This window comes from Paenibacillus sp. EC2-1, assembly GCF_049311625.1.
Lineage (GTDB): Bacteria > Bacillota > Bacilli > Paenibacillales > Paenibacillaceae > Paenibacillus_AQ.
Map to the genome: position 1 here is coordinate 425,685 of NZ_CP186006.1, position 230,686 is coordinate 656,370.

189 protein-coding genes and 2 pseudogenes (1 of these 191 running past the window's edge) are annotated in these 230,686 nt (G+C 45.5%); 134 read left to right on the top strand and 57 right to left on the bottom strand.

What is annotated here, in order from left to right:
• Positions 1–285 precede the first annotated feature (285 nt).
• Positions 286–918 (top strand): FMN-dependent NADH-azoreductase, encoded by a 633-nt coding sequence (locus ACK8P5_RS02125; RefSeq protein WP_422659360.1) that lies wholly within the window; start codon positions 286–288, stop codon positions 916–918.
• Between the two features lie 78 nt (positions 919–996).
• On the opposite strand, the gene ACK8P5_RS02130 is transcribed toward ACK8P5_RS02125, so the two are convergent.
• Complete coding sequence (locus tag ACK8P5_RS02130; protein ID WP_422659361.1) at positions 997–2,907, bottom strand: beta-N-acetylhexosaminidase; 1,911 nt, start codon at positions 2,905–2,907, stop codon at positions 997–999.
• A gap of 218 nt (positions 2,908–3,125) precedes the next feature.
• On the opposite strand from ACK8P5_RS02130, the gene ACK8P5_RS02135 reads away from it, so the two are divergent.
• From ACK8P5_RS02135 to pstB, 7 genes are all read left to right on the top strand, one after another.
• Positions 3,126–3,593: a hypothetical protein gene (locus tag ACK8P5_RS02135; protein WP_422659362.1), complete on the top strand. Its 468-nt coding sequence runs from the start codon at positions 3,126–3,128 to the stop codon at positions 3,591–3,593.
• Between the two features lie 78 nt (positions 3,594–3,671).
• Positions 3,672–4,628, top strand: a complete 957-nt coding sequence (locus ACK8P5_RS02140; RefSeq protein ID WP_422659363.1) for a serine hydrolase domain-containing protein — start codon at positions 3,672–3,674, stop codon at positions 4,626–4,628.
• Between the two features lie 279 nt (positions 4,629–4,907).
• Positions 4,908–6,305, top strand: a complete 1,398-nt coding sequence (locus tag ACK8P5_RS02145; RefSeq protein ID WP_422659364.1) for a stalk domain-containing protein — start codon at positions 4,908–4,910, stop codon at positions 6,303–6,305.
• A gap of 81 nt (positions 6,306–6,386) precedes the next feature.
• Positions 6,387–7,241 (top strand): phosphate ABC transporter substrate-binding protein, encoded by an 855-nt coding sequence (locus ACK8P5_RS02150; protein ID WP_422659365.1) that lies wholly within the window; start codon positions 6,387–6,389, stop codon positions 7,239–7,241.
• 96 nt (positions 7,242–7,337) lie between these two features.
• Positions 7,338–8,300, top strand: coding sequence for a phosphate ABC transporter permease subunit PstC (pstC, locus tag ACK8P5_RS02155; RefSeq protein WP_422659366.1), 963 nt, complete (start codon positions 7,338–7,340; stop codon positions 8,298–8,300).
• A complete protein-coding gene (pstA, locus tag ACK8P5_RS02160) occupies positions 8,297–9,205 on the top strand; it encodes a phosphate ABC transporter permease PstA (protein ID WP_422659367.1) in 909 nt (302 codons plus the stop codon). Before pstC ends, pstA begins: the two co-directional genes overlap by 4 nt.
• 55 nt (positions 9,206–9,260) lie before the next feature.
• On the top strand, positions 9,261–10,016 hold the full coding sequence (pstB, locus tag ACK8P5_RS02165) for a phosphate ABC transporter ATP-binding protein PstB (RefSeq protein ID WP_422659368.1): 756 nt from the start codon (positions 9,261–9,263) through the stop codon (positions 10,014–10,016).
• Between the two features lie 63 nt (positions 10,017–10,079).
• Here the strand turns inward: pstB and ACK8P5_RS02170 are convergent, their stop codons facing one another.
• The 4 genes from ACK8P5_RS02170 to ACK8P5_RS02185 are packed head-to-tail and all read right to left on the bottom strand — an operon-like array spanning position 10,080 to position 14,457.
• Positions 10,080–10,862 (bottom strand): PHP domain-containing protein, encoded by a 783-nt coding sequence (locus ACK8P5_RS02170; protein WP_422659369.1) that lies wholly within the window; start codon positions 10,860–10,862, stop codon positions 10,080–10,082.
• A 53-nt stretch (positions 10,863–10,915) separates the two neighbouring features.
• Entirely contained in the window at positions 10,916–11,725 is an 810-nt protein-coding gene (locus ACK8P5_RS02175; protein WP_422659370.1) for an energy-coupling factor transporter transmembrane component T family protein, read from the bottom strand.
• On the bottom strand, positions 11,700–13,574 hold the full coding sequence (locus ACK8P5_RS02180; protein ID WP_422659371.1) for an ABC transporter ATP-binding protein: 1,875 nt from the start codon (positions 13,572–13,574) through the stop codon (positions 11,700–11,702). The genes ACK8P5_RS02175 and ACK8P5_RS02180 overlap by 26 nt, the downstream gene beginning before the upstream one ends.
• A complete protein-coding gene (locus ACK8P5_RS02185; RefSeq protein WP_422659372.1) occupies positions 13,567–14,457 on the bottom strand; it encodes a cell division protein FtsQ in 891 nt (296 codons plus the stop codon). The genes ACK8P5_RS02180 and ACK8P5_RS02185 overlap by 8 nt, the downstream gene beginning before the upstream one ends.
• Positions 14,458–14,641: 184 nt before the next feature.
• Here ACK8P5_RS02185 and ACK8P5_RS02190 point away from each other — a divergent pair, with 184 nt between their 5' ends.
• The 3 genes from ACK8P5_RS02190 (at position 14,642) to ACK8P5_RS02200 (ending at position 22,234) form a co-directional block, all read left to right on the top strand.
• The gene (locus ACK8P5_RS02190) at positions 14,642–15,484 is read left to right on the top strand and encodes a MurR/RpiR family transcriptional regulator (RefSeq protein WP_422659373.1); all 843 of its coding nucleotides are present in this window, start codon (positions 14,642–14,644) and stop codon (positions 15,482–15,484) included.
• Between the two features lie 146 nt (positions 15,485–15,630).
• Positions 15,631–18,660, top strand: coding sequence for an ATP-binding protein (locus ACK8P5_RS02195; RefSeq protein WP_422659374.1), 3,030 nt, complete (start codon positions 15,631–15,633; stop codon positions 18,658–18,660).
• A gap of 166 nt (positions 18,661–18,826) precedes the next feature.
• Entirely contained in the window at positions 18,827–22,234 is a 3,408-nt protein-coding gene (locus ACK8P5_RS02200; RefSeq protein WP_422659375.1) for an S-layer homology domain-containing protein, read from the top strand.
• A 115-nt stretch (positions 22,235–22,349) separates the two neighbouring features.
• Here the strand turns inward: ACK8P5_RS02200 and ACK8P5_RS02205 are convergent, their stop codons facing one another.
• Positions 22,350–22,832, bottom strand: a complete 483-nt coding sequence (locus tag ACK8P5_RS02205; protein ID WP_422659376.1) for a MarR family transcriptional regulator — start codon at positions 22,830–22,832, stop codon at positions 22,350–22,352.
• 128 nt (positions 22,833–22,960) lie between these two features.
• Here ACK8P5_RS02205 and ACK8P5_RS02210 point away from each other — a divergent pair, with 128 nt between their 5' ends.
• From ACK8P5_RS02210 to ACK8P5_RS02240, 7 genes are all read left to right on the top strand, one after another.
• A complete protein-coding gene (locus ACK8P5_RS02210) occupies positions 22,961–23,716 on the top strand; it encodes an NADPH-dependent oxidoreductase (protein WP_422659377.1) in 756 nt (251 codons plus the stop codon).
• 26 nt (positions 23,717–23,742) lie between these two features.
• A complete protein-coding gene (locus ACK8P5_RS02215) occupies positions 23,743–24,180 on the top strand; it encodes a VOC family protein (protein WP_422659378.1) in 438 nt (145 codons plus the stop codon).
• Positions 24,181–24,196: 16 nt separating this feature from the next.
• Complete coding sequence (locus ACK8P5_RS02220; RefSeq protein ID WP_422659379.1) at positions 24,197–24,814, top strand: VOC family protein; 618 nt, start codon at positions 24,197–24,199, stop codon at positions 24,812–24,814.
• 101 nt (positions 24,815–24,915) lie between these two features.
• Complete coding sequence (locus ACK8P5_RS02225) at positions 24,916–26,055, top strand: response regulator (RefSeq protein WP_422659380.1); 1,140 nt, start codon at positions 24,916–24,918, stop codon at positions 26,053–26,055.
• A 309-nt stretch (positions 26,056–26,364) separates the two neighbouring features.
• A complete protein-coding gene (locus ACK8P5_RS02230) occupies positions 26,365–27,114 on the top strand; it encodes a hypothetical protein (protein ID WP_422659381.1) in 750 nt (249 codons plus the stop codon).
• A 14-nt stretch (positions 27,115–27,128) separates the two neighbouring features.
• Entirely contained in the window at positions 27,129–28,814 is a 1,686-nt protein-coding gene (locus ACK8P5_RS02235) for a VWA domain-containing protein (RefSeq protein ID WP_422659382.1), read from the top strand.
• A 38-nt stretch (positions 28,815–28,852) separates the two neighbouring features.
• Positions 28,853–29,992 (top strand): toxic anion resistance protein, encoded by a 1,140-nt coding sequence (locus ACK8P5_RS02240; protein WP_422659383.1) that lies wholly within the window; start codon positions 28,853–28,855, stop codon positions 29,990–29,992.
• 305 nt (positions 29,993–30,297) lie between these two features.
• Here the strand turns inward: ACK8P5_RS02240 and ACK8P5_RS02245 are convergent, their stop codons facing one another.
• On the bottom strand, positions 30,298–31,215 hold the full coding sequence (locus ACK8P5_RS02245; RefSeq protein ID WP_422659384.1) for a helix-turn-helix domain-containing protein: 918 nt from the start codon (positions 31,213–31,215) through the stop codon (positions 30,298–30,300).
• A gap of 141 nt (positions 31,216–31,356) precedes the next feature.
• On the opposite strand from ACK8P5_RS02245, the gene ACK8P5_RS02250 reads away from it, so the two are divergent.
• From ACK8P5_RS02250 to ACK8P5_RS02260, 3 genes are all read left to right on the top strand, one after another.
• A complete protein-coding gene (locus tag ACK8P5_RS02250) occupies positions 31,357–32,781 on the top strand; it encodes a sulfatase family protein (protein ID WP_422659385.1) in 1,425 nt (474 codons plus the stop codon).
• Positions 32,782–32,860: 79 nt separating this feature from the next.
• A complete protein-coding gene (locus tag ACK8P5_RS02255) occupies positions 32,861–34,252 on the top strand; it encodes a sulfatase-like hydrolase/transferase (protein WP_422659386.1) in 1,392 nt (463 codons plus the stop codon).
• Between the two features lie 20 nt (positions 34,253–34,272).
• Positions 34,273–35,673 carry a sulfatase gene (locus ACK8P5_RS02260; RefSeq protein WP_422659387.1) on the top strand — a complete coding sequence of 467 codons (1,401 nt, stop codon included), beginning with the start codon at positions 34,273–34,275 and terminating at the stop codon, positions 35,671–35,673.
• Between the two features lie 101 nt (positions 35,674–35,774).
• Here the strand turns inward: ACK8P5_RS02260 and ACK8P5_RS02265 are convergent, their stop codons facing one another.
• From ACK8P5_RS02265 to ACK8P5_RS02275, 3 genes are all read right to left on the bottom strand, one after another.
• On the bottom strand, positions 35,775–36,185 hold the full coding sequence (locus ACK8P5_RS02265) for a DUF2500 domain-containing protein (RefSeq protein WP_422659388.1): 411 nt from the start codon (positions 36,183–36,185) through the stop codon (positions 35,775–35,777).
• A gap of 326 nt (positions 36,186–36,511) precedes the next feature.
• Positions 36,512–37,780 (bottom strand): MFS transporter, encoded by a 1,269-nt coding sequence (locus tag ACK8P5_RS02270; RefSeq protein ID WP_422659389.1) that lies wholly within the window; start codon positions 37,778–37,780, stop codon positions 36,512–36,514.
• Between the two features lie 101 nt (positions 37,781–37,881).
• A complete protein-coding gene (locus tag ACK8P5_RS02275) occupies positions 37,882–38,637 on the bottom strand; it encodes an SDR family NAD(P)-dependent oxidoreductase (RefSeq protein ID WP_422659390.1) in 756 nt (251 codons plus the stop codon).
• Positions 38,638–39,036: 399 nt separating this feature from the next.
• On the opposite strand from ACK8P5_RS02275, the gene ACK8P5_RS02280 reads away from it, so the two are divergent.
• Together ACK8P5_RS02280 and ACK8P5_RS02285 are read left to right on the top strand one after the other, a co-directional pair.
• Entirely contained in the window at positions 39,037–39,357 is a 321-nt protein-coding gene (locus tag ACK8P5_RS02280) for a winged helix-turn-helix transcriptional regulator (RefSeq protein ID WP_422659391.1), read from the top strand.
• Positions 39,358–39,533: 176 nt separating this feature from the next.
• On the top strand, positions 39,534–42,164 hold the full coding sequence (locus tag ACK8P5_RS02285; RefSeq protein WP_422659392.1) for a cation-translocating P-type ATPase: 2,631 nt from the start codon (positions 39,534–39,536) through the stop codon (positions 42,162–42,164).
• A 146-nt stretch (positions 42,165–42,310) separates the two neighbouring features.
• Here the strand turns inward: ACK8P5_RS02285 and ACK8P5_RS02290 are convergent, their stop codons facing one another.
• Positions 42,311–43,543, bottom strand: a complete 1,233-nt coding sequence (locus tag ACK8P5_RS02290; protein ID WP_422659393.1) for a metallophosphoesterase — start codon at positions 43,541–43,543, stop codon at positions 42,311–42,313.
• 261 nt (positions 43,544–43,804) lie between these two features.
• Between ACK8P5_RS02290 and ACK8P5_RS02295 the strand changes: the two genes are divergently transcribed.
• The 3 genes from ACK8P5_RS02295 to ACK8P5_RS02305 all read left to right on the top strand — a co-directional run bounded on the left by ACK8P5_RS02295 (position 43,805) and on the right by ACK8P5_RS02305 (position 51,260).
• Positions 43,805–45,229 carry an MATE family efflux transporter gene (locus ACK8P5_RS02295; protein ID WP_422659394.1) on the top strand — a complete coding sequence of 475 codons (1,425 nt, stop codon included), beginning with the start codon at positions 43,805–43,807 and terminating at the stop codon, positions 45,227–45,229.
• Positions 45,230–45,512: 283 nt separating this feature from the next.
• Positions 45,513–50,591, top strand: a complete 5,079-nt coding sequence (locus ACK8P5_RS02300) for an AAA family ATPase (protein WP_422659395.1) — start codon at positions 45,513–45,515, stop codon at positions 50,589–50,591.
• A 15-nt stretch (positions 50,592–50,606) separates the two neighbouring features.
• Entirely contained in the window at positions 50,607–51,260 is a 654-nt protein-coding gene (locus ACK8P5_RS02305) for a response regulator (RefSeq protein ID WP_422659396.1), read from the top strand.
• Between the two features lie 779 nt (positions 51,261–52,039).
• Here the strand turns inward: ACK8P5_RS02305 and ACK8P5_RS02310 are convergent.
• Positions 52,040–52,897, bottom strand: coding sequence for an EamA family transporter (locus ACK8P5_RS02310; protein WP_422659397.1), 858 nt, complete (start codon positions 52,895–52,897; stop codon positions 52,040–52,042).
• 11 nt (positions 52,898–52,908) lie between these two features.
• The gene (locus ACK8P5_RS02315) at positions 52,909–53,877 is read right to left on the bottom strand and encodes a metallophosphoesterase family protein (protein ID WP_422659398.1); all 969 of its coding nucleotides are present in this window, start codon (positions 53,875–53,877) and stop codon (positions 52,909–52,911) included.
• A gap of 229 nt (positions 53,878–54,106) precedes the next feature.
• Here ACK8P5_RS02315 and ACK8P5_RS02320 point away from each other — a divergent pair, with 229 nt between their 5' ends.
• The 20 genes from ACK8P5_RS02320 (at position 54,107) to ACK8P5_RS02415 (ending at position 75,617) form a co-directional block, all read left to right on the top strand.
• Entirely contained in the window at positions 54,107–54,874 is a 768-nt protein-coding gene (locus ACK8P5_RS02320; protein WP_422659399.1) for a DeoR/GlpR family DNA-binding transcription regulator, read from the top strand.
• Positions 54,875–54,967: 93 nt separating this feature from the next.
• Complete coding sequence (locus tag ACK8P5_RS02325; protein ID WP_422659400.1) at positions 54,968–55,228, top strand: hypothetical protein; 261 nt, start codon at positions 54,968–54,970, stop codon at positions 55,226–55,228.
• 206 nt (positions 55,229–55,434) lie between these two features.
• Entirely contained in the window at positions 55,435–56,775 is a 1,341-nt protein-coding gene (locus ACK8P5_RS02330; RefSeq protein ID WP_422659401.1) for a sialidase family protein, read from the top strand.
• A gap of 448 nt (positions 56,776–57,223) precedes the next feature.
• Positions 57,224–57,652 (top strand): GNAT family N-acetyltransferase, encoded by a 429-nt coding sequence (locus ACK8P5_RS02335; protein ID WP_422659402.1) that lies wholly within the window; start codon positions 57,224–57,226, stop codon positions 57,650–57,652.
• 14 nt (positions 57,653–57,666) lie between these two features.
• Positions 57,667–58,587: a ribonucleoside hydrolase RihC gene (gene rihC / locus ACK8P5_RS02340; RefSeq protein WP_422659403.1), complete on the top strand. Its 921-nt coding sequence runs from the start codon at positions 57,667–57,669 to the stop codon at positions 58,585–58,587.
• Between the two features lie 29 nt (positions 58,588–58,616).
• Positions 58,617–60,032 (top strand): C4-dicarboxylate transporter DcuC, encoded by a 1,416-nt coding sequence (dcuC, locus tag ACK8P5_RS02345; RefSeq protein WP_422659404.1) that lies wholly within the window; start codon positions 58,617–58,619, stop codon positions 60,030–60,032.
• Between the two features lie 209 nt (positions 60,033–60,241).
• Positions 60,242–62,020 carry a sensor histidine kinase gene (locus tag ACK8P5_RS02350; RefSeq protein ID WP_422659405.1) on the top strand — a complete coding sequence of 593 codons (1,779 nt, stop codon included), beginning with the start codon at positions 60,242–60,244 and terminating at the stop codon, positions 62,018–62,020.
• On the top strand, positions 61,995–63,026 hold the full coding sequence (locus ACK8P5_RS02355; protein WP_422659406.1) for a response regulator transcription factor: 1,032 nt from the start codon (positions 61,995–61,997) through the stop codon (positions 63,024–63,026). Before ACK8P5_RS02350 ends, ACK8P5_RS02355 begins: the two co-directional genes overlap by 26 nt.
• A 252-nt stretch (positions 63,027–63,278) precedes the next feature.
• Positions 63,279–64,952, top strand: coding sequence for a hypothetical protein (locus ACK8P5_RS02360; RefSeq protein WP_422659407.1), 1,674 nt, complete (start codon positions 63,279–63,281; stop codon positions 64,950–64,952).
• Between the two features lie 72 nt (positions 64,953–65,024).
• Positions 65,025–65,915 carry an ABC transporter permease gene (locus tag ACK8P5_RS02365; protein WP_422661342.1) on the top strand — a complete coding sequence of 297 codons (891 nt, stop codon included), beginning with the start codon at positions 65,025–65,027 and terminating at the stop codon, positions 65,913–65,915.
• A 21-nt stretch (positions 65,916–65,936) separates the two neighbouring features.
• Positions 65,937–66,827 carry a carbohydrate ABC transporter permease gene (locus tag ACK8P5_RS02370; protein WP_422659408.1) on the top strand — a complete coding sequence of 297 codons (891 nt, stop codon included), beginning with the start codon at positions 65,937–65,939 and terminating at the stop codon, positions 66,825–66,827.
• 168 nt (positions 66,828–66,995) lie between these two features.
• Positions 66,996–67,835 carry an AraC family transcriptional regulator gene (locus ACK8P5_RS02375; RefSeq protein ID WP_422659409.1) on the top strand — a complete coding sequence of 280 codons (840 nt, stop codon included), beginning with the start codon at positions 66,996–66,998 and terminating at the stop codon, positions 67,833–67,835.
• Positions 67,836–68,140: 305 nt separating this feature from the next.
• Positions 68,141–69,457, top strand: a complete 1,317-nt coding sequence (locus ACK8P5_RS02380) for an ABC transporter substrate-binding protein (protein ID WP_422659410.1) — start codon at positions 68,141–68,143, stop codon at positions 69,455–69,457.
• A 6-nt stretch (positions 69,458–69,463) separates the two neighbouring features.
• Positions 69,464–70,372 carry a carbohydrate ABC transporter permease gene (locus tag ACK8P5_RS02385; RefSeq protein WP_422659411.1) on the top strand — a complete coding sequence of 303 codons (909 nt, stop codon included), beginning with the start codon at positions 69,464–69,466 and terminating at the stop codon, positions 70,370–70,372.
• Complete coding sequence (locus ACK8P5_RS02390) at positions 70,372–71,208, top strand: carbohydrate ABC transporter permease (protein WP_422659412.1); 837 nt, start codon at positions 70,372–70,374, stop codon at positions 71,206–71,208. The genes ACK8P5_RS02385 and ACK8P5_RS02390 overlap by 1 nt, the downstream gene beginning before the upstream one ends.
• 59 nt (positions 71,209–71,267) lie before the next feature.
• Positions 71,268–72,395: a Gfo/Idh/MocA family protein gene (locus tag ACK8P5_RS02395; protein ID WP_422659413.1), complete on the top strand. Its 1,128-nt coding sequence runs from the start codon at positions 71,268–71,270 to the stop codon at positions 72,393–72,395.
• Entirely contained in the window at positions 72,392–72,832 is a 441-nt protein-coding gene (locus ACK8P5_RS02400; RefSeq protein WP_422659414.1) for a YhcH/YjgK/YiaL family protein, read from the top strand. Before ACK8P5_RS02395 ends, ACK8P5_RS02400 begins: the two co-directional genes overlap by 4 nt.
• Positions 72,833–72,860: 28 nt before the next feature.
• Positions 72,861–73,781, top strand: a complete 921-nt coding sequence (locus tag ACK8P5_RS02405; protein ID WP_422659415.1) for a dihydrodipicolinate synthase family protein — start codon at positions 72,861–72,863, stop codon at positions 73,779–73,781.
• Positions 73,782–73,939: 158 nt separating this feature from the next.
• Positions 73,940–74,536 (top strand): RNA polymerase sigma factor, encoded by a 597-nt coding sequence (locus ACK8P5_RS02410; RefSeq protein ID WP_422659416.1) that lies wholly within the window; start codon positions 73,940–73,942, stop codon positions 74,534–74,536.
• The gene (locus tag ACK8P5_RS02415; protein ID WP_422659417.1) at positions 74,508–75,617 is read left to right on the top strand and encodes a DUF4179 domain-containing protein; all 1,110 of its coding nucleotides are present in this window, start codon (positions 74,508–74,510) and stop codon (positions 75,615–75,617) included. The genes ACK8P5_RS02410 and ACK8P5_RS02415 overlap by 29 nt, the downstream gene beginning before the upstream one ends.
• Positions 75,618–75,703: 86 nt before the next feature.
• On the opposite strand, the gene ACK8P5_RS02420 is transcribed toward ACK8P5_RS02415, so the two are convergent.
• Entirely contained in the window at positions 75,704–76,006 is a 303-nt protein-coding gene (locus tag ACK8P5_RS02420) for a hypothetical protein (RefSeq protein WP_422659418.1), read from the bottom strand.
• A gap of 226 nt (positions 76,007–76,232) precedes the next feature.
• A complete protein-coding gene (locus ACK8P5_RS02425; protein ID WP_422659419.1) occupies positions 76,233–78,011 on the bottom strand; it encodes a methyl-accepting chemotaxis protein in 1,779 nt (592 codons plus the stop codon).
• Positions 78,012–78,465: 454 nt separating this feature from the next.
• Between ACK8P5_RS02425 and ACK8P5_RS02430 the strand changes: the two genes are divergently transcribed.
• From ACK8P5_RS02430 to ACK8P5_RS02445, 4 genes are all read left to right on the top strand, one after another.
• On the top strand, positions 78,466–78,795 hold the full coding sequence (locus ACK8P5_RS02430) for a PadR family transcriptional regulator (RefSeq protein ID WP_422659420.1): 330 nt from the start codon (positions 78,466–78,468) through the stop codon (positions 78,793–78,795).
• A 3-nt stretch (positions 78,796–78,798) separates the two neighbouring features.
• Positions 78,799–80,085 carry an FtsW/RodA/SpoVE family cell cycle protein gene (locus ACK8P5_RS02435; RefSeq protein WP_422659421.1) on the top strand — a complete coding sequence of 429 codons (1,287 nt, stop codon included), beginning with the start codon at positions 78,799–78,801 and terminating at the stop codon, positions 80,083–80,085.
• 188 nt (positions 80,086–80,273) lie between these two features.
• The gene (locus ACK8P5_RS02440; RefSeq protein ID WP_422659422.1) at positions 80,274–81,809 is read left to right on the top strand and encodes an MDR family MFS transporter; all 1,536 of its coding nucleotides are present in this window, start codon (positions 80,274–80,276) and stop codon (positions 81,807–81,809) included.
• A 137-nt stretch (positions 81,810–81,946) separates the two neighbouring features.
• On the top strand, positions 81,947–82,948 hold the full coding sequence (locus ACK8P5_RS02445; protein WP_422659423.1) for a helix-turn-helix transcriptional regulator: 1,002 nt from the start codon (positions 81,947–81,949) through the stop codon (positions 82,946–82,948).
• Positions 82,949–83,034: 86 nt separating this feature from the next.
• Here the strand turns inward: ACK8P5_RS02445 and udk are convergent, their stop codons facing one another.
• The gene (udk, locus tag ACK8P5_RS02450; RefSeq protein WP_422661343.1) at positions 83,035–83,664 is read right to left on the bottom strand and encodes a uridine kinase; all 630 of its coding nucleotides are present in this window, start codon (positions 83,662–83,664) and stop codon (positions 83,035–83,037) included.
• A gap of 165 nt (positions 83,665–83,829) precedes the next feature.
• Between udk and ACK8P5_RS02455 the strand changes: the two genes are divergently transcribed.
• Positions 83,830–84,930, top strand: a complete 1,101-nt coding sequence (locus ACK8P5_RS02455; protein ID WP_422659424.1) for a threonine aldolase family protein — start codon at positions 83,830–83,832, stop codon at positions 84,928–84,930.
• Between the two features lie 85 nt (positions 84,931–85,015).
• On the opposite strand, the gene pruA is transcribed toward ACK8P5_RS02455, so the two are convergent.
• Positions 85,016–86,563: an L-glutamate gamma-semialdehyde dehydrogenase gene (gene pruA / locus ACK8P5_RS02460; RefSeq protein WP_422659425.1), complete on the bottom strand. Its 1,548-nt coding sequence runs from the start codon at positions 86,561–86,563 to the stop codon at positions 85,016–85,018.
• Positions 86,564–86,705: 142 nt separating this feature from the next.
• Between pruA and ACK8P5_RS02465 the strand changes: the two genes are divergently transcribed.
• A complete protein-coding gene (locus tag ACK8P5_RS02465) occupies positions 86,706–87,626 on the top strand; it encodes a proline dehydrogenase family protein (RefSeq protein ID WP_422659426.1) in 921 nt (306 codons plus the stop codon).
• A gap of 199 nt (positions 87,627–87,825) precedes the next feature.
• Here ACK8P5_RS02465 and ACK8P5_RS02470 read toward each other — a convergent pair whose 3' ends face one another.
• From ACK8P5_RS02470 to fabF, 4 genes are all read right to left on the bottom strand, one after another.
• Positions 87,826–88,932, bottom strand: a complete 1,107-nt coding sequence (locus ACK8P5_RS02470; protein ID WP_422659427.1) for a stalk domain-containing protein — start codon at positions 88,930–88,932, stop codon at positions 87,826–87,828.
• A 16-nt stretch (positions 88,933–88,948) separates the two neighbouring features.
• The gene (locus tag ACK8P5_RS02475; RefSeq protein WP_422659428.1) at positions 88,949–89,821 is read right to left on the bottom strand and encodes an RsiV family protein; all 873 of its coding nucleotides are present in this window, start codon (positions 89,819–89,821) and stop codon (positions 88,949–88,951) included.
• Positions 89,814–90,332: a sigma-70 family RNA polymerase sigma factor gene (locus ACK8P5_RS02480; protein ID WP_422659429.1), complete on the bottom strand. Its 519-nt coding sequence runs from the start codon at positions 90,330–90,332 to the stop codon at positions 89,814–89,816. The genes ACK8P5_RS02475 and ACK8P5_RS02480 overlap by 8 nt, the downstream gene beginning before the upstream one ends.
• A gap of 166 nt (positions 90,333–90,498) precedes the next feature.
• On the bottom strand, positions 90,499–91,737 hold the full coding sequence (gene fabF, locus ACK8P5_RS02485) for a beta-ketoacyl-ACP synthase II (RefSeq protein WP_422659430.1): 1,239 nt from the start codon (positions 91,735–91,737) through the stop codon (positions 90,499–90,501).
• Between the two features lie 131 nt (positions 91,738–91,868).
• Between fabF and ACK8P5_RS02490 the strand changes: the two genes are divergently transcribed.
• Complete coding sequence (locus ACK8P5_RS02490) at positions 91,869–92,711, top strand: helix-turn-helix transcriptional regulator (protein ID WP_422659431.1); 843 nt, start codon at positions 91,869–91,871, stop codon at positions 92,709–92,711.
• Between the two features lie 9 nt (positions 92,712–92,720).
• On the opposite strand, the gene ACK8P5_RS02495 is transcribed toward ACK8P5_RS02490, so the two are convergent.
• Positions 92,721–95,672 carry a DEAD/DEAH box helicase gene (locus ACK8P5_RS02495; RefSeq protein WP_422659432.1) on the bottom strand — a complete coding sequence of 984 codons (2,952 nt, stop codon included), beginning with the start codon at positions 95,670–95,672 and terminating at the stop codon, positions 92,721–92,723.
• Complete coding sequence (locus ACK8P5_RS02500) at positions 95,669–97,321, bottom strand: SWIM zinc finger family protein (protein ID WP_422659433.1); 1,653 nt, start codon at positions 97,319–97,321, stop codon at positions 95,669–95,671. The genes ACK8P5_RS02495 and ACK8P5_RS02500 overlap by 4 nt, the downstream gene beginning before the upstream one ends.
• A gap of 165 nt (positions 97,322–97,486) precedes the next feature.
• Here ACK8P5_RS02500 and ACK8P5_RS02505 point away from each other — a divergent pair, with 165 nt between their 5' ends.
• From ACK8P5_RS02505 to ACK8P5_RS02520, 4 genes are all read left to right on the top strand, one after another.
• Positions 97,487–98,203: a response regulator transcription factor gene (locus ACK8P5_RS02505; protein WP_422659434.1), complete on the top strand. Its 717-nt coding sequence runs from the start codon at positions 97,487–97,489 to the stop codon at positions 98,201–98,203.
• 2 nt (positions 98,204–98,205) lie between these two features.
• A complete protein-coding gene (locus ACK8P5_RS02510; protein WP_422659435.1) occupies positions 98,206–99,468 on the top strand; it encodes a HAMP domain-containing sensor histidine kinase in 1,263 nt (420 codons plus the stop codon).
• 113 nt (positions 99,469–99,581) lie between these two features.
• Positions 99,582–100,343, top strand: a complete 762-nt coding sequence (locus ACK8P5_RS02515) for an ABC transporter ATP-binding protein (RefSeq protein ID WP_422659436.1) — start codon at positions 99,582–99,584, stop codon at positions 100,341–100,343.
• A 2-nt stretch (positions 100,344–100,345) separates the two neighbouring features.
• On the top strand, positions 100,346–102,697 hold the full coding sequence (locus ACK8P5_RS02520; protein WP_422659437.1) for an FtsX-like permease family protein: 2,352 nt from the start codon (positions 100,346–100,348) through the stop codon (positions 102,695–102,697).
• Between the two features lie 77 nt (positions 102,698–102,774).
• Here ACK8P5_RS02520 and ACK8P5_RS02525 read toward each other — a convergent pair whose 3' ends face one another.
• Together ACK8P5_RS02525 and ACK8P5_RS02530 are read right to left on the bottom strand one after the other, a co-directional pair.
• Positions 102,775–102,945 (bottom strand): hypothetical protein, encoded by a 171-nt coding sequence (locus ACK8P5_RS02525; RefSeq protein WP_422661584.1) that lies wholly within the window; start codon positions 102,943–102,945, stop codon positions 102,775–102,777.
• A gap of 124 nt (positions 102,946–103,069) precedes the next feature.
• On the bottom strand, positions 103,070–103,900 hold the full coding sequence (locus ACK8P5_RS02530; RefSeq protein ID WP_422659438.1) for an AraC family transcriptional regulator: 831 nt from the start codon (positions 103,898–103,900) through the stop codon (positions 103,070–103,072).
• A gap of 137 nt (positions 103,901–104,037) precedes the next feature.
• On the opposite strand from ACK8P5_RS02530, the gene ACK8P5_RS02535 reads away from it, so the two are divergent.
• Together ACK8P5_RS02535 and ACK8P5_RS02540 are read left to right on the top strand one after the other, a co-directional pair.
• On the top strand, positions 104,038–104,811 hold the full coding sequence (locus ACK8P5_RS02535; protein WP_422659439.1) for a sugar phosphate isomerase/epimerase family protein: 774 nt from the start codon (positions 104,038–104,040) through the stop codon (positions 104,809–104,811).
• A 27-nt stretch (positions 104,812–104,838) separates the two neighbouring features.
• Positions 104,839–105,858: a Gfo/Idh/MocA family protein gene (locus ACK8P5_RS02540; protein WP_422659440.1), complete on the top strand. Its 1,020-nt coding sequence runs from the start codon at positions 104,839–104,841 to the stop codon at positions 105,856–105,858.
• Between the two features lie 143 nt (positions 105,859–106,001).
• On the opposite strand, the gene ACK8P5_RS02545 is transcribed toward ACK8P5_RS02540, so the two are convergent.
• Positions 106,002–106,958 (bottom strand): phosphotransferase enzyme family protein, encoded by a 957-nt coding sequence (locus tag ACK8P5_RS02545; RefSeq protein ID WP_422659441.1) that lies wholly within the window; start codon positions 106,956–106,958, stop codon positions 106,002–106,004.
• Positions 106,959–107,299: 341 nt separating this feature from the next.
• Here ACK8P5_RS02545 and ACK8P5_RS02550 point away from each other — a divergent pair, with 341 nt between their 5' ends.
• The 5 genes from ACK8P5_RS02550 to ACK8P5_RS02570 all read left to right on the top strand — a co-directional run bounded on the left by ACK8P5_RS02550 (position 107,300) and on the right by ACK8P5_RS02570 (position 113,907).
• Positions 107,300–109,060, top strand: coding sequence for a sensor histidine kinase (locus tag ACK8P5_RS02550; RefSeq protein WP_422659442.1), 1,761 nt, complete (start codon positions 107,300–107,302; stop codon positions 109,058–109,060).
• A 28-nt stretch (positions 109,061–109,088) separates the two neighbouring features.
• Positions 109,089–110,675: a response regulator transcription factor gene (locus ACK8P5_RS02555; RefSeq protein ID WP_422659443.1), complete on the top strand. Its 1,587-nt coding sequence runs from the start codon at positions 109,089–109,091 to the stop codon at positions 110,673–110,675.
• Positions 110,676–110,762: 87 nt separating this feature from the next.
• A complete protein-coding gene (locus ACK8P5_RS02560) occupies positions 110,763–112,088 on the top strand; it encodes an extracellular solute-binding protein (protein ID WP_422659444.1) in 1,326 nt (441 codons plus the stop codon).
• A gap of 41 nt (positions 112,089–112,129) precedes the next feature.
• Positions 112,130–113,005 (top strand): carbohydrate ABC transporter permease, encoded by an 876-nt coding sequence (locus ACK8P5_RS02565; protein ID WP_422659445.1) that lies wholly within the window; start codon positions 112,130–112,132, stop codon positions 113,003–113,005.
• A gap of 17 nt (positions 113,006–113,022) precedes the next feature.
• Positions 113,023–113,907 (top strand): carbohydrate ABC transporter permease, encoded by an 885-nt coding sequence (locus ACK8P5_RS02570; protein ID WP_422659446.1) that lies wholly within the window; start codon positions 113,023–113,025, stop codon positions 113,905–113,907.
• Between the two features lie 374 nt (positions 113,908–114,281).
• On the opposite strand, the gene ACK8P5_RS02575 is transcribed toward ACK8P5_RS02570, so the two are convergent.
• The 4 genes from ACK8P5_RS02575 to ACK8P5_RS02590 form a co-directional block, all read right to left on the bottom strand.
• Entirely contained in the window at positions 114,282–116,774 is a 2,493-nt protein-coding gene (locus ACK8P5_RS02575; protein ID WP_422659447.1) for a glycoside hydrolase, read from the bottom strand.
• Positions 116,775–116,821: 47 nt separating this feature from the next.
• Positions 116,822–117,805, bottom strand: coding sequence for an ROK family protein (locus ACK8P5_RS02580; protein ID WP_422659448.1), 984 nt, complete (start codon positions 117,803–117,805; stop codon positions 116,822–116,824).
• Positions 117,792–119,657, bottom strand: a complete 1,866-nt coding sequence (locus tag ACK8P5_RS02585; RefSeq protein ID WP_422659449.1) for a class I mannose-6-phosphate isomerase — start codon at positions 119,655–119,657, stop codon at positions 117,792–117,794. The genes ACK8P5_RS02580 and ACK8P5_RS02585 overlap by 14 nt, the downstream gene beginning before the upstream one ends.
• Positions 119,658–119,771: 114 nt before the next feature.
• Positions 119,772–120,695 (bottom strand): helix-turn-helix domain-containing protein, encoded by a 924-nt coding sequence (locus tag ACK8P5_RS02590; protein ID WP_422659450.1) that lies wholly within the window; start codon positions 120,693–120,695, stop codon positions 119,772–119,774.
• Between the two features lie 220 nt (positions 120,696–120,915).
• Between ACK8P5_RS02590 and ACK8P5_RS02595 the strand changes: the two genes are divergently transcribed.
• The 7 genes from ACK8P5_RS02595 (at position 120,916) to ACK8P5_RS02625 (ending at position 128,827) form a co-directional block, all read left to right on the top strand.
• On the top strand, positions 120,916–121,953 hold the full coding sequence (locus ACK8P5_RS02595; RefSeq protein ID WP_422659451.1) for a copper amine oxidase N-terminal domain-containing protein: 1,038 nt from the start codon (positions 120,916–120,918) through the stop codon (positions 121,951–121,953).
• Between the two features lie 177 nt (positions 121,954–122,130).
• Complete coding sequence (locus tag ACK8P5_RS02600) at positions 122,131–123,453, top strand: MFS transporter (RefSeq protein WP_422659452.1); 1,323 nt, start codon at positions 122,131–122,133, stop codon at positions 123,451–123,453.
• Positions 123,425–124,339: a polysaccharide deacetylase family protein gene (locus tag ACK8P5_RS02605; protein ID WP_422659453.1), complete on the top strand. Its 915-nt coding sequence runs from the start codon at positions 123,425–123,427 to the stop codon at positions 124,337–124,339. The genes ACK8P5_RS02600 and ACK8P5_RS02605 overlap by 29 nt, the downstream gene beginning before the upstream one ends.
• A gap of 33 nt (positions 124,340–124,372) precedes the next feature.
• Positions 124,373–124,672, top strand: a complete 300-nt coding sequence (locus ACK8P5_RS02610) for a hypothetical protein (protein WP_422659454.1) — start codon at positions 124,373–124,375, stop codon at positions 124,670–124,672.
• A gap of 204 nt (positions 124,673–124,876) precedes the next feature.
• Complete coding sequence (locus ACK8P5_RS02615; protein ID WP_422661344.1) at positions 124,877–126,325, top strand: MDR family MFS transporter; 1,449 nt, start codon at positions 124,877–124,879, stop codon at positions 126,323–126,325.
• 35 nt (positions 126,326–126,360) lie between these two features.
• A complete protein-coding gene (locus tag ACK8P5_RS02620) occupies positions 126,361–126,957 on the top strand; it encodes a TetR/AcrR family transcriptional regulator (RefSeq protein ID WP_422659455.1) in 597 nt (198 codons plus the stop codon).
• A gap of 448 nt (positions 126,958–127,405) precedes the next feature.
• Complete coding sequence (locus ACK8P5_RS02625; protein ID WP_422661345.1) at positions 127,406–128,827, top strand: aspartate ammonia-lyase; 1,422 nt, start codon at positions 127,406–127,408, stop codon at positions 128,825–128,827.
• 281 nt (positions 128,828–129,108) lie between these two features.
• Here the strand turns inward: ACK8P5_RS02625 and ACK8P5_RS02630 are convergent, their stop codons facing one another.
• From ACK8P5_RS02630 to ACK8P5_RS02675, 10 genes and pseudogenes are all read right to left on the bottom strand, one after another.
• Positions 129,109–130,083, bottom strand: coding sequence for a hypothetical protein (locus ACK8P5_RS02630; protein ID WP_422659456.1), 975 nt, complete (start codon positions 130,081–130,083; stop codon positions 129,109–129,111).
• A 305-nt stretch (positions 130,084–130,388) separates the two neighbouring features.
• The gene (locus tag ACK8P5_RS02635) at positions 130,389–130,700 is read right to left on the bottom strand and encodes a hypothetical protein (RefSeq protein WP_422659457.1); all 312 of its coding nucleotides are present in this window, start codon (positions 130,698–130,700) and stop codon (positions 130,389–130,391) included.
• An 89-nt stretch (positions 130,701–130,789) separates the two neighbouring features.
• A complete protein-coding gene (locus ACK8P5_RS02640; RefSeq protein WP_422661585.1) occupies positions 130,790–131,077 on the bottom strand; it encodes a hypothetical protein in 288 nt (95 codons plus the stop codon).
• A 158-nt stretch (positions 131,078–131,235) separates the two neighbouring features.
• The gene (locus ACK8P5_RS02645; protein WP_422659458.1) at positions 131,236–132,408 is read right to left on the bottom strand and encodes a hypothetical protein; all 1,173 of its coding nucleotides are present in this window, start codon (positions 132,406–132,408) and stop codon (positions 131,236–131,238) included.
• Positions 132,409–132,411: 3 nt separating this feature from the next.
• Positions 132,412–133,155 (bottom strand): hypothetical protein, encoded by a 744-nt coding sequence (locus ACK8P5_RS02650; protein ID WP_422659459.1) that lies wholly within the window; start codon positions 133,153–133,155, stop codon positions 132,412–132,414.
• Between the two features lie 3 nt (positions 133,156–133,158).
• Positions 133,159–135,531 (bottom strand): hypothetical protein, encoded by a 2,373-nt coding sequence (locus ACK8P5_RS02655; protein ID WP_422659460.1) that lies wholly within the window; start codon positions 135,529–135,531, stop codon positions 133,159–133,161.
• 3 nt (positions 135,532–135,534) lie between these two features.
• Complete coding sequence (locus ACK8P5_RS02660; RefSeq protein WP_422659459.1) at positions 135,535–136,278, bottom strand: hypothetical protein; 744 nt, start codon at positions 136,276–136,278, stop codon at positions 135,535–135,537.
• Between the two features lie 3 nt (positions 136,279–136,281).
• Entirely contained in the window at positions 136,282–138,663 is a 2,382-nt protein-coding gene (locus ACK8P5_RS02665; RefSeq protein WP_422659461.1) for a hypothetical protein, read from the bottom strand.
• Between the two features lie 3 nt (positions 138,664–138,666).
• The gene (locus ACK8P5_RS02670) at positions 138,667–139,410 is read right to left on the bottom strand and encodes a hypothetical protein (RefSeq protein ID WP_422659459.1); all 744 of its coding nucleotides are present in this window, start codon (positions 139,408–139,410) and stop codon (positions 138,667–138,669) included.
• Between the two features lie 2,314 nt (positions 139,411–141,724).
• Positions 141,725–144,127: pseudogene (locus ACK8P5_RS02675) on the bottom strand (collagen-like protein); the annotation flags it as partial.
• Between the two features lie 285 nt (positions 144,128–144,412).
• On the opposite strand from ACK8P5_RS02675, the pseudogene ACK8P5_RS02680 reads away from it, so the two are divergent.
• The 3 genes and pseudogenes from ACK8P5_RS02680 to ACK8P5_RS02690 all read left to right on the top strand — a co-directional run.
• Positions 144,413–145,465, top strand: a pseudogene (locus ACK8P5_RS02680) (glycosyltransferase); the annotation flags it as partial.
• Between the two features lie 81 nt (positions 145,466–145,546).
• Positions 145,547–146,614 carry a glycosyltransferase gene (locus ACK8P5_RS02685; protein WP_422661346.1) on the top strand — a complete coding sequence of 356 codons (1,068 nt, stop codon included), beginning with the start codon at positions 145,547–145,549 and terminating at the stop codon, positions 146,612–146,614.
• Positions 146,615–146,632: 18 nt separating this feature from the next.
• Positions 146,633–147,886 carry a glycosyltransferase family 2 protein gene (locus ACK8P5_RS02690; RefSeq protein ID WP_422659462.1) on the top strand — a complete coding sequence of 418 codons (1,254 nt, stop codon included), beginning with the start codon at positions 146,633–146,635 and terminating at the stop codon, positions 147,884–147,886.
• Between the two features lie 27 nt (positions 147,887–147,913).
• On the opposite strand, the gene ACK8P5_RS02695 is transcribed toward ACK8P5_RS02690, so the two are convergent.
• Positions 147,914–148,288 (bottom strand): hypothetical protein, encoded by a 375-nt coding sequence (locus ACK8P5_RS02695; protein WP_422659463.1) that lies wholly within the window; start codon positions 148,286–148,288, stop codon positions 147,914–147,916.
• Between the two features lie 200 nt (positions 148,289–148,488).
• Here ACK8P5_RS02695 and ACK8P5_RS02700 point away from each other — a divergent pair, with 200 nt between their 5' ends.
• Both ACK8P5_RS02700 and ACK8P5_RS02705 read left to right on the top strand, forming a co-directional pair.
• Positions 148,489–148,812 carry a hypothetical protein gene (locus ACK8P5_RS02700; protein WP_422659464.1) on the top strand — a complete coding sequence of 108 codons (324 nt, stop codon included), beginning with the start codon at positions 148,489–148,491 and terminating at the stop codon, positions 148,810–148,812.
• Entirely contained in the window at positions 148,805–149,137 is a 333-nt protein-coding gene (locus ACK8P5_RS02705) for a hypothetical protein (RefSeq protein ID WP_422659465.1), read from the top strand. The genes ACK8P5_RS02700 and ACK8P5_RS02705 overlap by 8 nt, the downstream gene beginning before the upstream one ends.
• 32 nt (positions 149,138–149,169) lie before the next feature.
• Here the strand turns inward: ACK8P5_RS02705 and ACK8P5_RS02710 are convergent, their stop codons facing one another.
• Entirely contained in the window at positions 149,170–151,026 is a 1,857-nt protein-coding gene (locus ACK8P5_RS02710; protein WP_422661347.1) for an exosporium glycoprotein BclB-related protein, read from the bottom strand.
• Between the two features lie 228 nt (positions 151,027–151,254).
• On the opposite strand from ACK8P5_RS02710, the gene ACK8P5_RS02715 reads away from it, so the two are divergent.
• Entirely contained in the window at positions 151,255–152,856 is a 1,602-nt protein-coding gene (locus ACK8P5_RS02715) for an ATP-binding protein (RefSeq protein ID WP_422659466.1), read from the top strand.
• 52 nt (positions 152,857–152,908) lie between these two features.
• Here ACK8P5_RS02715 and ACK8P5_RS02720 read toward each other — a convergent pair whose 3' ends face one another.
• Positions 152,909–153,847 (bottom strand): cation diffusion facilitator family transporter, encoded by a 939-nt coding sequence (locus ACK8P5_RS02720; protein ID WP_422659467.1) that lies wholly within the window; start codon positions 153,845–153,847, stop codon positions 152,909–152,911.
• Between the two features lie 98 nt (positions 153,848–153,945).
• A complete protein-coding gene (locus ACK8P5_RS02725) occupies positions 153,946–154,752 on the bottom strand; it encodes an AraC family transcriptional regulator (protein WP_422659468.1) in 807 nt (268 codons plus the stop codon).
• Between the two features lie 131 nt (positions 154,753–154,883).
• Between ACK8P5_RS02725 and ACK8P5_RS02730 the strand changes: the two genes are divergently transcribed.
• The gene (locus tag ACK8P5_RS02730) at positions 154,884–155,333 is read left to right on the top strand and encodes an SRPBCC family protein (RefSeq protein ID WP_422659469.1); all 450 of its coding nucleotides are present in this window, start codon (positions 154,884–154,886) and stop codon (positions 155,331–155,333) included.
• Positions 155,334–155,412: 79 nt separating this feature from the next.
• On the opposite strand, the gene ACK8P5_RS02735 is transcribed toward ACK8P5_RS02730, so the two are convergent.
• Positions 155,413–156,267: an AraC family ligand binding domain-containing protein gene (locus tag ACK8P5_RS02735; protein WP_422659470.1), complete on the bottom strand. Its 855-nt coding sequence runs from the start codon at positions 156,265–156,267 to the stop codon at positions 155,413–155,415.
• 261 nt (positions 156,268–156,528) lie between these two features.
• Between ACK8P5_RS02735 and ACK8P5_RS02740 the strand changes: the two genes are divergently transcribed.
• Positions 156,529–156,876: a hypothetical protein gene (locus ACK8P5_RS02740; protein WP_422659471.1), complete on the top strand. Its 348-nt coding sequence runs from the start codon at positions 156,529–156,531 to the stop codon at positions 156,874–156,876.
• A gap of 24 nt (positions 156,877–156,900) precedes the next feature.
• A complete protein-coding gene (locus tag ACK8P5_RS02745) occupies positions 156,901–157,887 on the top strand; it encodes a 3-oxoacyl-[acyl-carrier-protein] synthase III C-terminal domain-containing protein (RefSeq protein WP_422659472.1) in 987 nt (328 codons plus the stop codon).
• A 58-nt stretch (positions 157,888–157,945) separates the two neighbouring features.
• Here the strand turns inward: ACK8P5_RS02745 and ACK8P5_RS02750 are convergent, their stop codons facing one another.
• Positions 157,946–158,794 (bottom strand): YitT family protein, encoded by an 849-nt coding sequence (locus ACK8P5_RS02750; RefSeq protein WP_422659473.1) that lies wholly within the window; start codon positions 158,792–158,794, stop codon positions 157,946–157,948.
• A gap of 183 nt (positions 158,795–158,977) precedes the next feature.
• Between ACK8P5_RS02750 and ACK8P5_RS02755 the strand changes: the two genes are divergently transcribed.
• From ACK8P5_RS02755 to ACK8P5_RS02845, 19 genes are all read left to right on the top strand, one after another.
• A complete protein-coding gene (locus ACK8P5_RS02755; protein ID WP_422659474.1) occupies positions 158,978–160,309 on the top strand; it encodes a hypothetical protein in 1,332 nt (443 codons plus the stop codon).
• Between the two features lie 158 nt (positions 160,310–160,467).
• Positions 160,468–161,484, top strand: a complete 1,017-nt coding sequence (locus ACK8P5_RS02760) for an NAD-dependent epimerase/dehydratase family protein (protein ID WP_422659475.1) — start codon at positions 160,468–160,470, stop codon at positions 161,482–161,484.
• A complete protein-coding gene (locus ACK8P5_RS02765) occupies positions 161,485–162,552 on the top strand; it encodes a dihydrodipicolinate synthase family protein (protein WP_422659476.1) in 1,068 nt (355 codons plus the stop codon).
• Positions 162,553–162,591: 39 nt separating this feature from the next.
• Positions 162,592–163,278, top strand: a complete 687-nt coding sequence (gene sdaAB, locus ACK8P5_RS02770; RefSeq protein ID WP_422659477.1) for an L-serine ammonia-lyase, iron-sulfur-dependent subunit beta — start codon at positions 162,592–162,594, stop codon at positions 163,276–163,278.
• Positions 163,275–164,210 (top strand): L-serine ammonia-lyase, iron-sulfur-dependent, subunit alpha, encoded by a 936-nt coding sequence (gene sdaAA / locus ACK8P5_RS02775; RefSeq protein ID WP_422659478.1) that lies wholly within the window; start codon positions 163,275–163,277, stop codon positions 164,208–164,210. Before sdaAB ends, sdaAA begins: the two co-directional genes overlap by 4 nt.
• On the top strand, positions 164,207–165,109 hold the full coding sequence (locus ACK8P5_RS02780) for a Gfo/Idh/MocA family protein (protein ID WP_422659479.1): 903 nt from the start codon (positions 164,207–164,209) through the stop codon (positions 165,107–165,109). The genes sdaAA and ACK8P5_RS02780 overlap by 4 nt, the downstream gene beginning before the upstream one ends.
• A gap of 529 nt (positions 165,110–165,638) precedes the next feature.
• A complete protein-coding gene (locus ACK8P5_RS02785) occupies positions 165,639–167,255 on the top strand; it encodes an extracellular solute-binding protein (protein WP_422659480.1) in 1,617 nt (538 codons plus the stop codon).
• Between the two features lie 102 nt (positions 167,256–167,357).
• Entirely contained in the window at positions 167,358–168,326 is a 969-nt protein-coding gene (locus ACK8P5_RS02790; RefSeq protein WP_422659481.1) for an ABC transporter permease, read from the top strand.
• Positions 168,327–168,334: 8 nt separating this feature from the next.
• Complete coding sequence (locus ACK8P5_RS02795; RefSeq protein WP_422659482.1) at positions 168,335–169,198, top strand: carbohydrate ABC transporter permease; 864 nt, start codon at positions 168,335–168,337, stop codon at positions 169,196–169,198.
• A 61-nt stretch (positions 169,199–169,259) separates the two neighbouring features.
• The gene (locus ACK8P5_RS02800) at positions 169,260–171,494 is read left to right on the top strand and encodes a helix-turn-helix domain-containing protein (protein WP_422659483.1); all 2,235 of its coding nucleotides are present in this window, start codon (positions 169,260–169,262) and stop codon (positions 171,492–171,494) included.
• Positions 171,495–171,519: 25 nt separating this feature from the next.
• Complete coding sequence (locus ACK8P5_RS02805) at positions 171,520–172,518, top strand: zinc-dependent alcohol dehydrogenase (RefSeq protein ID WP_422661348.1); 999 nt, start codon at positions 171,520–171,522, stop codon at positions 172,516–172,518.
• Between the two features lie 93 nt (positions 172,519–172,611).
• A complete protein-coding gene (locus tag ACK8P5_RS02810; RefSeq protein ID WP_422659484.1) occupies positions 172,612–172,848 on the top strand; it encodes a DUF6953 family protein in 237 nt (78 codons plus the stop codon).
• A 127-nt stretch (positions 172,849–172,975) separates the two neighbouring features.
• Positions 172,976–174,118, top strand: coding sequence for a serine hydrolase domain-containing protein (locus tag ACK8P5_RS02815; protein WP_422659485.1), 1,143 nt, complete (start codon positions 172,976–172,978; stop codon positions 174,116–174,118).
• Between the two features lie 230 nt (positions 174,119–174,348).
• Entirely contained in the window at positions 174,349–175,551 is a 1,203-nt protein-coding gene (locus ACK8P5_RS02820) for a hypothetical protein (RefSeq protein ID WP_422659486.1), read from the top strand.
• Positions 175,552–175,558: 7 nt separating this feature from the next.
• Positions 175,559–176,326, top strand: coding sequence for a hypothetical protein (locus tag ACK8P5_RS02825; RefSeq protein WP_422659487.1), 768 nt, complete (start codon positions 175,559–175,561; stop codon positions 176,324–176,326).
• Positions 176,319–177,203 (top strand): hypothetical protein, encoded by an 885-nt coding sequence (locus tag ACK8P5_RS02830; RefSeq protein ID WP_422659488.1) that lies wholly within the window; start codon positions 176,319–176,321, stop codon positions 177,201–177,203. The genes ACK8P5_RS02825 and ACK8P5_RS02830 overlap by 8 nt, the downstream gene beginning before the upstream one ends.
• Positions 177,200–177,859, top strand: a complete 660-nt coding sequence (locus ACK8P5_RS02835; protein WP_422659489.1) for an ABC transporter ATP-binding protein — start codon at positions 177,200–177,202, stop codon at positions 177,857–177,859. The genes ACK8P5_RS02830 and ACK8P5_RS02835 overlap by 4 nt, the downstream gene beginning before the upstream one ends.
• A gap of 159 nt (positions 177,860–178,018) precedes the next feature.
• On the top strand, positions 178,019–178,909 hold the full coding sequence (locus tag ACK8P5_RS02840; RefSeq protein WP_422661349.1) for an AraC family transcriptional regulator: 891 nt from the start codon (positions 178,019–178,021) through the stop codon (positions 178,907–178,909).
• A gap of 283 nt (positions 178,910–179,192) precedes the next feature.
• Positions 179,193–179,597, top strand: coding sequence for a DoxX family protein (locus ACK8P5_RS02845; protein ID WP_422659490.1), 405 nt, complete (start codon positions 179,193–179,195; stop codon positions 179,595–179,597).
• Positions 179,598–179,796: 199 nt separating this feature from the next.
• On the opposite strand, the gene ACK8P5_RS02850 is transcribed toward ACK8P5_RS02845, so the two are convergent.
• On the bottom strand, positions 179,797–180,750 hold the full coding sequence (locus ACK8P5_RS02850) for a tetratricopeptide repeat protein (protein WP_422659491.1): 954 nt from the start codon (positions 180,748–180,750) through the stop codon (positions 179,797–179,799).
• A gap of 257 nt (positions 180,751–181,007) precedes the next feature.
• Here ACK8P5_RS02850 and ACK8P5_RS02855 point away from each other — a divergent pair, with 257 nt between their 5' ends.
• From ACK8P5_RS02855 to ACK8P5_RS02865, 3 genes are all read left to right on the top strand, one after another.
• On the top strand, positions 181,008–181,274 hold the full coding sequence (locus ACK8P5_RS02855; protein ID WP_422659492.1) for a CD3324 family protein: 267 nt from the start codon (positions 181,008–181,010) through the stop codon (positions 181,272–181,274).
• A gap of 162 nt (positions 181,275–181,436) precedes the next feature.
• Positions 181,437–182,456, top strand: coding sequence for a phosphotransferase enzyme family protein (locus ACK8P5_RS02860; protein ID WP_422659493.1), 1,020 nt, complete (start codon positions 181,437–181,439; stop codon positions 182,454–182,456).
• A gap of 29 nt (positions 182,457–182,485) precedes the next feature.
• Entirely contained in the window at positions 182,486–182,911 is a 426-nt protein-coding gene (locus tag ACK8P5_RS02865; protein WP_422659494.1) for a DUF1801 domain-containing protein, read from the top strand.
• Positions 182,912–182,982: 71 nt separating this feature from the next.
• Here ACK8P5_RS02865 and ACK8P5_RS02870 read toward each other — a convergent pair whose 3' ends face one another.
• Together ACK8P5_RS02870 and ACK8P5_RS02875 are read right to left on the bottom strand one after the other, a co-directional pair.
• Positions 182,983–183,414 carry a DUF6376 family protein gene (locus tag ACK8P5_RS02870; RefSeq protein ID WP_422659495.1) on the bottom strand — a complete coding sequence of 144 codons (432 nt, stop codon included), beginning with the start codon at positions 183,412–183,414 and terminating at the stop codon, positions 182,983–182,985.
• Between the two features lie 164 nt (positions 183,415–183,578).
• Entirely contained in the window at positions 183,579–184,070 is a 492-nt protein-coding gene (locus ACK8P5_RS02875) for a hypothetical protein (protein ID WP_422659496.1), read from the bottom strand.
• 233 nt (positions 184,071–184,303) lie between these two features.
• On the opposite strand from ACK8P5_RS02875, the gene ACK8P5_RS02880 reads away from it, so the two are divergent.
• Positions 184,304–185,968, top strand: coding sequence for a DUF4091 domain-containing protein (locus ACK8P5_RS02880; protein ID WP_422659497.1), 1,665 nt, complete (start codon positions 184,304–184,306; stop codon positions 185,966–185,968).
• A 114-nt stretch (positions 185,969–186,082) separates the two neighbouring features.
• Here the strand turns inward: ACK8P5_RS02880 and ACK8P5_RS02885 are convergent, their stop codons facing one another.
• Together ACK8P5_RS02885 and ACK8P5_RS02890 are read right to left on the bottom strand one after the other, a co-directional pair.
• Positions 186,083–187,102 carry a serine hydrolase domain-containing protein gene (locus ACK8P5_RS02885; RefSeq protein WP_422659498.1) on the bottom strand — a complete coding sequence of 340 codons (1,020 nt, stop codon included), beginning with the start codon at positions 187,100–187,102 and terminating at the stop codon, positions 186,083–186,085.
• 70 nt (positions 187,103–187,172) lie between these two features.
• Positions 187,173–188,288 carry a diguanylate cyclase gene (locus ACK8P5_RS02890; protein WP_422659499.1) on the bottom strand — a complete coding sequence of 372 codons (1,116 nt, stop codon included), beginning with the start codon at positions 188,286–188,288 and terminating at the stop codon, positions 187,173–187,175.
• A 324-nt stretch (positions 188,289–188,612) separates the two neighbouring features.
• Here ACK8P5_RS02890 and ACK8P5_RS02895 point away from each other — a divergent pair, with 324 nt between their 5' ends.
• From ACK8P5_RS02895 to ACK8P5_RS02920, 6 genes are all read left to right on the top strand, one after another.
• Positions 188,613–189,026 (top strand): pyridoxamine 5'-phosphate oxidase family protein, encoded by a 414-nt coding sequence (locus ACK8P5_RS02895; RefSeq protein WP_422661350.1) that lies wholly within the window; start codon positions 188,613–188,615, stop codon positions 189,024–189,026.
• Between the two features lie 288 nt (positions 189,027–189,314).
• Positions 189,315–189,515: a cold-shock protein CspD gene (gene cspD, locus ACK8P5_RS02900; protein ID WP_006207896.1), complete on the top strand. Its 201-nt coding sequence runs from the start codon at positions 189,315–189,317 to the stop codon at positions 189,513–189,515.
• A gap of 86 nt (positions 189,516–189,601) precedes the next feature.
• A complete protein-coding gene (locus tag ACK8P5_RS02905) occupies positions 189,602–189,838 on the top strand; it encodes a cold-shock protein (RefSeq protein ID WP_422659500.1) in 237 nt (78 codons plus the stop codon).
• A gap of 186 nt (positions 189,839–190,024) precedes the next feature.
• On the top strand, positions 190,025–190,201 hold the full coding sequence (locus tag ACK8P5_RS02910) for a hypothetical protein (RefSeq protein ID WP_422659501.1): 177 nt from the start codon (positions 190,025–190,027) through the stop codon (positions 190,199–190,201).
• Between the two features lie 265 nt (positions 190,202–190,466).
• Complete coding sequence (locus tag ACK8P5_RS02915) at positions 190,467–191,255, top strand: formate/nitrite transporter family protein (protein ID WP_422659502.1); 789 nt, start codon at positions 190,467–190,469, stop codon at positions 191,253–191,255.
• Between the two features lie 133 nt (positions 191,256–191,388).
• The gene (locus ACK8P5_RS02920) at positions 191,389–191,655 is read left to right on the top strand and encodes a hypothetical protein (RefSeq protein ID WP_422659503.1); all 267 of its coding nucleotides are present in this window, start codon (positions 191,389–191,391) and stop codon (positions 191,653–191,655) included.
• Between the two features lie 141 nt (positions 191,656–191,796).
• Here the strand turns inward: ACK8P5_RS02920 and ACK8P5_RS02925 are convergent, their stop codons facing one another.
• Positions 191,797–191,946 (bottom strand): hypothetical protein, encoded by a 150-nt coding sequence (locus ACK8P5_RS02925; RefSeq protein ID WP_422659504.1) that lies wholly within the window; start codon positions 191,944–191,946, stop codon positions 191,797–191,799.
• A 154-nt stretch (positions 191,947–192,100) separates the two neighbouring features.
• Positions 192,101–192,964, bottom strand: a complete 864-nt coding sequence (locus tag ACK8P5_RS02930) for a helix-turn-helix transcriptional regulator (RefSeq protein ID WP_422659505.1) — start codon at positions 192,962–192,964, stop codon at positions 192,101–192,103.
• A 156-nt stretch (positions 192,965–193,120) separates the two neighbouring features.
• On the opposite strand from ACK8P5_RS02930, the gene ACK8P5_RS02935 reads away from it, so the two are divergent.
• The 5 genes from ACK8P5_RS02935 to ACK8P5_RS02955 all read left to right on the top strand — a co-directional run bounded on the left by ACK8P5_RS02935 (position 193,121) and on the right by ACK8P5_RS02955 (position 199,312).
• A complete protein-coding gene (locus ACK8P5_RS02935) occupies positions 193,121–194,512 on the top strand; it encodes an MATE family efflux transporter (protein WP_422661351.1) in 1,392 nt (463 codons plus the stop codon).
• A 75-nt stretch (positions 194,513–194,587) separates the two neighbouring features.
• On the top strand, positions 194,588–195,181 hold the full coding sequence (locus ACK8P5_RS02940; RefSeq protein ID WP_422659506.1) for a nitroreductase family protein: 594 nt from the start codon (positions 194,588–194,590) through the stop codon (positions 195,179–195,181).
• A 145-nt stretch (positions 195,182–195,326) separates the two neighbouring features.
• Positions 195,327–195,692 carry a hypothetical protein gene (locus ACK8P5_RS02945; RefSeq protein ID WP_422659507.1) on the top strand — a complete coding sequence of 122 codons (366 nt, stop codon included), beginning with the start codon at positions 195,327–195,329 and terminating at the stop codon, positions 195,690–195,692.
• Positions 195,693–195,907: 215 nt separating this feature from the next.
• Positions 195,908–197,986: a serine hydrolase domain-containing protein gene (locus tag ACK8P5_RS02950; RefSeq protein ID WP_422659508.1), complete on the top strand. Its 2,079-nt coding sequence runs from the start codon at positions 195,908–195,910 to the stop codon at positions 197,984–197,986.
• A 156-nt stretch (positions 197,987–198,142) separates the two neighbouring features.
• Complete coding sequence (locus ACK8P5_RS02955) at positions 198,143–199,312, top strand: acyltransferase (protein WP_422659509.1); 1,170 nt, start codon at positions 198,143–198,145, stop codon at positions 199,310–199,312.
• A 79-nt stretch (positions 199,313–199,391) separates the two neighbouring features.
• On the opposite strand, the gene ACK8P5_RS02960 is transcribed toward ACK8P5_RS02955, so the two are convergent.
• Positions 199,392–200,369 (bottom strand): ring-cleaving dioxygenase, encoded by a 978-nt coding sequence (locus ACK8P5_RS02960; RefSeq protein ID WP_422659510.1) that lies wholly within the window; start codon positions 200,367–200,369, stop codon positions 199,392–199,394.
• Between the two features lie 256 nt (positions 200,370–200,625).
• Here ACK8P5_RS02960 and ACK8P5_RS02965 point away from each other — a divergent pair, with 256 nt between their 5' ends.
• Positions 200,626–201,465, top strand: a complete 840-nt coding sequence (locus tag ACK8P5_RS02965; RefSeq protein WP_422659511.1) for an aldo/keto reductase — start codon at positions 200,626–200,628, stop codon at positions 201,463–201,465.
• Between the two features lie 73 nt (positions 201,466–201,538).
• Here the strand turns inward: ACK8P5_RS02965 and ACK8P5_RS02970 are convergent, their stop codons facing one another.
• Together ACK8P5_RS02970 and ACK8P5_RS02975 are read right to left on the bottom strand one after the other, a co-directional pair.
• Positions 201,539–203,059 (bottom strand): MDR family MFS transporter, encoded by a 1,521-nt coding sequence (locus ACK8P5_RS02970; RefSeq protein ID WP_422659512.1) that lies wholly within the window; start codon positions 203,057–203,059, stop codon positions 201,539–201,541.
• 197 nt (positions 203,060–203,256) lie between these two features.
• Positions 203,257–203,505 (bottom strand): hypothetical protein, encoded by a 249-nt coding sequence (locus ACK8P5_RS02975; protein WP_422659513.1) that lies wholly within the window; start codon positions 203,503–203,505, stop codon positions 203,257–203,259.
• Between the two features lie 161 nt (positions 203,506–203,666).
• On the opposite strand from ACK8P5_RS02975, the gene ACK8P5_RS02980 reads away from it, so the two are divergent.
• Positions 203,667–205,022 (top strand): lipase family protein, encoded by a 1,356-nt coding sequence (locus ACK8P5_RS02980; RefSeq protein ID WP_422659514.1) that lies wholly within the window; start codon positions 203,667–203,669, stop codon positions 205,020–205,022.
• 22 nt (positions 205,023–205,044) lie between these two features.
• Positions 205,045–205,329: a hypothetical protein gene (locus ACK8P5_RS02985; protein ID WP_422659515.1), complete on the top strand. Its 285-nt coding sequence runs from the start codon at positions 205,045–205,047 to the stop codon at positions 205,327–205,329.
• 157 nt (positions 205,330–205,486) lie between these two features.
• Here the strand turns inward: ACK8P5_RS02985 and ACK8P5_RS02990 are convergent, their stop codons facing one another.
• Positions 205,487–207,955 (bottom strand): UvrD-helicase domain-containing protein, encoded by a 2,469-nt coding sequence (locus ACK8P5_RS02990; protein WP_422659516.1) that lies wholly within the window; start codon positions 207,953–207,955, stop codon positions 205,487–205,489.
• A 120-nt stretch (positions 207,956–208,075) separates the two neighbouring features.
• On the opposite strand from ACK8P5_RS02990, the gene ACK8P5_RS02995 reads away from it, so the two are divergent.
• From ACK8P5_RS02995 to ACK8P5_RS03075, 17 genes are all read left to right on the top strand, one after another.
• A complete protein-coding gene (locus ACK8P5_RS02995) occupies positions 208,076–208,243 on the top strand; it encodes a hypothetical protein (protein ID WP_422659517.1) in 168 nt (55 codons plus the stop codon).
• Positions 208,244–208,524: 281 nt separating this feature from the next.
• A complete protein-coding gene (locus ACK8P5_RS03000; RefSeq protein WP_422659518.1) occupies positions 208,525–209,865 on the top strand; it encodes an ABC transporter substrate-binding protein in 1,341 nt (446 codons plus the stop codon).
• Between the two features lie 171 nt (positions 209,866–210,036).
• Positions 210,037–210,738, top strand: coding sequence for a response regulator transcription factor (locus ACK8P5_RS03005; protein WP_422659519.1), 702 nt, complete (start codon positions 210,037–210,039; stop codon positions 210,736–210,738).
• Positions 210,738–212,135: a sensor histidine kinase gene (locus ACK8P5_RS03010; protein ID WP_422659520.1), complete on the top strand. Its 1,398-nt coding sequence runs from the start codon at positions 210,738–210,740 to the stop codon at positions 212,133–212,135. Before ACK8P5_RS03005 ends, ACK8P5_RS03010 begins: the two co-directional genes overlap by 1 nt.
• A gap of 24 nt (positions 212,136–212,159) precedes the next feature.
• The gene (locus ACK8P5_RS03015) at positions 212,160–212,936 is read left to right on the top strand and encodes a hypothetical protein (RefSeq protein WP_422659521.1); all 777 of its coding nucleotides are present in this window, start codon (positions 212,160–212,162) and stop codon (positions 212,934–212,936) included.
• A 163-nt stretch (positions 212,937–213,099) separates the two neighbouring features.
• A complete protein-coding gene (locus tag ACK8P5_RS03020) occupies positions 213,100–214,368 on the top strand; it encodes an alpha-L-fucosidase (RefSeq protein ID WP_422659522.1) in 1,269 nt (422 codons plus the stop codon).
• Complete coding sequence (locus ACK8P5_RS03025) at positions 214,355–215,296, top strand: metallophosphoesterase family protein (RefSeq protein WP_422659523.1); 942 nt, start codon at positions 214,355–214,357, stop codon at positions 215,294–215,296. The genes ACK8P5_RS03020 and ACK8P5_RS03025 overlap by 14 nt, the downstream gene beginning before the upstream one ends.
• An 82-nt stretch (positions 215,297–215,378) precedes the next feature.
• Positions 215,379–216,767: an ABC transporter substrate-binding protein gene (locus ACK8P5_RS03030; RefSeq protein ID WP_422659524.1), complete on the top strand. Its 1,389-nt coding sequence runs from the start codon at positions 215,379–215,381 to the stop codon at positions 216,765–216,767.
• A gap of 27 nt (positions 216,768–216,794) precedes the next feature.
• Positions 216,795–218,180, top strand: a complete 1,386-nt coding sequence (locus ACK8P5_RS03035; RefSeq protein ID WP_422659525.1) for an ABC transporter substrate-binding protein — start codon at positions 216,795–216,797, stop codon at positions 218,178–218,180.
• 222 nt (positions 218,181–218,402) lie between these two features.
• Positions 218,403–219,521 carry an ABC transporter ATP-binding protein gene (locus tag ACK8P5_RS03040; RefSeq protein ID WP_422659526.1) on the top strand — a complete coding sequence of 373 codons (1,119 nt, stop codon included), beginning with the start codon at positions 218,403–218,405 and terminating at the stop codon, positions 219,519–219,521.
• A 13-nt stretch (positions 219,522–219,534) separates the two neighbouring features.
• A complete protein-coding gene (locus ACK8P5_RS03045) occupies positions 219,535–222,501 on the top strand; it encodes an extracellular solute-binding protein (RefSeq protein WP_422659527.1) in 2,967 nt (988 codons plus the stop codon).
• Complete coding sequence (locus ACK8P5_RS03050) at positions 222,491–223,486, top strand: carbohydrate ABC transporter permease (protein ID WP_422659528.1); 996 nt, start codon at positions 222,491–222,493, stop codon at positions 223,484–223,486. Before ACK8P5_RS03045 ends, ACK8P5_RS03050 begins: the two co-directional genes overlap by 11 nt.
• Entirely contained in the window at positions 223,486–224,400 is a 915-nt protein-coding gene (locus ACK8P5_RS03055) for a carbohydrate ABC transporter permease (RefSeq protein WP_422659529.1), read from the top strand. The genes ACK8P5_RS03050 and ACK8P5_RS03055 overlap by 1 nt, the downstream gene beginning before the upstream one ends.
• A 23-nt stretch (positions 224,401–224,423) precedes the next feature.
• The gene (locus tag ACK8P5_RS03060; protein ID WP_422659530.1) at positions 224,424–226,535 is read left to right on the top strand and encodes a YIP1 family protein; all 2,112 of its coding nucleotides are present in this window, start codon (positions 224,424–224,426) and stop codon (positions 226,533–226,535) included.
• The gene (locus ACK8P5_RS03065) at positions 226,535–228,952 is read left to right on the top strand and encodes a DUF5696 domain-containing protein (protein WP_422661352.1); all 2,418 of its coding nucleotides are present in this window, start codon (positions 226,535–226,537) and stop codon (positions 228,950–228,952) included. Before ACK8P5_RS03060 ends, ACK8P5_RS03065 begins: the two co-directional genes overlap by 1 nt.
• A 1-nt stretch (position 228,953) precedes the next feature.
• A complete protein-coding gene (locus tag ACK8P5_RS03070) occupies positions 228,954–229,823 on the top strand; it encodes a carbohydrate ABC transporter permease (RefSeq protein ID WP_422659531.1) in 870 nt (289 codons plus the stop codon).
• Positions 229,824–229,842: 19 nt separating this feature from the next.
• Positions 229,843–230,686 carry the 5' portion of a carbohydrate ABC transporter permease gene (locus ACK8P5_RS03075; RefSeq protein WP_422659532.1) on the top strand. It continues 119 nt past the right edge of the window, so the window shows 844 of its 963 coding nt (coding positions 1–844); its start codon is at positions 229,843–229,845; the stop codon falls past the right edge of the window.

A 230,686-nucleotide genomic window follows, 5' to 3' on the forward strand; every position in this document is an offset into this window, starting at 1 on the left:
TATGCAAACTATCCGGACACAGAAGCTGTTATTTTGCTCAAAACACCCTATATTCAACTGTTTAAAGGTAACAACGGCTCCTGTGTCCGCTAACGCTCTCAAAGAGACAATATTAGCGAAATAACGGAACGTCAGTCCGCCAAACAAATTGCGCAGCATTTATTTTCACACGAACCAAAATTAATTAGTGACTAACTAAACGAAAGATGCTATACTATATACAAGAGGTAAGACACACTTTACTTAATACCAATATAGAACATAATGATAGGGGATTTTAATTAAATGAATATTCTAGTTGTAAAAGCAAATAACCGTCCAGCTTCCGAAGCTGTATCGAGCAAAATGTATGAAACTTTCATGGAAGAATTGAAAGGTCTTAACGTAACTACTTACGATGTATTTGAAGAAGATATGCCTTACTTCGGTCAAGATCTGTTCAACGCATTTGGTAAAGTTCAAAGCGGCGCAGAATTGACAGATGTAGAAGGACGTATTTTGGCTGCGAAACAGAAAGCTATGGATGCTCTTACAGCAGCTGATGTTGTCGTATTCGCATTCCCACTGTGGAACCTGACTATTCCTGCGAAACTTCAAACATTCATTGACTATGTATATCAAGCTGGATTCACATTTAAATATAATGAGCAAGGCCAACTGGTTAGCATGATGAACGATAAGAAAGCTATCTTCCTGTCTGCTCGCGGCGGAATTTACTCCACTCCTGAAGTAGCTCCACTTGAAATGGCTGTAAACTACATGCGTAATGTTGTAGGTGGCGTATTCGGTATGGAAATCATCAACGAAGTGGTGATCGAAGGTCACAATGCCTTCCCAGAGCGTAAAGATGAAATCATTAACGATGGTATGGAAAAAGTTAAAGAAGCTGCAGCTGCACTTGCTAAACAACTCGCTTAATTAATCCCAATAACATAAAGACGACCCGAGAGATCCGGGTCGTCTTTGTTGTATTCTCTTGTAGGTAAGCTGCGTGAATCAAAAAGGATTCAGTACATGATAGAACACGTTTGGCGAGGCCATGCGATAGTAAAAGCTACACCAGCCAACCCCTTTGTTATTCCAACGATTCGTTGTGCTGTACACTAATCGTTCCTGCTCCAGTTCCTCAATTCTCTGGATACGTCCCTCTACAAAATCCATAATTCGAATTGACGCCGTATCCAATCGAGAGATTACACCGCCATAACGAATATCGATGACTTCCCATCCGAAAGGCTTGAACATTTGAAGCCACTGGGTACGGTGTGCAGCGCGTAATTCCTGAACCGATTGCGAAATCTCCGGCAATACGTTCTCAGCAATATCTTTTAGGGCGGCAGTATCCTTCTTATCATAGGCTTGCTTGAGACGAATACCGATCTCACTTTTGCGTTTCAAGACCGCACTTAACTTCTCAGGCATCTCAAATAGATAATCCAGATCAGCGTTCGAGTCTCGTCTCGCATGAATGCTCTGCTCTAGCTTTTCATAATGGTTCGCAAGTTCAAGGCCTTCAATTTGCTTGTCAAACAAACCTAGAAGTACATCCTGATATAATAAAAATTTCGAAGGGTTGCTCTGTTTGGAGTTATTCGGCTCTTGACCCGGTATTTCGTCCAGGTCTTTCAGTTGTAGGAATGTCTCTCTGTCAATGCCTGTACAGAACTTAACTCGCTCGGCAAGGTGAGCTTCAGAGGGTTTCTGTTCTGAGTATGCATGCTCTGCATAGAGCTGTAGGCCAAGTAACGCGGCAAAAGGATTGCCCTCATTCCCGTCATCTCCCCACATCGTAGCGTACACTTCGCGAATTCCTTCTTTTTTGCACACCTGCAGTGCTACATCAGATGCGTTCAGGGATAAGCCGTAATTGACCCCAAACGTGTTGAAGATCCATACTGCTCCCGCGAAGATCAAGTTACAACCAAGTGGTCTGTGCTTGCCAATCAAATTCTCATAATCTTCTGCCTCAATATGGTTGTAATCCCAATACACCATATCCACATCCTTTGGTATACGGCGGGACATTTCTTCAGGTATAGAGGTTTCTTTGTTGTAATAATCTTCACCATTACCTGAGGCAAGCTTCAAGAACATATCGCTCCACATCATAGGCTTCAATCCCCGGCTGCGAACGATTTCGAGCACTTTATCCAAATGAGAGATCATGATGTTGAAGCGGGTATCGTAACCGTTCTTGTCTAAGTACTTACCTCGGCCAAGTTCCTCGGCTTCGTCCATTCCGATATGAATTTTTTTGCTGCGGAATGGTGCGCTGGCTGCCACGATCATTCGCTCGATCAGTGAATTTGTCTGCTCACTTCCGACGAGTAGCGCCCCTTTGGTATCCTTGTAATGTCTGACCGGCTCCCACTTCAGAAATTCTTCTAGGTGGGCAAGGGTCTGGATGCTTGGAAAAGCTTCGATGCCGAATTGATCAGCGTAATCATCAATCTCTCTTAGCTCTTCTTGCGAATAGCGTCCCCGCATGTATCCGAAATAAGTTTCGCCCTCGATCTCATATGTATCTTCCATGTATAGCATGACCGTGTTCATACCCATGAGTGCCATTTTATTCAGCATTAATTTAAAGCTATCTACCGTAAATACGGCGTTACGAGATAAGTCGAACATCGGCCCAATCTCGTCAAATTGCTGCTTCTCTTGAAGGTGGAATGAATTGCTTGTGCGGCTATGTTGGATGAGTAAGCCTAGACCACGGAAAAATTGATGTTTTCTTTCATAGCGAATGTAGGCATGATTCTCCTCAAGACCGACTTCCAGACCACCTTGTGAGGCTTCTACTCGAACTGGAATTCCATCCTCACTGAGCTCAACTTTAACCTCATCTAACAAAGACTGAATACCGGGCATGAGATTCGTAATATCGCCCTCGAAACGAAGTTTCATTGTAACATCTCCTTTGCTTAGCATGATTTACGAGATTAAACATTATATCATTATAATGTTTAATCTTATTGGAATGCAGAGGGGAAATCAATCATTAGTTTCGCTAATGATTTGTTATAAGATTTATGTAACTTTGGCTCACCGAAAGAGTTATTTCTTTATAGGAAATGAATTTGGATAAAGAGTGAATATGACTTGTAACACATGGAGGTTAAGATATGAGAAGAAGATGTCTAGTGATTTTCGCTGTGTTTTTCATGGTGCTGATAACTGCTTGTAACCGTAGCGAGGAGCCTAAGATCCTCTTAGATAACGTGGAGGAAACAGGCCCCTCTTCTGAAGTGCCAATTGAAACATCTGTTAAGATTGATAAGGTCTATACCGATGCCAAGACCGAAAATGGATGGTGGGTTGTTAACGAAGACGCAGAAACTTTAACGATCTATGTTGAAGCGCAGAATGTGGATGCGGTCATATTTTGGTCTGCACCGACTGGTACGGAGACGGGGAAGGAAAGAGAGTTAATCGGTTATGATGTAGATGGAGATGATGGATGGTCTTTTGAATGGAACATTAAGGGTCGAAATTTCCATCATCATATTGGGGTTCAGGCTTTAGGAATGGACGGTAGTTCACTTGCTAGTGAGACTTTTAATCTGCATACCTTGAGTGAATACGATAACTGAGCTTTTTTACGATTGGACTTTGGGTGTTGAGCATGACATCATGGGTATATAGAACTCAGTATAAAAGGAAGTAAGGATATGAATTATGATGGTTTACAAAAATTAGTCTCCTCCGTTGATCTTAGAAGCTGCCTCATCAGCCAAGACGGAGCAATGGTCTTCGAATATTATCGCGATCAACAGGCTGAGGATAGGCCTGCTAAGATTAACTCCTGTACTAAAAGCATTGTCTCTGCATTATTCTGTATCGGTATGGACCGCGGACTAATCCCAGAGGTGACGACACCAGCAGCTGCATTCTTCCCCAAGCTTCAAGCATCAGATGATAGCCGGAAGCAGCAGATTACGTTAGAACATCTGCTAACGTTAACGGCTGGTTTCAATTGGACTGAATTCGGCGGGCAAAAATCCTTCCCCCGGATGACCAGATCACCGCACTGGGTTGATTTCGTATTGGAGCAGCCGTTATCCGACACACCCGGCACACGCTTCGAATATAATTCGGGTGTCTCCCAGATGCTATCCGCAATCCTATGTGAGGTGACCGGCATAACAACCGCACGGTTTGCGGAGCTGCATTTATTCGGGCCCCTTGGTATCGAGGATTATGAATGGGAGGTTGATCCTCAGGGCGTGCACACCGGGGGTTATGGTTTACGGATGAAGCCTGCTGATCTTCTGAAATTCGGCCAGCTTTATCTGCAAAAGGGGCAATGGCAACAAGGGCAGCTCATTTCTTCAGAGTTGGTCCATCGCTCTGTCCAGCGGAGCATTACGGTAGACCCTCCATGGTCCGGTGGGTATGGCTGGCATTGGTGGGTTGATGCATTCCCAGCTACTGACGATGGACAAGCTTCCGGTGCTTCTATGGATTACTTTTACGCGCGAGGCTTTGGGGGACAGTTTATCTACGTGGTTCCACAGCTGAAGACGGTCGTCGTCCTAACGGAAGATAAACGTAAGAAAGACCGGCACAAGGTTGACGTATTCCGGGAGTGGATCGTTCCTCTGTTGCTTGATGGAGTCGGCAGATAATATGAAGTCATTGATTCAATGATCAACGGAATGTGAGTCCGGTACGTATTATGATTTAGAATAAAGCGAGTCTCTACCTACGGGTTGCTGCCAGCAGCCGAGCGAGGTAGGGGCTTTTTTTGATGGTTATAATGAATACTTTTTATGAAAATATTGACAATTACATAACAAATATAGGCTTATCCGTTTACAAATGGCTCCTATAATAACAATCAGATCAGGTTAATTTTTACAAACAAAATGATTCGAATGCTAAAAAAAGAAGGGTGACATGAGCCAATGTTGATGAAGAAGGCGTTCGTGGTTTCGATGGTTACAGCTGCAGTAAGCACTTCAGTTGTGGGTGCGGTATCGGCTGCACCAGTAGCGAAACCGGTAGCTGCGGTAAAAGTTCAGCAATCCTCGTTAAAAATTAACGGTAATGCCGTTTCGGTTCGCACGATTGTCAGAAATGGTGAAACGCTTGTATCTGTACGGGATCTGATCAAAGCACTGAGCGCGCAAGCTGATGTGCGAAGTGGAATAACAACCATCAAGTTGAATGACCATACAGTGGTCCTCAAAACCAATTCGAAACAAATCATCGTCGATGGCAAGGCTTCAAACATGTCACAACCCATGACGAATATTGAAGGCTCAAGTTATACAGCGATTCGTCCGCTTGTTTCTGGCCTTGGTGGCACACTGGTTCGAAATGCGGGAGCTATCGAGATCAGAACGGTAGAGCTACTCGAAGGGGCAGAGAATCCTCGTTTTGCAGGAGCAGGCAAGATGATCGCCTCCAAATCGGATGAGAATGGTAGAACAGATTATCTAATCGATACAGCTAGCGGCAAGTATGATTTGCTTCTAACAACAAGTGGTGGATCTGATCTGGTAGTTTCGCCTAGTGGAGATAAAGCAGCATACTCCTCAGCCGAAGGTGCGGTTTATGTACTGGATCTGAACAGCAAAGCCTCCACGCTCATCACGGATGATAACAGCATTAAGCCAGAACTTGTATGGTCCGCAGACGGAAGTGCGATCTACTTCCTGCAAGGAGATAAGGGATCGGTTATTGCCAAGCTCAGCTTGAATGACGGATCGATTACGAAGATCGTTGAGGATAAGGTGGACTACAAGGAGAACCTGAGTGTATCGCCGGACGGCAAGAAGTTTATCTACACGGTAACGACATTAGGTAAAGTAACTTCAGATACGACTAATATTGATGAGGATAATGTATCCATCGATTTCTCATCGAATCAGGTGCAAATTAATTCATTTAACAACGATGTATCGAACTCAAAAGCTGTAAGTCTTACCTCCTCAACGGATGACAAAGTTTTTGTTGTATCGGGTGATGGCTCGAAAGCTTACTACGTAAGTGTGCCTTCGACGGATGAGAAAGCCACGCTTATGTCTGTAGACAGCTCACAACGAGTGACAAAAGTTTTTGCAGATAACGATGTGGAGCAACTCGTTCTACATAACAATAGGCTGTATGTACTGGCCGCACAGGACGATGCGAGCAGCGTGATTTATGCCATCGATACGTTGACTGGCAAGCAAACCAAGCTGTATACCGTATCCTCTGACGTATCTTCTATAGCGGTTTCAGTATCACAAATTGCAATCGTCAAGAACGATCAAGTTTTTGTGAGTGCGGACAACACTTGGAAACCCGTTACGAAGTAACAGAAATAACATCTAACACGAGTTGATCAAGTCCAAATTCATTTAATTATGATTTTCCATATTGAGAGGGGTTAATAAACGATGAAAAAATGGATGAAATCTTTAACAGCAATCATGGTAGCCGTATCTCTGGTCGGCGGCGCTTCTTCCGCTGCAGCAGCAAAAAGCAATGTGAAAGGGAACATTGTCATCAACGGGTCTTCCGCGCTCCTTCCGCTTACGCTTCAAGCAGCAAGTGAATTCAAGAAAGACAATCCGAAGGTTAGAGTTTCTGCTTCTGCCGCGGGTTCCATCACAGGCCCACAATCAGTTCGTAAAGGGATCGCTGATATCGGTGCCGTGGACTGGGATGCTTCCAAGGACGTGCCGGGCTTTAAGAAATTTGATGGTTTAGTAGCAAATCCAGTAGCAGTAACGGTCTTTGCCGCTGTAGTAAACCCGAATGTCGGTGTGAAAAGTCTGACAACCAAACAATTGCAAGACATCTTTTCAGGTAAAGTGACCAACTGGAAAGACGTTGGTGGGTCCAATGCCAATATCGTTGTCGTGAACCGTAAATTCGGTTCCGGTACACGTGTTAACTTCCAGCAGAAAGCTTTGGATGGTAAAGACTTCATGAACAAAGGCGATAACTACAAGGAAGTTGGCTCCAGTGGCGATATGAAGACAACGATTGAGACAACGCCTAACGCAATCGGTTATATCGACCTTCCTTATGTAACTAGCAAGATGAAGGCGATTGGCATTAACGGTGTGGACCCAACGGAGAAGAATGTATTGAACGGAAGCTACAAAGTATGGGGGATCGGTTATTTCATGACAAAAGGTCAACCAACAGGTGCAACCAAAGCGTTCATTGAATATATCCAGAGCAGTAAATTCCAGAATGGTTCATTGAAAAAGCTGAAGTTCATCCCACTTTCTGCAGTGAAGTAGACGAATCCATAGCCTGTACAAATGATAAGGAAGAGAAGCTAGCTAGAGCGTATGGACGCCAAGCTGGCTTCTCTTGTATGAGAGGGAGATTGCAATATGATGAATATGAATTCCGAGGCGAAAAGCATAACCGCAGCTGAGCTTGGTCACAGAATTGGCGCAGCTTCCGGTACGAAATTCGACCGAAAGGCACGTCTTCGATGGTCGAATAGCCTTTTTCGAATACTCTGTATATCTAGTGCTTTGTTTGTCTGTCTTGTTCTATTCAGCATTTTGATTCTGATGCTGCGGACAGGGGTCTTAACTTTTTCTCAAGTTTCATTTAAGGAATTCTTCTTCTCTACCAATTGGGACCCTGAAAATGAGCATTATGGTGCGCTGACCTTCATTCTAGGAACCCTCGCGTTAACCAGTCTCACGATGCTGATCTCCATCCCAATCTCTGTAATCATTGCGGTATTCTTGGCTGAAATGACACCGAAGTGGTTGCGTAATTTACTGCGCCCGGTGCTTGATCTGCTAGTTGGCATTCCATCGGTCGTGTATGGATTTTTAGGACTTACCATCCTCATTCCGTGGCTGAGAGGCATTAGCGGCCATGATCTAGCAGATGGACTATTAGCGGCGTCGATTGTTCTTACGATTATGGTACTTCCAACGATCAGCCGAATTAGTGATGATGCCATCTCCGCCGTTCCTAATAAATATCGTGATGCAGCCTACGCGCTTGGCGCGAATCGTTTCCAGACAGTTATCCGAGTGGTGCTGCCTGCTGCTAAGGGTGGAATTATGTACGCGGTCATACTGGGCATGGCCCGGGCTATTGGTGAGACGATGGCCGTTGTGATGGTCATCGGGAATACGGCGCAATTGCCGAACAGTCTGTTCACTCCAACTGCCGTATTAACGAGTAATATCGTGATGCAGATTTCGAGCGTGGAATTTGATTCGACCTGGAACTATGGCTTGTACATGATGGGCTTTATCTTGCTTGCCATCTCACTCCTGATGATCGTAGGGGTTAGGATGCTACAGAAGAGAGGGGGACGTTACTCATGAGTTTGAAAGAGCCAGCAGATTCGATCCCCTCTTACTTTTTTGGCAAACGCAGAGGTTCATCTGTCGTGTTAGATCGGTTGTTTACCGTGCTTGTATGGGGTGTTGGTATTGTCGTTATTTTATTTATCATCGGGTTACTATTTCTCTTGCTGGAAAAAGGGCTTCCGAAGCTTAGCTGGGATTTTCTCTACGGATTGCCCAGCGAGATTGAAGAGGGTGGTGGGATCGGACCCGCCTTGTTCAATTCATTCTACGTACTTATTATTTCGCTCATTGTCTCCATCCCGATTGGAATGGCGGCAGGTATATACTTGGCTGAGTTCGCTCCGAACAATAAAATCATTGAGGTTATCCGAATCTGCGTTGAGGGTTTATCGTCTGTTCCGTCCATTATCTTTGGTCTGTTCGGGATTGCTCTATTTGTTGAATTCTTCGAAATCGGACTTACGATTCTTGGCGCAGCGATCAGCCTTGCTTTTCTGAATCTGCCTGTATTGACCCGTGTGACGGAGGAATCGATTCGCGCTGTTCCTGTGGAACTTAGAAATGCTTCCTTTGCCCTCGGGGCAACACACTTACAGACGATTCGGCGTGTATTGCTGCCGGCTGCGATGAGTGGAATCATGACGGGGATCTGTCTTACTGCAGGCCGGGCTTTCGGTGAGAGTGCTGTCATTATTCTGACTGCCGGTGTATCCACGTCGGGAGAAATGTGGGATTTCAGCTTGTTCTCGCCGGGTGGAACGCTTGCGGTTCATCTCTGGTATGTCCAGTCGGAGGCTATTGTTCCTGATGCACAGGAAATTGCACAGAAGACGACAGCTGTACTGATCTTGGTGGCACTGCTTATTAACATTGTGTTCCGTGTACCGCTGTGGCTGAATTCACGGAAGAATAAAGCCTAATTGTTCAAAGACGGATGCATACCATATTAACTATTTCGCCCCGGGAGGGTACGTTATGCAGGCATTCATTGAAATGAATAAACTCAACTTATTTTACGGAGATTTTCATGCACTTAAGAATATATCGTTTACAATCCCTCGGCTTGCCATTACCGCGTTAATCGGACCTTCTGGATGCGGTAAATCGACATTGCTACGAACACTGAATCGGATGAACGACCGAATACCAGGAACACGGATCGAAGGACAAGTTGCTATTAGTGGTACAGATATTTATGCAGATGAGGTTCCCATTGAATCTCTACGTCAAAAGATCGGCATGGTATTTCAGCAGCCCAATCCGTTTCCCAAGTCCATCTTTGATAATGTGGCTTTTGGCCCCAGACAGCATGGTATTCGTAATAAGAAAATCCTTGATGAAATTGTTGAACAGAGTCTTCGTTCCGCCGTACTGTGGGATGAGGTCAAGGACAGTCTGAAACGTCCAGCGTTAAGCCTCTCTGGAGGACAACAGCAGCGACTGTGCATTGCACGTGCACTTGCCGTTGAACCTGATATTTTGCTTATGGATGAGGCTACCTCGGCGCTCGATCCTGTCTCCACCTTTAAGATTGAAGAGCTGACACATGAGCTGAAGGAGCGCTATACCATTGTGATGGTCACCCATAACATGCAGCAAGCAGCACGGGTATCACAGGAGACGGTATTTTTCTTGAATGGCGAAGTGGTGGAGCATGCAGCAACTCAGGATTTGTTCTCCAATCCGAGAGACTCAAGGACGCAGGATTATATAAGTGGACGTTTTGGTTAATGACATAACGCGAAAAAATGCCCCAGTCATTGAATGTGACAGGGGCATTCTCTATGGATAGAGCTAAATGGAGCTAACACTTGATGCAGCTTCAAGCCGGACGATCTTCTTCATTAATTTTTTTAGCATGACTGAGGCTTTCACCTTAAGTGGCAGGCTGTCAGAGACATGAAGCTGGTAAGCTTCCTGGAGGATAGCTGCCTTGAGATCGGTAGCTGTTTCGCACGGCATATTAAGCTCATTATAGACACTCCCATATTGAAGGCATTGGTGGGTGTCGCTTCCTGCGGTAACCGGCTTGCCAAGATCCTTGGCAAAGTGCCTTACTCGTTCATGATTAATATCACTTCCGTATTGATACATATCCTTTGCATTGAGATCGAATGCGTCTAGACGTAGGAGTTGATTACGGTCTAAATGATGCAGCGGTGTGGTTTCACGGAAAGGATGAGCCCCAATTTTGAGCAGGGGCAACGATTCTGCTAAATCCATTAGAGCATCAAAGGAGATGAACGATCCTTTTTCAGTGTAGTTATCCAATTGATGGCGAGTCTCTAAGATATGCTCTTTCTGCCCAATCAGTAGGATATGGCCGGTTTCCTGAATATCGACTTCCATACCGGGGAAGATCTTCAATCCGTTAGCCTCGTAGTATTCGCCATTGTAAGGAAACATACGATCAAGCTGCTCATATACTTCGTAGAAATTTCTTGTATTGAAATGCTCGGTTAACGCAAGCGCGTCCAGACCGTTGGCTAATGCTTCTTGGATCATTTCCTCATAATAAGCGGGCGAGAAATCGGATGCCTTGGATAATTTAGCATGGGTATGCAGGTCGATTTTCATTTAGGTGAACACTCCTTGTTAAATAGTTAAGTTAAGTTCTTGCATAAAGCGGTTTAACCGATCCAGAATAGCAGAGCCGTATAGGCCGCGGTTCCAGATAGAAACACCATATCTCGTGCTGAGATGCGAAGATGAGACAACTTTAGTTTCTTGGAAGCTGGGTTATTCATTCCGTAAGAGAACCCACGAGTCTCCAGCGCTTCTACCGTGGTGCGGGAACGTTTCGCAGTTGCTAACATCAATGGGAAAAAAGACAGAACGAGCAGTTTTACATAATAGGTAGCCATTCGCCAGTACATAAAGCCGTGGCGGTCTGGTGCCTTCCCTCTGAGTCGATAAGAGAGCAGAACATTTCGAAATTCCTCAAAGAGTACAGGCAGGATTCGGTAACCATACGAAAGGCTGAATGAGAATGTGGCAGGCATACCGAGTGCCAGTAGACCGTCGCTGATCTTCTCCGGGTCCATGCCAGAGAAGACAGTGATGCTTGCCAGGGAGACAACCGAGAGCTTCAATGTTAATTTCAGCAATGGCAATGCTGAGCTTACATCTCCGCCGAAGAAGAGGGAGATGATGAATAACCAACCGACCTGCCCAATGAGTCCGAGACATAACACGATAATAATAAAGGGTGTAACCCTTGAGAGGATGGTTGTGATGACCATCATAAGGAACAATCCAGCGAGCACGGTAATGCTTGAAATGAACCATGGCGCTATCGCGAAGAACAGATACCAGATTAGCATCGCCCTGGGATCGAGCCTCGACAAGGTAGCATGGCCACTGCCGTAAGCTGTGTTCATCAATTCAAGCTGGATTCGTTCGATTGTAATTTTGTTAACCCAGTTGCGGACAAGCTGCATCTTGAGGATTCTCCTTTCCGGTAAGGATTCTATACATCTGCTGGGCGAAACGTTCAGGAGAGCTGCTTGATGAGTTCATGCCCAGCCTTACAGATAGATCCATCATCTGTGTGGGCGCAAGGCCGGCTTTTTCGATCAAGGTAGCATCCGAGAAGATTTCATCTACGGTTCCATCGCCTGCTACGGTACCTTCATTCATAACAATCACCCGGCTTGCCCACTGATGGACGAGCTGCATGTCATGTGTGGCGATAATGACGGTACGTACATGTTCCTCAAGTTCCTGAAGTGTGCCAAGGAGCTCTTCACGAGTGGCCAGATCAAGATTAGCGGTTGGTTCATCCAGAAGGATAACCTTAGGCATAATGGCTGCCCCGATCGCCAGAGAGACACGGCGCTGTTGACCGCCACTGAGGAGTCTGGCATCGCGATCTTTTAAGGGCATTAGTCTAAAGTTATGTAGCATTTGGTTCACCTTGGCCTCCGCATCTGGATAACGGCGGCTTTTCAAGCAATAGGCCACTTCTTTATGAACATTGTCTTCAATGAACATATCCTCAGGATTCTGAAAGACAAATGCAACATGTGAAGAAAGTTGTTCAATGGATAAATCCTTCGTTGATTGCCCCATAACCGAGACGGTGCCTTTGGACGGCTTAGCTATGCCGGCAATCAGTTTCATGAGAGATGATTTACCTGCGCCGTTATTGCCAACAAGCGCAATTCGTTCACCTTCATATAAACTCAGATCAATGCCCCGAAGTACTTCATGTTCGGCTTTTCGAATCGTTCGATAGCTTAGTCTTGTCTGGTTGAATTGTATGACAGGGCTGGTAGGGTAACGTTCAGTTGGATTAGGATCTTCCTGTTTCAGACTTTGCTCTTCATGAAGGGTCTCTGTTAAAGAGCTATCGTTATAGAAATGTAGAAGCTCTCGAAAATACTTTTCTGCGGATTCGGCAGTTACGGGATAAGGAAACAGGGTTCTTAAGCTCGCTTCTGTCCCCAAATTGGCAGCTCTACCCGTGCTCTCGTGGTGTTTCGTCAGGGCTGCGGAAAAATGCACGGCTGCCTTCGTCACCTCAGGCGGCTGGATGCCAAGGCGCTCTAAATCTTCGAGACTGTTCAGCGCCTCCATAACGGGACGCTTCCACAGCACCTTGCCCTTCTCCATCAAGCAGACCTCATGGCAATACTCAGCGATAAACTCGGTATGATGCTCTATAACGATAATGGTCTTTCCATATACCTCATTCAGTTGACGCAATACCTCATACACTTGGCGTGCATGCTGTGGATCCAGCTGAGAGACCGGCTCATCTACGACAAGAATGTCTGGCTCAAGCGAAAGGGCTCCCGCCAAAGCGAGCAGATGCTTCTGTCCACCGCTGAGTTCCCATATGTAGCGCTCCTTCAGGTGGGTCAGGCCACAAATTTCAAGTGCGCGTAAGCCCATGGTCCGGTAATCGGATAGACCGTAATTTAGTGGAGCGAATAAAGCTTCATCTAGCACAGTGGGGCGGACAAGCTGATTGTCAAAATCTTGATACACATAACCTACCTTTCGAGATAGCTCTGCGACACTGTGCTCTTCGGTGGACAGCCCACAGATCTCAACCGTGCCTGCATAATCCCCCGAATAATAATGAGGAATCAGTCCATTGAACAATTTACATAAGGTGGATTTACCGCATCCGTTGCCACCTATAATCGCGGTAAAGCTGCCGCGCTGAATGGTGAGAGTAGCTCCATTTAGCACAGATTGCTCTGAACCGGGGTACACAAAGGATACATCGAATATGTTGACGATTACGTCGTTATCATCTACGAGTTGATTGTGTTTAGGCATGCGGTAGATCTCCTGACGGTTTGTCTTTAGTGATATTACGGTTTCGCTTGGAACGCATAAGTGCAAGGACAGCAATGGCTACAACGGCTGCAACAGCTATGCTGATCCAGATCGCCCCTACACCGAATCGGTCTTCAAATCCGCTGTCCCATTCTCCGAAGTTCCAATCCGTCTCGGAGAGCGACTCTGCTCCGAAAGCGGCGATGGCTAAGATGATTCCGATAATGATGATCTTAGGGGATATCATACCGGCAGATTCGTATTGGGTAATCTTTTGACGTGGTCTGATCCCAAGCAGTGGCTCGATTTTTCCATACAGTCTTGGAACTAGATACAAAGTAGGCAGAAGAGCAAACAGAATACCGGAGAAGAGGACATCATTGAGGAAACCTACACCTTCCACAAGGACAACGCTTTGCGCAAGTCCAGGCACGGCTTCGAATTCTTCAACACCGATCCAGACCTTACCGATATCCACTAGCGAGCTGCAGAGTTGATGAATCACAACACCGGTCATTGCTGCAATTCCTACATGGGCCCGTTTTGTCGGATCTTTCACCATTCGGCCAGCAACGTACATCGCAAAGGAGAAGGTAAGGAATTTCTCAAGTTCGCCCAGGCCTCCGAATTGACCAAGCATAAGCTCACCGAAGATCACTTCCCCAAGCGCTGCACCCACAGCAGCATAAAATGGATGAAACAGCATACAGAGGGTGAGTGGAATAAATGCGAAATATTCAATGGATAGCTCAATCGGTCCTAGCTTCAACGAAGGAATCAGTTCTGTGAACATGTTGGATAAGCCGTAAAGTGACATGGATAGAACAAAAATCATCATTTTTTGTGAAGAAGTGAGGGTGTAGACCCTTGAATTACGAAGCATGAAGAGGAGCCTCCTTGGTATGGGATTTGTTTCCTAGTATAAGAGGGGATTATTAAAACTAACGGGGGAGTATGTCAACGTAGTGTAATATTTTTTACATTATGTTAATGATGAAATAAAACTTACATAACAATCATGAATTAACATGGACTGTAGAGATGAGCGTAGAAGGAGTGCGGCCCGAGTGATAAATCTGTTTCCACTAAAATCTGAACTTTCACATAGTCAGCTTAAGATTGCCCATTTTATTGAACGCTGTCCTGAAGAGGTTCTGTTCATGACGGAACAGGAACTGGCAGATCGGCTTGGCACAAGCATCGCAACGGTATCGAGGTTCTGGCGGGCCATTGGTTATGAGAATGCAAAGGCGTTCAAAAGGATGCTTCGAGAATCAACAGATACCACACCCGCTGTAAAATTAGAAAAGACGATATCTCAGATGGATGCATCCAGTCTACCGTTAAAGATGTTAGAGCAGGCGAAGCATCATCTTCAAGCTACGATGGAGAGGACCCGTCCGGATGAGCTAGAGCAGGCGGCCATGCTGATGGCCGGGGCCAGAAGGGTGTATGTATATGCGCCAGGTCCGTCTCTTTCGCTAGGAGAATTATTAGCTTATCGCTTGTCGAGGTTTGGCATGTCGATTCGGATTATGGCAGGAAGCGGTCATGAGTTATTAGAATCTCTTGCACATTTGGAACAGAATGATGTGGTACTAATCTTCAGTTTTACACGAATGCTGCCTGAAACCGAGGTCATCCTCGATTGTGTGAGTCGCACGGACTGTTCTGCCGTTATGGTCACGGACCGGGAGGATTTCAGATATGGAACCTGCGCGCAGGTGTCGTTTTATGTCAGCCGAGGAGACATGGGGGAATTTCATTCCATGGTTACACCACTACTACTCGTGGAGCAGATTATTCTCAGCATTGGGATGTTGAATAAGGAGAAGGTAATGGAGAGATTGGAGTGTCTCGGGCAACTAAGGAAGCGGTATGCAGATAAATTGCCGAGGGGGAAGGCTTAGGGGGAATTATGTCGTTTAGTGGCAGAACCACGCAGGAATAAGACCAAGATACGGAGAATAAAAGGGAGTTCATCTCGGAGCTTTTCTTTTTGTAACTCACATAAGAGGGGAAGAGATGCGCTAATAGGTAAGGAGGTAGAGGATGATTGATACGCATCATGAAAGATAAATTTGTAATAATCCTCGTCCTAGCCACCCTTTTCGTCGGTTTCATCATGACGTTATCAGCGGAACCGAATTATGGAGAGCCTGTGGTCAAGCAAGGGGTTCTGGATCTGAGAGACTGGGATTCTCGTGAACAGCCTTTATTCTCTTTGGATGGGGAGTGGGAATTCTATCCGGGTCAATTGTTGAAACCAGGAGATATCACGGGTAATTCGGGGACGAGCCGTTTCATTCAAGTTCCGGGGAAATGGGACAACTGGTCGGATGGAAACGGTATTTCCATGCAGGCTAAGGGATACGGCACCTACCGGCTTGTCGTTAAGAATGCTCCTCAAGGAGAATTGTTAGCGGTCATCAAAAACTATGTTCGATTTGCAGATAAGCTATATATCAATGGAACATGGGTAGGCAGCTCCGGAGAGCCTGCTGCAACAAGGGAAGAGTATACACCGCGAAACGTTCCTTATACAGCGTATTTTAAGAATATGTCTAACGAGATCGAAATTCTGCTTCAATCCGCTAATTATGATTATAAAGAGGGTGGAGTAGCAAATTCCCTGTACTTCGGTCTAGCCAAGGATATTCAAGTTCGGAAGGGCATGCTAACGGGTTTGGACATATCGGGGGTTATAATCTGGCTCTTTATTTCAGTGCTCATGCTCGGTATGTATTTTTGGTTTCATCGAAATCAGCTATTACTTCTATTCGGTATTTACTTCGCCATGTTTGCCGTGAGTGTCTTATCGAATGGAGAACGAATCTTGCTCCAGTTACTGCCTGGCTTGCCATTTGAGCTGGCCTTTAAGATCAAATTGATGTCTGTGTTTGCAGCTCCGGCCCTGTTCTTCCTCATATCGTGGAAGCTGCTCGATAAATCTCGTATCCGCACCCTCATCCTAGCTGAGACATCCCTCTTGTTTCTTTATGTTGCAGTCATTGCGGTGCTGCCTTTCCGGATGTATTCGCAAGCACAGGATATTATGTACATGGGAATGACGCTTACCCTAGGAGCGTTGGTCTGTTATTTGGCGATGATATATATGAAAGGACACTATGGACGACTGAACAAAAGACAGTTTCAGCTGTATTTTGCATCAGCATGGGCGCTGCTTATGCTTGCCTTGAATATTATTCTAAGTTACGAAAATCTGACGTCTATCTTTCTTAACAATGCAATCGGATTCTTGTTCTTGATTTCGGTCCTTGCCTTGCTTATTCATCAATATGTTCAAGCTTATCATGATATGGATACATTGACGAAGCGATTGCAGCTTGCTGACCGAATGAAGGACGAATTTCTATACATCACTTCACATGAACTGAATACCCCATTGAACGGCATTATGAATGTATCTCGGGCTTTACTTGATGAATCTTCCCGCAGGGTGCAGGGGCCACAGGAAACGGAACAGCTGCTAATGATTCGAAATACGGCTTTTCGCATGTCGAGTATGGTCAATGATATTATTGATGCTACACATATTCGGCATGGTCAGCTGGATCTTCGATTGGCACCGGTGGATCTGGTAAGCTGCATATCTGTTGTGATGGAGGTTTCTCGTTTTCTAGCGAAGAGTAAGAATATTCAGATGGTCCCCGCAGTCAGTCCGGAGGCGAGATATGTATATGCAGATGAGGGCCGGCTCACTCAGGTGTTGTATAACGTGATTCATCATAAATTGACGGATGTGCATGAAGGAGATATACATATATCCACGGTGATTGAGAACGGACAAGCTATCATTCGGATCGAGTCTGACGGAGATTCATCGGATCGAGGCCATTCATCTGATGCTCAAGCACAGGAGAATGGATTTGCAGCAGGTCTAACTGTGGCAAGAGAGCTCGTGGAGCTCATGGGGGGACGAATCACTGGAGGTCATGAAGTAAGCATTCAATTGCCACTAGCTGAACAATCGGTAGCCAGTGGGGAAACCGCGGCAACAGCAGAGGGGCTACTGAAGAGGGATACATTACTAACAACTGATTCTGAACAATTTATGGAGGGAACAGCACGTATTCTGATTGCTTCTGCAAATCCGATCGATGTAGAACATCTATTCAGCATGCTTACGACGGAAGGTTACAACACCTATTGTATCGGAAGTGCCCAGAAAGCTTACGAGCAGATATCAGGAACAGATCGGCCTGACCTTGTTCTAGTGGATGTGATGTTACCCGAAGTGAATGGGTTTGAACTATGTCGCTGGATTAGACAGGACTTTACGCAAACAGAAATGCCGATTCTGCTCATTAGCTCTCGTAGCACTTCGGCGGATATCGAGGCTGGAATTTCTGCAGGTGCGAGTGACTTCATTACTCGTCCACTTGATCCGGGAGAAGTTAGGGTTCGTATTAACACGCTGCTAGCAATGAAACGGCTTGTCAGAGAGGCAGCAGTGAATGAAATGGCGTTTCTACGATCACAGATTAAACCGCATTTTATCTATAATGCTCTGGGTACCATCATGTCTTTTTGTTATACGGATGGGGTACGTGCAGGTGAGTTGCTTGGTATATTCAGCCGATATCTGCGAAGTATTTTCCATCTAGACAATACCGAGGATACCGTCAAGCTCAGCAAAGAGCTGGAATTGATCGAAGCATATGTTGATATTGAGAAGGCGAGATTCGGTGAGCGGGTAAATGTCGAGTTCGATATCGATAGGGAACTTTATCATTGTAATGTAATGCCGCTGACGATTGAGCCGCTTGTGGAGAATGCTATCCTGCATGGCATAACGAAGCAGCTGGACGGTGGGACGGTTAGACTGGGGATACATAGAGACGGGGTATTCGTCCGTGTCGTTGTTGAAGATGATGGTGTGGGTATGACGCCAGAGCAGATAAAAGGCATGCTTGATACGAGTAAGCGAAAAGAAGGAGTAGGTTTCCGTAACACCATGCGTAGAATTGCACATATGACAGGAAGAGCACCCGTTATTCAAAGTGAACTGGGTCAAGGCACCCGTGTGACAATCTGGCTTCCTCTATTATTCTCCGAAGTATAAATTCTTATAATTACATAAAGCAGAAGTTGTCTCAGTAGTCTTTACTACGATGGGACAGCTTCTTTTTTTGTTTGTGTTAATGAAAGTCTATACATGGTTGTTAAGTGTTTGTTAAGCGGTATTTTGTAGAATTTAGTCGATTAATAGCAGAGGGAGAGATACATGCATGAAAAGAATAAAGAAAGTCTTCAGTATACTGCTTGGAATTGCGATTATTATATCGTCATTTTCCGGTGTTCGTGTAAGCGAGGCATTAGCAGAGTCATTTCAAAAGCCCGGATGGGATGGCTGGAAAGGAACGTCAAGGGCGGTGAAAGAGCGTGGACCCGATGGTCGGATTTTTGTGAACGATTTGGCAAGTAGCAGTATACGGGTATATGACAAGGACGAGAACTTACTTCAAACCATTGGCGAAGTCAATGTAAAAGGTTCGGATAACAACCATTTTAATTATCAAGCTGACATTGCTATTCATCCAAATGGGGATTTGTACGTGGCCGATCGATGGAACTATCGGGTGCAAGTGTATAGAGCTAATTCACCAGATGGATTGTATGCGTATCTATCTACCATATCCCTGTCATCGGATGTACTTAGCGTTTCTGTGGACTCCAGTGGTCTAGTGTATGTTACGGTTGATGACCGTTCTACTCAACAACCGATACGTGTCTATGACAAAGACGGCGTGTTCCAGTATGGTATTGATGCATTTAGTGCGATGGACGTCGCTTTTGATTCCAGTAATCATATGTATGTAGCTAGTTATTGGGGCAATGTCATTTATAAGCTTACTAAAGATGAGAGTGGCCTTTATGTAAAAGATCCTGATCAGTCGAAGGATGTATTTTATGGAGATTATAATCCGAATACAACTAACAATACAGGTAAGCTTAATCTTCCTATCTCCGTTGATGTGGGACAACAGGGGCAGGTCTATATAAGCGATACAAAAGGCGTGCATCTCGTTGACAGTAATGGCACCTTTCAGAAGAAAGTAGTCAATAATGCAGGAGGGATTTTTTATAGCCAAAGAGTTCACGTCTTGCAGGATGGACTCTTATGGATTGCTAACTATTCGAAGGGTATTGCTGAATTCGATGCTGACGGTAATTATATACGGATGCTTGGGGAGTTCGTAATTCCTAACGAAGCACCGGCTGCGCAAAATGTAGACCTTCATTCATCAAATGTGTATAGGGTCGGGAATGTGATAGAAGGCAGCTATGAGTATAGTGACAAGGAGAATGATAGCGAAGGTATTTCCAGCTACCAATGGTATATAGCGGATGACCAGCTTGGGACGAATAAACAGATGATTGTGGGAGCAACGGAAACCTCGATGACGTTAAATTCGGACTCGCTCAACAAGTATATCTCTTTGGAGGTCACGCCTGTAGCTGTTTCAGGTACAACGCTGGGTACAGCTGTAGCATCACCATTTTATGGTCCGATTATGGAGTCCAATGAGGAGCCTGTCGCAAGTGACGTTATCGTCACAGGCGCGGTTCAAGCAGGCGGAACCTTGACGGCAACTTATCGTTTTAGCGATGTTGATGGAGACCCAGAAGGAGAGAGCAGCTACAGATGGTACTATTCCAGTGATGCAAGTGGATCGGATAGAACGTTAATCGCTGAAGCTACAGCGAAGACACTCGAACTTCAGGAAGAGTGGCTTGGTATGTACATCTATTTTGAAGTGATGCCGGTGGCAACAGAAGGAATCCTTGCAGGAAAAAGTGTAATGACACCCGCGATCGGACCGATTGGCGCTGCCAATTTAGCTCCTACGGCCCGAGATGTGAAGATCACGGGTGAAGCACAGGTAGGTCAGACGTTGATGGGAAGTTATGTTTTTGATGATGCAGACAGCGATGTAGAAGGAGAAACCTTCTTCAAGTGGTATGTATCTGAGGATGCGAACGGAACGAACAAGACTGAGATTGAAGGTGCATCTACTCAGAGTTTGGTGCTTCTGACAACCTCACAAGGGAAGTATATATCCTTTGAAGTGACACCGGTAGCGGCTACCGGGACGGAGTTAGGTTCGCCGGTACAAAGCCGATTAACTTCAGCGGTTGCTAAAGCTGCAGGTAGCAACAGTGGAGGTAATACAGGAGGTAGCCCGGGAAGTTCCAGCGGTGGTGGCAGTGGCGGTGGAGCTATTGGTGGCGCGGGTAATCCAAGTTCAACGCAAGAAATTTTAGTAGACGTAGAAACCGGTATAAGCGGAAATATCGTATCGAAGACCAAGGTCCTGCGAAAGACAGAAGCTGATGGGAAGAAGAAAGACCATGTAACCTTACAGCCGAGTGTTGTGGAAGAGGCACAGGCTAAGGCAAAAGAGCAAGGAACGAAGGCGATTCGAGTTGTGATACCAGATGTACGCGATGAAGTATCTGAAGTGAAGGTTGATGTGCCGAAGGCGTCACTACAATCACTTAAATCAGATTCTAATGATCTGGAGCTATCGACCGCAAATATGAGAATTATGATTCCTGGTGATTCACTAGCGACATTCACAGATGATCTCTACTTCCGATTCATTCCAATCAAGGAGCAAGCGAAGCGTCTTGAAGTGGAAGAAAGGGCCAAAAAAGAAGAGATCATTAAAAAAATCGCTCAAAGCGATAACCTTTCGATCTGGGGACGTCCCATGACGGTTGAAACCAACATGGAGAATCGTCCGGTCACCTTATACATGCCATTAGGTACGCTCCCATCTGATGAAGCTAAGCGTAAAGATTTACTGGATCATCTAGTAATCTTTATTGAGCATGATGATGGTACCAAAGAGCTTGTTCAAGGTGAACTTAGCGAATTCGCACCAGGTATGCAAGGGATGAAGTTCAACATCAGTAAATTCAGTACGTTCAGCATGGTGTATTTGCCAGGCTGGAAATCGGAGCAGAATTTAAGCGGTGCACATAAGGTATACATCAAGGGATATAATGATGGAAGTTTCCGTCCACAGTCTGCCATTCTTCGGGCGGAGCTTGCCGCAATGCTGGGTCGTAATATGAGGATTGACTCATCTAGTAAACGCCCTATTCAATTTAAGGATGTAGCAGACGGATACTGGGCGCTTGAAGAGATTAACCGCACAAGTCAGAGTGGTATTATTGCTGGTTTCAAAGATGGAACATTCCGTCCGAAGGCCGTAGTTACGCGAGCACAGATGGCGGCAATTGTCGCCAGATGGGTGTCTAAGGAGTGTGAGCTGGATGCGAGCGCATTCGCAGCGTGCGGTAAACCAAGTGGGGTTAAATCATTCGCGGATGTAAAAGATAACTACTGGGCAGCAGATGAGATCCAGATTGCCTCTGCATTTGAGTTCATGGTGGGTAATGCCGATAATACGTTTCGTCCGGAGGATCCATTAACCCGGGCAGAGGCGGTTAAGGTAATGAATCGCTTGTTTAAGCGGGGCCCACTCTATGGTGACTTGACGCCGACGTTCTCAGACGTATCTTCCGGTAACTGGGCGTTTCATGAGATTGAAGAAGCGGCAACAGATCATCTCTGGTACATGGAGAAAGATCAAGAAGTGAAAGAGAAGAATAAAGATAAAGAGTAATCAGTGCAATAAAGGGATAGGAACTAGATATATAACAAAAAGGATGAGTCATGCTAAGAGATTATCTCTGTATGCAGGGGCTCGTCCTTTTTTATACTAGCCAGATAATTTTAATTTAATCAATGTTAACGAAGGAAGTATTCGACAAATCATTCAATATTTCATTTAAGAAAATTAACTCTTCACTACTATATTTATTTACAAAACTTAAGAAATTTTTGTTTATTTCTTCGTGGAGCATTCGATGTAAATTACATAGTTCATTCCCCAAATCAGTCGTTTTAAAATAGATATCCTTATTATTATTCGGTACATACTCTTTCGTGATCAATTTTTTTTCCACTAACTTTCTAGATATTTTAGTTATAGTGCCTCTTTGCATGTTTAATTCTGTGGCAATAGTAATCCCTTTTATGGGTTGATGTTTTTGGATGCAATCTAATACGTGCAACATCAATATAGTAATATCCCGTAAAATAATTAATAGTTCTTCATTTTTACAATTTTGAATTAACCAAGTTTTTTCTTTATCCTCTTCATTGTTTTTCTCGATTAATTTTATATATCCATTTAGTATATTTTTTTGTAGTTTATCCATATTTCATTGTCCCTTCATAACCGAATATTGATTATTATAACCTGTAATGTTTCCAGTAAACAAATTTGACATTCAAACTATAATAACTTATTATTGTTTCCAGGAAACAAATTTAGAGGTGACTAATTATGAATACAGTATTAGAAACAATCATGGATCATAAATCGATAAGAAAATTTAAAGATATTAAATTAACTGATGAGCAAATCACTACAATTGTAAAAGCTGCACAAATGGCACCATCATCACTTTTTATGCAAGATTATTCCATTATAGGTGTTACTGATCAAAAAATTAAAGATCAACTTTATCAATTAACAAAAGGACGTTGGGTAAAAGAGAACGGGCTATTACTTGTTTTTTGTTCAGATTTACATCGAATAACCGTTCTAGCTAGTGCTGAACAAAAAAAGAAACTAAAATTAGCTCATAAATTCGGTCCTTTCAAAAAAATTTCCACGATTAATACATCTTTAGCGGCTCAAAATGCTACTCTTGCTGCTGAATCAATGGGATTTGGTGCTGTATATAGTGGCGCAATAGCTGAACATGAGAAAGCTGTAAAAAAAATCTTAAAACTACCGAAAAATGTTGTTCCTTTATTTGGTCTTTGTATTGGAGCACCAGATAGCATACCTGATCAAAAACCTCGTTTACCATTAGAGGCTGTGTATTTTCAAAATGAATACATTCAAGATGAGGTAGTACAAAAAGAGATGCTTATTCAGTACGATGAGACAATGAAAAATTATTATGCATCAAGAACGGATAATAAAAGAGTAACCACTTGGTCTGAAAAGTCTCTTGATCAAATAAATGAAATACCAACTTCCAAAATAGGCTTCATAGTATTCGCGCTAAAAAGATACTTCAATAACAAATAATTTCTCTGAATCGAGGGAAGAATTCAATGAAAAATAAATCAAAAGATGAAAATTATCCCAAGTTAGACAAGCTGCAACATGTAGTTATTTATGTTGATAATTCACAGGAATCACAACGTTTTTATGAAATGATTTTTGATGTACAATGTTCAGCCACGGCTCATCCAGATAGTAGTGCGGCCATGCGAATTGTAGGAAATACAATGAAATTTTATAGTTTTGGATATTATCATCACGATATTTGCTTAGTACAAAATCCCAAAGTGACTGTAGATCATGAACAATGGAGTCATTATACGCTTAAATTAGCAAATGGAGTTAGCTTGGATGAAATAAAGAGGCGATTAGAATCCTCTCACGTGCCTTATTTCGAAGGCAGAATGTTACCAATATTAACGAATGAGAAAGAAAATGCAATTCATTTTAAGGATCCAAACGGGCATGTAATTGAAGTAGTTGCATAGAAAGGACAAGAGATTTATGGCAAAACAAATGAGCAAATTACAGACATATATAAGCTCTTTATTAAAGAGTAAATTCGTACGTGAGTTAATATTGTTACCTTCAACACTATCGGGCAGGAGACAATTAAATAAAACGGAAGAATACCCTGTAACTAAACCGTCATTAATTTCGCATATCGAACGAGTTGCTATATACGTGTCTGATTTAGAGTATTCTATGAATTGGTATATAGAAAAGTTAGGCTTCACTTTAGAAAGTATTACAGATCAGATAGAGGTTGAGGCATTACCGAATCAAACAATTCGTTGTGCGCTTTTAAATACAAAGAATCAAAGGAATGCTCTTGTTTTAGTAGAGAGAAAAGATGCTAGCGGAAAAAAACTTCGTCCGTCTACTAATGGATATTTTCATATAGCTTTTGAAATAGAGGAGCATCGTACCTCCTTTGAATTTGCTCAACGTTTAAGAGAAAAAAATGTATTTATTAGCTACGGTCCAGTAAAACATAGCCATGATGGAGATGGTGAGATTGGTGGTAATATCGCAGTTTATTGTTTAGACCCAGATAATCATTATTTAGAATTCTTTTTTGATATGGATAAATATGAAGAAAAAACATTTATAGTAGGTTAAAGGTAGAACATGATTATGAATGAAATAATCGCTTGGCTTGCAGTGATCAGATGCAGTAGAGCATCCACCGGAATATTGAATCGATAATCGAAGGAGCACCTATGACCACAGCCTTAATAGTCGACGATGAAGAACATGCACGTCGTATGCTTGAACTTTTTTTGAGGAATATGAATGTCGAAGTGATTGGCCAATCAAGCAATGGATTTGATGCGATTCATCAATTGAAGCAGATGAGTCCAGATGTTCTGTTTCTTGATATCGAGATGCCTGAGATGAATGGGCTGGAGCTTACTGAGCTAGTGCGAAATGAGAACAGTGATGTACATATCGTGTTCGTAACAGCATATGATCAATATGCTATTGCGGCTTTTGAACATGCTGCGATAGATTATTTACTCAAGCCGATAGATCCAGATAGATTGGCGAAGACAGTTGGAAGAATAAGAAAAGAGAGCGAGCGTTCTATACCTGCGATCTCGAAGGAACCGAGCAAGGGAGATGGAGAAGGGGCGCCTAAACTGCTGATTCAGCTATTCGGTTCTTTTACCGCGAGTGTGGATGGAGGCCAGCAGATGAAGTGGAGGACCTCGAAAGAGAAGGAGTTGTTCGCTTTTCTAGCTAATCAAGAAGAAGATAAGCGAATCCATCGTGATCGTATTATTGAATGTTTATGGCCAGAAGAGAGTTATGAGAAGGCTAAGATATACTTGCACACCTGCATCAGTCTCCTTAGGAAGAACCTGAAACTGATTGGTCTTACAGGCATTGTCCAGTATGAGAATGGAAGCTATTATCTGCAGCCAGAGCAGATTACGGTAGATGTGAGGATGTTCCGGAAGCGGATCAAGGAGCTTAAACAAGTGGCCAATCTTGATCCCGTGGATATTGAAGAGACTTTGGCATATCAGGTGTCTCCATTTTTGCAGAATGATCTGTATGCATGGGCTGAACCGGAAGCTAAAGTACTTGAGAATGCAGCATATGCATGGAAGCTCAGCTTGGGTGAAATTTATCTGCAAAAGCTAGATTATGATAAAGCCGTAGATACGGCAAACTCTGTGATTGATAGTTTTCCATATGATGAAGAAGCGTATCGTCTGTTGATGAAAAGCTATTCCGGACTTGGAAAAAACAATCAGGTTCATACCGTCTATCGCAATCTAGAGAGTAAATTGGAGGAATTGCAAGTTCGTCCATCGGCACAATCTCGCATTCTTTATGAGGAAATCTGCAAATAAAGCCATAGCTACATACTATTTAATGTTTGAGGTCCATGATCGAGTGAGATGGGCCTCTATGTCATTCCACTATATTTCATCAATATCCCCTGATTTATGATATTTTCCGTTATAATAGATGGTAATTCGATACGTGCGTATATACATTGTTATTTGAAATTAGTAACAGACACAAAGATGAGGAAAATGCATCTAACTTCGATTTCACACGTAATATGTGTTATGTCCTAAATTTACTTGTAAATCGCTTTTGAATCGCTGTACTACGAATGGATGATGTATCGAACGCGTGGGGGAGGTGTATGTTGCTTGAATGGCTCGAAATCCTTGAAGCTGCTCTTACTTGTTGCTGGCGTTGCAGCTCTTAATATTGTGATGTTATCACCGGGTCTGCTAGGTGTAGAGATCGGAGGGGGGAATGCTCTCCAGACCGCTCTTGGGGTCACGGTGTTGTTTATGAGTCTTTTGATCCTGCTGTATGGCAGTTATGTTCTATTGTTGAAACGCCCTACGATCGTCATAGCTCCTGTTAGGGATCTGAAATCGCGTGAGGATTACATCGCTGCAATTCACGGGTATCGCAATGTGAAGGTATTAAAGAATGATATCGCGCTAGCTTTGGAGCAGTTAGATCGTATCGAAAAGAAGAAGCTGACGCTATTAAATGTGCTTAGGCAGCGGTTTGATGAGGGGGAACTGAGCTATCGAAAATTCTATTCGGTCATTATAGAGGTCGAGAAACTCTTTTATCTGAATATCACAGGAATTCTGAATAAGCTGGGCGTCTTTACGGCTTCTGACTTTGCAAATATGGCTACTCAGCACCGATCTACACAGCGGTCTACGAATGTAATGAAGAAAAAAACAGAGCTATATGATCAGTACCTGGCCGCTGTAGCGGGATATCTTGACGGTAACGAGGAAATTTTGCTGAAGCTGGACCAGTTATTATTGGAGATATCTCGGCTTGGGAGTACCGATTATAATGACGTTGAAGAAATGCCTTGCATGAAAGAAATTGATTTATTAATTAACCAGACTAAATTATATAAGCAATAAGAAAGGGGATAAGCATGGGTAAAGGTAAAGCATTTTTTGTGTTAGCGACGATTGCAGTGGTTGTCTTTATCATCGTATATGCAGGGGTCAACCTTACGTCTAATTTAGGCAAAAGCAAGACCGAGATAAGCTCAGAGGATGCCGCCAAGAAGCTGAATAAAGTATACGGTAATATTTCAGTAACGACGGCTGAACCAGTCAAGGGACAGATCGACCTCGATCCGGTAGCGATTGGGGATTCACTTCCCGATATATCGAAATATCCGATTTCTGTGCAGAACACAACAGATAGCTTCGTCGAGATTTTCTCTTCTCCAGAGAAAGCAGGAACCGGCATTGATGGATGGTTAAATGAAGTCGCAGAAGAATTCAATAAGTCGAATACGACGGTGAATGGTATGCCTGTTTCTGTGAAGATTCGCAATATCGCATCAGGAACCGCGAAAGATTACATAATCTCAGGTAAATATGTACCCGATGCATTCACCCCTTCCAATGAGTTGTGGGGAGAGATGGTGAAAGAGAGTGGGGCCAACATCGAGCTTGTATCCAAGCGACTTACCGGTAATGTGACCGGTGTAGTCACCAAGAAGGCTAAATACGATGAACTTATTAAAAAGTATGGGTCTCTAAATCTCAAGACACTAACGGATGCAATTGCCGCGAATGAGCTGGCTATGGGCTATACCGATCCTTTTGCTAGCTCAACGGGTCTAAACTTCCTCGTAACCGCCCTTCGTACCTTTGATAGCAGCGATATGCTTGGCGAGAAGGCGGTGCAAGAATTCGAGAAATTCCAGGCGAATGTACCTTTTATTGCGTCCACAACGATACAGATGCGTGATGCAGCGAAATCGGGAATGCTAGATGCTTTCGTTCTGGAGTATCAGACTTTTGTGAACGCGGCAGATTTGAAGAGTGGTTATGTGTTCACTCCATTTGGTGTAAGGCATGATAGTCCGTTGTATGCTGTTGGGAATGTCCCTCAAGAAAAGCAGGATATCATTAAGGCATTTGCCGAGTTTGTCGAGCAGGAGAAATATCAGAGTCTAGCGGAGAAAAAGGGCTTTAATGGACTTAATGACTATCAATCCGAGATGGATGCCATTGAGAGCAGCCTTTTGCCTTCGGCTCAGAAGTTGTGGAAAGAGAAGAAGGACGGCAATAAGCCAGTTGCAGCCGTATTTGTAGCGGATGTATCCGGAAGTATGGATGGTGAGCCGCTCAATCGTTTGAAGGAGTCATTATTAACGGGGCAAAAGTACCTCGGCAGGGACAACAGCATTGGCTTCGTCTCCTACTCTGACAGTGTGTCGATCAATCTTCCCATTGCAAAATATGATACGAATCAGCAATCCATGTTCGTTGGAGCGATTAACAGTCTACAGGCGAGTGGAGGCACAGCTACATTTGATGGCATAGTCGTTGCGATGAAAATGCTTCAGGATGAGATTGCGTTAAATCCGGATGTGAAGCCGATTATTTTTGTCCTTAGTGATGGGGAGACGAATAAAGGGCATTCACTTGATGATATCAGAGGGTTGATTGAGTCCTACAAAATCCCGGTGTATACGATTGGATATAACGCAGATATTCAGGCGCTTCAGAGCATATCCAGTATTAATGAAGCAGCGAGTATTAATGCAGATACAGATGATGTGGTCTATAAGATCGGTCAGTTGCTTAATGTTCAGATGTAGATGTAATTCACTATACAACACTTGAGGAGGGGTTGCGGTTGTCATTTACCATGGAGGTTATTAGTGAGGAAAAGATTAAGACGGCTATTGAAGAACAGATAAAGCCAGAGCCTGAAGAGGTTAGACAATTGAAGGAACTTGCAGCTAACAATGTACAGACCATCATCGATCTGGATATGGATTCATTGGAGAAGCGGAAGCAGGTGCTGCAATCGATTGATAGCTTCGGTATGAATACGATGAGGTCTTCCTCAGAGAAGAATTCCCTGCTGCAAGTATCTGTCGGCAATCTATCCAAGACGGGCGATGAGGGTGGTCAGGTTGCAAAAGGTCTAACAGAGCTGCAGCTCCAATTGAAGGATTTAGACCCGAGTCTCGTGGATTTTGCCAAAAGCGGTTTCCTAGGCAAGTTCTTTAATCCGCTGCGGAGTTACTTTGCTAAGTATCAGAAGGCCGATGCAGTCATCTCTGATATTATTGTTTCCTTAGATAAGGGCAAAACCGTACTGAGAAACGATAATACAACCCTTGAGATCGAACAACAGGCACTTCGGGATCTCACCAAAAAACTTCAGAAGGAAATTCAGCTTGGGATGCTCATGGATACGGAAATTGAATCCCAGATCGAAGCAGCGAAAGCGCGCCAGGAATCTGAGGATAAAATCCGGTTCATAACAGAAGAAGTGCTGTTTCCACTGCGTCAGCGTGTCATGGACTTGCAGCAAATGCTGGTCGTGAATCAACAGGGCATCATGGCCATTGAAGTTGTCATGCGGAACAACAAAGAACTGATTAGAGGCGTAGACCGGGCCAGAAATGTAACGGTATCTGCTCTGAAGATCTCGGTGACCGTGGCGAGCGCGCTGTATAACCAGCGAATCGTTCTGAAGAAGATCGAGCTACTCAATCAAACGACAGATAATTTAATAATTGGGACTTCAAGAATGCTGAAGGATCAGGGTGCCGCAATTCATAAGCAATCGCTTGAGACGAGTGTGTCCGTGGACACCTTGAAGCAAGCCTTCACAGATGTGTTATCCGCACTGGATTCAATCAGCACTTACAAGCAGGAAGCTCTGCCTAAAATGCGTGACACGATTCTCCAGTTTAGAGAACTGGCGGATAACGGAGAGCAGCAGATTCACCGCTTGGAGCGAGGTCAGCAGTTAGGTTTATAGAGGGAAGGGACACCCCAGGGTTGGGGTGTCCCTTCTTTGTATACATTTGTGGATGGTAAGCGTAACAATGTGCATTCGGCATACTTTTATAACAACCGGACAGAGAGTTCGCTATTTACTAAAATGTACCCATTATTGGGTAACATGCGGACACAGAATCCGTTATTCGCTCACTCAGGCCGAAATCGGCTTGTTATATAGCTAATAACGACTCTCCTGTCCGCGTACATACACAAAATGATAAAAACAGAAAAATAACGGATTGTGAGTCCGCAAACCGCAAACCGCAAACCGCAAGTGGTCCTTTATCCATTCATATAGGAGAGGGCTAGGTTTTTGCGATATTGGCTCGGGCTTACTCCTTCTGCACGCCTGAAGGCGCGGCTTAGCTGGCTTTGGTCCTCATAACCGATCCGCTCGGCAATTTCTCGAAGGCTTAACGTGTTGTTCAGCAGCATCTGTTTCGCAAAATCGATCCGGCTCCGTCTCACAAACTCCATGGGTGCAGTGCCTAGCGTCTCCAGGAATAGATGGCTTAACTGGCTAACACTGATATGAACATGATCTGCAAGCTCTTGTAAGTGAAGAGGCTGATCCAGTCGTTCTCTTACATAATCACACACCTTCATTACACGGTGGTCGAAGCGCAGTGGTTCATCGGGAAGCATGTGCCGGACGGTAGTCATCCACTGCTGAATCCAGCGATAGATAAGTCCTTGTAGTCCGCAATAATGTATGGGGATATCCGTATGAAGCAGATATGTATTGGTTCCTTCGTTATTATGATGTGAGGCTTTCGCCTCGACAAGTTCACCTAAATGATTAAATTCCTCTACAAGTATGTTCCAATTCGCAATCCATTTATCTAGCCGATCAGACGGCTCTAGTCTTACTAGGGTGGGTAGCCCGTATAACGAAACGAGATCCATACTGCAAATCTTCAGGTCAGCGCAGAAGGATAGGTAGTGAATACGGTCTTCAGAGTCGCGAGGAATCAGCTCGAATTGGGTATTGGGAGGACACATAATCAGATCTCCACGGGTTGCCCATCGCTGTTCCCCATTAATCTCGATCTGGAGTTGTCCATCTAATACAAGCCATACTAGGGTGTATGGAACACGCATATGGCTCACATAGAAGCTAGAATGCTTGTTCATATTACGTATCCAGTGAACACGCATAGATAAATAATCGATATGAAATGACTCATTGAGGACAAACACGAAGTAGAGCCCCTTTCATAGAGATATGACGGTCATAAGAAATGTCAAAAAGGCAGTAGTTAGTGCCATAGTAAGACGGTAATCTTGCATGTTAGGATGAGTCTTATAAAGATACACATTCACCTGAAAAGGAGTTTCTTTATGCAAAAACCTAATATGATATACATTATAACGGATGATCTGGGTTATGGCGATTTAAGCTGTTACGGGGCTCAGCAGTTCGCAACACCTCATATTGACCGATTGGCGGAAGAAGGAAGAATGTATACGGATGCCCATGCATCTTCTGCTGTATGTACGCCGTCTAGGTACGGTGTTATGACAGGCAGATATTGCTGGAGAGGCAAGATCAAGAGTGGTGTTCTTCACGGGCACGACGCATCTATTATAGAAAAGGACCGCAAGACACTGCCCTCATACCTGAAAGAGCATGGATATGAAACCGCTTGCATAGGAAAGTGGCATTTAGGCATGGATTGGGCAAAAGTAAACGAATCACCTGAGAGATTTGATTATAGTCAGCCGATTCAAAATGGACCTGTGTCATGTGGGTTTGATTATTACTTCGGGATATCCGCTTCCCTTGATATGCCACCGTACTCTTTTATCGAGAATGATCGTACGGTTGGAATACCAAGTATCCCGAAAGACCCCGAGGATTTCAGTCAGCGAGGGCGCGGTGGGTTGATGGTTCCGGGGTGGAAGGATGAAAATGTTCATCCAGTGTTGACACAAAAGGCACTTGAATTCATTGAACAAACTACGGGAGTAGATCCGTTCTTTCTCTATCTACCTTTAACGGGTCCCCATACGCCATGGAGTCCGAGTGAATCCTTCCAAGGTAAGAGCGGAATTGGACCTAGAGGCGATTTAATACTGGAAATTGATGATACGGTCGGACGCTTAGTGAGTTTACTAGAAGACAAAGGCATTCGAGACAATACGCTGATCGTCTTTACAAGTGATAACGGTCCTGATCCGTTCCGCGATGAGATCACTGTTCATGGTCATGATTCTGCGGGACAGCTGCGTGGTCAGAAAGCAGACATCTGGGAAGGGGGGCACCGTGTTCCCTTTATCGTAAGCTGGCCTGGACATATTCCCCAAGGAACGACTAGTGAGGAGCTTGTCTGCCTGACTGATTGGATGGCAACATGCGCATCTATTCTGGAGGACGAATTACCTGACAATGCGGGAGAGGACAGTATCGATATGCTTCCAGATCTGCTTGGGCAGGCACTCGATAGTCCACTTCGAGAATCCGTCATACTCCAGTCATATGATGGGATGCTTGCTCTTCGCCGGGGGGATTGGAAGTATATCCGAGGAGCTGGTGGTGGTGGATTCGACCAGCAGGCACGCAGCATTATTGGTATTCCACATACGCCAGACCGAGAAGTAAGATCAGGAGATCCACAGGAGCAGCTTTATGATATAAGGGATGATATTCGCGAAGCAGTGAATCAATGTAATGAGTATCCATTGCTAGTGAGCCAGATGAGGACTGAGCTAGAGAGGCTTGTGGAAGCAGGACGAACCAGGCCTGCACGGTCGGCGAGAGCATAATGACCCCGTACCACACTTTAAAGGTTCTATATATGGAAGTGATAATACGAAAGTCGAGTTACATATAAGGGGCGAGAATATGAAGATTCCATCAAGTCCAAAACGCAAGCCGAATGTTGTTTTCATGATTGCAGATGATCACCGTGAGGAGGCCATAGGTGCATTCGGCAATGATGTGATTTCCACACCAGTACTCGATATACTGGCATCTGAAGGAACGTCATTTGGAAATACCCATATTTTTGGTGGTCTGACCGGAGCAGTGTGTGCACCTAGCCGTGCTTGCGTAAATTCAGGCATGTCTGTCTTTAATGCGATGATCGGCAGAGACGTGATGTCTTGGGATCATAGCGTGATTATTAGGCCAGATGTCCAGCTTATGCCGCAAGCGCTGCGAGATGCAGGCTATTATACACATGCAATCGGTAAATGGCACAATGATAAAGGAAGCTTTGCCCGTAGTTTTGATGGTGGAGATAAGCTATTCTTTCACGGCATGAGTGAGCATACGGAGGTCCCGGTTCAGGATTTTGATCCTGATGGAAAGTACCCAATGGAGAGGCAGTATGTGGAGAATACCTTCTCAACCGAGTTGTTCACGAACGCGGCTGTAAGTTTTATAGAAGACTATCAGGAGGAAGAACCGTTTTATCTGTACATGGCGTATACAGCGCCTCACGATCCTAGAACTTCACCTGAGCCTTATGCGAGTATGTACGATCCGAAGGATATTCCACTACCTTACAATTATAAGGAAGAGCATCCTTTTGATACGGGAGATATGACGGTTAGAGATGAGCACTTGGCAGCACTCCCTAGGAACGAAGATGAAATTCGTCAACATATTGCTGATTATTATGGGATCATTACTCATCTGGATACCGAGATTGGCCGTGTGGTTGCAGCACTGAAGGCGAAAGGAATCTACGACGATACCATTATTGTGTATACGGCCGATCATGGCATTGCAATAGGGCAGCATGGTTTGATGGGTAAGCAGAATATGTATGAGCATAGTGTGCGGATTCCGCTTATTGTTAAGGGACCAGAAGTGCAAGCGGGCAAAAGAGAGTTAGCTCCTGTCAGCAACATCGATATTTTTCCGACGCTTATGGAGTTGTGTGGTGTTTCGACTCCACCGGAAGTCGAAGGGATCAGCATGGTGACAAGCTTGATTGGAGACAACAACGCTAACTTGCGCCGTGTCGTATGCTCTGTATACCGCGATGTCCAGCGCATGGTGACCGATGGAAGATGGAAGCTCATACGGTATTACTATTCCCCAGCTACAGATACAGGCGTTACTCGTCTGCAACTATTTGATCTAGAGAATGACCCATGGGAGACGAAAGATTTGTCAGCAGAGGATGCATATAGAGAAGTCTTGGAGCGACTTGCCGGTGAATTAGCGGCATGGATGCGCAGCCATAACGATATTTTGCAGGATGAGCCTGTACTACTTCCTCAATGAGGATAAAGGAGACGACGAACATGAAACAACCGAATATTGTATTTATTATGTCCGATGACCATGCTGCTCATGCGATGAGCTGTTATGGAAGTAAGGTGAACACAACACCGAATATTGATCGCATTGCCAATGAGGGTGTTCGTTTCGATAACTGCTTCTGTACGAACTCCATTTGTTCTCCGAGCAGAGCTGCTATTCTGACAGGGAAGTATAATCACTTAAATGGTGTAAAGTCCATTGATGAGCATTTCGATGGGAGACAGATGACATTTCCGAAGCTACTTCAAGAAGGTGGCTATCAGACGGCTATGGTTGGCAAATGGCATTTGGGACACGGCGGGGATGCAGATCCCACGGGTTTTGATTATTGGAATGTTATTGTGGGACAAGGCGATTATTATGATCCGACATTTATCGAGATGGGGGAAGAGAAGCAGTATAGCGGCTATGTTACCAATCTAATTACAGATCATTGTCTAGACTGGCTTGGGAAGCGGGATGAGAGTAAGCCGTTCATGTTAATGTGCCATCATAAAGCGCCGCATCGACCTTGGGTGCCGGATGAGAAGCATAAGCATATGTATGAGGATGTGGATATTCCAGAGCCGGAGACCTTCAATGATGATTACGCAACGCGTTCACAAGCAGCGGTTGAAGCCAATATGCGGATTGAGGATATGCTGGAAAGTGACACAAAAGGGAAGCCACCGGAAGGCCTGACGAAATTAGAGGAGAAGAAATGGAAGTACCAGCGTTATATGAAGGATTATCTGCGCTGCGTTGCGTCCATTGATGATAATGTCGGCAGGCTGCTCGATTATCTGGATCGTGAAGGATTGGCTGAGGATACAATCGTTATTTATACATCAGATCAGGGTTTCTTTCTCGGAGACCACGGGTGGTTCGATAAACGGTTTATGTATGAAGAGTCACTACGGATGCCGTTCGTCGTGAAATATCCTCGCTCCATTAAACCGGGCACCGTAACAGATGCGATGAGCCTCAATGTGGATTTTGCCCAGACATTCCTCGACTATGCTGGAATTCAAGCACCTCCTGACATGCAGGGATATAGTTTGCGTAGTGTCTTAGAGGGCGAAACACCGGACGGATGGCGAACATCGATGTATTATCGGTACTGGATGCACCTTGATGATCATCATAATGTTTATTCGCATTACGGCATACGGACGCATCAATATAAGCTAATCTATTATTATGCGGAAGCACTAGGTACTGCAGGTTCCAGGGATGAGAACAGACCCCCAGAATGGGAATTGTTTGATCTTACGCAGGATTACTGCGAGATGAACAATGTCTATGGAAATCCTGACTATGCAGAGATCACGGCTCAGTTAAAAGAAGAACTTGCCGCACTGCAAAGAGAAGTACTGGATGAACCGGTGAAGCAGATTGATTAAAGAGAGATTCGGTACGAAGGTGTAGAGACATTTCACGGTAACATAAAAAAGGCGACCTCATATGGGTCGCCTTTTAATATATAATAGATGGCGCGGTAGACTTAACTTCTGCTTTCTACCTCTCGTTGAAAGGCAACAATCCATTCGCCTTGAACTGCCGCATAACCGGTATCTCCTTCAACCACGAGACCGTACAAATTCTTCACATCCAAATATTCATTGCGTTCACCATTCTCGAACTCTAAGGTGATGTAGTAATACGTTTTGGATGAATTGTGAGAATGCATCATGTCATGATTGTGGTGATGATTCGTATGATTACGAACCTCCATACGTTTGGAAACAACTTTAGCATATATGGATTCTTGGGGTGAGGTGGCATTCTTGACATGGCGTGCACCACTGGAGATGAGTCCAACAATAACAATGACGAATACAATAACAATGAGAATGGGAACAAGCGTAAACATGAAATCAAATCCTCCACCGAAAGATGGTCCTGGGGAAAGCATGCTGCAATTCCTCCTGTCATTTATCTAATTGGATAATCTGTATTGTTTATATGTACGGTGAAATAGATCATTATGTTTCAAAATATGAGAAAAAAGGGAATGTAACTATTTACATAATAAATCGACATAAAGGACGATTTAGTCGTGTTTTTTTGACATGGCATGTACCATCTGCGATAATATAGTAAATAACACCGAGGAAATGAACATATTTCGGTGATGACTAACAGAGTATGTGCTTATTATCACATGCGAATAATAAAGACTTAAGAGTAAATAAAAAAGAGATCTCCTCGAAAGGAAATCTCTAGATCTCTATATGTGGATTAATTCCATAATCCTGCTTTTTCTAACTTTTTCTTACCATTGAATGCCACGATAATTAGGAATACGTTAACGACGAGCATAACTGCAAGGGCGTAAAGTACAGGCGTATAAGAACCTGTTGCGTCAAACACATATCCATACACTGGTAGAGCAACAACAGATGCAACAGCCAAGCCTAGAGCGATGTTCGCATAAATCTGACTGTATTCTTTGTTTCCGAACAGAGCTGATGTAAGCAAAGGACCTAAGGTACCGATGGATGCAGCTACAAATCCGAAGATAACCATGGCAATGGAGAACATTGTTGGGTTCTTAGCAGATGTTAGTAACATAATTACTGGAACCAATCCAAGCACCATCGCAAAGATTGCTGTGTTTCTCGCGCCGATTTTGTCGGTCAAGAATCCGAAAGCCAAAGCACCAATTAGTGCACCAAACATCCAGCCTGCCATCGCATTACCTGCGAATGTACCACTGTAACCTAATTCTTTGGTTGCGTAAGTTGGAATGTGCTGGGCAATACAGCCGACAGCAGTAATGAAGAAGAAGAATACAATGAGTGCATAGAATGCAGATGATTTCTTAGCTACTTTAAGTGAGATTCCTGTTTCTAGTGCAGGTGTTTTATCCACTGCTTCATCATTGCTAACTTCATCAGCTCCATAAGGCTGCAATCCTTTTTCTTTTGGAGACATTCTTAGAGTAAGGAAGATAACTGGGATAATGATTACCATGACACCCAATCCAATAATGAAATACGTGTGTCTCCAGCCTTGGCTAATAATTAAGCTACCAACGATCGGTTGAAGTACAGCACCTAATCCGCCGGATACTGCCATCATAATACCAATCATTAGACCTTTGTTCTTCTTAAACCAATTGTTGATTAGTACAGGGCCTGCCATTTGGGTCAAGAATACGGCACCAATAGCCATAGGAATGGAGAACAAGTACCAGCCCCATACGGAATTCATGAAACCGAACATAGCAAACGAACCAGCTTGCAGTACAGCTGCAATAATTAATACCGTACGTATGTTGTATTTAGCCATTAATTTACCAGCGATAGGTAGGAACACCATGGTGACTATGGCAGCAATACTGAAATAGATCGTCAAACTTCCCATTTTAATACCTAAATCTTCGGTAATTGGTGGTAGGAACAACCCACCAGAACTGTTAAGACCGCCTCTTGTCAAACCGACCATAATGGAAACGCCGATGAGTACCCACCAAGCCCAGTGGAATTTCTTCTTGTTGTTATTCATGTTAACTCCTCAATTCGCCCGAAAGGGCATTATATAATATGACTTTATTTATAAGATAGGAATGCTCTCTAGCACAGAGCATTCCTATTTTATTATTGGGATTAGCGTAGTTTAATAGATCCGCCATCAACCATAATGGTTTGACCTGTAATATAAGCTGAATCCTCACTTGCTAGGAATACAGCTACACGTCCGATGTCGTTTTCTAGTTCACCAAGTCTTCTCATTGGGATCTTAGAAAGCATACCTTGGTAGTACTCTGGGTTCTCTTCAGCCCATTGAACCAATCCAGGTGACTTAGCAATTGGAGCGATGATATTTACATTAATGCCGAATGGACCGAATTCATTTGCTGCAACGCGAGTAGCTGCACGGATAGCTTCCTTAGCAACTGCGTACGAAACTTGATTCACGTCTCCGTTAATGCCAGCGCCCGATGCAAAGTTAATGATGTTACCTTTAGTTTCTTTAAGATAAGGTAGGGCTGCTTGCATCAAGTAGAACGTTGGATAGAATCCAGTGTCGAAAGATAGATCGAAGTCTTTCTGTGTTGTGTCCGCAATGGAATTCATACGGGACGCATGTGCATTGTTGACCAAGATATCGATTTTGCCAAACTTCTCAACAACAGTCTTCACGATATCTGCCAATTTGTCGTGCTCTGCCAGGTTCGCTTGAATGAAGATGGATTCAGGTGCATATTCTTGTAGCTCTTTAATCGTCTGGTTACCAAGCTCAGCATTCAGATCGATAATAGCGACAGTTGCGCCTTCTTTAACGTAAGCTGTTGCAATACCTTTACCAATACCGCCACCAGCACCAGTGATAATTGCGATCTTGCCTTCGAGTCTTTTCATGGATGATATCTCCTTTACAAGAAAATGATAGTGGATGATATAAGCATCTCGATCTATGAATGCGCTTTCACTAAGTCTCACTAAGGCAGGATTCGGTGGAAGTTCTACCTTTCGGTATCCCAATCACATTCAATAATCCCAATCTTAGTGTGCGCTTCATGTAGCAACATTCCAAGTAATCGGGATACTTATTTTATATTGGTTACTTAATGTAACCATCTTACGCCTTAAATACTTATGTGTCAATCTTGTGAATAAAAGAACTTGCAGTGCACTTTGTCACAAGGAAGAAATTGTATGATATAGTGGAAGAATTGAAGAAAAAACGAATAAATTCATAACCTTGTTATTAAAAGTACCTAAATATATTGGTATTTTCCAGATCTGGAGGTGTTCGTAATGACTGAAGAGGAACAGAAATATGAGTTAATCAAAAAGGTAGAGAAATGCTATGAAATTATATGCAAAAAGTGGATGGGGATTATCATTCATACCTTAATGACTGAACCCAAGCGATTCAGTGAGATTCATGTTGCTATACCAGACTTAAGTAAACGAATGCTAAATGAACGGATGAAAGAGTTAGAGGATTGTGGACTTGTTTTACGACATGTCATTACAGATCGGCCTGTCAGGACAGAGTATTCATTAACTAGAAAAGGTAATGAACTAGGCTCCTCACTTCGAATGGTTGAACGCTGGGCCGAGAAATGGATGTAACGAAGTGGATTTTTCATATATAAGTAACAGCCCTCAACCATAGGTTGTGGGCTGTTGTATCCGAGCTGTTGTGGAAGAAGTGTTGAAAATGATGGGATCAAGGTTATTTCTGCTTCATTAGGTTTACAATACCCATAGCAACTTCTAATTTACGCTAACAAGAGGTGTTTTCGCGAATGTGGTATTCGAAATCGAAAGAAGAGGTCCTACAGAACTTTAAAGTAACCCCAGAGGCAGGGCTTACCTCGGAAGAAGCGAGAGCCAAATTAGAGGAATATGGCCCTAACCAATTAAAAGGTAAACCGAAGAAGAGCATGATCGCGTTATTCTTCGCACAGCTTAAGGATATGTTAATCTATGTGCTCCTTGGTGCAGCAGTTGTTACACTAATCGTTGGAGAGTTCGTGGATGCGATCATTATTTTGGCTGTTGTATTGTTAAATGCAGCAATCGGTGTGTTCCAAGAGAATAAAGCGGAGAAAGCGATTGAAGCATTACAACAGATGACCACCCCTAAATCACTTGTCAGACGTGATGGTGAAGTGAAAGAGATTAATTCCGTAGATATCGTTCCTGGGGATATTGTTATTCTGGATGCAGGCAGATACATACCTGCAGACATACGGTTAATCGAGAGCGCAAATCTTCAGATTGAGGAATCAGCCTTAACAGGAGAATCGGTACCTTCAGATAAAGATGCTAATGCGCTCCTTGAAGACCCCAAGACACCTCTTGGTGATATGTCTAACATGGCCTTCATGTCCACCCTGGTTACGTATGGTAGAGGCGAAGGGGTAGTCGTCGGCACGGCCATGGATACGGAAATGGGTAAAATCGCTGGAATTTTAGATGAAGATACAGAGCAAATGACTCCACTGCAAAAAAAGCTAGAGGAACTCGGCAAAATATTAGGTTACATTGCTATCGGGATCTGTGTGCTTATTTTTGTTATCGGCCTTATCCAAAAAAGGGATCTGTTCGAGCTGTTCCTGACGGCAATTAGTTTAGCGGTTGCGGCTATTCCCGAAGGACTTCCGGCCATTGTAGCTATCGTATTAGCACTTGGTGTGACGAGAATGTCGAAGATTAATGCCATTGTGAAGAAGCTGCCAGCCGTTGAAACGTTAGGCTCTGTGAATATCATCTGTTCAGATAAGACGGGGACATTGACACAGAATAAAATGACCGTTGTCAAATATCATACAGCAACCCCACTAGGCGAGGAGCCACCTGTCGAGCTTATCAAAACCTTTGTTTTATGCTCAGACGCTACCTACGAGAACGGACAAGGTACGGGTGATCCTACCGAGGTTGCACTTGTTATGTACGCAGAACAGAATGAAATACAGAAAAAATCGCTAGAAGCGGAGTATAAACGGGTATCTGAGAAGCCATTTGATTCCGATCGAAAGCTGATGTCCACCTTGAATCAGACCCGAAAAGGCTACCGGGTACATACCAAAGGGGCCATTGATCAGCTTCTTAAAATCTCCTCTTCTGCTGTTGTAAATGGAGAGGTTGTACCCCTAACTGAGGAGTTGAAGCAGCAATATCTCGCAGCAGCAGAGGCCATGTCGGATGATGCTTTACGGGTTCTAGCTGCTGCGTTTAAAGACACCGATCAGATTCTGGAACCGGATGAGATGGAGAAGGATCTTACCTTCCTTGGCTTCGTGGGTATGATTGATCCACCGAGACTGGAAGTAAAAGACTCCATCCGAGAAGCGAAAATGGCCGGTATTACGCCTGTGATGATCACGGGCGATCATAAGAATACGGCTGTTGCAATTGCGAAGGAACTGGATATCGCCACTTCCATCGAACAGAGTATGACAGGCGCAGAAATTGATGAAATGTCTGATGAAGACTTTCAGAAGAGAATTAAGGATATCCGAGTATTTGCCCGTGTATCCCCTGAACATAAGGTGAAGATCGTTAAGGCCTATCGTGCGCAGGGAAATATCGTATCCATGACAGGGGATGGAGTGAACGATGCGCCTTCCTTGAAGAATGCCGATATTGGCGTTGCTATGGGGATTACCGGAACTGACGTATCCAAAGGTGCAAGTGACATGATACTCACGGATGATAACTTCACGACGATCGTGCATGCGATCAAGGAAGGAAGAAACATCTATGCGAATATCAGAAAGACGGTCACGTTCCTGCTGGCTTGTAACTTCGGTGAAGTCGTTGCGATTTTAGCATCGATTGTGTTCTTCTGGCCCTTGCCGCTCCTGGCTACACAAATTCTCTGGATTAACCTTGTAACCGATACCCTGCCTGCTATTGCGCTTGGTGTGGACCCGGGCGAGGATGATGTAATGAAGAAGAAGCCGAGGGATCCTAAAGAAAGTTTCTTCGCAGGTGGTGCAGCAATCAATGCTGTCCTTGGCGGAATTCTCATCGGTAGTTTAACCTTATTCGCCTTCTATTTGGGGTTGCGAGAGCATGGGTATAGCCTAGGGTCCGACAATATCTCGGAGGATGCAATGACGTATGCACGTACAATGGCCTTTGTGGTGCTTGCCGCATCTCAGTTGTTCTACGCATTCTCGAAGAGAAGTGCAACGAAATCGATCTTCCAGATCGGGTTGTTCTCCAATAAGCTGTTAGTTGGTGCTGTTATTGCAGGGCTTCTGCTGCAATATATTTCGATTAGCATCCCGTTCCTTGCTAATGCCTTTAACGTGCAGAATCTTCACCTTGCCGATTGGGGGTTAGTCATTGGACTTGCGTTACTCCCGCTTCTCATTAATGAGATCATCAAGGTATTTGTGCGTATGAGAAGAACAAAGGAAGCGTGATGTAATAAAAAGAATAATCCAAGTCATAAATCAGTGTAGAATCGGCTGATTACACACTCGAGATCGATCTGTCATGCAGTTAAGAATGCCCTACATGTTAGCTGATGCTTCCATGTAGGGCATTCTTTGTTTATGAAGTCTTATTATTAACTCGAGACCGTCATCGATTGCGTTCGGCATGAGGTGACCAATGGTTGCTCACTCACGTTCCCGAATGCATCTATAGCATGGACTGTTAATGAATACGCATGATCTGGAAGTAAATCCGGCAGTGTCAGCGTGATCTGCTCAACTAGTGGATAGTTATAGTATTCGGAATAGGCTAAGTATGAATGAAGTTCCTCATTCGTTGATGCATCACACAGTGTAATCTGATAGGAATGGACGAGTTCATTGTCAGTTGCCTGGTCAAAGGTAATGGTTACAGAGTGTGAAGTCGTTAGGTCCATCGCTACATGAATTTCCGCAGTTAAAGGGAAGAAGGGAGCTTCTTGATCTCGATCTTTTCTATAGATGAATGACTCTGAGGTGGCGGGTAATGACACGACCCATGCCTCATCAATCTCTCGTTCATTCGCGAAGTCGAGACGATGGATAACAACTTGATCCTCGTACACCTCTACAAGACAGCCCTGACAGAATTGCTCATGCCCTGGGGGGAGATTGCCTTGAAGCTTGCCTCGTTCTACCTCCATATAGCTAAGTGATGCTGTTCCGACCGAAGTAAAATATTGCTGATGTATACTGCGTGGATCATTCAGCGGATAATGAGAGTGACCGGAGAATGTAATCACTTGTGGATAAGGCTTTAGTGCATCCATGAATGCCTCTAGGTTATCCACAGTCCCCCATTCCTCACTACCGTATACCGTATCCGTTAAAGGCTGATGCATGAACACAAAGATAGGACGATTCGGTGTATCCGCAGAGGCTGTTTGAAGCTGCTCACTGAGCCATGCAATCTGCTCAAGAGAGAAATGGCCTGGTGTTATATGCTGTTCGGTACCCATGACGATAAAGTGATAGCCTTGTATGACCTCGTGATAATAGAGGGAAGGCATACCCGTCTTCTCCAGAAAAAGAGCCTGTGCTTCTTCGGTGGGCAGTCCGTTCCAATAATCGTGATTGCCAATCGCAATAAGCGGTTGCGCACTTGGAAGCTTATGCTTGCGGAATACCTCCATATTCCGATCATACTCTTCTGCATACCCGTTATTCGTTAAATCTCCTACAATAACAAAGGCATCTTGATGAGGTGCGCGATTATTCAACTGGCTCAAAGCACGTTCAAACTTGGTGATACATCCGTCTCCTGTCGGAGCGATATGTACATCACTAATGACGGGAAAGATAAGATGCGGCTGTTGATTTCGTGACATCGATAGAACAGCTCCTTTTTATTGTGGTAATTTTATGTATGCGCTCACAACTACAGTTTATTTCCTTTTGCTTCCTTTGAACAGCGTTGATTTCATGAATGAACTAATTATTGACTATGTATGATTTAACATAGAGTTATAAGGATGAATGTAGCTTGTTTCATTGACAGAATCAGGGTGCGGTGATATTCTCAATCCAATCAAGAGGGGAATCCGTCTGGCATATATTGTGGAATTCCCACGTGACAAGAAGCTCTTCACATGAAGAGTTTTTTCCATTTCAAACGAAAAGAATGTGATGACTTGAAGCAGGCTCATTTACGAATGAATGGCTTTCTAAATAAGTACTTTTCCGGAGAGTCGATGGATTACAGGCAGATTTTTGCCTTGTTTTTACCGATTCTGATTGATCAGGCTTTTATTGTCGGACTGAATCTGGTGAATACGGCTATGATCAGCTCATCAGGAGTGGGAGCGGTTAGCGCTGTAAATATGGTTGACTCGCTGAATGTATTTCTGATCAACGTGTTTGTGGCTGTGGCGACTGGGGGGACGGTCGTCGTGGCGCAGTATAAAGGAAGTCGTAATGACTTGATGGTGTCACGGGCGGCCGCTGGTACAGTAACCTCTGTTGCGCTAATCTCAATAGGCGTTGGTTTATTGATTATGGGATTACATGGTCCTGTACTTCATCTCCTCTTCGGATCAGCATCGCCAGATGTGCTGGAGAGTGCCCGAATCTATCTGATCGGGAGCAGTGCTTCTTATGTAGGGATTGCAGTTGTTCAGGCTGTCTGTGGTGCCTTGCGGGGAATCGGAAAGACAAGGGCATCACTAGCGCTTTCGCTCATTATGAATCTGATGTATGTTGCGCTTAATGTAGTCTTCATTAACTTTTTGCAGATGGGTGTGCTAGGGATGACCATCGCAATCAATATCGCTCGCTATGGAGGAGCTGTCTGCGCCCTGTACTACTTGTTCAAAGTCGATGCTACGCTGCATCTGCGTGTCCGGGATCTGTTTCATTTCCCGCTATCTATGCTTCGTAAAATTATGTTTATCGGGATACCATTTGCCGCAGAGCAGATGTTCTTTAACGGTGGGAAAATTCTAACTCAGGTGTTCATTGTAAGCTTGGGGACGTATGCCATTGCCACGAATGCAATTGGCGCATCTCTCGCGATGGTCTTCCAGATCCCTGCAAGTGCCTTGTCTTTAACCGTAGTTACGGTCGTAGGGCAGTGTATTGGGAGCGGGAATATACCTGATGCAAGAAAGTTCATTAAGTCTTTTCTCTGGCTCGGTGCCTGCTCTTTGGCGTTAACTGGCCTTATATTGATGCCATTGTTCCAGCCTCTCGTTGGATTGTTTAATCCTCCAGCCGAAATTGTGGATGATCTCTTCTTACTCCTATTGATTAATACGCTTGTCCAGATTCCGCTCTGGCCGATTAGCTTTATTCTACCTTCCGCGCTACGGGCGGCAGGTGATTCGAAGTTCACATCGCTTACTTCGATGATGACGATGTGGTTGTTCCGGGTTATTTTTGGTTATGTTCTCGGCATTGTGATGGGCATAGGGATTCTGGGTGTCTGGATTGCGATGAACTGTGAGTGGGGTGTGCGTGGAGCTCTCTTTCTATGGCGTTTCCGCGGGAAGAAATGGTATGAGCATAAGCTAATCTAAATAACGGTTGTATCCAAACCAACAGGAGCCTTGCATTAGGAACCGGTTGGTTTTTTTGTTATTACTTTCGTTAGGATTGAATCGTTTCTCTTCCTTGATGTCATATGACAACAATCATGACAATCTTCACTATTTGGCGAATGTATATTTGAATATAGTTAAGAGGTTAATCCAGAACAACATCTGATGTTATACTTAATAGAAATAATACTTGGAAAATTATCTCATATAAGTCCTTATGTAGCGTTTGGATGACATACATGCTAGCGGGGAGTGCGGCGATATGATCGAAATGCCGGGTTATCAAATATTAGAAGTTATAGGCTCGAACGAGGAGGTCCTCATATTCAGAGTGCTTCGCGATGAGGATGGCCTGTGTGTGATTGCCAAGACAACCTATGAAGAGTATCCAGGCGCTCACGTGATAGACACTTTTCGGTACGAGTATGAGATGCTTAAACGTCTAGGTGGGCGAGGGGCATTGCAGGCTTTTAGTCTAGAGTATGTGTCGAACCGGCCTGTTCTTTTCTTGCAGGATATGGGGGGGAAGACACTTGAACATACCTTGCATTCGCATGGGATGTCATTAGAGCTGCCTGATCTCTTAAGCATTTCCGTAGCTGCGGCTGATTGTCTTATGAAAATACATCGTGAGAACGTTATACTTCACGAGATCACACCTTCCTCTCTATTAGTGAACCTAGACACGCTTGAAGTAAGGTTCGTTGATATTCGTTTGTGTTCTACAGACCAGAGCAAGAGTCCGTTATCAATGAAAAGTGATCGGCCAGACTCTGTTCTGCCGTATATATCCCCGGAACAGACGGGAAGAACGGGGATCACACCTGATTTCAGATCTGATTTCTATTCACTTGGTGTAACCTTCTATGAATGGTTCTCTGGGAGTTTGCCGTATGATACCCAAGATGCTATGGATATCGTATATCGTCATCTTGCTACGACGCCGGAATCACTTCACCATCGATTTCCATGGATACCCGAGGCGCTCTCTGGCGTTATCGCGAAATGTATGGAGAAGATGCCTGAAGCCAGGTATTCCAGCGCATTCGGATTGAAGTCTGATCTCGTAGAATGTTTATCTAGATATGATGTAGTAGGAGAGGTAGAATCTTTTGCACTGGCAAGTCAGGATACGCCAGAGAGATGGACAGTCCCAGGGAAGTTCTATGGTCGCCAAGCAGAACAGCAGCAGTTGAGAGATGCACTAGAGCGGGTTACGAACGGCACTACTGAGGTAGTGTGGATTCGAGGTAGTGCGGGAATCGGGAAAACGTCTTTTGTAGGTGAGGCTTTTCGAAAAGAAGCTCCTTGTGAAGGCTTTTTTGCTATGGGGAAGTCTGATGCCGGTCATACCCCTCTTCCTTACGATATCTGGATTGAAATTATAGAGGGTTTAGTCACACAGCTTCTGATGGAGTCTAAGGTGCAGGCTGAAGTATGGAAGCTCCGCATATTGAATGCATTAGAGGGATTCGGGCAATTGTTAATCGATCTTGTTCCTAAACTGGAATTGATTATTGGTAAACAAGCTTCTGTGCCAGCACTGCCACCAGCGGAGGGGAAGAATCGGCTACATCTTCTTATGAATCGGTTCATTAAGCTGTTCCTCCATGAAGATCGTCCATTGATCTTGTTCCTTGATAATCTTCATGCAGCTGACGAAGCTTCCGTGCAGTATTTAGAATGCCTTCTGGAGGATCGGGAAATGAGGTATCTGCTGGTGATTCTAGCTTACCGTGAGGAAGAGGTTTCGCCAGAACATCATATCATTCGTCTGAAGAAGCAGTTTCAGGAACGGGATATTGTGATGCGTAGTATTCAGATAAAGGCCCTTGAACTCGAAGATTTGAAGCAGTTACTCTATGATGCGATGCATGCTGAATCAGCAGGGGAGAAGGATCTGGAGGATCTCGCCGTGTTGCTACTGCATAAGACAGAAGGTAACCCTTTTTTCCTAAAGCAGTTTCTTCAAGATCTGGTTGACGATAAGTTAATTGTGTTTAGTGAATCCAGTCGATCCTGGGAATGGAATTTGGAGCTTATTAAAGAGATGAGTGTTCCCGATAATGCGGTTGCATATCTATCGGATAAGTTGAAGTTATTTCCGTACAGAACCGTTTATGCGCTTAGTCGAGCCGCTGTATTAGGAAGCAGCTTTGATCTGGACATGCTCTCTTCGATTACGAGTATTCCAATACAAGAACTTTCCGAAGTGCTGAGTATCGCTGTTCGTGAGCATTTGCTACAGATTGTCAGCGGTGGAGATGAGGTATCAACTTCCTATAAGTTTCAGCATGATCGAATTCAGCAAGCAGCATATGATCTTGTGTTCGAGGCTGAACGTCCTGATCTACATATGAGGACAGGGCTAATTCTGGTGCAGCGGATTAAATGTGGTCATAATATTAATTTATTTGAAGCAGTTGATCATTTGAATCAGGGCGGGGCTTGGATAGATTTTGCCGAAGTGAAGTTGGAAGTAGCAGATCTTAACTTGCAGGCAGGCATGATGGCGAAGCAGTCCACAGCATACGAAACATCGTTAAGATACTTACGCTGCGCTGCGTCACTACTTGAGGAAGAGAACTGGGATCATGACTATGAACTTACCTTTCAGATTTATCGGGAGCTAGCGGAAGTCGAATACTTATGTTCGCATTATGAGAGGGCAAATAAGCTGTTTGATATGCTGATTAGTAAGGCGAATACAAGCTTGGACCAAGCCATTGTCTATAGTGTGAAGATTCAGCTTGAGTCAGCTTTTGATAACTACAAAGAAGTGATATCCTTAGGCCGAAAAACATTGGATTTGTTAAATGTCAGTCATAATTTTGATCCTAGTTCATTGGAATTAACATTTCAGTGGTTCCGCCTAACTCGAAAAATGAAGAACCGTTCGATAGAATCGCTGGGCACCCTCCCACCGATGACGGATGAAGCCCGTAAAGTGGCTATGTCCGTGCTAGTTTATACGTCGAATGCCTGTTTTTTTGTCAATCGAAAGGCCTGGCTTTCTTCGACCTTCACTATGATTGAATTGACGATTGATTACGGTCTGATGCCAGAGTCTTCAATTGGGTTTATAGGGTATGGGATGTTCTTGTATTATCATTTCCGTCACTACGATCAAGCTTATCACTGGGGACTGCTTGCGTGTCGCATATCCAAGCCTTATCCCACACTGTATATGAAGACAATTTCTTCATTTACCATGTGTTACGATAGCTGGCGTCGTTATGACCCAAGCGTACTCGATACATTTACGCAGTATGCAGGAAAGGTTGGGCTTGAATCGGGAGATCAGTGGCATGGTAATCAGAGCATTCTGATTAACTGTGGAGCTCTTTTTCTATGTGGTCATCCACTTGGGATGATCTATGATCGACTGATAGCGCACTCAGGAGAGCTACTTAGGCATGATAATAGTCTTCACACGAAACAAGCAACCGTATTTATGGCTATAATTATCCGTTTGACGGGATATCGGGCACCTAACGATCCATTTAACATAGAAGATGTAACTCTTGAGGACTACGCACAATCAGTCCATGGGGATGAGTTTAATTTAATCGCGGAGCTCGTCTGTACACTTCATTATCTTCCTGGATATTTGTTTGGTCGGTATCGTGAGGCAAGTGAGGCTTTGAAGAGATCAGCTGAGATTTTGGTGGCCCGCGAAGGCTACAAAGATTATGCTGTTCAATACTTCTATGAGTCGTTAGTGTGGGGGCAACTTTACGAAGATGCTTTACCTGAAGAGCAAAAAGAGATCAAGATAAAATTGCGCAAGCGTCTGAAAAAAATAAAACAGCATGCTGACCGCTGTCGGGAAAATTATTTACATAAATACTTGTTGATTAAAGCGGAACTATCGAGGCTGAATGATAAGAATCGCTTAGCAGAAGAGTTGTATGAACAATCCATCGAAACAGCTCGTAAGTATGGGCATATTCATGATCTGGCGATGGCTGCCGAGTGTTACAGCAAATATGGTCTTCAAAATGGGAAAATGCAGATTGCAAAAACGTATATGACTGAAGCGCATGAAGCTTATCAGAAGTGGGGAGCGACAGCGAAAGTCTTGGATGTGGAACAAAAGTATGGGCATCTATTGAATGCGAGACGAGAAAGCGGACTTGAAAGTGTTGATTACCTCTCGGTTGTCATGTCTACGCAGGCTTTATCAGGCGAGATGGAGATGAGCCGTTTGCTGGAAACGTTGATGCATATTATGCTCCAAAATTCAGGAGCAGACTCCGGGGCGCTTCTTTTTCTCCATGAGAACGGCTGGGTTGTCGAAGCTTATGGAACGTCAGAGGAGATCTATGTGAAGTCAGTCCCCTTAGAGGAGGATCCTAGCTTGGTTCCATCAGCCATCATAGCTTATGCGGCAAGAACCAAAGAGGAAGTTGTGCTGCATCATGCGGCCAGAGAAGGGATTTTCTCACGAAATGCGTATGTTAAGAATAATGCATTGAAATCAGTCCTGTGCCTCCCAATCATGCACCAGAAGAAGTTAATCTGTCTGCTCTATATGGAGAATAAGCTGTCTTCAGACGTATTTACTCCGGAACGACTCGATGTTTTAAGGCTGCTTGGTTCTCAGTGTGCGATCTCTATCGAGAATGCGAGACTCTATTCGGGGATTCAGTATCTGAGGGATAATCTGGAAGAGCAGGTTGAAGAAAGAACACGGAGACTGGAACGGTCGATGCGCGAGACGTCGGCGGCCTTGGCTGAAGTTTCCGTGTATGAAGAGCGCAACCGGATTGCTCAAGAGATACATGACATTGTGGGACATACTCTTACATCAACAATTCTTCAGATTGAAGCCGGAAAAAGACTCATGCAGAAAGACCCGGACGGAGCTGCCATCAGGTTGAAAGAAGCACAGGATCTAGTTCGCCACAGCTTAAATGAAATCAGAGGCTCTGTCCATATGTTGAAGCAAGACAAGTTTGCTGATCTTGGACAAATGCTGAGTCAGCTGATACGTGATGCGGAGCGGAATACAGGCGTCATTATCGAATCGGATATTCATGATATACCTGAGCTGTCTGCCGCGTATAAGAAGACACTCTATCATGCACTTCAAGAAGGCTTAACTAATGGGCTCAAGCATGGTGGAAGTACGGAATTCCGCTTCCGTTTGGAGATTGCTGATGAGAGTCTGCAGTTTAGGCTTGAAGACCGCGGAGCAGGCTCGAGTCATATCGTCATGGGGTTTGGTCTAAGAACGATGAAGGAACGTGTTGAACAATTGAACGGCAGTTTATCCATTGACTCACAGCCTGATCGGGGCTGTTTGCTGAGTATCGACCTGCCGTATCCTATGCAATGAACTGGGGGGTAGGGAATGCGGACGATAAAGATTGTAATCGCTGACGATCAAATGCTGACACGTGAGGGACTCCGAACCATTCTGGATTTAGAGGATGATTTTGAAGTTGTAGGTGTGGCGAAGAACGGAGAAGAGGCTTGTGAATTAACGGAGGTGCTACAGCCCGATCTGGTATTGCTTGATATCCAAATGCCGATCATGGATGGAATAAGTGCATTGAAACGGATTAAACACAGCTGCCCTAATATATTTATTCTGATTTTGACGACCTTTATCGAAGAGGATTACATCGTTGAGGGCATGGCGAATGGAGCAAGCGGTTATATGCTGAAAGATATGGACGCGGATAAGATGATTACCTCCATTCGAGATATTGTATCGGGACAGTTCATTCTTCCAGCTGCTGTAGCGGCGAAATTGGCAGGCAGACTGAACCGTTTTACCGAGGATTATGCACATTTTCAGCGAAATAGTCTGAGTGTAATCAAGCTTACCGAGCGAGAGGAAGAGTTGGCACAACTCATTATTAAGGGGCTAAATAACCGTGAGATCGCCGATACCCTGCATATTGCTGAAGGTACAGCTCGTAACTATATTAGCAATCTGTACGGCAAATTGGAGGTCGTTGATCGGGCGCAGGCCATTGTGCGTCTTCAAGCGATTATGTAAAAGTGCTTGTAAAAAGAAGCTGTCCCAAAGATCTAGCGATCTTGTGGGATGGTGTCCTTTTTCTATCCGTTGAAAGACGCTACGTGTACGAAACATTCCTCCCATCGCTGTTGCCATCCAATTTCTTGAACTGGTTTTGGACAAGGGGGAAATTGGTTGGCAAAGGCGACCGCTCTCGCTTGTCCGGAATCGCTTCGTCCCCTCCGCTACTTTGTGTATGTCCTTCTTAAAAAATGCATCAATACAAAGAAACAACTCTTTCGTAAAAGGAATTTCTAAGCCGTCATCCTAAAAAGAGCCATTCATTGAGTTAAGGGAGAGAACAAGTTCACAATTTTCACTCCATATTGTCGCTTCTGAATCTGTTTTTTGCTTACTTTTATATCGAAATTCCAGCTTACGTTTAGCCTCGTATATGTATATTTATCCTTCTTGTCATACTGTTAGTGATCCAGCGCTAATTGCATGCTTTATCGCTGACACGAACAAGATGATCGGATGGAATGTTGTCCTCTAAGATCATTGGCGATCTGATTTAAATGGATATCTAAGCACGAAATAGTGGAGAGAACGAAACGATTCCGGAGCAGCGGTAGCGGTCGCCCAAAAGGTTTCCGAAGGAAAGCTAGCATCGGAAGCATATGCTGTGCCCCCTAATTCCTTCCTTGGAAGAATAATTTCAGAAATTTGGGGGCAACAGCGAGGGTAGGAACGTTTCGTACTCGGAGCGTTCTTTCATGCAGAAAGAGGCTATGTCCAGTAGTAGAAATCGAACCTAATTATCCCCACATCCCGATAAGCAGGATACCGCAGAGGATAACAATAGAACAGATAATGCGTTTCAATCCTTGTTGCTCCTTCAGGATGAAGATGCCGAGGAAGGTAGCAAATACTGTTCCAATCTCCCGTAGGGGACTAATATGAGCCATCTGCGCTTGCTGCATCGCAAAGAGGAACAATAGATAAGATCCAGGATTCAAGACAGCTCCTAATAAAATGGTTGAACGATTGACTTGCCACTCCCGCCGAACAGCTTTGGATCGAATGACAAGAGGTGTCAGGCCTGCTACAAAGCCAATATTCGTAATTTCCAGTAGTGCCAGGGGAGAGATGTTCTGCAAGTTCAGTTTATCTACAAAGACATAACTGGTTGTACATAGGCCGACACACAGTGCCATGACAAAAGGCTTCAATGTCTGCCACTGTGTTCCAGACTGCGTACGGCGTGATCCAAGTCCACTCAGCATGATGAACCCACTAAGCATACAGAGGACTCCGATCCATCCATAAATAGAGAGTGATTCATGCAGGAATAAGACCCCGATGATCGGTACAAGCAAGGTGCTGGTTCCCCGCATTATGGGATATATCTGTGATAAATCGCCAAGCTCATAAGTCTGAGATAACAGCCACGAGTATACGGATTGTAGGATTGCCGATAGAAGCAGCAGTCCGTATGCACCTAGTGGCAAGGGATTTTGCCAAAGCTCTATAATGAGGTTCGGTAACAGTAGGATGGTGCACATCATCATGATCATCCATAGAAAAACGCTTTTGTTCAGGCTTCGCTTGGTGAAGAGGCTCCAGACTGCGTGAGCCATACCGGAAGCAATAACGAGCAGAATAGGTATCAGCATGATATCTTCACTTAGGCTTTAATCGCTGTGCTAGGTTCATGAGTCGGCTGATTCGTAATAACCGAGCCATCAACAAGCCGTAGCCATGTCTTAAAGTTCGACTCTCCCGCAGTCAGTTGGATCATGCGCGCTCCCCGCAAGAACCCTTCTTGACCATAGGTGTTATAGCCACTTGCCCGTCCGTAACATAGACGTATGCCATGCAGTGTGCCTTCAAAGTCATTAATGTGATCGTGTCCACAGAATGTACCTACAACGTCACCCATCTCAAGCATCGCGGTAAACAACCCGGAGTTGACGGGAGGACAGCAGATCCGTTCAAACTTATGACCATAACAAGTCTGCGTATCCCAGACTTCTTGATATTCTGGCAGTGGAATGTGGAAGAACGCAAGGGCAGGCGTCTTGCCTTCTTGGTCTGATGGGTTTAAACGCGCCGACTCCGCGGTGAACCAGTTAATCTGATCTCTGCGAATCCAGTCATACCCGGGTACATGCTGAAGTGGAGATGAATTTCCAGAGTCCAAAAAGTAAAGATTAGCTGCTGCTTTTCCTTCGGTATCAACCAGTTCAAGTACATAGTTTCCTTCCCCTGTAATCTCCTCAGGTCCAGCTTGAACGAAAGTATGCTGGTGTGAGGCTGCTAGTTGAACAAGCTCTTGGCGAGTGATTCCGCCTCCGGGTTCACTATCGTGATTGCCAAATACACATGCCCATGGAATACCTCTCTCCTCCACAGCTGCAACGGCATCACGGAAAGCCTGTTCTGGATTCTGACATCTAACATCGCCAGGTGCAACCCCACCTGTATATATGATGTCTCCAGTCAGAACAACGAGATCAGGTTGTTCGAGGTCCATGGTTATTTCCATGAGCTCCCGTGTACGCAAGTCCTCGTCTCTTCCATCCATATAATGAAGATCGGTAAATTGCATGATTTTAAATGTTCCATCTTGACGAAAGGATAACTGACGACTCATAAAATCTCCCCCTTGGGTTCATGTTTATTAAAATGTTGATTTTGTTTAATTCATGTGGTTTTTCGTTGATTGTATGCCCTATATACATGATTGTCAATCCATATTTTACACTGCGTTTACAAAACAGCATACAAGTTTGACAGGAAACCACACAGAACTATACACTGAATGAAAACAACAACAATACACACAAAATCGACAAATTACTCATAATAGGAGGAATCAGGATATGTCCTTAACCTACGAGGAACGCAGGCAGACGATTCTCGCCCAGTTAAGTACAGAGGGGAAAGTGCAAGTTCATGCACTTGCCGAAATATTTAACGTCTCGACGGAAACCATTAGACGTGACCTGGACCGACTTGAGAAAGAAGGAAGACTACGCAAGGTGTACGGAGGTGCGGTTCAGACGCGTTCTGAATGGATCGAGCCGACCTTCATAAAGCGCTCTGAAATGTATCGAAGTGAGAAGCAATCGATAGGCAAATTAGCTGCCTCTCTTGTTAAAGAGGGGGAGACCGTCATTCTCGATAATGGAACAACAACCTTGGAAATCATGCGTCAACTAAAGGACCGTGCGGATATCACAGTTATTACGAATTCTGTTCCGATTCTTGCATGCGCATTGGAAGACTTTCAGGGGAAAATTATTTTTGCGGGTGGCGAAGTGAATATGAACTATCAGGCAGCGACAGGAGCCATTGCTCATCAAATGCTGGATCAGTTCAAAGTGAATAAGGCGTTTATTTCAGCAGGTGGAATCTCACTCTCTGAGGGGATCACCGAATATAACGTAGATGAAGCTTTATTATCACGAAAAATGATGCAACGAACGGAGGAGGCCATTCTCGTTGCAGATCACTCCAAGTTCGGTGTTACGACATTTGCTCATATAGCTCCCATCGAACAGATATCTATGATTGTTACGGACTCAGGCTGTTCCGAAGAATGGGTTGAGGCACTGAACAAGCTGGATGTTGAGGTTCTCCTGGGATAAGACATAGCTTGATTGATCATAGATTCTAGCACAATCACACCCCAGTCAGTATTCATATAATAGATTATCTTATCTAGCTGGGGGTGAAGCTACTTGAGCAGATTTAATCGAGAGATTGTGAGTCAGACTTATTCTAATCGAGTGTTACGATCAGAGTTTGATAGAAATTGGGTAACATCCATTTCGGAAACCGGCTATGTCATCTACACGGCTACTTCTAATCATGCAAAAGTGGAAGTATTACTTGAGGGTGGTTCGGGCAAACGTCTGATCTTCCGCAAAGGTGGCAAGGTGCTGGTAGGTGGTGGCGGAGTGAGCCACTACAGTAAACCCCATGTCGTTATTAGTCTGTGAAAGTGAGAAAAGAGACAGATCGGAGATATTTCTTCGATCTGTCTCTTTTTTATACCTAAGTAAGGTAGAGAATCGTCGTATTCTGCGGTCGAAAAGTATCAAATATACAAGAATGAAATCAGAATTTACATGGTTAGCCCTTACCCCATGATATAACATAGGGGTGAAATCGATGGCTGAAGACAGTATTCAGAGGGGGCTTTAAAGTGGCAAATATTAAAACAGAGGCTATTTTTTATCCGGACTATGCAGGATCGAAGGCTTACCGTATTCCATCCATGATTACAACGAGTAAAGGGACCATTATCGCGGGCATTGATGCTAGAATTGCCGATTCTACAGACAATCCGAATGAGATTGATGTGTCGATTAGACGCAGTGAGGATAATGGAAAGACGTGGGGACCGATTCAAAAGCTCGTTGAGTATGCTGGAGAAGGGCTTGATGGGGCAGCGGCCATCGATACTGCAATCCTGGAGGATGAAGAAACGGGAACGCTAATGATGATTTTCAGTCATACACCTGGCGGAATTGGACTTCATGCTAGCGATACGGGCGTCGGTTTTGACACCGCTGGACGCAGGAAGTTATACGACCTTGGGGGTCAAATGTTCTTCCTCGCTGAGGATGGTTCGGTACTGGATACTGAAGGGAAGACGACAGCCTACCGTGTAGATGAGCAAGGTTATGTATTCCTTGATGGTGAAGCCAGAGGAAATATATATTATAAAAAAGGAATTGATCCACAAGAAAGTCTGTTAGAGGCTCGGACATCATTTTTACAGATCATACGAAGCAACGATGACGGGGTAACGTGGTCTAAACCAGAGGAATTGAATCCGAAGGTGAAAGAAGAGTGGATGCGGTTTATTGGGAGTGGACCAGGTCGCGGTATTCAGATGAAGAACGGTGAGAAGGCTGGGCGATTGTTATTCCCCATCTATTTCTCCAATGAAGGCAGACATTTGTCATGCTGCTGTATCTATAGTGATGACCACGGTGTAACGTGGCAGCGGGGAGCATCACCGAATGACGGAAGACAGTGGAATGGCGAGATATTGACGGCGGAGACGATCTATGACGGCAAGCACTATTTGACGGAGTCCCAGCTTATTGAACTGCCGAGCGGAGAGCTTACATATTATATGAGAAATCACTATGGATTACAGAGAACAGCTGTTGCAACCAGTACCGATGGTGGAGAAACGTGGGGCGAGATTACGTTTGATATGACACTTGTAGATCCAATTTGCCAGTCTAGTGTGATTCGCTACCCAGATACTGGAGATGGTAAGGTGCGCGTGCTCTTCTCAAACCCAAATCACGAGGATTATAGAGTTAAAGGAACGGTAAGGCTTAGTGAAGATGGCGGAAAAACGTGGCCTTACAGCAAGGAGATTGAAGAAGGCGGTTTCAGCTATTCTTGCTTGACGGTGTTGAGTAATGGAGACATCGGTATTCTATATGAACACTTATATGATTCCTCCAACTGGAATAACATGAACATTCAATTCGGAACATTCACGTTAGATTGGTTGAAATCGTAAAGGGCTTGGCCTAAAGGTTTACACCTTCGAATAACAATTCGGGGGTGTATTCTTTTTTGTCTATAAAACTAAAGGAGTTAGCATCATGTCATTATTTTCCTTTGACAGACATGGAGTGGATTTTTTATAGTATATGTAACCGGTTACGGAAACATGGTTTCGAAGATACAAAATAAGGAGAGGAAGTATTGAACAATAACAATATTTATCTCATCTGAAAAGAGAACCCATTGTCATAAATGTGGAACCGGTTACACATTTTTATACAGGCATATCATTTACCACAATTGCGGAAGCTGATAATTGTGTATCACAAGTTAAAGTAACAATACAGATGGTATGTCACTTTGCAGCAAGTATGTTTGTAACAAAATTCGGTGCACAAAATGCCGTCACTACAAGGTTGTAAGATTTTATGAGCTGAGCATAAAAGGCAGGCGAATGTTAGATGCTAAGGAAAGAATTAGATGCATTGACTCCCGAATTGTATATTGAACTTCGACGAAAAGTTGAATTTGAAGATTACTCTATTGAAGATGTTACTCAAGCTTTAGAAAAAACACTCTTTTCCGTTGTTATATATGATGATGACGTACCTGTAGGTATTGGTCGAATTGTAGGCGACGATCGGATTGTGTTTTTCATAAAGGATGTCGTGGTTGATCCGAGCTACCAGAATAAATCGATTGGTACTGCGATCATGAAAGCTTTGATGGAGTACATTGAGGGAAAGGCCTGCAACAATGCCTATGTAGGTTTAATGTCTACACCGAATAAAGAAGGTTTTTATAAAAAATTTGGATTTATAGAGCGTCCAACCGAAAAGTACGGTCATGGGATGGTCAAGTTTGTAAATCGCAATATTGATAATTCATAGGGGGATGAATGAACATGTTGAAAAGACCAATTATTATTGACACAGATCCAGGAATTGATGATGCAGTAGCCTTGGCGATTGCCCTATATAGTGAAGAGTTAGATGTAAAACTCATTACAACAGTCGTTGGGAACGTTGGCCTTGATAAAGTGACTTACAATGCTTTGAGACTTCTTAAATATTTCAAGAAGGAAGTTCCGGTTGCCATGGGAGCAGCAGCTCCATTGATTCGTGAAACAGAAGATGCAAGTGATGTGCACGGTGTTAGTGGAATGGAAGGCTTTGATTTTGAAGAACCTACAAATGATCTGCTTCTTGAAGAGAATGCGGTCAATGCCATGTATAGAGTGATTAAAGAAAGTAAAGAGAAAGTAACGCTTGTTCCAATTGGTCCTTTGACGAATATAGCACTATTGTTGAAGGTGTATCCTGAAGTGAAAGAGAACATCGAGGAAATTGTTCTAATGGGTGGATCGGTCACTCGTGGTAACAAAGGCGTGATGTCCGAATTCAACATTCATGTTGACCCTGAAGCAGCTCAAATTGTATTTGATAGTGGAGTTCCTATTGTGATGGCAGGACTAGATGTTGGTTTGAAAGCCCTTGTACTGCCAGAAGATAGCGCGAAGTTGGAAACAATGAACGATGTTGGATTTATGCTTCACAGCCTCTTTAAACGGTACCGTGGTGGCAGCATGAAGACAGGTCTAAAGATGTATGATAGCTGTGCAATTGCCTACCTATTGAAGCCTGATATGTTCGAGACGGTTGATACCTACGTTGGTGTGGAGTTGAACGGTAGCATGACAGCGGGAGCAACCATTGTGGACTTGAAAGGATATTTGAAAAAGCCGAACAATGCCAAAGTATGCCTGGATATCGATCAGCAGATGTTTCGCGAATGGTTGCTCGATAGCCTGAGCAAATGCAACTAACTACCGACACCTAAGGAGTGCTTACGACGATGGATTTAATTATGTATGGATCTGCGATATTGGCGATTTGTATCATTGTATATATGCTAATCAAGCAGATGGATATCAAAATAACTCTATTCTTTATCGGGATTGCATTGATGTTTATCGCAATTATGATGGGGAATGGAATTAGCGCAAAAGACTTTGAGTCAACAGGAGCCGTATGGTTAGATCCACTGCTCGCGATCACCGATCAGTTTAAGTCATCCCTGACTTCAGCCGGCTTTATCATTCTCGTGCTTGGTGGATATACAGCTTATATGTCCTATATTAATGCGAATGATGTAACGGTTAATGTACTAACTAAACCACTAGGGAAAATTAAATCGGTTTATGTTTTAGTACCCGTTGTTTTCTTGCTCGGTAACTTATTGTCTCTGGTCATTCCAAGTGCATCGAACTTAGCGATTATCTTGCTGGCGACGCTATTCCCAGTATTGAAAAAAGCGGGTATGTCTACTCTGTCTGCAGCAGCGATCATCGCAACATCTGCAACGATTGTACCTACGCCAATGGGTGGGGACAACGTGGCTGTAGCAACAGAGTTGGCACAGCATGCTATGTTCGCGAATATGACAGTAACAGATTATGTGTTCCGTTATCATGCGCTGGTATCCATTCCTACGCTAATCGTCATCGCGGCTACACATTACTTCTGGCAGAAACGTATGGATAAAAAGATGGGTATTGATACGGACCATGCGGAAGTGGAACTGAAAGATGTACAGCTAGTATCTGGTGGTAAACTGTTCACAGCTGTATATGCTTTGCTTCCTGTACTTCCGATCCTGTTCCTGATCGTTATCTTTATTCTTCAATCCGTATCTGATCTCACGATCAATGTGAGTGTTGAAGTTGTTACCTTGTTATCCTTCGCTATTGCGATTATCTGTGAATTGATTCGTAAAAGAACGCCGAAGGCTGTACTTGATGGTACAGAGCATTTCTTCAAAGGAATGGGTGGCGCAGTACCTATCGTTGTTCTTCTCGTTGCGGCATCCGTATTCGTTACAGGTCTTAAATCCATCGGGATTATTGAAGCGCTCGAATCAGCAATGGTTGGAATTCAAGGCTCCAACCTTGGATTTATCCTTCCGCTCATTCTCGTTGGACTAACCGCTCTGATCGTTATTCTAAGCGGAAGCGGAACGGCACTCTTCTACTCCATGGTACCGCTTATGGTACCTCTTGCTGAAGCAGCTGCCATTAATCCGATTGCTGTTACAATTCCAATGGGTCTGTCTGGTAACCTGTTAAGAGCCGTTTCTCCAGTAGCTGCCGTTGTACTGATCGTTGCTGGATCGGTGAAGAAGAGTCCAATTGAGATTGTGAAGCGGACATCGGTACCGATGATTGTTGGTGTGGTCTTTATGTTCGTCCTTTCCATGATCATATTCCTGTAAGAGCATCATCTTACCGTAGCAATAAGCTATTAAATTACGTATACACAAACAACTAAATTTTGTTTAAGAACAGCCACTGACGAAGATACGTCCAGTGGCTGTTCTTATTTTTTTTAATGGAGCTATTCAATGGAGGTCGCTATAATAATGAAATAGAGTTTGGGCCAAGTGAAAGAATAAGTTCAGACAGGGGTAAAGGGAGAGGACAGATGATGTTGAGGATAAGTGATTTCAAGATAGCTCCAAAGCGCCTTTGGCCTAAGACCTTACGTGGTAGACTTAGTATTCTTCTCGTGATTAGTGTCTTGATTCCCGTCGTATTGATTGGATTTATATCTTTTCAGTGGATGTCTTCGGTCCAAACCACAAAGATTGATGAAGATTTAGCGAGCAGTGTTACGTCTGGAAGAGAATCTATTGAACGAATTCTGAACAACCTCAGTGATGCCTCTCAGATGCTTACATTTGATAGTAGTACTGGACAAGATGTCATAGAGTTCCTTCAAGCAGAAACGCCGTATGACCGAGCTGTGCTTTTTAAAGCTATTAATAAATCCATGAATCTCATTAATCTGTCGAATCCAAGTCTGGGACAAATGATATATTATTTTCCTGAAGAAGAGACAGTATATCGGTTTGAGAATATGCCAATAACGGAGCATATAAATCTCGAAATACTGCCATTATTCTATCAGGCAAATCGTATTGCTTATTATGGTCCACATCCATCGGTAGCCAAGGGGGCCGAAGACCGGCTTGTCTTCTCGATTATGCGTGAGGTAAGCGACGACTTTCCGAATACATATGTATATGTTGAGACTAGGGCAGACAACTTCAAGGAAATATTACCTCCTAGTCAGCTTGGAATGAAGGCGCTTTATTTTCTTGTGAATCCGAGCGGAGAGGTAGCGTACAGTAACGATCCTAAGCTTGTCTTTCTAGGTCAGCCGTTGTCAGCTGCGAACAACTTAAGTGAGAATTATCAAATCTATGAATCTTCTAACCGAAATGGATGGACCCTTGTGATGGCTGTTTCTAAGCTCGAGTATGAATCGGAAACGAACAAATGGCTGAGGCAATACATCTATATTTCAGCATTATCGCTTGGCCTTGGCTTGATCTTTGCTATGGTCATCTGGCGTATGGTGTATCGCCCACTTCAGATCATCACGAAGGAAGTTCGTTTGTTTACCGGACAACAACCCGTTGATTCTCCAACGGTTCAGACGGGGTTGGATGAATTCGATATTCTGTTAGAGCGATTCTACGATATGCGGAATAGACTTATAGAGTTGATTGGGGAGATCAAATATGAGGAAAAGCGTAGAGGTGAAATGGAGATTGAAAAATTATTAGTTCAAATTAATCCGCACTTTCTTCATAATACGCTAAATACGGTCCAGTGGCTGGCACGCATCCACCGTCAACCGCAGATTGATCGCTTGGTCTCGATCTTTACGCGTGTGCTGCATTACAACTTGGGAAAGCAGAACATCATTGTTCGAGTTAGCCAGGAAGTAGAGGCGCTGTCCAATTACATTGAACTGCAGAACATCCGATATAATTATATATTTCAAGTAAAAGTGGATGTCGATCCAGTTTTAATGGACGTTGCTATTCCCCGTTTTATTTTACAGCCTTTAGTTGAGAATGCCTTGTACCATGGACTCCCTGATGATAAGGGGGAAATATCCGTTGTGATCCGTCAACTGAATGAGAACCAGTTCGAAATGCGTGTGTCGGATAATGGGACAGGCATGGATCAAGAGCAATTGCAGCAATTGTTAAGTGAAAAAGGGAATAAGGAACATAAAGCTGGGCTCGGGATTGGGCTGAAATACGTGATTAAGTTAATTGAAGTTTATTATAAGGAACAAGCGCACTTTGATATGCAGAGCGAACAAGGCAAGGGGACGGTTGTGTCGCTAATATTACCGCTTCACATTGAAGGAGTGTCATTTGATGATAAGAGCAATGATCGTAGATGATGAACATTTAGTTCGTGTCGGATTAAAAATGACGATGCCATGGGACAAGTTCGCAATTGAGGTAGCAGGTGAGGCCAGAAATGCCGAGGAGGCACTCGCACTGCTCGCGAAGGAATCATTTGATTTAATGTTTATTGATATTTCAATGCCTGGGATGAATGGTCTTGATCTTCTAAATGTAATCCGTGCAGAATATCCGGATGTTTCAACCGTCATATTGACCTGTCATCAGGAATTTGAGTATGCACAGAAAGCACTTCGCTCTGGGGCTATAGATTATTTAGTGAAGACCCAACTGGAGCTAGACGTTATGGAGCAAGCCCTGGAGCGAATCGTTTCGCATTTAGCTGAGGTTGGCGTCCAGCAGGATGTAGCTGTGAAGCAAATTGAGCCCGCCCATTCATACGAGAGTTTGAAGGAGTTATGGCTTCAGGTGAAATGGTTTATGGATGACGACTTGTTCATTCAGATGGTAACTTCAATGGATCAGCATAAAGGAGAAGTCCCTGCTTCTGTACTTCAAGAAGCCTCTGCATACTGGACAGATTGTCTTCCGGTTTATGGGGATATTTTTGAACAGGAATCGATAAGTGAGGAAATAGACAAGCAGCCTATTCTGCAGTGGTTAAAGGAAACTCGGAAAGCAGTGGTTGGCCGGTTGATCCGAACGAACTATACAGAGGAAGTAATCAAACAGATATTACTTGCGGTGGACTTTATCCATCAAAGTCATGGAAAGCAGCTGTCCCAAGCAGAATTATGTGTATACGTAAGCATGAGCCGTAGTTACTTCAGTAAATGCTTTAAAGATATAATAGGCGTCTCATTCGCTACATACATTCAAAATGTTGGTTTGAATCGTGCTAAACACCTTTTATTAGAGACGAACTATCCCGTTTACCGGATCGCTGAAGAGGTTGGATTTCAAGACGAGAAGTACTTTAGCAAGCTATTTCGGGAACGGACAGGCTTGTTGCCAAGTCAGTATCGCACTAGCATGAGATGATGGATCGAACGTGTGAATGAAGCGCAGGCATTCAGCCGGTTGCTTCTTTTTTTTGCAGTGCTTACGGGGGAAAATAATCTATTAATGGTGTGTTAATTGTCTTGAGCATATCCTAAGTCGGCATAATCTGAGCACAAATTTCACCGATAGTGAGGACATTCGACTTTCCCGTGCATAGAGATAGCGGTGGTATACTTTGCTCAGAGATGAATTAGACATCGCTTAATCGCGAAAATGAAAGGGGTTTCAGAGATGAAGAAAAAGGGGACAATATTGCTTTTATCTCTTATGTTACTTTTGACTACAGCATGTTCGTCTGGAACGAAAGATAGCGAGAAGGGGAAGGCAGAGGAAACTCCTGCAAAGGTGGAGAACGCAGATCCGTTCGGTCCTCTTCCTGAGAAAGTAACCATAAACCTGTCGAAAAGTGAGGGGGACATCAATCTAAATCTGCCTTCAGGCGACACAATTAATGATAACGCATGGACACGGATGATAGAAGAAAAGCTGCAGGCAGATTTAAACTTTGTATGGACCGTAAAAAGAGGAGATCCGTACACTCAAAAGTTAAAGCTTGCTATTGCTAGTAACGACCTTCCTGATGTCTTTCTTGTAGGGTTTGATGAGTATTTAGAGCTCGTTAAGAATGATATGATCGAAGATTTGACGGGCGTAATGGATGCCTACGCTTCCGAAGGGCTAAAGGAAATGTATACCTCGGATGGTGGTAAAGCACTCGAAACCATGAAGGTAGAGGACAAAATCTATGGTATACCGTCCATGGGAACCATTGATAATAACTCCCCGGTTGTGTGGGTACGTCAAGACTGGCTCGACAAGCTTAAGCTAGAAGCTCCAACGAATATGGAACAATTGAAGAAAGTGACAAAAGCATTTATCGAACAGGACCCGGACGGCAATGGTCAAAAGGATACGACGGGGCTTCCTGGACAAAGCACCTTCTTCAAAGCGGATATGTTTGCGTTTGATGGAATTTTCAATCAGAATCAATCGTTCCCCGGGTACTGGATAAAAAATCAGAGTGGAGAAATTGTATACGGCTCCACTACACCAGAAACGAAAGAAGCGCTCGGTATCCTTCGTGATATGTATGCGGAAGGTCTCATTCACAAAGAATTCGGAGCCATGAAATATGATCAAGCATCGCAGTTGGTTGTAAGTAATAAGGCTGGTATTTTCTTTGGCTCATGGTGGGCAGGTTGGTCCCCGCTGTCTGACTCGGTTAAGAATGATCCGAACGCGGTGTGGCGCGCTTATACGGTAAAGGCATCTGAAGAGGGTCCTTATTATGCGAAACAAGAAAGACCGATCGGTAACATTTTGGTTGTAAAGAAAGGCTTCGCGTATCCAGAAGCAGCTGTAAAAATCATTAACTGGCAAATAAAAATGCAATATGAAGATAAATCAATCGATCCATACAAAGATCTTGATCCGCAAGTACACGACAATGCACTTCCAATCGATATCCAGTTGTGGCGTGCAGACGAAGTACTGAAACTGCATGAGTTGGTCATGAAGATTGCAGCTGGCGAAACTATCGATGAAGCAACTTACGATGGGCCTAAATATTTGATCGAGGATGCAACAAAGGTAGCGGAACAATGGATGAAAGGCGAAGATTGGCTGAAACAAAACGCAGATAAATTCGGTGAACCATTCTCCCGTGTCAAAGGCGTTGAGCCACTCGTAGCTGAGAAGAATATCGAGCGTGTATATAGTGAGTTCTACAGCAAGACCAAAACAATGGAACGTAAATGGGTGAACCTGACGAAACTTGAAGAAACAGCATTTATGCAAATCGTATTAGGTAATAAGCCACTCGATTACTTTGATGAGTTTGTAGCAGAGTGGAATAAACAAGGTGGAAGTCAAATTACCGAAGAAGTTCGCGAGCAGTTGAAATAAATCCCGTAATCAGTAGCCAAGAGCCTAGATCAGGTTCTTGGCATCTGATGGCTTAGAAGGAGGAACCCATTGATCATGAAAAAACGAACATCTATGCATTACCACCTGATGCTCTTCCCTGGGATATTACTTCTGCTGATTTTTAGTATTTATCCGATGTTTGGTATCGTTATTGCATTTCAGGATTTCAGCCCAGCTAAAGGGTTCTGGGGTTCCGAATGGGTAGGACTAGAGAATTTTAAGTACATGCTTGAGATTCCAGATAGTAAGCAAGTGTTTCTAAACACCATATTTATTGCCGTTATGAAAATTATCGCTGGATTAGTTGCTTCTCTGACTTTTGCTTTGCTATTAAATGAGCTCAGAGTTCGATTCTTTAAGCGTGCTATACAGACTATTGTGTATTTGCCTCACTTTATCTCATGGGTATTGATTGGTGGAATCGTAGGACAGATGCTGTCACTCGATGGAATTATCAATCAGGGGTTAGAGTATATCGGTGTCGAGCCCATCTTCTTTCTCGGAAGTAACGACTGGTTTCCATTTGTCATCGTAGGAACCGATGTTTGGAAAGAGTTTGGCTTCTCTGCCATAGTGTTCCTGGCTGCGTTAACCGGTATTAATCCGGTCATGTATGAAGCTGCAGAAATCGATGGAGCAACAAGATGGCAGAAATTACGTTTCGTAACTCTGCCTGCAATTTCGGCAACCATCATTCTAATTGCGACACTTAGTCTTCAGAATGTATTGAATGCGGGATTTGAACAGGTATTCAACCTGTATAACACGCTCGTGTACGAGTCTGGCGATATTATTGATACGTATGTGTACCGAATGGGTCTTATTGAATCTCAGTATGAACTGGCTACAGCTGTAGGTACACTGAAATCCATCGTGAGTTTGATTCTGATTTACATTTCATATCAGTTGGCTGCAAAATTTGCGAATTACCGAATTTTTTAGCGGGACAGGAGGATCACATCTATGGTTTATGGAAAAGGAACGCTCAATCGTGTTGTCGATGGAGCCATTCTAGTTATTCTATGCGGCATCGCTGGCCTCAGTTTGTTTCCGCTGTTACATATCCTTGCCATTTCATTTAGTGACAAATCAGCTGTTGCCGCAGGGTCCGTCATTTTATGGCCTAAAGGTGTAAACTTAGCTGCTTATCGAGCTGTGATTGAGGATGGAGCATTCTTTACAGCTTTCTGGGTTTCTGTGAAAAGAGTACTCCTCGGAGGGATCATTCAGTTCGTCATGACTGTTCTGATGGCCTATCCGCTCTCACGTGAAGTACATGTATTCCGTTCTCGGAATGTTTATATGTGGTTTGTCGTATTTACAATGTTGTTTAGTGGTGGGTTGATTCCTTGGTATATGACCATCCGTGATTTGGGCTTGCTCGATTCTATATGGGCATTAATACTCCCAGGTGCAGTTCCCGCCTTTAACGTGATTATCTTGATGAACTTCTTCCGGGGGATCCCGAAAGAGCTGGATGATGCGGTCACCATTGACGGCGCTGGACCTTGGCGCACACTACTGACGATATATGTCCCACTGTCCTTACCAGCTCTGGCGACGGTTACGCTGTTTAGCATTGTGTTCCATTGGAACTCTTTCTTTGATGGACTTATTCTGATGAACGATCCATCGAATCAGCCTTTGCAGACGTATTTGAATCAGATTGTCGTTCAGTTTAATAATTCAAGTGCGAACATGACCGTTGATGAGATTGAGAGACTTGCGAAGCTTTCGAACCAGACTGTCAACTCAGCTAAAATACTTGTCAGCATGATCCCGATATTAATTATCTACCCACTGCTGCAAAAGTACTTTGTTAATGGATTAACACTAGGATCTGTTAAAGAGTAGTGGTGTCAAGAACATATGGATCAGAGTAAAGATGAATATATACGTAATGTAAGAGCAGCCTTTATTGGCTGCTCTTTTTTTGTCGACTATTGACAGCCTCAGGAAATATGTTCATGATTCGTGGGAGAAATGTGCTAGTGGATCTAACTTTAGAGGAGGAAGAATCTTTTGGCTGATAATGTACTATTGCAGACACTTCGTTTGAATTATATCTATTCTGAAAAATATGCATTTCCCAAGGGCTGGAGCTATTATGAGTCATCCATACCGTATTCCATGATTCGGTACATTGAGAAGGGGAAAGCATCGTTTACGATCGACGATACCCTCTATCAGCTTGAGGCCGATGATATTATTTATATTCCCGAGGGATGCAGGCTTGAATGCGAGGCTTTGACCGATGACTTCACGTTTATTAGCATCCGCTTCTCAGCGGCATTTTCGCTAAGTGATAGTGATTTCTGGTCCAGTATTATGGGCTATGATACCAAAATCAAATGTACGGACCCACTCATCAAGCGATTTTTTGACAGCATTATTCAAGAGAAGGATTCCTCAAAGCGGGGGAAGTTTCTATTGCTGCGAGGTTATTTGGAGATCATCCTGGGCTATGTGATCAATTCCTCTGATACAGCATTTAACCGATCTGACAAGCCGAAACCGATCAAGCAGGACAGCAGTAACAATGGCAACCGGGCTCAGATCGTTGTCGATTATATGATTCATCACTTTGACAAGAGCATCAGCATTGAAGAAATGAGCAAGATGGCTAACATGAGTTCAGCAACGCTTCGCAGATTGTTCAAACAGCATACAGGCAAATCCCCCAGTGAATTTCTAATCGAGCTGAAGATGACCGTAGCTGCACGCAAAATATTAGAGACCGACGAACGCATATCAGACATCGCCTATATGGTTGGCATCGAAGATCCTAACTACTTTTCAAGGGTATTCAAGAAGCATTATGGGGCAACTCCACATTCCTACCGTCAGTTAGCAAGGGATTAGGAATGTGAGATGTTTGATAAGTATGTGATCGATTTGTGCTATTTATGATTGGATTACTATGTTTAAGTATCCTGAAATATTAGCTATTGTTAGTAATGTAGAGATTGATCAATCGTATTTTGAAAGCGGATACTCTTATACAGATAGGAGTTTCTGTGAGGTAATTGAAGAAGGGAAACTTCGCGTATTTTCTTCTGAAGTCCTTCTAAGTAAGTTGGGTTTGTGGGTAGCACTTTCTGATTACGTGTTTGATTTATTCTATTCAGAAGAGAGGTAGGTCAAGATACATGAGGAGAACACGAACCTTGATATTCACTATATTCTTGATGTTATTCACAGCTGCCTGTAGTAAAGAGCCTGAGGCTTTGCCGCCACCTAGCACGAATGGAGATTTACAAGGTGAAATTGTGTTGTGGCATTCTTTCACACAGGGAGCCAGGAATGAGTTTATGAAGAATGCGGCTGATGCTTTTATGAAAGAGCATCCCGGTGTAAAGATCACGATTGAAACATTCGCCTGGTCTGAATTTTATACGAAGTGGACTACAGGTCTTCAATCTGATCAGGTGCCAGATGTCAGCACGGCTTTGCCGAATCATGTGGTGGAGCTGCTCGATGCCGATGCCATTATTCCTATCGATGATGTGATTGATAATATCGGAAGAGATAGATTTTATGAGGCTCCGCTGAAAGAAGGCAGCCTGAATGGAAAGAACTATTCCATTCCGATTTATTCCCACGCACAGGTGATGTGGTACCGCAAGGACCTGCTAGAGAAGGCGAATCTGGAAGTTCCTAAGACATGGGATGAGCTCTTCGAGGCTGCGGTTAAGCTGAATGATCCACCGAACGTGTATGGCTTGTCCGTTCCTTTGGGCATGGGGGACATGCTAGCAACCCGCTTCCTTAACTTCTATGTCCGTTCAGCTGGAGAAACCCTCATCACAGAGGACGGGAAGGCGAACTTGACGAGTAAGGCGGCTATTGATGGGATTAACTACTGGGTGAATATGTACAAATCTACATCGCCTAATGGGTCGTTAAACTTTAAGACCTTAGATCAATCCACGTTATTCTATCAGGGCAAGACTGCTTTTGATTTCAATAGCGGCTTTCATATTGGCGGGGTGAAGACCAATTCACCAGACTTGATTGACGATATCGAAGCAGCACCTATGCCAAAGATCCATGCCGATGATCCAGAGGTGGGCATTGAAACTTCGAATATTCCAATGATCGTATGGAAGAATAGCAAGCACCCTGATATTGCGAAAGCTTTTGTTGAAAGTTTATACGAAAAAGATAATTACATCGATTTCTTGCACTCGGTTCCAGCGGGAATGTTACCTGCGATGAAGGACATTGCTGAAGATCCTGCTTTCCTTAATGAACCAACGATTCAAAAGTTTCGCAGTAGCGTTGATATCATTAGCAATGCAGTGAACAGAGGAACGGCAATCGGAATGGAATATGAACCTACGCTTCCATCCGTGATTGTCACAACGCAGAACGTAATCGAAAAAATGTTCCAGAATATCATTTTGAAGAATGAATCCGTACAGGAAGCTGCGGAGAAAGCAGAAAGAGAATTGAACGGTTTGATTGAAATATCGAAATCGTAAAGCGGGGTGAGACAGGTGAAAGCGATGAGTGCTAAATTCAAGAACATGAACATAACCGGCTTATTATTTGTTATCCCAGCAGCATTGGTCGTCTTCCTACTACTGATCTATCCGATCCTATCGAGCATCTACTACAGTTTTACCTCTAAGCACTTGATCAAAGCAACCTACGACTGGGTATGGCTGAAGAATTTCCAATTCGTGCTGACGAATCCGGATTTCTATACTGCATTTCTTAACTCGATAAAATGGACGGTCTTCTCTATTGCAGGGCAATTACTTGCAGGGTTTGCGACTGCTCTTGCCCTGAACAAAATCCCGAAGTATTCTGGTTTTTTTCGAACACTGCTCATTATCCCATGGGCATTCCCGGCAATCGTTATAGCATTCTCATGGAAATGGATATTCAATGATGTATACGGTTTCATTCCAAATCTGTTAACAAGCATGGGCATTACAGATTATAACGTGAACTTCTTTGCGGATCCGGGATTTGTATTCGGGGCTGTTGTGTTCATCAATATTTGGTTCGGAGCACCCTTATTCATGGTCAACATATTATCAGCACTCAAGACGATTCCTTCAGATCAATATGAAGCTGCGGTGATGGATGGAGCAACCGCTTGGCAATCATTCTGGTCCATTACGGTGCGTCATATCCGGGGAGTCATCGGGCTGCTGCTCGTGCTTCGAACGATTTGGGTATTCAATAACTTTGATCTGCTGTACTTGATTACAGGCGGAGGTCCATCGGATCTGACCACGACCTTGCCGATCTTTGCTTATCGGGCAGGTTGGGGCATGAAGCAACTGGGGGTATCTTCTGCGATCACCATCATTCTGCTGTTGTTCCTACTGACACTGTGTTTCTTTTACTTTAAGCTGCTGAATAAATGGGAGAGGGAGGATCACTAATGACGAACGTGGGCCGTAGCAAAATAGGTATAGCAATGCTGTATGTGTTTCTCTCTCTAGCATCGCTTGTGGCTGTATTTCCTTTATTGTGGATCATCTTATCCTCTTTCAAATCTGCTGGAGAAATGGCTAGTCATCCGTTATCGTTCTTTCCTCAAGTCTTTACATTTGAGTATTACGACCGGGTACTGAACAACCTCAATTTCACGACCAACATTAAGAACAGTATCATCATATCGTTCGCGACAACACTTATATCCATTGTTATTTCTGCCTTAGCTGCTTACGGGATTGTTCGGTTCTTCCCCAAGGCAGGAAAAAAGATGACCAAGATGTTAATCACCACGTATATGTTTCCACCGATTCTACTTGCAGTACCTTATTCCATCATCATTATGAAACTAGGTCTGGTGAACACATTTCTCGGACTGATCATTACGTATTTGTCTTTCTCAATTCCGTATGCGGTCTGGATGCTGATCGGTTTCTTCCAGACGGTTCCGCTAGAGATTGAAGAAGCTGCCAAGGTAGACGGTGCAGGAAAGATGAGAGTGTTCATTCAAGTTGTTCTGCCCGTGGTGTCGCCTGGTGTCGTAGCAACAGCCATTTACACGTTCATAAATGCATGGAATGAATTCCTGTTCGCGCTTCTATTAATCAGCAGTTCTGGCAAGATGCCAATATCGGTTGCATTGTACTCGTTAAATGGCTCTGAAATCCTCGATTGGGGAGAGATGATGGCTGCTTCTGTTATTGTCATTTTGCCTTCGATCGTATTCTTCATGCTCATTCAGAAGAAAATTGCGGGCGGCTTAGCCGACGGATCTGTGAAATAGGTATCTAACATGAATACAAGATAAATATAAAAAAGATGGATATGGAAGGAGTTATTAAAGTGAAGAAACAAGTGAATTACGGTATCGTAGGTACAGGATATTTTGGAGCAGGGTTAGGTCGATTGCTGGATGAATTGGAAGGGGCAAAGGTCACTGCCGTATATGATCCTGAACATGCTGAACCTGTCGCGAAAGAGCTGAACTGTGAGGTGGAGCCAAGTATTGAAGCGCTGTGTAAGAGAGCAGATGTGGATGCAATTATTGTAGCTTCACCTAATGGATATCATAAACACCCTGTGATTTGTGCTGCTGCGAACGGAAAGCATGTGTTCTGTGAAAAGCCGATTGCTCTATCCTATGAAGACTGTAATGAGATGATCGCGAAGACGAAAGACAAAGGGCTTATTTTCATGGCGGGGCATGTGATGAACTTTATGCATGGTGTGCGTACAGCGAAGCGGTTAATCAACGAAGGGAAGATTGGTGAGCTTCTATTCTGTCACGCAGAACGTAATGGCTGGGAGGAACCTCAGGAGGAAGTCAGCTGGAAGAAGAAGCGGGAAATATCCGGGGGACATCTCTACCATCATATCCACGAGCTGGACTTTATTCAATTCTTGATGGGACCCGCAGAACGCGTATCTATGATCGGTGGTAACGTAGCCCATCAGGGAGAGCGGTTCGGGGATGAAGATGATATGCTGCTTATTTCGCTGGAATTCGCGGGCAATCGCTATGCAACCCTGCAATATGGATCGGCGTTCAGATGGAGTGACCACTATGTGAAAATACAAGGAACCAAAGGTGCTATTCTTATCGATCTACAGGATGTTAAAGTTGTACTTAAGACTCCTCAAGGTGAAGAACGGTTCTTGCTCCATGAGAGTCAAGAGGTGGATGATGACCGTACCCGTATTTACAAAGGCTTAGAGATGGATGGTGCGATCATGTACGGCAAGCCTGACCGGACACCTCCGCTGTGGCTGCAAGGTATTATGAAAGAGGAGATGATCTATTTCCATAACATCATGCAGGGTCACGAGATTGAGGATGAGTTTAAGCCATTGCTGGATGGAACAGCAGCCAGAGCATCTATTGCAACTGCCGATGCGCTTACGTTATCGAAAGAAGAGGATCGAAAGGTAAGTGTGAGTGAGATAACGAATAAAGAGGCGGTGGCGAAGTGATTTTCGGGAAAATTTCAGACGCTGGGAAGTATAAGTTTGATCATCCAGCCCTTCAAAATGCAGTCGAAGATATGATGTACCATCTTCATGAAGCGGCGCCAGAACAGAGTTCTTTTAAGAAAAATGTGGCTGTCTTTACAACCACCCCGAAGGCAGAGAAGCGTTACGAGGCACATCGGAAATATATTGATATTCATGTTGTTCTGGAAGGTAAGGAGTATGTAGAGGTTAGTCATGTAGAGCATCTCGTAGACCAGACGGAGTATAACGCAGAATCGGATATCTGGTTCGGGGATGTTAAGGCAGACGCCAAGTTTAGCGGTTACTTAGAGCCGGGATATTTCCTAATTTGTTTCCCAGAAGATACACATCTGGTTGGTGCACATGAGGATACAGCTGAAGAAGTGCGCAAGATCGTTTATAAAATCGCCATCTAATCAAAGGCGCTGTGGAGGATGAGGAGATATGAGTACAGGGAATGTTGCTGCATTTGAAGGTGTTTATGTAGCCATGTATTCTGCATATGATGCAGAGGGCCGCGTCGATGTGGACCGAGTGAAGAAGCTAGCTCGTTATTATGTAGGAACCGGGGTAAAAGGTTTATATGTTGGGGGAAGCTCAGGCGAAGGCATATTGCAGAATGCAGAGGAAAGAAAGCAAGTCGTAGAGGCTGTTATGGAAGAAGTGAAAGGCGAGCTGACCGTGATTGTCCATGTAGGTGCGAACTCTACAATGGAAAGTGTGGAGCTGTCGCAGCACGCGGAAGCATGTGGAGCCGATGCCATCTCAGCGGTCCCATCGATTTATTATCGTTTATCCGAATCTGCCGTGGAGAATCACTGGCAGCATATGATTGATAGCACGAATCTTCCTTTCATTATATATAATATTCCGCAAACAACAGGTTTCCAATTGTCCGTGAATCTACTCAAGAAGATGGCGCAGCAGGAGAAGGTCATCGGTGTCAAAATGTCAGGGGAGAGTACATTTGAACTCCAGCAGTTTAAAGATGCAGGTGGTGATGACTTCCTTGTATTCAACGGACCGGACGAGCAGTTCTTAGCGGGAAGAATCATGGGCGCAGATGGCGGAATTGGCGGTACCTACGGTGTGATGCCAGAGTTGTTCTGTAAGCTAAACACGCTCTATAAAGAAGCTCGCTTGGAAGAGGCCAAGGCACTTCAAACGGAGATCAATGCCATCATTAAGCAGCTGCTGAGCTATCCGTCCTTGTATGGGGCTTGTAAGTACATATTGAGCCTAAGAGGCATTGAAACAGGTCATCCGCGCTTGCCTATGCTGCCTGTTCGTGAGGAGGATCATGCATCCTTGGCGGCGTTGAATCAGAAGATTGAAGAGACGATGAAACATATCGTTTCTGTGTAGAGGATCGAGAATTAGAGACCCGTGACCGGGTCTCTTTTTTTGTGGTAACGTTGGTTTACTGCACTTAGCATTTTGAAAAGTCTGGAGATAAAAACACGTAAGTGTCACATTTTTCTATTCCTAATTGTTATATAGGTGCTTGAAAGGAGGTGCTCATTTTGGAATCCACATATCACCAAAATACGAGAAGTAGTGATCATTTAGATGTAGAGAATACGGTTTTATCCATCCAACAAGGTGAAATAGAGCAATACAGAGTCATCATTGAACAATATCAGAAGCAAATGTATGTGTATTGCTACTATTTGTTAGAACAGACTGAAGATGCACAGGATGCAGTTCAAGATATTTTTGTAAAAGCGTATCAGCATTTGGATAACTATAAGCAGACCGTTTCTTTCTCGGCATGGATGTATAGGATTGCTTACAACCATTGCATGAATCTCAATAAGAAGAGGTATCGAGATATCCGCCTACTACAGGTGTTCAAGAATACATATCAAACGATTATTTATCCTAGACGGAGTTCGATAGAAGAAGGCTTAGAATCTTTATTAAGTCTCTTATCTTTTAAAGAGAGACATCTCCTGCTTTTACGTGCTGTTGAAGAATACTCATTCGAGGAAATTGGACATGTCATGAACATCACACCGGCTAACGCGCGGAAAAAATATGAGCGTATTCGAAAAAAGCTTGTTCAAAAAAACGAAGAAGGAGGTTACCTTCATGAACAATCACTTAAAACAACCAGATGACGAGCTTGTTGGAGTGATCAGCATGATTCGCAATAAAAAAAGTTCAATCGATGTTACGGATCAGGTGATGTCCCGGATTTACAAACATCAATCAGATCACAAAGGAAAGGTAGGTCTGAAGAAGAATTTCAAAGTGACAACGATTATTGTAACAACAGCATTTATGATTATGGTAGGGAGCGCCTTTGTGTCCCCAACGATGGCTGATTCTCTGCAGCAAGTACCCGGAATGAAAGGGATTTTCAAAATTGCGGGTGATTTGGGATTGAAAGTAGCCTCGGAACAGAATCTAATGGATACGCCGAATGTAAGTGTCGTTCATGATAATACCACTTATACGGTTCCGGAATTAATATTTGATGGTTCACGCGTGACTTTAAGTATTGAGCGTTCCAAAGCGGATAGCGATATACAATATGATAATCGTTTGATTGATGCGATTAACAAGATTGATATCAAAATTAATGGTCGCGATTTACGGAAGTATGATTCCGATAAAGGTAGTAGCATCGGTATATTTCTAAAGCCTGGAGCAACGGATGATTCTACATTTATCGAATTTTCGGATCTTCGAAATCAGAAGGGGATTCCTTTTCCAGATGCCTTTGAGTTAACGCTTAGTTTCAATGTAGAGGAATCCAAAGACCCCCTATTATTCACTATACCTGTAGTCAAGAATAATGAGAATATTATTGAAATGGTACCCAACGAAACAAGAACGCATGGGATATACACATTAACGATTAGCAAGATTGAGCTCTCGCCCGTAACGACTAATATTACGACTAAACTATCCCTGACGGGTGCTAATGATTCATTAAAGACAAGCATTGATTATGATGTGTTTGATGAAAAGGGAAATCAGATTAAAGTGATCAGTGGGAATGGATCTGGAGGGGATGAACGTATGTCCGATATGCGATTTGAACCGTTCACCACGACACCTGAGAAATTGATTATTAAACCCTATCAATATGAAATAAGCGATAAGAAATCGGGGCAGTTTGTAGTAGATGAGAATGGAGAGGCGGTTAAGCATTATATCCCTGAACTTGATTTTGAGATTCCGATTGAAGAGTAGATAGGGATAAAATGAGTGTGAATAATAATGTTATATCTTTTAGAGAAGGCCAACTATGCATGCCTTCTCTTTTTTTGTTCCATACACTAGAACGCTTGTCCGATATTTACAAGATTACGCAACATAAACGATATAGGCTGGATGGGAATGGACAAAAGATGAAGAACGACCGCAGCGGAACTCGTCATTCCAAAGTCTCCTCTTAACAAGGTTAATGGGTCTTGGTAGTCTTTCGGGTCTGGCATGTCCAATCCGTAACTTTCCCTGATTCGATCTATCGTCTCTTGATCCAAAGTAGATTCTTCCTCAGCATATGCATTCGTGGATATCGTTCCTAATGCTAACAAGAGTAGTAGGAGAGGGATGATTATTAATTTAAGATTTCGCATGGTTTCCTCCTTATCTAGAATATTTACCTGTAACCAACTGTCTTTACTCAAATCATACATATTAGTATAGTCTATATTCAAATACCCTTTACAGTGGGGACTTCAATTCGTGGATTTTAGGTATTTGCGGGGAATTGTATAGACTATCATTAAGACCAGAAAAAAAGCTGTCCTCTTGGTAGAAATACCTACACGGAGGACAGCTTTTTGACACCCTAAATTATAGTCATTCTTTCAATTTAAATCGATTAGACATGGATTCAAGCTCTTCGGAAAAAGCATTAAGCGATTCAGCTAAAGTACTAAGCTGCTGCATCGAAATAAGCTGTTCCTCTGCGGCTTTAGAGACACACTGGGCAGCGACAGAGGATTCATTGGCTGCTTCGTTCATCTCACTAAATGATTCGGATATACTCTCTGCTTCAGCGGACATCTGCTCGGCTGCTGCTGAGGCTTCCTGGATGCCTTCCACGGTTTGCCGAGTGAAAGCCAGAATATCTTGAAAGGTCTCACCCGTCTTGTTTATGTATATAACACCCGTTTCGGCTTCCGTCTCTACACTGCGTACGGAGGAGGATGCGATACGGATCTCCTGTTGGATCGTCTCGATAAGATTCGCCACGGCGGAGGCGGATTCATTCGATTGAATAGCTAGTTTGTGAACCTCAGAGGCAACAACAGCAAAACCGCTTCCGCTGCTTCCTGCTCTTGCGGCTTCAATCGAAGCGTTTAGTGCCAATAGATTAGTCTGTGAAGAGATATCCTTCATGGATGTGACAATGCTCGTGATCTGCTCCGAATAACGATTCAAGCTGCGGATGGAACCTGTCATATCAGCTATCTTCTCAACGATGGCCTGCATTTGCTTCTCTGATGATCGAATTAATTGGATGCCGGACTCTGCCTTATCTAAGGTGCGGGAAGAAGTTTCGAATGCATTTGATGCAGTGCTAGCAACTTGCTGAACACTAAGTGCCATATCTTCCATCGCTGATGATGCGCTGCGTATGCTATACGCTTGATTATCGCTGGAAGCCGCTACTTTTCGAATGGATGTTGTCGTCTGTTCAACGGCTGCCGTTGTGTTGTGTGTAACGGACAGAAGCGTACTGGCGGTCTTGTTCATCGTTCTTGAACTTAGCTTTAAGCTGCTGATCAGATCTTTTAAGCTGTCGATCATCTTATTAAAAGATGAAGCCATTAAGCCATTCTCATCTCGCGTTTGTACGATTAGAGGCTCTCCGGTTAAGTCACCTTGGGATGTTGTCATCGCACGATGTGCCACTTCGATGGTCGGCTTGGCGACATGGCGAGCAAAGACAGCGACGATGGCTGCGCCTATGAATAAGCAAAGGGCAAGTGTCCATAGGATAGTTCGTAATATGGTTTGTTCCCCAGTATTGTAATCTTGAAGATAGGAGCCGGCAGCAATCACCCAGCCCCATGAAGGGTTCTGCACGGCGTAAACGATTTTTTCTGCTTCCTCGGATGCCTTGGAGTCCTCAGCATTCGCATCTGTGGGGAGGGGCCAAAAATAATAGGTATACCCTCCGCCATTCTGTGCAGACGTGATGACATCCCGGATATAGAACTGCCCGTCACTTGTCTGACTATCACCAATATTGTCACCTTCACGAGAGGGATGGGCAAGAAGATTACCTTCAGTATCCAGTACATAAAAGTACCCATGCTCTCCCAGATCCAGGTTGGGGTTAATGACACGACTACCGTCCGCCCTCTTCTCTCCCAGAATGAGATGCTTGAATTGTTCCTGTGCCTCTTCCAAGGTTAGACTGCCTTTGGTTACGTTTTTGTTCAGAGTCGTCATGATTTCGGATGCTAGGTGGACATTGTTCATAAGCTCACTTCGTATTAATGCATTCGTTTCATTAGCTGCAGTTCGATAGCTGATGAAGCCGAGTGTAAGAACAGGAATGATGAGGAGCAGCATCATGGTGGACAGCATTTTCATTTTGAGAGAGTAGAGAGGGTTAATAGATTGCATAATCTGTATGCATCTCCTGTCGGTACCGGGATATATTTCCACATAACTATAATGCAACAACTAGGGGGATGTGAAGTAGGAAATATCTTAATTTTGAAATGTAAGAGATATAATTTTGTGTTTTTGGTGGATTCTCTTTAAGCACCTCCAGTAATGTATAATTATGGGTGTTAAATAGAAGGGATGAGGGATATGAAAGCAATCTATAAGAAAACAGTGAAGGCTATAGCTTGGAGTGTGATAGGTCTTATTTTGTTAGTTTTTGGAATTATATGTTTGATTGAAGTTATCATTTTCGGCTCGCTTTTGCTTGAAGAGATATTTAAGTGAGATTTAATTCTAGTTATTTTCATGATGAGGACAGAATTAAGGTTGTCATTTAAGAGGATAGCTATTAATATATACATAGATTAACGATACATAGATTTGCTAGGTATAGGAGTGACAGAAGACATTGGCGATTAATAAAGAACTTCTCAAAGGAAGCACGGCGATATTACTGCTCAGTGTGCTGAGCCGAAAAGAAATGTACGGTTATGAATTGATCAAGGAAATAGAGAAGAGCTCGAATGGCGTGTTTGTGATGAAGGAAGGCACACTCTATCCCATACTACACACACTTGAAGCAGAGGGATGGTTAGATGCGTACTGGAGTCAACACGATGGACGCAAACGGAAGTATTACCGGATAACCGATCTTGGCCGAGGTCAGATCAAGGAAAAGACGGATGAGTGGATACGATTCCGAACCGCTGTAGATACCGTTATCGGGGAGGGGAGCTAATCGATGATAGAGAAGGAACTTATTGTTCACCAGTTCCTAGACGATGTATGTCGGCATGTCCGGGCCAAGGAGCTTCACTCCGAGATTCGGGAGGAGTTAAGCGGGCATATCGCTGATCGGGCGGAAAGTCTACAGCTCGAAGGATATTCGGAAGAGACGGCTTTGAAGGAAGCAGTAAATCAGATGGGCTCATCTGTCGCTATCGGCAAAAATCTGCAACATGCGCACAGGCCGTTACTGAATTGGAAAATGCTTGTGATTATTGTACTGATGGCCATCATCGGTATATTTGCAGCGTTTAATGCGCAGTCTTCGCCGGGTCACTATTTTAATACGGTTGAGAAAAAGGCTTTGCTTACAGGTATTGGTTTATTGGTACTTGTGGGATTCTATTTCACAGATTACCGAAAGCTGTTGAAATATGCGGATGCGATTTTCTTTATGACACTTGGACTTATGGTTTTCACACTACTCAATGGGTTAAGCATTAATGGTAGTAAATCGTATCTCAGTCTGGGATCTTTCGGCATCAATGTAATGGAGCTTTCCCTTCTTCTTTTGCTCATGTCTTTAGCTGGTCAAAAAAGAGAAAAGCTGCTTGGATGGTTCGAAATGTTCATTCAATTGATGTATCGTGGCCTAGTGCCGGTATGGCTATTTATTACGGGTGGTTCTTTATCGCTCGGTCTGATCTACGTAATCGGGTATTTATTGATAACTTGGTATACTAACAAGAGCAGGAAGCAATTGCTTATCTTGGGGCTGCCTGTAGTTGGACTATTCACTCTTTTTCTATTTCAAGTAGGTCAAGTGCAGGATCGAATATCATCTTTTTTTAATCCCAAGCAAGGTGAGAACTTTCAATTGATTCAGACCACAGAAGCAATACGATCAGCTGGATGGGCCGGACATGGGTTTGCTGCAAGGAACGATATGTTGCCATATATCCAGAGTAAATCCTTATTCCCATATCTCATATACTGCTTCGGCTGGGGAGCTGCGATTATCATCGGATTGCTTGTTCTGCTGTTCTTGATAGAAATCTGGCGTATGACCACTTTACTCCAAGATCCAGTTGCTCAAAGAGTAACCATTGCATTTACGACCGTACTCGCCTTTCATATGCTATGGCCAATTCTGATGGCATTCGGCATGGTTCCTTTTGCGAGTATCGAAATACCTTTCATTGCAGGTGGTTCATCGCAAATACTTTACTTTGCAGCGATGGGTATTGTTCTTTCCATGTACCGTCGTAAAAATATGCTACCAAGTGCACAGGTGGCGGCTTAATCATATGAGAGGTACTCTTGTAACAGAGGCTTGCAGATCCAATCTGCAAGCCTCTGTTTTTTGGTCTGCTTTTCAGGTGAAGATCATCTGATCTCATTCTTGCCATACTGTTGTCAACAAGGTTGGATTATGCTGTGTACACAAACAACATAAGCTAACTAAATTGATCACAAAGGACGGGATTCAGGTTGAGACAATCACAGAACAGAATAGGAGTTGTTATTACAGGACTTCTCCTGGCCATTCTTATGGCCTCCATGGATAACACAATTGTGGCAACGGCGATGGGAACCATCGTTGGTGAGATTGGAGGGCTTGATAAGTTCGTCTGGGCCACCTCTGCTTATATGGTTGCGGAAATGGCAGGGATGCCGATCTTCGGTAAATTGTCTGATATGTACGGTCGGAAGCGGTTTTTTGTTTTTGGGATTATTGTATTTATGATTGGATCAGCCTTGTGCGGAACAGCAGAATCCATCGTTGAGCTCAGCCTATATAGAGCGGTTCAAGGTATTGGTGCGGGTGCGATGGTATCTATCGCTTTCACAATTATGTTTGATGTTGTAGCACCTGAGAACAGAGGGAAGATGACAGGAATGTTCGGTGCACTATTCGGTCTATCGAGTATTGCTGCACCACTGCTCGGTGGTTACATTACAGAACATATTGATTGGGTATGGATTTTCTATATCAATCTTCCTCTCGGCTTGATTGCCTTCTTCCTCATTGTGCTGTTCTACAAGGAATCGGCAGAACACTCTAGACAAAAAATCGATTATTTAGGTGCCACTCTGCTCGTAGGGGCTGTGATCTGTCTGATGTTTGCCGTTGAGCTGGGAGGTAAACAGTATGCGTGGGATTCACCGCAGATCATCTCTATGTTCGCTGGATTTGTGATCCTTGCCGTTCTACTTGTATTTGTGGAAAAAAGAGCAGTCGAGCCGATTATCTCATTCCACATGTTCCGAAATAGACTGTTCACGACCAGCAATCTTGTCGCAATGCTTGGCGGTGCAGCATTCATGACGGCGTCTATGTTCATTCCGATCTATATTCAAGGTGTGCTAGGTGGTACGGCCTCGAACGCCGGACTCGTTCTTCTTCCAATGATGGTCGGTTCGGTTGTGACAGCGACTGTAGGTGGATACTTAATGTCGAAGTTTCCTTATCGTTCCATCCTCATTCCAACCTTGTTGATTCTAATTGTGGGCCTCGCACTTTTGACAGCCCTGAATACGGCGTCACCGAGATTTCTCATCACAGCGTATATGATTCTAGTCGGACTCGGCATCGGCGCCTCTTTCTCGGTGCTCAGCAGCGCTGCCATTCACTCGTTTCCAGCAGCGCAGCGGGGAGCTGCGACGTCCACACTCAACTTTAACCGATCTCTCGGAATGACGCTTGGCATTACGATATTCGGAATTTTGCAAAGTCATTCGCTCACAGGCAAGCTTACAGAGGCCTTTGGGAGCAACGGTGCTGCTAACAAGTCTTCGGCTAATGTGGATTTTAGCGATCCGTATGTATTGCTGAATCCAGCTATTCGTGCAACGATGGATAGCTCCACACTTCACACGATTACGGAAGGACTGTCTTCATCCATCGCCGGAACGTTTGCATGGAGTCTTATCCCTGCGGTTCTGGCGCTGGTCTCCGCATTTGTCATGACCAAGGAGAAGCTAGATCCGGAAGCGGAGCAAGACGGTTACGCCGCTTCTCATTAATGAAGGTCAAGGATGCATGATAGCGACATGTCTCTATATATGCATCTTGATCATTTCTATCCTGATCATCTATCCCCATATGGACAGTTGTGGTTTATGATGAAAGAAATCGATTCCGAAAATGGGGGAGCGAATCAATGAAGTTCGAACGACTCATGGCCATCACAATGATTCTATTAAACCGTAGACGTGTGCAAGCACAGGAACTCGCAGATAAGCTGGAGGTTTCACTGCGTACCATTTACCGTGACCTCGAGTCACTTAGTCTTGCCGGGATTCCAATTGTGTCGTATACGGGAATGGAAGGCGGTTATGAAATTATGGATAATTTCCGTCTTGATCGGCAGATGCTGTCGCTAGATGAGCTGATAACCCTATTTACTGCGCTTCGTGGTCTTCAGTCTACCCAGGCACTGGACCCCTCGAATATAGATCGCCTGCTTGAGAAGGTAGGTACGTTAGTTGCTCATGCTGAGCAAGGACGCTTCGCAGACAGCGATCAAGTACAGGTTGATTTTACGCCTTGGAGAAACAGTGAAGCTGAACGAATAAAGTATGAATCGGTACATCATGCGGTGAAGAATAGGAAATTAATCTCCTTTTATTATATAGATGCTCAAGGCACTGAAACAGAGCGTACTATTGAACCGATGGGTCTTGCCCTGAAAGGATACGCATGGTATTTGCACGGATATTGTTTAGAACGAGAGGATTACCGGACATTCAAGCTTTCACGTATTCGTGGTCTTCAGGTACTTCAAGATGATTTTGAACGCCGTGAAATGCCACTTTCCGTTATGAATGGGCCGTGGAAGAAGCCGGGAAGACGAGAGATGATTCATCTTGTGCTTCGGATCTCGGGGGATGCTAGGGTGTATGCGGCTGATCATTTTGATGAGCAAGAGATTGAGCGCTTGGAGGACGGTTCCTTGATTGTGCGGGCGACCTTGCCTCACGAGAAATGGGTCTTAAGCTTCTTATTGCAATTGAAAACCGATGTGCTCATTTTAGAGCCTGCTCATATCGCAGCAGAGGTACGGAAGACGGCACTCGAGATCGCAGCGTTGTATCAAGATTCAGGACACACGGTTTCACAGTGTGTAGTAAGCGAAGAGAAGAAGCAGAGCTCTGAGAGTTAAAATGTTTTAGAGCATTAAGAAGATAAGAATATTGCTAGAACGCAAAAACCCACAGCTTTCATGCTGTGGGTTTTTGCGGTTGATGTTTATTCAAACGAAGGGTTGCCCGTCAGATACTTCTCGGTCAATACAGACAAGAGCTGAATGCCGACTTCGTTCTCTCCACCTTCAGGGATGATGATGTCAGCGTATTTCTTGGAAGGTTCAATAAATGCCTCGTGCATCGGCTTTACCGTCCCCAAGTACTGATCATGGACAGACTTAATGCTTCTGCCGCGTTCCTCGATATCACGAACTACCCGGCGAAGAATCCGTACATCAGGATCGGTATCAACGAACACCTTAATGTTAAGCAGCTTGCGAAGATTTTCGTCAGACAACACATGGAGTCCTTCAATAATGACAATGTTTCTCGGTTTCAGCTCTAGCGTTTCATCTTTGGAGCGGGCGTGAACCGTGAAGTCATAGACAGGAGCGTAAGCAGGTTTCCCTTGTCTAAGAAGCTCCAGATGCTCAATCAGAAGTCCATTGTCAAAGGCAAAAGGATGATCATAGTTGATCTTTTCACGTTCCTCAAAAGTAAGATGAGGGTTGTCCTTATAATAATTATCCTGAGATATGAACGTTACTTTTCCAGGTCCGAGTCGGTCGATGACTGACCGGGCCACTGTTGTTTTACCGGAACCTGTACCGCCGGCGATACCAATAATGAGCATGATGTTTATCGTTAACCTCCCTAAGGTTGCATGCTTTGCAATTCTGTATTTTATCATAGTGCTTGTGCTTTTTCACGTTGAGACGAGCTGGAACCTTAAGGGTATTATTCCCTTCATTCAAATAATATGAAATACTAATCTTATATCGAAAGGAGCGTTAATCGAATGAGCACAGATTTAAGCCTAGTAGATGTATATAATGAGACCACTTACAAGATAACTGGACATGGGAATAGAGATGTTCAAGTGTTGAAGCAGGCTCTGGAGTCCTTTGAGGGGACCCTGAATAGTGATATGTATGGAAAGGGCACACTAATCGAGGATTTTCAATACAAAATAGCGAATGTTCTCGGCAAAGAAAGTGCCGTGTTCTTCCCCAGCGGTACGATGGCGCAGCAGATTGCTCTGCGGATATGGTGTGATCGACAAGGGCTGAAGAAGGTTGCATATCATCCTTTATGCCATCTGGAGATACATGAAGAGGACGGATTGAAGGAACTTCATCATATTGAGCCGGTGCTGTTAGCAGATCAAGACCGTTTAATTAAGCTGGATGATATTCTACATATGAAAGAAAATATAGCCTGTCTACTGCTCGAATTACCGCAACGGGAGATCGGTGGACAATTGCCTGACTATCAAGAGCTTGAAGAGATTTCTTCCTATTGCCGTGAAAAAGGCATTAAGCTGCATCTAGATGGAGCAAGACTTTTCGAGATCGTGCCTTATTATGAGAAATCAGCCGCAGAATTATGCAGCTTGTTTGATAGTGTCTATATCTCCTTCTATAAAGGGATTGGAGGGATTGCAGGCGCTATCCTTGCGGGCGAGGAGACCTTTACGAATGAATCGAAAATATGGAAAAGACGTCACGGCGGAGATCTGATCAGTCTGTACCCTTATATTCTGAGCTCGGATTATTACTATGATCTAAGAGTGGGACGGATGGAGCAGTATTACGAGGAAGCGAAAGAGCTGGCAGGGTATTTTAACCGCTGTAAAGCTGTTTCAACCTTACCAGAAGAGCCTGTATCGAATATGTTCCACGTTCATTTCGAGCTGCCCAAGGAGAAGGTAGAGCCGATCCTGAAGAGCGTTTATCAAGAAGCAGACTTGGGGATGGTAGCTTATCTTAAGGATAATAGTGTGGGCGGTTGCTACAGTGAGATAAGTATTGGCGATCGATATACTGATATACCAAAGGAACGTTTAGAGAAGGCTTTTCATTTACTGAATCGAAAGATGGCAGAAGTGAAGAGTCGCTAAGACTAGATATGGATGCAGCATAAACAAAGAAAGGGCCGCGGGTTTCGCGGTCCTTTTTACGATTTCGTATACAATGTCAGGTGAATCAGTAGCGCTCTGACACCAGCTTCGCTTGGGTGAACAGAAGGAGATAGTCACGTCCGCCTGCCTTGGAATCTGTACCGGACATATTAAAGCCACCAAAGGGATGCGTGCCCACGAGCGCACCGGTACATTTGCGATTGAAGTATAAATTGCCGACATGAAAATGTCGCCTTGCGGCTTCCAGATGGGCCCGGTTGTTCGAAATCACCGCACCTGTTAAGCCGTAGTCCGTGTTATTGGCGAACTCCAGCGCTTGCTCGAAAGATTGAGCCTTGGTAAAGGCAAGTACAGGGCCGAAAATTTCCTCTTGGGAGATTCGCGCCCCGGCATCTACATCAGCGAAAATCGTCGGCTCGATGAAGTACCCACTCGGATCACCGGTATTACCGCCATAAACCAAGCGGCCTTCCTGCCGTCCAATCTCTATATACTCTTGAATCTTACGATATGCTTTATCGTCAATCACGGGCCCGACTTGTGTTGCTGCTTCCGCAGGGTCTCCTACTACTAGCTTACGCGTCCGGTCCACGACCTTCTCGATCACAGAATCATATACATCTGCGTGGATGATAGCTCTTGAACAAGCAGAGCATTTCTGACCGGAGAACCCGAATGCTGAGGATGTGATCGCGTCTGCCGCAAGATCAAGGTCTGCATCACGATCTACGATGATCGAATCTTTACCGCCCATTTCAGCGATGACCCGCTTGATCCAGCGCTGACCGGGAGCTGTTCGTGCGGCACGTTCGTTAATCCGTAGACCCACATCACGCGAACCGGTGAAGCTGATGAAGCGGGTCTGTGGATGATCCACCAGATAATCACCGACCTCGCTGCCCGGTCCCGGCAGAAAGTTCACAACACCCGGTGGCAGGGACACCTCTTCCAGCAGCTCCACGAATTTAGCAGCGATCACGGGAGTTGTACTGGCTGGCTTCAAGACAACGGTATTGCCAGCGACGATGGAGGCGGCTGTCATGCCTGCCATGATGGCAAGTGGGAAATTCCAAGGAGGAATAACAATGCCAACACCGAGAGGGATGTAATACAGCTCGTTATCCTCGCCACTCAAGCTGGTGAGTGGCTGTGAGAGACTAAGTCGCTCCATTTCACGCGCATAAAATTCAAGGAAGTCGATGGCTTCAGCTGTATCGGCATCGGCTTCGGCGCGGGTCTTTCCAGCTTCAAGTGTAAGCATGGCTGAGAATTGGAACTTACGGCGGCGCATGAGAGCAGCGGCTTTATACAGGTATCTGGCACGTTCTTGTGGATCGGTTAGCTTCCATGCTTCGAACGTTAAGGACGCAGTCTGAATAGCTTTCTCGGCAAGGGCAGTATCTGCCTGTGATACCACACCTACGATCTGATCTTTGCGGGCGGGGTTCACGGATAGGACTGTTGTTTGTGTATCGATTCTTTCCCCACCGATGATTAGGGGATACCTATTCCCGAGGATGGCTTCCGCCTCCGAAAGTGCAGTATCGTATGCCATGCAGTTTAGCTTATCTGAGAAATCAGTGAACGGTTCATTTCGAAACGGGACTCTCATGGGGTACGACTCCTCCCTTAGATGTACTGCTATTAGAATATGAAGGCTGACTTAAAATCCGAAGTAAAACCTAAAAAATCCTGCATATTTCCTTGAAAACAGCATTTCTTAACCATATAAGGGACCTGAAAGGGGAAACGGTATGGACGGCACAGAATTTTACCGAAAAGTACTGCTCACGGTGGCCGGCAACAAGATCGTGGAACGTTTGACGCTCAAATATGGTAGGAAAATGGCGCGGAAGTTTATCGCAGGGAACACGCTTGAGGAAGCAATCACAGAGACAAAACGTCTTAATCAGCTAGGAGTTATGGTTACGCTGGATCATCTTGGTGAGGGGATCACTTCTTTGGAGGAAGCGACTGGATACAGGGACCAGTATATTCAGTTGTTGGAGGGGATTCATGAGCATCAAGTGAATGCTAACGTATCTTTGAAGCCGACACAGATGGGACTTTCCTTGGAGCCAGAAGCTTGTTATACCAATGTGAGGTCTGTTGCAGTTCGAGCGAAGGAGCTTGGTAATTTCGTACGATTGGATATGGAGGATTCCTCCTTTACGCAAGCTACGATTGATATGACCTTACGGCTTCATGCGGAAGGACTGAGTAACGTGGGCACCGTTCTTCAAGCGTATCTATTCCGTACAGATGATGATGTAAAAGTGTTAATGAAAGCAGGTGTTAATCTACGACTGGTCAAGGGAGCTTATAAAGAGTCTGCAAGTATTTCATCTCAGCGTATGAGTGACATCATTGAACGTTATAAAAAGATGATTAAGCAGCATCTTGATCAGGGTCTGTATACGGCGATTGCGAGCCATGATGACCGAATTATTAATTGGGTACAAGATTATGCTGCTAAGAATCGCATCCCGAAGGATGCTTTCGAATTCCAGATGCTGTATGGGCTGCGTATGAATGATCAAGCTGAGTTGGCCCGTGAAGGATACCGTATCCGGTGCTATACGCCATATGGGACGATGTGGTATCCGTATTACACAAGGCGCTTAGCGGAGAAGCCTTCGAATTTAATGATGGTGGTCAAAAATATGTTTAAGTAATGCACAAAATGTCACCCTAACACTTGTGTGACGCTACGCGGACGGACTGTTGTTCCAATCGCTGTTGTCTCCGCTACTTTGAGTGGAATAGTTACCATAGTCTTTTCTAAAAGCACGAAAAAACGCTCCTTCATAGGAAAGGGAGCGTTTTTCTATATTTCATATTTAGGTACATAAATTCAGCTTGAGGTGCTGACTTTTATTTCAAATTAACTGTGATGTCACCATTTACACCCTTCACGGTTTCGGCATGAAGAATATCCGTCAGGAAATTCAGTGGCACATAGACGTGGTTTTCATGCAGAACAGGTGCTGCGCCGAGTTTGTGTGGAGCCATTTTGCCGAAGAAATAGCTGTCTTTCCCTACGGTTACAGAAGTCCAAATCGCATCTTTACGGACTTCAACCGTTTTGGATTTGTTGTTCCATTTGACGTCAAATTGCAAAGCGCGTACCACATCCGCAAGCGGAATCATGACCTTGCCATCGTCCGTTGTGAGCGTGGATTTCGCCTTAATCACAGTACTTTCACCATTCGTATTGGTGCTCGGAAGATCGAAGGTGAATTCAGGCGTTCCGGTCGAACCCGGAGCGATGCTGTACTCCTCAAAAACAACAACAACTTTACCATCGGTAGTTACATAGAAGGACTGGTCGTTGCCAATTCCCTGAAAGCCGTCTTCCCCTTCAAAATAGTTCTCAGCATCGGCTGCAATAGCCGATTTGATTTTGGAATCAATCATTTGCTTATAATCGTTTCCGAACAGATTCTGAAGCGTAACTAGAGTAGCCTGCTGCTCATCTAAGAAATTGTATGTGTCCACACGTAGCGCAGGGGAGTTGCCCGTTGTAATTTCAGTGTTCACTTTCAGGGAGATCAGATTTGGGATCGTTCCTGTGCCATCTGCTGTAAGCTCATAGGAAATATTAAGTTCGTATGGGCGCATGGTTTGACCATTTTGCTTCGCAGTTTGAGCCATTTCCTTAGCTTCTTTTTTCCAGTTAGCCAAGTCTTTAGAGGCATGCGATTCGATAATATCATTCAATTGGGCCTGATATTTGGCATCCTTCAATCCTTGGAAGACAGGGATCTGGATGTTCGTTACGAGTGCAGGCTCATCAGACTTCAAGGTTTTGTAGGTAAGGATTGCCGATGGATTCGAAAGAGCAATGGCCTGAGGCTCGGCTGTTGTCTGCGCATGCACCTCTGTCATGAACGCGCATGAGCCGGCAAGTAGAATCACACCGCTTAAACCAGCAGCAATGAACTTTTTCTTGAGTGGTGTTGTCGTTGAGTGGATTGTCATAATATACAGCCTCCTATTATTTAATGTATTCGTGGCTCACCAGCACCTCTGAGAGGACTTCCGTTGGAATGATGAATTCCGCCACACCCATATATCCTGGTGCAACATCGTATTTGTTGAAGGAAATGACCAGCTTGCCATCCTCGTTAATGTAAAAACTCTGATCCTTAGCGATGTGCTCAAAAGGAGTTACAGGATCAACTTTGGAAGGTTCAACCCAGTAGATCTTGTTCGGGTCATCCTTCATTTGCTGAACCATCTGTTGTTTAATATTTTCGCTGATTACTTGAATGAAGCTATCATCTTTAAACAGGCTTGGCAGCGTAATGACAAGATTCTCCTGTTTGTCGATCGTGTCGTAAGTCCGCGTCTCATTCGAGGAGCCTGCAGTGGTTACCACATAACGAGATAAGGTTAGCAGACGCTCATTATTCGTTACGACTTTATAGCCGCTGTCGAGACTCATATGCGCGTCTCCTGATTTCTCTAACTCTTCCACTTCGGTTTTGAAGGATTCATACAGTTTCTTATTCTCCTCCGCATACTTGCTGTTCAGCGATTCTTGCAGCGGGTCATTATCTAGGCCGGTAATGGCAGGTGTCTGAATATGAGCTTCGGAGGAGTCATTTCCTTCTCCATACCCACTGATCGTAATGACTTTAACCAGCTTGCCAATGACGGGGACATCTGCAACAGCAGAGGCAAAAGCAGGACTCGTATTGATACCTGTTACGAGCAGGATGGAAGCTGCTGCCGTGCCTACAATAGACTGCACAGCGGTGCGGCGCTGTTTCCGCTTTTTGATAGCTCGTTTGACGATGCTATTTAATTCGTCTGGAATCGGAATGTTTTCGTGTTGTTTTTTCATGTTGTGTAATTTGTCATCCATGAGGATGTACCTCCTTGAGCTGATCTTCATTTAAACGTATCCGCAGTCGCTTCAATGCCTGGTATAATCGGGTCTTCACCGTATTGGTGTTCTCCTGAATGACTTCCGCAATATCTTCGATTTTCATATCTTCAAAATATCTGAGTATAATGACCGTTCGGTATTTCTCCGGCAGATCATCTACGGATTCGGTTAGATCTAGATTGGGATACGTATCACTCTGACCTGGCAGGAATGATTCCAATATCTCATCTTCCATAACATGTACATGCTTTTGTTTTCTTAAGAAATCAAGAGAGGTCGTGACGACAATGCGGTAGAACCAGCTCTTGATTGAACCCTGATTTTGTAGTTTATCGATGGATAGGAATGCTTTATGGATTGCGTCTTGTACGATGTCGAGAGCATCGTCTTTATTTTTAACATAACTGTAGGCCAGTCTGTAGATGCTCTCTTGATGTTCGGTAATACAATCCATAAGAAGCTTCTCCTGTTTCCGGCCACCTCTCATGTGCACATGACACTCCTTTGTTGCGCGCGCAAGCGATCCATTGCAATTGGTTTTCACAGGCAAGACGTATGGGGGGTGAAAAAAGTTTGCGCAGTGGCAGAATTTTTTCGGGAATAAGAATAGACCCCAAAAAGGGGTCTGGATTGTTCCAGTTATATTCCTTAGCTTACATCTCAAATTTCTTCATCACAATAGCGGAGTTATGCCCTCCAAAGCCAAAGGAATTCGACATGCCGATGCGTACATCGGCTCTTCTGGCTTGATTTGGGACATAATCCAGATCACAGGCAGGATCCGGCGTATCCAGATTAATGGTAGGGGGAATGATTCCTTCCTGCAAGGTTTTCACAAGAGCGATAGCTTCGGCCCCGCCGGAAGCACCGAGCATATGACCCGTCATCGATTTATTAGCTGTTACAGGAATGCGGTAGGCATCCGGTCCGAAGACATGCTTAATGGCGGCGGTTTCTGAGCGGTCCCCAATCTCTGTACTCGTTGCATGAGCACTGATCACGTCGATCTGATCGGGGGAGAGATAAGCTTCTGCAAGCGCCAAATTCATCGCCCGGGCCGCTCCATGACCATCCGCTGGTGTTGCAACCATGTGGTAAGCATCAGAACTTGCGCCATACCCAATCACTTCACCCAAAATCACTGCATTTCTACGGAGAGCATGCGTCAGAGATTCCAATACGACAATGCCGGCACCCTCAGCCATAACAAACCCGTCCCGTCCTGCATCGAAGGGGCGACTCGCTTGCAATGGCTGATCATTTCGAGTGGACAAGGCCGTTGCATTCGCGAAGCTGGCAAGGGATATGTCTGTAATTGCGGCTTCAGTTCCTCCTGCCAGTATGATGTCGGACCTTCCCGCTTGGATGTTAAAGAAAGCTTCTCCGATGGCGGTATTGCCGATTGAACAAGCGGTTACTGGAGCTAGGGACGAGCCTAAAGCTCCGTACTTGATGCTCACTAGAGCAGCCGCCATATTCGGAATCATCATCGGAACGAGGGTGGGGCTGATCCGCTCCGGTCCGCGTGATGACAGCGTAGCACTCTGATTCATTAAGGTCTGAATTCCTCCAATTCCGGAGCCAATGTATACACCCATCCGTTCCCGATTGATCTGATCAAGCTGGAGGCCAGAGCTGTTAAAGGCTTCATCTGCTGCTGCAAGTGCGAACTGGCAGAAACGGTCCATTCGCCGTGCCTCTTTGAGACCAAATCGTTCAATGGGATCAAAATTCCGAACGCTCCCCGCAATCTTTACCTTTTGCTTCGTTGTATCAAAAGCTTCTATATGTGAAATGCCGGATTGTCCCTGTATCAGTTGGGACCAGAATGTTTCTACATCGTTACCAAGTGGCGAAATGATCCCCATACCTGTGATCACGACTCGTTCCATAAGATCAACCTCCAAGAATAGATAACTTGTTATTCATAAGGTTATGATGGCACGTGTATTATCCTATTACAAGATACGGTTTATCCTAGTATAATTAATGCCTGCCATTAAGAGAGGAAAGGAAGGTCATGATGAATTCACAACCCCGTCTTCAAGCGTTATCAGCATTTTTGAAATCTCAGCGGGCCAAAATCTCCCCGGAATCTGTAGGTTTACCAGCAGGGACCCGGAGAAGAACGCCAGGACTGCGGAGAGAAGAAGTGGCGCAACTCGCTGGCGTTAGTACAACATGGTACACCTGGCTGGAGCAAGGAAGGGACATACAAGTCTCATCATCGGTTCTGGATTGTGTAGCTAACGCACTGCAGCTCAGCGTAGATGAACGTAAATATTTATTCTCTCTAGCCTATGAATCAAGTGCGAACTCCTACACGCATAAACTGGATGCGGCTCAGATGAGTCCATCCCTGCACCGAATTATTAAAGAACTCCAATGTTGTCCTGCGATTATCTCTGACCGGATGTGCAACATTGTTGGGTGGAATAGCGCTGCTGCTCAAGTGTTCATGGATTTCGAACGCATCCCGCCAGAGGAACGAAATATGATTCGTCTATTGTTCACGCGTAGGGAATTTAAGCGTCTAGCGGTGAACTGGGATCAGTTTGCAAGCGGATTTCTCGCGATGTTTCGTTCGTACTATGGACAATACGTGGAGGATAAGTGGTACGAATTGTTTCTAGATGAAATGAAGAGGGCACATCCCGAATTCACTCGTATGTGGGAGCAGAGTCAAGTCAGTTATGCCCCTGAGGTGAATCTTGAATTTAGACATGCGAAAGCCGGAAAAATGATATTTGAACTTACATCCCTTCATGTCTATGGAAACGATGATTTACGCTGTAGTATCTACACGCCTGTGCCTGATACGAATACAGAGGCGAAGATGCGGCAGTTGACAGAAGAAAGGGCATAAGGGTAACCCTTATGCCCAATCTCTCCGTAGCGTAAATAGATCTTTAAGTTCGTCAGTTGATAACTCGGTAATCCAGCCTTCGCTGCTTGAGATGACGTTGTCACTGAGCTGTTGCTTACTCTCCAGCATCTCATCGATTCGCTCCTCTAGCGTACCGAGAGAGATGAATTTGTGCACTTGCACATCCTTCGTCTGTCCCATGCGGTAGGCGCGGTCGGTCGCCTGATTCTCAACGGCTGGATTCCACCAGCGGTCGAAGTGGAAGACGTGATTAGCAGCCGTCAGGTTGAGGCCGACACCGCCTGCCTTGATCGAGAGAATGAAGACGTTCGGCTGTTCAGCGGCAGGCAGTGTGCGGGACTGAAATTGATCGATCATCCGGTCACGTGCGGTCTTGGAAGTACTTCCGTTTAAATAGAGCACAGGCTCGCCAAGCTCTTGCTGCAATACCTGCTGAAGCATCTCTCCCATTCCGATGTACTGGGTGAAGATAAGGCATCGTTCGTCTTCCTCACGCAGTTCCTTGACCATCGACAGAAGTCGTTCCAGCTTAGAGGAACGATTGATTAACGTCTCTGTATCAAGTTTGCGGCCGGAATCCCCCGTAATTTCAGGAAGAGCCTCCTTCGTCAGCAGCATCGGATGATCGCACAGCTGCTTCAGCTGCGTGAGTGCTGACAAAATGGCACCCTTTCGCTCAATCCCCTCCAGCTTCTGCATTCGTTCCATGAGCTGATTCACGCTCTGATCGTAGAGCGCGCCTTGCTCAGTCGTAAGATGAATATATGTCTTCATCTCATTCTTCTCCGGCAGATCCAGCTGGATCGCCGGGTCTTTCTTCTTGCGCCGCAGCATGAATGGCTTCACTAGCTTTTGCAGATCAGCCGTCTTCTGCTCGTCATGATCCTTCTCGATTGCTTGAATGAAACGGTTCGTGAAGGCCCTCAGATTTCCGAGATATCCCGGATTAATGAAATCATATATAGACCATAGCTCAGACAGTCTATTCTCAATAGGCGTGCCGGTTAACGCAATACGGTGCTTCGCCGGGATGCTGCGGACCGCCATAGATTGTTTTGTCTGAGCGTTCTTAATATTTTGAGCCTCATCCAGGCAGATCGCTTCCCATTTGAACTCTTTAAGCAGCTCCTGATCAAGCGTAGCGGTGGCATAAGAGGTCAGGACAATGTCGTGATGACTTGCTTCCTCCTGGAATTCCTCACTACTGTAACGCTTGCTTCCATAGTGAAGCATAACCCGAATGGATGGAGCGAAGCGGCTCAGCTCCTTCTGCCAGTTGCCGAGCACTGAGGTTGGGCAGATGAGAAGCGAAGGTAGCCTTGATTCCTGATCGGTCGTCGTTTCTTTCACATGTAGCAAATAGGTGATGAATTGAACGGTTTTACCGAGTCCCATATCGTCAGCAAGACAGGCACCCAGTCCGAAACGCCGCAAAAAGGCAAGCCAAGCATACCCCTCACGCTGATATGTTCTAAGCTCTGCTTGAAGGCCCTCCGGTATAGGTAGCTCTGGCCACTCGTTCTGTCTTTGAAGCTGACTGATCAGTCCTACGAGATGCTCATTCAGCTCAACTTCTAGCTTAATGCGTGCAGGATCTTGGTCTTCTGGTGCCTGATCTCTGTTATCCGGTGCATCTTCATTTCCGAGTAAGTGGAGGTGAAGGATGTCTTGGAACGACAACCCTTGCGATGAATCCATCCCTGCCATGGCCTGGCGGATCTGGGCCACCAGTGCAGGATCGAGCGCGATCCACTGTCCGCGGAAACGAACAAGTCGCTCGTTCCGTGCGACAAGGGCTGCGAACTCTTCTTCGGTGAGGCTGGTATTGCCAATAGCAATGCGCCAATCGAAGTTAACGATTGAGTCAAGTCCGAACAGTGAATTTCCTGCACTGCGCTCACTGCCTTCTCCAGATCGAACCTTGGCGCGAAGCTTCGGCTTCTTACGAGTAGCTGCTTCCCACCACGCCGGAAGTAGCACCTGCCAGCCCGTCTGAAGCAGACGCTGGCTGTCTACTGTCAGGAACTGCCACGCAGCTTCATCGGATAAAGCGGAGCTGATGATGTCTTCGCCGTGACTAGCTAGCATATGAGCGGGGAGCGCAGCGCGCAGGCGCTCAAGCCAAGCAGCGGAACGCTCGTGAACATGCGGTGTCCATAGTTCTGGCCACGAGCCATAGGCACTGCCGTCGTCTGCCAGCCGAACGGGACAGAGCAGAGCAGGGTCGTGCTTGTCTTGAAGGACAAGCTTAAGGCGCCATTCCGTCTCTTCCTCATCCGGTTCTAGTAGTTGAAGGAGTGGGCGGAAGGGAGCCGTGTCCGGTTTCCAGCCAATAGCAATAAGCCAAGATTGTGCATCCATTCCAGCTGCTGCAGATCGATCTCTCGCGAAGAGAAGTGGATATTCCCGGCGTAAATCAGCGGATTCCGCTTCTGTTCCATAGCATATGTCGAAGACAGCGGCGGAGAAAGCCGCGCCTAATCCTTCTCCAAGTAAGGGATCATCCTCTAACTGTGCTAAGACAGCACGTCCTTCCGGATTGATGGCCTCTGGGTCCCAAGTCCACTGTAGCTTTCCAGCTTGATAGGCAGTAAAGCTTGGAACAAAGGCTCTTTGTTCAATGCAATTAAGGAGCATGGGAGCAAGCTGAATAAAAGGTGCACTTTCATCCCCCCACACCCACTCAATATGACTGAGCAGCTTCATCCCAGCAAAGAAAGGAATGACCTGCTCTGCAGGAAGCAGTACAAGTTCAACATCCTGAATCTGCTGGACTTCCAGCTCCGTTCCATATATGGACTCTTCATGCCAAGCGAACAGTCGCTGCTTCAAATATTGTCCAGACAGGTAGCTTTGCGTTAGAGATGAGCCATAGATGAGCGCATCTCCATATGCGCTTAATGTAATCTGGACGGTGATGGTTTCGGTATGATGGCTCATGATATCAGTTTTCCTCTCCGAAGCTCTTCCTGAAGTGCCCGAAGACGGCTGTGTCGTCCAGCGAATGTGGTAATGAAGGACTCCCAGCGTTCTTCTTGCTTCATTTTTTTGTACAGCTTGGACAGCCGCTTAAGCAGCTTAACTGCTGATTTATAACTGGATCTATTCTTCTGCAGGACGTATCGTTCTACGGCTTGATGGAAGAAGGGCAGCAACAGTTCTGGTGCATGCTTCTCAATCGGTTGCAAGACGCTGACACGGAATTCTAACGGTTCCCGTCCTGTACTGAGCTGATAGTCCATCCACTCATGCCACTTTCCGTGGGCAAGCAGCGTTTCCTGGTAGATGTCCCTGGAGTGAGGTAGCATGTCCACAAGCGTGTCCCATAGGTATTGCTCGGCTTCAGGCAGCTCCTGAACAGCTTGATCCCAGTAAGCCATATAGCTGTTCAGCTTATGATTTCGGTAGTTGGCTAGTAGTGGTCCAGTCTCAGTCAGCCATTTGGTTAAACGAGACCAATCCTTCGCTTGAGAAAGCACCTCAAGGTAATGGATTAGATGTTCTGGCTGGATAAGGAGTGCTTTATCGGCTGCACGGAGTAAATCAAAGGCTTCTTGGTCCTGCAAAAGGTAGAAATGCATCAGACTTTGAGCAAGCATGCCGGCAGCTCGTGAATAGGTGCTTCCAAGTTCAGCTTCAGCTGATTTTAAATATCGTAGTTCATCAGCATACACCTCTGTATCCCCTTGATGAAGATGGAGCCCGTACTCCCAGAACTGTTTGTAAATATGGGAGAAAAAAGGATGATATCGTGATTCGGTCAGCATTTTACTTCGCAAATAAGTGAGTGTCTCGCTTACGCGTGGTGACTTCCCGGCATCGCCTTGAAAGGAAAATTGCCCGGAGATGAATCTTTGGTCAATATCCTTCTGGAGATCATCTGCAGCGATCTGAACGTGGTAGCCCATAAATAGGCCAGAGCCAATTCCCTGGTTCGGTGGTTGCTTGACGAGCTTATCCAAAACAAAGAGACGGGCGTGAAGCTCGAATAACGGCTCCATGCTTCCCGTCAGGGAAGGCATGATGCTGTAGATGGCCTCCAGCGCATTTCTGGAGTAGAGCGAGTTTAAGGTATTGACCCTAAGCGCTGCGACACATTGACCAAATAGTTGATGCCAATTTGAGATGGGCATGTCCGGTAGACTGCGCGCTTGCTCCCGAATCGCTGTAAAATCGTCCGATTGTCTGTTCTTAGACGCGGCTGAATTCGGGCCAATATCTAATTCATCCGAAGATGTCACACCAGCCCGGATGAGCGTGGTGGAATGCGCGTTTACGAGCGCGTGGACAGAGCGCCCCTGCTTGCTCGCAGCTTCCAACAGAACGGCTACCATATGCTTGCACTTATGTCTGACCGGACAGGTACAGCGGCTATCCTCAAGTGTTCCGGGAACCAGGTTCACGAAATAGTCGTCAGTTCCACGAACGACCGCTCTAATGCTCTCTTCACTGGGCATATCTAACTGTCCTACCCGGCCTTGCTTGTAATATTGAAATCCGCGTTTGATCGTCAGATCGGTAAAGTACGCGGCTGTATTGTGTATGAGTGTCTGCCACTCTAGATCATCCAGCGGCTGGATAAGGTTCATAATGAATCCATCTCCCGAAAAGCGAATAGTTTTACGGACTCTAATCTACCATATCCAGACCACCGAATAAATAAGTTGGTAGAGAAAGGCATGACTAGAGCGGAATATATTGTATGATGAATAAAATGGGAATTGATCATATCCAGAGATAGGGTCATGGATTAATTGGATAAGAAACGGAGTATTCTGTTCATGAAATATGATTGTTTGATTGTAGATGATGAGACTGTTCTCGCGGAAACGACGTGCGAATATTTGAATATGTTTGATGTGAAATCGGCCTTCGTGACGGACGCTACAGCGTGTATGGATTTTTGGAAGGAGCATGAATCCTCTTTAATTCTGCTGGATATTAATCTGGGCAAGGACTCCGGATTCGATCTATGTAAACAGCTGCGACAAACCACAGAGGTCCCGATCCTCTTTATTAGCGCCCGTTCAAGTGATGACGACATTCTTATCGCTCTGAATATTGGTGGTGACGATTATATTCGGAAGCCCTATACATTAAGTGTGCTTTTGGCCAAAATCAAAGCCGTTCTGAAAAGATATCAGGCCAGCACGGTTAGTCTGCCCAAGTCCACTTCGACAGAAGCTGTCGTTATGGATGCCGACTTATTCCGTATTTGGGTGCATGGCGAAGAGATCCGGTTAAAGCCACTGGAATTTAAGCTGCTTGCGTATCTGCTTGAGCATAAGAATCGGGTGGTGACGAAGGACGAGCTATTCCGAAATGTATGGGGAGACGTCATCACGGGGGATGGTACTTTAAATGTGCACATCCGCCATTTGCGAGAGAAGATTGAGAAGAATCCGAACGATCCGGAATATATCAAAACCGTATGGGGAACGGGATATGTATTTGAGGAGCATAATGAATGAGAATGAAGCGAATCATCGCCATCATGCTTATCATACTTTCCGTGGGTATTCTTATATCCTGGCAGGTGGTGGAGGAAAGCGAATGGGATGCCGGAGTGGACATTATTGCTGTTAACGAAATTGTTAAAGAGGTCGAGGCTTGGTGGGGACATTTGAATCAGGCAGACTTTAGCGATTTGAAGTTAGAATTTGCCGTGTTAAGCCTAGACGAGCAGGTATTGTTCAGCACATCGGAAGCTATAGCCTCCACGTTAAACGATGCGATTCGTAACCGGGATACCGTTGCTGATATTAAGCAAGGGCGCACGATTGTCGGAAAGTTAATTATACCGAATGACGGTAGCCGTGCAGCCGAGGAAGCGGGCAGACGGATTTTTACAGTGGCCTTCTTCATCTATACAATGATTGGACTTCTATGCGTTTTTTACCTTGTATACGTGAACCGGACGGTTATGCGTCCATTCCGGAAACTGCAGCATTTTGCACACCAAGTCGCCAGAGGACAACTGGACACACCGCTTGAAATGACTAAAAATAACTGGTTTGGCGCGTTTAGTGAAAGCTTCGACATCATGCGTGTGGAGCTGGCAGCAGCACGACAGAGCGAGTACGAGGCGAACCGGAGCAAGAAGGAGTTGGTAGCGAGTCTTAGCCATGATATCAAGACACCGCTGTCTTCTATTAAAGCTGTAAGTGAGCTGATGCTGGTGCTAACAGAGGACGAAAAGCAGCAGAAGCAGCTTCGAATGATACATAGCAAGGCCGGACAGATTGATCTGCTCGTAACCGATATGTTCCATGCGACACTGGAGGAGCTCGAGGAGTTGAAAGTTACGGTTATTGAGGAATACAGCACGGTGCTGACTGATATGATCCAGAATGTAAATCACTATGATAAGATCAACTGCGGCGTCATTCCGGACGTCATGCTTCTCACCGATGTGAGACGTCTACAACAGGTGTTCGATAATGTCATTAGTAATGCCTACAAGTATGCAGACACTGCACTTCATCTTGAATTTCAGCTAACCGAGGATGAGGATTATCTGGAGATGAGCATTATGGATTTCGGACAAGGAGTACCCGCAGATGAGTTACCGCTTCTGTTTAATAAGTTCCAGAGGGGGAGTAATGCGGAGGGACTTGGGGGATCTGGGCTCGGACTCTATATTTCCAAGTACTTAATGGAGCGGATGCAAGGCGATATCTCATGTCACAATCGGGCAGACGGTTTTACCGTTAAGCTTAAAATCCGGCTCGCCTAAAAGAATTAAGAAACGGTTAAGGATTAGACAAAGCTCCATTAAGAACTGTTTTTGTATGATAAGGCTGTCATGGAAGGTACAGTCTTATTTTCATATATAGGAGTGGTTAGTGTATGTCGAAGGTTATGATATCAACGCAAAAGCTGTGCAAAACATTTTCACGGGGTGGCCACCAGCAGCATGTGCTGAAAAACGTGGATCTTCAAATTATGGAGGGAGATTTCACCGTCATTATGGGAAGCTCCGGTTCAGGTAAATCGACACTATTGTATGCTCTCTCTGGCATGGATAAGCCAACACTCGGAGACATTCACTTTAATGGTCGTAACATTGCCAAACTCAGTAACGATCAACTGGCAGTCTTCCGGCGGGATCACTGTGGGTTTGTGTTTCAGCATATTTATCTGCTAGATAACATGAGCGTGCTGGATAATGTGCTGGCAAGCGGATTGCTGCTGAGCCGGAACAAGAAGGCCATCGTTAAGAGGGCCAAGGAGCTGCTCGCTCGGGTTGGTCTGAATGAAGGGGACCTCGCAAAGTTTCCGTCTCAGCTTTCCGGAGGGGAAGCACAGAGGGCGGGTATCGTACGGGCATTGATCAATGAACCAGCTATTGTGTTCGCGGACGAACCGACAGGAGCTTTAAACTCCGCTTCGAGCAGCAGTGTGCTGGATATTATGACTGAAGTGAACAATGGAGCACAGAGTATTGTAATGGTGACCCATGATATCAAGACCGCCCTGCGCGGAAACCGCATCCTGTATTTACGGGATGGCGTTGTATGTGGTGAGCTGAGAATTTCGTCGTTTGGCACAGGAAGTGAAACGGAAAGACATGATAAGCTGACAGCGTTTCTTGACGAGATGGGGTGGTGATCATGAGAATTCTGAATCTGACTACCGCCAACCTCCGAAGAAGCAAAGGTTCAGCCGTGTCGCTTGTAGTGCTAATTCTAATCGCAGCCATGCTGCTTAATGTAGGACTTGGTATTTTTGTGAAGGTAGGACCATTTTTCCTTGATAAAGTTGAAGAGACGAAAGGCCCGCACGCCATTGTAATCCTCCATAATGATCTTTATAAACCAGAATATAATGAGTTTTTGAAGGATCAACCCCAGGTTACAGAGGTGGAAACAGAGAGCATGGTGTATATGGGGCAGGCGAGTATCCAGATTGGTACAAGTGAGCTGGGGCTGGCGACCGCTTTTTTAAACAGGGATAATCCACGTCAGATTGCTCCATTTGAGCCGATTGAGCAGATCGAAGTACCCTCGGAACAGGCAATATACGTACCACTACCCTTAAAGAGCGGGGGCTATGAGTTAGGAGATACACTTACTGTCACGTATTTAAATCAAGAATATCGATACACTGTGGCTGGTTATTATGAATCCACTTCGTTCGGTATGGTTAATGCGGGAGCGCTGAAGTTTTTTCTGACGGATGCAGGCTATAAGAAGCTTGAAGAAGCCATTGGAGAGCTTGCGGGCAGCAGCATGTTATCGATTAGGATGAAGGATCCGGAGCAGTCAACCGGACTGCTAAGTGATTTTAAATCGCAGACTGATGTGCAGCTTTCTGGTGCTAACTCTTTTTTTAAGACGAATGTAATTGATTTTATAGGCATGTCAATGTCCAGTACGATGATGATAAGCATATTTGCGATGCTACTTGCCGCTTTTGCTTGGATTATCGTGATTGTTGCGCTAATTGTCATTCGTTTCCGGGTCGTCAATAGCATAGAGGATCAGATGATTAACATCGGTGCATTGGGAGCGCTGGGGTATACGAGCAGACAAATTACTGCGTCCATGGCGCTTCTGTTTATGCTGCTCGGCGTTACTGGGGCTGTGCTGGGAATCGGGTTATCTTACGCCGTTTCACCTTGGGTGGATGGATTAATGTCCAGCTTGGCGGGACTCCATTGGGATAGCGGGTTACATTTTGGTGTCGATATGATCAGTATACTGACCGTATTATTTCTGGTACTGCTAGTGACTTTGCTTGCTAGTCGGCGTATTAAAAAGCTGCCTCCTGTCATCGCGCTCCGCGGCGGGGTGAATACGCACAGCTTCCGCAAGAACCATTTTCCACTGGGCAGTTCACGGGGAGGACTCCAGTTCGTACTCGCCCTTAAAACCATTGCTACAAATATGAGGCAGAACGGAATTGTAGCGATTATTGTGGCAGGAGTCACATTTGCATCGGTATTCTCGGTTATTACGTATTACAACATGGCGGTGGATAAGAGCGCACTTTACAATATGACGGGGACAGAGTTATCCGATGTTGTGGTGAACGCACATCCGAAATCAGACGCATCCCAATTATTCTCGGATCTGAAGAATGAGGTGGAGGTTGCCAAAACAACACAATTGGATATGGTGATTTTAAGCTTAGAAGGGGAAGATGCCGTTGTCCAAATATCGGATGACTTCGGTCAGATGGAGAACTTGTCTGCATATAAAGGGCGAATGCCACGGTATGATAACGAGGTTGTAATAACAGGTGTGTTATCTGACATGCTGGACAAAGGGATAGGCGATACGCTTGAGATTGGTCAGGATGGTGTCGTCGGAAAATACCTGGTAACAGGCCTCGCACAGACGATGAGCAACGGCGGACGGATTGCATTTATGATGCTGTCAGGGATGCATCAACTTGATCCTGATTATGAAATTCAGAGTCTGAATTTATATTTGAAGGACGGGTATGAGAATGTCGAGCCTTTTATTGGGAAGCTGAAACAAGACTATGACGGAAGGATTGCCCAGGTTCAAAATTACCGTGAACTCGGGGATGCACAGATGGAAACCTATACGGGCGCCATTACATCACTTATGATGGTTGTGCTAATCGTAACGATGATTGTCGTCAGTCTTATTCTATACCTTGTTATACATGCGATGATTCTGAAAAGGAAAAAGGATCTTGGTATCTACAAGGCGTTAGGCTATACAGCTTTTCAGCTGAAGACACAAATTGCCCTGAGCTTCGTCCCTGTTGTAGCCAGTGGTGCAGTGCTGGGTGGTGTTCTTGGTGGATTGGGTACGAACCCGATGTTGTCCATGCTTCTGTATAGTGTAGGGGTATCTAATGCTAAGCTTGATGTTCATCTGCCTACAATTATTCTTCTGTGTGTGGCAGTCACTCTTTATGCCTATATCATCTCGATGTGGGCGGCGCGGCGAATCAAGAAAATCTCAGCGTACAGTCTGATTGTGGAATAGAAAGATTACAGTAGAAAGCCCCGGAACCCCGGGGCTTTTTACTTTTCCTCACGTATAAAAATTTGAATAGGCTAGAATCAATAACGCCGATTTCTCTTTTCATCAATATAGAGCTCTACCGCTGTGGTAGCCCGGATTAAAAATTTAATGAGAAGATACAGTGCATATAAGCCGAGCAGCATGAACAGTCCATTTCCAATGAACATCAGAGCCGGCCACAAACCAAACATGGAAAATCCCATATCCACTTTCATCCCACCTCCTTCTGGAATCTTGCTTATAGTAGAAATCTGACTTATTCCACAATTTAGAAATTTAAATCTAACTTTAACATAATTCTTGAAGGGTGAGGAGGGAAAAAGTGTAAGGTTATCATTTAAGTTCGCTCGAACCTGCTATCGATCCTGTCACTGCCGTTTCGGCTTCTCTAAACTTTACGGGGGCCATACCATACTTCGCACGGAACACCCGGTGGAAATAAGAATAGCTTGCGAAGCCGCAGGTTTCAGCAATTTCTTCTAGTGTCATCGAGCTGTACTTGATACGCTCGACCGCAGCGTTTAGCCGGATTTCCAGTGCATACTGGATCATCGTTTTGCCGTAGCATGCTTTGAACAATTGAACTGCACGGGATAGACTGAGTCCGACATGAGCAGCCGCCTCTTCGAGTTTGAACGTGACGGTAGCGTGTTCTTCAATAAATCTCTTTAAGCGTAGCGCCGTGAATGCAGAACGGTCCGCGGGTTTTGTTTCCGTAATCGCACGATCCAGACAAACACATAGTCCCCGAAGCAAATACCCGATTAACTCTAAATCCTCTTCAGGCCCACGTCTTTTCTCAAGGAGCAGTTGTCTCCATAGGCCTAGCAGGTGATCGTCAATACTAATGTGATTGACCTTATGACGTTTCACACGTTTCCACCAAGAATCAATCCAATCCCCATCGCAAAAAATATAATAATCCCCACTGGATATACGTCCGTCACTCTGTTCTTCCGTTACTCGAAGCTCATACTCATCTCCAGGTTTAAGTAATAGTAAATCTCCAGCTTGAAGACGATAATCCTTGCCGTTACAGCTTGCAACACAAGAACCCTCCGTTTGCAGGCGAAACAAGTAGGTGGTCAAGCCACTCTTATGGCTGTTGCAGTAAGGTTCGCTGTGATATGAGTAATCGCATATTAGTAATCTAGCTTCGGTCATCATATTACCTCCAACCTAAATAACAAGCAGATAGTTCATGTTTTGACAATATAGTTTATGTTCATTGTAGCTTAGTCCCATGTATGATGGTATCAAATAGAGCAATGAAATTAAACTTTGAATAGAGGTGTCCTTCTATGAGAAAAATGGGGATCGGATTGCAATTGTATACACTGCGTGATGAGACTGCGCAGGATTTCCGAGGTACGCTGCGCAAGGTAGCAGAATTAGGCTACGAAGGCGTTGAATTTGCAGGTTATGGAGATATTCCAGCAGAAGAAATGAAAACGCTTCTTCAAGAGCTAGGACTTCAAGCTATCGGAAGTCACGTTGGATTGCATCTGCTTCGTGAGGACCTTCAGAAGGAAATAGATTATCTAAAAACCATCGGTGCCAAATATATGATGTGTCCTTATGTTTCACCTGAGGATCGTTCGAATGCAGAAGATTGGAAGAGTCTGTTTGCATTTCTAGAGGACGTTGGAACGGAAGCACGGAAACAAGGTCTGGTGTTTGGTTACCATAATCATGCCTTTGAATTTGAAGATAAAGTAGGCGACTCCTTCGTGTTCGATGCGATGTATGAAGCTACTTCTCCGGAAGCCGTTCAAGTTGAGATGGATGTGTGCTGGGTACAATTCGCAGGTCAGGACCCGCTTGTTTACATCCCGAAATATGCAGGTCGTCTGCCGCTTCTTCATTTGAAAGACTTCAGTAAGGACGATCAAGGCGAGATGAAGACGCTGGAGCTGAGCCAAGGATCCGTAGATCTGCCAGCCGTAATTCAAGCTGCTTCGGATGCAGGAACGCAGTGGTTAATCGTGGAGCAAGATGTATGTCAGAATCCTCCACTTGAGAGTGTATCAAATAGCCTTAACTGGTTGAAGAATAACTATCTGAATCAATTTTAATCGAACCCCTAAAGGAGACCATTCATTATGAACAAAATTAAAGTTGCTGTATTCGGCTGCGGTGCTATCGCACAGCGTAGACATATTCCTGAGTATGCCGCGAATTCTAACGTAGAGCTGGTTGCATTTGCTGATCCGAACAAGGAACGCGTAGAAGCAGTTGCAGAGCAATATGGTGGAACAGCTTACACAAGTTATGAGGAACTGCTAAAGAATGAGAAGCTAGATGCGGTTAGTGTATGTACACCTAACTATTTGCACGCATCCATGAGTATTGCGGCAGCGAACGCTGGATTGCATGTATTGGTTGAGAAGCCGATGGCTACGACAGCAGAAGAAGGACAACAAATGATTGAAGCTGCTCGCAGGAATGGCGTGTTCTTAATGGTGGGACACAACCAGCGTCTAATGCCTCCACATGTTAAAGCGAAGGAAATTCTTGATTCGGGTAAGCTTGGAAGAGTACTTACATTCCGTACTTCATTCGGTCATGGTGGACCTGAGGGCTGGAGCCTTGATGGACGTGATAGCTGGTTCTTCCGTAAAGATGAAGCGCTTATGGGTGCGATGGGTGACCTTGGTGTGCATAAATCCGACTTTATCCGTTATTTACTGAATGACGAAATCGCTGAAGTGGCTGGTTTCATCGGTACCATTCATAAAGAAGGAACCGATGTAGATGACAACGCAACTTGTATTGTCCGTATGGAAAGTGGCGCAATTGGAACGATCATGGCAAGCTGGACACACTACCGTTCCGGCGATAACAGTACAGTGCTGTGGTGTGAGAACGGGGTAATGAAGATTGGCGCAGTCCATGGGGACGAGGTTATCGTTGAACTGACGAATGGTACAGTGGAGACTTACAAAGTCGGTGCGATGGCAACGAATGAGAAGCAAGTTCCAAGTGGTGTTATTGATGCATTCGTGGATTCAATTCTGACGAACACGCCTCCATCCATTTCCGGTGAGGAAGGACTGCGCTCACTGAACGTGATCTTGGGCGCATTCGAATCACAGGATACAGGAAAAATTGTAAAGCTGTAAGTGAGTTCATTAAGCTGAGGAGACTCTCTTTCAGGAGACACATCTTCACTCGGAAAAGGCAGAAAAAGCAGGCCGCTCAAGGGTTATCCTTGAGCGGCTGTTTGAGTTTTGTTGTGCGATTTATTTTGACTAGATCATCATATTTATATAAATAGCTTAGCAACCGGCGTGCCTTCCTCAATATCGGCTTTCATCTTCAGTAGATAATTCTTCGTACGCTCATCCATTTCACTTTCGTTCACGAACTTCGAGAAGTAGATGAAGGAATACGTGTTACGGTAATCCATGAAGAAAGGAATCCGTTTGATCCAGTCTTCACTTAGCGTATTCTCCTTAAGATAGCCATTCATGAAGGAGTCGATGAAGCGGACGGAAAACTCGGCTTTACGTTCCTTAGGAACGGTCTGTACAGCATGATAGATGGCAATAGCGATATCGTAAGCGAACCAATGATATCCGGCATCGCCGAAGTCGAAGAAGATGATCTCGCCGTCTTCCACATGGAAATTATTATGATGCAGGTCATTATGAATAATCCCGTAGCTGTCCCGGTCCTTCGGGAACGTTTCTAGAATACTCATATATTCATTCCACCTTACATGCACCTTTTCTCCAGCGGCATCAGGGAATGAACCTGTGAAGATTAACCCTTCATTCCACTGCGGGAAGGACATGCGATGAACGAGCGAATTAGGATTGCTCTTACCAAGCGCATGCATCTTGCCCATACCACGTCCCCATTGCTCGATCACATCGAAATCTGACTCCAGATCTGTCATTGGTTTACCTGGAGCCTTGGCCAAAGCGATGACATAATAGTGCTTCGTCCCATGAGATACTTCCTCAATGAGAAGACCATCCCTGGATTTTATAGATCCTGCAATGTGTAACCCGTTCTCTGCTAAGTAGGCCATCCATGTCAGTTCTCTGATGACGGAAGCTTTATTGTATTTGGATGCATCTAGAAATTTCATAATGAATCGGTGATCATCCTCACCGATATATTCGTATACATTCTCGCTAAATCCTCCGAGACTTTGCAGGGAATAAGAGCCTCTGCCGAATTTTTGAGCCCCTTGATCCAAAATAGCCTGTTCCATTTGAAAGCCCTCCTTTACGCTGATCTCGATAGGGTCGCTTCTATACTCATCCTACTCGGATGGCAACTCGTATCTGTTATTCACAAGTCTAACGAAGATGGGGACAGGTTGCAAAAATGAAAGCTTATTTATGCGAACATTACCATCGCTTTCAGGAGAATTACGCATCGACTGGACGATTTTATCCCTAATGATTCATCAACTAATCATTTACTCGGATAACCACTGTACTCTAAGATAGATTTTAAAAACCGAAAGACTGTAAGCGTTTGCCAGAAGAAAAGAGCGAATAAGACGACATGTATAGGAATGCAGGTACTTAGAAATTGGGGTGAAGTTGTGTGAAAAGATGGCTCGGTAAATCGCTCAAACATAAGCTGTCACTGCTTATTATTATTGCAACGATGGTTCCGCTGCTCTTCCTCGGGCTGTTCTCTTACAATATGGCGGGCGGTATTACTGAGGAAAAGGCGAAAATATCAGGGATGAACACGCTGCGCCAGCTCGATGCCTACTTAGTTACCATGGCGAAGGATGTCGAGAATATGTCGCTGTTTCTAATCGGGCATAGCGAGGTTCAGAGCTATTTAAAGTCAAGAGAGAGGGAGAGTAATTATACACAGCAGACATCCATTATTAGTTTTTTAACGAATCTTGCCTTCTCGAAAGGCTACATCGCCAACATTATTATCGAGCCCCTTGGAGCGAAACAGCCGATATCTCATAAGTCCCTGCTTCGTTCCGAATTTATTGACATTACAGAGGAAACGCCAGGGTACTACAAGGAACATCCCAAATGGTGGTCTAACGTCCACCGACAGTGGACATCGGATGGAATGCGTCAGGTCATTACCCTAGCAAGGCCGATACGTAGTACGGATAAGTATAAGCTGATTGGAAATGTTCAGATCAATGTGGACCAGGCCGTGATTGCGTATCAAGTTAGACAAGCGGCACTGGAGAAGAGTGGTTTTGTCCTATTGCTGGACGAGCATGACCGGATTATTGCTGGCCCGCCCGATATGGAGACGAATATATCGCTATCCACCTTCTATCCGGGGATGGAGAAGATGGAGGGGTTAAGCGGAACGCTGAACTATGGTGAAGGATCTGGTATGAAGACGGTGCTCTATAAATCCGTATCCGGTGTGAACTGGAAGCTTGTTGGTATTATTCCGGCAGCAGAATATCGTTCCCAGAACCAATATGTTCTGACGCTAACCGCTGTTGCCGTCACAGTTGCAATGCTACTTGTTGTCATTCTCGTTGTTTTTTTGATTCAAAAAATTACAAAACCGTTATCCACTTTGACCAAGTTTCTCAAAAACTCAAGTCCTGAGGAGCCGCTGCCGGCAATTCCTGTTACGACGATTGATGAGGTGGGACAGCTGGTTATCAGTTATAACCGTCTAAGTTCGCGGATTGTGAAGCTGACGGAGGAAGTGAAGCTCAGTGAGTCTCTTAAAAAAGAGGCGGATATGCAGGCGCTTCAGGTACAGATTAATCCGCACTTTTTGTACAATACACTGTCTTCTATTCAATGGCTTGCCTTGATGAATAAAGACAGCAAAATTGCCGAGATGGTCGGCTCACTTAGTGATTTTCTAAGATTTAGTCTGAATAATGGACAAGAATACTGCTCTGTTCATCAAGAGATGGAGCATGTCCGGAATTACGTAAACATTCAATCGATCCGATATCCTGATAAGTTAATCTTTCTTGTGCATATGGATGATTCAATAGCTGAGCAGAAGATGCTCAAACTGTTGCTTCAACCGCTGGTCGAGAACGCGATGCTGCATGGGATTCTAAAGAGGGATGGAGTAGGAACCATTACGATTCATGTAAGCTGTGATGAAGACGGCATTCATTTTACGGTAGAGGACGATGGTGTTGGCATGAATGATGAACGTCTGTCTTGGCTGCGTGCTCAATTGGAGCTACATCCCGCCCATGAGCAAGAACGACCTCCCCAAGGAAGCTACGGTCTTCGTAATGTAAACAACCGGCTATATCTTCATTATGGCAAGGATTCTGTACTGCGAATTGAAAGCACGGAAGGGCAGGGGACACGGGTGATGTTTACGCTGCCAGTCCTGTAAAAGTGGAGAGTTTGACATCGATAATGAAGTGAAGGGAGTTGAGCAGGGGTTGAAGGTGCTGATTGTAGATGATGAAGTGATTATACGAACGGGGCTAAGTACGGTGATCGATTGGGAGAGCTGCGGATTTTCGGTGCTGCGACCAGCGGCATCAGGGGAGGAAGCCTTGAACCGCATCACCGAAGAGCAGCCGGACATTATTTTTACGGACATACGAATGACAGGGATGAGCGGGCTTGAGCTGGCTCGCGAAGTGATGAATGAGCACCCTGATACAGAGATGATCGTGATCTCCGGCTTCGATGAGTTCGTATATGCTCAGCAGGCGATGCGGGAAGGTGTTAGTGAATATCTGCTCAAGACAAGTCGCCCCGATGAAATTCTGCAGGCAGCCGTTCGGGCGAAGTCCCGGATTGAACAGCGGAGGCAAGGGGATGAGGCGGGTAGGATACAAGAACGAGAAGTTAACCGCCATTTTCTTAGAAGGATACTTACGACAGACTCACATCTAGATGAGCAAACGGTATCCGAATTAGGGGATAGATATCCTGAACTGAGCATTACACCAGGACAGCATTTGCTGCAGGTCTGGATAATCTCCTTAAGGCACAATTCAATTGGAGAAGAGAAGTCTTCTGTGCATGAGGAGCTCTATCCGATATTGGGTGAGAAGCTGACCAGACGATTACCCTATGGATGTGAGTGGATCGAATGGAATCATGGAATTCTCCTCGTCATCCGGATTGAGGCGATCCGGGAGGGAAGCATTCGGTTGGAATGTGAGCTGCGAGAGCTTGAGGAGGAACTTAACTGCACTACCTTTGCCGCATGTGGGCAAGCCGCTACGGACGTAAGTGAACTACGAACGGCGCTCGAAACGGCTAGAGATACGTCGGCATATGGATGGCTTCTAGGCTACAAAGGATACGTACGATATGTTGATATCCGTGAGCGCAAAGGTATGAGGTCTGTATGTACGATGGATGAGGAGAAAGAGCTTGCAGCATGGCTTCGAGCTGAGGACTCTTTGGTGCTGAAGAGGGGGATTACGGAGCTTTTGTCACGTCTCCGGCAGGACCCTGAGGTGACACCGAGCTCTGTTCAGGCGTATCTGCAGACCTTGATTGTAGCGGGTCATCGCTGGCTGGAACGAGCAGTGCAGTCCATTGGGCGTACCTATGAACCACCAAATGGATTGAAGCTGGATTTGACGCAGCTTACCCAAAGTCCAGAGAACGTACTTCTAGAGCATTTTGAATCCATTATCGCGCGGCATACTGAGCTGGTATCTGGCATGAGTCCGGTGCAGCGGGCGGTTAGCTATATTCATGAACATCTGGGACAAGGTCTGTCACTTCAACAGGTCGCAAGGCATGTACATATGAATTCGAATTATTTTAGCGAGTTATTCAAACGGGAAACGGGCATGAATTATATCGAGTTCGTGACTGAGGCCAAGATGCAGAAAGCCATGACACTGCTTCGGGAAACGCCAGCTAAGATTAGTGAGGTTGCGAATGAAGTGGGCTATGAAGATCTGAAATATTTTAACAGGCTGTTTAAAAAATTCACGGGTCTGACTCCTTCCGACTATCGCGCAAAAGCTGAAATTTAACCCTCTATGGACTGAAATATGTCCCCTACGCCCCTACAGCCTCCTCTTCTATACTAGGGTTATTCATGTAATCAAGGAGGGTCAATGATGAAATCAATACAAAAAATGGGTCTTGTATTAATTATGCTTACTATGATCTTGGCAGGTTGCGGGTCATCCGGAAGTACGGATCCGAAACCTGAAACCGCTAACAAAGGAGAAAAAGTTAAACTAACTGTCTGGCATAACTTTGCCGGCGATGATCTCCGGGCTAAGACAGTACGAAGCTTCATCGAGCAATTCGCACAGGATAATCCAGATGTTGAGCTTGATGCTCAAGCGATCCCAGTAGACGGCTACAGACAGCGTCTTAGTACGGTTGCTGCTGCGAATGAATTGCCGGACTTGATGTTCGTTTATGCAGGAAGTCACTCGGCGGAATTGTATAAAGCCGGGCTACTCCAGCCCATTACGGATGTACTGAATGAGCATTCGGAATGGAGAGATAAGTTCCTGCCAGGCGCTTTTGATCCATTTATGTTTGAGAAAGATCAGATTTATACAGCTCCACTTGCCATGTCGGCCACTTCAATTCTGTATTACAACAAAGCTCTATTCGATAAGCACGGCGTTAAAGTTCCAACAACTTGGGAAGAAATGATGACCGCAGTTAAGGCCTTTAATGATCAAGGTGTGACACCGATTGCCCTAGGTAATAAAGCTCCATGGGTCGCACAATCAACGATTATTGGCTCGCTAGCGGATCGGGTAACAGGAACGGAATGGTTTAAGAATGCCGCAGCGCAGAAAGGTGCGAAGTTTACGGACCCTGAATTCGTGGAAGCACTGGGGTATTTCAAGCAGCTGGTAGATAACAAAGCGTTCCAAGAAGGTGCGAACAGCATTGATAATACGCAAGCCGAGCAATATTTCATCCAAGGCAACGCAGCAATGATGGTGAGCGGTGCTTGGACCCTTACGAATCTGGCTGCTTCGGCAACAGAAGATCAGATGAAGGACATTGAAGTAACCGTTCTGCCAGCCATTCCAGGAGGCAAAGGCGACCCGAATACCATTACAGGTGGAGCAGGCGGTGGCCTTGCACTGAGCAAACGGACCGAAGGTGCTGCAAGAGAGGCTGCTCTGAAGCTGATCTATACGGTTAGTGGACCTGAGGCGCAAAAGGCGATTGCGGAAAGCAACTCGATGGTGATGTACGACACGGATGTCGACCAAGCCAAAGTAACATCGCTGTATTACAAAGCATTTAACTTGGTGAAGACGACAGGAATTACCCCTGTATACGATGCGTATTTATCGGCCGAAGCAGGTGAAGCGATCAATAATGGACTACAGGAAATTATGATGGGTGGAACGCCTGAAAGCGTGGCGAAGAAGCTTCAAGATGCACAGGCCAGATATACATCGGAGTAATGGAACTTCTAAGGGTGTCAGAGGAAAGGAGGAAGTCTTAAGTGCCTACAGCTATTCGAAGTAAAGGATTTATTGCTCTAGCTCTGCTTCCGGCGCTTCTGCTATTCCTGGTTTTTGTTATCATTCCGGTTTTCTGGTCGGCATATTACGGCTTCTTCAACTGGAAAGGACTCGGTGAGGCCAAGTTTATTGGCCTCGGCAATTATAACGAAATTTTGCATGACCGGATATTCTGGAGGGCGCTGCGTAACAACCTGATTATCGTGGCATCATCGCTTGTAGGTCAGATCCCGATTGCGCTTATACTAGCAATTATGCTGCTTAAGAATTCATTCTTTTCCAGATTGATTCGCTCAGCTGTGTTCATGCCTATGGTCTTATCAACGGTTGTCGTAGGTCTGATCTGGGGTTATATCTATCATCCGCAGTTTGGACTTGCGAACAAGGTGTTGGAGATTATAGGGCTCGAATCTTGGACACGAGCCTGGCTGTCTGATCCGAAGTTCAACATGCTGGCGATCTCTATACCAATCAACTGGAGCAACATCGGTCCGTACTTGGTCATCTTTATAGCAGCATTGCAGAATATCTCCCCTGAGGTGAATGATGCAGCCCAAATCGACGGTGCGACACGGTGGAAGAAGCTCATCTTAGTCACCCTGCCTATGATTTGGGGGACTGTGGTCGTCACCATGGTTCTCTGCATTTCGGGAAGTCTGAAAGCATTCGATCATGTCATTGTGATGACAGGCGGGGGACCCGCTCAATCTACGGAACTGCTTGCTACGTATATGTACAACAATACATTTGATGTTTACCGATACGGATACGGCTCTGCGGTGTCAACCATGATTATGATCATCAGCGCGTTGCTGCTGCTTATCAATTATGTACTGACTCGTAAGAAAGCAAGTTGATGGAAAGGAGGGGGCCTGTGAAACAACAGACACTTTCAACGAAGACAGCTGGAGAACTCGTATCGCCTAGCCGAAAGATAGCTGCAAAAGGACTATCCGGAGCCTTAAAGCTGCTGCTGCTAGTGTACGCCTTGCTTACGCTGTATCCACTGTATTGGTTGTTTATTAGCGCATTTAAGACAAACCAGGATTTCTTCAACAATCCCTATGGATTGCCCCTGGTATGGATGAAGGAGAACATCTTCCGAGCGTGGGAGATGGGGAATATGGGAAGGGCGCTCATGAACTCTACGATCGTTACTATTGCCTCTGTTGTATTGACGATTGTGCTCAGTGTCTTGGCAGCATATGTACTGGCCCGGTTTCAGTTTCGTTTCAAAAAGGCCGTGATGGCACTGTTTCTGGCCGGTATGCTTATCCCGATCCATAGTACACTCGTTCCGTTATTTCTAATGATGAAAGAGATTGGACTGCTTAACACCTATGGTGCGTTGATCTTACCGTATACGGCTTTTGAGCTGCCGATTGCGATATTCTTAGCGATGGCATATATGGCTTCGATCCCAAGAGAAATTGAGGAAGCGGCCATGATTGATGGCAACGGTTGGTGGGGGATATTCGGGCGGATTATCCTGCCACTCTGTACCCCGATTGTAGCGACCATATCTATTCTTGCTTTCCTGCGCTTCTGGAATGACTTCTCCTTCGCGCTTGTGTTCATTAATTCGCAAGCACTGAAGACACTGCCACTGAGTCTGTCTCTGTTCTCAGACGGCTTCGGAACGGATTACAGTCTTACAATGGGAGCGATGGCGATAGCGGTAATTCCAACGATCGTCATTTATCTGATCCTGCAGGAGCAGATCATGAAGGGTATGGTGGCTGGGTCGATCAAGGGGTAAGAATCGCTCATTATTAATCTTAGCTCTTCAGTCACTCCGAATGCGGATCATTCTTCCGATCGCTGTTGCCCCCTGATTTCCTTGAATTTTGTTGTAAGTGATGAAATCCGGGGACAAATTATGCTTTCGAAGTAGCTTTCTAATAGAAAGCTTGTATCTTCTCCAGAATGATTCCGCCCTCTCCGTTGTAGCAGATCAAAGTCACTCTAAATTTATTAATGAGCGATTTCTTTTGGTATAGGGTTTAAATGTAGGTAGCGCGAAGCAGCGGAGAGAGTAGTTACTATAGGCACTTCGTTCCCATAGCGATTAAACACAAACAGGGTATTCCCAAGGTCAGCTGACCTTGGGAATACCCTATTGTTTTGTTGATTCTAAGAACGAATCCGGTGAACCGTAAACTGCCCAGTGGAGGCATGGAGCTTGCCTGTCACTTGCTGTGGATCAACCTTGTGATGCCGCTCTACGGCATAACGGAACTCATAGAATCCGCCAAGAGTAGCTTTGAAGTTCGTTTCCCAGTAGTTCGTAAGAATCCATGCATACGTGGAAGGCTTGCTGTCTTCTTCTTGCATCAGATGAAGCTTCCGAGGCTGGTGCTCAATCGAACCGAGCTGTAGAAGCGGTGTATCGGTCATCGAAACGGCAAGTGCTGTTTGATCCTTAGCCGAGTACCAGAACAATCCTTCCTGTACTGCGGTGTAATCAAGGCAACTACCTGGAAGCTGATCTTTCCATGGACGAACGAGACAGCCAGCTTTTTCTACATACAGCTCTGCATCTGAGCCCATAGAGAATGGAAGTGCAACATATACGTTCTCTGGAAGCCAGACGCTGTCCTTATGGAAACGGACGGACACCTCGACACGAGGTTGGTTGGCGAACATTTTAATATGAAGGGCATAGTAGGTGAGGCCCTTCACCTTAAAGACTAGCTCCAAAAGTGCGAACAAAGGTCCATTCTCTAGTACTTTTACCTGACTGAGTCGGCCGATATCTCGCTGTACGTTGGTTCCTTTCCGATTACGCCCCATGCGAGAACGTGTAGCATGTACCTGGGAAGGATTGTGTTCGTCTTGAGCAGGCGTCACTTCATAAACAGGAGTGAACGGCTCGTATTTACGGTTCACATCCAGTAAATTCGTAGTAAGAGTCTTATCGATCCATGCAGTGATACCTTCGTTAAGTGCCCATTCAATTCTCATGGATTCCGATTCAATGAAATCCTCACCAATTGTAATTGGAGAATTTGATGCAGGTGGAGACCAGATATCATATACTCCTTCACATGGAATGGGCTCGATATTACGGGCAGTGACTGTTTTTGCAAAAGGTGACTTTGCATCCGATTGCTGCAGCGAACGAATATGCAAGATGCGTGACTCTCCAGGTGAGAGCGTCAGTTCCGTAACGATTACTTGTGTATGCGACAACTGGTATGGTATCGATTGTCCTGTTTTTTCATCAACAAGCTCGAACTCGCTCTGTAGAATGACATTTTCCCAACCATCCAGCGGAATGCTTACAAGTAGTGTTGCCTCTGCTGATTCTGTATTAATGACCTCATAGCGCATTGGTCGATGAGGGGCAAGTAGAGCACCGTGACGAGCAACAAGTACTTTATCTAATGCGCGGTGAGCCAACTTACTTGCTTCAGCCGCATATGACTGCTTGCGAACTTCGAGCATTTGTACCTGTGGGTGCCATGGTTCATACACGGAAGAATGGTATCCCCAAGTATGCTCTGCATACATCGTCAGTGCCTGTGCTGCTTCGTCAATTTCCGATAGGCTTGCTGTCTCATGGTTAGGGTCTAAGCTTTTCACTTTACGGAGTGTACGCTGGGCATCACGGTAGATCTGGGTATGCATCGCTGTAGAAGCAACCCCGTCAGTCCACCAATCTGGCCAGTCTCCCCGGTGCACAGGTATGGAGGACAAGTCTTCCTGCTTCAATACCCCAAAAAATTCGGACAGAGTAGCGAGCTTAATTGTCACCTGCTCACCATATTGTTCGTTCCACTCGGTTATCCATTCCGCAATCTCAGCGTTCGGCGATGCGTTGTCTGTTCCAAGACCGGATACCATGATCGGTACGAAGTTATATGGATATTTCTCCTGTTCAAGATTTGATAAATATCGATTGATCCGTAAAGAAGCGATATCGTTATGACGAGGCTTCGGTTCCATGAGATAATGCTCGAGTTCGTCTTTAATCATGTATTTACCGAGTGCATTTGGACAGAATCCTAGCTCATTACCGAACATGTAGTGCTCTCCGTTCCAGACGAGCAGCTTGCCACCGTCTGGTGCTTCCCACCAGAATGGAGTTTGCTTGCGGCCAAGCGGATACATTCCGTGATGCGTATGGATGCAAGAGAATAAATTATCGATATTGTTCTGAAGTAAGCTTGAAGCATAACCCCAGCTGTATCCGTTGATGTCTGCAGTCATTGCACTATCGATTCGGTGGCCGAACGACGCTGCGTACTGCTGGGCTTTGGCGTGATTCCGAAGAAGTAGATCAAAGTCAGGCAGTTCGGTCATGTTCAAGTAAGTACCGGATAGTTCAATATCGCCCCGTAGTATTGCCTGTTGAAAAGCTTCCTTTTCGGCAGGTGTCGCTTCTTCAAGAAACTTCTCTACAGCCCAGAAGGTTTCACATGTCCAGCGGAATGGTTTCCACTCAGGATGCGTGCCACTGTGAGCAGCATCGGTAATCTTCAATGCTTGGCGAATAAAATCGACGTGATATTGTTCGATTCTTTCCTGACGCTCTGTATAACCGATATCCGTATGTGAATGATGAATGACATAGATTGTCCAGGGACGGACCGGTTTAGGTTCGTCTTTGATTGAATTACTCATATTAGATAACCCCCGATGTATTAGATAAGGAAGATGATAGATCTAGGTTAAATCGGCTTTTCGAACAATTGATGAATCCCTTGAAATACGGCGGACATTCCGTCTTGTAACGGAAGGATTGGAATAGAAAATGTCTCACCAAGAGCGTTCTGCACCTCGTTCTCCCAGAGAGAGAAGCTACTTGATATCTGTCCTCCAAGAACGATTCGGTGTGGGTGGAAGGCAGCGATATAAGGCAGCAACATGTCTCCAAATCTTCTTCCGTATTCATGGAATAGATCCAGAGCCGCTTCGTCTCCGTTACGAGCTGCGAGTGCAAGGTCTGCAACATCAGAAATGTTGGAGATCATACCACGTTCCGAGGCCATTTTCAGAATTCCTCTTCTTCCAAAATAGTCATCTATGATCCCGTCGCGGTAAGGCTCAGCGAAGAGCATACCCGTGGGTGGAACACCGTTCTTGTCTTGGATGATCTGTCTATTCTCGATAAAGGATGAACCGAGCCCCGTGCCAAGTGTTAAGCAGATTAGTCTTTCGCAAGGGAAGCGCAGGCTGACACCTAAACCAAACATATGGGCATCATTCCCGAAGCGTATATCCGCAGAAGCTAGCGCGTCTGGAATTTGGTCCGGAGATGTCTGCTTCAGTCTCGTAAATTCTGCTTGAAGTAGATTGCGAACAGACAGGTCATACAGTGCTTCATATTTATCAACGCCCTGAAGGAGTGCGACCCCCTCCTCATAATCGAACGGGCCAGGGAAAGCGAATCCGATCTGGATTGTATCTTCCCTGAATAACGGCCCGTAAGTGGAGATATAGGAGCCCAGTAATTCGAGACATACGCTAGCCAGTCTAGAAATAATGCTGGGCGCAGCATCTTGAGATTGGGAAGGTCGACTAAGGAATGATCCTTGTAAGACCTGCCCATTGACGAGAAGTACGCCCTTGATAACTGTTCCTCCAGCATCCAGTGCCAGTGTGATTACGGCAGGCATTCTGGATGCCATACTTCGTTCATTACCGGAACACATCGGAGGTCTCCTTGGATGAGGTCCATGAAGGTGGAAGAAGGGGCTGGCTCCAGTTCGGATTGACTCTTGCAACGATAAGTGTGCAGGTTGAACCAGACAGGTTCTCCAGTCGGTACTTCCCAACACTTGCTGGAATGATATAGGCTTCCGCGTATCCCCATTCAACCGCTGCCTTTTCGTTATCTATAGGCACGAGACGAACCCGCTCACCATCGACTAGATTGAACATAACAAATTCTCCTTGCGTATCTCCCTGCCATGTATCTTCTAGAGAAAGTCGGTTAACTTGGAACAGAAGATCATCGCGTTGTCCAAGTAATTCTTCTGTGTTATTACCTTGGCTGCTGACAACCTTAGGCCGAGCAATCAGTCCTTGTTCTACAGCAGGCGTATCCATAGCGTCGTTAATATTATGTTTGGCATGCTCGCCATTTAGAGGGCGTGGCTTACCGTCACGATCCAGACGTAAATAATCATAAATTTTAAAGGTAAACCACCAAGTTGTTGACGAAATCTCCAGCACCAGATTGTTTTTGCCGGAAGTATGAACCGTTCCAGGAGGGATGAGATAAAGCTCCCCGACCTGTGACTGGTACTCGTTCACATAGGAAGGTAACTCAAGGGGTGTTTCGTCTTGATGCGCACGTTCAACCGCTTCAAGTAGATCTGCCCCTGTCACGCCTTCTTTAAGTCCAAGACATACTTTGGCTCCTGGCGTATTCTTCATAATGTAATAGGATTCCTGCTGTGTCATATGCTCGTTAAATTGTGATTCGACATATGCCTGCTTGGGATGAACCTGAAGGGACAAGTCTCCACCTTCCATGGTATCCAGGTAGTCGAAGCGAATCGGGAAATAATCACCGAACAATTCTACATTGCGCTGTCCCATGATGTCGTAAGGCGCCGCTTCCATAAGTAAGGTAAATGGTAACTCGGCAACGGTATCTTGTACTTGGAGGAGAAGTGTGTTCTCCGGAGCAATTGGTTCAAAGCTCCATGCGCAGTTAGGCCATTCTTTAGGAAGATCAACTAACTTGTTCAAATATTGTCCACCCCAGATGCCGGGTGCAAAGAACGGTTTCACCCGAAACGGCTGCTGAGCAGTCTTGAGCAAGACATCCTTTAGAGCTTCTACAGGAAGAAACACTGGATTTTCAGGGTTATTTAAATCCATGTAATAGGCTTGTTGATTCAGGCGATCCGTATAATATGCCAACCATTCACGGCGGTAAGATTCCCATACTGGCCATTCAAGAAACAAGCAGTTCTTATAGGTTTCCACTTTGTCGGTGGATTCCCCGAAACCAAAGCTACCCATATGTTCTGCATGTCGCAACTGTTGATTTTCCCGAGAATAGTCAGCGAAGAAATAAAGATCAGATTCTCTGCTAGCTAACATAGCTGCTCCCGGACCGCATAATACATAAATGCCGCCCTTGCTGTCGATATCAATAGCTCTTTGCGCCAGAGATGTCTTTGCATCCGTCTGGAAATATTGAATAGGGCGCACATGGTTGCCCTTATAGCCGAATGCACGATTATCTGTTAAATACGGGGCCATTTCTGACCGAAGTTCGGATTCTTCTTTAAGATAATCGGATGTGAAGTCATAGGAGAAAGGAATCTCTTCTTCTTCACAAGCTTGTTGAAGTGGATGGAGTAAGGAGTAGAAATCAGCTCCATGGGTCCCGTCGAGTATGATCCGAACAGGCCGATTGTCCTGCATCTCTTTATAATTAGAAATCACAAGTGAGCACCAAGAATCTACACCATTGTTCATAAATCTAGGTCTATCTTGGAAGTCCACATGGTTAATTGGATGTGATTGAAAGGTTGATAAAGTTGTCATATTAAGTCCTCCCCCTCCGAGCTAAGCTTACGCTCTTATTGTAGAGGGAGTAGGGAGGAACGTCTTTATACAAAGAGGAAGCTTTTTTGTACAATAAGGACATGGGGAGTATTACTATGGGGATGAATCGAATCGTCCTTCGGTAAATTGTGAACGTCTAAATCTTGCGGGGGTCACACCGAGCTTCGCTGTGAACACGCGTGTAAAGTAGTGTACAGATTCAAAACCACATACGGCTGCGATCTCTTTAATCTGCCTGTCTGTGTTGAGAAGAAGATCCTTAGCCTTTTGCACACGCTGCTCCTGAACATAATGAACAAAAGACTGATGTCTGTATTTACTGAACAATCTTGTCAGGTGTCTAGGGGTAATATGCTGATGGCTTGCGACCCTCAGTAGGGTTAGAGGCTCGCTTAGATTATCTTTAATGAAAAGTTCAGCTTGATGGACGATGGCGGCCCCTTCATTGGTTTTCTTTGTATTATCGGATTCAATAGGTAGTTTTGGAGCATGAGCGACAAGGATGGAGATAATTAAAGAAACAGCTGTACTTTGCAAGGCAAGTAACGGATAGGACTTCCCCGGTTCAAACAAGGCTATGAGCGAATCCCATAATAGCGAGGTTGGCTGCATGGCTGTCTCGTGGATTACAGGTGTACCCTGCTCAGCAAGCAATTCGAACGATTGTCTATACATTTCGCTGCAAGCCGATTCCTCTGGCTCAAAGGCAACATAGCACAGCGAGAGGCCCTTCTGACTTTTGATATGATGCAATTTACCAGGCCTAGAAAGAAAGATAGTACCAGGTTCCAGTTCATATTGGATATCATCTTCAATGTAAGACCCATGTCCGGCCATTACATAACAAGCCTCGAAGAATGAATGCTTGTGCTCTGTATTATCAAAATGCTGAGGCATGAACCCCCAATAGTGTATATGTGCCGCTAGCTCTGCTTGCTCAATATGGTTTAAGGAATGATTCATCTCGGCATTAGCTCGTTTATATAAGTGGATAAGGGGTGCTTTGTCTCTAATCATAGTAGAACAAACCTCCTTCGCTAATATGTTGTCTATAGTAGGGTCTAGTATGGTTAAAATAATGAAGAATGCTTGCAATCACAGTGTAATCTATGTTTTTTTATTGTAAAGGAAATTTAGTTGGTAAATTAGTGCAACATCGGGCGAGGGTGTTGCGTCAATAGACTTGAAGCGATCCAGTGATCTTACTTCTTATGACAACTTAGAAAGGATGATAAACATGAAGAAACATCTTAAAAAGTCAGCAGCAGCACTTCTAGTATCAGCTTTGGCAGTATCCGGTGGAGCGGCTTATGCAGCACCAAGTGCGGATGTGAACCAAGATTCTCAGAAAGCCGAGCTGATCTCAGCCATTACAAATTATGCAGTAAGCATTAATGGTAAGGATGCAAAAAACACCGGGTTTATGAATCAAAAGACGAAGGAGATCATGCTCCCTCTTCGTGAAATTGCAGAAGCTTTAGGTTATGAGATCAAGTGGAACAAAGAGGACCGTTCCGCTGAGCTTACGAAAGAGAATACACCTGTATGGAGTCTCGTACAGACCGATAAAGATGAGTATAATGAGAATAAAATGCTCGTGAAACTCGGTACGGCTCCAGTAAACAGCGCCGGTACACTTTATGTACCAGCTAAATACTTCAGCGATGTGCTTCACCATGGTGTAGCTATTGAAGGTGCGCGTGTAGCCATTACGACCGAGGGATCGGAAGTAGAGGAAGCGAAGACAATGAAAGCAAATGGTGTTATTACTGCAGTTCACAATGATGAGAACCGTAAGGCTGTTCATATTAATGGTGCAGGACAAGACGGTATTATTCTGAATGTGGACGAGAATACGGTTATCTTGAATGCAGCGGGTGAGAAGATCGCACTTAAAGATCTGTCTCTCGGTCTTGATATCGAAGTGGTACACAGCCTTGCCATGACAATGAGTCTGCCAGGTCAAACGTATGCTTCCGAGATCAAAGTGAAGCAGGATTCCGAAGTGAAGGACCTGATCGGAACTTCAGGAACGATTACTCCTAACGAAGATAATACACAAATTACAGTTAAGGGCTTTGGTATGACGGAAGCTTCCCCATCAGAGGTTGTTCTTAACCTGTCTGATAAAACGGTAATTGTGGATCAAGACGGCAAAGAAGTGAAGGCAAGCCAACTGAAAAAGGACGATAAGGTCCTTGCTTTCTTCGGTCCTACACTGACGAAGAGCCTGCCACCAATCGGCAACGCTGTTAAAGTTGTTGTTTTGAAATAGTAAGTAGGACAAAGTAAGACTGGAAAGAAGCCTGACCGCGTGCGGTCAGGCTTCTTTCTCGTTGCCGGTGTTGTCGTTTAGGTGTTGAATCGAAGGAATCAAAGGAATAATTAGGGTGAAAGACGAATACTGTACAGCATTATCGTTCCTTGATCTTACCGTATAGGAGGAAGGCGCATGAAGCGCAGCTGGATGAACTCGCCGTATGCATTTTCGCTCGGAATGTTTGCGATGATGGTTCCAAGTCAGGCATTTAGCTCGTTTTACAGTTATTTTTATGTAGATAAGCTGGGGCTGGGTATTGGACTGGCTACACTGGCAAGAACCATCTTTCTCATCTGGGATGCCGTCAACAATCCTTTATTCGGGTATTGGTCAGATCGAACCAAGACGCGCTTTGGACGCCGCAGGCCTTGGGTGTTCGGTGCCATTCCACTGTTTATGCTTACGTTCATACTTATATTCTCGCCTCCCGATGGGTTATCGGAGAACGGTTTGTTTACATGGTTTTTGGTAGCTCTCATTCTGTATGAGGCTGTGGCAACTGTATTGTGGGTCAATTATGGCGCGTTATTCCCGGAGTTATTCCGCGGTGATCGTATTCGTGCAAAAGCATCAGCAATTCAGCAAGGCTATCAGGTGGTTGCCCTGCTCATAGGAACAGCCCTGACTCCTATTTTGTTTGGCATGATGGGCTTCTCTAATATGTCGATACTGTACGCCCTAATATTCGGTGTTTTTATGTTCTTATGTATGATGAGTGTCAGGGAACAGGCAGAGGTGATGCCAGGTGAACCGCCTAAGCTAGTAGAGGCCTTTCGTCAAACGCTAAAGAACAAGAAATTCTGGGTGTTCAATATCTCGAACTCATTTGCCCAGACCGTGAATGGATTGATCAGCTCCATCATTCCGTTTTACGCCAAGTATGTTCTGCAAATTCCCGAGAAGCAAGTATCGCTCCTGCTCGCAGCTGTTTTTATCTCTGTCATACCGCTTGTCTTTGTCTGGTACTTCATTATTCGCAGAATGGATGGGGTAAAGGCGTGGCGCCTATCCCTTGTGGTATATGGTTTGTCGGTTATACCGCTCTGGTTCGGTTATGATCTTGTGAGTGGGGTGGTTGCAGGGACTGCTGTCGGTTTCGGGCTTGCAGGGTTCTTGGTAACACCAGCGATGGTGGGCGGTAATATCATTGATGAAGACGCTGAGGTAACCGGGCAGCGAAGAGAAGGTATATATACGGCGGTAAGTGGTTTTATTACCCGTTCAAGTGGACTTATCTCAGCGTTAGCTTTTTTCGTGGTCGGTATGATATTCGGCTATGAAAGTGGGGATAATCCGGGGTCTGATCCTGAATCAACGTTTCGGTATTTGATTAGCGTCATTCCATTTGGTCTACTTCTCATTTCTGTTCTGATCTCTTTCTCAACAAAATTTCAGTTTCATCATAAAGCAGGAGGCTCCCTTGATCATGGACAAAAGACTGATTATAAACTGTGATGATTTCGGCCAGAGTGCAGCGATGAACAAGGCTATAATGCACATTTTAGAGGAGGGTAAGGCATCGTCAGCCACGATTATGGCTCCAGCCCCCGGGTTTGAGGAAGCAGCAGCCTGGAGCGCTAGGCGGCATCAGACAAATGTAGGACTTCATCTAACACTGACGAGCGAATTTGAGGCTTTACGATGGAGCAGTTTAACAGGACACCCATCACTGCATGATGAATCTGGGTACCAGTATCGTACGGTAAAAGAGTTTGAAGAGCGGGCTGAGACGAAGGCCGTTATAAGTGAGATCCATGCACAGTATGATATGGTTCAGAAATCCGGAATCCAGATAAGCCATGTCGATAATCATATGGGGAGTCTGTATGGGATCGAGACGGGTCGAAGTTTTCTGCCCCAGATGTTCTGGACAATATCACGCTGGGGCCTGCCTTCACGATTTTTCCGCTATATCTATAAAGAAGACCCTCTTCTAAGCTCACTATCCGATATTGAACGACCCGTAGCTCTTGCCTCCGGGCTTGCGGACACCTTCGGTGTACCGATCCCAGATTACCTGCTGTCCCATCCCTTCATTAAGCAGGAGGAAGAAACCTATGAGAGCTTTAAACAGAGTATCCTTGAGAAGTTATATAAGCTTCCGGATGGTGTGAGTGAGACTTACGTTCATCCCGGAGCAGACGATCCTTGGAGCATAGCGAACATTCCGAATTGGGAAAAAAGAGTATGGGAGTACCGTCTCCTCTTCGATGACGATTTCACATATACCTTGCGTGATGCAAAAGTAATTCTAACCGATTATCGCTATGTGCAGGAACATCTGAAGCGCCCGCGAGTGCGGTCGGCATTAAGACTTTTGCAGGTGCTTTTAAAGAAGTAGGAAGAAGATCATTCATGTAACACGCTCGCCATCATGCAACTTCTAAGATCAAATGAACGTTTAGAGAAGATGGAGGTGTTGCAGTTGAGCATGTTTAAGAAGGTAAGGTTTTGGCTTTCTCTCCTTTCGTTGATTGTGATTATATTGAACATGACAGGACAGGACGACAAGAATTTGTTATTTTTCTTTACAGGTCCAGCAAATATGTTCACCTTAGAGTATATAGGTAATGATCTGTCGATGGGGGTTCATTACTTGCTGCACATTGTATTTTGGTTCATTGTGGGTTGGGTTGTTGACTTGCTCATCTCGCGCTTCAGAAGAAGCGTGTAAGCTTGCAATAAATAAGTAACAGCTTAAAGGATCTGCTCAGGCCATATGGTCTGGCAGGTCCTTTTTGGTGATGAATATTACATCTTTTGTTATAAAAAAATTTCCATATAAGCATTGACCTGCGGACAATTGTCCGTTAGAATAAAAAACGCATTATCGGACAATTGTCCGTATATAGAACCTAAGGAGGATAAGGTCTTGGATATGGGAGTGGGGCCAAGTTCGGCCAAGATTGATGTAACGAAGTTAAAGAGAGGGCCGATTGTAGCTGCACTCATCATTGGCGCATTCGTTTCTATCTTGAACGAGACGCTGTTAAACATTGCTTTCCCAAGCTTGATGGAGCAGTTTGGCATTGGGGAATCAACTGTACAATGGTTATCAACATCCTACATGCTTGTTGTCGGGATACTGGTTCCGGTAACGGCGTTACTTCAACTGTGGTTTACCACAAGACAGATGTTTATAGGCGCAATGACGCTATTTTTGGTAGGTACCATTATATGTGGTTTCGCACCTGGTTTTGAGGTGCTGTTGGTTGGTCGTATTTTGCAAGCGTTCGGAACAGGTCTTATGCTGCCAGTTCTGATGAATACGATACTTAGTATTTATCCGCCTCAAAATCGGGGAGCGGCGATGGGGATGATCGGACTCGTTATTATGACAGCCCCTGCGATCGGACCAACGCTTTCCGGGTTGATCGTGGATTCAATGGGCTGGCGCTGGTTGTTCTACTTGGTTATTCCGCTGGCTGCATTCTCTATTGCTTTTGCGGCAATATTCTTGAAAAATGTATCGGAATTGACGAAACCGAAAGTGGACTTTGTCTCCATTATTCTATCAACCATCGGTTTTGGTGGAATTGTATATGGTTTCAGCAGTGCGGGAGAAGGCTCTTGGTCGGATCCAAAAGTCGTGTGGTGTATCACAGCAGGTGCGATTAGCTTATTGCTCTTTGTGTGGCGTCAATTGCGCATGAAGGAACCTATGCTGGATCTGCGCACCTTTAAGTTTCCTATGTTCTCACTGGTAACCGTACTGATGTTAGTATTAATGATGAGTATGTTCTCCACCATGATTATGTTGCCGTTGTTCCTGCAAAATGCTCTTGGATTAACCGCTCTGTCTGCAGGGCTTGTTATGATGCCTGGTGGTATTATCAACGGACTGATGGCACCCATCACAGGGAAGCTATTTGATAAATTTGGACCAAGGGTGTTAATTATCCCTGGATTAGTTCTTCTATGTGTTGCGATCTTCCTGTTCTCTCGCGTTGAATCTTCATGGACAGGTGGTTATGTCATCTTCCTTCATGTTATGATGATGATTGGTATTTCTATGGTAATGATGCCTGCTCAAACAACGGCTTTGAATCAGCTGCCGCGCTTGATGTACCCTCATGGTACAGCGATTATGAATACATTGCAGCAGGTAGCCGGGGCTGTAGGTATGGCACTCTTTATCAGCATCATGACAGCAGGATCCAAAAATTATGTGGAGACAACCGGAGATTTGAATCCGGTAGAGGCAATGGTTGCGGGTCTTCACAGTGCGTTTATAACTGGACTCGTTCTTGCAATTATTGCTTTGGTGCTGGGCTTCTTCGTGAAGCGTACAGCTGCACCAGTTGAAGAGCAGAAGTCAGCCGCATAACAGGTTCCTGTTTTCAAGTAGAAAGGGATGCAAGCATGACTAGCAGAAAAGAGAATGACGCTTTAGGTCAAAAGATCTTAGATACAGCGCAATCTTTATTTAATCAATACGGAGTCGAGGAAGTTTCCATGCATCAGGTTGCAAAAACGACAGGAATCGGTCAAGGGACTTTATACCGTCGTTTTTCAAGCAAGAGCAAAATTTGCTTCACCCTGATGGAAGCTAAGATCGACCGATTTATTGACGAATTGGATGTTTATCTCCGCAGTAGTGGCGAGGAATTGGTTGCCCTTCGGCTCCGGACAATTATGTATAGGGTAGTGCTCCTTATCAATGAAGATCTGGAAATGCTAAGGATTATGCTCATTCCTGCTCGGCTCGAGGACGCTAGAAACACGCTGGATGAAAATCCACCCTTCATTTATCTACGTACACAGATCCAAAGTCTTCTAGAGGATGCGGTTGAGCGAGGGGAAGCAAAATCGCTTGATCCGTTTGTCACATCCATACTGCTCTCTACACTTCCTCGTGCGGATATCATTCTTTATTTACGTGATATGGGGTATAGTGCAGAAGAGGTTGCTGAACAGTACTGTAGGAGCTTTATAGATCCATTGTTTATTCATACATGAGCAATCTTATATCTTTGAAGCCGTTCCTTTTGGGGGACGGCTTTTTTCGTGATTTCATTTTCAGTCTCTGAATAGGTGAAGATGGGCACAATTAGTGGAGTTGGTATCCTTGGGTTACTAACTGCTTCTCTCCCCCCCCCCTATGAGATGGAATCATCTTAAAGTATGGGTGTAAGTTGGAAGATATAAACGAAAGGGTCTTCTCTCTACTTTAAAAGTGTGGGAGGTTCGCATAATCAAATGTGCGAGTCGCGATATATTATATATAGAGTGTTATTATGGAAAATTGGGTAATGGAGACAGAGTATGCCTTAATTATTCCTTCTTAAATTCCATGGACTATTCCACAAAATATTTGTGAGAATTAGAGGAATATTATAGGTGGAAACGAATGATTACAGTACCAGATATGACATGCTGGAATTCGAAAGGTAATGGTGATGAAGACATGGACGTGAATTATCGGGTTGAAAAAGATTTCCTCGGTGAGAGACAGCTTCCTGCTCAAGCTTATTACGGAATTAATACAGTCAGAGCAGTCGAGAACTTTCCCATCAGTGGAGTTCCTATACATGCAGAGCTAATCTCTGCGCTTGCAGAGGTGAAGAAGGCTGCCGCTCTTGCTAACATGCAGTTGGGTTTACTTCCGAAGGGCATTGGAAAAGCGATTGTTGATGCGGCCGAAGAAGTGATTGAAGGACAGTTTCGATCTGAATTTATTGTGGACTCGATCCAGGGTGGAGCGGGTACTTCTATTAATATGAATATGAATGAAGTTTTAGCTAATCGTGCACTGGAACTGATGGGCAAGGGAAAGGCTGATTATTTCTTTTGCAATCCTAACAATCATGTGAATATGTCACAGTCAACGAATGATGCGATTCCTACCGCAATCCGAATAGCGGCGTATCGTTTAACACAAGATCTGCTCGTAGTATTCCGGGCCCTTGTTAATGGCATTAACGAGAAGGCAAAAGAGTTTGACCATGTTATCAAAATGGGCCGGACCCATCTTCAGGACGCCGTTCCTATCCGTTTAGGACAGGAGTTCAGTGCTTACGCGAAGGTGCTGGGCAGAGACATTGGGCGTATTGAGCGGGCAGCTCAGGGTTTGCTCAAAATAAACATGGGGGCTACCGCTGTGGGTACAGGCCTCAATGCTCCACTAGAATATATGGAGAGTGTGGTTAACCTGCTTAAGGAGCAGACCCAAATGGATCTGGAACAAGCAGAAGATCTCGTGGATGCAACGCAGAATACGGATGCTTATCTTGAATTGTCAGCAGCGCTAAAGGTATGTGCGGTCAACGTCTCCAAGATGTGTAACGATATTCGTATGATGGCTTCAGGGCCGAAGGCAGGTTTTAATGAATTACTTGTGCCGCCAAGGCAACCAGGCTCCTCGATTATGCCTGGTAAGGTGAATCCAGTTATGGCAGAAGTGATGAACCAAATCTCCTTCCAGGTGATGGGCAACGACCATACGATCTGTCTTGCATGTGAAGCAGGACAATTTGAGTTGAATGTTATGGTACCTGTAGCCGCGAACAACTTGATGCATTCCATCAAAATTCTAAAGAATGGAATGGATGTATTCTATAAGAATTTAATCGCAGATCTGCAAGCGAATATCGACAGATGTAAGCATTATGTGGACACAAGTTATGGCATCATCACCGCCCTGAACCCGCATCTTGGCTATGATGTCGCTTCAAGACTCGTGAAGGAAGCGCAGCAGACAGGCCAGACTGTAAAAGAGATTATTCTGGAAAAAGGTCTCCTGACCGAAGAGCAGATTCGTGTCATACTGGACCCATATCATATGACTTCACCCGGTATTGCCGGCGAAGAGTTCTTACTTAATCAATAACAAGGCACATCACGCTATACTGAGGCAAGCCCCCGGTCTTATGACTGGGGGCTTGTTGTTAAGTGAGCTACCTTCCCTGTAGATACGAATTTAAGGTAAAGGGATACTAACAGTGAGGAGATGATTTAAGGAGCTTGTGCAATATTTCAAAGTAAAGATGGGGGATTAATACCTTGCTAGAGAAGGGTTGTGTCTAAGGGCTGTCCCACTCGACTACATTCGTGTGGAGACAGCTTTTTTTGTGGGTGCGCTTACAAGGGGGAGGGAGATAAAGTTAAAGGTTAGTGGGTATGTCCCATCCATACGTAAAGCGCCATTAGTCCAAATAGGAATATACAGAAGTTAACGCTTACAAAAAGAGAGCGAAGTACCGGAGAACGGTGAAACTGGAAGGGGGACTTATAATTGTCGCTGCCTTCAATGAGGAACATAATGAGTAGAGTATGAACAATTGTGTGGCCAATGATTTCCTTGAATCCGAATACTGTTGTTGTCATTAAAAATACACCTGTTAGAACGAGAGCGGTAAATCTATTCATAATGCCAACTACGAAAGCCCAGGCTAGTCCTAATTCGATGAATGCGCTGATCAGGACGAAGTTCTCAACGGTAAAACCCATCGTTGGGATGTGGTAGTCGTGCATTAAAGAGTAGGCCAGATCTGCAATAGCTAGCTTCTCCATGGCGAGCCAGGCTAGAGAAACTCCTGTAAATACATATAGAACTGGTGCGGCTGTTTTTTTCCAGCGAGTGTTGTATACACTGAGATAATAGATGATGCCGGGATAAAATAAATAATCAAGTGTGTGAAAGATACCGTGCTTTTGTGTGGCGTAGGTGTACAATAAAAGAAGAGCGATACTGGTAAGAATTAAGGTCTTTCGGTGAAGGAGTCCAGCGATGGCTAAGCTAAGTAGAAGATATACCCAAATGGAATCTGCAATGAATTCCGGAGAGAGGTAAGTGCCGGTAATAAGTTGTAGAAGTAGTCCTAGACCGATACCTACTCTTAGAATGAGCAACCTTCGGGGTTTGAAGCGGATTAGCCACGTTTGGATTCGCCTCACCACGGGGATACGATTCAAATAATCGTGGAAAAGCGTCGAGAGCAGCAATACAGTAAACGTGAAACCTAGCCAAAATAGAAAGGTAGGGGTGATCACTTCAGCCATGGGCTTGGGGATCGAATTGCTGCCTTTAGCGAACCATTTGACGTGTAGAAACATGTTGATTTGTTCTGTGAACCATACATTCATATAAGCTGAGTACCTCCTTGATAAGGTGATTCCATACAGAAACGAAATGCTCTTGTTGGAATCGAAAATTGTACAATATCCAAATCATAATCTTTTTTCGCCCATAATATTACATTTTATAGAAACTTATCCCTTATTGTAAGTATTTATCCCTAATGAGCAATGAAAGTAAAATATTTTGTAGAATGTTGTCATAGTGTAGGGTATTAGAGAAATACAGACACAAAAAAGAGAGCTCTCGGGTTAGAATCCCGATTGAGCTCTCTTTTTGTTTGTTTTTGTGGAGAAGACTGTGAGAGTACTAATTAGGTGCGCTGGGCTTTAATGGCTTCAACTGCGCTTTCGAGTTTATTGTTGAGAATCCACTCTTTTTTTGAAACCTCTTTAAGCATTTCCCGAACACTGTTATTGATGATTAAAAGATCGCTGAGAGTCATTGGGGGGGGATTTGCACCAGGCAGGGTACCAAGTACATACTGAAGCTTCTCTCCCTCAGCATTAAGAATGTGGGCAAGACTGATTTCTTCAAGGGCAATTGAGGCGAGAATAAGATTAATGGCTTCGTCAAAGGTTACGGAAATGATAGGAGTTATATTGGGGATATTGGCTTGAGACATAGGGAATCACTCCTTTGCAAATAAACACTAAGGTGATTATATGCAGAGATTCCCCTTTATACGCCGGATTTTTTGAATATCGACAATCGTTAGGCAAGACGATATATAGACCACACAATGCCGGATGAACTGCCTCCCCCGAGATTCAGTCCGATTGTCAATCCGTTTGCTTGATAGAACAGGCCAAGGACATCACCAGCATTTAATTGGACGTCTCCCGCGAGTGTAATGGTTCCATTACCTAGTATGGTTCTTAAGTTTAGAACCAGTGCAATATTTACGTTCAGGAGCGGGAACAAGCCACTTACGAGATTGGTTGCAGTCGGTGATGTTCGACTTATGACGAAAAATGGATTAATTCCAGCACCTAGAGACACGCCGATAGTGGCAGAAGTAATGTAGTTGATGGTTGCAGCAAGTGAATAATAGCCCGTGGCCGGAACAGTATAGTTTCCTGTAGTTGGATTGAAGTCTGGACTTCCATAATACGGACTTGTTACAGTCCAGTTCGTAATTTGAGTAGTAGAAGATACAGTTAATGAAGAATTAACAGCAGAAAATCCTGTGGCATTGAGATTGGGCCCTGTAGCTCCAGTGCTTCCAGTGGCTCCCGTGGCCCCAGTAGCCCCGGTGGCCCCAGTAGCCCCGGTGGCACCAGTGGCTCCGGTAGCGCCAGTGGCACCGGTAGCACCAGTGGCCCCAGTGGCACCAGTGGCTCCGGTAGCGCCAGTGGCACCGGTAGCACCAGTGGCCCCAGTGGCACCAGTAGCTCCGGTGGCGCCCGTAGCTCCGGTGGCCCCGGTGGCGCCCGTAGCTCCGGTGGCCCCGGTGGCGCCCGTAGCTCCGGTATCACCAGTGGCACCGGTAGCGCCTGTGGCCCCGGTAGCGCCAGTGGCTCCGGTAGCTCCAGTAGCTCCAGTAGCGCCAGTAGCTCCAGTGGCACCAGTGGCACCAGTGGCACCAGTAGCTCCGGTGGCGCCCGTAGCGCCGGTGTCTCCGGTATCACCAGTGGCACCAGTAGCACCAGTGGCACCAGTAGCGCCCGTATCACCAGTAGCACCAGTAGCACCAGTATCACCCGTAGCTCCGGTGTCTCCGGTAGCTCCAGTGGCACCAGTAGCACCAGTGGCACCAGTAGCGCCCGTAGCACCAGTGGCACCAGTAGCGCCCGTAGCACCAGTAGCACCAGTATCACCAGTAGCTCCGGTAACTCCGGTAACTCCGGTTGGCCCAGTGGCTCCGGTAGCACCGGTGTCGCCCGTGGCACCCGTAGCACCGGTAGCGCCAGTATCTCCGGTAGCTCCAGTAGCACCGGTATCGCCAGTGGCACCAGTAGCACCGGTATCTCCAGTGGCTCCAGTGTCGCCAGTATCTCCGGTGGCGCCTGTATCACCCGTGGCACCAGCAGCGCCGGTATCGCCCGTGGCACCCGTAGCACCCGTAGCACTCGTAGCACCCGTAGCACCGGTGTTTCCAGTCGCTCCGGTTGCCCCCGTGACGCCAGTAGCGCCTGTGTCTCCAGTGTCTCCAGTGGCGCCGGTAGCACCGGTGTTGCCCGTGGCCCCAGTAACGCCAGTCGCTCCGGTGACTCCAGTAACTCCAGTAGCACCAGTATCTCCGGTGACTCCAGTATCGCCATTGTCTCCAGTCGCTCCGGTAGCTCCCGTAGCGCCAGTAGCGCCCGTGTCGCCCGTATCTCCGATAGCACCAGTCACTCCAGTAGCTCCAGTAACTCCCGTGTCGCCGGTATCGCCAGTGGCCCCAGTGTCTCCGGTGACTCCAGTAGCTCCGGTATCACCAGTAGCTCCGGTATCACCAGTAGCGCCGGTAGCTCCGGTAGCCCCGGTGTCGCCCGTGGCACCAGTAGCGCCCGTGTCACCAGTAGCGCCAGTAGCGCCAGTAGCTCCGGTATCGCCGGTGTCTCCAGTGGCACCAGTGGCACCCGTAGCACCAGTGGCACCAGTAGCTCCGGTGGATCCAGTGTCACCAGTGGCACCAGTAGCACCGGTAGCGCCAGTGGCACCTGTGTTGCCGGTAACTCCAGTAGCACCAGTAGCGCCGGTGACTCCAGTAGCTCCGGTATCACCAGTGGCTCCAGTGTCGCCAGTATCTCCGGTGGCGCCGGTAGCACCGGTAGCGCCTGTAGCTCCAGTATCTCCAGTAGCGCCTGTGTCTCCAGTGACGCCCGTGTCACCCGTGGCCCCAGTTGCGCCGGTGTCGCCAGTAGCGCCCGTAGCGCCAGTAGCACCAGTAGCTCCGGTGGATCCAGTGTCACCCGTGGCACCAGTAGCGCCTGTATCTCCAGTGTCTCCGGTCGCTCCAGTAGCACCAGTATCTCCGGTGACTCCAGTAGCGCCTGTAGCACCAGTAGCTCCAGTATCGCCAGTGTCTCCAGTCGCTCCGGTAGCTCCCGTAGCGCCAGTAGCGCCCGTGTCGCCCGTATCTCCGATAGCACCAGTCACTCCAGTAGCTCCAGTAACTCCCGTGTCGCCGGTATCGCCAGTGGCCCCAGTGTCTCCGGTGACTCCAGTAGCTCCGGTATCACCAGTAGCACCCGTAGCGCCGGTAGCTCCGGTAGCCCCGGTGTCGCCCGTGGCCCCAGTAGCGCCAGTGGCACCTGTGTTGCCGGTAACTCCAGTAGCTCCGGTGACTCCGGTAGCACCAGTATCTCCTGTGGCACCGGTATCGCCAGTAGCGCCCGTAGCACCAGTGACGCCAGTAGCACCAGTAGCGCCGGTGACTCCAGTAACTCCAGTAACTCCAGTAACTCCCGTGGCACCGGTAGCGCCAGTGGCACCGGTAGCGCCAGTGTCTCCGGTAGCACCAGTAGCACCAGTATCTCCTGTAGCGCCTGTAGCTCCAGTATCTCCAGTAGCGCCAGTAGCTCCAGTAGCGCCAGTGTCTCCATTGTCTCCAGTGGCACCCGTGGCACCCGTGGCTCCAGTATCACCAGTAGCTCCGGTGATTCCAGTGGCACCAGTATCTCCGGTGTCACCAGTATCACCAGTAGCTCCGGTGATTCCAGTGGCACCAGTATCTCCGGTGTCACCAGTATCACCAGTAGCTCCGGTCGCTCCGGTTGGCCCAGTGGCACCGGTATCACCCGTGGCACCAGAAGCGCCGGTGTCGCCCGTGGCACCGGTGACGCCAGTAGCACCCGTAGCGCCGGTAGCTCCAGTAGCACCAGTGTCTCCGGTGGATCCGGTATCTCCAGTGACGCCAGTAGCACCTGTGTCTCCAGTGTCTCCAGTGGCACCAGTAGCTCCGGTTGGCCCAGTAGCTCCGGTTGGCCCAGTGGCTCCGGTAGATCCAGTAGCACCGGTAGCACCGGTGGCGCCGGTGTCTCCAGTAGCTCCAGTAACTCCAGTAACTCCCGTGGCACCGGTAGCTCCAGTATCTCCAGTATCGCCCGTGTCGCCCGTGGCACCAGTGGTACCAGTAGCGCCTGTAGCGCCAGTGTCTCCGGTCGCTCCGGTTGGCCCAGTGGCACCAGTAGCCCCAGTAGCTCCGGTGTTTCCCGTAGCGCCCGTGACACCAGTATCTCCTGTAGCTCCGGTATCCCCAGTAGCCCCAGTAGCCCCAGTGTTTCCTGTCGCGCCAGTATCTCCAGTGACACCAGTGTCACCCGTGGCCCCAGTTGCGCCGGTGTCGCCAGTAGCGCCCGTAGCACCAGTAGCGCCCTTAGCACCAGTATCTCCGGTTGGCCCAGTGGCACCGGTATCGCCCGTAGCTCCGGTAGCACCGGTATCGCCAGTGGCACCAGTAGCACCCGTAGCACCCGTGGCTCCAGTATCGCCAGTGGCACCAGTAGCTCCGGTATCTCCGGTAGCACCCGTGGCGCCTGTATCGCCAGTGGTACCGGTAGCACCCGTAGCACCAGTGACGCCAGTAGCGCCGGTGTCTCCAGTGGCACTCGTAGCGCCGGTGTCTCCAGTCGCTCCAGTAACTCCAGTAGCACCTGTGGTACCGGTATCACCAGTGGCCCCAGTAGCTCCGGTAGCACCAGTAGCACCTGTGGCACCAGTATCACCAGTAGCTCCGGTAGCACCGGTATCGCCAGTGGCACCCGTAGCGCCGGTGTCTCCAGTCGCTCCAGTAACTCCAGTAACTCCCGTGGCACCTGTATCTCCGGTAGCACCCGTGGCCCCAGTGGTGCCGGTAACTCCAGTAGCTCCGGTGCCTCCGGTATCTCCGGTTGGCCCAGTAGCACCCGTATCGCCGATGTCGCCCGTGGCACCAGTATCACCAGTATCACCAGTAGCACCGGTAGCACCGGTATCGCCAGTGGCACCAGTAGCACCAGTGGCACCAGTAGCTCCTGTAGCGCCAGTATCACCCGTAGCTCCAGTAACTCCAGTAACTCCCGTGGCACCCGTAGCACCTGTGGGACCAGTATCACCAGTATCACCAGTAGCTCCAGTAGCTCCGGTAGCACCGGTAGCTCCAGTGGCACCAGTAGCACCGGTATCTCCAGTGGCTCCAGTGTCGCCAGTATCTCCGGTGGCGCCTGTATCACCCGTGGCACCAGCAGCGCCGGTATCGCCCGTGGCACCCGTAGCACCCGTAGCACTCGTAGCACCCGTAGCACCGGTGTTTCCAGTCGCTCCGGTTGCCCCCGTGACGCCAGTAGCGCCTGTGTCTCCAGTGTCTCCAGTGGCGCCGGTAGCACCGGTGTTGCCCGTGGCCCCAGTAACGCCAGTCGCTCCGGTGACTCCAGTAACTCCAGTAGCACCAGTATCTCCGGTGACTCCAGTATCGCCATTGTCTCCAGTCGCTCCGGTAGCTCCCGTAGCGCCAGTAGCGCCCGTGTCGCCCGTATCTCCGATAGCACCAGTCACTCCAGTAGCTCCAGTAACTCCCGTGTCGCCGGTATCGCCAGTGGCCCCAGTGTCTCCGGTGACTCCAGTAGCTCCGGTATCACCAGTAGCTCCGGTATCACCAGTAGCGCCGGTAGCTCCGGTAGCCCCGGTGTCGCCCGTGGCACCAGTAGCGCCCGTGTCACCAGTAGCGCCAGTAGCGCCAGTAGCTCCGGTATCGCCGGTGTCTCCAGTGGCACCAGTGGCACCCGTAGCACCAGTGGCACCAGTAGCTCCGGTGGATCCAGTGTCACCAGTGGCACCAGTAGCACCGGTAGCGCCAGTGGCACCTGTGTTGCCGGTAACTCCAGTAGCACCAGTAGCGCCGGTGACTCCAGTAGCTCCGGTATCACCAGTGGCTCCAGTGTCGCCAGTATCTCCGGTGGCGCCGGTAGCACCGGTAGCGCCTGTAGCTCCAGTATCTCCAGTAGCGCCTGTGTCTCCAGTGACGCCCGTGTCACCCGTGGCCCCAGTTGCGCCGGTGTCGCCAGTAGCGCCCGTAGCGCCAGTAGCACCAGTAGCTCCGGTGGATCCAGTGTCACCCGTGGCACCAGTAGCGCCTGTATCTCCAGTGTCTCCGGTCGCTCCAGTAGCACCAGTATCTCCGGTGACTCCAGTAGCGCCTGTAGCACCAGTAGCTCCAGTATCGCCAGTGTCTCCAGTCGCTCCGGTAGCTCCCGTAGCGCCAGTAGCGCCCGTGTCGCCCGTATCTCCGATAGCACCAGTCACTCCAGTAGCTCCAGTAACTCCCGTGTCGCCGGTATCGCCAGTGGCCCCAGTGTCTCCGGTGACTCCAGTAGCTCCGGTATCACCAGTAGCACCCGTAGCGCCGGTAGCTCCGGTAGCCCCGGTGTCGCCCGTGGCCCCAGTAGCGCCAGTGGCACCTGTGTTGCCGGTAACTCCAGTAGCTCCGGTGACTCCGGTAGCACCAGTATCTCCTGTGGCACCGGTATCGCCAGTAGCGCCCGTAGCACCAGTGACGCCAGTAGCACCAGTAGCGCCGGTGACTCCAGTAACTCCAGTAACTCCAGTAACTCCCGTGGCACCGGTAGCGCCAGTGGCACCGGTAGCGCCAGTGTCTCCGGTAGCACCAGTAGCACCAGTATCTCCTGTAGCGCCTGTAGCTCCAGTATCTCCAGTAGCGCCAGTAGCTCCAGTAGCGCCAGTGTCTCCATTGTCTCCAGTGGCACCCGTGGCACCCGTGGCTCCAGTATCACCAGTAGCTCCGGTGATTCCAGTGGCACCAGTATCTCCGGTGTCACCAGTATCACCAGTAGCTCCGGTGATTCCAGTGGCACCAGTATCTCCGGTGTCACCAGTATCACCAGTAGCTCCGGTCGCTCCGGTTGGCCCAGTGGCACCGGTATCACCCGTGGCACCAGAAGCGCCGGTGTCGCCCGTGGCACCGGTGACGCCAGTAGCACCCGTAGCGCCGGTAGCTCCAGTAGCACCAGTGTCTCCGGTGGATCCGGTATCTCCAGTGACGCCAGTAGCACCTGTGTCTCCAGTGTCTCCAGTGGCACCAGTAGCTCCGGTTGGCCCAGTAGCTCCGGTTGGCCCAGTGGCTCCGGTAGATCCAGTAGCACCGGTAGCACCGGTGGCGCCGGTGTCTCCAGTAGCTCCAGTAACTCCAGTAACTCCCGTGGCACCGGTAGCTCCAGTATCTCCAGTATCGCCCGTGTCGCCCGTGTCGCCCGTGGCACCAGTGGTACCAGTAGCGCCTGTAGCGCCAGTGTCTCCGGTCGCTCCGGTTGGCCCAGTGGCACCAGTAGCCCCAGTAGCTCCGGTGTTTCCCGTAGCGCCCGTGACACCAGTATCTCCTGTAGCTCCGGTATCCCCAGTAGCCCCAGTAGCCCCAGTGTTTCCTGTCGCGCCAGTATCTCCAGTGACACCAGTGTCACCCGTGGCCCCAGTTGCGCCGGTGTCGCCAGTAGCGCCCGTAGCACCAGTAGCGCCCTTAGCACCAGTATCTCCGGTTGGCCCAGTGGCACCGGTATCGCCCGTAGCTCCGGTAGCACCGGTATCGCCAGTGGCACCAGTAGCACCCGTAGCACCCGTGGCTCCAGTATCGCCAGTGGCACCAGTAGCTCCGGTATCTCCGGTAGCACCCGTGGCGCCTGTATCGCCAGTGGTACCGGTAGCACCCGTAGCACCAGTGACGCCAGTAGCGCCGGTGTCTCCAGTGGCACTCGTAGCGCCGGTGTCTCCAGTCGCTCCAGTAACTCCAGTAGCACCTGTGGTACCGGTATCACCAGTGGCCCCAGTAGCTCCGGTAGCACCAGTAGCACCTGTGGCACCAGTATCACCAGTAGCTCCGGTAGCACCGGTATCGCCAGTGGCACCCGTAGCGCCGGTGTCTCCAGTCGCTCCAGTAACTCCAGTAACTCCCGTGGCACCTGTATCTCCGGTAGCACCCGTGGCCCCAGTGGTGCCGGTAACTCCAGTAGCTCCGGTGCCTCCGGTATCTCCGGTTGGCCCAGTAGCACCCGTATCGCCGATGTCGCCCGTGGCACCAGTATCACCAGTATCACCAGTAGCACCGGTAGCACCGGTATCGCCAGTGGCACCAGTAGCACCAGTGGCACCAGTAGCTCCTGTAGCGCCAGTATCACCCGTAGCTCCAGTAACTCCAGTAACTCCCGTGGCACCCGTAGCACCTGTGGGACCAGTATCACCAGTATCACCAGTAGCTCCAGTAGCTCCGGTAGCACCGGTAGCTCCAGTGGCACCAGTAGCACCGGTATCTCCAGTGGCTCCAGTGTCGCCAGTATCTCCGGTGGCGCCTGTATCACCCGTGGCACCAGCAGCGCCGGTATCGCCCGTGGCACCCGTAGCACCCGTAGCACTCGTAGCACCCGTAGCACCGGTGTTTCCAGTCGCTCCGGTTGCCCCCGTGACGCCAGTAGCGCCTGTGTCTCCAGTGTCTCCAGTGGCGCCGGTAGCACCGGTGTTGCCCGTGGCCCCAGTAACGCCAGTCGCTCCGGTGACTCCAGTAACTCCAGTAGCACCAGTATCTCCGGTGACTCCAGTATCGCCATTGTCTCCAGTCGCTCCGGTAGCTCCCGTAGCGCCAGTAGCGCCCGTGTCGCCCGTATCTCCGATAGCACCAGTCACTCCAGTAGCTCCAGTAACTCCCGTGTCGCCGGTATCGCCAGTGGCCCCAGTGTCTCCGGTGACTCCAGTAGCTCCGGTATCACCAGTAGCTCCGGTATCACCAGTAGCGCCGGTAGCTCCGGTAGCCCCGGTGTCGCCCGTGGCACCAGTAGCGCCCGTGTCACCAGTAGCGCCAGTAGCGCCAGTAGCTCCGGTATCGCCGGTGTCTCCAGTGGCACCAGTGGCACCCGTAGCACCAGTGGCACCAGTAGCTCCGGTGGATCCAGTGTCACCAGTGGCACCAGTAGCACCGGTAGCGCCAGTGGCACCTGTGTTGCCGGTAACTCCAGTAGCACCAGTAGCGCCGGTGACTCCAGTAGCTCCGGTATCACCAGTGGCTCCAGTGTCGCCAGTATCTCCGGTGGCGCCGGTAGCACCGGTAGCGCCTGTAGCTCCAGTATCTCCAGTAGCGCCTGTGTCTCCAGTGACGCCCGTGTCACCCGTGGCCCCAGTTGCGCCGGTGTCGCCAGTAGCGCCCGTAGCGCCAGTAGCACCAGTAGCTCCGGTGGATCCAGTGTCACCCGTGGCACCAGTAGCGCCTGTATCTCCAGTGTCTCCGGTCGCTCCAGTAGCACCAGTATCTCCGGTGACTCCAGTAGCGCCTGTAGCACCAGTAGCTCCAGTATCGCCAGTGTCTCCAGTCGCTCCGGTAGCTCCCGTAGCGCCAGTAGCGCCCGTGTCGCCCGTATCTCCGATAGCACCAGTCACTCCAGTAGCTCCAGTAACTCCCGTGTCGCCGGTATCGCCAGTGGCCCCAGTGTCTCCGGTGACTCCAGTAGCTCCGGTATCACCAGTAGCACCCGTAGCGCCGGTAGCTCCGGTAGCCCCGGTGTCGCCCGTGGCCCCAGTAGCGCCAGTGGCACCTGTGTTGCCGGTAACTCCAGTAGCTCCGGTGACTCCGGTAGCACCAGTATCTCCTGTGGCACCGGTATCGCCAGTAGCGCCCGTAGCACCAGTGACGCCAGTAGCACCAGTAGCGCCGGTGACTCCAGTAACTCCAGTAACTCCAGTAACTCCCGTGGCACCGGTAGCGCCAGTGGCACCGGTAGCGCCAGTGTCTCCGGTAGCACCAGTAGCACCAGTATCTCCTGTAGCGCCTGTAGCTCCAGTATCTCCAGTAGCGCCAGTAGCTCCAGTAGCGCCAGTGTCTCCATTGTCTCCAGTGGCACCCGTGGCACCCGTGGCTCCAGTATCACCAGTAGCTCCGGTGATTCCAGTGGCACCAGTATCTCCGGTGTCACCAGTATCACCAGTAGCTCCGGTGATTCCAGTGGCACCAGTATCTCCGGTGTCACCAGTATCACCAGTAGCTCCGGTCGCTCCGGTTGGCCCAGTGGCACCGGTATCACCCGTGGCACCAGAAGCGCCGGTGTCGCCCGTGGCACCGGTGACGCCAGTAGCACCCGTAGCGCCGGTAGCTCCAGTAGCACCAGTGTCTCCGGTGGATCCGGTATCTCCAGTGACGCCAGTAGCACCTGTGTCTCCAGTGTCTCCAGTGGCACCAGTAGCTCCGGTTGGCCCAGTAGCTCCGGTTGGCCCAGTGGCTCCGGTAGATCCAGTAGCACCGGTAGCACCGGTGGCGCCGGTGTCTCCAGTAGCTCCAGTAACTCCAGTAACTCCCGTGGCACCGGTAGCTCCAGTATCTCCAGTATCGCCCGTGTCGCCCGTGGCACCAGTGGTACCAGTAGCGCCTGTAGCGCCAGTGTCTCCGGTCGCTCCGGTTGGCCCAGTGGCACCAGTAGCCCCAGTAGCTCCGGTGTTTCCCGTAGCGCCCGTGACACCAGTATCTCCTGTAGCTCCGGTATCCCCAGTAGCCCCAGTAGCCCCAGTGTTTCCTGTCGCGCCAGTATCTCCAGTGACACCAGTGTCACCCGTGGCCCCAGTTGCGCCGGTGTCGCCAGTAGCGCCCGTAGCACCAGTAGCGCCCTTAGCACCAGTATCTCCGGTTGGCCCAGTGGCACCGGTATCGCCCGTAGCTCCGGTAGCACCGGTATCGCCAGTGGCACCAGTAGCACCCGTAGCACCCGTGGCTCCAGTATCGCCAGTGGCACCAGTAGCTCCGGTATCTCCGGTAGCACCCGTGGCGCCTGTATCGCCAGTGGTACCGGTAGCACCCGTAGCACCAGTGACGCCAGTAGCGCCGGTGTCTCCAGTGTCTCCAGTGTCTCCAGTGGCGCCGGTAGCACCGGTGTTGCCCGTGGCCCCAGTAACGCCAGTCGCTCCGGTGACACCAGTAGCGCCGGTGTCTCCAGTAGCTCCGGTGACTCCGGTAGCACCAGTATCTCCTGTGGCGCCGGTATCGCCAGTAGCGCCCTTAGCACCAGTGACGCCAGTAGCACCGGTAGCACCGGTGTCGCCCGTAGCTCCAGTAACTCCAGTAACTCCCGTGGCACCAGTAGCGCCAGTGTCTCCGGTAGCACCAGTATCTCCTGTAGCGCCGGTGTCTCCAGTGGCACCAGTGGCTCCAGTAGCACCCGTAGCGCCGGTGACTCCAGTGGCGCCGGTAGCTCCGGTGTCACCAGTATCACCAGTATCACCAGTAGCTCCGGTCGCTCCGGTTGGCCCAGTGGCACCGGTAGCGCCAGTAGAGCCCGTAGCTCCGGTATCACCCGTGGCACCAGAAGCGCCGGTGTCGCCCGTGGCACCAGTGACGCCAGTAGCACCCGTAGCGCCGGTAGCTCCAGTAGCACCTGTATCTCCAGTAGCACCAGTGTCTCCGGTGGATCCGGTATCTCCAGTGACGCCAGTAGCACCTGTGTCTCCAGTGTCTCCAGTGGCACCAGTATCTCCGGTTGGCCCAGTGGCTCCGGTAGCTCCAGTAGCACCGGTAGCACCGGTATCGCCAGTGGCACCTGTAGCACCCGTGGCACCAGTAGCACCGGTAGCGCCGGTATCGCCCGTAGCACCCGTAGCACCCGTGGCACCAGTATCTCCGGTATCGCCAGTGGTACCCGTAGCGCCAGTATCTCCGGTAGCTCCTGTAGCACCAGTATCTCCGGTATCACCAGTGGCCCCAGTAGCACCAGTGTCACCAGTATCTCCAGTAGATCCAGTAGCTCCAGTAGCTCCAGTGTCACCAGTATCTCCAGTAGCTCCAGTAGCTCCAGTGGCCCCCGTGGCCCCAGTTGCGCCGGTGTCGCCAGTGGCGCCGGTATCGCCAGTGGCACCCGTAGCGCCCGTGTCTCCTGTAGCTCCGGTGTCACCCGTGGTGCCAGTATCACCCGTGGCACCGGTGTCGCCCGTGGCACCTGTGTTGCCGGTAACTCCAGTAGCGCCAGTATCTCCTGTAGTGCCTGTAGTGCCAGTAGCGCCAGTAGCGCCAGTAGCGCCAGTAGCACCCGTGGCACCAGTAGCGCCTGTAGCGCCTGTAGTGCCAGAAGCGCCAGTAGCACCCGTGGCTCCAGTCGCTCCAGTAGCGCCGATGTCTCCAGTCGCTCCAGTAGCGCCAGTATTTCCGGTGACTCCAGTAGCACCGGTAGCACCAGTATCTCCGGTATCGCCAGTGTCTCCAGTGGCACCCGTAGCGCCAGTGGCACCTGTGTTGCCGGTAACTCCAGTAGCACCAGTGTCACCCGTAGCACCAGTGTCACCAGTAGCGCCGGTGTCTCCAGTAGCTCCGGTGACTCCAGTAGCTCCGGTAGCGCCTGTAGCTCCAGTATCTCCGGTATCACCCGTAGCGCCAGTGTCTCCGGTGACTCCAGTAACTCCAGTAACTCCGGTAGCTCCAGTAACTCCCGTGGCACCGGTATCGCCCGTAGCGCCAGTATCTCCTGTAGCGCCGGTATCGCCAGTAGCGCCCGTGTCACCCGTGGCCCCAGTTGCGCCGGTGTCGCCCGTGGCGCCGGTATCGCCAGTGGCACCTGTAGCTCCAGTATCTCCTGTAGTGCCAGTAGTACCAGTAGCACCAGTAGCGCCGGTATCGCCCGTGGCACCCGTAGCGCCAGTGTCTCCGGTAGCACCCGTGTCTCCGGTAGCTCCTGTAGCGCCAGTATCACCAGTATCTCCGGTAGCACCCGTAGCCCCCGTGTCTCCAGTATCTCCAGTAGCGCCCGTGGCTCCGGTATCGCCAGTGGCACCGGTAGCTCCCGTAGCTCCAGTAGCGCCGGTATCGCCAGTGTCTCCAGTGTCTCCCGTGGCACCCGTGGCTCCGGTATCGCCCGTGGCCCCAGTAGCTCCAGTAGCCCCAGTGTCTCCGATCGCTCCGGTTGGCCCAGTAGCACCAGTATCTCCTGTGGCGCCGGTATCGCCCGTAGCGCCCGTATCTCCAGTATCTCCAGTATCTCCAGTAGCGCCAGTAACGCCAGTCGCTCCGGTAGCACCAGTATCTCCAGTGACGCCAGTAGCGCCGGTGTCGCCCGTGGCACCCGTATCGCCAGTATCTCCGGTGGCGCCTGTAGCACCCGTGTCGCCCGTAGCACCAGTAGCTCCAGTGTCTCCGATCGCTCCGGTTGGCCCAGTGGCACCGGTAGCGCCTGTAGCTCCGGTGTCTCCAGTAGCGCCGGTGACTCCAGTATCTCCGGTGACTCCAGTCGCTCCAGTAGCTCCAGTAGCACCGGTATCACCTGTAGCGCCGGTGTCTCCAGTAGCGCCAGTAGCTCCGGTGGCACCCGTGGCACCCGTGTCCCCAGTGGTGCCGATATCTCCAGTCGCTCCAGTAGCTCCCGTGGCACCAGTATCGCCGGTGGCCCCAGTGGCTCCAGTGGCCCCAATGGCACCAGCAGCTCCGGTAGCTCCAGTAGCGCCGGTGTCGCCCGTAGCTCCTGTAGCGCCAGTGTCTCCGGTCGCTCCGGTATCACCCGTAGCGCCCGTAGCTCCAGTAACTCCAGTAACTCCCGTGGCACCGGTAGCGCCAGTAGCGCCGGTATCACCCGTGGCACCCGTGTCCCCAGTGGCACCTGTATCTCCGGTGTCTCCAGTCGCTCCGGTATCGCCAGTGTCTCCAGTCGCTCCGGTAGCCCCCGTGTTTCCAGTAACACCAGTGTCCCCAGTGGCACCTGTATCTCCGGTGTCGCCAGTAGCACCCGTGGCACCAGTGTCGCCAGTAGCACCCGTGTCGCCAGTAGCACCCGTATCACCACCTGCAGGTCCTGTTGGACCCGTAGGGCCTGTAGGGCCAACAGATATAGGAATAGAGAGCACGCTCTCAAGTTTGTTTACGAGAAGGTCTTCTACATTTCGGACGCTGTCAACAGTGTTTCGAATACTCTCGTTGATGGCCAGCAAGTCTGAGATGCTTGCCGAAGGAGGTGGGGCACCTGGAAGTGTACCAAGTGCGTACTGAAGTTTTTCTCCTTCTGAGTTAATAATGTGGCTAAGTCCCAGTTCCTCAAGTGCAATGGAGAGTAGAAGGAGATTAATAGCGTCTTCACGGGTAAGTAAGATATTCGGAGAAAGATTCGGAATATTAGATTCGGACATATCTCCAGCTCCTTTACACAGACATGGAATATCTTATGCCAGAATCAATCTAATCGTAATGTTGTCTATCTATAAAAATAAAAATCCGCATTCATAAGATTCACATCATTAAGCAGGAAAAGCAGCGAACTGCTGCTGGATTAGGAAGTGATAATCTGAGACATCTTTGAATAAGTATAGGGGGCGGGATATATCTGAACTAAGCCATGTCTTTATGAGGTGGCTTAAGGTTATATCATTTGGAAAAGGAGGACGACAGTGCAGGGAAAAAAATTATCATTATGCATGATTGTCAAAGATGAGGAGCCTTGGATTGGTCGTTGTCTTACAAGTGTAAAGGACATTGTTGATGAAATGATTGTGGTAGATACCGGATCAACGGATCGGACTCCGGACATTGCTCGCTCATTAGGAGCGGGCGTTTATTGTTTTCCTTGGACTGGAGATTTTTCGGAAGCAAGGAATTTTGGACTCGAAAAGGCTTCTGGGGACTGGATCCTTTGGCTCGATGCTGATGAAGAAGTAGATGCTGGGGACGCGCATAAATTAAGGCAAGTGCTAGAACATGAGAACAGCAGCCTCGCTTTTATTGAATTGATTAACTTTTATGGCGAATCTCCACCCGATCTATCCAGAGTATACCGGATTGCTCACCATCGTCTGTTTCGTAATGGTCTAGGATTGAAATTCAATGGAGCTATTCACGAACGATTAAATGTAGACGAGATACCCGGAAGTACCGATGAAGTCATGCAGCTCGATGTTAAAGTGTACCATTACGGATATATGGATCAGGTGACTCAGGGCAAGTCGAAGTATGAACGTAATCTAACGATGTTACTGAAAGCGGTGGAAGAGCCGGATCCAGACCCCTGGGTCTTTTACCATTTAGCGAGCGAGTATTATCGGGTTGGTCAATACACAGAAACGTTTGAGTATATTAATCAATCTATCATTCAGTTCTTGCGTAATAACTTAGCCCCACCATCGATGTTATATAAAATGAAATATTCTTCTTTACTTGCAACAGGGAGCTATGATGGAGCATGGCCAGCCATAGATAAGGCAATCTCCATGTATCCTGATTATGTCGATCTTCATTTCTATAAAGGTGTGATACTTCTGCAAAAAGAGATGGTCCAAGAGGCGATACCTGTCTTTCAACACTGTCTAGAATTAGGGGAAGATAACCTTGATTATCTCACGCTGAGGGGAGTAGGTTCGTTTCAGGCGTGGTTTTATCTTGGTCAATGTTACGAGAAGGAAGGACAGCTTGAGCAAGCAACAGATGCTTACCGTAAGGTATTGTCGCTATCTCCTGATCATCCTGAAGCCCAACAGGCGTATACGAAAGTTCAAGATAAAATACGTGAGAAACATACGAAAGTGGAAGAGAGTAGAATTACGATCAGTTTATGCATGATTGTCCGACAAGAAGAGGATACGCTTGGAAGACTACTGGAATCGGTGAAGGATATCGTAGATGAGATTAATATTGTAGATACCGGTTCAACAGATAAGACGAAAGAAGTAGCACGTCAATATACCGATAGGGTGTTTGATTTTAAGTGGATCGATGATTTCTCGGCTGCTCGAAACTATTCGTTCTCTAAAGCAACGAAGCAGTATGTACTCTGGCTCGATGCAGATGATGTACTGACAGAACAGGATATCGAACGGTTTAAACACCTGAAACAGACGATGCCTATAGTAGATCGGGTAACCATGACTTACAATCTCGGGTTTGATGCGGAAGGAAGAGTCACAACTAGCTTACGACGAAACCGCCTCGTACGAAGGGAATGTAACTTTCAATGGATAGGGGCTGTACATGAGTATTTGGCTGTAGGCGGAACTTTTTTAGATAGTGATGTGTGTATCACCCACCATAAAGAAAAAGTATACACAGATCGTAATCTTCAAATTTATCGTAAGCGACAAAAGGCAGGAGAGAAGTTCTCGACAAGAGATCTGTATTACTTCGCTAATGAATTAAGAGATCATGGCTTTCATGAAGAAGCAGCCTCATATTACGAGAAGATGCTGGATACCGGGGAAGGCTGGATTGAAGATAATATTCAGGCTTGCCTCAAATTAGCCGGATGTTATTCGAAGATTGGTAATGAACGAAAGAGGTTTGAGGCGTTGACCAGAGCCTTAAGTTATGAAATCCCTCGTCCTGAGGTTTCTTGTGCAATCGGGGAATATTTTTTTGGGGAGAAGAGGTATTCGATTGCGATCTTCTGGTATCAACAAGCCACTGAAATTACTCCACCGAGTACGATGGGCATAACGAACCGGAATGCTGCAACATGGTACCCTCATCTTCAATTGTGTTTATGTTATGACCGACTTGGCGATTACAGAAAAGCTTTCGAGCATAATGAGCAGGCGCTAAGGTTTAATCCAACGCATCAAAGCATGCTGTACAACCGCAATTATTTTCGTGATACGCATCAATTAGTGCCCGAAGAGTCAGCTGATTAAAGAGGAGGCTTAGGCCAAGTGAATAGAACAAGTATTATCATATTGACCCATAATTTAATGATGTTAACTCGTCTTTGTCTCGATAGCATTAGGCACAACACGGATGAACCTTATGAAATCATCGTAGTAGATAATGGGTCGTCGGATGGTACCGTATCTTATTTACTTGGCCAGCCTGATATAACTTTGATTCGGAATGAACATAATTTAGGATTTGCAAAAGGCTGTAACCAGGGATTAGCGGCAGCGACTGGTGACACCATTCTGTTCTTGAACAACGATACAATCGTAACGCCAGGATGGTTGTCTCGTATGCTTCGATCCCTTTATAGCCATGACCACATCGGTATGGTAGGACCGGTAAGTAATCATGTGAGTGGACATCAGCAAATCGATGTCCATTATAAAAGTCTGGATGAAATCAATGACTTCTCCGCTAGGCATGGCGCACAGTTTGCTGGTGTCTCTATGGATACGAGGCGGGTCGTAGGCTTTTGTATGCTTGTTAAGCGTGAAGTGCTTGAGGAAGTTGGGGGTTTTGATGAACAGTATGGATTAGGTAACTATGAGGATGATGATCTATGTTTGCGCGTTATTTACAGTGGTTACCGAATCCGAATTGTATATGATTCATTTATTCACCATTTTGGTCATATGACGATGGCAACCTTACAAGAATCCAGTTTAAGTGAATTGCTTGTCCTAAATAGGGAAAAAGCTAGTCAGAAATGGGGGAGTGAGATTCATGAACTCCTTTACAAAGAGGCAGCAACATTAACAATTGTTGTTCCTCTTAGAGACCGTACGGTGGCATCGCATTTTCAGAACATGATACATAGCGTAGGACTTATTGCGGATGAATGGATTGTGATTGACTACAGTGGAGTTGGGGAGGACGAAGCAACGCCTTTGGATTCCAGTAAACCGATCAAGTTAATACAAATGAAGAGCGAAGAAGAATTGTTATGGCCACATATTTGTAGTACAGCCACGCAGCACTACCTACTCTGGATCAGTCCAGAGGAGATAGTTACGGATCTTGATGTAAGAAGAATACATGGTCTAAAAATACAACTGGATGACACCGTTGATGGCGTGTCAGTTCTGTTTGAACAGGGTGGTGGGTTGTCCATTGTTAGACGGGTACGGATTGTGCGCCGTGAGACCGAATTCGATTGGAATGCAGCAACTCAAGAATTTGTGATGCGACCTTCTGCTGTAGTTAGAAAAGGGGATATTACAGTTAGGTCACAACGTCCCCTGGCGTTATAGACTGTTGTAATCATACGGTACTATGGATTACTCATGCTCACATTCATCGCAGCATTCTGGATCTTCGCAGGAGGAATGATCACAATCAGGTTCACAATGATGTCCGCAATCTTCAATTAGTGAAATAATTCGATCTAACTTACTAAGGCTCAAGTACTGCTCCATGTTCACATCTTCAATTAGATGGGAGACGGCATGATTAAACCGGATATAATCTTTGGTTTTTACACAGTGATTATGATTAGCAAAGTGAACAAAAGATTGAATTTTCTCAGCTTCTGCATTAAGGATATGGGAAATGGCGAGTTCACTCATAGCAAGGGAACTGAGCAGGAGAGAAAGGGTCTCCTTTTTGGTAAGCGAAATTATGGGGGTTATATTTGGAATGGATGGTTGAGACATGTATAGACCTCCTAAATGTTATTAAACTTTGTTTACTTTTTAACTGTATGTCTAGGAGAGATTGTCTCATGATTACAAATATATCCAAGTCAAAAAATATACCAGCATGATCCTTCTGATTTGTGCATATGTTTAACTTGGAAATAGCTTGATCTTATATCCGTAAGCTCGTCATCAATAAATGAGCAGAGGTGATTGAAATGAAATTTGAATCCATTCCTGAAAATCTGCTCGATGAGATACAAAAGTATGCCAGCATCGATGCATTCAGGGAATTGGTTAAAGCCGTAGCTTTGGAAGAAGCCGCAATCGCTCGATTCATTCAAGCGGAGGCTAACAAAATTGAAGCTTTTACCGGAAAGGGTAATTTGTTTCCAACATCACCAACCAATCAGCAGATTACCGATTTTCAGAATGCGGTAGGGAGAGTGCTTGAGGCGCTAAATGAGAAACAGAAACTTCTTATTCGAATGATGGAATTGAGTAGGCGATTAACCACACGGGATGTGGATCAAGATGGATAAATCCAATACAAAGTATGCCGGGAATATGATTGAAGAGGAAATGAAAGTGATACAATCCGCGACTTTAGCGATTATGAGTATGCACCAATTGATTCGATCCACGCAGCGTCTGTCTATTCGAACTCAGCATCAGGCTGCCTTATTATTAGATAGTACGAAGGAATTGGCTGCACAGCGCTACAATGCTTATCTGCTGGCGGCTGACTTGAGGGAGCGCCGAATGAAGGTGAAGCGGGTCTCTTATAAAGTGGAGGCTATATCTAATAAAGTGAAGATATTTAACCCTAATTCAATTGTTACAATAAGAAAAAACAAGCAGCGCTGATAAACAGTCGCTGCTTGTTTTTTTGTAGTTTGTTACGTGATGTTGACACCTGCACTTGCATATCCAGCAATTGTAGTTGCTAAAGCAATTCCTGTAGTAGTTACAGAGAATACCATGAGAAGACGTGATTGCGCCGGAACAGGTACATTAATACCAGTTGTGATGCCGAAAATACTTTGCCCTATGGTTAAAAGACCCGTTAGGGTTGGTAATGGTACGATAGCACTGGCAATTGGAGTGAAAATATTATTAGGTGCTGTAGAAATATAAAGTTGTGCAGTAATATTTGCGTTGCCCAAGAGTGTGAGAGCAGCAGTTATGCTGAAGTATGCAGAAACGGACGTGATCGTTCCGGCTCTAGGCACGGAGAATGCAAAGTTTAAGAGGGTTCCGGCGGCTCCAGTCAAATCAATAGTTGCTCCGGTAAGAGCGACGCCAGCAACAGAGTTTCCGAATCCAATGAGCCCTGTAGTTCCGGCTAAACCTCCGACTAATGTTGTTAAAGCAACTGGAAGTCCAGACGCGAACGGAATGATTGCACCTGCTCCATCTTCTCCATCTTCGCCGGTAGCCCCAGTAGCCCCAGTAGCCCCAGTAGCCCCAGTAGCCCCAGTAGCGCCCGTAGCCCCAGTAGCGCCAGTAGCCCCAGTAGCGCCAGTAGCCCCAGTAGCGCCAGTAGCCCCAGTAGCGCCAGTAGCCCCAGTAGCGCCAGTAGCCCCAGTAGCGCCCGTAGCACCAGTAGCGCCGGTAGCACCAGTAGCGCCTGTATCCCCAGTAGCCCCAGTAGCACCTGTAGCTCCAGTAGCCCCAGTAGCACCGGTAGCTCCAGTGTCACCCGTAGCCCCAGTAGCGCCAGTAGCACCTGTATCCCCAGTAGCCCCAGTAGCACCTGTAGCTCCAGTAGCCCCAGTAGCACCCGTAGCTCCAGTGTCACCCGTAGCGCCCGTAGCACCTGTAGCACCCGTAGCACCTGTAGCTCCAGTAGCCCCAGTGGCACCAGTAGCCCCAGTAGCTCCAGTAGCTCCAGTAGCCCCAGTAGCACCCGTAGCTCCAGTGTCACCCGTAGCGCCCGTAGCACCTGTAGCACCCGTAGCACCTGTAGCTCCAGTAGCCCCAGTGGCACCAGTAGCTCCAGTAGCCCCAGCATCACCAGTAGCTCCAGTAGCTCCGGTAGCCCCAGTAGCCCCAGTAGCGCCAGTAGCCCCAGTAGCTCCGGTAGCCCCAGTAGCGCCCGTAGCCCCAGCATCACCAGTAGCCCCAGTAGCTCCAGTAGCTCCAGTGGCGCCGGTAGCCCCAGTAGCCCCAGTAGCCCCAGTAGCACCTGTAGCTCCAGTAGCCCCAGTGTCGCCAGTAGCCCCAGTAGCACCTGTAGCGCCCGTAGCACCAGAAGCGCCAGTAGCCCCAGCGTCGCCAGTAGCGCCAGTAGCTCCAGTGGCACCGGTAGCGCCAGTAGCCCCAGCATCGCCAGTAGCGCCCGTAGCGCCAGTAGCGCCAGTAGCACCTGGATCTCCAGTAGCTCCAGTAGCCCCAGTCGGACCAGTAGGACCTCCTGGAGGTCCAGTTGGCCCTGTAGGACCGGTAGGACCAAATAGAACAGAAGCACCTAATGCACTATCCAATTTGGATTGAAGGAACAGTTGGTTTTTGACTGTAGAGTCGAGCGTGGCACGAACACTTTGGTTAATAGCGAGTAGGTCGCTAATTGTTGCTGGGGGTCCAGTTAACCCCGGAAGTGTACCTAAAACGTATTGCAGTTTCTCTCCTTCAGCGTTTAGTATATGGCTTAATCCTAATTCCTCAAGAGCTATGGAGGATAGGATTAGATTAATAGCGTCTTCTCTAGTGACTGTAATAGTAGGAGTAATATTAGGAAGATTTGCTTGAGACATAGAACCGCTCCTTTCTATCAGGGATTTAACAACATTGTATTCATCGTAAGAGCAAGGGTTCGGTTAAATGTACTAGGCAAAAGCACAATTGCAGGAGGAGACAGGATTCTCATATCTAAATTCTAAGTAAAAAGATCATAAGAATGATAATGAACTATAGACATAAGGATGTTAGAATAGAAAAATATGGACTAATAAATATACAGCATGATAAATGAGGTATGTCACGTGGAAAGCTCATACATAGATTTAACGGATGAAGAGATTATACGGGAATCCAAACGAAAATGTAGAGACAGGGGGATGGCACCAGATCAGGTGCCGATACTCACTGATCGTTTTACTCAAGAACAACTAGTGGCAAGACAGAAGCTATATATGGACTGCATAGAGGTTATTCACTTCTTCGTGGAGAAGTTTCTGGCGTCTGTATCCGATTCTTCAATCATCATTTCAGTTACGGATTACCAAGGTTATATCCTCGAGGTCATGGGAAGTTCTTCTATTATAAATGAGGTGAAAGGGCTTGGTATTGAACCGGGGGTACGATTCAATGATGATGCTGGAACGAACTCCATGGATTTATGTCTTCGCAGTCAGCGCCCCTTCCAATTAATCGGCCCGGATCATTATCACGATTTTCTTCAGCAACTGGCTTGTTACTCAGCTCCGTTCTATTGTCAAGGCGAGAAAACGGTTGCAGGCACGATATCGATCATGACAGACATGGAGACAGCCCATCCTCACCTTATGTTAATACTGCGTACGATTGCTGACTCCGTAGAGCGAGAATTAATGCTTCGTAAGCAGAATAGCCAGCTTCACATTTTGAATCAAATGCTCTTGGATACGAATTATTACGGTGTAATGATTACAGATGTAGAAGGCAAGATTGTTCAAATCAATGATATCTGTATGAATATATTAAGTCTTAACTCAGAGGATAAAGATGCTTACCTTGGTTCTTCCGTATTCGCTATTCATGAAGTGGGTTGTTATTTCAGCCACGTCATTGAACATCAGACTCAGTGCATAGGTGAAGAGATACTGATAACGGACAATGGAAATGTGCGCTACTATATCCTTGATGTACTTCCTGTATATAATCATTACGGTGTCTTGACCCGAGTTGCGGGAAGCCTGCGTGACATTACCGAGATGAAGAACACGGAGGAAGTGCTAAGGAATACAGAGAAATTAGTCTTTGCGGGCCAGATTGCGGTCAGTATTGCACATGAGGTGCGGAATCCTTTAACTACGGTAAAAGGCATGCTCCAGCTGTCCAATCAGGATGCGAATCTGCGTCATTATAAATTAATCATGTCTGAGATTGAGCGAATGAACCTGATCGTTGGGGAATTTTTGATTCTTGGTAAACCGCAGGCTATTCATTTCAAGCAAGAACAGTGTGACACCATATTAAGAGAGGTATTGAGTGTATTTGGAATTCAGGCTGCACTTAATCACGTAGTGATTCGGACAGAGTGTGTCCAAAGTCCGGTGATTACATGTGATCGGAATCAGATCAAACAGATTTTTTTGAATATATTGAAGAACTCGATAGAAGCACTCCCTTTTGGCGGCAATATTGATATCATACTGTATGAAGAACGCGGTTATCAGGTTATATCCTTCGTAGATAATGGATCAGGCATGACAGAAGAAGTGCTGCAGCGGATTGGTGAGCCATTCCATACGACGAAGTCGGAGGGCAATGGGCTGGGTATGATGATCGTTCAGAAAATCCTGAATACCCATAAGGGTCATATGCTTATCTCAAGTACAGTAGGGGAAGGTACGACTGTAAAAATACATCTCCCACTGAACTGAAAAACAAACGCCAGCTTACCTAAGCTGGCGTTTGTTTTATATAAAGGCCGTCTCACACTTTGAATTCGGCATGGGCAATATGCGATTGTTCAACTTGTATGGTGGTGTGTTGTATCTTAAATTTCTCTTCGATCAACGTTATTGCCTGTTGAAGTACTTGCTGACTATCCACATGATCCTCAATGACGAGATGACAGCTCAGGGAGTCGAGTCCGGAGGTGATGGTCCAGATGTGCAGATCATGGACATTTGTAACACCGTCAATATTCTTCAGGGTTTGAGTCACTTGCTGCTGATCTATCGTAGCTGGTGTACCTTCCATGAGTACGTGAATGGTCGTTTTGATCACATTCCATGCTCCCTTCAAGATGAGCAGGGCAACAAAGACGCTGACGATTGGATCGGCAATATACCACCCGAACGCCCACATGAGAAGTCCAGCTACAATGGCTCCGACAGAGCCTAGAGCATCTCCGATAACATGAAGATATGCACTACGGACATTAATATTGGAATGGATATCACTCTTCCGAGTTAAGGACCATGCGCTGAGAAGATTAGCAAGAAGTCCAATGGATGCAATGAGCATCATAGAGCCGCTGGAAACAGTAGGAGGTTCTGTGAACCGCTGGTATGCTTCCCAGCAAATAAATCCGGCAATAATAAAGAGCGAAATTCCGTTGAAAAGCGCGGCTAAAATCTCAAACCGGTAAAATCCATAAGTCTTATTGGGTGAAGCGGGTCTAGTGGCGAACCACATCGCTACCAGACTGAGAACAAGCGCTCCAGCATCACTAAGCATATGTCCAGAATCGGAGAGAAGTGCCAGGCTGTTCGTAATCAGTCCTCCGAAAAATTCCAAAACCATAATGCTTGCAGTAATAACAAGGGCGATGATAAGTCCTTTGGCATTATTCTTGCCTCCAAATCCATGCGTATGCTGATGTCCGTGGTCGTGTCCGTGATGATCATGACGGTGTGAATGACTCATCTTTATTTCCTCCAGACTTATATTTGTATATGATCAATTATTCATATACATTATGTATTACAATTCGGTGGAATGTCAACTCATCATTTTTTGTTCGATTAATGGGGGTTGCGCATGTACTCCTCCGGTGTTTTGCCAACGATGGATTTAAAATCCCTAATGAAATGAGACTGGTCATAGTAACCCAGATCCACAGACAATTTCACAAGATCATCATATGTTTTGTAATCCAATCTCTCAGCTGCATGTTGCAGCCGATACAGCTTGATGACCCATTTGGGGTGTACACCAACATACTGACTGAACATGCGTTGAAGTGATCTTTTGTTTAACTGGGCAAACTCACATATCTGTTCAACGGATGTGAGATCAGGGCTCTGGATAATATGATCTATAATCCGATTGATAAGATTCACCGTATTGTCAGGTGTAGGCAGGCTAGGGAAGAGTAGTTGCTCGATATTCGTTACCATACGCTCCGGTTCTTGTTGTGATAGGACACGTTCCTCTATTAATGTAGGGTCGATATGGAGTACGTCTGCAGTTCCAATGGATTTACCTGTAAGACTAGAAATAGGCTTTCTAAAAAAAGGATAAAATCCCCCTGGCTTAAACTTAATACCAAATACAAAGCCTTTACCCTCCAGATGATGCGAATGAACGCCTTTGGAAACACCATAAATCGCTGTTTTACCAGGCTCTACAACGAGATTGACACAAGGATTAGGAACGACATCCTGATCATGTGGAGGCATCCCAGTTAAGTCCCAATGAATAGTCCAGTAATGCTTAATAAACGGGCGGAATGTTTCGGAAGGATTGTGACGAGTAAGATTGAATTTGCTGCTACCGTTCTCTCTTAGGTTCAGTACGCCCAAGCTGGGTTTGGGTGGATAAGTGGCCATAACCGATTCTCCTAACCTTGTGGTATTGTCGCGTTTTTACAATACTCGCTCTATTTAACAGGATATACTCATCTTATCAACGTAAAAAGAGTCTAGTGAACGTATTCTTTTATGAAAAAGGAGTCGATCTTGTGGAACTGAAGTATGATTTCTATATTAATGCGGATAAGGAGAAAGTGTGGGATACGCTGGTTTCCCCTGAAGGCACACGGAGTTCGTTTTTCGGCTCAGTCCTGAAATCATCCTTTGTGGTTGGTGAGCCGTTCGAGTATGTGGGTCCAGGAGCTGAAGGTGATGATACGGTTCATGTATATGGTACAGTGGTGGCCTATGAGCCCCAGCAGAAGCTGAGTCTTATCGAGCACCCCGGACCTGCTTATCATTCGAATCACGCAGAGCTTGAGTCGAGGATGACATTCATACTGGATATGGTAGGGAATTGTACGAAGCTGACCCTTGTTAATGATCACTTTACAGAGGGGCACCCCTCATATGAAAAAGCAGCTGATGCATGGTGGATGATTCTAAGTAGTATTAAAACGTATGCAGAAACAGGGAAGACGCTTGATTTTGGTTGGTAGAAAAGAATAGTTAATATATAACCACTCCAACGGAACGAAGTTGGAGTGGTTTAGTCATGTCTAGAGGAAGGAAGCTTGCTTAGCTCTCTAATGTTATTCTGGAGTTTCGAGGAGATAGGCCAGTAACCTTTTTGAACATTTTGGAGAACAGGAATGGATCATTATAGCCAACAGATCTAGATATATCACTAATGGATAACTCTTTATTCTTGAGTAGTTCAGCAGCACGATTCATCCGGTATTCAAGCAGGAAATTTTGGAGGGATGAGCCGAATTGAGCCTTAAAAAGTCCAGATAAATAAGTCCTATCGAGACCGACGAAATGTGCGATATCCATCACGCTAATTTTCTGGCTATAGTTGTTCTCGATAAATTCTATCGCTTGATGCACATAGATCTCCTTGGAGACCGAAGGCTTAGATTGGGCTGATGATTCAGGAGAGTATTGAATGAGCTCTGCCATCAGGCGGTAGAGAATGCTTAGACCAAGCACATCTCGCATACGCTCTCTACTGATTTCCATGAGTTCGTCGTGATAGGTTTCAAAGCTGGAAGGGCCCAGCGTTTCTTGTCTATTATCAATTTGGAAGATCGGATGCTCTGAAGACAAATGCGATCTCTGTAGGAGAGACTTAGCATGAAGCCCACGAAATCCGAACCAAGAGTAGATCCACGGGTCTTGTTCATCAGCACGATAGTATACCACTTTACCTGGAGGAATAAGAAATCCTTGCCCTGCCTGCAGATGATAAGTTTCCTCGTTGATAGAAAAGACCCCTCTGCCACTGTGGATGTAATGAATAATGTAACTATCTCGAAGCCCGGGACCCCAGGAGTGGCAAGGAGCACATATTTCTTTGCCGAAGAATAATAGACTCAGGTCCATCTGTCCCTGTGGTACTGAGCTAGCGAGATCCACATGAATGCTTTGCATCTTGAAGCGCACCTCCTGCATGAAGAGCTTGTTAAGCTTTAGCTATATTCTAATATAAAACGGTCAGCGTATGGAGTTAGAAATTTTGTGACGAAGTATGTAGTTGATTACCTAAATCTGCATAAGAGAGGGTTAAAATTCATCCTCATATAGCCGATAAAATGTAATAGGCCTTAGTACTTCATAGGACTTATCCAAGCGCTTTTCAGGTGCATAAACAAGAGAAATACATCAACATTTGGAGAAGGGTAGGAAATCAGAATGAGTCAGCCTTTTAACATCACAATCAATGAGGGAACCAAGACCATGGACATGATGGTGAGTGGTACGTTCACTGCACAAGATTACGAGAATTTTGTAAAGGATTATATCGCCAAAACTTCATCCATCGATGCAACACAGTATTTGCTTGAAGTGGATTGCAGAGCTATGGATTTGCTTACACCAGGAGAAGTGGAAAAATTGCAGGGGTCATTTACAAGATATAAGGAAACCGGATTTCATAAAGTAATCTTTATCGTTACACAGGCTCAGTCCATCATTAAGATGCAATTGGGACGCGTAGCTCGCACTGCAGGGCTTACAAATAGCGAAGTCGTTGTAAAATAAAACTTACTGAATGGAGCTCTGTAGATGCAGCGTATTCGATTGAAATCCATTGATATCTATCATCCGGAACATTCGGTAGATAATGAATTTTATATTGCGCATTACAAGGAGAAAGGTCGGGATATTACGGGTTTCCTGCAGCATATGGGACGGGAAAAACGTTATGTCATCGACAATGATGAGGAAAACAGCCTCACTATGGGGATCGAGGCTGCGCGAAGAGTGCTTGAGAAGGCTGGGCTGACCGGAGAAGATCTGGATATGATCGTGTTCTCGACGCAAGTTCCGGAAACAACGTATCCTTCCAATGCGATGTTCGTACATGCTGCTATTCAAGGAAAGACGGATGCGATTGTGATGGATTCTAATGCTAACTGCGCTGGCATGACGGTTGCCGTGGATCAAGCTAGTCGATACATGAGTCAGAATTCAGACTGCAAAAGAGCACTAGTGATAGGATCAGATTACAACACGCTGCTCTGCAGCCCCGAGGATGAGATCACGTATGCCAACTATGGTGACGCTGCATGTGCCGTTATTCTTGAGCAGAGTGAAGAGGATCAAGGGTTGATTGATTGCCAGTACTCAACGCTCTCTATCCTCCCCGATAAGATTATGTATCCGGAGCAAGGATTGGCCAAGATGGTACGAGGTGAAGCCCAAGGTAAATCAATCAAGTGGCTTCCTTTTGACGGACATCTAGCGATGCCGCCAACCTTTGTATTACTAGATAAACTTCTGAGTCGTAACTCGTTAACGGCTAATGACGTAAAGGCCTATTGCCTTTCACAGTTCGCTATGGGTAATATCGTGAAGATCCAAGAGCATCTTGAGTTAGATGACTCCCAAATTGTTTATGTTGGTGATCGTTTCGGTTATACCGGGACGAGCAGCCCGTTCATTGCGCTTTATGAAGGTATTGAAAGTGGACGCATCCAGCGTGGTGACATCGTTTGTTTCTGGACCATAGGTTGTGGATTTCAGTTAGTGGCCATGCTCTGGAAATATTAATAAATAAAGGGCAGCCCCCAGTAGATATTGCTGAGGCTGCCTTTTTTTATTATATGAGTTAAACTCTCGTACTGCTCGCTTTATATCCCTTACCTATGAGTTCATGAACATTATGGATCGTTACATATGCTTGCTCGTCAATATCGGACACCATGTTCTTTAGTTGAACGACTTCTTGTTTACTGATGACGATATATAACACCTCTTTGCTGGATCCGGTATAACCACCGCGCCCTTCAAGAATTGTCAGTCCTCTAGACATAGTGGTCGTAATGCTCTGCAGCACTTGGTCAGGTTGGTTGGAGATGATAAGTACGGCAACGCGTTCGTTTAACCCTTCCACCATGAAGTCGATAATCTTAGCACCTACATACACGGCAATGAGTGTGTACATGGCTTTTTCCTGACCGATGATGAGCACGGAGCCTAGAATGACGGCAACGTCAATGATCAGCATGCCTTTACCAAGGCTCCACCCCCAGAAGGAATTAGCCAGCCGGGCCAAGATTGCAGAGCCTCCTGATGTACCACCGGTGCGGAATATGAGTCCAAGTCCAAGACCGACGAACAGACCTGCAAATAGTGCGGCAAGAAGTGTATCTGCGTGAGGGGCAACCTCAAGAAATTCCGTTAACCGGAGAAATATAGACGTTAATATGATAGAGATTAAGGTGTAAATCGTAGTTTTCTTGTCGAAATAACGGTAGCCGATGGCGAGTAAAAATCCATTCAATATAAAGTTGACCACACTCGGAGACCATTCAAATAAATAGTATGTAACGACGGTGATTCCGATAATACCACCCTCAGATAACCGATTGGGTATAGAGAAGTAGTTGATTCCAATGGCGAATAATAGAGATCCTGCAATGAGTAATAAGGCATCTTTAAGATGTTGTTTTGTCATAAGGTAGCGCCTCCCACATGACATTGTACACCAGTTAAGCGAAAAGGGGCACTGTGATGAAATAAAGATAATCATCAAGTATGAAGCGCTTGCTAAATACTGTTCTGGAGTTATGATTTAAGTAGATGGTGCTGCTTGTTAGCGGCAATAATCAAATCGGAATCCAGCGGGAGTGTGCTGTCTATGACAGATCGAAATCATGTTGAGCAGATTCGCATCGGAATAATTGGTCCTAAAGTAATCGTGGATAAGATGATGAAGGTGATTGATACCTTTCCCTCCTTTGCACCTGTACCGCTTGCGTTTGAGCATGAAGACGAGGCGCCAATCCTTGCGGAACAGGTTAGTGGGGATGTTGAAGTGCTGCTCCTCTCAGACCCCCTGTCCCACCGTAAAGTGAAAGAGAATACGAAGCTGAGGATGCCTGTGCATCATGTTCCAGTAACGGATGCTGGATTATATAAAGCGCTCTTCTTTGCGCAGGGATCTGGACAGCTTAAGACGGGTATTTCTGTAGATACATTGACCGAACTAATGGTAAGACGAACACTTAAAGATATGGATATTATGACCTTAAAGAGCATGATTTATGACGGACCTGCCTATGCTTCGATCATGAATCTGACATCCTTTCATGAGACGAACTACCATTCGGGGAAGTGTTCCATCGCCTTTACAGGTATGGTATCGGTAGCAAACGCGCTTACGAATAAGGGAATACCGAATGTATGGCTGCTTCCCTCTGAGCAAGATATCATTGTATCTTTGGAAAGAGCCTTATTATCTACAACCTCACGCCGGAACAAGGAAGGGCAGATTGTTGTCGGAATGATTAACGTAGATGATTTTGGCACACAAGCGCTGAGACGAAACAATGAACATGAAGTGCAGAAGCTGAAGCTGGACATTCACCGCATGGTGCTCGATTATGTGGAATCTCTAGACGGATATCTCACTCATATGGGCGGAGATGAGTACTTGTTCTTTACAACCCGTGGGATCTTTGAGCGAGAGACGGGGGGATATAAGACAATTCCTCTAGCCAAAGACGTGAATAAGACGCATGGAATATCCCTCAGTATCGGGATGGGATTCGGACGCACAGCAAGCGCTGCAGGTACAAGTGCGCGAATAGCCATGAGAAAGGCTAAGGAAACAGGGGGGAACGCTTGCTTTATTGTCCGTGAGGACGGCAACTTGATCGGTCCATTGGAGATGGCAGACCCTGTTCAAGACGTATTATCTTCTACGGATGCATCCCTGATTAAGTATGCAGAAGATGCAGGAATGACAAGTGCTTACCTTAGTAAGCTGCTTCATCAGCGTGCCCGTTTTGGCAAATATGAATACAAGGTGCATGAGCTGGCCAACCTGCTCGACATAACTGTGCGAAGCGCACATCGCTTGCTGCTGCTCTGGATTGATAACCATCTGGTAGAGATATCAGGACTTGAGAAAGTTCCCCGTGGTAGACCGAGACAAATATTCCGATTCACTTTTTTACATAAAAAATGATGATCAAGCTTAGCTCTTGTCCTTAAATGTTTAGGGGATAAGTATCGGTAAATCATACTCTCAGGGTTCTCTATTTAAAGACGATTTAAAGATTTGTCCTTATATGCATTCACTCGTTATGATGAAGGGGAAACCTAATCAGAAGGAGATGAATGGACATGAGAACGGTTGCGGAATTAGAAGCAAAGCTTGCTGAGCCATCAGAACAACTAATTGCTGATTTGAGTACAATTGAAGGAGATATCCTCATTCTAGGTGTCGGTGGAAAGATGGGGCCGAGTCTTGCGCGACTGGCTGCCAATGCTGTCAAAGAAGGCGGATTGAATAAACGAATAATCGGAGTTTCTAGGTTTACGAATGCAGAGGCTAGACGGGAGCTGGATGAAGCCGGAATAGTAACGATTTCATGCGACTTGTTGAATGATGAAGAGTTACAGAAGCTACCGGATGCACAGAATGTGATCTACATGGCAGGGAATAAATTTGGTACAACAGGCCGTGAACATTTCACATGGGCTATGAATGCATATCTTCCGGGGCGTGTGGCAGAGAAATATAAACATTCAAGAATCGTTATCTTTTCATCAGGAAACGTGTATCCGTTTTCATCGATAGGTAGTGGCGGCGTAAATGAAGCGGTATCTCCCGAACCACTAGGTGAATATGCGCAGTCTTGTCTAGGCAGAGAGCGAGTATTTGAATATTTTGCTCATCAGTATAAGACACCGATGACGATCTATCGTCTGAATTATGCTATTGATATGCGTTATGGAGTTCTACTTGAGCTCGCTAAATCTATTCATGAAGGTCGTCCAATAGATCTTACGATGGGACACGCGAACATAATCTGGCAGGGGGACGCGAACGAGATGGCACTTCGTTGCCTGAAACACTGTACTAACCCACCGGAAATCATGAATGTAACGGGTCCGGAGACGATGTCAATCCGCTGGGCTGCAGAGGAATTGGCTAAACGGATAGGGAAAGAAGTGAATTTTACAGGGACAGAATCGGAGACGGCACTGCTGAACAATGCTTCAAAGTCACACCAGTTATTCGGTTATCCTAAAGTCTCACTATTGCAGATGATCGATTGGACAGCAGAATGGGTGAAATCGGGTGGAGATACATGGAATAAGCCAACCCACTTTCAAGAGAGAAAGGGGAAATTCTAAATGAGCGGATTGAATCGTTTGTCCTCAGAGAAAGCACAGGCACTTGCAGAAGGTCTTGTTATTCCAGCGCATCCGCTTGCTCTAGATGCTAACCGCAAGCTCGATGAGAGACGCCAACGCGCACTGACAAGATACTATGCTGCATCTGGCGCAGGCGGGATTGCCGTTGGTGTGCACTCCACCCAGTTCGAAATTCGCGATAAAGGAATTGATCTTTATGAACCCGTTCTTCGTCTTGCAGCAGAAGAAGTTGAGCGTGCGAAACTGGAGCGACCTTTCATTATGGTGGCAGGCGTCTGCGGACCAACAGAACAAGCGGTGGATGAAGCGCATATTGCCCGAAATTTGGGGTATGATGCTGCACTGCTGAGCATGGGAGGTCTTTCAGATTTAAGTGAAGAGGACATACTAAAGAGAACAGAGCAGATTGCATCAATTATGCCTGTGATTGGGTTCTATCTGCAGCCTTCTGTTGGTGGGAAAATCTTTAGCTTTGATTTCTGGCGTCAATTTGCCGAGATTCCGAATATTGTAGCGATCAAAATGGCACCATTTAACCGATACCAAACGATTGATGTGGTGCGGGCTGTGTGCTATTCCAGCAGACGGGATGACATTTCCCTGTATACGGGAAATGATGATAATATCATCATTGATCTGCTCACTACGTATCGTTTCCATGTAGATGGCCAAATCGTTGAGAAGCCTATTATCGGAGGCCTGCTCGGTCATTGGGCCGTGTGGACAAGTAAAGCAGTGGAGTTGCTAGAAGAAATTAAACAGGTTCGCGGAGGGGCTATTGCTCCAGAATGGTTAATAAGAAATGTTGAGGTCACCGATAGTAACGCGGCCTTCTTCGATCCGGCACACCAATTCCATGGCTGTATTCCAGGTATTCATGAAGTTCTTCGAAGACAGGGCTTGCTTAAAGGAATATGGTGTTTGAACCCGAATGAAACATTATCACCGGGTCAGTCAGAAGAAATTGATCGTGTGTGTAGAGATTATCCTCATCTAAATGATGATGATTTTGTTAAAGAGCATTTAAATGATTGGTTGGCTGAGTAGAAGGCCAGTCTAAACACCAAGATGAACGGGGGAAACGCTGTGCGTTTTAAAGATGTGTTCTCAATTATTGGACCGAGTATGGTAGGTCCGTCCAGCTCCCATACGGCGGGCGCTGTTCGAATAGGTAGGGCAGCGCGGCGCATTTTTGGAGCGTTTCCCACTCAAACAGAAATCGTGTTTTATGGTTCTTTTGCCGACACTTACCGGGGGCATGGGACCGATCTGGCGGTGGTCGGTGGTTTAATGGATTTTGCTACGGATGATATGCGTATTCGTGATTCCATTACGCTTGCGGAAGAGGCAGGAATGAAGTTGACCTTCAAGACAGCTCAGAACGTAGCCTTTCATCCCAATACGGTCTTATTGAAGCTGAAAGATGACAACGGCCGGGAAGATGTCGTGGTTGGTGCTTCGATTGGAGGCGGCAACGTTGAAATCTTAGGCGTGAATGGATTTGACGTGAAATTTACGATGAATTATCCGGTCTTAGTTGTATTCCATCAAGATACACCGGGTATGGTTGCTCACATTACCAAAATTCTTGGTAGTGGTGGGGTCAATATCGGATATATGGATGTGGATCGAAAAGGCCGAGGTGGAGAAGCTATTACGGTTGTGGAGACTGACGAAGCGGTGCCTAATGATCTCATGGAGCATATTCGTGGTTTAGGTCATGTTCATCGAGTCGTCTTTGCGGATTTGACGTCAGAGGAGGGTGCAGAATGAAGTTCTCTACACTACAACAGCTAATCGAATGTTGCCGTGAGGATGGAGTTACGATCGGGCAACTGATGCTAAGTGAGCAGGCTAAGGAATCGGGAAAAAGCGAAGAGGAAATCTTTAAGCAAATGGCGGACTATTACAACATTATGAAGGAAGCAGTACATCGTGGCATTCACGAGCCTGTTCCATCCCGAAGTGGCTTAACCGGCGGTGATGCTGTCCGTATCAGTGAGTACATGCTGAGCGGAACAGCTTCCCTTGGTACGGAAGCCTGTACCGCGCTTGCCTACGCTCTTTCTGTCTCTGAAGTAAATGCCTCTATGGGTAGAATTATTGCGACCCCTACGGCTGGATCATGCGGTATTATACCGGGTGTATTTGTCAGTTCGCAGGAACGATTCAAGTGGGATGATAAACATCTTATTATGGGATTGTTCTGTGCAGGGGCGATCGGTTATGTTATTGCGAACAATTCATTCATCTCTGGCGCGGAGGGTGGTTGTCAGGCTGAGGTAGGTTCAGCCATTGGTATGGCTGCTGGTGCACTTACGGAACTGAGAGGTGGGACGCCGGAGCAGGCGGTACATGCAGTCGGTCTTGCGCTTAAGAATTCCTTAGGGTTAATATGTGATCCAGTCGGAGGTCTCGTTGAGATTCCATGCATCGTAAGAAACGGATTCGGCGCCGTGTCAGCCCTTGCTGCTACCGATATGGCACTGGCTGGTGTTCGTAGCGTCATTCCTTCTGACGAAGTGGTTGGGGTGATGCTTGAAGTCGGGACCGCAATGCCTGCGAAGCACAGGGAGACCGCTCAAGGTGGACTTGCACAGACACCTACAGGGAAGAAGATATTGAAGGATCTGTATGGAAAGGGAAGCAAGAATGTGAAGGAGAAGGGCGCAAAGAGTACCCAGAAGGAGGACGAAATAAAGTGACCTCTCTTCGGATCGGATTGATTGGCCTTGATACTTCACATGCGATTGCATTTACAAGACTGCTTCATGATACAGAGGAGCCCTTTCATGTCCCTGGAGCCCGAGTAACGCTGGCATATCCGGGTGGGTCACCTGATTTTCATCTGAGTATTTCGCGGGTCGATGGATTTACCAAGGATATTCAGGAACAGTACGGTGTTCAGATTGTGGAAACTCCAGAAGAGGTAGCAGAGCATAGTGATGCCATTATGCTCATAGCTGCAGATGGACGGGTTCACTTGGATTTATTCCGAAGAATAGCTTCTTACGGTAAACCTGTATTTATTGATAAACCGCTAGCCCTTCGGTCATCTGAAGCAGAAGACATCGGTAGAATTGCGAAGAGACATGCCATTCCAGTCATGAGCTCTTCTTCTTTGCGTTATGCGGCCAGTTTAAGTGAAAAGCTGTTCAAGGAAGAGATGGGGGCGATCATTGGAGCAGATGTACATGGACCTATGGAGATTGAGCACACCCAATCTCGTTATTTTTGGTATGGTATTCATGCAGCTGAAATGCTCTACGCCATTATGGGGTCTGGCTGCAGAGAAGTAGCGGTGGCCTCAACAGAAGGGCATGACCTGATCATAGGAACTTGGAACGATGGACGATTGGGTACTGTGCGTGGAAACCGAGAAGGGAATTACAAATTCGGGGCGTTGATCCATCGTACCCATGGAAGTGATTATGTGGATGCAGCAAGTTCAGGAAAGCCGTTCTATGCAGATTTATTGGAGCAGGTCATTCCTATGTTTGCATCCGGTCAATCGAGCCTTCCATTCGAGCAGTCTATTGAAGTCATTCGATTTCTAGAGGCGGCAGAAGAGAGTAGAGCCATAGGAAATGCTGTAAAGCTATAGCTTATTAATGACCTTCCTAATCTCTCATTACATCATAACGGAATACATCCAGTTAACCCTTCCCTGATATGGGAGATTGGTGAAAGTGTCAGGGAAGGAAAATGAGTTGTTTTGAGGAATGATTTCGTGCGGGAATCAGTCCTTTTTTTTCTGTATTTCTACCTCTTTAGCATTTTCCACACGACTTAAACCCTTGATACATAGCCGTTTTTTGATATTTTGCGTAAGAAGTAATCACGAAATCACAGGCTGGTGAAATACAATTCTTTACCAAAATTGAAAGCGCTTTTATGATGTGGATGGGTAGAAAAATGAAACCTCGCACTCGGAAAAAGGTTGTCTACCATTTGATGTATTTCAACCTCAAATAAAGCGGGGTGGTTCATCACGAAGGGAGGCAGTTCAGTACAATTTCAGAAATGGTCTCTAAAGTTGCATGAGATGTTGATTAAAAATGCTGGGGGTTAATCAAACGAGATTTTACAAAGTTTCACCATTATTATGGATGATCCATTAGGGAGGAACAGAAATGTCAAAAAAATGGTTTAGCATGGCGCTTGTGTTAACGATGCTTGCATCATTATTAGCAGCTTGTGGTGGAGGCGGTGGAAGTAAAGAACCCGCACCCGAAGCAGGGGGCAATACACCACCTAAAGAAACAGCACCTGTAGATCCGAACCAATATGGAGATACGGGCGGTCTGACACTGCCACTGGTCGACAAGCCTACCAAGATTACTTGGATGCTGCCAAGTGATAAAACAGATCTGAACACATCGCTCATTGCGAAAGAGATCGAGAAGCGTACAGGAATCACTATTGATTTTCAGGCTTATTCCAAGGCAACTTTTCAGGATAAGTTAAGAGTAGTTGTAGCTTCAGGTAAACTTCCAGATATTTTCCACGGACTCAGACCGAATGAGCTGAAGAAGATCGGCAAGCAAAATGCGGTTGTAGCGATTAACGAGTATGCGGATATGCTCCCGAACTTCAAAAAATTATACATGGAAGAGAACCCATCGGTTCTATCTTCTTACGGTGACGAGAAGGGGAATTTATATGCCTGGCCAATTCACAACCTGAACCGGGATGTAAACCATGGCTTTATGTACCGGAAGGATATTTTTGATGAATTGGGCATTAAGGAATGGACGAATACAGAAGAATTCTATCAAGCTTTGAAGACGCTGAAAGAAAAGTATCCAGATTCATATCCTTATGCATCCAAAAATAAAGAGTACATTTTCCGTGACTGGGCGTACGGTTGGGGAATCGGTGGTGCGAACTATCCGGTTTATTATGATGAATCAGCTAAGGTGTGGAAATTCGCAAGTATTCAACCTGAACATAAAGAGATGCTAGACTTCATGAAAAAGCTGTATACAGAGGGGCTGCTCGATCCTGAATTCCTGACGGATACACAGGAAAGCTGGACTTCCAAAATGACAACAAGCAATAAAGCGTTTGTAACGTACGACTGGATTGGACGTCTTGACATGTTCTACAACCAGATCAAAGACACGAACCCTAAATATGATTTGAGATATGGAAATCCGGTTGGACCAACGGGTAACGGTATGAGTCTTCCGAAAATTGATGCCGGCTTTGGGATTACCGTAACGAATAATGATAACAAGGAAGCTGCCTTGAAATTGCTCGATTATCTGACTAGCCCATCCGGTGCAACGCTCGTTACGATGGGGGTAGAAGGTGAAACGTTTAAGATGGAAGGCGACAAAGCTGTTTATCCTGAGCTGACCGATGTGCCTTTAGTAGATATCAGCGTGCTCGAAGATAAGTATGGTCTGTGGCTCGAAGGGATGTACTTGAACCCAGATAGAAGAAGTGTGTATTACAACTTTACCGAGAAGGAACAAGAGGCTCAAGACAAGCGTATGAACGCGAACAGCTTTGAACCACTAGACCCGGTACTTAACTTTACCGATGCAGAATCCGCTACAATTGCTGAGCTTCAAGTGAATCTTGAGAAGAGCTCTAATGAGTTTAATTCCAAGTATGTCCTGAACAAAGGTTATGGAGATGCACAGTGGGCTGAATGGCAAAAAACGGCTGCTGCTCAAGGCGCTGATAAGATGGTTGAGATTTTCAACGCCGCACAACAACGTTTCGATGCATCCACGAAATAATAACAACAGCCTTACGGCTATCTGATTGGTAACTATAAGGGTGAGTGCAGCATTCGGGAGGAGTTGCCCGGGTGCTGCTCCTCATCTAAAGGAGGGAACATCATGGCACGCGCCGGCATCGAAACAGGCAGGGAACAACCACCTAAAAGGACGGCTACAGGTCGGAAGCTAACAGCATTTCAGCATATGAAACGCGATCGCCAGCTATTGATCCTGTTTATACCGTGCTTTTTATTTTATCTGATCTTCCGTTACGGACCTTTGTACGGCATGCTCATTGCTTTTAAGGATTATAGTGTATTTACCGGAATAATGGAAAGCCCATGGGTTGGGATGAAGCACTTTATTAACTTTTTCAGCGGTCCGGACTTCTGGCTGTTGTTCAAGAATACCCTAACACTTGGCGTGCTTTCACTCGTTTTTTCATTTCCGTTTCCGATCATTCTGGCTGTTCTGCTCAACGAGGTGCGGATCAAATGGTTCAAAAAATCGGTACAGACGATCAGCTACCTCCCGTCCTTTTTGTCCGTTGTTATCATTAGTAGCATGCTGATTGACTTTCTATCACCGAGCAACGGTATTATCAACCAGCTTCTTGCTGCATTAGGTTTTGAGAAGACTTATTTTCTAATAGATCCGGCATGGTTCCGTCCGGTTTATATCGCTTCCGACATTTGGACCCATACCGGATACGAAGCTATTATTTACATGGCTGCTATTGCAGGAATTAGTCCTTCGCTATATGAAGCGGCCAAAGTCGATGGTGCCAAGCGGCGTCATATGATTTTTAGGATCACGATTCCAGCTCTTATGCCGACAATTATTATTATGTTTATTCTGAAGACTGGCCAAATGCTGCGCATCGGCTATGAGAAGGTTCTCTTGCTCTATAATCCGATGACGTATGAAGTGGCAGATGTGTTCTCTACTTTCGTTTACCGGAAGGGGATTCTGGAAGCCAATTATAGCTATGCCGCAGCCGTAGGGTTGTTTGAAGCCGTCGTAGCCATGGTGTTGCTGCTCTCCTCGAACTTCATGAGTAAAAAGATTGGAGGGAATGGCTTGTGGTAAGTAAAAAAATGAATGTAAAAGACTTCTCGCTGTTCTCTGTTATCAACGGGATTATCATGTTGTGTCTCTCGGTGGTTATCCTGTATCCGATCATTTATATTACGGCGGTTTCATTTAGCGACACGGCGTCCGTGCTTCAAGGGAAAGTAACATTACTGCCCAAAGGGTTCAATCTGGATGCATATGCGCAGGTGCTTAAGGATGATCGTATTCCACGTGCGTATCTTAACACGATTTTCTATACGACCCTTGGAACAACGATTAATCTGTTGTTTACAGCCGTTGCGGCTTATCCACTGGCTCGTAAAGACTTCTTCGGTCGTAAGTTCTTCTTGTTAGCAATCATTCTCACGATGTTTCTGAATCCAGGTATCATTCCGAATTATTTGATCGTACAAGAATTGGGACTGATTGACACCGTATGGGCTTTGGTTCTACCGAATGCAATCTGGACTTTTGAATTGATCATTCTAAAGAGTTTCTATGAGAATATGTCGGAATCGCTTCGAGAGGCTGCTGTAGTAGACGGGGCATCAGAATATCGTATTCTGTTCCAGATTATCATCCCGTTATCTAAACCAGCACTTGCTTCGATTGGACTTTTCTACTTCATGGGCCATTGGAATAGCTTTTTTATTCCGCTAATTTATTTGAATGACTCTACGATGTATCCACTTCAAGTCGTTCTGAGAGACATGCTGATCTTCGCAGATAACAACAACAATACGAATCTCGTGGATGCTGCCGCGCTCGCTCCACAGGCGATGAAGAATGCAACAATCGTCCTGTCGATGATACCGGTGCTTCTCCTTTATCCATTTGCACAAAAGTATTTTGCCAAAGGGGTTATGCTTGGTTCCGAAAAAGGGTGACGTACAGCCGGGTTGAGTATAACATGGTGTTAATGAAGGGACATCAAGAGAGGTGATCCGTGTGAATCGATTGATCGCTAACAGAGGACTGTTGCAAATTTTCTTCGCTCTGCAGCTGGTCGTCGGCATCATGTTTATATTCAACTACATCGTATACAAGAATTCGATTTCTGGCATATACGAGAAGGTGACAGAGAACAACCGAATGGTCATCAAAAATATTATTCAGTCATTCGATAGCAGCTTCACTTCCATTAACAACCTGATGTTTAACATTCATGCGCTGCCGTATGAGCAGATTATGGACAGTGATGGCAAGCCGGATATGGAGAAGGTTCTAGATCTGCAGGACAGTCTGGGCCGTATGGTGTCCACGATGGATTTTGTAGAGGATGCCATTATTACTTACGATTATAAGCTGGCAATTACTCCACATGGAACGAGTAGCATGGAGGCATTATTCGACCGAAAATACATGTCGGGTAAATATAACTCCGTATTCTGGATCAATTTCCTTCGCTCGGAGCATGATTTCACCGTGTTTCCTGCTGAAACTTACTCTGAAATGACTGCAGGGCATAAGAAGAACCTCATAGTAGCGGTGGATAGCAGCAATATTCGAATGTCTAATAAGAAATTGATGGTACTAATCAATGTAAACAAACTATTAAACAGTATCGATCTAAAGGGTATGATCCCAGATGCATCCCTCATGGTGCTTGATGAGAACCGAAATGTTATTCTCAGCACAGAGAAGGACTTGGATCTGGTGAAAATTCTGAACGATGTGTATTTCAACCCTTCAAGCGAGGCGTCACTGACGCATGAGAATTTCGAATATAACTTTTATAAGTCGGATTATAACGGATTTATTTATATTAATAAGCTACCTTACAAGTTTCAGAACATTCACTCGGTGACAAGTGCGAACCAATGGATCATGTATGGTGCAATTGTGCTGGCAGTCATTTTGTCAGTCCTACTCAGTATCTATCTATATAGGCCAGTGAAGGGGATACTGAAGATTCTTGGGGGTTCTAATGTTAAGGGTAATGATTTTGTGAAAATCCAGAGTGGAATTGTCAAAATGCAGCGGGAGAACGAATCTCTTAAGAGTCAGATGGGACTTGTGGATTCCGAAATTCGCAGAGGTGTGTTCTTGCAGACGCTTGATGGATATCGACACTCTGAAGAATATGAATTACAGATGCAGAATCATTATGCCTATTTATTTCAGCGCAGATACTTTGTCATGGCGGCGATTTATCTTCAACCGGTAGAAGTTAGTGAACAGCTAGAACTGTCGGTGGAGGAAATGACGGAACTTATTCAAAGTGGTGTTCAGGAGAATCTAGCTCATGTCGTCGTATTTCATGAGGATCATCTTAAATTTCTAATGCTTATGGGAATGGATCATCCGTCGGATCGGAAGAAGGTACTTCAGCATTACGAGAACTATATTCGGCAGGTTGAGAAGACAACCTTCAGCTCCTTTAAAGTATGGGGCTGTATTAGCCGAGTCTTTGACTCGAAGATTAGCAACTGCCGCGAAGCTTACCAGGATATCCAGAATGGTTTTCTGTATCGGAACGTTAACAGGAAGGAATGGGTGACAGATACGGAAGCCATTCGTTTTGTACCGGGGATTCATTTTCCACTGCAAAAAATGGAGAAGCTGTCTAACTGTCTCATGACCGGCAAAACGGACGAGGCGCTGGAGATCGTCGATAAAATTATTGAGGAAAATGCAAGTTTACGCATTCACTATCACCAGATGCTACATATTGCGCAGTCGATGTTTTTTATCGTACTTAAACAAATTAATTCATCGGAAGATAATCGCCAAGAGTTGTTCCGTCTGGAAACAGAAATCATAGAGAAGCTGCATCGTGCTTACAACTATCAGGAAATTCGCGAGGTTCTGATGGAAGGGCTGCGACGGATCGCTGCCATGCAGAACCATGATTCGAAGAGTAAGTTGAATCCGGCCTTCATATCCCAATATATTGAGCTTCATTATATGGAGAATCTGTACTTGGATCATATGGCTGAGGTGCTAGATACCAGCTCGAAGTATTTCTCGAACTATTTCAAAAAGACCTTTGGGGTTAACTACGTGGAGTATCTTAATAAGGTTCGATTATCTCACGCCAGAGAATACCTAGAGAATACAGATCTCAGCATAGCAGAAATCGGTGAGAAGACGGGGTATACGAATTCTTCCACATTTACAACAACGTTTAAGAAGTACTGCGGAGTTTCACCTAGTGAATATCGAAAGAACACAGGGAAATAGGGTGAGTTAGGAGGAACAAAAGATGATGAAAGCAGTTGTCGCACAGTTTGGCAAGGTAGCCATTGCAGATATTGAGAGGCTGTCTCTTCCGTCTGGACATGTACGTATTCGTACAGAATATTCGGCTATTAGTCCTGGGACAGAAATGAGTATGATTAAGAATTCTAAAGAGCAACAGATTGTAATCGGTTACAGCGCAGTGGGTATCGTTGTGGAATTAGGTGACCAGGTCACGGGTCTTAAGGTGGGACAACGGGTTGCTTGTTATGGAGCGCCATATGTACGCCATGCTGAAGAGCTTGTAGTACCGTCCAATCTGACAGCAACTGTGCCAGATCATGTAAGTCCAGAAGAAGCGGCCTTTGCAGGACTTGGAGCGATTGCCATTCATGCATTACGCATAGCGGATCTCCGGTTTGGAGAATCGGCGGTTGTCGTGGGTCTTGGTATCTTGGGCCAGATTATCGCGCAAATATCTTCAGCAGCCGCGAATCAGGTGCTAGGCTTGGATCTGAACAGAGATCGGGTTCTTCAGATGCGGCAGCATATCGATCATGTGTACAACAACCAGGAAGAGCTGGAGAAGCAGATCCTAGTTACTACAGGTGGCTATGGTGCGGATAGTGTGATTTTGTGTGCGGGTGGTCCGGGAGAAACGTTAATCAATTCGGCATTGAAATGGATCCGTGATAAAGGGAAGGTTGTGGTTGTTGGGGATCTGACCATGAATTTCTCGCGTGAGCTGATGTTCGGCAAAGAGGCACAGGTGCTTATATCAAGGGCTGGAGGTCCCGGGCGTTATGACCGGGGATATGAATTTGACAATAAAGACTACCCCATGGGCTTCGTTCGCTGGACAGAAGGAAGGAATGTGGCGGAATACATACGTCTGCTTGCGGAAGAGAGACTAGCGATTCAGCCGCTAATTTCCCGAATCGTTCCGCTGGATAATGCGGTGGAAGCTTATGAGCAATATGGTCCGTCGTCGACCATTATGGGGACCGTCTTCAAATACGATATGTAGTATGCGAACATCTTCTGTTATCTTCCCGAGAGGTACCTTACGGGTATGCTATAATCATAGCAGGCATCCTAGGATGACAGGGAGGTGAAGCTCGTGGAAGTGACGGCACAGGAAGTTGCAGAGTGGATGGTGAATGAAATCAAGTTCACAGGCACACTGCGACAGGAAGATGCGATTGAATACGTAAAGTCACACTTCGGAGAGCAGTTTGTTTTTGTTAATGATAACGGGAATTCATCGCTGTCCAAAGACGTGAAGAAGGCATTTCGGAAACTGCACGGTGGCCGGATTGCATGGGATCGAGATGGATTCTTATGGGCATGGACATAGGCTAGAACGAGTGGATAAACCGGTGGCATGAAGCCATCGGTTTTATTTTCGTTCACGTATAGACGTGGGGCGCGCGGTTCGTTAAAATATGTTCATTATTCCGAAATTTAGGAAGGTGGGGGAGTGGATGGATATGTTAACGGATACTTGGCGCGTCATAGAAGGAACAACGGAGGTATCACCTGAAGAAGTACATATGGATTCAAGGCAGCTGGGGAAGTTAGATCAACATTTTCAGGAGCTGATCTCGCAGAAGAAGATTCAAGCAGCGAGTTATCTCGTAGCCCATGAGGGCAAGGTTGCCGCCTGGAGATCGATGGGAGCACTCCATGGAACAAGCGGTGAAGGGGAATTACAGCCGGATTCGATAAGGAAGTTATCCTCAATTACGAAAGCGTTCACAAGTGTATCCATTGTGAAGTTGATAGAGGATGGTAAACTGTACGTCGACCAGCCAGTAGCTACTATACTCGAAGAGTTTAATAATCCAATGCACCAGGGAATTAAACTGTACCACCTTTTAACACATACATCTGGTATTATGCCGGTTAATGGATATTACAATGAGCCTTATCCGCGTGAGTGGTGGGGTGCGGGAGGCATGGAGAACTGGATTCCCAAAGTGCTGCAGGGACCGCTCGTATGTCAACCGGGAGAAGCTTATAACTATTCAACCGTAGGATTTGCCCTGCTTGGAGAGATTGTTACTCGTGTATCGGGCCAGCGGTATGAAGAGTATGTGAAGGAGCATATTTTGCAGCCACTAGGTATGAATCGGACCTTCTTTGATGTCCCTGTAGAACTTCATTCCGAAGTGTGTACGGTGGATGAGCGGGATGTCGAGCGGCTGTCAGACCAAGCATGGGATGCCTCGCTGCCTCCACGTTCGGACAGTGGTCTATACTCGACCTTGTATGATATGTGGAAGTTCGGACAAATGCTGCTGAATGGAGGAAGCTTCGAGGGTCAGCGTATTCTAGGGAGAAAGTCGGTAGAACTGCTGACCCGGCGTCATTTGTTCAATGTTCCAGCTTACCACTGGGGCAGCATGATTAAAGATAAGGGTCATGCCCTAGGGCTTGATCTTGCGATTGATCATCTTTCTTTCGAGTCGCAAGGAACGTTCCAATTAGAAGGTTCGGGAAGATCCGCGTTATTCGTTGATCCGGTTGAGAAGCTGGTTGTCGTCTTATTCGTGCCTTCTGTGTATTCGTGGATTCCGGAGTCTGTGCTGGGTACGAAGCAGATTATTTGGTCGAGTTTGAAGTAAGTAAGGAATAGGGTGATTAAGGTAGTTAGGTTATTAGAAAGTTACAATGCAGGGTGCCTAGAGGGCTCCCTGTTTTTTTGTTTATTGGAATTCACTCTTTTTAATAGAGAACGATATTGGCATTTTTAATTTTTTATTCAAAGCGTAACCAAAATACACCGAATGGTGTTTGTTATATTAATCGACAAATTTTTACCATTAATAAGTTCTAAAGGGGGTAATGTTCAGCTATGCGAAAAATCTCTGTGTTATTTATGGTTTTAATTTTACTACTTGTGGTTGCTTGTGATGAACCAGCAGGAGACACCAAACGCATAGAACAATTAGATTTGAACACCTATCTAGAATCGGTGGAAATGCCGAAAAATCTTTCAATTACCTTTGATTCAACAAAAGTGTCTACTGTAACTTCTGCGAAGAAGTACACGGCTACGTTTCTTGAGCTTGATCCAGACACGGTAGCTAAAGAGCTTCTGCGTAATGACATCACTGAACAAAAACCTATGGCTGAAGGTCTATACTTCATAGCGAAATCCTCCTCTATGGATGAATACCTTACTGTTTTAGATGGTGGAAGGAGCTTTGGAGTTAAGGGAGCTACGAATGGTGGATTGAGTTATATGGTAATCAAAGACGGTGATCAGAATAAACCAGAATTAATTGCTAATACCATTGGACCACCAAACACGACAGAACAATTTTTTAGAAGTATGAGACGAAGTGATTATTCATCATCTGCGAACCTATCCTTCGCATGTTATGCTGAAGCATTGGCAAGTGTAGAGCATCTTATGTCATCGATTGGCTTGTCTAAACTTAAACTCGTGGAATCATACGCTATGGATCTGAAGACGATGAAAGAACATTATAACTATTACCTTGAGGAGATGATGAATGAAGAGGAAGTGAAATCGTATGATTTTACTGTAGAAGACGAGAGCTACAGGTTTTATTTTCGCCAACAAATCGATGAACTGCCTGTGAATAGTACAATATGGTTTCTGGGCAAGGGTACTGCGGAAGGTGCTGCAGGTAATGTTATGAGCAACAATCCGATCCTTACTGTTACGTATCAGAAGGATGGAGTTAACAATATTTCAGCAAGACATTTTTTTGATATTCCTAAAGCTAAGTCTGGGGAGCCTGAATCTTTAATCAGTGCAGTGGATGCCATGAAGATATTACTAAAGGAATATAAGGATCTAATCCTAGAGGAGGGAACCAAAGTATCCTCGGCAGAACTTCTCTATGTGTCTGTTCCCGTTAAGGGAAAAGAGGAAGAAGCTATATTTGATTTGATACCTGCCTGGGTATTTACGATCACCAAACCTCAGTACGCAAATGACAAGGGCATAGGAAACTATCAATCCGATGATTACGGTCAATATGTTGTCAATGCAATCACTGGTGACAAGCTGTCGGGAATGAGGTGATATACAGTTGAAACAATTCTTATCCCTGACGGCAACGAACTTCTACCGGTCTCTATTCTCGGGACGTTTTGTATTCAGCGTCCTTGGTGTTATAACTGTACTATTCTTGACATCCTTCGGAATGATGAATTCAGACTCCGATGTCGTATCCGTATTCATGATATCTGGTAGCGGAAATATGGTACTTATTATGGGCGTTTTACCTTTGCTTCCATTTGCCATGAGCTTTGCAATGGAGTGGGAGGAACGTTCTGCAGGCTTTTGGATGATCCGTACAGGGATTCGTAATTACGCTTTATCTAAGGTACTTGTTAGTGCGATTACCGGTATATTAGCTACCTTTTCAGGTATCTTGTTATACGCTATTCTGCTCCTTGTTAAGTTACCTTTATACAATGCTTTGAATAGTTCGGGAGATCCGTATGCCCCATTGTTAGAAGCAGGGATGCCAGTAACTTATCTTCTTAGTTATGCTCTTCATATATCGTTGTCATCGGCTTTATTCGCCGTAGCGGCACTTTGGATTTCTGCGTATTTTCCTAATCCCTTCTCAACTTTAGCAGCTCCAATTGTACTTTATTTTATTCTCTTCCGATTAACAAGAACATGGGGGATACCGGAATTTCTTAGCTTAGTTTGGATTGTGGAAGGACCATATCATGCGGGGTCACCTTTATTGTCGCTGCTTCTTAAGCTTGGGACTGTAATTGTTCTATGCTTGTTGATGGGATATGGGACCGTAGTTCAGATTCGCAGGAGGGTGCAGTATGACTAATTGGACAACAATATGGCTATGTGCCCGTGTTAATTTACTAAAATGGTCAGTGACACCTCGGATGTATACGATTGCCGCTATTATTTTGGCATTTGCGATTTGGATATTTGCTTGGATATCTGATTACGCATCTGCTGTAGGTGTGAATGTAACCCCATGGGTGTTCCCTTATTTACTGACGATGCCTATTATATTTATGATTTATGGAGTGCTGACAACATTGTTGTTTAGTGACGCACCATTTACGGACAGTCATACTCCTTTTCTCATGGTACGCACGAGTCGAAGAAACTGGGTTTTAGGACAGCTTCTATATATATTAATTACGAGTTTCTTATATACTGCCTTTTTTGTTCTTATGTCGATGGTGGTGCTTATTCCGAATCTGAAGTTCTCTTTGGATTGGGGAGCTGTGTTGAAGACGCTTGCATATGATCCAGGAAGTCCTGCTAAGTACAATATAGAATCATATTCTTATATAAAAGATCCAGTCATCAGTATGTTCTCTGCTATGGAGGCGATGCTGATTAGTTTCGGTTTGTTCTGGCTTGTATCGTTATTTATGGGTGTACTTATCTTTTGTTTCAATGTAGTGCTAGGTAGACTAAGCGGACTCATTGCGGCTGGTGTATTTACATGTATCGCTTACTTTGCCGTTTATGTCGGAAAACTATCTTTTGGAAATATGGTTTACTATATATCACCACTCAGTTGGACAAGCATGTTCTATCTGGATTGGGGAAATACAAGTTCAATGCCAACTCCATTGTATGCTATAAGTTGTTTGTTCGGGGCTATTGTACTAATGAGTATTATTTCAGTAAAAGTGTATTGCATGAAGGATGTTGATGTTCAGGAAAGGAGATCCTCCTTATGACGGTTAATATAATAGAAGTTACGGACGCCGTGAAGCGATTTAAGGAAACAACGGCATTAAATCATGTGTCCGTTACATTTGAGACAGGACGAATTCATGGGGTTATTGGCCGTAATGGATCGGGTAAAACGGTCCTGTTTAAATGCATCTGTGGATTCATGCAGCTTAGTTCAGGTCAAATTTTAATCAAGGGACAGCCTGTTAGGCCAGCGGCAGCGCAGGACATCGGCATCATTATAGAAGACCCCGGATTCATCGGCTCATTAAGTGGATTTAAAAACTTGAAATTACTGGCGTCAATACGTCGTGAAATATCGGATGATGATATTCGCCAGACGCTGATTCGAGTAGGGCTGGACCCTAACAGTAAGAAGCATGTGCGTAAGTATTCACTAGGTATGCGCCACCGGTTAGGTATAGCTCAAGCAATAATGGAGAAACCCAAGCTGCTTATCCTGGATGAACCAATGAATGGACTGGATAAACAAGGCGTACTTGAGATCCGAGAGATTCTGAAGGAACTGAATCGGCAAGGTATTACTATTATTCTATCATCCCATTATGCGGAGGATATTGAAGTGCTCTGTGATACGGTGTGCGAAATGGATGGCGGCGTACTAACACCTATTAGGGGATATGAATCCACAGTTTCCTAAATGATAAATAGGCAATAAAGTAAACGGCGATTTCGCCGTTTTTTATTGTGTTCTATTTCTTCTCCACACTAAAGATGACAATTTTAGATCAGCCTTGGGGTGAACTGCGGTGATACAATACAGTTACCGACCTTAAGGAGGCGCGCTTGCGTGAGCTACATGGATTGTTTTCAGAAGAGTATCGATTATATTGAGGAACATCTTCAAGACAAAATGACGGTGGAGGAGATATCCGCCATTGCAGGATTTTCACCGTACCATTTTTATAGACTTTTTGCCGCATATGTCGGCTTGCCTGTCATGGAATATGTCAGAAGGAGACGTCTAGCTCACGCGGCGGCTGAGCTGGCTAAGGGAAAGCGGGTCATTGACATTGCGATGGAGTATGGATTTGAGACGCATGCGGGATTTGGTAAAGCATTTCGGAAGGTTTATAGCTGCTCCCCAGAGCAGTATCGTAAGCACTCGAGTGGACAGATTCCGGGTAAGGTCGATCTTACCCTATATAAGAAACTTCAAGTTTCAGGGGGCGTTATATTGGAGCCAAGAATCGTAACGAAGCCGGAATTTAGCATTATCGGCTATGCGCTTGAAACCACGGTGGAACGAGATCGTAAGGATCGTGAAATTCCAGCATTCTGGAGCCATTTTGATATTACGGGACTAGAAGCCAAGCTGTATGAGTTGGTTCAGCCGAAGGAGCACGGTGAGTATTTTGTATGCTTTCCAGTCGACATGGAGACAGGTAGTTTCACATATGTTGCTGCGGTTAAAGGAGATGAGTTGCCGTCTGGAGAGGAAGGATTGTTCAAGGGAGTGGTGCCGGAAGCAACCTATGCGGTGTTCACGACGCCCCCGGCCGATTATGCCAATCAGGGATTCGTACAGACGGTGGCTGGAACATGGAGATATATTTTTGAAGATTGGTTCCCTAGGTCGGGTTACGAGTACGCTCCAGATAAAGTGGAGTTTGAATTCTATGATGAGCGATGTCATGAAGAGACGGGAGCCGTTATGGAGATTTATATTCCTGTTGTGAAGCAGGTGTAGATGTAAGCGTGCAGACTAGTATCTGCACGCTTTTTATATGGAGTGTGATCCCAAAACGCAATACATGGTAACAAAAAAGATGTACATAAATGGTTGACAGCTAAGCTTAAATAAAGTATCTTTATACAAGTTGATATTAACTATACAAAAGTTAGTTAATTGAAAGGGGTAAGCTTAAATTGTTTATGTTGTAGCGATTTTTTTTGGGATTATATCTTAATATAAAGATTTTTGAAGTGAGTATATGTATCACCATAATATATAAATAATGGAGGAAATAATAATGAATATGGAACTCGGTTTGCTTATTCTTCGTCTGGTTGTCGGTTTGTCTTTTGCAGCGCATGGTGCGCAGAAATTGTTCGGTTGGTTCGGTGGTTATGGTCCAAAGGGAACAGGAGGCTGGATGGAATCCATCGGTATTAAGCCTGGTGTAACCATGGCTGTGCTTGCGGGTCTAATGGAGTTTGTCGGTGGATTGCTGTTTGCTGCAGGATTCTTGACGATTCTGGGTGCTGCACTAATTATCCTTGCGATGCTTGGAGCGATTGTGAAAGTTCACGGACAGAACGGTTACTGGGCAACGGCTAATGGATATGAGCTGAATTTACTCATTATTGCGGTGGCACTCGCTGTTGCTTTGATGGGTGCAGGAGCATATTCGCTCGACGCAGTTATTTTTAACTAAAAAGATCGTAGTATTGATTATCAGCCAAAAGAAAAACCGCTTTTGTTGAAGTGGGTCCCAAAAGTTAGACGCAGTTAATTCATTAAGCAGTATGTGTGGAATGAGTTCGGTATTGTACCGGACTCATTTTTGATTTTTGCCTTTATTAAACTTAATTGATTTCCAGTTTATTCTGGAAACAACCAGATAGTCCACTCTCTTAGAGACTATATTCGGGGTGACTATGCCTCTTACAGCCAAACCAGTAGCAGTCGCTGAGCACCGAAGGCTGGAAATGCATCGGTGGAGTATATCCCACGGATATACGATGCTGAATCTGATGAAAGTGGTTATTCTCAGCGACTAGTTCACGAATGCGTTCTTCACGATCGACCAAGCTCCAGTGTTCGTCTTCACTTGTGTCCATTTGTATTTCCTCTATTAGTTTCAGGTTATCATCTGTTATTTGTTGAACTGAAGTTTCTATTCTATGGTGTTGTCCCATTTTCAGTAAGGAATAAATATACCGGTCCACCCATACAGGCTCCTTCGCATACTCATCCCAACTTTTTTCGAAGAATACAACAGCTTGCCCGTATTGTTTCATTTCCACATACAACTCAGCAATCTCTACATCACCAACGTAATCATCTGTCTCATGGATCAGTGCATCTAAAATTCGTCCTGCTTCATTGAATTGATTTAAATCGATCAGACATTTAGCATAAGCATATTTGGCAAGTTCGCTTTTATCGGCTGCCTTGGAGAAATAGAAAGCGGCCTTTTCTACATCATGAAGCTGGTAGAAGGCAATGGCTAAATTGTAATATGCAATAGGAGATGACGGATCAAATGAGACTGCTTTTTCCAGAGCCCGAACAGCCTCCTGCCACTGCTCTAAATTAAGATAGGCCTCCCCAATTAGGCTATACGGAAAGTGGGAGCTGGGATGTAAGGACGTGCACTCCCTTAGAAGCTCAATAGCTGGCAGATCTCCGCACTCCCAGAAACCCTCTTGATTTCGGATACCCTCTGATATGTACAGAAAAGCCAAGTTATTCAGTGACTGAATATTCCTTGATTCCTCGACAGCTTGTTTGAATAGAAGCAAAGAGGAGTCATAGTCGTTATTTTCAAGCGCCTCAATGGCACGTAAGTTTGTTGTTTTATTCATGTCATAACACTCCTAATGGATACAGTATATAAATAAGGTCCACTTATATTATATACTTGAGATAATATTCCAGAAGGGAGGGGTACTATATGGTGAGATTGATAGCTCGCTCCATGCAGGTTTGTGCGATAAGCAAGGCGGTTGTATGTATGGAGCCTATGATTCATAACCGCTAATAAATCCGAGATGGGTATATTAATTATCGTGCAGACTTTGCGACCTTAGAAATCAACTACTTTTTAAGGAGCAGAGCGAGTATGAAATATATGAATGCGGATGAGGTATTCCCGGCAGAACTTCTGAAGGAAATCCAGAAATATGTGAATGGTGGGATGATTTATGTCCCGAAGCCGGAAGGATCAAGAAAGAAGTGGGGAGAGAATACGGGTGCCAGAGTCTATATAAAACGCAGGAATGAAGAGATTCGTAAGCAGTATTCCGGCGGTATATCGATGGACCAACTGGCAGATCAGTTTTGTCTTTCTTTTGAAAGTATCAAGAAGATTGTGTATGCCAAGAAATAAATGTCGAGGGCCACGCTGAAGTATGGAAGCTGACGTGGCTCTTTGTGATTTCATCTCAACATGACTTATGTAAAACATCGTTCTAATCATTCCCTACCTATCATCTCGGAGATAACTACCTCACAATGGAGTCATCGTGTTAGCCATGTGGGAGGAATGAAGATGAAGCCATTTTTTCAATTTGATACCGCTGCTCACAGGAATTCGTTATTGAACCGGGCAAGAGGCGTCGCGCTTTCGGCGCTCCAGCAGTATGATTTGGCATGGGAACAGATTCAATTTATCGGACTTTCCGATACGATTACATATAAAATAAAGACAAGCACCGGGGAAGCTTACTTGCTCCGAATTCATTCGGATCACATGAGCCAAGAAGAGATCATCTCCGAGCTTAAGTTTCTTCAGGCGCTGAACCAATGCAGTGATCTAGCAGTCCCTGTCGGCGTGGTAAGCCGTAATGGAGCACATGTCTTGGAGATGGAGACAGAAGCAGGGTATCGCCGTCCGTTTATTACGATGATGCACTGGGTTGAGGGAGAACATGCTAGTGGTGAAATTACAGAGAGCCAAGCTTATTACATGGGACGATTGATGGGGAAGCTGCACGAGGCAGCTGTAAATTTCATTCCAGCGTCTGATTTTGTACGTCCTACATGGGATGCTGACAGTTTCAGAAGGAAAATGAATAGATTAGAGCGATATCATTCGTGTTTTCTCTCACCCGAGGGGTGGGCATTATATCAGGCTGCGGCCAACAAGATTGTATCAGAGCTTTCGATCATGCGACCAGAAATTCATAACTTTGGATTGATCCATGCAGATCTTCATCCAGGCAATATTGTTTTTAACGATGGAATGCCTTATCCGATTGATTTCGGAATGTGTGGTTACGGGTATTTTCTGTTCGATATGGGTGGGGCGCTTGTGGGGCTTCATACGAAGCCAAGGCATGCGTTTATAGAAGGTTATAAAAGTGTCCGTAATCTCGACAACGATTACTTAAAGCAGCTGGAGTGTTTTTTCATAATGGCTATGATTGAGAACTATTGCCATCACGCCTCTGATCCAAGAGAAACGGATGGATTGGTTCAAGAGCAGCCACTTGCCCAAGCATACATAAAGGCTTATTTGGAGGGAACACCTTTTCTTTTGAATGCAATCGAGCTTGGAGATACTTGTTAATATCTACGACATAAGGAGTGACTGCGAAAATGTATGAACTGAAAACCAAACCAACAGATCACAGTGTTCTGGAGTTTATCGAGAATGTAGATAGCCCCAAGAAACGTGAGGATGCGTACCGGCTGTTGGACATTTTTACGGAAACGACAGGTTACGAAGCGAAGATGTGGGGACCGAGCATTATCGGATTTGGCTCTTATCATTATAAATATAAGACCGGACACGAAGGAGATGCACCGCTCGTCGGATTTTCCCCTCGTAAAGCGAAGATCAGTCTGTATTTTGCTACAGGAGATACAAAGCGTGATGAGTTGTTAAAGGAATTCGGAAAGTATACCGCTGGCAAAGGGTGTGTATACATCAATAAGCTTGCAGATATCGATACGGACGTGTTGAAAGCCTTGATTAACCAATCCGTAAGTTTCTTGAACGAGCTTTATCCGAGTCATGAATAGTAAGATGCCGAAAAATAAGACAGGAAGAGGCCTCAGATTAAGAAATCTGACCTTTATCCTGTCTTATTCTTTTATGGAGCCAGATTCTTAATCTGGTCCATGGTTTCTTGAATGTTGCTCAGCGTCTGCGCCATTTCCGTGTTCTTGAAATCGGTGATCCCGTTCTCGATTTGAGTTCGATACTCGTCGATCTGCCCGCTTAAGGTTTCGTTATAGCCGACTAAAGTTTCGTGAATGTTCTGGGCAAATGCAGGAGCTTCTAACCCATTGAACTCTGCAATTTGTGTCTTCATATTCTCCAGTTGCTCAGTTAACTTCTCCTTGGCATCAAGGTTATTCGCAGCTTCCTGTGCCAGATCGGGAATCGTTCCAGCGAACTGAGTTGCTTCGTTCACAAAGGTAGTAGCCTGTTCGGTGTAGTCCAGCGAATTGTTTACTTCCTCTACTAGCGAGCAGCCGGATAAGAATAGGAGCACAAGGGTGATCCCCAGCCATTGTTTCATTGATAAACCTCCTGGTAACAAGAATAGTGTGCTTAGTCTTCTATTACGTAAGAAAAGAGCGTATGGTTCGAAGAAAGTGTACTATTTGTTACCCGATTGGAGGGTTTGTTGAAAATGACATAAGGGGCTAATAACGCTTGTCGCTTTGGGTAGGATCTACATTGTCAAAAAAATCTCCGAATCGCACCGATCGCACTCATGATCGTGATGATCAGCGTCCCAAGTACGGCTGCTTCAAATTCAATCCCTTCCGATTTTATAGGCTGAATCACACTTGTACCGGGACCAAGCAGTTCGGTATTCACGTCTTTTGCCGGACCGGTATTGCCGCACAGCAGCGGGCTTAATTGTTTGTTTTGATTACCAGCAAACACGACATACTCTTCTCCACGCTCAAAAAAGGTCCAAAAATTCGAGTGAAGCATGACTATGGATTGCGAAGAATCTCCTTTCCACCACTTGGACACCTGAAAGGTTAGAATATTATTGGATTCAGCAACAAGAGTGCCCTTGAATGTAAGTGTAGAATACTCCATTTCCTCAATTACAGGCCTTGGGGATGCGCATTTTAATGCAGAAACGTCCGGTATACGGAAACCAAGTATGATACTGAGAGCAAACACCGTAACAGCAAGCAACTGAACCCCTTTTTTCATGATGAACTCCCCTTTAAACACATATTTTATATACTGACGAACGGCTAGTTTCAAAGTTGCAGCATTAGATTACAGTTGAAGGATTTATTTTAAATTTCAATAAGCGGGTGAAAAAGTGCCTTTTCATTCATTCAATGCAGGAAGTAGGTGGTAGCTTGCAGAAGATGAGGTAGAGGAATTAAAACGCTTTCATAACTTCAATATGACAATCTAGAAGGGGAGAGACTTCAATCATGCCAAAGTTTGAAACTCGCATCGTTAGCTCATTAGTTAAAATATTTCCTGACCAAGAATGGACTGAACATGAAACGAAGCAAGGGAGCGCTCTGTTAAATGAGACGTTTTCCTTTCAAGTTGCCTATCGCACAGACGGACTGCTTAAAGGAATTCAAGTACGGATTGAGTCAGCGTTATCCGAATCGATTTCGGTAAGGCGGGTAGGCGTTGTTCCTTCTGAATTACCTGTATTTCCAGACCATGATGAACACGTCCTGCGGTCTACGCCGGGACTATATCCTGACCCCCTGTATCCCTTAGCTGAAGGTGAGACTTTGGCTGCTTTACCAGGACAATGGCGGGCCATCTGGATCACCGTAGAACCGAGTGGTATGGTGAATCCAGACAAATATCCGATTGTAGTTCATTTGGAGAATGCCACAGGCGAATCCTTAGGGATGGAGAAGTTTGAGTTGGAATTAATTCCAGCACATCTGCCTGAGCAGAAATTGCTGCATACGGAATGGTTCCATGTAGACTGCCTTGCAACGCAGTATCAAGTCGAAGTATTTAGCGAAGAGCACTGGCAACTAATAGATCGATATGTGGAGACGGCTGTTAAACATGGAGTGAACATGCTCCTTACACCTTTGTTCACCCCACCTTTGGATACAAAAGTAGGCTGGGAGCGTCCGACCGTTCAGTTGTTAGATGTTGAGGTGTTGGATGGGCAGCGGTATAAGTTTGGCTTTGATCGATTAATGAAATGGGTGGATTTATGCCAGAAGAACGGAATCCAATATTTAGAATTCTCTCACTTGTTCACACAGTGGGGAGCGAAGCATGCTCCAAAGATTATGGCTACTGTAAATGGGGAGTATAAGCGGATTTTTGGCTGGGAGACGGATGCTGCTGGCGAAGAGTACTATAGTTTTTTAAAGCAACTCTTGCCGGAGTTAACATCTTGGATCAAAGCACATGGGCTAGAGAATAACAGTTATTTTCACGTTTCGGATGAACCGAATATAAGTCAGCTCGAATCATACGAGAATGCCAGCCGAATTGTGCGGGAGCTGCTGCCTGATTTCCCGATCATTGATGCCTTATCCGATTATGACTTCTACTCCAGAGGTTTAGTACAAATTCCAGTACCAGCGAATGACCATATTACAGCTTTTCTTGAGCATGATGTAACTCCTTTGTGGACGTACTATTGCTGTTCTCAGGACAAGGGAGTATCTAACCGGTTCTTCAGTATGCCTTCTGCCCGCAACCGTATCCTGGGAATTCAGCTCTACAAATATGATGTCACAGGATTTCTGCATTGGGGCTACAACTTCTGGTATTCTCAGTATGCTGTAAAGATGCTTGATCCGTTTCAGGTTACAGATGCGGATGCTGCATTCCCTTCTGGAGATGCCTACTTGGTGTATCCAGGAGCGGAGGGACCTATTGAATCTATACGTCTTGAGGTGCTTCAAGAAGCTTTGCAGGATTTACGTGCACTACGTCTGCTTGAAGAGATCTATGGACGCGAATATGTACTGGATGTGCTCGAGGAAGGGCTAGAGGAGCCGATTACATTCAGTAACTATCCACGAGACGCCTCATGGTTGTTGTCAAAGAGAGAGTGGATCAACAGCCGTATTCAAGCGCATTACGCAGTACATGCGGAAGGCTAGAGAAGGTCTACTGTATCGCTGATCTATGGTCTGAAAATATAAAAAAAACGGCTGCACAAGTTTGAAATCTTGCGTAGCCGTTTTTTTACTAAATATCCATTTGACCGTTCTCACTCAAAGTCCTAATTCTTCTTCTATTCCCCTCATCATCTCAAAAGCACCAGAGGAGATATTGGCACACACTGCAAGCTTGATTTCTGCCTCAGGGTAATATGCGGAGTGAAAACACACGCCAGGATCATAACCCATCACATGATACTTATACACTGCGTTGTTCTTCATCCCGATCCACACGCCGTATCCGTAACAATTCCCATCTTCCTCTTTAGTGTGAGGAGTGAGCAGCTCAGTGGTCATATCCTTACCTAACAGCTTGTGATTCATGAGCGCATCCCACAGCTTCATCATATCCGGCGCCGTAACAAAAGCTCCACCGTCCGAACCACCTTGTACCGGTAGAGAATAGATATTCGTCCTCCAAGTGCCATCTTCATGATCGATGTATCCAATCGCGGTATTACCAGGCAGCGCGTCGAGCGCGAAATAACCGGAATTTCTCATGCCTGCCGTGTCGAAAATCCGTGATTGTACATAGCATGTATATTTCATACCGCTAATATTTTCGATGATTAATCCAAGTAGAATGAACCCTGTATTGTTATATTGAAACCGTTCGCCAGGAGCAAACTTCATCTGACCATGCTTGAATAGGGGGAGGAAATCGTGAAGTCTGCGCATATGGTACATTGGCTGTTCAACCCACAATTGTTCAAAGTCATCCATGACGTCTTCATCAAAATAATCCGGTACCCCCGACGTATGCGTCAGAAGGTGACGTATCGTAATATTCGTATCGAAATGCGGAAATGATTCGTCCAGACATTCATGCAATCTAGAATCCAGCGAAAGCTTCCCATCCTCTATAAGCTGACAAATAGCAATGGAGGTGAAAATTTTGCAACCTGATGCAATACCGTAACGTGTCTCTGTGTGATTACTCAGTTGTTCTGCCCGATTGGCGTAACCGAAACTGGAGTCTGCGAGGATATCCTCATTCTTACGCACAAGGATCGTTCCTGAGAAAGCGTTGTTCTTTTGAATATGATCAATTCTCGACAGTAAATGTTCAGTCATAGAGTGACCTCTCTTCATATGTAATAAAAAGGCAAGCGGGATCTCTATTTCACGAGGATCTGCTTGCTGATTAAACAGCGGGATGCTGCACTGCAGTGATCGTCTTATTCTTGCCGCTTCGTTTGGCTGCATAGAGCATGGAATCAGCTTCGGAGAATATAGCAGCTTTTCCACTTCCGTAGCGATAAGAGGCGAGTCCAATGCTGACGGTTACGTTCTTGCCGTTCATTTCATGATGGCGTAACATTTCGACCTGTGCTCGAATACGTTCGATGGAATCGAACGCCTGTGCTGGCGATTTATCTGCGAAGATTACCGCGAACTCTTCCCCGCCGAACCTTGCCGTAATATCATCTGGAGATAATATGTACTGTTTCACGACCTGAGCTACACGTTCGAGAATAATATCGCCAACGGCATGTCCGTATGTATCGTTCACTTTTTTGAAATTATCAATGTCGATAATGGCTAATTGTAGGGGTAACTCATACTTGTCACTTTGGGCAATCAGATTGTCTAAGTATTCATGGAATGTCTTATGATTATATAAATCCGTCAGTGCATCGAATTTAGTCTGTCGATCCATGATGACTGTTCGGATGAGTAGATCCTGTTCTGATTGAATTGCCTTGCCTAGAAATCTAAGCAGATCTCGTCGCTGTTCTAATAACCCGTACAATATGCCGAAGGCACCCAGCATGACAAGAACATAAATCATGAGGTCGCTAATCGATGTACGTTCATATAACTGCGGAATCGTGAGGTATAGAACCGTTAAACATACCGCTGCAGATGTCAGAGCAAAGACGAGTTTGCGATGTTCATCATAGATTAAAGACAGCATTATCGGAAAGAGTAGTACATATTCGAATCCGTCTACGGTTGAATATGTAGCAATCAGAATGGAGGCGAGTCCGATCCCTGTTGTGATAATAAGATAAGGGTGCTCCCATTTTAACCGAAGGATAATAATTTCGACAGCTCCCATGAGGATAAGCTGTAAGACAAAAGGGATCACCACATCATAGATAATATATTCATTGATTTGAAGCATTGGTTGACCGATCATAATGAACAAGGCTGCAAGCTGGGTCATCAACGATACAAGGACGATAATCCAGTATGTATTCATAATTCTTCGGTTCCACAATCTGCGTTGGAGTTGCATCCATTCCAGCTTGTTCATTTGATTCTCACCACCCTTGCGAGGTATATCACTATGATTTTAATGTAAAAAAATGTAAAATTATACTTTGGGTATACTCATTGTAATATAGGAAATCAGAATAATCTACAACATTTGGAAAAGGATCAAAATAGCTGTAATAATGTTAGCAAGAAGCATGGGATATCAAAATTCGCGACATTTTTATATGTCGTAATTGGAGAGATATATTCTATATGTTATTCTTGAGGAATGGAGTATTCCAAGTGGTTATGAACGGAAGGAGGATCATGCGTGACTCAACAGAATGAAATATCTTCTTCATTATATGAGCTCTTAAATGGGATGAATCTGGAGGACAAACAGCATGAGGCAATGATGCTACTAACCGTAACCGAAGACCTTTGGCCGCATACGGCGATGGTGAGTGTAGGAGAGGTTATTGCAATAGATCAGAAGACATTGCGACTGTCTCTTTGGTTGGGCACACAGACAACAGGAAATATTATCCGTAGCGGTAAAGCTACGCTGGTAGCTTTATATGATGGAGTTGCTCATTATGTACGTCTAGAGCTATCCAAGTTGCCTGAGCTTTCTATGCCTCTTCATCCACGTGAACGCTTTGAGGCCAAGGTCGTTTGGGTTCGAGAGGATACGGCCAAATATGCTGAGATAAATTCGGGTGTGAAGATCACTTTAAAAGATCCAGATGAAGTACTCATTCGCTGGAGAGAGACAATTCTGGAACTCCAGTCGTAGTGGGTAAAAACGGAATGATTGACGAATTCATCCGAGGATAAATTTTGGTCGTATGTTATATTTTTCATCATATTTGCATAATATAATAAAAAAGATTTCTCACAAAATATGACTTCAACATTTGCCATTACGCTCTAAGTGTGATAATATAGGACTATCGAAATCGACCTGAATTCACATATTGTAGAGGGTTGAAATTTCAGGTAACCTTGTACAATATGTGAATTTTTTTATTCGTCTACGAAGTAAAAAAAGGTCATGTAAATAATCTTCAAGGAGGTACACCCCATGCAAACAGGTACTGTTAAATGGTTTAATGCAGAGAAGGGCTTCGGTTTTATCGAAGTTGAAGGCGGAAACGATGTATTCGTTCACTTCAGCGCGATCCAAGGCGATGGCTTCAAAACATTGGACGAAGGCCAACGCGTAGAATTCAACATCGTTGAAGGAAACCGTGGACCACAAGCTGAGAACGTTGTAAAACTGTAAGACCAAAAAGGCGGACTGCCCTTAATGTGTAACATTAAGGGCAGTTTTGTTTTATTATTCTGCGACGAGGACAAGGAGGAGTGTTCATGTATTCGCGTAAGAACGCAATGGAAAGCATCCCCGAAGAAATGACAGAAGTATGGTCATGCACGAAGGATGATTGTAAAGGTTGGATCAGGGATGATTTTGCATTTGAAACAGAGCCTGTCTGTTTGCTGTGTGAGTCTCCTATGGTGAAAGAAACGAGAAAGCTGCCCTTGCTCGTCAATACGAATAAGAAGCAAAAGTCCCTTAGTAAGGGAATCCTGATCGATCGGAAGTAGCGGCTAAGACCAGCGAAAGCGATAGGTACGGTCGGTATCTTTTCGAAGATGTACGAACTTCCGTAGCATCTAACGATGCTCCGTTTAAATTTGACGGAGCTGGTTAGTAATATATGTTCCGTTTTTTAGACGCAGGGGCATGTAGAAGGTGCGGAAAGCGCATAAATTCCAAAGGAGTGAACCGTATTGAACACGCAAAACGAGGTACTGAAACGCAACATTGACAACATGATCATACAGGAGAATCAGGAAGGCTTGAATGACCAGGAGAAGTTCATCATGCAGAAGCTGATGAGGGACAAATATCAAATGGAGCATGAGAGCAAATTAGAGAACAGTGAAGACGATAACGCGAACAAGTAAGGATTTTACTTTAATCCGGTAACGAATGACTGTTTCATATAAAAGGCGTGAACAAGCGGATTTATCTGCGGTTCGCGCCTTTTTTTGATTCCGCCATAAATATCGTATGAAAGTGCTGTCTGATGCGGAGTTTGAGGATATTTAGCGATTAATAGGGAACAATTTACATTAATTGGTCTTCCATTGTAAGGATAAAACATGTAATCTATGAAAATGTTAACTAATAACATGTGTATTAGGATCTCCTAACAAAGGAAGTGAATGTATGGAAGTTGAATCCCTGCTCCAGGTGGAGAAACTGGCACGAAAAAAGATGAAGATTTTTAAACAAAGCAAGATACGCTATTTGGCACGGTCAGCACTGGCAAGTATGTTCATCGGGTTTGGGGTCATTGTTGCTTTTAAGACCGGAAGCTTCTTCTATGCAGAGCATTCCCCATTTACGTACCCGATGGCAGCCTTAACATTTGGATCAGCTATTATTCTGATCGCTTACGGTGGCGGTGACTTGTTTACGGGAAATACCTTTTATTACTCGTATTCGGCTATTCGTAAAACGCTAAGGTGGATAGAGGTTATTAAGCTTTGGATTACAAGTTATATTGGCAATATTCTTGGTGCATGTGCATTTGCGCTGTTGATTTACCTAACGGGGTTGTTTAACGATCCTTCCGTGAATGGTTTCCTGATGGGTGTAGTAGAGAAGAAGATGAACGCCCCGGTGGTTGAATTATTCTTCCGTGCTATTCTGTGTAACTGGTTGGTCTGTCTGGCCTTCTTCATTCCGATGGGACTGAAAGGTGACGGTCCGAAGCTGTTTGCCATGATGCTGTTTGTGTTCTGTTTCTTCATTTCTGGTTACGAGCACAGTATTGCTAATATGTGTACCTTTGCGATTGCACTGGTGGTAGAGCATCCTGATACCATCTCGCTTGGTGGTGTATGGTACAATCTTATACCAGTAACCTTGGGCAATTTGATCGGTGGCGGTGTGTTCATGGCGTTTATGTATCATTATGTGAATAAGCCGTTTATGGATGAACCTTTAGATTAAAATATGAGAACACAAAATGGAGCTGTCCCAAAAGTAGATTTTCCTACTTAAGGACAGCTCCTTCATCAATTGTTATAGAAAAAAGTCGAAGGCAGGCTCGATAGGAGTTCTTGTCTTCGACCTTTTTAATTTATTGTCGCCTACTTTAGCAGATTGTGGGCAATTGAAAGCCATCCAACCTCAAGGCTATTTTGGACAAGACCTGAAGCAGAAAGTGTCGGTGCCAGTCGGTATCCCTCATCACTTTGAAGCAGCTGCCGTACTTGCTGTTTTTGACGAAGCAGCGGAGAGAACGAAACGATTCCGGACCAGCGGCAGCGATCGCCTAAAAGCTTTCAGAAGGAAAGCTAGCACCGGAAGCATATGCCTTTGCCCCCGAATTTCTTCATTGCTAGAATAATTATCGGAAATTTGGGGGCAACAGCGAGGGGAAGAACGTTTCGTACGCGGAGCGTCTCACACAAACAAACGAGGCCATCCCGCAGATCATAAATCTTTTGGAACAGCCTCTTATATATATATTATAAGTTCTTGAGACGCCCTACTGAGCAGGCTCCAGCAAAGACAGTGTCATCTCGATTTTGCGTGTAATTTCCTTCTGCCATTTCTTATCTCCTAGCTGAATGGCAAGATTGAGCAGGTCCAGGTAATCGTCAACCTGCAAGTTGCTTCGTTGAAGATTAGAATTCATAGGGCTCGGGTTCTCCTTTATATATGTTATCTCGATCAAATTCTCATTGTATTCTCAAATGCCTGGTAATGATAATCATTATCACAACCTCTTCTAATCCTTATTATAATGTGTTCTCGCTGGATTGCAAGTTATATTATGCAAAATGCTCAGATTACGAAAATTGCTGACGATACTTCCGTGGAGATATTCCTTCCTGTTTAGTGAAACAGGAGGTGAAATAGGCGGCATGATTAAATCCGACCTCTTCTGCAATCCGGCTCACACTCTGATCGGTCTGCAGAAGCAACACCTTAGCCTGCTCAATTCGGTAGCGGAGCAAATATTCAACAGGAGAGCATCCGAACTCCTTTTGCATACAGCGGGCAATATAGACGGGATGAAAGTTGATGTTCTCCCCGAGCGTTTGGGCCTTGAATTCCTCTCGAAAGTGCTCGCGTAAGTATGTAGCAGCTTGTTCCGCGCAGGAAGAGGACGGGGAGGATACGGACGTATTCCTAGCGGCAGCGAGCTGTTCGATCAGTTCTTGAAAGAGTAGCTGCTGTCTCCATAGTGATTGAATGCGGTGCCCGTTTTGGACAAGTGCGGCAAGGGAGTCGAGCAGATCATAGACTTTTTGCGGTTGTGGTAAATTGCTGAACTGAGGAACGCGAATAGTGAAGTAATTCGAAGTGAAAGGCTGAAGCTCTGGCAATTCTTCTTTCTTGGGCACAGTACAGTGCTCATCTAAGCTCCACAAACCTGAGGACTGAAAATGAAGCCAATAATAGATTGTATCCTCAGTGCAGCCTTGTGTCGGATAATGATGGGCATCCGGCCGCAGAATTAAAAACGATCCAGCTTCGATATCGTAACCCAGTTCATTCTCAGAGACATACAAGCATCCCTGACGAACGACAAGTAGATCAAATACACCTATATTTCGGCGGTTAGGGTGTTTGGCTCCTATGTTTGCTGTTGTTGTTCCACTGATGATGTATTCAGGAAGAGGAGGGACTGTAAAGTGAAGAATGGTCATATGCTAAATTTCTCCCTCTTTTTTGAAGTTTGAATCTTTATAATTCTAGTTCATAAAATGATACTTTTAAAACAGTATACCATCTATAATTAGAAGCTGTTATAAGCAACTATGCTGGCAATAAGATTCAGCTCGGGGAAAAGGTTGGAGGTTTGAATATTGGATAAAGGAAAGAATAATTTTACATTATGGGTTCTGGCATGGCCGATCTTTATTGAGTTGTTTCTTCAATTTCTATTAGGTGCGGTAGATACACTCATGGTAAGCCGGATATCAGATGATGCGGTTGCTGTGGTTGGATTCTCGAATCAGCTGTTCCAAGCAATGACAACGCTATTCATGACCGTGGCAAGTGGTGCGGGGATCCTGATTGCTCAGAAGCTGGGGGCATTTAAAAATCTAGATGCGCGAAAAATCGGTATCATGGCTCTAAGTGTTAGTACAATTATTGGTGTGCTTTTGAGCGGTGTTTTATATATATTTCCAACACAGATCGCTTCTGCGCTGCAGCTTCCAGATCGACTGTTGCCACTGGCGGATACGTATATTTCGATCGTAGGCGGAGGTATGGTTCTGGTCGCTATGATGTCTACAATGAGTACGGTTATTCGGAACACAGGCAATACGAAAGGGCCGATGTATACGGCGGTCGGGATGAATATCATCCACGTATTCTTGAACTACGGATTTATATTTGGTGCATTTGGTCTTCCGCAATGGGGTCTGATGGGTGTAGCCATATCCACAGTGATCAGTCGGTTATTGGCTGTGGTCATCCTCATGTTCATGTTCGTGAGGTCCTTCGAATACCGCATTCGCTTAAGAGAGTTCCGTTTATTTGATAAGCCGCTGTTCAAAGAAATCATAAATATCGGCTGGCCGCTCGGTGTGAACATGTCTTGCTGGGTATTCTCTCAGCTCATTATTTATACGTTCATTGCACAGCTCGGGGCAATCGAGCTTGCTGCCCGGACTTATATGAACACGCTGGAATCCATGTGTTTCTTGTTAGGAATGTCTATTGCAACGGGAGCCCAAATCCAGATCGCGCATCTGTACGGTGCAGGACGGACAAAAGAGGCTTATAAGGCGGCGTACCGTGCGTTCGGTGTTGGTTTTATTTTTGTGGGCGTGAGCGCGCTGGTGATCTACGTGTCTGGAGCTCAAATTCTGGGGTTGTTTACACAGGATCCTGAGATTATCGCAATCGGTGTTTCCTTGCTTGGACTGAACCTGATCCTGCAGCCGGGTAAACTGCTTAACATGACGCTCGGGAACTCGCTGAATGCACTCGGAGATACCCGGTTTACGATGTATATTTCACTGGGCTCGATGTGGGTCATCGCGACAGGGATGTCTTATCTGCTCGGTTTACACTATGGATGGGGACTGGTCGGGATTTATTGTTGTATGATTACGGATGAATATGTACGTGGTGTGCTGTCATTCTTCCGCTGGCGTGGTCAGAAAGTGCTTAGGAAGGCAGAGGCCCAGAAAAGCGAGTCTCATGAGACAGGACCACAATCTGCATTATTTGAAGGTGTGTGATAAATATCATACCAAACTCATTTTTGCTACAATGGGTGATAGATGCATTCATTCAAATAGCAGGAGGAATCAATGATGAATATAAATGAAGCTATTCGTACACGCCGCAGCGTGGGTAAAGTGAAGCAGGATGCCGTCCCTCAGGAGAGTATTGAACAGATCTTGGAGGCGGGTACATGGGCACCTAACCATAAGCATACAGAGCCATGGCGTTTTTTCGTCTTGAGAGAAGGTGGGCGTGAACTGCTTGGGAACGCTTTGGCTAATATCGCAGTGAGTAAGGCAAGTGGGAAGACAGAGGAAGATCTGGACGCTGTTCGTGAATCGGCTAGAAGTAAAGCAATGCGTGCACCGGTTATTATTGCTGTAGCTGTTGAGCCATCAGATGATCCTAAAGTAATTGAGCTTGAAGAATATGGAGCTGTATTTGCGGCTATTCAAAATATGCTGCTTCAGACACATGCTCTTGGGCTTGGTGCGGTGTGGAGAACAGGGGAGCCTTGTTTTCATCCCTTGATGAATGAAGCATTCGGCCTTCGCGAGCAGGATAAGATGCTGGGATTCATCTATTTGGGTGTACCAGATATGGAGCCTAAACCCGGTAAGCGACAGGATGCAGCAAGCAAGACGGTATGGGTCGAGGAGTCTGTTGAACGTTTGAACGGGTAACGAAAGTGAGCGAATCTTGATTCACATGAAGGTTTTTTTCATAGCGATCTATCTTGGTATGGGATTTTCTAGTATAATAGACCTATGTTTGTCGGATTATGACTGCTCTGAAATGTTAGAGTATACATAGGGGGATTAGATTAAATTGAATTTTCAAAAATGGGACATGGGGAGTAAGATGATATTCATCGCCTCATGCGCTGCATTCATCTCATTCTTTTTTAAATGGGTGGATGTTGGGTTCATATCACAGAACGGATTTACTCAGGGGGCTGTATTCTTTATCCTGCTGTTTGTATATCCATTTCTAATGGTGATTCGCGAGAAGCGGATGAACAAGAAGCTCAGTTATGTTATGGCGATCCTTGGGATTGTTTTTGGGATTATTTATATATCTTCTAAAACGGTTGATTTCCTCAGCTCCACCATTAATGTGGCTTCCAGTGGTCCGTATCTATTTATGGCTGCTAGTGGACTACTGGCGCTGGGTGTGTATAAGCGCAGAAACTAGCAGTAATGGCATGAATGAGAATAATTTAAAATCCAAAGTAGACGAGTCCAGAAGAGGGCTGACCGACATGCAGTTCAGATTGCATAGGTCAGTCCTTTTCTGTATTCATTAGTAGATGAACTAAAGAGGATATTGAGAAGATTTAAAACTTTTTGAACCATATCCATTGGTAAGTCGTACTATATCGTAGGCTTATAAACTAAGGAGGGGTATTATTGAATAAGAGATTATCTTGGATATTAACGGCTTTACTGGTACTCATGCTAGTCATTCCTACTGGTGCAATGGCATCTAATGCGAGTGACAACGCGGTAACACAACCAAAACAAGGGGTAGAGAAGATCGCAGCGGAGAAAGCGAACTTGCTCACCAAGACATATGGGACGGTTAGTGTTCAGTATGCATTAATGGATAACGGTAAGATCACGGTATCAGGTCAGTCAGGTTTGAATGATATTGAAGGAAAGCAACCGCTGACTAAAGATACGATGTATGGTATAGGGTCCACAAGTAAAGTATTCACGACAGCAGCCGTTATGAAGTTAGTCGATGAAGGGAAGATTAAGCTAGATACTCCCTTGATACAGTACATACCTGAATTCACGATGAAAGATGAGCGTTATAAGCAAATTACGCCGCGCATGTTATTGAACCATTCCTCAGGGCTGCAGGGCTCCAGCCTTAACAACGCCTTTTTGTTCGAAGATAACGACACTTATGCGCATGACAACCTGTTGAAGCAATTGTCAACACAGACTCTGAAGGCCGATCCAGGTGCATTCTCTGTATATTGTAACGATGGATTCACTTTGGCTGAGATACTCGTGGAGAGAGTCAGCGGCACGAACTTTACCACATATATTCATAAGAATTTTACAGAGCCTTTAGAAATGAAGCATACGAAGACACCGCTAGATGGACTCGTATCGGATGAGTTCCCTGGTCTTTATTATCCAACATATCAAGGACAGCTTCCGAACGAGACGGTTAACGTGATTGGAACCGGTGGGATTTATTCCACAGCTGAAGACTTGGTAAGGTTCTCTCAAATTTTCACAGGGCAGAAGAGTGGTATCCTCACTGATACTTCGGTAAAGGCGATGGAGCAGGCGGAATATAAAAAGGGATTATGGCCAGCGGAAGCAGATAATTCATTCGATTACGGCCTTGGCTGGGATAGTGTAAGGTTATTCCCATTCAACGACTATGGGATTAAGGCTATCGTTAAAGGTGGAGATACGATTCTGTACCATGCTTCTCTAGTTGTGCTTCCGGAGAAGAACATGGCGGTTGCAGTGTTGTCATCTGGTGGCTCTAGTGCATTGAACCAATTGTTCGCAAGTGAGATTCTGCTTCAAGCACTGAAAGAGAAGGGCGAGATCAAAGAGATTAAGCCTGCCAAGTCATTCGGCAAGCCAGTAAAGACTGCTATTCCTGATGACGTCATGAAACAAGCAGGAATCTATGGTTCGATGGGGCAACAGGTTAAGATTAGCCTTAGCAAGGATGGAGAACTGACGTTAACTACAGCACTTACTCCAGATGATTCAGGACTCAAATACGTTTATACGGCAGAGGGAAGTTTCATCAGCGAAGATGGTAGTTCTAAAATCGATTTCGTAACGAAGAATGACCGCACTTATTTGTGGGTTAGAGAATATACAGCGGTTCCGGAACTAGGACAGATGGCGTTATCTCATTATGCTGCTGAGAAGCTGGGGGACAATAAAGTGTCTTCAGAGATTGCGGAAGCTTGGGCTAAGCGGGATGGGAAGACCTTCTATCCTGTGAATGAGAAGTATACTTCTCTTATTTATCTTCTCACACAACCAACACTTACGATTGAACTTACAGAAGATCTACCAGGTTATTGGGGAGACAGAAAGCTTACAGGATTGAACACCGCTGCGAGCCAGCTTCAAATTCCAGGTATGGGCGGACGGGATATGGCTGAATTCCGTTTCTATACAGAGAATGGAGTGGAACATCTTGAGGCTGCAAGTGGTATCTATGTAGGAGAAGAGAAAGTAAAACCTCTCTATACTGGAAAGAAATCGACGGTTACACTTAAAGATGATGGATATGCTAGATGGTTTACCGTACCTGATAAAGCCGCTGGCAAGACAATGATCGTCAAATTGCCTGCAAAAGGTGGTTTTGCGGTATATGATGAACAGGGAACATTGGTGAACTTTACCGTTGTTAGTGATGGTAGCCAAGTGAAATTACCTGAGAATGGAACGATTGTATTTGCAGGAGCAGCAGGTTCAACATTCGGTATTACTTTGAAGTAAATTTTCGGAATTATGTACCGTTCATACTATCATTTCAAGGCTCATTCCTCTGGTTTTCTTAAAGAGGAATGAGTTTTTTTGATTCTCTTCAATATATTTGGATTAAATGGTAAAATTTTAATGATGTGATAAAGGATTAGGGGGATGCGGCAACTTATGAGTGGGGAAGGCGATAGAGGCAAGCTGTCTGACATACAGCTAGTTCGGGCCATGGCGATTATGGGTGTTCTAGTCGTACATGCGACTTCGTTTGCAACTGTTGCAATGAAGGAATCAAATCTTTATGTTGTGTATAATTTCGCTAACATTTTCATGAAGATCGGCACACCCGTATTTTTATTCTTGAGTAGCTTTGTACTGTTTTATAGCTATTATTTACGCCCTCTTGATACAAAGCGAATCGGGAATTTTTATAAAAAAAGACTTCAATATATCGTAGTTCCATATATCCTGTTTTCAGTGTTTTTCTTTTTAATACGCCATTTCATGTATTATTCGGATCGCTCTCTGGAAGAGACTGTGGAGAAGTTTGTGGTTCAGTTATTCACCGGAAAAGCCTATACTCACTTATATTTTATATTTATTAGCGCTCAATTTTATATCATGTTTCCGTTATTCTTGTGGCTATTTAAACGGAAGCCTAATCTTGTGAAATGGGCTATACCTGCGGGATTTATAATACAGTATGGATTTGTAATTATGAACAAGTATTTCTTAATTGCCGAAAGACCTGCGAGCTGGGCACTACACTATATGTCTTATTTTATGCTAGGCGCTGTCTTAGGAATCTATTATCCGAAACTGAAGGGATGGCTGCAGATCCACAAACAAAATGCAACAGGTTCCCGGTTGCTAGGCTGGATTATGTTATGGGCAATATGGCTATCAGCGTCACTAGGCCATGTATATGTTAATCATACCGCTCGCTTGTATGGTGTGAATTATGATTCCTTGTTGTATCACACTCTTTGGAACATTCAGACGATCACGGCAGGACTTGTGGGGATCCAGATAGCTCAAATATTACTCAGGCATGCAAAATCATGGCAAACTGAAATGATGACAAGGCTTGGGGAGCTGTCTTTCGGTATTTATCTCATTCATCCGTTATTCTTACTAATATATCGCGAATTCCCACCAGAGACTGGATTCTCGCCACTCATCCATCTGTGGTATCTCGGAGGGTTTATATTTGCTCTTGCAGCATCATGGGTGGTAGTGTCCTTGACCGTACGCTGGATGCCTAAGTCATGGATTGTATTTGGTAAGGTGCCTCCTGCGAAGCGGAAATCCCGCCTTGTACCGGATAGGGGAATCACTTCGTAGTCAGATAATCATGAAAAAAAGCAGGTCACTCAGAGGATTTCTCCAATGGGTGACCTGCTTTAATGATATTGTCAGACATTTATTCCTTCACGATGGTTTTCGTGCTGCGGACCGTATCAATTGGACGCACCATGCTCTCAATCTGTTCGCGCTTCGGCTCTAGGAATGGAGGCAGGGATAATTTCTCACCCAGTGTCTCGTACGGCTCATCTCCCATAAATCCGGGTCCGTCGGTAGCGAATTCGAACAATATTTGCGGCGCAACACGTGAGTACAATGATTCGAAGAAATAGCGATCCACATGGCCGGAGTTCCGGAGCTGGAAGCTGTCCAGACGATCAATCCATTCGTTCAGTACGGAACGATCTTCTACGCGGAAGGCTGCGTGGTGAACCGTGCCGAAACCTTGACGTGCTCTAGGTAGAACGATGTTATGTTCAACGATGACCTGAGCTCCGTTACCGCCTTCGCCAACTTCGAACAGATGATAGGAGCCTGATTGGTCAATCTCTTTAAATAATAGAACTCTCTCCATGATCTCTTTAAAGTTCTCAAAGTTGGACACCCGTACGAAGATCGGGCCGAGTCCCGTAATAGCATATTCCAATGGAACAGGACCATTCTGCCAAGGTGTACCGGAAGCGACACCCTCATTATGTTCATCTGAGATCAGTTGATAGTGCTGATCATCGAAATCAACGAAGAAAAGTGTCTTCTTCCCGAACTGCTCTTGAATGCCATTGTGTCTCACATTCAGGCGGTCAAATCGCTCTACCCAATAAGAGAGTGCAGCATCACTTGGTACACGGAATGAAGTTTTAGAAATCTCATCTGTACCATGGATTCCCTTCGGTATACCTGGGAAGTCAAAGAATGTCATGTCTGTACCGGCACTGCCTTTATCATCGGCGAAAAATAAGTGATAGGTCTGAATATCATCCTGGTTGACGGTCTTCTTGACGAGTCTCATGCCCAGAACATAGGTGAAGAACTCATAGTTCTTCTCTGCACTGCTGGTGATGGCTGTTACGTGGTGTATTCCTTTTAATCCGTTCATAATTGTATCCTCCAGTTATATATTTGATAAAATCCTAATTGTTGACTGTGACGGTTATCTTTGTATTAAATATCTTTAAGTTAAGATAATAGTAACATGTGAATCTATTTTCGTCAAATTTCAATAACCAAACCAATCTAACTTGCGGGTACGTTAACCAAGCGCACTGTTGTTTGAGTGAAGATCTGGGAGTTGATATACTATATAAGCGGCATCAAAAACCGTAAACAGTTTATATAGTCCAGGAGGGATTCGTATGACCAACCCAGTAAATAAAGCTTTTACCGATGGGCCTACGCTACATGATGGCATCAAGATGCCTTGGCTAGGACTCGGTGTATACAAGACCCAAGAAGGCGAAGAAGTCATCCAATCCGTTAAATCGGCTATTGCTGCAGGATATCGCAGTATCGACACAGCAGCCATCTATGGCAATGAAGAAGGTGTTGGACAAGCGATTCGTGAGTGCGGCGTACCTCGTGAAGAGCTGTTTATTACAACGAAAGTATGGAATGAAGACCAAGGCTACGAGTCTACGCTGAAAGCATTTGAAACAAGCCGTAAGAAACTTGGACTAGAAACGCTTGATTTGTACCTCGTTCACTGGCCTGGAAAAGATAAATATAAAGAAACCTGGAAAGCGCTGATCCATTTGCAAAAAGAAGGTCTCGTTCGTTCGATTGGCGTCAGCAACTTCCAGATTCACCATCTGCGTGACATTATTGAAGATTCCGGTGTCGTTCCAACCGTCAATCAGGTGGAATTGCATCCACTTAACAACCAAAAGGAGCTGCTTCAGTATGCACGTGATAACAATATCGTGCTGGAAGCATGGAGTCCACTAATGCAAGGGAACCTGGATCAACCGGTTCTAACTAAACTAGCAGAGAAGTATGGTAAGAGCACAGCTCAAATCGTGCTTCGCTGGGATCTCCAGAATGGTGTCATCGTTATTCCAAAATCGGTCAAGGAACACCGGATTCGGGAAAATGCAGACATCTTCGATTTTGAGTTGTCTGCTGAAGATATGGCATCCATTGATGAGTTGAATGAGAACAAACGCTTTGGTCCGCATCCAGACGAATTCTTGTTCTAATAATTTCTTTAAAAAAGCAATCAGGCCGATCAAGGATTACCCTTGATCGGCCTGATTTCGTTTAGCTGATAGATTATTGGTCTGCGGCTTGTTTAGGCGCTTTGGGCTTCACAACAACCCGCTCATTGCCCATCATCAAGACAAAGACAAAGGCAAGGACAGCCGGTACGAGTGCCCAAGTGAAAGCTTGTGCGATGGAGTCAGCCAAGGAAGATATGGCATGCTCGCGTACCGCAGGAGGCATCTGTTCAAGTGCCCCTGATGACATGACTGTATCTGGGTTAACAGCTACACCTTCCGGTGCGTTCCCGCCTGCCATCCCAGTGACAAGCTTATCCGTAAACACATTACGCTGAATGATACCGAATATCGTGATACCAACCGTCATCCCGAGTGAACGCAGGAAGGAGTTGGTCGATGTAGCGGCACCCCTTTGACGGGCATCGAAGTTATGAATCGAAGCCATGCTAAGCACCGAGAAGGAGAAGCCTACCCCGAAGCCTGTTAGCACCATGAATAAGGTGAGCATCATTCTAGACGTCTCAGGTGACAGCGTGCTTAAACAGAAAATCCCGGCAACAAAACAGAGTGATGAGAAGATCATAATGTTGCGGAAAGTTGTTCTGGTTGTCAATATACCGCCGATCTGACTACCGAACACACTTCCGATCATCATAGGCATCAAGATGAGACCGGAATTCGTTGCTGTCCCTCCATATACACCAGACACAAATATCGGGATATACACAGTAGCGACAATGAAGCCTGCACCATAGCAAAGAGCAATGATATTACTTGAGGCGAAGAGACGCTTCTGGAACATTTTAAATGAAATGATTGGCTCGGCTGCTTTGGTCTCTGTAATTAAGAATATGATCAGCAGGACGAGGAAGCCGGCGAACAAGCCAAGAATCTGTGGAGAATCCCATGCATAAGTGTTCCCGCCAAGTTCCAGACCGAACATGAGACAGATGATGGCACCGACAAGGGTTGCGGCACCCGTCCAGTCGATTTTTAGTTTGGCGTGAGACAAGGTCTCCTTATAAGAAGTCATGATGAAGATAAAGGATACGATCCCGATCGGTAGATTGACATAGAATACCCATTCCCAGCCGATGCTGTCTGTAATAAATGCACCAAGCATTGGACCGAGGATACTCGAGGTACCGAACACTGCACCGAGTAGACCGGTCATTTTGCCGCGCTTCTCAGGAGGGAATAAGTCAAACACAATGGTAAATGCGATAGGCATAAGCGCACCGCCACCGATTCCCTGAATTGCACGGAAGATAATGAGTTGTGTCATATTTCCGGCCATACCACATAGCATGGAACCTACCAGGAAGACGACGAGTCCAAAAATGAAAAAACGTTTGCGTCCGTACATATCAGATAACTTACCGAAAATCGGTGTACCTGCCATGACGGCAACCATGTAAGCTGAAGTAACCCAGACGATCTGATCAAATCCACCAAGGTCCTCTACAATGGTGTACATGGCCGTAGCCACGATGGTGTTATCCATGGCCGACATGAGAATCCCGAGGAGCAGTCCAGCTACCACGAGTTTGATGTTACTTTGTTTAGCGTTCATATAATGTTAACGGCTCCCTTTCTATGTATACTTTTATATAGATAGTTATTATATTTTAGCTGGATTGCCAAGCTTAAAGCAAGAAAAAACGTTAGGACCTCCAATTTATACCAAAAAACCAGCCCCTGAGTCAAAGGACACAGAATAGCTGGCTTGGGGTCGGTCTAAGGTTCTTGTAATAAGGTATGAAATTCGGCCTATTTTTTGAGAGGTAAGCCTTCTGGCACACTTGCTGCCTCAATCGTAAAATCATCGTAATTTACAAGGATAAAGATCTCTTCCTTCTTCTTATCCTTAATATATCCATTGAGGCCAACCGTATGCGCGAGATCAGGCGGAGATATGGTATGCTTCGTAAACTCCACTTCAACCCCGTATTTCTCATCAAAATACTTGGCGGCAGCTTCCTCCGATAATTGAACCGTTTGTTCATTCTGGTCCGTCATTTGTTTACAGCCTCCTAAAAGTAGCAGGATTAATCCGACAAGCAGCAAATATGTGAATAATGACCTTTTTCCCATTTATTCTCCCTCGTATATCCTAATGTTTACCAATAATATTATAATGTATAGAAGCGATTCCTTACTATGGTAAAAAGGGTGGAATTATGGGCGACAAATATATATCAGATAAATTATATAATAAAGCATCCCAGATCGCTTACAATGACGTGCCCCCAGGAAAGCTTACTGAAGATGGACTGGAAGGCTGGAGCGTGGTAGAGCCTGACGGAGCGAAGCTACACCGTGCCTCTGGTTTTGATGCCATGGTGCTGCGTAACGATACGACTGAACAGGTCATTATCGCTTACCGGGGTACGGAAGCGGGCGGGATGAATATAGCAAAGGGAAAGGATATTTATACGGATGTTGTCGATGTCGTTGGAGGCAGACCGAAGGATCTGGAGAACAGCATGGATCATCCCTGGAAGACGCTTTGGAATGATGGGCCGTTTAAGCTTGCTGGCGATAAGATACAATACGAGAACAATCAGTTTCATCAAGCAGAGGAACTGTATGATGCTGTCAAAGATGCTTATCCGAATGCAGACATTTCACTGACCGGGCACTCCCTGGGTGGAGGGTTGGCACAGTATGTTGCGGCCCGTCAGGACCTGCCAGCGGTAACCTACAGCGCACCAAGCACACTGAATTCACTTTCAGATGAGCTGGCGGCAAAGGTTACGAATGGGGATTTTGACCATCAGATTATTAACTATGTTCACCCTAGCGATTCTGTCGGTGCTGGTGGTGTGGGGGAGTATGATCGTCACATCGGCTCGACCTATTATCTCGGAAGCGACTTTGATACAGCTAACGCAAAGTACAACCAAATCTTGAATATTCCGATTCCACTGCGTGGCAGTGTGTTAGGCGTGGGCTTGCCATATTATAATCTGGAGATCGATACGGGGAAATATTACATCGGGGATATGCGGCGGTTCTATGATTCAGTTATCAACGGTGATACGAACTATCATTCACCTTCACAATATAAATTCGATGAGAATGGCAATTTAAGAGGACCACTTGTAGACCGCTTAACGGGAGCGACACTGGACGGATCTCCACGAGCCACAGCTTATGCTGCAGCAATGGAAGCAATGGCGAGATTAGTACAAAACGGTGGCAATGGGCTGAGAGCACTGCTAACAGGGGGATTAATAGGTGCTGCTGGAAGCGGAGGGGCACACGGCTTAATTCAGCTTACACCAGAAGAACTACTTGCAGCTGCTAAGCAGATGCGGCAGAGTGCAGAGGGATTTTCGAGTGAAAGCCGTAGTGCTGTTTATTTTATTGAAACGAATATTCACTCAAGTGAAAGTCGTTCCCTGACCCCTGTTGCTGAGAACACAAGCGCAAGTCTACGCGGTATTCAGCAGTGGTACGAAGCAGCTATGCTGGAGATTGCGGATTATATTGACCGGAAGGCGCAGGATTTCATTCTTGCCGATGAGTCATAGATGAAGAAGATGCAGGAGGGAGATGAATGGCATAATGAGCCGAATTTCGGTACAGGTTGATGATTTAAGAAGAGCCATCATGCAGTGTGAGCAGCTTAGGCAACGACTGTTGCAGCAGGTCACCACGGTAAGAAGTATCCATGCCCGCCTGCAGGACTGGAGAGGGAAATCTGCAGAGGAGCTAAGCAGCAAGATGGAGCTTTTTATGCAGGGAGCTGCTCTGAAAATTCAGGAACTGGAGCAGCGTATCCGCGAGCTGGAGGCTTATATCAGCCGGATGCTCGAAGCAGACAGAAGTCTGAACTAAGATACTCGATTATAAATACATAACAAAGAACCGCGCCTATTTGTAGATCGTACAGCGCGGCTCTTTGCTATGAAATTTTTAATTAATATGATTGCATTGAGCGTATCATTTCCTTCATATTCCTGAAGATGATGATTAGTAGTTTCTCAAGGGTCTTTTAGCGCCGGCCTGCTGGAACAGGAGCTTCTTTTGTGCCCGGCTTCATAGGTGATCCACACAGTGGACATGCCTTATGTCGGTTAGCTCTATCCGAGCCTGAATCCATCCGCTGCCAACCCCGGCAACCCGAACCGGTGCAGAGCCAAGCCCGTACAGATTCGGTGCGTCTAGGCTTATCTTCGACTGCTTTAAGGGAGGGGCTAGGCTTAACCGGCACACGAATGCTCTCCTGATGGGAGTGGAAGTCGGATTGTCCGTTAGCACGGCGGCTAAATTTGTTTCCAGTGGTAGAATCTCCGCGTCTGAATGAAGATGATCCACTTGCAGCGCTAGTGCTGCCTGCTCGTTTCCAATCACCACCGGAACTATTCGTACCACCTCGGCGTTCTTTCTTCGCTGGTTCCGCACTTGGAATGTGGAATACGCTCTGAAGGAAACGGGATACCTCCACTCTCCGTCCACGATAATAAGCGGGTGAGCTAATGATCAGCTCATCTCTAGCCCTTGTAACGGCAACATAAGCTAGACGACGTTCCTCTTCCAGTGCAGCTCCTCCCTTGTCCTGCTTGGACGTTAGCGGGTGGTTATCATCCCTATGCTCAGCTTCCAGTGATGACGTATGCGGAAGAATACCTTCTGAAGCGCCAATCAGACATACAGAGGGGAACTCTAGCCCCTTTGCTTTATGGATCGTCATTAGCTTCACGGCATCGGCAGTGTCGTCTTTTTTGCGGATAGCCATTTCTTTATGAATCGCGATGAGGCGATCGACGAAATCGATGAATGCACCCACATCTTTGAAACGCTTAGCCGAGGACTCCAGTTCATCGAGTCCTTCCTGAATGAACTCTTTATGCATCGTTAAGTCCTGTGCTCCATCAGCTTCGAGGTACTTATCGTAGAAGCGGAGCCTTATTTCTCGGACTGCATCTGCCGGTTCCATGGCTTTCAAGGCTTTGACCAACTTGGATCTTTCCCGAATTTGCTCAATCTGAAAATCTTTAAGACCCGGGTAAGAGATCAGGTGGGAAAGGGGACCTTTCTTGGGACGTGGAGCATCCATTTCACGAATAAACGCAATACCTTTTTCTCGATTGATATACAAGGTGTTCAAAATTCCTTCCATTGCCTTGAAGTCACGCCGATTAAGGGAGAGGCGTAAATAATCGATCACTGGCTTGACCATCCACTGCTCGTAGAACAGATCACCTTGCTCGAAGTGAATAAACGGAATTTCCTTCATGACAAGCTGTTCGAATACAGCTCGGCTGTTGTTCGATGTACGATATAGAATGGCATAATCGCTGTAAAGCCTTTTGCCGCTGCTTACTTCTTCAGAGATATGCTTCAGAAGCAATTCCGCTTCTTCATCGGGATCTCCAGGGCGAATATATAAAGGAACACTTTCGCTCTTACGTGTGGACTGGAGCTTCTTCGTTCGTCTGCGCTTGTTCTCTCTAATGATCTCGTTACCCAGTCCAACGATGCTTGAGAAGGAGCGATAATTCACATCTAGTGTGACGACCTTGGCGCCGGGAAATGTCTGATCGAATTCTAGAATAAATTCATTACGTGCACCGTTAAAGCTGTAAATCGTCTGGTCATCGTCCCCAACAACCATGAGGTTGGCATGAGGTTTAACCATCATTTTCAGTAGCTCGTAAGGGAGAAGACCGGTATCTTGGAACTCATCAACCATGACATAACGATAGCGTCGTTGTAAGGAAGCGAGTAGACCTGAGTCAGAACTCAGCAGACGGAAGGACAGGACGAGAATATCATCAAAATCCATCTGTCCGTTCTCTTCCTTCCATGTTTCGTATCTGGCGAAGATTTGTCTTTGCTCGACTTCTGCTGGCGTGTTTGCTGGCAGTTCATCAAGACCGATCATATTCATTCGGTAGGCGGACCAGAGGGATAGAAGCGTTTCTGCTTCATATCCATCTTGGAGTCCCATTTCCCGAAGTATTCGCTTAATAATAATCTGCTGGTGTCTTGCATTGCTCAGGATTTCTTGCCGGAATCCACGAGTTCGTAGCAAGTATAGAAAAAAGGAATGGAAAGTCCTAGCGGTTACTTTCGCCGTTTCTCTAGGATCAAGCCCTGGAAGGCTCATAATTCGCTCCTTCATCTCAGCGGCAGCCTTCGAGGAGAAGGTTACAAGCAGGATGGAGGAGGGAGTTACCCTCCCACAGGCCATTAGATAACCAGTTCTACTAACGAGAACAGAGGTTTTGCCAGAACCGGCACCGGCTAAAGTTAATAGAGGTCCGTCTTGATGTCGTACTGCCTCGATTTGTGCTCTATTCAGATATAATCCTTGCTCTTCCAGCCCGCGGAAAAAGGCAGCATCTCCAGCTTGATTACTGACCAGCTCAAGACTGCTGTGGGAAGAGGCAAGGTTCGCGAAAGGAAGGTCCTTCCGTTCACTTCCGAGTGGGCGTTTATAAAAAGGTATGGATGTCATTTAACTCACCAATCATGAATGATATAATAATGCCTACTCAGTTTACCGGATTACCGGCATCGTGGCAAAGGAAATGCTCTCCCTCATATCGGGATATTTGAAGAATGGAGGGACAAACAAGTGAATGTACTCATTGTTATTCTGCTGCTCGTTATCATCGGTTTGTTACTGCATATCAATAGTAAATTACCTTCGAACAGGTCGAAGGATAATGTTGCGGAAGCGATGGAAAGAGACCGGAAAGCGCGCGAGGAGCGGATGGCACGTAAGAAGGGAACACTCGATTAGAACTGATTATACTTAATATCTAATCAATTGAATAAGTTATATTCATATGAAGGTTTCTGTGTACAGAGACCTCTATTTTTTTGGAGATAAACAAAAAAATTCACACGAAACACACATGAAGCTCACTGGATATTCACACCAAAATATAAATTATTTGATACATTATATCTAATTAATTCATTTGAATGAGCTAAAGGAGGAGTCTGTACGCTAGTTAAGTATATTCAATCTTCAGTAGGATTAAGTGTAAGGGCTTACAAATGAAAAGAGGGGGCACATTTATGAGAAACTTTAGAAATACTCGGTTTATGTTACTTATTTCGACGTTCCTTGTTTCACTTTTACTCTCTGCATGCAGCAGTTCAAATGGTAATGAAGTAGGGTCAGGATCAGATGAGAAGCCAACCGATGAAGGAACCACCCCTTCCACTGAACAAGTAACGATTAAATTCATGACACCATGGGGCGAGAATGAAGTGAAATCTCGACTTGCAGATGCGTTAGAGGCGAAGTATCCGAATATCAAAATCGAGCATATCGGTGCATTTGCATCGGCTGAGAAGATTCAGGAAGCGAATGCTGCCAATAACTCGCCGGACATCATGCTCGTAACAGACCCGTTCGTAACATTACATGATTTGGAAATGACGTATCCACTAGATACTCTAATCGCGGAAAGCAATCTGGATCTGACCAAATTCCGTAATGGTGCAATAGATGCTGTTCGACTGCGTGATCCCGAACAGCAAGGCCGGTTACTCGGTTTACCTTTTGAAGACGTCATCGTAAATTTATATTATAACAAAGATATTTTTGATAATTTGGGTGTTGAATACCCAAGTGAGACCCCAACATGGGAAGAAGTGCTCGATAAAGCTGCTAAAATTGCAGGAAAGCATGGTGACGGAAAGTATGTAGGGTTGGCCACGAACGGGCTGTCGCAGTCTATGCTTCAGTTATCTACGCCAGGTACGAATCCTGAAACTGGAGAGATCATGTTCGATAAGGACCCTGCTTTCGCAAAATATTTTAGTCTAATCCAGCGCGTTGTTAGTATCCCAGATAATGTTCCAGCAGAAGAAGAGAAAGAGAACTTTGGCTTCGATAAAGGTAATGTGGGAATGGTCTTATCTTTTGTTAACGCCGCTGCATTGTACGCTAATACGGAGGGCTTGAACTTTGGTATGTCTGCATACCCAAGTTGGAGTGATCTTCCGGGCGTATTGCCGAACAATATTCCGCTAACCTTAGCCATTAATCCGAACAGTGAACATATTAAAGAGGCATTCCAAGTGTTAGAGTTTGCTGTTTCTGACGAGAACCAGATGAATCTAGCGATCGGTGGAGCCCCACCGGTTATTAAAGATCCAGAAGTGCGTCAGTACTTAGCAGGTAAAGACTTTGTAGGGGTGTATAATATTGATGCTGCCTATAAAGGAGAACCAGCAAAACCAGTATTCTCACCGTTTGGCCCTGATATTTTCTACTATGAAGCGAATATCATTAGTGATAAGACTGCAGAGTTTGTTAAGCTGAGAGGTAAGGAAGATGTGAATACATTCCTGCGTAAAATGACGGAGGAGTACGCTGCAATCTTAAAGGAAAAAGAAAGCAAGAAGTAATACGGAAATCAATGAATGAATATACCAATTGATGATAAATAGAGAGAAGCAAGCTTGTCTTTGACAGGCTTGCTTCTTTTTATGCATTCTCCCTGTTTGCGGTGAGGCTGTTAGATGATAGAATAAATGGATATTGAATATACTAAATTATGGGAGGGGAGGGAAAATACCATGAACATTCTAATCGTTGAGGATGATGAATCGATATGTAACATATTACAATCATACTTAATGAATGAAGGTTGGACGGTATACACCTCAGAAGATGGTAATGATGCTCTGCAAAAAATTCATAACTTTAAAATTGATTTGTTGATTCTGGATTTGATGATTCATGGCATACCGGGGGAAGAAGTGTGCCGAAAAGTGAGGCAATCTTCAAGCATGCCGATCATTATGATTACATCCAAAGCTCGTGAAATCGATACGATCAATGGTCTTAATCTAGGTGCGGATGACTATATTACGAAGCCATTCCGGATGAAGGAAGTCATCGCTCGAATTCGTGCGCTGGAGCGAAGAATGAATATGCTCTCTGTGAATAGTCGAACGGTGATGCGATTTAATAAAGGGCGACTGGTTATTAATTTTGAATCCAAAGAAGTCTATCTGAATGGAAAGCTCGTAAACTTAACGGTTACTGAATTTAAGCTGCTCAGCGTCTTGCTCAAAAGCCCTAATAAACTGTATAGCAGGCAAGATTTATCTTATGAAGTTCAAGGTTATCGTGATATCGGAGATGGAAGAACAACAGATACCCACATTAAGAATATTCGCAAAAAAATTGAAGAGGATCATAAAAATCCAGTCTATATTGTAACTAAAATTGGTGCAGGGTATAAATTTACATTTCATCCGGATGAGGACTACTAATGGGCTTGAAGCATAGATTTCGACAGACGCATTATGTTCTTTTTATTACCTTTGTTGGGACGTTCGTGATCTTCATCTCGGTGGCCTATTTCTTATTCAAATTCACTACTGATCGTTCATTAGAAAACTATAAGATGACATTCGCCAAGGATCAAACACAGAAGATTGCTTTTGCATTACGTACGAATCTTGAACCGGGTGGCCTAACAAGCGAGATGATAGAGTGGTTGAAACAGGTAGTCAGTGTGTACTCCATGGACGTGCGCTATTATGATGCTGACCACAAAACCATTTTGTATGATTCATGGCCTGAGGGTAAGGAACTGGAGAAGCCTTTCACAGCGAGCAGTCCGGTTTATATCGATGGTCAGCTGATAGGGGTTCTGGATACTACGGTTGATCTTAATGACGATTATAATACACCAACTTTGTCACTCTTCTCGTCTAAGACATGGAAAGGTAGCGGTGCTGCTGCCGTTATTCTTCTCTGTTTAGCCGCTTTTATTTGCTATTCTCTGTCCAAGAGATTATCAAAGCCGCTTCGAGTAAGCAGCCTTCAGGCAAAGCGAATTGCCGGAGGACATAGGGAGACTTTAATACCGGAGACCGGTACAGAAGAGTTAAGACGACTCATTGTTTCTATGAATAAGCTCGTAAAAGATTTGAATGGGCAAGAACACTGGCGTGAGCAATCGATGCAAGACTTAACACATGAGCTGCGTACACCACTTACTTCGATGTTATCTAGAATGGAAGCGCTTATCGATGGTATTTATCCAGCGAACGAAGAAAATTTGAATCGTATTTATGCTGAGATTGATCGGCTATGCCGCCTCGTAGATGATGTAGAGAAGTTGTCAGAAGCAGAAGGGGCTAAATTCCAGCTAGATATTGAATTTATCGATATACGTAATCTAGTTAAGGACGTCTATGAGAACTTAATCTTTCTAGCAAAAGCCAAAGATATTACTTTTAATTTACATACGGTTTACATACCTTGTCCTGTTGAAGTAGATTCGGACCGTTTTGTCCAGATTATGACGAATATTATTTCTAATGCAATCAAATACACGCCGGTTGGAGGGATGATTGATATAGGGGTAACGATTGACTATAAGGACATGATCACCATTTATTGTAGAGATAATGGAATCGGAATTTCGGAGCAGGACTTACCATTAATCTTTAACCGCTTTTATCGGGCGGATAAGGCCCGCTCAAGAGATACAGGTGGTATTGGAGTTGGATTGAGTATAGCGAAAGCACTTATTGAAGCTCATGGGGGAACCATTCATGCTGAAAGTAAGCTCGGTCATGGCTCGATGTTTCGAATAGATATTCCAGAAGCGCGCCTACCAAAAAACGAAATGATGGTAAGCCAGTATTCTAATTACTAGTTGTGACGGAGGTTTTACTTCATAATGAAAAAAATATTCCGCTTGCTATTCCAAAATCCATTACTCCTTATTTATCCGATTGTTTTGGATGCGCTATCATTCGCTATTGGACTTATGATTATCGGATTTATTGGTGCTCCTTCCACATCCATGCGTCTCATTCTGGAGATGGGAATTCCGTCCGTCAGTTATGTGAGTAATATACCGCAGTTTGTTAATCAAATGCAGTTCATGGGGGATACCGTATCGGTAAGAGCATGGATTCCTGTGCTAATTATGCTACTACTGATGGCTTTTGCTCAAGGGGGATATATAGCCTCTGTGCGTAATGTTGTGGAGGGCAGTCCCATTTCAATTGGTCAATTTATGAAAGATGGTAAGAGAAACTGGGTACGCTTTATCTTCTTGTTCATGATCATAACCGCTGCCAAAACCGCAATGACGACATTGCTAGCAGCATTTTTAGGCGTTATTGGTTTGTTTCTTTCTCTTGTTGTATTTGTGATTCTTCGAATCCTCTTTATTTATGTGGAAAACTGTATTGTGGTGGATCAATTGAATGTTGATGCGGCTTTTCGTCAGAGTAGACGTTATTTTAAAGCATCGAGCTTTAATACCACAGGTATTGTTATTGCGATGATGGTCAGCTCGGCGATCATTAGCTTGGTCATTCACCGCTTGTGGAGTCCGGCAGCTATTATTGTTGCGATTCCGCTTTGTGCAGTAGTTCTGAGTGCAATCCAAATTGCATTTATGCAGCAGATGTGTCAGGTCAAGCGGTTGCATGGGAGTATGGAATAAAGAGAACTACATATTAACATCATTAACTCTATTAACAAGCAGTAAGGACAAGCATCCTTACTGCTTGTTTGCGATTTAGATCATCACATGAAATACGCAGGATCTTCACACCAGCTTCACAACAGAATTGTTACGATAAGAAAAATTGAGAGGGGGGCTCTATGTGATAACCAATTCGATGATTAAACCAACCCTTAGACAAACAGAGTATCAGGGCTGGGAATTCGGGCTGTTCTTGCATTTTGGCCTACGTACATTTTATGAGGGGTATGTTGATTTTGATAAACGAGCAATGTCAACTTCAGAATTCAACCCCGTGCAGCTAGATTGTGAGCAGTGGATTCGAACAGCCAAAGAAGCAGGGATGAAGTACGCTGTCTTAACAGCTAAACATCATGATGGTTTCTCCAATTGGCCGTCGAAGTACAGTTCGTTCACTGTGGCACAGTCACCATGGAAAGAAGGAGCAGGAGATGTTGTTCAGGAGTTCGTTGATGCTTGCCGCAAGTACGATGTAAGACCAGGTTTGTACTATTCTCCATTCGATGGCTCAGCAGATTTCTATAACCAGGATGCCAAGGCTTATGATGACTACTTCGTGAATCAGATTACAGAGCTGCTTGGGGACTATGGAGATATTGATATATTGTGGTTTGATGGATGTGGATCTGAGGATCATGAATATGACTGGCCAAGAATTATCGGAGAAATCCGCCGATTGCAGCCGAATATATTGATCTTTAATATGGGCGATCCAGATTTTAGGTGGGTAGGCAATGAAGATGGGGTGGCACCTATTCCTTGTTGGAATGTAACCGATGCAACCGAGTTCTCAATTTTAACAGAGCAGAAGGATGCATTAGGTGAACAGATATGGTTACCTGCAGAATGTGATGTTCAGATGCGGGCGAATTGGTTCTATAGCGATAGTGACGAGCACACCGTCAAGAGTCTAGATGAACTGATGGGTCTGTATTATTCCTCGGTAGGCCGAGGTGCGAACCTGTTATTAAATATTGGACCGGATCGAGAAGGCCTATTACCAGCAAAAGATACAGCTCAGCTGCAAGCGATGGGTGAGGAGATCCGCAGAAGATTCAACAATCCGATCGCAACCATTGAGCATTGTTCACCGAATAATACGGGATGGTCTTATGTGGCTGAGAAACCGCATTTAATCGATCATATCGTCCTTCAAGAGGATTTAACGAACGGAGAGCATGTTCGCAGTTTCCGAATTCATGTTACGACTGCCAAAACAGCACGGTCCATTACAGTGTACGAAGGTAGGAACATTGGCCATAAAGCGATTATACGTATTCCTGTGATAAAAGCTCGGGGTGTACAGTTAGAAATCATGGATAGTGAAGGTGTGCCTTCGATCCGTGAGATGGAGATCTACTATGTGGGGGAAACCTATGCTTCCGAATAAACAATTGAGGTTCAATAAGGATGGCTTTTTCAAAATTGTACAGTTCACCGATACCGAATACTTAGATGATGATCACGGATTTAATGAGAAGACCGGGAAGATGATGCGGGATGTTATTCGTGCTGAACAACCTGATCTGATTGTGTTCACCGGTGACGTTATCGGGAGTTTACGTTGTGTAGATCCAGAGCAGACTTTTCGAGATGTGGTGTCCGTAGCGGAACAATTCAAGATTCCATGGGCAGCTGTTTTTGGCAACCATGATTCTGAGGCAGGCATTACACGGAATCAATTAATGGATGTTCAATTAAGCCATGAGTATTGTGTTGCGAAGCCGACAGAAGAGAATCTTAGTGGTTCAGGCAACTTTGTCTTGAAGGTGATGAGCCGTGAAGAGAAGGCTAGCGCAGCACTTTATTTTATGGATAGTGGCAGTTATTCAACGCTTGGGCATGTGGGTGGATATGAGTGGATCCATCAAGACCAGATTGAATGGTATGTCACACAATCAAAGAATTGTACTGATAATAATGAGGGGATATCGCTTCCGTCTCTGGCTTTCTTTCACATTCCACTTCCGGAATATGATGAGGTCTGGGACACGAAAATCTGTTACGGGGAAAAACGTGAAGGGGTTACCGCTCCGCGTGTGAACAGCGGCCTTTTTACGGCGATGCTTGAGATGGGCGATGTGATGGGGACTTTCGTTGGACACGACCATGGGAATGATTACTTTGGTGATCTGCACGGGATCAAGCTTTGTTATGGCAGGTCTTCAAGTTACATCTTGTGGGGCAAGGAGATTCCAACAGGAGCGAGAGTCATTCAATTACAAGAGGGGGTTAGATCATTTGATACCTGGCTGCATCTTAGTGATGGAACCGTCATATCAGAACAACCAGAGCATCAACCTGTAGGTAAGAGTTAAGTGGAAATGCTCTTCTCATCCTGTTTGTGGATGGGAGGAGCAATACCCATGCTCCATTATTTCATGTGAGGGGGAATTGATGATGAGAAACAAGAAAATCTGGAACGTGCTCATGATTATATGTCTTATGTTCACTATTTTTGTAACCGCTTGCAGTAGCTCGGATAATACCGCCAATGAACCGGAGAGTACGCCTGAAGTTACGGATAATAGTAAAGATACAGGCACAGATACAGAGGATGGCACGGAAGAGGAGCCGGCTGTACCTACCAAAGAATTTAGCAATGAACCTGTGACAATAAAAATAGCGACGCCTTGGGGAATCGACTATTTCACACCGAGAATGATTGACCCGATTCAAGAGAAATTTCCCCATATAACGGTTGAGCATGTTGACTGGAATGGAACGGCTGAGAATATGCAGGAATTAAGTGCGCAAAATATTGTTCCTGATATTGTATTGGGTTACACCGGTCAGGCGCCATTTGAAGAACTTGAGATGGTGTTCGGTCTGGATGAAATGATTCAGGAGTACGGTGTTGATCTTAGCGGTGTGAACCCTCAGATTCTTCAGGAATTACGTTCCCGTGATAAGGAAGGACGCTTAATTGGTCTTCCAGATGCCGGGGATGTGCTCGCACTGTACTACAACAAAGAAATTTTTGATCTACTAGGTGTTAATTATCCATCTGAGAACATGACGTGGGATGAGCTTATTGACCTAGCAAAGCAGTTGACCGTCAAGAAAGATGGTGTTCAGTATAGTGGTCTTGATTTAGGAGCTATGCCAACAGCATTATTCAATCAATTATCGATGAATTATACAGATCCAGAAACGGGTGAAGTGTTATTCGATAAAGATCCTAAATTTGCAAAGATGATGGAAGTACTTAAGAAATATTACAGTATACCAAACATCTATAATCCAGAAGAAGAAAATAAGTTTGAAGGCAAAACAGCTGCAATGGTTGTGAATTGGCACGGATTTTTAACTTGGTTTGGTGGAGCTGTGGAAGAGAGAGTTGAGTATGAGAAAAGTATGGATATACTTCCCGTTCCGTCATTTGCGGACAGTCCGGGGTTAGCTCCTAAACCAGGCGCTCATCCTTGGATCATCAATGATTTCAGTGAACAGAAAGAAGCAGCGCTGCAGGTGTTAACATACGTAATCTCTCCTGAATACCAGATCCAATATCGGATGAGGATGGGTACTCCTTCCGTATCCTTAAGCCAAGAGGACGGGGCATTGTTCGGTGCAGACGATCCAACCTATACCGATAAAAATGTGACTGCGATGTTCCAGAATACATTTGCAGAACCGCCAGCACGTAAAAGTCCTTGGGATCGCCATGTTGCGATCGGTGAAGCTCTTAAGAAGTTCGCGACTACGGATTTGAACATAGCTGAATTTACGCGTGTGTTGAAGGAAGAATCCGAAATTAAGATTAAGGAAGAGCAGTCCAAAAAATAAATTTTGGATGTATAGGGGGAGCGTTATATGAAGCTGAACCGCGCATTAGTCCTACTGTTCGTGTTTATTTTGTCCATATCGATGTTGTTATCAGGGTGCAGTACAGATGATGGTGGCAAGCAAGAAGATACAGCAGATTCGGTGTCCGTGGATACGCCGTCTACGGATACACCATCCACAGATGCAAAGACAGAAGATGAGCAGACCGTATCAACAGATGAGGTTACAACGATCAAGATTTTGTATCCATGGGGTCAAGATGCTTTCGATAAGCTTTTTAAGGACATTGATGAGAAGCTCCCTAATATTACGATTGAATTAGTTGACTCCCAGGCACAGTTAGAGCCATTGCAAGAGCTGAATGCCAAGCAAATCGTTCCGGATGTTATGTATGCGAATTGGGGAATCGATGCGCTGCAGGAGCTGGATATGATTGAACCGCTGGATGAGTTGGTTGAGAAACATCAATTTGATCTGAGTGGTATAGACCCTTCCATCATAGCTTACTGGCGTTTAGTGGACTCGGAGGGCAGGTTACTAGGAATGCCAACAGCGAGTGACAACTATGCGATGTATTACAACAAAGAGGTATTTGATCTGTTCGGAGTACCTTATCCAACAGGTGATCTGACATGGGATGACATGGTTGATCTTGCGAAGAAATTGACAGGAGAGCGTGATGGTATTCAGTACCATGGGCTTGAGATGGGCCCTGGATTTGCTGGAACCGAAGCCACAGTACCTTTAAAGCAATTAAATGTGAATTTAACAGACCCAGAGACAGGCGAAGTGTTGATCACAAAAGAACCGGCAGTGACGAAATACCTTGAGTTGATGAAGAAGTTCTACAGTATTCCTGGCATTTACAGTAGTGATCCTGAAGTGAGGAAAGATTACTCTTTCCAAAATAAAAATGTCGCGATGATTGTGTCTTGGCCAGGTTACATCAAATGGGGCGTTGGAGATCCGGAAGTGACGAAGAATTTTCATAACGTACCTGTACCGGTATGGCCGGAATTACCGAATATCGCACCACCTTCATTCTCCCATCCTTTCATTATTAATAAGTACAGTGAGCATAAGGATGAGGCTTTTAAAGTGCTCGCAGAGTATGTATCCCCAGAGCATCAGACGAAGTTAGCTCGAATTGGGGACCGCCCTGTACTAACTGATCGGAAGGTATACGAAGAGTTTGGTGCTGAGCTTGATGTATACGACGGCAAGGATATTAATGCATACTTCTCGCGTGAGCCGGCTGTTCCCAAAACGATCAGCAAATGGGATAAATATGTCGATCTTTCAGGAAGTCTTATGAAATTCTCGGAGTCAGATATGAACATTCCAGAGTTTCTAAGGGTGTTGCAGGAAGAGTCTGAGGCGAAGATCAAGGATGCCATGGCCAAAGGTCAATAGCGTATTTGTACTTAAAAAATGATGCTGAACAAAGAGCAAGTTTGTCTACTCAGGACAGACTTGCTCTATCTATAATGGCCTTTGTCGAATGGTAGGGGATAAGACAATATTCACACGAAACACACATCATCCTCACACTACCCCCACATAAAGGTTGATAAGATACAAATTAAGGTAAAATGCTTGGGAAAATGGCGGGATCATGTAAAGGAGGAAATTCCAGTGTCGAGGATTATATTTAATCATGTGCACAAGCGTTACGGAAAATATAAAGAATATGCGGTGAAGGACTTCAACCTCGAAGTAGAGGATGAAGAATTTCTTGTCTTTGTAGGTTCTTCAGGTTGCGGAAAGTCAACAACCCTACGTATGCTCGCGGGATTAGAGGATATTTCAGAAGGCGAAATTTACATTGGCGATACGATTGTGAATGATATGCCTCCTAAAGATCGCGATATATCGATGGTCTTCCAAAACTATGCGCTATACCCGAATATGTCTGTCTACGAAAATATTGCCTTTGGTTTACAAATGAGAAAGCTTCCGAAGCATGAAATTGAGTCATCCGTGAAACGGGCTGCCCGTGTACTCGAAATTGAGAATTTCTTAGACCGTAAGCCAAGAGAGCTATCCGGTGGTCAGCGTCAGCGGGTTGCACTGGGCCGGGCGATCGTTCGTACACCGCAAGCCTTCCTTATGGATGAGCCGCTCTCCAACCTCGATGCTAAGCTGCGTGTGCAAATGCGTTCCGAGATTATTCGTCTTCACAAAAAGATCGGTGTCACGACGATTTATGTTACCCATGATCAGATCGAAGCGATGACAATGGGTGATCGTATTGTGGTCATGGAAAAAGGTATTGTTCAGCAGGTCGATACACCGGAGGTCATTTATAATGAACCGGCTAATTTGTTCGTAGCTAACTTTATTGGAAATCCTCCGATGAATTTTGTGAACGGTAAGATCGAAGAGCGTGATGGGTTCCTTGAATTCCATACGAAACGGTTCGGTCTCAGACTGACAGAGAAGCAAGCACATACAATCAGACAACTGAACCTTGTTGACCGTGGAATCATTATTGGCATGCGTCCTGAGAACATTAGTTTCGAAGAGATTATGTTGGAAGCGTATCCAAAATCAATTATTAACGGAACGATGGAACTCAGTGAGTTTGTTGGGTCGGACCGTTATTACCATATGAATATTGGACTTGAGAAATATTTAGTTGCTCGTGCACACCCACGCTATCACTTTGACGATGGAATGAGAACGGCTGTGGCTGTGGATATGAATAAGGCATTATTTTTCCATAAAGATACAGGGATTCTATTAACAAAGTGATGGAGGGATACGAATGGTAAAGAGAAGTAAATTTCTTAACCGATTATTGCTCGTTATCTTATCCGTAGCCCTAATAGGCAATCCGGTGTTGCCAGGTAACGCACAGAGTGATTCCAAGACTGCAGAACCAGGCAGTGAGGGCACATCTACTCCAGATTTGCTGAGTCACGAGCCTTATTTCTATACGATTTCGAAAGAATGGGAACAGAAGAAAGTACCGATGGGAACGAAGGAGCTTGAGATTGACGCTAAGAGCTATCATGCGAAATCGGATGACGCTGTCGTCTCCGTTGGCTCATATGAAGGTGAGAATGATGTTTTGTTATGGTCTCAGCCTAAGGGATGGGTTGAGTACAAAGTAAATGTAGATCAAGAAGGGCTCTATGAGCTTGCAACAGATTATCATCCCTTTCTTTCAAAAGACGGGCTCGGACGACAGTCCGTGATCATGAGTGTCCAGATCAATGGAGAATATCCGTTTCGTGAGGCCCATTCCATATCGCTGGAGCGTCAATTTTCCGAGGTGAAACCTGAGAAATTTGATGATGAAGGCAATCAGCTTCGCTCTCTAATTGATGAGGAAGTGGGTTGGAAAACAACTTCTTTTCGTGATTCCGAAGGATCTTACAGCACGCCACTGCAGTGGCATCTAAACAAAGGCGAGAATACGATTCGGATCGAGACGATCCGGCAGTCGGTTGCGCTTAAATCGTTTCGTCTTCAAGCTCCCAAGTCCATTGCTAACTATGAAGATGTAAAAGAAACGTATAAAACGACTGATGCAAGTGAGAACAAGGAACCGATTGTCATTGAGGGTGAACAGTTCAGTCTGAAGAACTCATCTTCCATTCAAACACAATATGATCGGAGTCCTTTATCGCAGCCGAAGTCACTTGATCTCGTTCGCTTTAATACGATCGGGGGATCGGGGTGGAATAAAGGCGGTCAGGCGGTAACCTGGGATTTTGAAGTTCCTGAAGATGGCTTGTACAACATAACCTTTCGCGTCAAACAAAATTTACGTAAGAACGCTACTGTATTCCGCAATATTTACATTGATGGGGACATTCCATTCACTGAGCTAAAGAATTATCCATTCCCGTATAGCAGCGATTGGAAGAAGGTATCGCTTGGGAATACGGATGGAGAAGCATTTGATTTCTATCTCACCAAAGGAAAGCATTCCATCAGGATGGAAGCCACGGTCGAACCATATATCTCCACTATAGCTGACATCGATCGGATGTCTAAAGAGCTTCGCGATGTGTCTAGAGAGCTTCGTATTGCTACAGGAAATAGCAGTGATGCTTATCGTGTATGGAATATCGAGAAAGATATTCCTGGCATGACCAAAAGACTGGAAGTACTGAAGGATGAGTTCAACCAACTTACAGAGCGAATGCTCACGATTAATACGGTGCGAGACAACGTATCCCAATCTTTTAACTCTAGCGCCCGGGACCTAGAGGATTTATTGAAAGATCCGAATGAAATTCCGTACAGTCAGTTAACCATTGGAACGATGCAAGAGAAGATTGAGGCCCAGCGTGTGGATTTGATGAATTCACCTCTGCAAATCGATCGGATTTATGTAGCAGTCCCCGATGCAAAGCTTCCTAAGATTGAAGCGAATTTCTTCGAAAAGTTATGGAATTCAATTGTTACGTTGTTCTATTCGTTCACAAGCAAGAACAAGCTAGACCGGAATGCAGAGGATGAATTGAACATCTGGATGTTCAAAGGCCGCGATTATGTAGATGAACTACAGCAGCTTGCCAATGAACGATTCACACCAGAGCATGGCATTAAAGTGAATATTAACTTGGTACAATCAGCGGATTTGGTTGTTCTCGGTAAAGCCGCCGGGATCTTGCCTGATATAGCGATTGGGGTACCGAGTGCATCCATTTTTGATTATGCACTACGTAACGCGATCTACGACTTTACGAAGTTTGAGGACTCGGATGAAATGATGGATCTATTCCATCCAGGCATTATGCAGCCGTATCGTTATGACGGTGGTGTGTATGGGATACCTGAGACCAATAACTTTAACATCATGTTCTACCGTAAGGATATTATGAATCAGCTTGGCTTATCGGTTCCGGATACTTGGGAAGATGTATATAAGATTCTGCCAACGTTATTGCAGAACGAGAGCAACTTCTACATTCCACCGGATAATTTCTCATATCTGTTCTTCCAAAACAATGTGGAGCTGTATTCCAAGGATGGTCTGACAAGTGCACTGAATGAACCTAAAGCTTTTGAGTCGTTCAAAGAGTGGACGGAAATGTTCAATGTGTATGGTATGGAGCGTCAAGTTAACAGCTTCTATCAACAGTTTAGGGATGGAACAATGCCTATCGGAATTTCAGATTTCAATACATACATGCAGCTACTTGTCGCAGCACCGGAAATCATGAATGAGTGGGCGATCGCTCCTATTCCGGGAACGAAGCAGGAAGACGGTACGATTACAAGATGGGCTGCTGCGGGAGCCCCTACAGCGAACGTTCTATTTAACGAAACACCGGAAGAAAAACGTGAAATCGCTTGGGATTTCATGAAGTGGTATATGTCCGAAGATATCCAGACCGAGTTTGGACTGAATCTGGAGCAATATCGCGGTGAGACTTTCCGCTGGAACTCCGCTAATGTTCGTGCCTTCGCCAACATGCCATGGAAGCAGGGTGATCTTAGTGTGATCTTAGATCAATGGCAATGGATGCAAGAATGGCCGAATGTACCAGGAGGTTACATGACAGCTCGTGAACTCGGTTTTGCATGGAACAATGCAGCTATCGATCAAATGAATCCTAGGATTGCGCTCGAGAAGGCGGTTAAAGAAATTAACCGAGAAATGAAACGTAAGCAACAAGAATTTAATTACGTTGATGAGAATGGCAACGTATTGAAGAAGATGGATCTGATTCGAATTACAGAACCTTGGAAAGGAGCGATTCTGAATGACAGATAATGCGACAGCCCTTTCTAAAAAGACGAATGAAACTCCAGCCAAGCTCGGTAAGACGAAACCAGGCATCTCGGAACGAATGAATTTTTTAATGAAAGAAATGTGGAGATATCGTTTATCCTACCTGTTTATTTTACCGTTTATGGCGATGTTCATCATATTCATACTCATTCCTGTTATTTCAGGTATTCTGCTGAGCTTCACCTATTTTAATGCCTTTGATTTCCCTTCATGGCGTGGATGGCTCAACTACCAGAATTTATTCTCACAGGACATTATTTTCTTGCAGTATGTATTACCGAACTCATTTAAATTTGCTGTATTTGTAGGGCCTGTCGGATATATTCTTGCGTTCTTGTTAGCTTGGTTAATCGCACAGCTGCCGAATACGATGCGTACTTGGTATGCACTTGCCATGTATGCACCATCGTTATCCGCAGGTATAGCGATGACCGTAGTTTGGACGGTTATGTTTACCGGGGACCGATCGGGTTACATTAACAGCTTTTTGCTCAAGTGGGGACTTATTGAGAAGCCGGTTTTATTCCTACTCGATAAAGACTACTTGCTTAACATTATGATTGTGGTCTCCATTTGGTCATCCATGGGTATCGGGTTCTTGGCGATCTTGGCCGGTATTCTTAACGTGGATCGACAATTGTACGAGGCCGGACGAATTGACGGGATATCAAGTCGACTTCAGGAAGTGTGGTACATTACGGTACCGATGATGAAGCCGCAGATGATGTTTGCGGCCATAATGGCAATTGTTCATACGATTAAATCCGGTGGTATTGGTGTTCAATTATCGGGTACGAACCCGACCCCGAACTATGCGGGACAGTTATTAATTGACCATATTAATGATTATGGATTTATACGGTTTGAGCTCGGATATGCGAGTGCGATTTCTATCGTCGTTCTTCTGATGTGTTACGTGTTAAGTAGATTTTTCGGTTATTTATTTGCACCGAAGGAGGATGAATAATGCAAGAGGCACGGATGACTGCCATGCAGCGGAAATTAAAGATAAAATGGAGCGATTTCGTATTAGCTCTGAGATTGATCGATCGAGCACAAATATGGATTGCCATCTGTTTGTTGCCGCTTGCCATTTTCATGCTCCTTCCACTCGTGTATTTGTTCAATCATGCCTTTAAGCCATTGCATGAGCTGTTCATGTTCCCACCCACATTTATTGTTAGGGAGCCAACAACAGGGAACTTCTCGGAACTGTTTGCCATGACAGCAAGCACGATTGTACCGGTATCCAGATATGTATTTAACAGTATTGTCGTCACCTTGTTATCAAGCGTTGCGATGGTTATTACAGGAGCGATGTGTGCTTACCCGTTATCCAAGCACCCATTCCCAGGGTCCAAGATTGTACTAGGATTAATCATGCTGTCATTGTTATTCGCGACAGAAGCCATTGCGATTCCACGCTTTATTGTTATTCAAAGCTTAGGGATCATGAATACTTATTTAGGGCATGTACTGCCTCTAGTTGCTATGCCAGTGGGTGTATTTCTATTGAAGCAGTTTATGGACCAAGTACCGAACGAACTGCTTGAAGCTGCAAAGATGGACGGTGCGAAAGAATTCACCATTTTCTTGCGTATCGTTATGCCAATTGTTACACCTGCGATCGCTACGATCTCGATCCTAGCTTTCCAATCGGCATGGGGGAACATAGAGACTTCAACGTTATTCATGCAGGAAGATTCCATGAAGACACTGCCGTTTTATATGGGCACATTAACATCTGGCCTTAGTAACTCGGTAGCTAGACAAGGAGCTGCTGCGGCGGGAGCGTTGATTATGTTCTTACCGTCATTGCTAATCTTCTTGATCTTCCAAAGAAAAGTGATCACGACGATGGCGCATTCGGGGATCAAATAAGCAGAGGAATAGGGAGGTGTACCATGCACAACAATCAAAGCAAATCGAAATATGTGCTTTGGCTAGTCTGCTTGATTGCCTTGACTGGATTCCCGATGAAAGCGAGTGCTGATGTTCCTTATCGTACGTTCACAGAGGATAGTTATGGGCGTACGATTATGACTCAATCTGCTTATTCTCCAGTCGGCGTTATAGCGCAGGAAATTCCAATAGTCAATGATAAAGGTGAGGTTGAATATTCATCACTGCAACGACCTCAGGACTTATTCATAGCGGACAACGATGATATTTATATTGCGGATACGGACAATAATCGGATTGTTCATCTGAGTGAAGATGGTGAATTTATTCGAGCCATCACCGTACCAGAGAGCCCGTTAAATCAACCACAAGGTGTGTTTGTAACAGATAATGGTGATATTTTCATCGCCGATACAGGAAATAAGCGGGTTGTACATCTGGATAAGAACGCGAAATTACTGAAAGAAATTGGACGGCCTGAATCAAGATTCATTAATGAATCTTTCGTATATGAACCGACGAATATGGTGATTGATAAACGCGGTTTTATATATGTCGTATCCAAAGGGAGTTATCACGGGATTATCCAGTTTACGCCCGAAGGGAAGTTCGATCAGTTCTTCGGAACGAATAAAACAGAAGTCACGGTCATGGACGTTATTCGAAGACAGTTTTACTCGAAAGAGCAATTAAGTCGTCAAGTACGACTATTGCCTGTAACCATCCGAAATATCGATATTGATCAACAAGGCTTTATTTATACGGTATCCGGTTCCAAGACAGAGCAAGTAAAGAAGTTGAACATTCGCGGCGAGAATATATGGAAAAAAATGTCATTCAATGATCGATTGTTTTCGTTAGCTACTGTAGAAACCGATGAGAAGATCGAAAAGCAGCTTACCGATGTATCTTTAGATCAAAATGGGAACGTAACGATCATTGATAAGTCGCGTAACATTGTTTCTCAGTATGATGCTAACGGAACCATGTTGTTCTACTGGTCGGGACGCTCTGCGCTAGGGAATTCGTTGGTTGGTTTAACCGCAGCTCCTGTTGCCGTAGAGACGAATTCGAATAAACGCCTTTATATTCTGGATGAGGCGCTGAACCTCATTCAAGTCTATGAACCGACTGAATTTGGAGCTACGGTTCATGAAGCGTATCGCTTGATGCAGGAAGGTAAGTATGCTGAAGGGGAGCAATATTGGGACAAAGTTCTGAAGTTGAATGCTCACTTCTCCCCGGCATATAAGGGAATCGCGGAAGCAGCATATTCACGCGGTGAGTACGAACGTGCTAGAGACTTGTTTAAGCTTGCAGGGGATGGTGAGGGGTATTCTGATTCATTCTGGCAAATCCGGTTGCAGTGGTTCCAGAAGAACTTCTCGACTTTGGCGAATGGTGCTATTATTGCGGGGCTCTTGCTTTGGTTGTATTTAAAGCTGAAGAAAAGACTGAATTTCCGAATCATGCCCGAAGCGAAGAAGCTAAATAAGCGAACCTGGTTCCAGCAATTAAAGCATGTATTCTACATTTTGAAACATCCGATTGATGGTTTTGGAGATTTGAGATACCTGAATAGGGGTGGCTATATTAGCGCCTTCATTATTCTGATCTTAACGGTAATTATGTTACTCGTGAAATCATTCTATACGAGCTTTACCTATAATCCGGTTCCGGTCTATGCCAAAGGGTCAACCTATATGCTGACGATCTTCTTAGCCGTATGGTTCTCATGGGTGATATGTAATTATCTCGTAGGTTCCATTAAGCAAGGTGAGGCGCGGTTCAAGGATGTATTCGTCGGAAGCTGTTATTCCTTATTCCCAGTCGTGTTGTTCGGGATTCCACTTGCGCTTATTTCGAACATTTTCACACTAAGTGAAGCATCTATTTACAGCTCCATTGAGGTAGGTATGCTCTTGTGGAGTGGGCTACTATTCTTCTGGAATATTCAAGCGCTGCAGAACTATGGCGTTGGTGAGACGGTACTGAACATTACACTTACGGTCATCACGATGACCATCATGTGGGTGCTGGTATTCATCTTAATCGGACTTACATCCGAATTTGGTAACTTCGTTTACACGATCTATCAGGAGGTGTCGATGTGATGCGCTTATTCCGCTCCAAAAAACTATTAATGGTAGCTGCGATCTGCGTCTTATCCGCGTCGACGCTCGGCAGTTTCATCTTTGCTAAATCCGATTCAGCGGATAAGAAGCAGCCTGAAACGCAGACCGAATCTAAGACAGCAACGGAATCCGCAGCTCAGAGTGAGACCAAGGTGGAAACGCAGACCGCAACACAGACGAAGGCTGCAGCACCTGCGAAATCGAGTGGGAAGCTACCCGATGAGACTCAATTCGAGCAGATAGCGGAGAATGGAAAGTTATTGCTCAGAGTAGATAAAGCTTCAGGTCACTTTACCGTTACGAGCAAAGCAACTGGCGAGGTATGGCGATCATTTCCGAATCCCAAAGACTTTCAGGATAAGCTGAATACAGATGCATGGAAGCTGCATCTTGCCTCCCCGTTCATGTTCCGCTATGTGGAGTTTAATCTGCGTAAAGATTTGCTGAAGGAGACGAACCTTTATGCACAAAAGGGTGTAATCAGCCAATTTGAAGCAATCGATCAGGGCTTTAAAGTAGTGTATGAAATGCCGGACTTGGGCTTCATCATTCCCATAGAAGTAAAGCTTAGCGAGGACTTTGTGGAAACAAAAGTATTAGCTGAAGGTCTGGTGGATGAGAAGGTCATTCCGAAGGAAGAACCAGCGGCAACGACCGTGGATAAGAACGGGAAAGAAGTTAAGGCACCTAAGCCGAAAAAAGATCCAATGGCTCGCCTTGCATCCATTCGGTTATTCCCTTTCCTGGGTGCACAGACCTCGAATGATGAAGATGGCTTCTTATACATTCCAGACGGCCCGGGAGCATTAATTGATTTCAGAGAACGTCGTGCAGGGACACAGAACCTTTATACGGAACGTGTCTACGGTGACGACTGGGCATACAGTAACCGTAATACCATGTCAGATCGTAATCCCATTACGATGCCCGTATTCGGGATTAAGTCGAATAAGCAAGCGGTGCTGGGCGTCATCACGGAAGGTGAGGAATACGCGAATGTGGTTGCAGCACCTTCAGGATCATTCAGTCAATTTAACTGGGTTGCACCGGAATATCAATATCGGTTCAAGTTCTTTCAACCGACAGATACGAAGAAGCAGAACGGATACTTGACGTATAGCAAGGAAATTACGAAGACGGATCGTGCGACTCGCTATTACATGATTGAGGAGAAAAGCGAGGAGATCAGTTATGTAACACTTGCTGAACGCTATCGGGAATTGTTGATGAAGGAGTCGGCAATGAAACCGTTAGAAGGCGATCAAGCAAAGCTGAGGCTTCAGCTGCATCTGCTCGGTGGAGATACGGAAGATGGATTTCTGTGGGATTCCTACCTGCCTTTAACAACGACCAAAGAGGCCGAAGGGATTGTCCAAGAGTTGTCTGCACTTGGTGTAGATCATATGGATATCACTTATCTTGGATGGCAAAACGATGGATACAGTAAATTTGGTGGTGACTTCCCTGTACCCGATAAACTTGGTGGTAACGAAGGGATGAAGAAGTTTACCAATTTTGCTCATTCAAAGGGCTATAGCGTTTATCTTGATGCCTCTTCCTATACGTACAATAGAGGCGGGAAAGATGGATTCCGTAAGAATAGAGATGGTCTACGTGATCTAGCGTCTTCGGTCATTGAATCGATGAACTGGGATAGCAGAAGTAAGACATTTGTCAGTCCGCAGTTCATGAAAGGGGTTATCGAAGGAGATCTGGAAGAAGCGAAGTCGTTAGGCATTAATGGCTATTTATTCGGCCAAGGAATTGGAACGTTCTTGAATACGGACTTTAATGAGAATTATCTAACATCAAGATTAGAGTCAAAAGAAATTCAGAGCGCTTTGTACGCAAAGGCAAAAGAAACCTTCGGCAGTGTCAACGGATTTAGAGGAAATTCCTACACCTATCCATACATTAGCCATATGGACAACATGGCCTCTAATTTCTCCTATGATTTGTTCGTGGATCGTGTTGTACCATTTGCTCAAATTGCGCTGCATGGTCTTACAACATACTCATTCGAGTATGCGAATCTAAGCGATGATTACGCGGACAATTTCTTGAAAGGGATTGAATATGGTGCGGTTCCTTCATTTGTCGTAACGAATGCTTCTTCACAGGAGCTATTGAAATCTCTTTCTCTGCATGAGTTCTACAGTACGAACTATAAGGACTGGATTGATGAGATCGTGTCCCAGTATCAGAAGTACGAAGAGGCGCTTGGGGATGTACAGAACGAGTTCATTACAGGACATCGTGAAATTGTAGGCGGCGTATTCGAGACAACTTACAGTAATGGTAAGCAAGTTGTTGTGAACTATAACAATAAAGAGGTTCGTGTAGGCAACCTGGTTGTAAAAGCAAAAGATTATATCGTAAGCAAAGGAGGTGCGTAATATGGCCCCTAGGCGAATACTGTCTGCAAAAAGATCACGTAAGCTTGAAGGGGCATTATTTATCGCACCATGGCTGATTGGCTTTATCGCTTTTCTAGGGTTTCCGCTAGTCTTCTCACTCTTTATGAGCTTTCACACGGTCAAAATATTACCGAAGAAAATCGTGTATGACTTCGTTGGTGTTAAATATTATCGTGAAATCCTGTTTAATAGCTCGGACTTTTACGATAAATTGATCCCATATTTTCAAGAAGTCGTGATCATGATCCCGGTTATCGTTATCTTTGCCTTGATGATCTCCATCATGCTTAACCAGAAGCTACCTGGTCGATTCCTGTTCCGTGCGATCTTCTTCTTGCCAGTCATCTTCTCTACAGGTGCTGTCCTGATGTCCTTTATTAATCAAGGGGAAGGAAACTTAGGCTTCCTTGAACGTTTTAATATTGGTGGTTACATGGATATGTTCCTGGGAGATAGTTCTTGGGCGAAACCTGTAAAGACCGTATTGAATCAGTTTGTCCTCGTATTGTGGTATTCCGGGGTGCAAATTTTGCTCTTTATTGCAGGGCTTCAGACCATTTCGACTTCGGCCTATGAATCAGCTCGTATCGATGGCGCTTCGCCGTGGGAAGTATTTTGGAAAATCACACTTCCAGCCATGTCACCGTTCATCCTGCTGAACCTAATTTATACTGTTGTCGATATGTTCACGTTCCCTTCCAATCCTGTTATTAGCTTAATCAATACGGGGAACTACGGATTTAACAGTGCACTAGCATGGATTTACTTCGCTATTATTCTTATCTTCTTGGGAATTGTCATTCTCATCTACAGCAGAATTAACCGGAAACATACCGGAGCAAATCGTTAATGCGGAAGGGAGGCAGAACATGAAGGTTGACTTAGCGACGCGTGTGAAACAGAAGGTCACGACGAAACGTGGATTGCGACAAGTGAAGTACACCATTCTAGGACGAGAGATGAATCAAGGGCTGTTATTTAAATTAGTCTTGTACGGAATATTCATCGTAACCTCCTATGTGTACATGAACCCGATATTAAAAATGCTTGTAAAAATGGTCATGAGTGCTAAAGATTTAATAGACCCAACGGTTACATGGATTCCATCATCGGTTTACCTCGGTCATGTGGTTGAAGCATGGAAGCTGCTGGATTATCCCAAGTCACTTTCCATCAGTCTACTGATAGCGATTTCAACCGCTGTACTACACTGTATTTCGTGCGGGTTAGCAGGCTATGCACTAGCGAGGCTGGATGTCCCATTCAAGAAGACGATTCTATTCCTTGTCTTCTTGGCATTCATTATTCCGCCGCAAGTTGTTATTTTGCCTACGATTATGGTGTATACCAAGCTCGGACTGAACGGTCATTTATTAACATTAATTCTGCCTTCTATCTTTGGGTTTGGAGTTAAAGGTGCATTGTTTGTTATCATCTTCCGTCAATTCTTCTCTACGCAGCCCAAAGCACTGGAAGAAGCGGCTCGAATCGATGGTGCAAGTGCAATTAGATTTTACATGCGAGTCATGTTTCCTCTGGCAAGACCAGCGATTCTTGTTGTCCTGTTGTTCTCGTTCGTTTGGACTTGGAATGATACGTACTATCCTAGGATGTTCCTTGGTTCAAGCGGTGATATGCCGCTTGCACTTAAGATGTCCTTTATCGACAGTCAGTTAACAACATTCATATCGAATGGGGGGTTGCCTGAATATT

Coding starts and splice junctions, on each gene's coding strand:
- ACK8P5_RS03060 (WP_422659530.1), top strand. CDS start 224,424: ATGCACAACAATCAAAGCAAATCGAAATATGTGCTTTGGCTAGTCTGC.
- ACK8P5_RS02575 (WP_422659447.1), bottom strand. CDS start 116,774: ATGAGTAATTCAATCAAAGACGAACCTAAACCGGTCCGTCCCTGGACA.
- ACK8P5_RS02785 (WP_422659480.1), top strand. CDS start 165,639: ATGTCAAAAAAATGGTTTAGCATGGCGCTTGTGTTAACGATGCTTGCA.
- ACK8P5_RS02980 (WP_422659514.1), top strand. CDS start 203,667: ATGGGCGACAAATATATATCAGATAAATTATATAATAAAGCATCCCAG.
- rihC (WP_422659403.1), top strand. CDS start 57,667: ATGTTGAAAAGACCAATTATTATTGACACAGATCCAGGAATTGATGAT.
- ACK8P5_RS02930 (WP_422659505.1), bottom strand. CDS start 192,964: ATGACCATTCTTCACTTTACAGTCCCTCCTCTTCCTGAATACATCATC.
- ACK8P5_RS02545 (WP_422659441.1), bottom strand. CDS start 106,958: ATGGAACAGGCTATTTTGGATCAAGGGGCTCAAAAATTCGGCAGAGGC.
- ACK8P5_RS03050 (WP_422659528.1), top strand. CDS start 222,491: ATGACAGATAATGCGACAGCCCTTTCTAAAAAGACGAATGAAACTCCA.
- ACK8P5_RS02540 (WP_422659440.1), top strand. CDS start 104,839: ATGAACAAAATTAAAGTTGCTGTATTCGGCTGCGGTGCTATCGCACAG.
- ACK8P5_RS02130 (WP_422659361.1), bottom strand. CDS start 2,907: ATGAAACTTCGTTTCGAGGGCGATATTACGAATCTCATGCCCGGTATT.
- ACK8P5_RS02940 (WP_422659506.1), top strand. CDS start 194,588: ATGAATATAAATGAAGCTATTCGTACACGCCGCAGCGTGGGTAAAGTG.
- ACK8P5_RS02990 (WP_422659516.1), bottom strand. CDS start 207,955: ATGACATCCATACCTTTTTATAAACGCCCACTCGGAAGTGAACGGAAG.
- ACK8P5_RS02970 (WP_422659512.1), bottom strand. CDS start 203,059: ATGAACGCTAAACAAAGTAACATCAAACTCGTGGTAGCTGGACTGCTC.
- ACK8P5_RS03035 (WP_422659525.1), top strand. CDS start 216,795: ATGAAGCTGAACCGCGCATTAGTCCTACTGTTCGTGTTTATTTTGTCC.
- ACK8P5_RS02510 (WP_422659435.1), top strand. CDS start 98,206: ATGAAGCGAATCATCGCCATCATGCTTATCATACTTTCCGTGGGTATT.
- fabF (WP_422659430.1), bottom strand. CDS start 91,737: ATGGAACGAGTCGTGATCACAGGTATGGGGATCATTTCGCCACTTGGT.
- ACK8P5_RS02955 (WP_422659509.1), top strand. CDS start 198,143: ATGAGTGGGGAAGGCGATAGAGGCAAGCTGTCTGACATACAGCTAGTT.
- ACK8P5_RS03005 (WP_422659519.1), top strand. CDS start 210,037: ATGAACATTCTAATCGTTGAGGATGATGAATCGATATGTAACATATTA.
- ACK8P5_RS02725 (WP_422659468.1), bottom strand. CDS start 154,752: ATGGCCACTTATCCACCCAAACCCAGCTTGGGCGTACTGAACCTAAGA.
- ACK8P5_RS02220 (WP_422659379.1), top strand. CDS start 24,197: ATGGCAAAACAAATGAGCAAATTACAGACATATATAAGCTCTTTATTA.
- ACK8P5_RS02895 (WP_422661350.1), top strand. CDS start 188,613: ATGAATCTGGAGGACAAACAGCATGAGGCAATGATGCTACTAACCGTA.
- ACK8P5_RS03045 (WP_422659527.1), top strand. CDS start 219,535: ATGGTAAAGAGAAGTAAATTTCTTAACCGATTATTGCTCGTTATCTTA.
- ACK8P5_RS02515 (WP_422659436.1), top strand. CDS start 99,582: ATGTCGAAGGTTATGATATCAACGCAAAAGCTGTGCAAAACATTTTCA.
- ACK8P5_RS02290 (WP_422659393.1), bottom strand. CDS start 43,543: ATGTCACGAAATCAACAGCCGCATCTTATCTTTCCCGTCATTAGTGAT.
- ACK8P5_RS02315 (WP_422659398.1), bottom strand. CDS start 53,877: ATGAGTCGTCAGTTATCCTTTCGTCAAGATGGAACATTTAAAATCATG.
- ACK8P5_RS02595 (WP_422659451.1), top strand. CDS start 120,916: ATGAAGAAACATCTTAAAAAGTCAGCAGCAGCACTTCTAGTATCAGCT.
- ACK8P5_RS02815 (WP_422659485.1), top strand. CDS start 172,976: ATGGATATGTTAACGGATACTTGGCGCGTCATAGAAGGAACAACGGAG.
- ACK8P5_RS02475 (WP_422659428.1), bottom strand. CDS start 89,821: ATGGATGACAAATTACACAACATGAAAAAACAACACGAAAACATTCCG.
- ACK8P5_RS03065 (WP_422661352.1), top strand. CDS start 226,535: ATGCGCTTATTCCGCTCCAAAAAACTATTAATGGTAGCTGCGATCTGC.
- ACK8P5_RS02320 (WP_422659399.1), top strand. CDS start 54,107: ATGTCCTTAACCTACGAGGAACGCAGGCAGACGATTCTCGCCCAGTTA.
- ACK8P5_RS02470 (WP_422659427.1), bottom strand. CDS start 88,932: ATGACAATCCACTCAACGACAACACCACTCAAGAAAAAGTTCATTGCT.
- ACK8P5_RS02600 (WP_422659452.1), top strand. CDS start 122,131: ATGAAGCGCAGCTGGATGAACTCGCCGTATGCATTTTCGCTCGGAATG.
- ACK8P5_RS02905 (WP_422659500.1), top strand. CDS start 189,602: ATGTATTCGCGTAAGAACGCAATGGAAAGCATCCCCGAAGAAATGACA.
- ACK8P5_RS02390 (WP_422659412.1), top strand. CDS start 70,372: ATGACGAACGTGGGCCGTAGCAAAATAGGTATAGCAATGCTGTATGTG.
- ACK8P5_RS02700 (WP_422659464.1), top strand. CDS start 148,489: ATGAAATTTGAATCCATTCCTGAAAATCTGCTCGATGAGATACAAAAG.
- ACK8P5_RS02875 (WP_422659496.1), bottom strand. CDS start 184,070: ATGAAAAAAGGGGTTCAGTTGCTTGCTGTTACGGTGTTTGCTCTCAGT.
- ACK8P5_RS02530 (WP_422659438.1), bottom strand. CDS start 103,900: ATGACCGAAGCTAGATTACTAATATGCGATTACTCATATCACAGCGAA.
- ACK8P5_RS02310 (WP_422659397.1), bottom strand. CDS start 52,897: ATGCTGATACCTATTCTGCTCGTTATTGCTTCCGGTATGGCTCACGCA.
- ACK8P5_RS02295 (WP_422659394.1), top strand. CDS start 43,805: ATGAAGAGTTTTTTCCATTTCAAACGAAAAGAATGTGATGACTTGAAG.
- ACK8P5_RS02885 (WP_422659498.1), bottom strand. CDS start 187,102: ATGACTGAACATTTACTGTCGAGAATTGATCATATTCAAAAGAACAAC.
- ACK8P5_RS02500 (WP_422659433.1), bottom strand. CDS start 97,321: ATGAACCTTATCCAGCCGCTGGATGATCTAGAGTGGCAGACACTCATA.
- ACK8P5_RS02210 (WP_422659377.1), top strand. CDS start 22,961: ATGAATACAGTATTAGAAACAATCATGGATCATAAATCGATAAGAAAA.
- pruA (WP_422659425.1), bottom strand. CDS start 86,563: ATGAGAGTCCCGTTTCGAAATGAACCGTTCACTGATTTCTCAGATAAG.
- ACK8P5_RS02610 (WP_422659454.1), top strand. CDS start 124,373: ATGCAACTTCTAAGATCAAATGAACGTTTAGAGAAGATGGAGGTGTTG.
- ACK8P5_RS02250 (WP_422659385.1), top strand. CDS start 31,357: ATGCAAAAACCTAATATGATATACATTATAACGGATGATCTGGGTTAT.
- ACK8P5_RS02560 (WP_422659444.1), top strand. CDS start 110,763: ATGAAATCAATACAAAAAATGGGTCTTGTATTAATTATGCTTACTATG.
- ACK8P5_RS02635 (WP_422659457.1), bottom strand. CDS start 130,700: ATGTCTCAAGCCAATATCCCCAATATAACTCCTATCATTTCCGTAACC.
- ACK8P5_RS02585 (WP_422659449.1), bottom strand. CDS start 119,657: ATGACAACTTTATCAACCTTTCAATCACATCCAATTAACCATGTGGAC.
- ACK8P5_RS02615 (WP_422661344.1), top strand. CDS start 124,877: ATGGGAGTGGGGCCAAGTTCGGCCAAGATTGATGTAACGAAGTTAAAG.
- ACK8P5_RS02860 (WP_422659493.1), top strand. CDS start 181,437: ATGAAGCCATTTTTTCAATTTGATACCGCTGCTCACAGGAATTCGTTA.
- ACK8P5_RS02625 (WP_422661345.1), top strand. CDS start 127,406: ATGGACGTGAATTATCGGGTTGAAAAAGATTTCCTCGGTGAGAGACAG.
- ACK8P5_RS02985 (WP_422659515.1), top strand. CDS start 205,045: ATGAATGGCATAATGAGCCGAATTTCGGTACAGGTTGATGATTTAAGA.
- ACK8P5_RS03025 (WP_422659523.1), top strand. CDS start 214,355: ATGCTTCCGAATAAACAATTGAGGTTCAATAAGGATGGCTTTTTCAAA.
- ACK8P5_RS02865 (WP_422659494.1), top strand. CDS start 182,486: ATGTATGAACTGAAAACCAAACCAACAGATCACAGTGTTCTGGAGTTT.
- cspD (WP_006207896.1), top strand. CDS start 189,315: ATGCAAACAGGTACTGTTAAATGGTTTAATGCAGAGAAGGGCTTCGGT.
- ACK8P5_RS03015 (WP_422659521.1), top strand. CDS start 212,160: ATGAAAAAAATATTCCGCTTGCTATTCCAAAATCCATTACTCCTTATT.
- ACK8P5_RS03000 (WP_422659518.1), top strand. CDS start 208,525: ATGAGAAACTTTAGAAATACTCGGTTTATGTTACTTATTTCGACGTTC.
- ACK8P5_RS02760 (WP_422659475.1), top strand. CDS start 160,468: ATGAGAACGGTTGCGGAATTAGAAGCAAAGCTTGCTGAGCCATCAGAA.
- ACK8P5_RS02755 (WP_422659474.1), top strand. CDS start 158,978: ATGACAGATCGAAATCATGTTGAGCAGATTCGCATCGGAATAATTGGT.
- ACK8P5_RS03070 (WP_422659531.1), top strand. CDS start 228,954: ATGGCCCCTAGGCGAATACTGTCTGCAAAAAGATCACGTAAGCTTGAA.
- ACK8P5_RS02975 (WP_422659513.1), bottom strand. CDS start 203,505: ATGACGGACCAGAATGAACAAACGGTTCAATTATCGGAGGAAGCTGCC.
- ACK8P5_RS02335 (WP_422659402.1), top strand. CDS start 57,224: ATGCTAAGGAAAGAATTAGATGCATTGACTCCCGAATTGTATATTGAA.
- ACK8P5_RS02225 (WP_422659380.1), top strand. CDS start 24,916: ATGACCACAGCCTTAATAGTCGACGATGAAGAACATGCACGTCGTATG.
- ACK8P5_RS02765 (WP_422659476.1), top strand. CDS start 161,485: ATGAGCGGATTGAATCGTTTGTCCTCAGAGAAAGCACAGGCACTTGCA.
- ACK8P5_RS02870 (WP_422659495.1), bottom strand. CDS start 183,414: ATGAAACAATGGCTGGGGATCACCCTTGTGCTCCTATTCTTATCCGGC.
- ACK8P5_RS02850 (WP_422659491.1), bottom strand. CDS start 180,750: ATGAATAAAACAACAAACTTACGTGCCATTGAGGCGCTTGAAAATAAC.
- ACK8P5_RS02630 (WP_422659456.1), bottom strand. CDS start 130,083: ATGAATGTATGGTTCACAGAACAAATCAACATGTTTCTACACGTCAAA.
- ACK8P5_RS02620 (WP_422659455.1), top strand. CDS start 126,361: ATGACTAGCAGAAAAGAGAATGACGCTTTAGGTCAAAAGATCTTAGAT.
- ACK8P5_RS02805 (WP_422661348.1), top strand. CDS start 171,520: ATGAAAGCAGTTGTCGCACAGTTTGGCAAGGTAGCCATTGCAGATATT.
- ACK8P5_RS02420 (WP_422659418.1), bottom strand. CDS start 76,006: ATGCGAAATCTTAAATTAATAATCATCCCTCTCCTACTACTCTTGTTA.
- ACK8P5_RS02495 (WP_422659432.1), bottom strand. CDS start 95,672: ATGAGCCATCATACCGAAACCATCACCGTCCAGATTACATTAAGCGCA.
- ACK8P5_RS02720 (WP_422659467.1), bottom strand. CDS start 153,847: ATGAGTCATTCACACCGTCATGATCATCACGGACACGACCACGGACAT.
- ACK8P5_RS02445 (WP_422659423.1), top strand. CDS start 81,947: ATGAAGTTCGAACGACTCATGGCCATCACAATGATTCTATTAAACCGT.
- ACK8P5_RS02685 (WP_422661346.1), top strand. CDS start 145,547: ATGATTGTCCGACAAGAAGAGGATACGCTTGGAAGACTACTGGAATCG.
- ACK8P5_RS02960 (WP_422659510.1), bottom strand. CDS start 200,369: ATGAACGGATTAAAAGGAATACACCACGTAACAGCCATCACCAGCAGT.
- ACK8P5_RS02830 (WP_422659488.1), top strand. CDS start 176,319: ATGACTAATTGGACAACAATATGGCTATGTGCCCGTGTTAATTTACTA.
- pstA (WP_422659367.1), top strand. CDS start 8,297: ATGAGTTTGAAAGAGCCAGCAGATTCGATCCCCTCTTACTTTTTTGGC.
- ACK8P5_RS02795 (WP_422659482.1), top strand. CDS start 168,335: ATGAATGTAAAAGACTTCTCGCTGTTCTCTGTTATCAACGGGATTATC.
- ACK8P5_RS02705 (WP_422659465.1), top strand. CDS start 148,805: ATGGATAAATCCAATACAAAGTATGCCGGGAATATGATTGAAGAGGAA.
- ACK8P5_RS02835 (WP_422659489.1), top strand. CDS start 177,200: ATGACGGTTAATATAATAGAAGTTACGGACGCCGTGAAGCGATTTAAG.
- ACK8P5_RS02580 (WP_422659448.1), bottom strand. CDS start 117,805: ATGTGTTCCGGTAATGAACGAAGTATGGCATCCAGAATGCCTGCCGTA.
- ACK8P5_RS03055 (WP_422659529.1), top strand. CDS start 223,486: ATGCAAGAGGCACGGATGACTGCCATGCAGCGGAAATTAAAGATAAAA.
- pstB (WP_422659368.1), top strand. CDS start 9,261: ATGCAGGCATTCATTGAAATGAATAAACTCAACTTATTTTACGGAGAT.
- ACK8P5_RS02405 (WP_422659415.1), top strand. CDS start 72,861: ATGAGTACAGGGAATGTTGCTGCATTTGAAGGTGTTTATGTAGCCATG.
- ACK8P5_RS02205 (WP_422659376.1), bottom strand. CDS start 22,832: ATGGATAAACTACAAAAAAATATACTAAATGGATATATAAAATTAATC.
- ACK8P5_RS02305 (WP_422659396.1), top strand. CDS start 50,607: ATGCGGACGATAAAGATTGTAATCGCTGACGATCAAATGCTGACACGT.
- ACK8P5_RS02605 (WP_422659453.1), top strand. CDS start 123,425: ATGGACAAAAGACTGATTATAAACTGTGATGATTTCGGCCAGAGTGCA.
- ACK8P5_RS02280 (WP_422659391.1), top strand. CDS start 39,037: ATGACTGAAGAGGAACAGAAATATGAGTTAATCAAAAAGGTAGAGAAA.
- ACK8P5_RS02265 (WP_422659388.1), bottom strand. CDS start 36,185: ATGCTTTCCCCAGGACCATCTTTCGGTGGAGGATTTGATTTCATGTTT.
- ACK8P5_RS02200 (WP_422659375.1), top strand. CDS start 18,827: ATGAAAAGAATAAAGAAAGTCTTCAGTATACTGCTTGGAATTGCGATT.
- ACK8P5_RS02235 (WP_422659382.1), top strand. CDS start 27,129: ATGGGTAAAGGTAAAGCATTTTTTGTGTTAGCGACGATTGCAGTGGTT.
- sdaAA (WP_422659478.1), top strand. CDS start 163,275: ATGAAGTTCTCTACACTACAACAGCTAATCGAATGTTGCCGTGAGGAT.
- ACK8P5_RS02590 (WP_422659450.1), bottom strand. CDS start 120,695: ATGATTAGAGACAAAGCACCCCTTATCCACTTATATAAACGAGCTAAT.
- pstC (WP_422659366.1), top strand. CDS start 7,338: ATGATGAATATGAATTCCGAGGCGAAAAGCATAACCGCAGCTGAGCTT.
- ACK8P5_RS02820 (WP_422659486.1), top strand. CDS start 174,349: ATGCGAAAAATCTCTGTGTTATTTATGGTTTTAATTTTACTACTTGTG.
- ACK8P5_RS03010 (WP_422659520.1), top strand. CDS start 210,738: ATGGGCTTGAAGCATAGATTTCGACAGACGCATTATGTTCTTTTTATT.
- ACK8P5_RS02740 (WP_422659471.1), top strand. CDS start 156,529: ATGAGTCAGCCTTTTAACATCACAATCAATGAGGGAACCAAGACCATG.
- ACK8P5_RS02965 (WP_422659511.1), top strand. CDS start 200,626: ATGACCAACCCAGTAAATAAAGCTTTTACCGATGGGCCTACGCTACAT.
- ACK8P5_RS02140 (WP_422659363.1), top strand. CDS start 3,672: ATGAATTATGATGGTTTACAAAAATTAGTCTCCTCCGTTGATCTTAGA.
- ACK8P5_RS02135 (WP_422659362.1), top strand. CDS start 3,126: ATGAGAAGAAGATGTCTAGTGATTTTCGCTGTGTTTTTCATGGTGCTG.
- ACK8P5_RS02275 (WP_422659390.1), bottom strand. CDS start 38,637: ATGAAAAGACTCGAAGGCAAGATCGCAATTATCACTGGTGCTGGTGGC.
- ACK8P5_RS02535 (WP_422659439.1), top strand. CDS start 104,038: ATGAGAAAAATGGGGATCGGATTGCAATTGTATACACTGCGTGATGAG.
- ACK8P5_RS02855 (WP_422659492.1), top strand. CDS start 181,008: ATGAAATATATGAATGCGGATGAGGTATTCCCGGCAGAACTTCTGAAG.
- ACK8P5_RS02180 (WP_422659371.1), bottom strand. CDS start 13,574: ATGCCTAAACACAATCAACTCGTAGATGATAACGACGTAATCGTCAAC.
- ACK8P5_RS02790 (WP_422659481.1), top strand. CDS start 167,358: ATGGCACGCGCCGGCATCGAAACAGGCAGGGAACAACCACCTAAAAGG.
- ACK8P5_RS02925 (WP_422659504.1), bottom strand. CDS start 191,946: ATGAATTCTAATCTTCAACGAAGCAACTTGCAGGTTGACGATTACCTG.
- ACK8P5_RS02350 (WP_422659405.1), top strand. CDS start 60,242: ATGATGTTGAGGATAAGTGATTTCAAGATAGCTCCAAAGCGCCTTTGG.
- ACK8P5_RS02435 (WP_422659421.1), top strand. CDS start 78,799: ATGATAGAGAAGGAACTTATTGTTCACCAGTTCCTAGACGATGTATGT.
- ACK8P5_RS02845 (WP_422659490.1), top strand. CDS start 179,193: ATGAATATGGAACTCGGTTTGCTTATTCTTCGTCTGGTTGTCGGTTTG.
- ACK8P5_RS03030 (WP_422659524.1), top strand. CDS start 215,379: ATGAGAAACAAGAAAATCTGGAACGTGCTCATGATTATATGTCTTATG.
- ACK8P5_RS02175 (WP_422659370.1), bottom strand. CDS start 11,725: ATGCAGCTTGTCCGCAACTGGGTTAACAAAATTACAATCGAACGAATC.
- ACK8P5_RS02695 (WP_422659463.1), bottom strand. CDS start 148,288: ATGTCTCAACCATCCATTCCAAATATAACCCCCATAATTTCGCTTACC.
- ACK8P5_RS02710 (WP_422661347.1), bottom strand. CDS start 151,026: ATGTCTCAAGCAAATCTTCCTAATATTACTCCTACTATTACAGTCACT.
- ACK8P5_RS02215 (WP_422659378.1), top strand. CDS start 23,743: ATGAAAAATAAATCAAAAGATGAAAATTATCCCAAGTTAGACAAGCTG.
- ACK8P5_RS02890 (WP_422659499.1), bottom strand. CDS start 188,288: ATGAACAAGCTGGAATGGATGCAACTCCAACGCAGATTGTGGAACCGA.
- ACK8P5_RS02415 (WP_422659417.1), top strand. CDS start 74,508: ATGAACAATCACTTAAAACAACCAGATGACGAGCTTGTTGGAGTGATC.
- ACK8P5_RS02520 (WP_422659437.1), top strand. CDS start 100,346: ATGAGAATTCTGAATCTGACTACCGCCAACCTCCGAAGAAGCAAAGGT.
- ACK8P5_RS02370 (WP_422659408.1), top strand. CDS start 65,937: ATGGTTTATGGAAAAGGAACGCTCAATCGTGTTGTCGATGGAGCCATT.
- ACK8P5_RS02455 (WP_422659424.1), top strand. CDS start 83,830: ATGAGCACAGATTTAAGCCTAGTAGATGTATATAATGAGACCACTTAC.
- ACK8P5_RS02300 (WP_422659395.1), top strand. CDS start 45,513: ATGATCGAAATGCCGGGTTATCAAATATTAGAAGTTATAGGCTCGAAC.
- ACK8P5_RS02355 (WP_422659406.1), top strand. CDS start 61,995: ATGATAAGAGCAATGATCGTAGATGATGAACATTTAGTTCGTGTCGGA.
- ACK8P5_RS02260 (WP_422659387.1), top strand. CDS start 34,273: ATGAAACAACCGAATATTGTATTTATTATGTCCGATGACCATGCTGCT.
- udk (WP_422661343.1), bottom strand. CDS start 83,664: ATGCTCATTATTGGTATCGCCGGCGGTACAGGTTCCGGTAAAACAACA.
- ACK8P5_RS02840 (WP_422661349.1), top strand. CDS start 178,019: ATGGATTGTTTTCAGAAGAGTATCGATTATATTGAGGAACATCTTCAA.
- ACK8P5_RS02490 (WP_422659431.1), top strand. CDS start 91,869: ATGAATTCACAACCCCGTCTTCAAGCGTTATCAGCATTTTTGAAATCT.
- ACK8P5_RS02170 (WP_422659369.1), bottom strand. CDS start 10,862: ATGAAAATCGACCTGCATACCCATGCTAAATTATCCAAGGCATCCGAT.
- ACK8P5_RS02425 (WP_422659419.1), bottom strand. CDS start 78,011: ATGCAATCTATTAACCCTCTCTACTCTCTCAAAATGAAAATGCTGTCC.
- ACK8P5_RS02465 (WP_422659426.1), top strand. CDS start 86,706: ATGGACGGCACAGAATTTTACCGAAAAGTACTGCTCACGGTGGCCGGC.
- ACK8P5_RS02750 (WP_422659473.1), bottom strand. CDS start 158,794: ATGACAAAACAACATCTTAAAGATGCCTTATTACTCATTGCAGGATCT.
- ACK8P5_RS02360 (WP_422659407.1), top strand. CDS start 63,279: ATGAAGAAAAAGGGGACAATATTGCTTTTATCTCTTATGTTACTTTTG.
- dcuC (WP_422659404.1), top strand. CDS start 58,617: ATGGATTTAATTATGTATGGATCTGCGATATTGGCGATTTGTATCATT.
- ACK8P5_RS02285 (WP_422659392.1), top strand. CDS start 39,534: ATGTGGTATTCGAAATCGAAAGAAGAGGTCCTACAGAACTTTAAAGTA.
- ACK8P5_RS02255 (WP_422659386.1), top strand. CDS start 32,861: ATGAAGATTCCATCAAGTCCAAAACGCAAGCCGAATGTTGTTTTCATG.
- ACK8P5_RS02745 (WP_422659472.1), top strand. CDS start 156,901: ATGCAGCGTATTCGATTGAAATCCATTGATATCTATCATCCGGAACAT.
- ACK8P5_RS02185 (WP_422659372.1), bottom strand. CDS start 14,457: ATGCTTCGTAATTCAAGGGTCTACACCCTCACTTCTTCACAAAAAATG.
- ACK8P5_RS02880 (WP_422659497.1), top strand. CDS start 184,304: ATGCCAAAGTTTGAAACTCGCATCGTTAGCTCATTAGTTAAAATATTT.
- ACK8P5_RS02270 (WP_422659389.1), bottom strand. CDS start 37,780: ATGAATAACAACAAGAAGAAATTCCACTGGGCTTGGTGGGTACTCATC.
- ACK8P5_RS02145 (WP_422659364.1), top strand. CDS start 4,908: ATGTTGATGAAGAAGGCGTTCGTGGTTTCGATGGTTACAGCTGCAGTA.
- ACK8P5_RS02480 (WP_422659429.1), bottom strand. CDS start 90,332: ATGAGAGGTGGCCGGAAACAGGAGAAGCTTCTTATGGATTGTATTACC.
- ACK8P5_RS02150 (WP_422659365.1), top strand. CDS start 6,387: ATGAAAAAATGGATGAAATCTTTAACAGCAATCATGGTAGCCGTATCT.
- ACK8P5_RS02915 (WP_422659502.1), top strand. CDS start 190,467: ATGGAAGTTGAATCCCTGCTCCAGGTGGAGAAACTGGCACGAAAAAAG.
- ACK8P5_RS02125 (WP_422659360.1), top strand. CDS start 286: ATGAATATTCTAGTTGTAAAAGCAAATAACCGTCCAGCTTCCGAAGCT.
- ACK8P5_RS02735 (WP_422659470.1), bottom strand. CDS start 156,267: ATGCAAAGCATTCATGTGGATCTCGCTAGCTCAGTACCACAGGGACAG.